The organism is Streptomyces sp. 147326 (assembly GCF_045000215.1).
Lineage (GTDB): Bacteria > Actinomycetota > Actinomycetes > Streptomycetales > Streptomycetaceae > Streptomyces.
Genome location: NZ_CP134201.1, coordinates 6,105,469 through 6,334,725, shown reverse-complemented (window position 1 = coordinate 6,334,725; position 229,257 = coordinate 6,105,469). Strand labels below are relative to the sequence as shown.

The following is a 229,257-nucleotide window of genomic DNA, read 5'->3' as shown; positions in this document are numbered from 1 at the left end:
TGAAGGACTTGCGGATCGGGTCGAGGACGAGGTCGCCCTCGTCGGAGACCCCGCCGCCGACGATGAACGCGGACGGGTCGAACAGCGAGGCCAGGTCGGCGAGGCCCGCACCTGCCCAGCGGGCCAGCTCGCGGAAGGCGTCGATGGCCACCAGGTCGCCCTGCCGGGCGGCCTCGCTGATGTGCTTGCCCTCGATGCCCTCGGGGGTGCCGTCGCCGAGCGCGAGGAGGACCGTGGCGTTCTCGGGGGTGGCGTTGGCGCGCTGCTTCGCGTACCGGACGAGCGCGCGCCCGGAGGCGTACTGCTCCCAGCAGCCCTGGCTGCCGCAGCCGCACAGCAGGCCGTCCGGGACGACCCGGATGTGCCCGAACTCGGCGGCGACGCCGAAGCGTCCGCGGCGCAGCTTGTTGCCGATGATGATGCCGCCGCCCAGGCCGGTGCCGAGCGTGATGCAGATGACGTCCTCGTGGCCCTGGCCGGCGCCGAAGCGGTATTCGCCCCAGGCGGCGCAGTTCGCGTCGTTCTCGACGACGACGGGCAGGCCGATGCGCTGCTCGACCTTGTCCTTGAGCGGCTCGTGGCGCCAGTTGATGTTCGGCGCGAACAGTACGGTCGCGCGCTTGTCGTCCACGTATCCGGCGGCGCCGATGCCGACGGCGTCGATGGTGTGGTTGCTGCTGACCTCGGAGACGGCGGCACAGATGGCCTCCGTCACTCCGTCCGCGGTCGGCGGGGTGGGCACCTTGTACGTCTCAAGGATCGTGCCCTCTTCGTCGACCACGCCGGCCGCGATCTTCGTGCCGCCGATGTCGACGCCGATGGTGAGTCCCATTAGTCCCTCGGTTTCCGGTCAAACCCCGCCACGGCCAACGGTACCCGAGGGCGGCGGGCCCTCAGTCGAGATCGATCCGCTCGGCCGGGCCCGCGTCGGGTCCGTCGTCGCGGGAGTCGCGCTCCCGGCGGGGTGCGGGAGGGGTGTCCTGGGTCCAGCGGCGCTCGTGGCCCTCGACGGCGGAGCGGTAGGCGGCGAGGAGCTCGGAGCCGGCGGCCGCCAGGTGGTCGAAGACCTGGGGGTTGCGCTCGATGACGGGCTTGGCGGCGGTCTTGGCCTGGTCGACGATCTGGCGGACCGCGCCCTGGGCAGCGGCGCCGAGCAGCGGGTTGTTCAGCCCGGAGACCTTGTCGGCGACGGCTTCGAAGAGCTTGAACAGCTCTTCGGCGGCGGTTCCGGTGCCGGCCGAGCCGGCCCGGTCCTGTCCGCGCAGGCGCTCCTTCTCGGCGGCGAGGTCTTCGGCACAGGCCTTGGCCCAGGCGTCGTCGTCGGTGGGGCGGTCGGTGGCCTCGCTCATGGCGGACTCTCCTGCGGCGGCTGCTGGGCGTGCTTACGGGCTACCTTCGACGGTACCCGAACGGGGGTACGCCGTTCACTGCGTGCGCGGCCACAGTCCCGGGTCGGGGGTGAAGCGGATGCGGAGCTCGCCCGCGGCCAGGGCGGCGCCGGAGACGGTGCAGCGGCGCAGCGCCGCGGGCAGCGGAACGATCCTGCGGTACGGGCCCGCCGTGAGCAGCAGCTCGTCGCCGCGGCGTACGAGGTCGAGGTCGCTCTTGTGCGCGCCGGGCAGCGGTACCACCCAGACGAGCACCCCGTCCGCGGCGAGCCGGTCCTCGACGGCCCAGGACCCGCGGGGTGCGGGCGCCGCCGGGAGGAGCGCGTGCGCGGCGGCGAGCCGGTCGAGGTCCTGCGGGCCGCGCGGGTCGCGGCCGAGGTGGGCGAGCGTGACGACGGGCAGGTCCGCGGCCCATTCGGCGGCGTACTTCTCCTGCTGGGCGGCGAGCCCGGCGAGCCAGGGGTCGGCGGAGCCCTGCGGCACCATCCGGTTGGCGACGAGGCCGGAGACGGGCAGCTGCTGGAGGGCGAGCCCGAGCCGTCCGAGCCGCAGCGCGTCGGCGGCGGCCGGTCCCGGTTCGGCGACCAGACGCAGCTCGGTGGTGCCGGCCTCGACTACGGCCTGGACGGCGGCGAGCTCCTCGTCCCAGCGGGCGGCGGCCTCGTAGAGCCACTGCGCGGGCATGGGCACGCCGGCGAGCTGGGCCAGTACGGGCCGCAGGGCGCGGGCGGCCTGCTTCTCGGCGGGGAGCAGGCGGGCGAGGTAGCGGCGCAGCTGGGCGGGCAGGGCCAGGGTGGAGAGGGTCTGGTGGAGCGGGGGCATGTCGACGACGACGAGGTCGGTGCCGGGTGCGGCTGCGGCCCTCCGCAGGGCGCGCAGCAGGGCGAACTGCTCGGCGCCGGGCAGCTCGGTGAGCTCCTCGGCGCCGAGCGGGCGGGCCCCGACCATGGCGAGGAGCGCGGATCCGCGCTCCTGCAGGGCGACGAGCTCCTCGCGGAACTCCTCGCCGGAGTCGACCCGGGCCACCCGCAGTCCCGGTAGGGACTCTTCCCCGGCCAGGGCGGCGAGCGGGTCGCCGACGTCGCCGGACAGCAGCAGCACCCGCCTCCCCTGGCGGGCCGCGGCGAGGGCGGTGGCCGCGGCCACGGTGGTCCGCCCGGCCCCGCCGGGGCCGGTGATCAGCAAGGTGTGCATGTGCGGGTGCCTACAGGTGCCGGTTGCTTACGGGTGCCGGGTGCTACGGGTGCCGGGTGCCTTCGGGTGTTCAGACGGATTCGACGCGCTTCTTCAGGCCCGCCAGCGCACGGTCGATGATGACCTTCTCCGCCTTGCGCTTGATCATGCCGAGCATGGGGATCTTGACGTCCACGGTCAGCTGGTAGGTGACCTCGGTACGCTTGCCGCCGTCCACCGGGGCCAGCCGGTACGAGCCGTCCAGCTGGCGCAGCATCTGGGACTTGTCCAGGGTCCAGCTGACCTCGTCCGTGCCCTTCCAGGTGTAGGCGAGGGTGTGGTCGTCCTTGATCGCGCCGGCGTCGAGCAGCAGGCGGACCTTCTCGGCGCGCCCCGCGGCGTCGGTGGCCAGTACCTCGGCCTCCTTCACCTCGCCGGTCCATTCGGGGTAGCGTGCGAAGTCGGCGATCACGGCCATCACGTCGCTGGGCGCAGCCTCGATCGTGATGCTTGAGCTGGTGTGTTCCGCCATCGCGGTCGCTCCTCCGTGGAGTGTTTCGAGGATGTGTGCGGCCTCCGGCCGCCGCGTGAAGGCTACCGCGCGTGCGGACTCCGCCACTCCAGGGCCTCCCGCGGCACCACGGGGGCCGTCGCGAACCGGCCGCCGGTCACCATTCCAGCACCCACGGCAGGCCGGTCGCCGCGAAGTGGCCGACGTTCACGCACTCCGTGGCCCCGATCCGCATCCGCCGCGCCAGGGGCTGGTGCACGTGCCCGAAGAGCGCGTACCGGGGCCGGGTGCGGCGGATGGCGGCCAGCAGGGCCTCGCTGCCGCGTTCGAACCGGCGCGCGACCGTGTCGTAGCAGAGCTCGGGCACCTCCGGCGGGATGTGCGAGCACAGTACGTCCACCTCGCCGAGCGCCTCCACCTTGGCCGCGTACTCCTCGACGCTCACCTCGTACGGGGTCCGCATCGGCGAGGGCAGTCCGCCGCCGACGAAGCCGAAGACCCGGCCGCCGATCTCCACCCGCTGCCCGTCGAGCACGGTGAGGCCGTCACGGTCGGCGTATTCCGGCCACAGACCCGGGATGTCGACATTGCCGTAGGTGGCGTACGTCGGGTTCGGGAAGGCGGCGAACATCTCGGCGTACTGGCGGCGCACCGCGCCCTCGATCAGCCGCTCCCGGTCCAGCCCGGCCCAGAGCCGCCGCCCGAAGGCGTGGGCCTCCTCGAAGCGGCGGGCGGTGCGCAGCTCGACGATCCGGTCGGCGTTCTCGACGCCGAACAGATCGGGGAAGATCCCGCGCGAGTGGTCGGCGTAGTCGAGGAAGAGGACGAGGTCACCGAGGCAGATCAGGGCGTCGGCCCCTTCTCCGGCACGGCCGAGGGCCTCGGTGTTGCCGTGCACGTCGCTCACGACGTGGACCCGCGTGCGGCCCGGTGCGGTCGTCCGGCCCGATCCGCCCGGTCGGCTCGATCCGCTCGCGCCGCCCTGCCCGCTCCGCATGCTGCCACCCATGCGGACAACCCTAGGGGGGCCCGGCAGTTGCGGGGTAGAGGGGGTGGGAGGGGCGGGCGGACCTGCGGTTACTTCCGAGTCGCAAGAGGGGTCGACTACTGTCGGCACATGAGGGCCAGGCGGTGCAAGTACAGAATGTGACGCACGGAACATCTGGCCGGTTCCCTCTATCGGGAACCCACTACCGGTGGGTAACGTCCGGTCGGTCCACATGGTGGCGATGGCGCCCAGAGGAGCAGCAGTCTTGCGCGAGTTCAGCCTTCCGGCCCTGTACGAGGTCCCGTCGGACGGGAACCTGACGGATCTCATCCGCCGCAACGCCGCTCAGCATCCAGACACCGCCGTCATGAGCCGCAAGGTCGACGGCCGGTGGCAGGACGTGACCGCGACCGAGTTCCTCGCCGAGGTCCGGGCCGCGGCCAAGGGCCTCGTCGCGGCCGGCGTCCGGCCCGGCGACCGGGTCGCCCTCATCTCCCGCACCCGCTACGAGTGGGTGCTGTTCGACTTCGCGATCTGGAGCGCGGGCGGCGTCACCGTCCCCGTGTACGAGACCAGCTCCCCCGAGCAGGTCCAGTGGATCCTCGGCGACTCCGGCGCCGTGGCGGTCATCGTGGAGAGCCCGGCACACAGCGCGTCCGTGGCCTCGCTGCGCGACCGGCTGCCGGAGCTGCGCGAGGTCTGGGAGATCGAGCAGGGCGCGCTGGAGACGCTGAAGGCCGCCGGCGCGGAGATCTCCGACGCCGAGGTCGAGGAGCGCAGCAGCCTCGCCAACGCCGACGACCCGGCCACCATCGTCTACACCTCGGGCACCACCGGCCGCCCCAAGGGCTGCGTGCTGACCCACCGCAACTTCTTCGCCGAGTGCGGCAACGTGGTGGAGCGCCTCAGCCCGCTCTTCCGCACCGGCGAGTGTTCCGTCCTGCTCTTCCTCCCGGCCGCGCACGTCTTCGGGCGCCTGGTGGAGGTGGCCGCCGTACTGGCGCCGATCCGCCTGGGCTGCGTACCGGACATCAAGAACCTGACCGACGAGCTGCAGTCCTTCCGGCCCACGCTGATCCTCGGCGTGCCGCGCGTCTTCGAGAAGGTCTACAACTCGGCGCGCGCCAAGGCCCAGGCCGACGGCAAGGGGAAGATCTTCGACGCCGCCGCCGAGACGGCGATCGCCTACAGCCGGGCGCTCGACGCCCCGGGCGGCCCGTCCTTCGGCCTGAAGCTCAAGCACAAGCTCTTCTCCAAGCTGGTCTACAGCAAGCTGCACACGGTGCTCGGCGGGCGCGGCGAGTACGCGATCTCCGGCGGCGCCCCGCTGGGCGAGCGGCTCGGCCACTTCTTCCGCGGCATCGGCTTCACCGTGCTGGAGGGCTACGGCCTGACGGAGTCCTGCGCGGCCACGGCCTTCAACCCGTGGGACAAGACGAAGATCGGTACGGTCGGCCAGCCGCTGCCGGGCTCCGTGGTGCGCATCGCGGACGACGGCGAGGTGCTGCTGCACGGCGAGCACATCTTCAACGGGTACTGGCAGAACGAGACGGCGACCGCCGAGGCGCTGACCGACGGCTGGTTCCACACCGGCGACGTCGGCACCCTCGACGAGGACGGCTACCTCGCGATCACCGGGCGCAAGAAGGAACTCATCGTCACCGCGGGCGGCAAGAACGTCGCGCCCGCCGTGATCGAGGACCGGATCCGGGCGCACGCGCTGGTCGCGGAGTGCATGGTCGTCGGCGACGCGAGGCCGTTCGTGGCGGCCCTCGTCACCATCGACGAGGAGTTCCTGGGCCGCTGGGCGGCCGAGAACGGCAAGCCGGCCGGGGTGACCGCGGCCGAGCTGCGTGAGGACGCGGACCTGGTCGCCGCCGTCCAGAAGGCCGTGGACGATGGCAACGCGGCGGTGTCCAAGGCGGAATCGGTGCGGAAATTCCGCATTCTGCCCTCCCAGTTCACGGAGGAGTCGGGTCACATCACGCCGTCGCTGAAGCTGAAGCGCAACGTGGTGGCGAAGGACTTCGCGGACGAGATCGAGGCGCTCTACCGGGGCTAGTCCCGGCCGTCGTTACCTGGGGTCCTCGGCGAGAATCCGGGCCATGTTCCGCTCCGCGAGGGCGGTGATGGTCACGAACGGGTTCACGCCGAGCGACCCGGGGATCAGGGAGCCGTCCACGACGTACAGCCCCTGGTAGCCCTTCGCCCGCCCGTACGCGTCGGTGGCGTCGCCGAGTACGCAGCCGCCGAGCGGGTGGTAGGTGAAATTGTCGGCGAAGGCCTTGTTGCCGCCGAAGAGGTCGTACCGGTACATCGTGAAGTTCCGCCAGTTGATGCGGTCGAAGAGGTTCTTCGCGGCGTTGACCGAGGGCGTGTTCTGGTCCCTGCGCCAGTTGAGGCGGGCCGAGTCGGTGGCGGCGTCGTAGGTGAAGTGCCCGCGCTCCGGGTTCTTCGTGATGGCCAGGTACATCGAGATCCAGTGCTCCAGCCCCATGGGGAGCGGGGCGATCTCGGCGAAGACCGGGTTGGCCGCGTTGTCCCAGTCGTCGATGCCCATGGCGGGCATGGTGGCCTGGTTGGCTCCGACCGTGTCCCAGAGGTGGTTGGCGCGGGCGGTCATGACGTTGCCGTTGGGGCCCCAGCCGCGCCCGACCCTGTCGTCGAGCGCGGGCAGCGTCCCGGTCTCGCGGGCACGCAGCAGGATCTCGGTGGTACCGAGACTGCCCGCCCCGAGGAAGAGCTGCCTGCAGCCGAGCTCGCGGACCTGGGTGACCCGCCCGGTCACGTCGCTGGTCCGCACGGTCAGCACGTACCCCCCGGCGGGGTCATGCCGTACGCCGACCACGCGCTGCATGGTCTCGATGGTGACGTTGCCGGTGCCGAGGGCGGCGGCGAGGTAGGTCTTGTCGACGCTCTTCTTCCCGTGGTTGTTGCCGTAGATGACCTCGCCGGCCAGCGCCGACCGGGGGGCGGTGCCGGCCGCCTCGCGCTTCATGTGCTCGAAGTCGTAGACGTTGGGGACGAAGACGGTCTTCAGGCCCGTGTTCTGGGCGTGCTTGCGGGAGATCCGGGCGAAGCGGTACCACTCCGTGGACTCGAACCACGCCGGGTCGATGTCGTTGACGCCGAGCATGGCGCGGGCGCGGGGGTAGTACGTGCCGTACATCTCGTCGGCGTTGACCTGGGGCAGCACCTCGGAGAAGTACGAGCGGCGGGGCGTGGGCGCCATGCCGCCGTTGACCAGCGAGCCTCCGCCGACGCCGCGGCCCACGTACACCGACATGTCGCCGAAGTTCACCCGGTCCAGCACCCCCGGGTACGGGCTGATGTCGCGGTTGACCACGTCGAGCCAGAGGAACTGGGCGAGCGGGGCCTCGGTGCGGGTGCGGAACCACATGGAGCGGTGGTCGGGCGCGGAGGTGGAGGGGAAGACCTTGCCGTCGGGCCCGGCCGTGTCCCAGAGCCGGCCCATTTCGAGGACGACGGTCCGCACGCCCGCCTGCCCGAGCCGCAGGGCGGCGACGGCGGAGCCGTAACCGGAGCCGACGACTATGGCGGGCGCGTACCGGGCCGCGGCCGGCTCGGCGGCGCCGGCGGCGGCGAGGCCGATCCGGGTGAACCCGAGGGCGGAGGCGGTCGAGAGTGCGCCGAGCCCCAGGAGGTGACGGCGCGTCAGATTGAGTGTCATGGCCGCATCATGGGCGGAATCCAGCCGTCCGGCCAGACGCCGTCTTGACAGGCATCTGAGAGACAGTCAGCCATGGCGCTGCTGTGGCCCGTGCGGATCTCCGGCTGCAGCGCCGCTGCTCCTCGAACGCCGGAGGGGCTGGATGTTTCAGCCTCGTCGGCGTTTGAGGCGCGGGGGTCCGGGGGCCGGCCCCCGGCAACGGCGCCGCACACGGCCCGCTACAGGAGCTCGCGCAGGCGGTCCGCCAACAGGTCCCAGCGCCACCTCTCCTCGACCCACGCGCGGCCGGCGGCGCCCATGCGCTCCCGCAGTTCCGGATCCTTCAGCAGGGTGACGATCCGGTCCGCCGCGTCGTCGGGGGCGCCGCCCCGGACGACCCAGCCCGTCTCGCCGTCCAGCACCGCGTCCGGCGCCCCGCCGGAGTCGCCCGCGATCACCGGCAGGCCCGTGGCCGAGGCCTCCAGGTAGACGATGCCGAGCCCCTCCACGTCCAGCCCGCCCCGCCGGGTCCGGCACGGCATCGCGAAGACGTCGCCCGCGCCGTAGTGGGCGGGCAGTTCGGACCACGGGACCGCCCCCGTGAAGACCACCGAGTCCGCGACCCCGGTCGAGGCGGCCAGCGCCCGCAGGTCCGCCTCGTACGGTCCGCCGCCCACGATCAGCAGCACCGCGTCCGGCACCGCCGCCAGGATCCGCGGCATCGCCTCGATCAGCGTGTCCTGCCCCTTGCGGGGAACGAGCCGCGAGACGCAGACGACCACCGGCCGGTCGGTCAGCCCGAGCCGCGCCCGGACCTCCGCGCCGCCCGACTCCGGGTGGAAGGTCTTCTCGTTCACCCCCGGCGGCAGTTGCACCATCCGGGCCGCCGCCCGGTCCGTCACCGCGGAGGCGATCCGCGAGCGCGTGTACTCCCCCAGGTAGGTCAGCGTGTCCGTGCCCTCGCCGATCCGCCGCAGCAGCTGCCGCGCCGCCGGCAGCTGGGCCCAGCCCGCCTCGTGCCCGTGCGTGGTCGCCACGATCCGCCGCGCGCCCGCGCGCCGCAGCGCCGGGCCCATCAGACCGAGCGGGGCCGCCGCCCCGAACCACACGGACTCGCATCCGTGTTCGCGCAGCAGGCCCACCGCCCGCCGCGTCACGCGCGGGGTCGGCAGCAGCATCGTCGTACGGTCGCGGACCACCTGGAACGGCTGCTCCGCGTCGAAGGCCGCGGTGGCCTCGCGGCCCTCCGCGCTGTGCTTCCACGTGGAGGCGTAGACGACGATCCGGTCGGGATCCAGCCTCAGCGCCATGTTGTGCAGGAAGGCCTGGATGCCGCCCGGTCGCGGCGGGAAGTCGTTGGTCACGATCAGCGTCTTGTGCATCGCTGCCAACGTACCGGACGCCCTCAGCGGAACTCCTTCCGCAGGGCCTCCTGCCACTCCTTCGTCAGCCCGGCCGGGTCCGTCCCGAGCGCCTCCCGCAACGCCGTCGGCCACGGCTCGCGCCCCGCCTTCCCGTACAGGTCCACCAGCGCCGCCTCGCCCCACCGGTCCGCGATCAGCCGGCAGGCCAGCCACGCCCCCTCGTACGCCCTGGCCAGCGCCTCCGGGTCGCCGCCGAAGGCGAAGTCCTCCGCCCCCGGCAGCCCGGCCGGCACCTCGCCGCGCCGTACCGCCCGGGCCAGGGCCGGGGCGCCCTGCTCGGGGGTGGTGGAGGTGCCGCGGTACGCCGCCCAGTCCGCGAAGCCCTCGGAGAGCCACGGCGGGGTCGTGGCGGAGGTCGCCGCCCGGGTGGCCACGTGGGTGACCTCGTGGGTCAGGATGACCCGCCGGCCCGCCTCGCCCAGCTCCGCGTACCCCTCCGGGTTGATCACCACCCGGTCCGCGGGGGCCGGTCCGGCGCCCACCCGGCCGGTGGTGACGGCGCCCATGCCCCGGTACTCGTCGGCGGGCCGGGCCAGCAGCTGAGCCATCCGCTCCAGGGATCCGGGGACCAGCACGACCACCCGTCCCGCCCAGAGCCCCGGCCAGGCCGCGCTCGCCGCGGGCACCGCCCGGTCGGCCTCGGCGGCGATCCCGGCCAGCACCTCGGGGGACTGCCCGGCGCCGCCCAGGACCAGGGAGTGCGTGCCGCGGACCACCGACACCCGGCCCTGGTCCCACAGCTGCGGCGGCGCGCCCGGTGCGGGCCGGTCGGCCCGCACCAGCCAGGGCCCGCCGCCCGCGGCGCGTTCGAGCTCCAGCTCGCGCGCCGAGCCGCCCAGGGCCGTGTCGTAGCCGGCCAGCCGGTAGCGCAGCTCGGCCCGTACGAGGGCCCGCGCGCCGTCCCGCCGCACCGAGGCCACCTCGTACGTCCAGCCGTCGAGGGGGATCCCGGAGAGCGCCTCGGGCGGCACCCGCGACCAGTCGGCCACGGCCCGGCGGACGTCGCGCCCGGTGGTGTCGGCGGGCCGCGCCGCACAGCCGGCGAGCAGCACGCACAGCAGGAGCGGCAGTACGCGGACGAGACGGCGACCCGGGAGCATCCGCCGATCGTACGCACGGTCCGGACGAGGGGTCCCGGAGCGGGGGCCGGGGGCGGGGCTCCGCGGGCGGCGGTCAGGGGCGGGTCACCGACGAGACGGGCATCATCCCGACGGGGTCGTAGCGCACCCGGGCCCCCGGGTACGGGGCGTGCACCACCTGGCCGTTGCCGACGTACATGCCGACGTGGCTGGCGTCCGAGCGGTACGTCACCAGGTCGCCCGGGCGGGCCTGCGACAGCGGCACCTGCCGGCCGGCGTGCCGCTGGGCCTGCGAGGTGCGCGGCAGCGAGACCCCCGCCTGCCGGTACGACCAGACCATCAGCCCGGAGCAGTCGAAGCCGGAGGGGCCGGTGGAGCCCCACACGTAGGGGCGGCCGACCGCCGACCGGGCCGCCATCACGGCGGCCGCGGCGCGCCCCGAGGACGGGCCGAAGGAGGGCATCTCGGGCAGTTCGTCGGCGCGGCCGCCTGCGCGCGAGGAGCGTTCGAAGTCGGCACGCTCCTCGGACGGCATGGTGTTGAGCAGCCGCCGGGCGGCGGCGAGCTTCGCGGTGACGGAGCGCTTGTGCCGGGCCACGTCGGAGCGCAGGGCGTCGAGTTCGGCGAGTTTGCGGGAGGCCTCCCGGCGCTCCTGGCCGAGCCGGCGCTGCTCCTCGCGGAGTTCGTCGAGCTGCCGGGCCTGACGGCCGGTCAGCCGGTCGAGGGCGGCGGCCTGCTCCAGGTACGCGTCGGGGTCCTCGGCCAGCATCAGGCCGACGGCGGGGTCGATGCCGCCGCTGCGGTACTGGGCCCCGGCGAAGGTGCCGAGGACGCCCCGCATGGTGTTGATGCGCTCCTGTCCGCGGGCCACCGCTTCCTGGGCCCGGTTGACCTCGGCACGCAGCCGGTCGGCCTTCTCGCCCGCCTCGTTGAAGCGTTCGGTGGCCTGCTCGGCCTCTTCGAAGAGCCGGTCGACCTGGGCGCTGACGCCCGTCCTCGCCGCGCCGCCGGGCTCGTACGGGAGGCCGGGGGCGGCGCTCGCGGGTGCCCCCGCCATGGCGGCCGCGGCCGTGGCCGCGGCTGCGGTGAGGACGGTGACCTTCGTGTTCCGGTCGAGGCTGCCGAGCCCGCTCCGGCGATGGGACGCCACGTGAAACCGCTCCCTTCCGCTGTGTGTGGCCCGGGTCCGCCCCCCGTGGACGGCCTTGTGCCGGGTTCCGCGCTGGCAGACAGTAGTCGGACGCTCACACGCCGACCAACGACCGTCGGAGGGCACACACAGTGACGCCCCGCAGGAGACGCAGGTCACCGGCGGGGCGCGTGGTCAGAAAGGAGCCGCGGAATTCGCCCGGATGGGCGGTGTGCGGCGCGTCAGCCGATGCGGACGCCGAACTGGAACGGCATGTTGTCCATGGACTCGTACTTGATGCCGCTGCGCGGGTTCGAGGCGTGCAGCGTCATGTTGTTGCCGGCGTAGAGGCCGACGTGGTGCAGGTCGTCGTAGAAGAAGACCAGGTCACCGGGCTGGAGCTGGCTGCGGCTGATGCGGGTGCCGTCGTTCACCTGGGTGAAGGTGACGCGGCTGATGTTGACGCCGGCCTGCTTGTACGCCCACTGGGTCAGCCCGGAGCAGTCGTAGACGTTGGGGCCGGTGCCGCCGGACTGATAGGTGAAGCCCAGCTTGGTCTTGGCGGCCTCGAGGGCGGCTCCGGCGCGGCCGGAGGCCTTCACGTTGCCGAGGTCGACGCGCTGGCCGTCGGCGCGGCTGGCCCGCGACTCGTCGTCCTTGAGCGCCGCACGCTCCTGCGCGGTCAGGGAGTTGAGCAGGGCCTGGGCCGCGGCGAGCTTCTCCGTGGAGACCTTCTTCTTCTCGCCGAGCTCCTTGCGGGTGGCGTCGAGGTCGGCGAGCTTGCCGGCGGCCTCCTGGCGCTGCTGCGCGAGGCTGCGCTGCTTGGCCTGGATCTTCTGGACCGCCTCGACCTGCTTGCCGCTCAAGTGCTCGAGGGAGGAGGCCTTGTCGAGGTAGCTGTCGGGGTCCTCGGAGAGGAGGAGGGCGAGGGAGGGGTCGATGCCGCCGTTTCGGTACTGGGCGCTGGCCATCGAACCGAGGGTGCTGCGCAGCTCGTTGAGGTCGCCCTGGCCGCGAGCGACCTGGTCCTGGAGCTGGGCTATCTCCTTCTCCAGCTTCTCCTGGCGCTCCTTGGCCCCGTTGAACTTCTCGGTGGCCTGCTCCGCCTCTTCGTAGAGGGCGTCGACCTGGGTCTTGACCTCGTCCTTGCTCGGCTTCTCCGGAGCGGCGGAGGCGCTCTGGGAGGTGAGGGCCACCACGGCGGCCGCGGTGGCGCCGAGCACGGTCACACGAGTGCGGTTCGGCTGCTTGGGTCGACGGTGGGACGCCACGGAGGCGAGCTCCTTCTTCCTAGAGCCGCCGAAGAACGCAACTCGGCAGCACCTCCGCCGCCACCCCGAATGAGTGATCTACCGCACGAAGGTTTGAACGCACCCTAGTGACCTCGCTGTGATCAGTTCAAATCCCGCCGGGTAAAAACCCGCTCTCCGACCAGGTTCTTTACCTACAGCGCACGCTCTGTGCCGGGCACTTGACGGTACGTTCGCTGTGGCGTCGGTCAATTCCGGCATTCGGGCGGGGAGTTACGAAACGCGCGAAAGCCGCTTCAGGAGCAAAGCGGACGTCACGGGCCGCGCGCCCGCCTTGGCCACCCCGTCGGCGACCTCCCGGTCCGTGGAGACCACGACCACCGGCCGGCCGGGCGGTTCGGCGCGCACCAGCTGACGGATCAGCTCGTCCGCCGTCACCCCCGCCTTGGAGAACAGCACCCGCACCCCGCGCGGCGGGGCGAGCAGCACCGGGGCCGCCAGTTCCGCCCCGTCGAAGACACAGGTCATCTCCGCGCCCGTCTGCGCGGCCAGCATCGACAGCCCGCCCAGCAGCCGCAGCCGCTGCTTCTCCAGCGGCATCGTCGGATAGCCGGTCTTGGTCACGTTGTAGCCGTCGACCACCAGATGGGCCTGGGGCAGCGCCAACAGCTGGTCCAGCAGGGCCGGATCGGTCTCCGACAGGGCGCGCGCCGCGATGTCCTTCGGCGTCATCCGGCCCGGCTCCACCGCGTCCACGGTGTCGGCCGGGCGCGTGTTCACGGGCGGCAGCGCCAGCTCGCGGCGCAGCCCCTGGGCCGCGTCCAGCACGGTGTCCAGCAGCAGCCGCAGCCGCATGTCCTCGATGCTGCGCCCCTCGCGGGTGGCCCGGCGCGAGGTCTCCAGCGCCGCCTCCACCTCCGCGAGGCGGGACTTGAGCCGCCGGCTCTCGCTCTCGGCGGTGGCCACCCGGGTGGCCGCGTCGCCGCGGATCCCGTCGACCTCGGCGGTCAGCTTGCGCAGGGCCGCCTCGCCGCGCTTGACGTCGCTGAGGGCGCTGCGCAGCTTGCGCTGAAGCGATTCCGCTTCTTTGCGGGCCGCGTCCAGCTCCACGCGCACGTGCTCGCCGCCCGTGCGCTGCAGTTCCCGGGCGTGGGCCAGCTCCTCGCGCAGCCGCTCCAGCTCGCGCCGGGTCTCCTCGCCGACCCGCTCGGCGTCGGCGCGCTGCGCCTCCTCGCCCGCGGCGGCCACCAGCTTGACCCAGCCGGCCGGCCGCAGGACGAACGCGGCGGCCGCCACGTCCAGCGGATCCGCGGCGGCGGGCGGCGCGCCCGATTCCAGGGCCGCGGCCAGCTCCGCCTGCGCGTCGCGCAGCTTCTCGGCGACCCGGCTGCGGAACACGGCGTCGGTCTCGACCGCCGTGGCCATGGCGTTGCCCGCGAACTTGGCGCGCCGGGTCGGGGTGAAACGGGCGTACTGGCGCAGCTGCGCCGGCAGGTCCGCGACCGTCAGTGCGCCGAAGGCGTCCGAGACGAGCGCGACGACCCGCCGCCGCACGCCTTCCGGCAGTGGGCGGTCGAGCGCCTCGGCGGCGTCGCCGGCCGCGTCGGCCGGCTCAGCGCCGCTTGCTGGCTCCACAGTCCGTCACCCCTACCGTGATCTACGTGTGGGCACGCCTCCGTCAGGAGTCCGCGCCCGGCCTGTCCACGAGCTCGATCTGGTCCACCGCGTTGCACCAGCGGCAGCGGACCGACTCGATGGTCTCATTGACCACCTCGCGCTCCTCGACCTTGGGCTCCCCGGCGAGGTCCAGGTGGACGTACTCGACGACCTTCGACGAACGGGTGACGTCGAAGCGCGTGAGGTTGCCGCACAGGGTGCAGCGCCACCGGGTGGTGCCGGTCGGCAGGGGAACCGTCATCAGGCCGCTCTCTCCTTCGTAGCTGATTCAATTAAAGCCGTCCGCGCCGCCGTCCGCGCAGCTCTCCGCGTCTGTCGGCGTCCGTCTGCGCCGGTCTTCCCCGGACGGCGGACCGCAGCTCGTAACCCTACGGCCTGCCACCGTCTCAGGTGGGGCCCGTTGCGTCATGCTCTGTCACATGATCGTAAGGTGGCGGGCCGTACGCGAGGCTGCCCGGGGACCGGTGGTCACCCATGCGCTGATCGCGGGCTGCGGTGTGGTGTTCGTACTCGGCCCTGCCTCGGGGCTCAACCCGGGCTACGGGACGGGCGACGAGCTGCTGACCGCCGGAACCGCGTACTTCCGGCGCTGGGGCGTGGTCCCGGACGAGCTCTTCACGGGCACCCCGCGCGCCTGGCTGACCCCGCTGACGGCCCTGTTCGTCCACGGCAGCTGGCTGCACCTGCTCGGGAACATGCTCTTCCTCTACGTCTTCGGGGCGATGGCGGAGGAGCGGATGGGCCGCCCGGCGTTCCTCGTCTTCTACATCTGCACGGGGTACGTGGCGCTGGCGGCGTACGCGGCGGCCAATGCGGGGTCCCCGCAGACCCTGGTGGGGGCGTCCGGAGCGATCTCGGCGGTCCTGGGCGCCTTCCTCTACCTGCTCCCGCGGGCGAGGGTGACGAGCCTGTTCCCCTTCCTGTTCTTCCTGCCGCTGCGGTTCCCGGCGTGGCTCGTGCTGCTGTTCTGGTTCGCCCTCCAATGGGTGGCCGCGCACCGGGCGGAAAGCGGCCCCGGGGTCGCGTACCTGGCCCATCTGGTGGGCTTCTCGGTCGGCTTCCTCTACGCGTGGGCCCGCTATCGGGGTGCGACTAGAGTGAGGCGACCAGCGACGGCCACCGAGGGAGACAGCCAGCCGTGATCACCGCGATCGTGCTCATCAAGACCAGCGTGGACCGCATCCCCGAGATCGCCGAGTCCATCGCCGCGCTGGACAGCGTCAGCGAGGTCTACTCCGTCACGGGGACGTACGACCTGATCGCGCTGGTCCGCGTGGCCCGCCACGAGAACCTGGCCGACATCATCCCCGGCCGCATCAGCAAGATCCCGGGCGTCGAGGCGACGGACACCCACGTGGCCTTCCGCACGTACTCCCAGCACGACCTGGAAGCGGCGTTCGCGATCGGCCTCGACGCGTAGCGCCTCCGGCGAGGTCTGCGGTCAGCCCGGGCTACGCCCCGCCCCGTCGGCCCCGGCTTCGCAGCGCGACTGGGATGGCGCCCTGAAGCAGGACCCGTAGGCCCGGCCGTCCGCGGGGTCCCTCCGGGGCGCCGCCCCACACCACCCAGCCCCGTTGCGCCGACCGCAGGTCAGACGGCCGGGACGCAGCGGCCTTCCTCCGTGCGGTACTGCCACTTGGCTCCGTCCGCGACGAGCTCCTTCACCGCGCGGACGAAGCGCTCCACGTGCTCGTCCGGGGTGCCCGCGCCGAAGCTGACGCGGATCGCGTTCAGCGAGCGCTCCCCCGGGGCCGCCTCAGGGGCACCGCACTCGCCCTGCGCCTGCGGCTCGCTGCCCAGGAGGGTGCGGACCAGCGGGTGGGCGCAGAACAGGCCGTCGCGGACGCCGATCCCGTACTCCGCGGACAGCGCGGCGGCGAAGTGGGAGCTGTTCCAGCCGTCCACCACGAAGGAGATGACGCCGACGCGCGGGGCCTCGTCCCCGAAGAGGGACAGGACGCGGACCGCCGGGACCTCCGCCAGGCCCTCGCGGACCTGCGCGATGAGGTGGCGCTCGCGGGCGACGAGGCTGTCGAAGCCCGCCTCGGTGAGGGCCTTGCAGGCGGAGGCGATGGAGTAGACGCCGATGACGTTCGGGGAGCCGGCCTCGTGGCGGGCGGCCGTGGTGTGCCACTCGACGTCCACGCCGCCGTCCTCGCGCCGGGCCACCTTGCGGGAGGCGCCGCCGCCCGCGAGGTACGGCTCGGCCTGCTGCAGCCAGTCCGCGCGGCCGGCGAGCACGCCCGAGCCGAAGGGCGCGTAGAGCTTGTGTCCGGAGAAGGCGACCCAGTCCACGTCCAGGTCCTGGACCGAGACGGGGTGGTGCGGGGCCAGTTGGGCGGCGTCCAGGACGATCCGCGCGCCGTGGGCGTGCGCGGCGGCGGCGAGCTCCTTCACCGGCCACAGTTCACCGGTGACGTTGGAGGCGCCGGTGACGCAGACCAGGGCCGGACCGTACGGCTCCCGGTCGGCGAGGGCCCGCTCCAGGGTGGCGACGGCCTCGTCCGGGGTGCGCGGGGCGTTGAGGTAGGTGACCCGCGCGTTCGTCCACGGCAGCAGCGAGGCGTGGTGCTCGGTCTCGAAGACGAAGACCTGGCAGTCGGCGGGGAGCACGGCGGCGAGCAGGTTGAGGGAGTCGGTGGTGGACCGGGTGAAGATCACCTGGTCGGCGGGGCGGCAGTCGAGGAACTGGGCGACCGTGACCCGGCTCTGTTCGAAGAGGTCGGTGGAGAGCTGCGAGAGGTACCCGGCGCCGCGGTGCACGCTGCCGTAGTACGGGGCGTAGGCGGCCACGTCGTCCCAGACCCGCTGGAGCGCCGGGGCGCTGGCCGCGTAGTCCAGGGCCGCGTAGGTGACCTCGCCGCCGGTGACCAGCGGAACGGTGACGTCCCGGCCGAGCACCGGCAGCGGCTCGGCACAGGCGGGACTTTCGGCGGTGTCGACGGAGGTGGTGTCGACGAAGGTGGTGTCGACGGAGGTGGGGGCGGCGGCGTTCAGGAATGCGGACATGGCGGTATCTCCCGGCAGGCAGGGCTGAATGGCTTCGTGTGTCCGTACGCGGGTACGGCCGTGCGGCCGTCCGGGGTACGGGAGAGCCCTCGGGCCGGACCTGACGGCCGGCGGGGGTACACGGAAGTGACCCTGATCCGAGGGGTGAAGTGGGGGCGGAGTCGCCCTATCGCATTCGCTTGCTCACGGAAAACGCTCCTCGAGAGACCAGGACCCCTGGTGTCGAGGGATCCGCGCTTGCCGTAGGCCTTGCTGCCTACGACCTGGTCATCACCCGGGGCACCCCGCCACGGAAGGAGGGTTGCCGGACAGCAAGCCGGGGCCTAAACGCTGTCACTCGTGACCTGGTCAGCATCCTGCCACAAGATCCCCCGCGCGCAAGACCCCGGTCCGAATGGCGGACCGGGGCCTTGGCACGAAACGACCGGTGGAGATCCCTCACCGGCGGGAGTCCGTCGGGATCAGGCGTTGCTCGCCGCCACCCAGCGCTCCAGCGAGGCGCGCGCCGCGCCCGAGTCGATGGACTCCGCCGCGCGGACGACACCGGCGGCGAGCTGCTCCTCCAGCGTGGCCGTACCGGGGTCCAGGGCCACCAGGGCCGCCGCCGAGTTCAGCAGCACGGCGTCGCGGACCGGGCCGGTCTCGCCGGCCAGCAGGCGGCGGGCCACGTCCGCGTTGTACGCGGGATCGCCGCCGGCCAGCGCCGACACGTCGACCAGGTCGATGCCGATGTCGCGCGGGTCGAAGACCTGCTCCGCCACCTTGCCGTCCCGGACCCACCACACCCGCGAGGTCGCCGTCGTGGTCAGCTCGTCCAGGCCGTCGTCACCGCGGAAGACCAGCGCGGAGGAGCCCCGTTCGGCGAGCACGCCCGCGATGATCGGAGCCATCCGGGGGTCGGCCACGCCGGTCGCCTGGGCGCGCACCCGGGCCGGGTTGGTCAGCGGGCCCAGCGCGTTGAAGAAGGTGCGGATGCCCAGTTCCCTGCGGGCCGCCGCCACGTGCCGCAGCGCCGGGTGGAACTTCACCGCGAAGCAGAAGGTGATGCCGGCCTCCTGGGCGACCTCCACGACCCGCGTCAGGCTGAGGTTGAGGTTCACCCCGAGCTTCTCCAGGACGTCCGAGGAGCCGCTCGCGGAGGAGGCGGCCCGGTTCCCGTGCTTGACGACCTTGGCGCCGGTTCCGGCCACCACGACCGCCGACATCGTCGAGATGTTCACCGTTTTGGCCCCGTCGCCGCCCGTGCCGACGATGTCCACCGTCCGGCCCGGCACCTCGATCAGGTTGGCGTGCTCGTACATGGCCCGTACGAGGCCGTTGATCTCCGCGACCGTCTCCCCCTTCGCCCGCAGCGCGACGGTGAAGCCGGCGATCTGGGCGTCGGTGGCCTCCCCGCGCATGATCCGGTCCATGGCCCAGGCGGTGTCGTCGGCACGCAGGTCCTGGCCGGTCAGCAGAGCGTCGAGGACGCCCGGCCAGCCACGGGCCGCCACGCTGTCGCCGCCTGCCGGGGTCACAACGTTCATGGTCCGCTCCTGCTGCTCGTCAAGGTTTCCACGTCGGATGGGAAGGAGTTCAGCCTATCCAGCCCGGAAGACGGCAAAGAGCCCCGTCCAGACACTGGACGGGGCTCTCGCCGTGGCGACACCAGGACTGACCTGAATCAGTCCCTCATTCGGTCGTGCAGGGGATCAGTGGTGGCCGTGGCCGGCCTGGATCTCCTTGTACTCCTCCGCCGTGGGCTTCGGAATCTGGTTGTTCTCGCCGTAGAAGCCCTTGCTGAGCTTCGCGCGCAGCTTCTCGGTGGCCTTCACCTTGCGCTCGACACCGTTCTCGTCGACCGTCGGGCCGATCTCGATCGGCTTGTACTGCTCGTGCGCGGTGAGCTTGTGCAGCTGGCCCGCCGGGAGCGGCTCGTGGACCTCGACGAACTCACCGTGCGGCAGACGCTTGATGATGCCGGTCTCGCGACCGTGCAGCACCTTGTCGTGGTCCCGGCGCTGGAGGCCGAGGCAGATCCGCTTGGTGACGATGAAGGCGAGGACCGGGACGGCGAAGAAGCCGATCCGGACGAACCAGGTGATCGAGTTGATCGACAGGTGGAAGTACTGGGCGAACATGTCGTTGCCGCCGCCGATGAGGAGCACGATGTACTCCGCGATCCAGGCGACACCGAAGGCCGTACGGGTCGGGACGTTGCGCGGGCGGTCCAGGATGTGGTGCTCGCGCTTGTCCCCGGTGACCCAGGACTCGATGAACGGCCAGACGGCGATCGCACCCAGCACCAGCGGGAAGAGCAGCAGCGGGATGAACACGCCCAGGACGAGCGTGTGGCCCCACAGGTTGATCTCCCAGCCGGGCATGGCACGGATCAGGCCTTCCGGCATACCCATGTACCAGTCGGGCTGCGCACCGGTGGACACGTGGTCCGGGCGGTACGGGCCGAGCGCCCAGATCGGGTTGATCGTCGCGATGGCCGCGACGGCCGCGATGACACCGAAGACCAGGAAGAAGAAGCCTCCGGCCTTGGCCATGTAGACCGGCAGCAGCGGCATGCCGACGACGTTCTTGTTCGTCTTGCCGGGACCCGCGAACTGGGTGTGCTTGTGGTAGAAGACCAGGATCAGGTGGGCCACGAGCAGGCCCATCATGATGCCGGGCAGCAGCAGGATGTGCACCGAGTAGAACCGCGCGACGAAGTCGCCGCCCGGGAACTCCCCGCCGAACAGGAACATCGACAGGTACGTGCCGACGACCGGGACGGACAGGATGGCGCCCTGCATGAAGCGGACACCGGTACCCGAGAGCAGGTCGTCCGGCAGCGAGTAACCGGTGAAGCCGGTGAACATGCCGAGGACCAGCAGCAGGAAGCCGAAGATCCAGTTGACCTCACGCGGCTTGCGGAACGCGCCGGTGAAGAAGACGCGCATCATGTGCACGACCATGGCCGCGACGAAGATCAGCGCCGCCCAGTGGTGGATCTGACGGATCAGCAGGCCACCGCGGACGTCGAAGCTGATGTCGAGCGTCGAGGCGAAGGCCTCGGACATCATGACGCCCTGCATCGGCACGTACGAGCCGTGGTACACGACCTCGTTCATGCTCGGGTGGAAGAACAGCGTCAGGTACACACCCGTGAGGATGATGATGATGAAGCTGTAGAGGCAGATCTCACCCAGCATGAAGGACCAGTGGTCCGGGAAGATCTTGCGCATGTTGGCCTTGGCCAGGCCGTAGATGCCCAGGCGGCCGTCCGCCCAGTCCGCTACGCGCTCGCCGGCCGGCGCCTTGCGCTCGTTGTTGTCGCTGGTGCTCATCCGCGCTCCCAGAATGCAGGACCGACGGGCTCTTCGAAGTCGCCGAGCGCTTCGAGGAAGCCTTCGTCATTCACGCCGATCCGCAGCTGCGGAAGCGCGTGACCGGCCGGGCCGAAGATGACACGGGCGCCGTCGGAGAGGTCGAAGGTGGACTGGTGGCACGGGCAGAGCACGTGGTGCGTCTGCTGCTCGTACAGGCTGATCGGGCAGCCGACGTGGGTGCAGATCTTGGAGTAGGCCACGATCCCGTCGTGGGACCACTCCAGCTCCTGCTTGTCCTTGATGTCCTCCGGCTGGATACGGACGATCATCAGGGCGGCCTTGGCGATCTGGACCTGGAAGTCGTGCTGCTCCTCCTCCAGGCCTTCCGGCCTGACGAAGGTCAGCGACCCGACGAGCACGTCCTCGGGACGCAGCGGCTCGTTCGTGTTGTCGTTGATGAGCAGCTTGCCCTTGGCCCACACGGTCTTGCGCAGCTTCTGCTCGGGCAGCGGGCCCAGGTCGCGCATGATCATGACGGCGGAGAGCGGCAGCATGGCCAGCGCACCGAGCATCGTGTTGCGGATCAGGGGCCGGCGGCCGATCGCGGACTCGCTCGCGCCGTCGCGGAAGTCCTGCAGGACCTGAGCCTTGACCTCCGGCGGAGCGGCGATCTCGTGGCGCTCGGCGGCGACCTCCACGTCGGACATCAGGGTGCGGGCCCAGTGGACCGCGCCCGCGCCGATGCAGAAGAGGGCCGTGCCCAGCGTCATGCCCAGGGCGAAGTTGAGCGCACTCACCTTCCCGATGGGGAAGATGTAGACGATCTTCCCGACCGGGAAGATCACGTAGGACGCGATGAAGCCGATCGTGGCCAGCATCGACAGCGTGAACAGCATCGCGACGGTGCGCTCGGAGCGCTTCGCCGCCCGCTCGTCGATGTCCTGGATACGCGGCTTGTGGACCGGGAGGCCCGGGTCGGCGAACGGGTCGTCCGCGACCGCTACGGCACCGTGGTGCGCGTCGACCTGCTCGCTCGGCAGGTGCTTCTCTTCGGGAATCTCTTGGCTACTCATGACTTCTTGGCCTTAGCGGTGTGGGCCGCGACCCAGACGGCGACAGCGATCAGCGCACCCAGGGCGAAGATCCAGCCGAACAGACCCTCGGAGACGGGGCCGAGGCCACCGAGCTTCAGGCCGCCAGGGCTGACCGACTTCTCGCCGTTCACGTTCTGGAGGTACGCGATGATGTCCTTCTTCTGCTGCTCCGGCATGGTCTGGTCCGGGAAGGAGGGCATGTTCTGCGGGCCGGTCTGCATGGCCTCGTAGATGTGCTTCGGGTCGACGCCCTCAAGGTTGGGGGCGTACTTGCCGTTCGTCAGCGCGCCGCCCTCGCCGGTGAAGTTGTGGCACTGCGCGCAGTTGTTGCGGAACAGCTCACCACCCCTGGCGACGTCGGCACCTGCCGGGTCGTACTGCTTTGCGGTCGGCGTGATCGGACCGGCGCCGAGGGACGCGATGTACGCCGCCAGCTGGTCGATCTGCGCCTGGTTGTAGACGACGGGCTTCTTCGGCACCTGGGCGCCGGGCTGCTGGGCGGGCATGCGGCCCGTGCTCACCTGGAAGTCGACGGCCGCGGAGCCGACGCCGACCAGGCTCGGGCCGTCAGAGGAACCCTGACCGCCGGTTCCGTGGCAGCTTGCGCAACCCACGGCGTAGAGCTTCTTGCCCTCCTCGATGGCGAGGGACTGGGCGGTTTCATCGGCCTGCGCCTTGCCCGCGGGAGCAAAGGCGGCGTACAGCCCCCCAGTGGCCGCCAGCGCGAGGAGTAGAACGACGACCGCCGCCAGCGGATGGCGTCGTCGTGCGGAGAGCTTTTTCACGGATTACCCCGGTGTCAGGATCTTCTGCGTCGGTGTGTCTGGATGGAGTGCCGGGTCTTGCCCGGTGACGTGTTCGCTACTTGATCAGGTAGATCGTGGCGAAGAGGCCGATCCAGACGACATCGACGAAGTGCCAGTAGTAGGACACGACGATGGCCGACGTGGCCTGTTCGTGGGTGAACCTCTTGGCCGCGTACGTCCGGCCGAGGACCAGCAGGAAGGCGATGAGGCCACCCGTCACGTGCAGACCGTGGAAGCCGGTGGTCAGGTAGAAGACCGAGCCGTACGGACCGGACGAGAGGCTCATGCCCTCGTGCTTGACCAGCTCGGTGTACTCGAACACCTGGCCGCCAATGAAGATCGCACCCATGACGAACGTGATGATGAACCACGTCCGGAGCTTCTTCACGTCACCGCGCTCTGCGGCGAATACGCCGAGCTGGCAGGTGAGCGAGGAAAGCACCAGGATCGTCGTGTTCGTCGCCGAGAAGGGCAGATTCAAGGCCGAAGCCTGCTCTGTCCAGTACTCGGGTCCTGTCACGGATCGCAGGGTGAAGTACATCGCGAAGAGGGCCGCGAAGAACATCAGCTCGGAACTCAACCAGATGATGGTTCCGACGCTGACGAGGTTCGGCCGGTTGACCGTCGGGTGCGCGTGCCCGGTATCTACTGTCGTTGCTGTCGCCACGACCGACATTATGTCGGTCGCTTATCCCGCCCTCACCCCGGGGGGTGCCGTTCGGAGTGTCAGCGGCGTGTGCAAGGCCCGAACGGCCCATCAGATGACCTCGGTGGGATGTCCCGTGCACATGTCCGAACCGATGTTGACAGCGCACCGGGAGGAGTAGCATCCCGCGCAACATCAACGTGATTCACGGGACACGTGGAGGAACGAAATGCGGGCGACTGCGCGGGTTCTGGTCTACAGCGACGACTCGGGCACCCGGGAGCAGGTGCGGCTGGCGGCCGGACGCCGGCCCGCCGCGGACCTGCCGCCGGTGGAGTTCGTGGAGTGCGCGACGCTGCCGGCGGTCCTGACGGAGCTGGACGCGGGCGGCATCGACGCGTGCGTGCTCGACGGCGAGGCGGTTCCGGCCGGGGGCATGGGCGTGTGCCGGCAGATCAAGGACGAGATCTTCCGGTGTCCGCCGGTGCTGCTGCTGATGGGACGCCCCCAGGACGCCTGGCTGGCCACGTGGAGCCGCGCGGACGCCGCCGTGACCCTTCCGGTGGACCCGGTGGAGTTCGCGGACGCCCTGGCGGGCGTTCTGCGCTCCCGGCTCTCCTCCTCGGCCGCCTGACGGAGCGCCTGCGGGCCCACGGGTTCCCGTGGGCCCGCAGCGCGCTTCCCGTCACACAGTGGGCCGGAGGCGGGCCTGGTCCATCGGGTTGCGGCCTTCCTGGGTGCCCTTGAGGAGGGCGCTGCCCTGGCGCCAGTCCTTCCAGTCCATGTTCCAGTCGCCGAACCCGTTGCCGAAGATGTCCATGTCGTCGCCGATGCTGTTGATCACCTGGACGATGTCGCCCTCGGTGATGTTCTCGTAGAACCAGGCGGCGTTGCCCGTGCTCATACCGGTGCAGCCGTGGCTGACGTTCTCGTAGCCCTGGGAGCCGACGGACCACGGCGCGGCGTGGACGTATTCACCACTCCAGGTGACGCGAGTGGCGTAGTAGACGGGCAGGTTGTAGTACTCGCTGCCGCCGATGCCGACGGTGTCGCCGCGCATCTGGACGAAGTACTGCTTGCCGAGGACCACCTTGACCCCGTTGCGGGTGGAGAAACCGGGCTTCCCCGTGGTCACCGGGATGGTGTTGATCACTTCTCCGTTGCGCTTGAACGTCAGGTAGTGCGAGGAGGCGTCGGTGGTGACCTCGACCCGGTCCCCGATCTCCAGCTTCAGCGGCTTGGACGCGACCCCGTGGAGTTCGTCGGTGATCCTGATGCCCTCCAGGTTGCTCCGTACGGAGACGGCGGAGTTGGCGGGCCAGTAGTCCTTCGGGCGGTAGTGCAGGTTCTTGTCGTCCACCCAGTGCCAGGCGCCCTCGACTCCGGGCGGGGCGTCGACGATCAGGCCCCGTTCCACGATCGCGCGGGCGGCCTTGTCCTTGACGGGCTCGCTGAGCTCGGCGGTGAGGGGCTGTCCGACGCCGTACTTGCCCTCCTCCGGGCCGAATTCGACCTTCAGGACCCCTTTCGACGGGGTCGTGTTGAAGGTGAGCGTGCGCTGCCCTGGGGCGCCCCGCTCGTCCTCGGTGCTCACGGTGACCGTGTAGCGGACTCCCGAGGCCATCGGGACCGTGCTGTGCCAGCGGTCTCCCTTGGCGCTCAGCTCGCCCGCCAGGCGGCGGCCGTGGGTGTCCACGGCCAGCACGTCGGTGATCCGGCCGCCACCGGCCTTGGCGGTGATTTCGAGGGGGCGGTCGGGGTCCACGGGGCGGCTGCCGGCGCTCTGGTTGGAGGCGACCTGATCGCCCGCGTCGTACGGGCGGGCGGCCAGCGGGTTCTTGTCGCCGGACCCGCATGCGGTGGCGCCGGCCCCGAGGGACGCGACCAGCAGGGAGCAGCTGAGTACCGTCCAAAGACGCGGTGAGTGCTTCATGGGGCCAACGCTATGAAGATATGACAATTACGGCGCGCGGGGTGACTGCAAACGAGGGGCCCGGACTCCTCCGAAGAGGTGTCCGGGCCCCAAGTGTCCTCGCGCGGCACGTCCGCGCGCAGGTGCTGCCTACTGGTTCGCGTTCTCACCGCGGTAGTACTCGTACACCCAGCCCCACAGGCCGATCAGGATGATCGGGGCCGAGAAGTACATGAGCCACCAGCCGAAGACGACGCCCATGAAGGCGAGCGCGCCACCGATGGCCAGCGAGAGCGGCTGCCAGCTGTGCGGGGAGAAGAACCCCAGCTCGCCGGCCTCGTCGGCGACGTCGGCCTCCAGGTTGTCCTGGGCCATCTCGTCGACGCGCTTGGCCGTGAAGGCCAGGTAGTAGCCGATCATGACGCTCAGGCCGAAGGCCAGGAAGAGCGCGGTGGTACCGACGGGCTCCTTCGACCACACGCCGTACACGACGGCCATGACCAGGATGAAGAAGGAGAGCCAGAGGAACATCTTGCCCTGGATCTTCACTTGCCGGCCTCCTTGTCACCGGTGAGCGCCTGGGTGGCCCCGGCGGTGTGGTCCTCGAGGTGGTCGAGGGCCGCGATCTCCGGGTGGTGCAGGTCGAAGGCCGGGGACTCGGAGCGGATCCGCGGCAGGGTGAGGAAGTTGTGCCGCGGCGGCGGGCAGGAGGTCGCCCACTCGAGCGAACGGCCGTAACCCCACGGGTCGTCGACCTCGACCTTCTTGCCGTACTTGGCCGTCTTCCAGACGTTGTACATGAACGGAAGCATCGACAGGCCGAGCAGGAAGGAGCTGATCGTGGAGATCGTGTTCAGCGTGGTGAAGCCGTCGGCCGCGAGGTAGTCCGCGTAACGGCGCGGCATGCCCTCGGCGCCCAGCCAGTGCTGCACCAGGAACGTGCCGTGGAAGCCGATGAACAGCGTCCAGAAGGTGATCTTGCCGAGGCGCTCGTCCAGCATCTTGCCCGTGAACTTCGGCCACCAGAAGTGGAAGCCGGCGAACATCGCGAAGACCACGGTGCCGAAGACGACGTAGTGGAAGTGCGCGACGACGAAGTACGAGTCGGAGACGTGGAAGTCCATCGGGGGCGAGGCCAGGATGACGCCGGTCAGACCACCGAAGGTGAAGGTGACCAGGAAGCCGATCGTCCAGAGCATCGGGGTTTCGAAGGACAGCGAGCCCTTCCACATGGTGCCGATCCAGTTGAAGAACTTCACACCGGTCGGTACCGCGATCAGGAAGGTCATGAAGGAGAAGAACGGCAGCAGCACACCGCCGGTGACGTACATGTGGTGGGCCCACACGGTCACCGAGAGGCCGGCGATCGCGATCGTCGCGGCGATCAGACCGATGTAACCGAACATCGGCTTGCGCGAGAAGACCGGAATGATCTCGGAAACGATTCCGAAGAACGGCAGCGCGATGATGTACACCTCTGGGTGTCCGAAGAACCAGAAGAGGTGTTGCCACAGCAATGCGCCGCCGTTCGCGGCATCGAACACATGCGCGCCGAACTTGCGGTCGGCCTCCAGCGCGAAGAGCGCGGCGGCCAGCACCGGGAAGGCGAGCAGGACCAGCACACCGGTCAGCAGCACGTTCCAGGTGAAGATCGGCATGCGGAACATCGTCATGCCGGGTGCGCGCATGCAGATGATCGTGGTGATGAAGTTGACCGAACCGAGGATCGTGCCGAAGCCCGAGAAGGCCAGACCCATGATCCACATGTCGGCGCCGATGCCCGGCGAGCGGACCGCGTCCGACAGCGGGGAGTAGGCGAACCAGCCGAAGTCGGCGGCGCCGTTCGGCGTCACGAAGCCGGCCACCGCGATGGTCGAGCCGAAGAGGTACAGCCAGTACGCGAACATGTTCAGCCGCGGGAACGCCACGTCGGGCGCGCCGATCTGCAGCGGCATGATCCAGTTCGCGAAGCCCGCGAAGAGCGGGGTGGCGAACATCAGCAGCATGATCGTGCCATGCATGGTGAACGCCTGGTTGAACTGCTCGTTCGACATGATCTGCGTGCCCGGACGGGCCAGCTCGGCGCGCATGAAGAGCGCCAGCAGGCCGCCGATGATGAAGAACACGAACGACGTCAGCAGGTACATCGTGCCGATGGTCTTGTGGTCGGTGGTGGTGAGCCACTTCACGACCACGTTGCCCGGCTGCTTGCGCCGTACCGGCAGCTCGTTCTCGTACGAGTCAGCTGCGGCGGCACCCTGGGATTCGTTGAGGATGCTCACAGTTTGTTCACTTCCGCATTCCGGGCCGGGTCGGTCTGCTGGATGCCGGCGGGCAGGAAGCCGGTCTGGCCCTTCTCGGCCAGCTCCTTCAGGTACGCCTGGTACTTCTCGGGCGAGACCACCTTGACGTTGAAGAGCATCCGGGAGTGGTCGACGCCGCAGAGCTCGGCGCACTTGCCCATGAAGGTGCCCTCTTGGCTCGGGGTGACCTCGAAGACGTTGGTGTGGCCCGGGATGACGTCCTGCTTGAACAGGAAGGGGACCACCCAGAAGGAGTGGATGACGTCGTTGGACGACAGGATGAAGCGGACCTTCTCACCCTTGGGCAGGACCAGGGTCGGACCCGGGTTGCCCGTCTGGGGGTTCCTGTCGCCCGGGACGCCCTTCTCGTAGACGCCCTCGGCGCCCGCCGGGAAGGCCTTCGTGAAGCGGTCCGGGATCGAGGCGAGCTCCTTGGGAACCTCGCCCGTCTTCGGGGTCGCCGCGTCGCCGTCGACGTTCTCGACGTAGTTGAAGCCCCAGCTCCACTGGAAGCCGATCACGTTGATCGTGTGCGCCGGCTTGGAGAGGGCGAGCAGCTTCGACTCGTCACGCGCGGTGAAGTAGAAGAGCACCGAAACGATGATGAGCGGGACCACGGTGTACAGCGCCTCGATGGGCATGTTGTACCGGGTCTGAGGGGGGACCTCCACCTTCGTCCGGCTGCGCCGGTGGAAGATGACGCTCCAGATGATCAGGCCCCAGACCAGGATGCCCGTGACGAGCGCGGCCGCCCAGGAGCCCTGCCACAGGGAGAGGATGCGCGGCGCCTCCTCGGTGACCGGCGTCGGCATTCCGAGGCGGGGGAAGCTTTTCCAGTTATACGAGCAACCAGTGGCGGTCGCCAGGACCGCGCCCGCAGTCAGCGCCTGCAGCAGCTTCCGCCGCATCGGGCGCCGCGGCGAGCGGTCGGAGCCGTAGGGACTCACGTAGCGCCTTCCCGAGAGTCTCGGCCCGCGCGGCCGGCCGCGGCCGTGTTCGGGTCGGTCGCCGGCCCTGACGCAGGCAGGGGTTTGGATGTTTATGCGGACCAAACCCTACTGGACGCTATTTGGGGTCGCGCGGGGAGGGTGCCCAACGCGCCGCTACAGCCCCCGAAGGGATGGATCCGCCGTCCGGGGGACGGCGCGAACGGCCCTGAATGGCGGACTCCGGAGCACAACTGACGCCCCCTGACCTCGAACGCTCCCGGATCCGCCGCCTTGCCTTACGGTGGCCGGATGCCGTACTTCGACAGCGCGTCCGCCGCTCCCCTGCACCCCGTGGCCCGGCAGGCGTTGCAGGCCTCCCTGGACGAGGGCTGGGCCGATCCGGCCAGGCTGTACCGGGAGGGCAGGCGCGCCCGGCTGTTGCTGGACGCGGCGCGGGAGGCCGCGGCGGAAGCGGTGGGATGCCGCCCCGACGAGCTCGTGTTCACTCCTTCGGGGACGCACGCGGTTCACACGGGGGTGGCGGGGGTCCTCGCGGGGCGCCGGCGCGTAGGAGGCCATCTGACCGTGTCCGCGGTCGAACACAGTTCTGTACTCCACGCGGCGGCGGCGCACGAAGCGCACGGCGGGACGGTGACCGAGGTCCCGGTGGACCGGTCGGGCGCGGTGACCGCGGCCGGGTACGCGGACGCCCTGCTCCCGACGACCGCCCTCGCCTGCCTCCAGTCGGCCAATCACGAGGTGGGCACGGTCCAGCCGGTGGCGGAGGTGGCCGAGGTCTGCGCGGCGGCCGGGGTGCCGCTGCTGGTGGACGCGGCGCAGTCGCTGGGCTGGGGTCCGGTGGAGGGCGCCTGGTCGGTCCTGGCCGCGAGCGCCCACAAGTGGGGCGGCCCGCCCGGGGTCGGCCTGCTGGCGGTCCGCAAGGGGGTCCGCTTCGCCCCCCAACACCCCTCCGACGAGCGGGAGTCGGGACGCTCCCCCGGGTACGCGAACCTCCCCGCGATCGTGGCGGCGGCGGCGTCCCTGCGGGCCGTACGGGCCGAGGCGGAGGCGGAGGCGGCCCGGCTGCGGATCCTGGTGGACCGGATCCGGCGGCGGGTGGTGCGGCTGGTCCCGGACGTGGAAGTGGTCGGCGACCCGGACCGGCGGCTGCCGCACCTGGTCACCTTCTCCTGCCTGTACGTCGACGGGGAGACGCTGCTGCACGAGCTGGACCGAGCGGGCTTCTCCGTCTCCTCGGGCTCCTCGTGCACGAGCTCCACACTGACCCCCAGTCACGTGCTGGGGGCGATGGGCGTGCTGTCGGAGGGGAACGTACGGGTGTCCTTGCCACCGGGGACCACGGCGGAGGAGGTCAACGCGTTCCTGGAGGTGCTGCCGGGTGCGGTGGCGGGCGTACGCGAGCGGCTCGGCGTCTCGCAGCCGCCGGCGGTGCAGCCGGTGGCGGACTTCCTGGAGCTCGACGCGCTCGGCCTGCGGTGCCCGCAGCCGGTGATCGAACTGGCCCGGGCCATCTTCCGGGTTCCGGTGGGCGGCACGGTCACGGTCGTCTCCGACGACGAGGTGGCCCGGCTGGACATCCCGGCGTGGTGCGCGATGCGGGGCCAGGAATACGTGGGCGAAACCCCCCGCGAAACCGGCTCCGCCTACACGGTCCGCCGCCTGCTCTGAACCGGGCTCCGCCCGGTCCTTTCAGCCTCGGCGGCGTTTGAGGCGGCGCCGTATCCGGCAGGACCACCGGCTCCGCCGGCGGGGCTGGATATTGCCGGCGTCAGCCCCCACGTGCGCGCGGCACAAATCCCAGCCCCTCCGGCGCTTGAGGCGCGGGGTTCGGGGCGGAGCCCCGTGCCCGGCGGAGCCGGGCTTCCTGGGGCTCCGCCCCAGACCCCGCGCCTCAAACGCCGGCGAGGCTGAAAGGCGGCGGAGCCCCGGCAGCGGCGGGGCGGGACCCCACCGCTCGGGCACAGCGGCAGCGACTAGGCCAGATGGGCGCGGACTTCGGCGGCGGCCTCTTCGCCGTAGGCCTTCGTGAAGCGCTCCATGAAGTGGGCCCGGGCCAGGGTGTACTCCTGGGTGCCGAGCGTCTCGATGACCAGCGTCGCGAGCATGCAGCCCAGCTGCGCCGCCCGCTCCAGGCCCACACCCCAGGCCAGGCCCGTGAGGAACCCGGCGCGGAACGCGTCGCCGACACCCGTCGGGTCGACCTTCGCGGTCTCCTCCGGGCAGCCGACCACGATCGGGGCCTCGCCGACCCGCTCGATCTTGACGCCGTTGGAGCCCAGCGTGGTGACCCGCGTGCCGACCTTCGCGAGGATCTCCGCGTCGGTCCAGCCCGACTTCGACTCGATGAGGCCCTTCTCGTACTCGTTCGAGAAGAGGAAGGTCGCGCCCTCCATCAGGGTGCGGATGTTGTCGCCGTCCATCCGGGCGATCTGCTGCGAGAAGTCGGCGGCGAAGGGGATCCCCCGCGTCCGGCACTCCTCCGTGTGGCGCAGCATCGCCTCGGGGTCGTCCGCGCCGATCAGGACCAGGTCCAGCCCGCCGACCCGGTCGGCCACGGCCTTCAGCTCGATCAGGCGGGCCTCGCTCATCGCGCCCGTGTAGAAGGAGCCGATCTGGTTGTGGTCGGCGTCCGTGGTGCACACGAAGCGCGCGGTGTGCAGCACCTCGGAGATCCGGACGGACTCGGTGTCGACGCCGTGCCGGTCCAGCCAGGCGCGGTACTCGTCGAAGTCGGAGCCGGCGGCTCCGACCAGGATCGGGCGGCTGCCGAGCTGCCCCATGCCGAAGCAGATGTTCGGGCCGACGCCGCCCCGTCGCACGTCGAGGTTGTCGACGAGGAAGGAGAGGGAGACCGTGTGCAGCTGGTCGGCGACCAGCTGGTCGGCGAAACGGCCGGGGAAGGTCATGAGGTGGTCGGTGGCGATGGAGCCGGTGACTGCAATGCGCACGGCGTGGACGCTCCTGCTGAGGACGGCGAGGGACAGTCAAAACTACCCGGTAAGCGACCCCAGGCCGAACCCCAGAAACTACCCCTTAGTAGCTCTTTCTTCGCGAGAGCCGCGATGCTTACGGTGCCTTCATGACCTATACCGATGGTTACGGCTACGGCGAGTACACCGCGGACAAGCGCGGCACGGAAGCCCTCCGGCCGCCCGGCCTCGCCCGGCTGCTGGGCGACTGCGCCCGGATGGCCCCGCACTGGGCGGTCCCGGCGGACCCCCGGCCGGCCCGCGTGGCGCCCTCGCAGATCCACGGGATCAGCGTCCCGTCGGCCTCGGCGCGGCTGATCGCCTCCACCGCGGCGTACGGGGACCAGTAGGAGGGCGGGGAACCGGTTGCGCCCCTGTTCCGTCACACCCGCATCAGACACGGCGGGACCGGTGAAGGAGCGATGCAGTGACCAGCGAACAACCCGACACATCACGCGGTACACGACGGCGGCCCGCCTGGGCCGTGGGCTCGATCGCGGCCGCGGTGCTGCTCGCGGGCGGCGGCACGGCGTACTGGGCGTCCACCGCCCACGGCGACGGCGGGCCGGGGCACCGTACGGGTGACAGCGCGGCCTCGGCGCCCCGTGACGCGGGAGACCCCCCGGGGCCGGGCATCGCGCCCGGTGAGCCCGATCCCTCCGGCGAGGGGGTGGTCTACCGGGCCGATGTGAAGCTCCCGGAGGGCCCGGCCTCCGCGCCCGCCTTCGCCGCGTCGGGCGAGGTCACCTCGGCGGAGGTGGCCCGGCTCGCCGCGGCCCTCGGCATTCCGGGCGAGCCTCGGCTCTCCGGGGACGTCTGGCTGGCCGGGGAGGCGGCCGACGGCTCCGGTCCCCGGCTCACGGTGAGCCGTACGGCTCCGGGGACCTGGAACTTCGCCCGCTTCCAGGCGCCGACCAACGGCACCGGGGACGACTGCGCGCGCGGCAAGGACACCTGCGGCCCCGCGACCGTCCCGCAGGACGGCGGCGCGGTGCCGGGCGCGGACAAGCCCGCGGCCTCGGCCAAGCCGGTGTCCGAGGAGGCCGCCAAGGCCGCCGCGGCCCCCGTGCTGGCCGCCGCGGGGCTGGACGGGGCGAAGCTCGACGCCAGGCTCGCGCAGGGTTCGGTGCGGGTGGTCAGCGCCGATCCGGTGCTCGGCGGGCTGCCCACGCAGGGCTGGTCCACGAAGGTGAGCGTGGCCGGCGACGGCTCGGTGGTGGGCGGCAGCGGCGAGCTGAAGGCCCCCGTACGGGCGGCCGACCAGCCGGTGGTCGGGGCCGTGGAGGCACTGGCCAAACTGAACGCGAAGTCGGGCGGCCGCGAGGGCACCGGCCCCGACCCCAGCGGCTGCGCCACCGCGGTCCCGCTGTCGCCGGACGCCCCGGTGGCGGCCACCGACACGGTGCCGTGCAATCCCGAGCCGCGGCCCATGAAGCCCCCGCGGACGGAGACGGTCCAGGGCGCGGTGCTCGGGCTGGCCCCGGGCACGGTGAACGGCTCGCGGGGTCTGGTTCCGGCCTGGCTCTTCGAGGTGGCGGGCCGCGGCGGCGCGCCCGCGCACACGGTGTCCCAGCCGGCCGCTGCTGAGAGCGCCCCCGGCCCGAAGGAGGGTCGTACGGTGCCCGGATTCTCGTACGCGGAGGCCGACCGGAAGCTGACCGTGAACTTCTGGGGCAGCGTGTGCAGCACCTACGCCGTGGAGGCGCGGGAGTCGGCCGAATCGGTCCTGGTGAAGATCACGGACACCCCGAACAAGCCGGGCCAGGCCTGCATCATGCTCGCGCAGGAGATGTCCGTGACGGCCACGCTGCAGCAGCCGCTGGGCGACCGGAAGGTGCTCGACGCGACCACGGGCAAGCCGCTCCCCCGGCAGTAGGAGCGGGCGCCCGGCCCCCCGGGCATGCGGCGAGGGCCCGCCTCCGGTCGATGCGACCGGAGGCGGGCCCTCGTCGTGGGACGCGCGGAGCGTCCGGGCTTAGCTGAACGAGTCGCCGCAGGCGCAGGAGCCCGTGGCGTTCGGGTTGTCGATCGTGAAGCCCTGCTTCTCGATGGTGTCGACGAAGTCGATGGACGCGCCGTGGAGGTACGGGGAGCTCATCCGGTCCGTGACGACCTTCACACCGTCGAAGTCCTTCACGACGTCGCCGTCGAGGGAGCGCTCGTCGAAGAAGAGCTGGTAGCGCAGGCCGGAGCAGCCACCGGGCTGGACGGCGACGCGCAGCGCCAGGTCATCGCGGCCTTCCTGCTCCAGCAGGGTCCTGACCTTTTCGGCGGCGGCGTCGGACAGGAGGATGCCGTCGCTCACGGTGGTCTTGTCGTCCTGTACGGACATCTGCATTCACTCCCGAAGTGGGCGGCTCCCCGCCGGAGACGGGGAAACGTCGGACTCTTGCCGTCGGTGGCAACGAGCGGGACCGCGGATTCATTCCGGGGCCCGACGCTTGTTTCAGATATTCCATGCTCGCACACCGCGCGCGGGGCGGGCCCGACGAATCGAGGGCTGATGCGTCACATTGACACTATCGGGCATCGTCAAACTGACGTGAAGCGGTTATGATAGATAACGTCAAGTAGACGAGAAGTCGAAGCGATGATCCAGAAGTCCCTTGTCGCAGAACAGAAAGGGTGCGTGTCGTGACCACCGCCCAGCCGTTGGACGTCCAGCCGACGCCCCTTGCCCTGCTGCTGCTCGGCCGCGAGGCCGACCCCAAGAGCGAGCGCGGGGTGGAGTGCCCGGGCGACCTGCCCTCGCCCTCGGACCCGAACCTCGTGGAGCGTGCCCGCGCGGCCAAGGAGAAGCTCGGGGACAAGGTCTTCATCCTCGGCCACCACTACCAGCGTGACGAGGTCATCGAGTTCGCCGACGTCACCGGCGACTCCTTCAAGCTGGCCAAGGACGCGGCCGCCAAGCCGGAGGCCGAATACATCGTCTTCTGCGGCGTGCACTTCATGGCCGAGTCCGCGGACATCCTGACCTCGGACGACCAGAGGGTGGTCCTGCCGGACCTGGCCGCCGGCTGCTCGATGGCCGACATGGCCACGGCCGAGCAGGTCGCGGAGTGCTGGGACGTGCTGACCGAGGCCGGCATCGCCGGTGCCACGGTTCCCGTCTCGTACATGAACTCCTCCGCCGACATCAAGGCCTTCACCGGCAAGCACGGCGGCACGATCTGTACCTCGTCCAACGCGAAGAAGGCCCTGGAGTGGGCCTTCGAGCAGGGCGAGAAGGTGCTCTTCCTCCCGGACCAGCACCTGGGCCGCAACACCGCAGTCCGCGACATGGGCATGTCCCTGGACGACTGCGTGCTCTACAACCCGCACAAGCCGAACGGCGGCCTGACCGCCGAGCAGCTGCGGAACGCCAAGATGATCCTGTGGCGCGGGCACTGCTCGGTCCACGGCCGGTTCTCGGTGGACTCCGTCAACGACGTCCGCGCCCGCATCCCCGGCGTGAACGTCCTGGTCCACCCCGAGTGCAAGCACGAGGTCGTGGCGGCCGCGGACTACGTCGGCTCGACGGAGTACATCATCAAGGCGCTGGAGGCGGCCCCGGCCGGCTCCAAGTGGGCCATCGGCACCGAGCTGAACCTGGTCCGCCGTCTGGCGAATCGATTCGCCGCGGAGGACAAGGAGGTCGTCTTCCTCGACAAGACGGTCTGCTTCTGCTCGACGATGAACCGCATCGACCTCCCGCACCTGGTGTGGACCCTGGAGTCCCTGGCCGAGGGCACCCTCGTCAACCAGATCCAGGTCGACAAGGAGACGGAGAGCTTCGCGAAGCTCGCGCTGGAGCGGATGCTCGCCCTCCCGTAGCCGTCGCGCCGGAACGCCGAAGGGGCGCCCCCAGGTGGGGGCGCCCCTTCGGCGTTCCGGCCGGGGAGGCGCGGGCCCCGGAGGGCCCGCGCCCGCCGTCAGACCTTCGCGGGCTCGCCGTCCGCCTCGTCCGCGGCTTCCTGCGGAGCCGGGACCACCGTCAGGCGGGCCCGCTTCTTCTCGCGGCGGCGCTCCTTGCGGAGCTCGACCATCGTGTAGAGGGTCGGCACCAGGAGCAGCGTCAGCAGGGTCGAGCTGATCAGGCCGCCGATCACCACGACCGCGAGCGGCTGCGAGATGAAGCCGCCCTCGCCGGTGACGCCCAGCGCCATCGGGAGCAGCGCGAAGATCGTCGCCAGGGCCGTCATCAGGATCGGGCGCAGACGGTGCCGGCCGCCCTCGATGACCGCTTCGACGACGCCCAGGCCCTGGGCGCGGTACTGGTTGACCAGGTCGATCAGGACGATCGCGTTGGTCACCACGATGCCGATGAGCATCAGCATGCCGATCATCGCCGGGACGCCCATCGGGGTGCCGGTAACGAGGAGCAGGCCGAGTGCGCCGGTCGCCGCGAACGGGATGGAGACCAGCAGGATCAGCGGCTGGATCAGCGAGCGGAAGGTCGCGACCAGCAGCATGAACACGATCGCGATGGCCGCGAGCATGGCCAGGGCGAGCGAGCCGAAGGCCTCGTCCTGGTCCTCGGAGACGCCGCCGATGGAGGCGGTGGCACCCTCGGGCAGGTCCAGGGCCTTGAGCTTCGTCTGGAGCTCGGCGCTGACCGCACCCGTGTTGTCGCCCTGCGGCCTCGCGGTCACCGTCGCGGCGCGGGCGCCGTCGATCCGGGTCATCGCGACCGGGCCGGCGACCTCCTTGACCTCGGCGATGTCGCCGAGCTTGACCGGGCCGACCGGGAGCGCCTGCAGTTCGGCCAGGGTGGTGGCCGGCTGCGCGGACTTGATGACGATGTCCCGCTCGGTGTCGTCCAGTACGGCCTTGCCCGCCGGGTTGCCCCGTACGGCCTGCGCGACGATCGCACCGAGGGCGGCCTGGTTCAGGCCCGCCTCCGCGGCCTTGGGGGTGGCGGTCACCGAGATCCGGGGCACGGACTGGGACAGGTCGCTCTGCACGTCGGTGACGTTGTCGAGCTTGGCCACCTCGGCGCGGACCTGCTCGGCGGCCTTGGCGAGGACCTCGCCGTCGCCGGCCTTGACGACCACGCTGAGGTTCTGGCTGCCGAAGGCGTCGCCCGCCGAGATCCGGGTGTCGCCGATGCCGTCGAGCCCGGCCAGCTTGTCCTCGATCTGCTTCTTCACGGCCTCCCCGTCGCCCGCGTCCTTCAGCGAGACCTGGTACGAGGCCTGGTTGGAGCCCGTACCGCCGCCGAAGGCCGCGAGGAAGCCGGAGGAGCCGACGGTGACCTGGTAGCTCTTGACGCCCTCGACCGAGGCCAGCACCTTCTCGATCTTGCGGCTCGCCTCGTCGGAGGCGGCCAGCGAGGTGCCGGGGGCCAGCTCCTGCTTGACCGTCAGGACTTCCTGCTCGCCCTGGTCGAAGAAGTTGGTCTTCAGCATCGGGGTCATCCCGAAGGTGCCGAAGAGGACGACCACGGCGATGGCCACACTGGTCAGGCGGCGCCGGGTGGCGAAGCCGAGGACCCGTACGTAGAACCTCTGGAGGCGGCTGCGCGCCTCCTTCTCCTCGGCCTCGCGCCGGGCCTTCGCCGCGCTTGCGGCGTCTCCGGCCGTGACGCCCTTGGGCGCGCTGAGGAACCAGTACGAGAGCACCGGAACGACCGTCAGCGAGACGAGCAGCGAGGCCAGCAGGGAGGCGGTGACGGTGAGCGAGAAGGAGCCGAAGAGCTCGCCGATCATGCCGCCGACGAGGCCGATCGGCAGGAAGACGGCGACGGTGGTGAGCGTGGAGGAGGTGACCGCGCCGGCGACCTCCTTGACCGCGGTGATGATGGCGGCCTCGCGCTCCTCGCCGTAGCCGAGGTGGCGCTTGATGTTCTCCAGGACCACGATCGAGTCGTCGACGACGCGGCCGATGGCGATCGTGAGGGCGCCCAGGGTCAGCATGTTGAGCGACAGGTCGCGGGTCCACAGCACGATGAGCGCGAGGACCACGGACAGCGGGATGGAGACCGCGGTGACCAGCGTCGAGCGCAGCGAGGCCAGGAACACCAGGATCACGATCACCGCGAAGAGCAGGCCGAGCAGGCCCTCGGTGGTGAGGCTGGAGATGGACTTGGCGACGGCCGGGCCCTGGTCGCTGACGACGGTCAGGTCGGCGCCGGCGCCGAGGGTGGACCGCAGCTCGGGGAGCTTGTCCTTGACGGCGTCGGAGATGGCGACGGCGCTGCCGTCCTTGTCCATGGTGAGGACGAGGGCGAGGCTGGGCTTGCCGTTGGTGCGGGTGATGGAGTCGGCCCTGGCCGCCTCCTGCTTCACGGTGGCGACGTCGCCGAGACGGACGGCCGGCTTGCCGGGTCCGGGGCTCAGGCGCAGGTCCTCCACCTGGGCGAGGGAGGTGTAGCCGGCGCCCACCCGTACGGTGCGGTTCTTGCCCGCCTCGTCGAAGGAGCCGGCGGGTACGGCAGCGCCGCCCGCCTGGAGGCCCTGGGCGAGCGCGGCGCCGTCGAGACCGGCGGCCGCGAGCTTGGCCTCGTCGGGGGTGACGGTGACCTGGAGGTCCTGGACGCCGTCGACGCTGACCTGGCCGACGCCCTCGATGTCCGACAGGACGGGGACGACGGACCGTTCCAGCTGGTCGGCGAGCGCCTGCTGGTCCTTGTCGGAGGTGACGGCGAGGATGACGGTCGGGATGTCGTCGGTGGAACCGGCCACCACCTGCGGGTCCACCTCGGCGGGCAGCCGGACGCGGGCCCGGTTGACGGCCTGCTGGACATCGGCGACGAGCTGCTTGGTGCCGCTGTCGCCGTAGTCGAAGGTGGCCATGATGAGGGCGTTGCCCTCGCTGGCGGTGGAGGTGATGCCGGTGATGCCGTCGACGCCCTTGAGCATGGACTCGATCGGTTCGACGACCTGCTTCTCCACCACGTCGGGCGAGGCGCCCTGGTACGGCGCGAGCACGGACACCATCGGCAGTTCGATGGAGGGCAGCAGCTGCTGCTTGAGCTGCGGGATGGCTATGGCGCCGAAGAGGAGCGCGACGATCGACACGAGGCCGACCAACGCTCTTTGGGCAAGGCTGAAGCGGGACAGCCACGACATGGGTATGAGGTCTCTCTGCAGGAACGAACGCGATGGAACTCCCACCCTGTCCCATGGCGCGGGGGCGTTGCGTCGCTCGCAGGTGCCGTCCTTATGTGCGGCATACCGCGTCTGCAGTACACGGCAGTACTGCGGTGCTACTCCGCGGACTCCGCGCGCGGCCGGACCAGGCCCGATTCGTAGGCAATGACCACCAATTGCGCCCGGTCGCGGGCGCCGAGCTTGGCCATGGCCCGGTTCACGTGGGTCTTGACGGTGAGCGGGCTGACCTCCAGCCGTCCGGCGATCTCGTCGTTGGACAGCCCCGCGGCGACGTGTACGAGGACCTCGCGCTCCCGGACGGTCAGCGCGGCGAGCCGCTGCGCGTGCATCCCGGCCGAGGCTCCGCCGGCGGCCGGGTCGGCGCCGCCGCCCTGTGCGAGGAAGGTGGCGATGAGACCTTTGGTGGCGGCCGGGGAGAGCAGTGCCTCGCCGGCGGCGGCGACGCGGATGGCGTTGAGCAGCTCCTCGGGCTCGGCGCCCTTGCCGAGGAAGCCGGAGGCGCCGGCCCGCAGGGCCGAGACCACGTACTCGTCGACCTCGAAGGTCGTCAGCATCACCACGCGCACGGCGGCGAGTTCCGGGTCGGCGCTGATCATGCGGGTGGCGGCGAGCCCGTCGGTACCGGGCATCCGGATGTCCATGAGCACGACGTCGGCGCGGGTGCGGCGGGCCAGTTCGAAGGCCTGGGCCCCGTCGGAGGCCTCCGCGACGACCTCCATGTCGGGCTCGGAGTCGACGAGCACCTTGAAGGCGCTGCGCAGCAGTGCCTGGTCGTCGGCGAGCAGCACCCTGATGGGCGCGGCGGCGGGCAGGTCCGTCGGCGTGTCGTCCACGGGGTGAGCGTACGCGGGCCCGCCCGGGCCGGCCGCACGGGTCCCGTCGGACCGGACGGCGCTCGGGTGGCTCAGCCGAGGGCGAGGACGATCAGGGCGGTGGTCGCCGCGACCTCGGCGAGGGCGCCGAAGACGTCGCCGGTGACCCCGTCGAAGCGGCGTACGCAGCGGCGGAGCAGCAGCTGCGCGGCGAGCAGGGCCAGCAGGACCGCCGCCGCCTGCCGGCCGGCGGCGGGGAGGCCCAGCGGGAGGGCGGCGGCCGCGGCCGCGGCGACGACGAGCACGGCGATCGCGGCGGCGACGGCGCGCGGGACCGCCCCGGCGACGGCGGCGCCGAGCCCGCCGGGGCGGGCGGCCGGGACGCCTTCGCGGCAGGCGAGGGTCATGGCGAGGCGGGCCGTCACCGCGGCGACCACGGCGGCGAGGGCGCCGCGGATCCAGCTGTCGGCGTACACGTCGGACAGGGCCGCCACCTGCACCAGCATCACGATCACCAGGGTCACGACACCGAAGGGGCCGATGTCGGACTGCTTCATGATGCGCAGGGCCTCGTCGGCCGGTTTGGCGCTGCCCAGGCCGTCCGCCGTGTCGGCGAGCCCGTCCAGGTGCAGCCCCCGGGTCAGCGCGGCCGGTACGGCGACGGTGACGGCCGCCGCGAGCAGCGGGCCCCCGCCGAGCAGCAGCAGGAGCACGCCGGGCACGGCCGCGAGCACGCCCACGACCAGCCCGGCGAGCGGGGCGCAGGCCATCCCGGTGCGGGCGGCGGGGCGGTCCCAGCGGGTGATGCGGGCGGGCAGCACGGTGAGGGTGCCGAACGCGAAGCGGAGGCCGTCGGGGAACGAGGCGCGTTCCGGGGGCGGCGTCAGGGGCGGGCCGTCGAACGAATCTGTCATCGGCGGGAACGCTACCCCTTCGGCGCGAGCGGTAAATTACCCATTACGTGCCAAATAGGGAGTCCGTGGGATGGGTCACTGGTGGTATCGGAACATCGTCGAACCGGGCAAGCTCCCCCTGCTGCTCGCTCTGGTCTCCTTCGTGATGTCGTTCCTGGTCACCCGCGTGATCACCCGGATGATCCGGGCCGGCCGGGGCCCGTTCAAGAACGTCACCCCGGGCGGTCTGCACATCCACCACGTCGTCCCGGGCGTGATCCTCGTGATCATCGGCGGCTTCGGAGCGGTCGGCGCCGGCCGGTACGGCTTCGGCGGGGCGCTCTCGGCCGTGATCTTCGGGCTGGGCGCGGGCCTGGTCCTGGACGAGTTCGCGCTGATCCTGCACCTCGACGACGTCTACTGGAGCGAGCAGGGCCGCAAGAGCGTGGAGATCGTGGTCGTGACGGCGGCGGTCGTGGCCCTCGTCCTGGGCGGGTTCGTGCCCTTCGGGGTGAACGACCTGACCCCCGAGGAGCGCCAGAGCCGCGGACTGGTCGCCATGAACGCGGCCGGCAACTTCTTCCTGGCCCTGATCGCCCTGTGGAAGGGCAAGGCGCGCACCGCGCTCTTCGGCGTGATCGTCCCGTTCGTGGCACTGGTCGGGGCGATCCGGCTGGCCCGGCCCGGGTCCCCGTACGCGAAGAGGTTCTACGCGAACCGCCCGCGCGCCCGCGCCAAGGCGGGGCTGCGCGCCTTCCACCACGACCGGCGGTGGGCGCGGCCGCGCCGCAGGTTCGAGAACTTCATCGGCGGCACCCCCGACCCCGAGCGGACCGCGGTCTCGCTGGAGAAGCCGCCCCCGCCGTGACGCCGACGGGCCCTCCCCGGAAGGGAAGGGCCCGTCGTGCCGTCGGTGTGTCCGTGTGCGGTGCGTCCGGCCCGGATCGGCCCGGACCCAGCCCCGGATCGGCCCGGACTCAGCCGGGGATCAGCCCGTCGTCGCTGAGCATCTCCCGGACCTCGTCGAGGCTCGCGTCGGGGCCGGGCAGGATCAGCTCGGACGGCTCCAGCGCGTCGTCCGGGAGCGGCTCGCCCAGCCGCCGTACCGCTTCGAGCAGGGCGCCCAGCGTGCGCCGGAAGCCCTCCGAGTCCCCGCTCTCCATCTCCGCGAGCAGTTCGTCGTCCAGCTTGTTGAGCTCGGCGAAGTGGCTGTCGGCCAGCTCCACCTGACCTTCCCCCATGATGCGGACAATCATGACGGGCCCCGTCCTACTGCTTGTCGAACCGGTGCTGGGTCTGCGACTGCTGGGTGTTGCCCGGGGCGCCGCCCTCGATGGCCTGCTGCTGCGCGGACGGGCCGCCCGCCAGCTCGGCCTTCATGCGCTGGAGCTCCAGCTCCACGTCCGTACCGCCCGACAGGCGGTCCAGCTCGGCCTGGATGTCGTCCTTGGAGCCCAGCCCGCTCTGGTCGTCGAGCGCGCCGGAGGCCAGCAGCTCGTCGATCGCGCCGGCGCGGGCCTGCAGCTGGGCGGTCTTGTCCTCGGCCCGCTGGATGGCCAGGCCGACGTCGCTCATCTCCTCGGAGATGCCGGAGAAGGACTCCGCGATCCGGGTCTGCGCCTGGGCCGCGGTGTAGGTGGCCTTGATGGTCTCCTTCTTCGTGCGGAAGGCGTCCACCTTGGCCTGGAGCCGCTGGGCGGCGAGGGTCAGCTTCTCCTCCTCGCCCTGCAGGGTCTGGTGCTGCACCTCCAGGTCGCTGACCTGCTGCTGGAGCGAGGCGCGGCGGGACAGGGCCTCGCGGGCCAGGTCCTCGCGGCCGAGGGCGAGGGCCTTGCGGCCCTGGTCCTCCAGCTTGGCGGACTGGCCCTGGAGCTGGTTCAGCTGCAGCTCCAGGCGCTTGCGGGAGGTCGCCACGTCGGCGACTCCGCGGCGCACCTTCTGCAGCAGCTCCAGCTGCTTCTGGTACGAGTAGTCGAGGGTTTCGCGCGGGTCCTCGGCCCGGTCAAGGGCCTTGTTCGCCTTCGCGCGGAAGATCATCCCCATACGCTTCATGACACCGCTCATGGGCTTCGCGCGCCCCCTTCTAGACGGACTGTGCTCCAGGTCACCGACAGAACCCACAGTACGGGCCCTGTCTCCATTACCGCACTGTTCGAGTACGGATGCGCTCCTCCTCCAGGACGACTACACCCGAGCCGTATCAGGCGTAAGGAGTAGGTGATCCCAGGAGAGGCGGACACCGCACACACCGTGCAATGGGAAGACGCCCGCCGTTGCCGGATCGTTCCCCACCGGGGTGGGGCCCGTGCCCGCAACCACGTAGGCTTGGGTTTTGTGTTTGGTAGCCGCTCCTCCAAGGAAGAGAAGGCCGCCGCCACCGACAAGGTGAGCGCCGACCTCTCGCAGCCCCGTGACCCGCAGGCCCCCAAGGGCCGCCCTACGCCGAAGCGTGCTGTGGCCCAGTCGCAGCGCAAGGCCGTGGTGGCCTCGACCGGCAATCGCAAGGAGGACGCCAAGCGAGCCCGTGAGCGCCGCCGCGCTGAGATGGCCAAGCAGCGCGAGGCGCTGGCCAGCGGCGACGAGCGTTATCTGCCCACCCGGGACAAGGGCCCCGTCCGCAGGTACGTCCGCGACTTCGTGGACTCCCGCTTCTCGGTCGCCGAGATGTTCCTGCCCCTGGCCGTGGTCATCCTGGTGCTCAGCATGGTCCGGCAGCCGGCGATCCAGAACGTCGCGCTGCTGCTGTGGCTCGGCGTGATCGCCCTGATCATCCTCGACTCCATCGGCCTGGTGTTCCGCCTGCGCAAGGCACTGAACGAGCGCTTCCCGGACGAGCCGCGCCGCGGCGCGATCGCCTACGGCCTCATGCGCACCCTCCAGATGCGCCGGCTTCGCCTGCCGAAGCCGCAGGTCAAGCGCGGGGAACGGCCCTGAGCGGATTCTCCGAGGGCGCGCGGATCTGGCTCGAGGGCCTCGGCGGACTCCGTAACGCCGTCCGGCAGGAACTGGTGGGCCGGCAGGTCGACGAGCAGATCGCGCACCGCTTCCCGGTCGGGCAGCGGCTGCGCGTCCTCGACGTGGGCATGGGCCAGGGCACCCAGGCGCTGCGGCTGGCCCGGGCCGGGCACAAGGTGACGGGCCTGGAGAAGGACCCCGGCATGCTGGCCGTCGCCCGCGAGGCGCTGGCCGAGGAGCCCGCCGGGATCCGCGACCGCGTGCAGCTCATGGAGGGGGACGGGCGCGAGACCGGCGCCCACTTCCTGCCGGGCAGCTTCGACGTGGTGCTGTGCCACGGGGTGCTGATGTACGTGCCCGAGCCGGACGCCATGCTCGCCGGGCTGGCCCGGATGCTCGCCCCCGGCGGTCTGCTTTCCCTGCTGGTGCGCAACGGCGACGCGCTCGCCATGCGGCCCGGGCTGGACGGCGACTGGAAGGGCGCGCTGGACGCCTTCGACGGCACCGACTACACGAACCGGCTGGGCCTGGACGTGCGCGCCGACCGGCTGGCCGGGCTCACGGCCACGCTGTCCGGGATCGGCGCGCCGCTCGGGGCCTGGTACGGCGTACGCGTCTTCACCGACGGGACCGAGGCGGGCGAGGTCCTGCCGCCCGACGGGGAACTGGAGCGGCTGCTGGCCGCCGAGGACCGCGCGGGGCGGACCGACCCCTACCGCGGTGTGGCCGCGCTGCTGCACCTCTGCGGCGTACGGGGTTGACACCCGCTGCGCGGGGGTCACGGGGGCTCCGCCCCCGCACCCCCGCGCCTCAACCGCCGGCGGGGCCGGATACTTCGGAAGCTACGCTTCCAGGGCCGAGCGCAGGCTCATCGTGTAGAGCTCGGTCCCGCTGTCGTCGGACAGCTTCACCTGCTCGGTGCCGCCTTCCAGCAGGTCCTTCCAGTACTCGCCGATCCAGGACTCCGCGTCCCCCTGCGTGGTGAACTCCTCGGGTACCACCGACGGGCTCGTCTCGCTGCCGTCGGCCGTCTCGAACCGCCACGTCCACGCCATGTCCGCCTCCGTTGCTCGTCCGCTGCTCGCACGCTTCTCGCCTTGAGTCTGCCCGCAGAGTAACCGGGCGCGCAGCAGTCTCGGCGACGCGGGAGGATCATCCTGTGGAACTCACTCTGCTCGGCACCGGAACACCCGAAGGCCTGCCCCGCCCCGGCTGCCCCTGTGCGGCCTGCGCCGTCTCCGTCGGCGGGCACTCCCGCGCCGCGACGGCCGTCCTGGTCGACGGGGCGCTGCTCCTCGATCTGACCCCCGGTGCGGTGCTGGCCGGCGCCCGGGCCGGGCATTCGCTCGCGGGCGTGCGGCAGGTCCTGCTGACTCACCCGCACGACGGACCCGCGGTCGAGCTGCCGCCCGGTCTGCCGGCCGCCGGGCGGGTCCCGGACGGGCGGGAGCTCGCGGTGATCTCAGGACACCGGGTGCGGGCCGTGCCGATGGACGCGCCGGGCACCGGGTACGAGGTGACCGGCCCGGACGGCAGCCGGATGCTGTACCTGCCGCCCGGCGGGGCGCCTGCGGGAACGACCGGAGCGACGGGCCGGCGTCCGTACGACGTCGTGCTCGCCGATGTGCTGGGGCGGCCCGAGACGCTCGCCCGGCTGCGGGCGAGCGGCGACGTCGGCCCCGCCACGGACGTGATCGCCGTCCACCTGGACCACGACGTCGCGCCGGGCCGGGAGCTGGAGCGCCGGTGCGCGTCCGCCGGCGCCCGGGCGGTGCCGGACGGGACCACCGTGACCGTCGGCGACTACCGCGCGGTGCCGGAACCGCCGCGCCGGACCCTGGTGCTGGGCGGGGCCCGCTCGGGCAAGTCCGTCGAGGCGGAGCGCCGGCTGGAGTCCTTCCCCGAGGTGGTCTACGTGGCCACCGGCGGCACCCGGGACGGGGACGCGGAATGGGCGCAGCGGATCGGCCTGCACCGGGAGCGCCGGCCGGGGAGCTGGCGGACGGTGGAGACCTGCGAGCTGGTCCCGCTGCTGGCCGACGCCGGGCCGCCGCTGCTGATCGACTGCCTGGCGCTGTGGCTGACGGACGCGATGGACCGGGCGGGGGCCTGGGACGACGCCGTCTGGGCCAAGGGCGGGCAGCAGCAGCTCGGCGAGCGCACCGACGAGCTGGTGGCGGCGGTGCGCGCGACCCGTCGTCACATGGTGCTGGTCAGCAACGAGGTCGGCTCGGGCGTCGTCCCCGCGACCTCCTCGGGCCGCCGCTTCCGCGACGAGCTGGGCCGGCTGAACGCGAGGGTCGCGGGCGAGTGCGAGCACGTGCTGCTGGTCGTCGCGGGACAGGCGAGCGTGCTCAAGGAACCGCCGGGGTGAACTGACGGCCGGTCCGCTGCCGGGCGCCCCGCCGGTCCTGTCCGGCGTCCGTCCCGGCGCGCTGCGGCGGGGTCGGAAAGGGCCTCCCGGAACCTGAACGCGGGGCCTTCGCCCAAGGCCTGAGGGTACGCCTCACCGGCTGTACTCTCTGGCAGATGAGCACGCTGAATCTCGACGACTTCTCCGATCTGATCGAGCGCCCCGACGGGGGCGTCCGGCGTGATGCCGAAGAACGCCGTGAGCGCCTCGCCGTACCGCCCGGCGCGCTGGGCCGGCTGGACGAGCTCGCCGAGTGGCTCGCCGCCGCGCAGGGGCAGGTGCCGGTCAAGCCGGTCGAGCACCCCCGCGTGGTGCTGTTCGCCGCCGACCACGGGATCGCCGCGGCGGGCGTCTCCGCGCGGGCGGCCGCCACCGGCCACGAGCTGGTGCGGGCCGTGCTGGACGGGACCAGCCCCGTCGCCATCCTGGCCGGCCGGCTCGGCGCCACGATACGGATCGTCGACGCCGGACTGGACTGCGATCCCGGGCTGCTCCCCGCGGACGTGACCGGGCACCGGGTCCGGCGCGGCAGCGGCCGGATCGACGTGGAGGACGCGCTGACGGCCGAGGAGGCCGAGGCTGCGGTGCGGCTCGGGATGCGGATCGCCGACGAGGAGGCCGACTCCGGGACGGACCTGGTCGTCCTCGGGGACCTCAGCGTCGGCGGGACCACCGTCGCCGCGACGCTCGTCGCCGCCCTGTGCGGAACCGATGCCTCGGTGGTCACCGGCCGCGGCGGACTGCCCATCGACGACCTGGCCTGGATGCGCAAGTGCGCGGCGATCCGCGACGCGCTGCGCCGGGCCCGCCCGGTGCTCGGCGACCAGGTCGCGCTGCTGGCCGCGGTCGGCGGCGCGGACGTGGCCGCCATCACCGGTTTCCTGCTCCAGTGCGCGGTGCGCCGTACGCCGGTCATCCTCGACGGCGTCGTCTCGGCCGCCTGCGGACTGGTGGCCCAGCGGGCCGCTTTCCGGGCGCCCGACTGGTGGCTGGCCGGTCAGGCCAGCGGAGAACCGGGCCAGGCGAAGGCACTGGACCGGATGGCACTCAACCCTGTGCTCGACCACGGCGTCACAGTGGGCGAAGGTACCGGGGCATTGCTGGCTCTCCCCCTCGTCCAGGCGGCCGCCGCACTCGCGGCGGAACTTCCTGAGCGGGCGGCGGCGGAGCCGACGGAATGAGCCACCGGGGCCCGCGGTCCTGACCAGGCCGTGGTCCCCGACCGCCCAACCACGGACAGCGGCGCCCCATATGATCGCTTTTTATGGGAGAGGTCCGTTTGACCAGCGCAGAGACCGACCGCACCGCCTCACCGGCGACCGGTCCGTCATCCGGCAGGAAAGAGACCGGCGGCGATCCCGCCGGCAAGGCGGCGGGGGGCGGCCGGGAGGCCGGACGGGAATCGGGCCGGGGGACCCCCCGCTCACGGCGCGGCGCCGCGTTCGCGGTCTGGTACCTGCGCGCCGTCACCTTCGTCAACTTCCTCAGCGCGGTGTGGGTTTCGCTCGGGCAGGACCTTCGGCGCCACAACGTCGAGGACTTCTACACCCCCTACATGCTCACGGCGGGCTTCGCCTCCGGGCTCTTCACGCTGCTGCTCGCCGTCACCCTCGGCCGCCGCAAGCGCGCCTCCTGGATCCTCAACCTCGTCCTCAGCGGCCTCCTGGCGCTGCTGCTCGCCTACGCGCTCTACGCGTACGAGGAGATCCGCGAGCATCCGCAGAACTGGGTCTCCCTGGCCCTGACCGCCGCCTTCGCCGGCGCCCTGCTGCTGGGCCGCCGCGAGTTCTACGCCAAGGGCGACCGCTCCAACCCGGCGCTCGCCACCGCCGTCGCCGCCGTCGGCCTGCTCGTCACCTCGCTCGTCGCGGCCCTGCTCGTCGGCGCCTCGAACACCGCCCCGCACAGCTCCGAGGCCACCTTCCTGGCGCGCTGGAAGTACGGCGTGATGCGGCTGATCACCCTCGCCCCGGACGACCGGGCCTACGAGGCGATCACCACGCCCGGCTGGGTGGACGTCGTCATCAACGTCATGTCGATGCTGCTGCTGCTCGCCGTGCTCTTCGCCGCCTTCCGCTCGCGCCGCGCCGTCGACCCGATCAGCGAGGAGGACGAGGAGCGGCTGCGGGCCCTGCTGGCCCGGCAGGGCGACCGCGACTCGCTCGGCTACTTCGCGCTGCGCCGCGAGAAGTCCGTCATCTGGTCCCCCACCGGCAAGGCCGCCGTCACCTACCGCGTCGTCGGCGGGGTCTCGCTGGCCTCCGGCGACCCGATCGGCGACCCCGAGGCCTGGCCCGGCGCCATCGACCCGTGGCTGGCCGAGGCCCGCGAGCACGGCTGGGTACCGGCCGTGATGGGCGCGAGCGAGGAGGCCGGGCAGATCTACGCCCGGCACGGCCTGGATGCGCTGGAGCTCGGTGACGAGGCGATCGTCGAGACCGCCGAGTTCACCTTGGAGGGCCGCGCCATGCGGACCGTCCGGCAGGCGTTCAACCGCGTCAAGCGGGCCGGGTACACGGTCCGCATCCGCCGCCACGCCGACATCCCGGCCGAGGAGATGGCCGAGCTGGTGCGCCGCGCCGACGACTGGCGCGACGGCGCGACCGAGCGCGGCTTCTCCATGGCGCTGGGCCGGCTGGGTGATCCCGCCGACGGCCAGTGCGTGATGCTGGAGTGCACCGACGGCAACGGCGAACTGCGGGCCGTGCTGTCCTTCGTACCGTGGGGCCCCAAGGGCCTGTCCCTGGACCTGATGCGCCGCGACCGGGACTCCGAGAACGGCCTGATGGAGTTCATGGTCATCGAACTCCTCGAACGCTCCAAGGAGATCGGGGTCACCCAGGTCTCGCTGAACTTCGCGATGTTCCGGTCCGTCTTCGAGCGCGGGTCGCGGCTCGGCGCGGGTCCGGTGCTGCGCATGTGGCGCTCGCTGCTGAGCTTCTTCTCCCGCTGGTGGCAGATCGAGTCCCTCTACCGGGCCAACGCCAAATACCGGCCGATCTGGGAACCGCGGTTCATGCTCTTCGAGAAGAGTTCGGACCTGCTGCGGATCGGTGTCGCGGCCGGGCGGGCCGAAGGCTTCCTGGAGGCCCCCGGCCTTCCGAAGTGGCTGCACCGCAGACACCTGGAGACCCGCCGTTGACAGCGTGGAACGCCTCCCCACTCCGGCGGTTCGCCCGCCGTGAGTGGGGGCCCCTGTTCCGGACCGTCCGGAACGCGCTCGTCCGCGACAAGTGGCGGGCGATCCCCATGACCATCGGCGCGGTCTGTCTGACCTCGGTCTTCCAGATCGTGCAGAACACCTCCTGGGGCTTCCAGCCGGTCCAGAACCTCGGGTCGGTCAAGGCCGTCGACCCGCTCTGGCTGGCCCTGCTGCGGACCCCCCTGTCGCTGTTCGTCCCGGCCCTGGACCTGCCGGTGTGGGGGGCCCTCGCGCAGATCCTGCTCGTCTTCGGGATCTCGGAGATCTGCATCGGCTGGTGGCGCACGCTGCTGATCGGCTACGTCGCCACCCTCGCCGGGACCACGTACGCGCGGATCGGGCTCGCGGCGGGGCACGACCATCCCTTCGGCCTGCCGGTGTCCGACCGGATCGTCAACGACACCGGGCCCTCGGCCGCCGTGGTGGGGCTCGCCATCTACGTCTGCTGGCGCTACCGGGCGTACCTGACCGGCGCCCTGGTGATCCTGGCGATGATCGGCGAGGTGCTCGTCAAGGACAACCTGGCGGGCAAGGAGCACCTGGCGGCGATCGCCGCGGTCATGGCGGTGTGCGTGGTGCGGGCCCAGTGGCACCCGGTGCGCTCGCGCGCCGCCCTCGGGCAGCCACCGCCGCCCTGACCGGGGCGGCGCAGGCCGTACCGTATCGGGGTGACGACAGACCTCGGGCGGTTCGCCCCCACCCGGCAGTGGATGCGGGCCCATCCGCTCGCCACCGACGCCGTGCTGGCGTTCGGGGCGCTCACGGCCATGGTCGTCGGCTCCTTCGCCGATCCGCACGGACCCCACGGGCCCACCTTCGGGACGCGCACCCCCGATCCGTTCTCGCTGCTGCTGATGCTGCTCGGGGCGGCCGCCCTGGTGTTCCGGCGCCGGCAGCCCCGCGCCGTGCTCGCCGTGACCTGCGGGCTCTCGCTGCTGGAGCTGACCACCGGGGAGCCGCGGGCGCCCGTCGCGATGTGCACGGTGATCGCCCTCTACACGGTGGCCGCCCGCACCGACCGGCCCACGACCTGGCGGATCGGGCTGCTGACCATGGCCGGGCTGACGGGCGTGGCGATGCTCGCCGGGCCGCTGCCCTGGTACGCGCAGGAGAACATCGGGATCTTCGCCTGGACGGGCATGGCGGCGGCCGCCGGCGACGCCGTGCGCAGCCGGCGGGCCTTCGTCGACGCCATCCGCGAGCGGGCCGAGCGCGCCGAGCGGACCCGCGACGAGGAGGCCCGGCGGCGGGTCGCCGAGGAGCGGCTGCGGATCGCCCGGGACCTCCACGACGTCGTCGCCCACCACATCGCCCTGGTCAACGTGCAGGCGGGGGTGGCCGCCCACGTCATGGACAAGCGGCCGGACCAGGCCAAGGAGGCGCTGGCCCACGTACGGGACGCCAGCCGGTCGGCGCTCAACGAGCTGCGGGCCACGGTGGGGCTGCTACGGCAGTCCGGTGACCCGGAGGCGCCGACGGAGCCCGCGCCCGGGCTGGGCGTCCTGGAGGAACTGGTGGACACCTTCCGGTACGCCGGGCTGCCGGTGAAGGTGATCGTCCAGCTGGAACCCGGGGCGGGACCGCTGCCGGCGGCGGTGGACCTGGCGGCGTACCGGGTGATCCAGGAGGCGCTGACCAACGTACGCAAGCACGCGGGCCCCGGGGCCAGGGCCGAGGTCAGCGTGGTCCGGGTCGGGCCCTCGGTGGAGGTGACCGTGCTGGACGACGGGGGCGCGGAGCCGTCCGCGTCCGCCGCGGAGCCGGGGGGTGGGCACGGGCTGCTCGGAATGCGGGAACGGGCCGGCGCCCTGGGCGGCTCCTGCTTCGCGGGCCCCCGCTTCGGCGGCGGCTACCGCGTGCACGCCATCCTCCCCGCCTGACCTTCCCCGGGCTCCGCCCGGACCCTTCGGACTCGGCCGGACCTTCCCCGGGCTACGCCCGCACCCCTCCCGCTCGGCGGAAAATCCAGCCTTGGCCGGGCAGATCCAGCCTCGCCGGGGGCTGATTTTGGCCGGGCTAGTGGCAAGTGCGGCGCCAGGCGTCGAGGTCGTAGTGCTTCTGCAAGGAGCTCAGTTTCAGTTCGCGCGAGCGTGCGCAGAAGCGGCTCGTCGGGAGTTCGTACTCCACGTGGAAGACGGCCTTGCCCGCTTCGATGAAGGGGGTCAGCCTCTCGCACTCGCTATATTCCGCGCACTGCTCGTTCACCGCGAAGTCGAACTCGCCGACGAGCTCCGGGATCTGGTCCAGGTCGTTCTTGAGGCCGACCGCCATCCCCCGGTCGTGCGCCAGCTTCGCGATCAGCCGGTTGTAGCGCAGCTGGTCCTCGGCGGTGAGCGGGAAGCCGGACGTGTTGCGGTAGGCGTCCATGTTGTCCGGCTCGACCGCGTCGAAGCCCTTGTCCCGGCACATGTCGAACCGTTTGGCCATCAGCGGTTCCAGCTCGGCCACGCGGCGGATGTCCAGCCAGCGTTCCCCCTCCCAGCCGTTGCCCTTGCCGAGCAGGTCCTTCGGGAACGCCTCCGCGTCGGGGCGGAAGTCCTCCCAGGCGCCGGTGGAGAGGTAGCAGATGGTCTTGCGGCCGGCCTTCTTCAGGGCTGTGACCTGCTCCTTGGTGGTGGTGAACCCGTCGACGTCGTACACGGGCGCCTTCACCGAGGTGTCGAGCTTCCCCGTGAGCTGCCACTGCCAGCCGACGCCCGGCGGGGGCCGCCAGAGCTCCCCGGGCGCCTGGTCGGGCCACAGGTGCGGCTCGTCCTCGCCGCCGTCCGGCGGCTCCGCGGTACAGGCCGCGAGGAGGAGCAACGGCAGGAGCAGCAGGACTCCGAGCCGTTTCATCCCGCCGCCTCCAGGGCGTACGGGAGGGTCCCCCACGGGTGTGCGCCGGTGCCGGGGACCGCGCAGTGCACGCCCGCCCGCCGCTCCTCGGCGAGTTCGGCGGCGGGCGCGCCCGGCGGGACCGCGTACACGAGGTGGCAGAACCGCTGGGCGGGATGGTCCGCGGTCCAGGGCGGTACGGCGGCCGCGTCCCGGTAGGCGTCCCAGGGGCCCTCGAAGGTGACGAGCAGGTCCGCGAGTTCGGCGTAGCCGGGATGCGGGTGGACCCCGTGGTTGAGGACGAGGGTGCGGGCGCCCGCGGCCCGCGCCGCGACCGCGAGCCGCCCGTAGTGCGGGAGGAGTTCCGGGTCGGCGGAGGCCTGGTCGAGGAAGGCCCCGTCGGTGGCGTACCAGTCGCGGTGGCGCAGCAGGTCCTGCACCACCTCGGCGTGCGGGCGCCGCCCGTAGTCGGTGTCGGCGTACCCGAGGACGGGTACCCCGGCCTCGCGCAGCCGCTCGGCGACGAGGGCGAACCGCTCGTCGGGGGCGGCGCCCGGCCCGCTGTCGGGGTTGAGCACCACCGAGTGCAGCCGGCCGGCGGAGTGGATGAGCCGCTCCCAGGCCTCGGGCCGGTCGGCGGGGTGCTCGTAGAGGGGCACCAGCAGCATGGGGTCCTTCTTCTCCTGCGTCTCGTACGTGTCGTACGTCATCGGTGGGCGGTGGCGCGGCCGAGGAGCAGGCAGACCAGCGCGGCCAGGACGGCGGCGGCGGTGCCCGCCACCACCAGCTGGACGGCCCGGGGCTGGCCCAGCCCGGTCAGCAGGGCCAGGCTCTGGGCGACGGCGGCCGAGGCGCAGACCGCGGCGGCGGGCCGGACCGCTCCGAAGGACTGCAGGAGCAGCCCGGTCCACATCACCGCCCCGAGCAGCAGCAGGGTGGCGACCCGGACTCCGGTGAGGCCGGGGGCGCCGGGCCACAGGAGGGTTCCGGTCAGGCCGAGGAGCAGCAGCACCGCCAGGTAGACGGCGAGGCACCGGGCCAGCGTGCCGAGCATCCGCTGGCGGAAGGCGCCGGGCGAGCGGGCTCCCTGGAGCCCGGAGAGGCTGCCGCTGCGGAAGCGGTGGAGCAGCCATTCGGCGGGACCCATGCTGAGGGTGAGGGCCACCGCCGAGGGGGCGGCGACCGCTTCGGCGGGGCCGCCGGCGAGCACCTCCCCGAGGGCGGCGTACAGCACGAGCAGGCCGGTGCCGAGGCCGAAGACCCCGTACGGCACGGAGTCCCCGAGCCGGGGCCCGCGGGCCGCGAGTTCCTCCTCGGCTCCGCGCAGCATCTGCCAGCGCACCGGGCCCTTGCCGGGCCGGCGCACCGCCCAGCCGCGGATCCGGAGCACGGCGGCCCGTATCCCGTCGGCCAGCGGGAGTTCCCGTACGGCCAGGGTGCAGGCGGCCACCAGGGACACCACGAGGAGGGTGACCCGTACCGGCACGGGCAGGTCGACGAAGAGCACGAGCAGCGCCCCGACCGCCATCGGGCCGAGTGCGACGAGCAGCACCCGCTCCCGTCCGAGGACCAGCAGGACGGTGGCGGCCCCGACGTAGAGGGCCTGTCCGGCGGCGAAGGCGTACGAGAACGGCGGCCCGCCGGGCACGGCCAGCGCGGCGGCGGTGCCGAGCAGGGATCCGGCGGGGGCGCCGATGAGCAGGGTGCGCCCGGCGGCGGCCCGGTCGCCGAGGCCGAGCCAGGAGTAGGCCCGGTGGGACAGGGTCTGGTCCCAGACCCAGCCGATGAGCGCCCCGGCGAGCAGGGTGAGCGTCCCGGCGGGCAGGCCGAGCCGGTCCTGCGGGCCTTCGAGGAGGGGCGCGCCGAGGAGGTAGGCGAGGCCGGGCAGGGCGAAGATGACCCCGCGCAGCAGGCAGGCGGTGAGGGAGACCTTCCAGGGGTCGGGGGCGGCGCCCGGGTCCGGGAAGGCGCGGGGGACCCGGACGTAGAGCTCCTCGGCGAGGCTGAAGGAGTCGTGCCGGCCGTAGGCGAGCCGGATGTGTTCGTCCGTCATGCCGTCGGATTCGAGGATGGCGGCGATCTCGTCGGGGTGGACGGCGGCGGAGATGAACACGCCGAGGCGTTCGGCGAGTTCGTCCATCGGGTCGGCGGCCGGGCCGGGGCCGTCGCGGCGCGGGCGCGGGACGGCCGGGAGCGTGTCGGCGCCGGGGCCCGCGCCGGGCGGCTTGAGCCAGAGGGATCCGCTCACCACAGGCTCCCGTCGGCGGCGAGTTCGCGGTACCAGGGGTCGGCGAGCCGCTGGGTCCAGCTGTCGCCGGCGTGGACGGGCAGCACGGGCTGGCCGGCGAGTTCCCGGTAGATGTGCCGGAAGCCGTCCACGGACTGGTGGAGGGTGAACTTCTCCACCACCCGTTTGCGGGCCAGCCGGCCGAGCTCGGCACGGCGTTCGTCGTCGCGGAGCAGGGCGAGGGTGGCGCGGGCCATGGTCTCGGGCTCGCGCGGCGGGACGACCAGGCCGGTGTCGCCGACGGCCTCGCGGACCCCGCCGACATCGGTGGAGACGGTGGTGCGTCCGCAGGACATGGCCTCGATGATGCTGAAGGGGAAGCCCTCGCTGATGCTGGAGAGCATCACGATGTGGCCGGCCGCGTAGGCCTGGGCCACCTGCTCGATGCGGCCCTCGTACGTGATCCCGTCGCTCACCCCGAGTTCGGCGGCGAGCTCCTCCAGCCGGAGCTTGTACGCCTCGCAGCCGGCCGGGACCGGCCCGAAGAGGCGCAGCCGCAGGGCGGGCAGCTCCTCGCGCATGAAGGCGTAGGCCCGGATGAGGGTTTCGAGGTCCTTGATGGGGTCGATGCGGCCGCACCAGCTGAGGGTGGGCACGTCCGGTTCGGGGCCGGCCTCGGGGAAGGCGTGCGGGTCGACGCCGTTGTAGACGGTGCGGATGCGCTCGGTATCGGCGCCTCCGCGCTCCTCCCAGCGGCGGTTGTACTGGTTGCACGGGGTGATCAGGTCGGCCTGCCGGTAGCCCTCGGTGTTGAGCTCGCGGTAGAAGCCGAGCATGAGCGCCTTGACGGGCCAGCGCTGTCCGGCGCTGCGGTAGCCGAGGTAGCGCTCGCGCAGGTAGATGCCGTGCTCGGTGAGCAGGAAGGGGACCCCGTCGATGTGTTTGGCGGCGAGGGCCGGGAGGGTGGCGAGGCCGCTGCTGACGGCGTGGGCCACGCTGTCGGGCGGGATGCGTACGCCGAGCGGGCGCAGCGCGTGTTCCAGCAGGTCGGTGGCGGTGAGCGCGTCGTGGATGGTGGGCTCGGCCGCGGCGGTGGTGAGGCCGGGACGGGTCCATACGGTCATCAGCAGCCGCAGGACCGTTTCTGAGCGCAGGGCCGGGGCCAGTTTTCCGGCCCGGGCGAGGACGGCGAGTTCGCGCAGGGCCGCGGAGAATCCGTGCCGGGCGGAGCCTCCCGCGGGATCGAGCAGGGAGAGCAGGAAGGTCTCGTAGACCTCGGTGAAGCGGCGGTGGGCCTTGCCGCGCAGGGCCGAACGCCGGCCGCGTCCGGGGGGAGGACCCCAGAGCGGGACGGCGGTGTGCCGGTAGACGTTGCGCGGCAGCTCCCAGGTGACCGGCTCGCGTCCGGAGCCGGTCAGGGCTATGACGTTGAAGTCGACCTCCGGCATGCCGCGGACCAGTTGATCGCACCAGGTGCTGACGCCCCCGTGGACGTGCGGGTAGGTGCCTTCGGTGAGCATGGTGACGTGACGCCCATGACTCATACGGTGTGTCCCCCCAGGACGGAAAAGGGGCCGGCGCCCGTGGGTGTGCGGAGCGCCGGCGCTGGGTGTTACTCGTGACGGCTTGCGGGACGGACGGTCAGCTGAGCGGCGTGAGCGTGACGGACGGTCGGCCGGGCAGCGTGAGCGTGACGAACGGTCAGCTGGGCAGCTTGAGCGTGACGGCGTTCTGGAGCAGTTCCGGAGCGGCCCAGGCGGAGCGGCTGCCGGCGTAGGCGGTGCCGAAGTCGGCGGTGCCGAGCAGCATCTGCTTCTTCGTCCCGGTGGGGGCGGTGACCGGGGCGACGACCCCGGACGGCGCCTTGACGGTGACGGTGGTGCCGATGCGGTAGGCGGTGACCTTGCCGTCCGCGAGCGCCTTGTCCCAGGCGGCGCGGCGCTGGAGCTCGACGCCGGTGTCCTTCATGGACTGGTTGACGATCGGCGCGCTGGGCGCGTAGAGGGTGCGGTAGGTGTCGAGGACCTGGTTGAGCACGGGGTAGAGGGTCCGGTCCTCGGCCAGGTTGGCCTGGTGGACGTAGTGCGGGCGGGGGTCGTTGGCCAGTACGTGGCGCAGGGCGGTCCGGGCCTCCTGCGGGACGATGTACTGGAGGTAGCCGGTGTTGACGTCGAGCGCGGCCGGCAGACAGGTGGAGGTCCCCGGGTTGTCCTCGCAGGCGCCGCTGCCGCCGGCGGCGCGGCTGGTGTAGATCCAGTTGTACTCGTCGGCCATCTCGGCGTTGGTGCCCGTGTTGTAGTACACGTTCATCGGGTGCCGGGGGACGGTGAGGGCCGCGCCGACCGCCCGCTGGGCGGGCTCGCGGGAGTTGTCGCTGCCGGCCCACTTGACCCCGGTGTCGGCGAGGGCGCCGGCCAGGTTGGGGTTGTCCACGGGCTGCTGCGGCGCGGTCTTGAGACCGGAGTGCTCGCCGGTGACGAGCTCGGTCCTGTCGGTGGTGATGCCCTTGGAGGCGGCCCAGTTGTTGTTGTCGCGGATCTGGGCGGCGATGTCGGCGCGGCTCATGTACTGGACGGCGCCCTGCGCGTTCTTCGTGCACGTCCAGGGGACGACGGCGGTGTTCTGGACGCAGCCGAGGAACGGGTGGGTGTAGGTGTGGTTCATCCAGCGGTACTTGGCCCGGTCGGCGACGAGCTGGGCGGTCAGGGCGTCGACCCCGCCGTTCTCGGCCTTCCACTCCTCGCCGGCGCCCCCGTTGAAGAGCATGTCGAGCTTGAAGTTCTTGGACGTCTGCCACTGCGCCGCGTACACGGCGTCGGCGGCGCTCATCCGGACGGTGCTCTCCTTGCCCTCCCCGCCCGCGCAGGCGTAGTCGCCCGGCGTGCAGTTGAGCTCCTTGTTCCAGCGGGCGTCGGGGGCGAAGACGTCGTCGACGTGGACCGCGAAGTAGTTGCGGCTCTGGCCGAGGTGGACCCCCTGGGTGAGCCAGTCGACGATGCCGCGGGCCAGCAGCCGGAACTGCTGCTGGTACTGGTTGTAGCCGAAGGTGACGACCAGTTCGTTGCGCCCGTCGTGGCTGTACTGGCCGACGAGCGAGGCCCGCCCGGAGCCAACGGGGGCGTCGAGGTAGCTGGTGTAGCCGGGGCGCGGCTTGCCCATGAACCCGAAGCTCTCGGGGACGAGGGCGGAGTTGTCCTCGAAGGTGACCTGTCCGCCGAGGTAGGCGAAGGGCCCCGCCTTGCCGGCCGGGGTGACCGCGGCCTGGGTGCCGTCGAGCTGGCCGCTGTAGCCGCCGTTGTCGGTGTACTCCAGCCCGACGCCCGGGTGCGACCAGGTGTAGGCGTCGACCTGGCGGATCCCGTACGTCGTCTCGTACGCGGCGAGCGCGGCCATCTCTGCCGAGCCCTCGCCGAAGGGGTTCTCGTTGGGCAGGACGACGCCCTGGTACTTGGCGCGCGGCCGGCCGTCGAGCGTGTCGCTGAGGAACGCCGCGTTGATGACCGGGCGGCTCGCGCTGCCCAGCTCGACGCGGGTGTACGGGACTCCGGTGTCCCGGAGTTCCGCGGTGACCGCCTGGACCGAGCTGCCGCCGTCGTCGACGACGAGCACCTTCAGGTCGATCCGCGGTGCCTCGGCCGCCTGAGCGGTCGCGGCGGGTACTGCCACGGACACCAGGGCTGCGGCGGCCATGACGGCGGCGAGCCTGTTCATCCGGTTCTTGTTGACCATTTCGGCCTTTCCCCCCGCAGGCATCCCTCGACACGGCCCATGGCGGACGGCCGGGCCGGGGAGGCTCTGTGGAAATCATGCAAAGGAACCCCGCGTCCCCTTGCGAGAGTGGACCGAGTCTCTCGGACCTCGTCAGGTCTACGAGGCAAACCTGGAGCAGAGTCCACGGATGGGTGAACCTGGCGGCCCCTTGATCGAACAACTTGCCAAACCTTCGAGTGGCGTGCGGGCGAGCCCGTACGCGTAGGCTCATTTCTGGCGGCCGTCGGGCCCGAATTACGATCGCTACGGATGGCCGTCCACCCACTCGGCCCACACACACAAACGGAAGCGAGACTTCACCACCGTGACTGCTCTGACTCTCAGCACTGCCGGCGCGGCGACGCTCCGCGCCGACGCCCTCGTCGTCGGCGTCGCGAAGGGCCCCAAGGGCCCGATGGTGGCCGCCGGCGCCGAGGCCGTGGACAAGGCGTACGACGGTAAGCTCGCCGGCGTCCTCGAAGCGCTCGGCGCCTCGGGCGCCGAAGGCGAGATCACCAAGCTGCCGGCTCCGGCAGGCCTCAAGGTCCCGGTCGTGCTGGCGGTGGGGCTCGGCTCCGTCCCGGAGAAGGACGAGTCGTTCGACGAGGAGGTGCTTCGCCGCGCCGCCGGCGCCGCCGCCCGCGCGCTGCACGGCAGCAAGAAGGCCGGCTTCGCCCTCCCGCTGGAGGACGCCTCGGCCGTCACCGCCGTCGCCGAGGGCGCGCTGCTGGGCGCGTACGCGTTCACCGCCTACCAGGGCGGCGAGAAGAAGAACGGCAACGGCAAGGACTCCGCTCCGAAGCAGCCGCTCGCCGAGGTGGCCCTGCTGGGCGCCAAGCCCCGCGACAAGGAGCACAAGGCCGCCGCCGAGCGCGCCGCTGTCGTCGCGACCGAGGTCAACGTCGCCCGTGACCTGGTGAACACCCCGCCGAACGACCTGACCCCCGAGGCCTTCGCCGCGGTCGCCTCCGCGGCCGCGAAGGAGAACGGCATCAAGGTCCAGGTGCTGGACGAGAAGGCCCTGGTCAAGGGCGGCTACGGCGGCATCATGGGCGTCGGCAAGGGCTCCGAGAACCTGCCGCGCCTGGTGAAGCTCACCTACACGCACCCGAAGGCGGAGAAGACCCTGGCCTTCGTCGGCAAGGGCATCACCTACGACTCGGGCGGCATCTCCCTGAAGCCGGCCGGCCACAACGAGACGATGAAGTGCGACATGGCCGGCGCCGCCGCCGTCTTCGCCTCCGTCGTCGCGGCCGCGAAGCTGGGCCTGCGGGTCAACGTCACCGGCTGGCTCGCGCTCGCCGAGAACATGCCGTCCGGCTCCGCCACCAAGCCGGGTGACGTCCTGCGCATGTACAGCGGCAAGACCGTCGAGGTCCTCAACACGGACGCCGAGGGCCGTCTGGTCCTCGGCGACGCGCTGACCAAGGCCTCCGAGGACGCCCCGGACGCGATCGTCGACGTCGCCACCCTGACCGGCGCCATGGTGCTCGCCCTCGGCGACCGCACCTTCGGGATCATGGCGAACGACGACGCCTTCCGCACGTCGATCCACGAGATCGCCGAGGAGGTCGGCGAGTCCTCCTGGCCGATGCCGCTCCCCGCGGAGCTGCGCAAGACCATGGACTCCCCCACCGCCGACATCGCGAACATGGGTGTCCGCATGGGCGGCGGCCTGGTGGCCGGCCTCTTCCTGCAGGAGTTCGTCGGCGAGGGCATCACCTGGGCCCACCTCGACATCGCCGGCCCGGCCTTCCACGAGGGCGCGCCGCACGGCTACACCCCCAAGGGCGGCACCGGCTCGGCCGTGCGCACCCTGGTGCGGCTGGCCGAGCGCACCGCCACGGGCGACCTGGGCTGACGGCCCGGATGTGAGACGTGACGCACCCCGGGCGCCGGTCAGGGCCCGGGGTGCGTTCGGCTTATGGCGAAACGCCGGGGAACCGTACGTTTCTACGCATCGGTAACCCTCACCTCCGACAGAAGCTCCGTCCACAGTCCGGGCCCGGCGTCCCGCGTTCCCCCGACAAATGCGAAGATGGGTTCTCGGCAGGACAGGGCCCCCACCACAGGGCCGAAGAAACAAGCGGCCGATTACCAGCCGCCGCCCGGTCACAGAGGACCGGTGCCCGGCGCACATGCATGGAGGACGTGACGTGGCGAACGACGCCAGCACCGTTTTCGACCTAGTGATCCTCGGCGGTGGCAGTGGCGGTTACGCCGCGGCGCTGCGCGCATCCCAGCTGGGTCTGGACGTTGCCCTGATCGAGAAGAACAAGCTCGGTGGCACCTGCCTGCACAACGGCTGCATCCCCACGAAGGCTCTGCTGCACGCGGGCGAGATCGCGGACCAGGCTCGTGAAGCCGCCCAGTTCGGTGTCAAGGCCTCTTTCGAGGGCATCGACATCGCGGGTGTCCAGAAGTACAAGGACGAGGTCATCTCGGGCCTGTACAAGGGCCTGCAGGGCCTGGTCGCCTCCCGCAAGGTGACCTACATCGAGGGAGAGGGCCGCCTCTCCTCCCCGACTTCCGTCGACGTGAACGGCCAGCGCATCCAGGGCCGCCACATCCTGCTGGCGACCGGCTCCGTGCCGAAGTCGCTGCCGGGCCTGAACATCGACGGCAACCGCATCATCTCCTCGGACCACGCGCTGGTCCTGGACCGCGTGCCCGAGTCCGCGATCGTCCTGGGCGGCGGCGTCATCGGCGTCGAGTTCGCCTCGGCGTGGAAGTCCTTCGGCTCGGACGTCACCGTCATCGAGGGCCTCAAGCACCTCGTGCCGGTCGAGGACGAGAACAGCTCCAAGCTGCTGGAGCGCGCCTTCCGCAAGCGCGGCATCAAGTTCAACCTCGGCACCTTCTTCGACAAGGCCGAGTACACGGAGAACGGCGTCCGCGTGACGCTGGCCGACGGCAAGACCTTCGAGGCCGAGGTGCTCCTGGTCGCGGTCGGCCGCGGACCGGTCTCGCAGGGCCTGGGCTACGAGGAGCAGGGCGTCGCGATGGACCGCGGCTACGTCCTGGTCGACGAGTACATGCAGACCAACGTGCCGACCATCTCGGCCGTCGGTGACCTCGTCCCGACCCTCCAGCTCGCGCACGTCGGCTTCGCCGAGGGCATCCTGGTCGCGGAGCGTCTGGCCGGTCTCAAGACCGTCCCGATCGACTACGACGGTGTCCCGCGCGTCACCTACTGCCACCCCGAGGTCGCTTCCGTCGGCATCACCGAGGCCAAGGCCAAGGAGATCTACGGCGCGGACAAGGTCGTGGCCCTGAAGTACAACCTGGCGGGCAACGGCAAGAGCAAGATCCTGAAGACCGCGGGCGAGATCAAGCTCGTCCAGGTCAAGGACGGTGCCGTGGTCGGCGTCCACATGGTCGGTGACCGGATGGGCGAGCAGGTCGGCGAGGCCCAGCTGATCTACAACTGGGAGGCTCTGCCGGCCGAGGTCGCGCAGCTCATCCACGCGCACCCGACCCAGAACGAGGCGCTCGGCGAGGCCCACCTGGCCCTGGCCGGCAAGCCGCTTCACTCCCACGACTAATCGTCACGGGCGCGACGACCACTTCCGCACATTCGTTAGGAGCAACTGAAACCATGTCGGTTTCCGTAACCCTTCCGGCGCTCGGTGAGAGCGTCACCGAGGGCACTGTCACCCGCTGGCTGAAGGCCGAGGGCGAGCGCGTCGAGGCCGACGAGCCGCTGCTCGAGGTGTCGACCGACAAGGTCGACACCGAGATCCCGTCGCCCGTCTCCGGCATCCTGGCCTCCATCAAGGTCGCCGAGGACGAGACCGTCGAGGTCGGCGCCGAGCTGGCCGTCATCGACGACGGCTCCGGCGCCCCGGCCGCGGCTCCGGCCGCCGAGCCCGCCCCCGTCGCCGCTCCGGCCCCCGTCGCCGAGGCCCCCGCGGCCCCGGCTCCGGCCGCCGAGGCGCCCGCTGCCGCCGCGCCCGCCGCGTCCGGCACCGATGTCGTGCTCCCCGCCCTGGGCGAGTCCGTCACCGAGGGCACCGTCACCCGCTGGCTGAAGCAGGTCGGCGAGTCCGTCGAGGCCGACGAGCCGCTGCTCGAGGTCTCCACGGACAAGGTCGACACCGAGATCCCCGCGCCGGTCTCCGGCACGCTGCTGGAGATCCGGATCGGCGAGGACGAGACCGCCGAGGTCGGCGCCGTTCTGGCCGTCATCGGTGCCGCCGGTGCCGCCCCCGCGGCGGCCCCGGCCCCCGCGGCGGCCCCGGCCGCCGCTGCCCCGGCTCCGGCCGTGGCCGCCCCCGCCGCTGCCGCCCCGGTCGCCGCTCCGGCTCCCGTGGCCGCTCCGGCTCCTGTGGCCGCTCCGGCTCCCGTGGCCGCTCCGGCCCCGGCCGCCGCTCCGGCCCCGGCAGCCCCGGTGGCTCCGGCCGCTCCCGCTGTGACTGCCGGGGGCCCTGTCTCCGCCGGTGACGAGGGCGCGTACGTGACCCCGCTGGTGCGCAAGCTCGCCTCGGAGTCCGGCGTCAACCTGTCCACGGTCTCGGGCACCGGTGTCGGGGGCCGCATCCGCAAGCAGGACGTCCTGGCCGCCGCCGAGGCCGCCAAGGCCGCTGCCGCCGCCCCGGCGCCGTCCGCTGCCGCTCCGGCCGCCAAGGCTCCGGCCGCCGCGGTCTCCGAGCTGCGCGGTCAGACGGTCAAGATGACCCGCATGCGCAAGGTCATCGGCGACAACATGATGAAGGCCCTGCACTCGCAGGCTCAGCTCAGCTCCGTGGTCGAGGTGGACATCACCAAGATCATGAAGCTGCGCGAGAAGGCCAAGGGCGCGTTCCTGGCCCGTGAGGGCGTCAAGCTCTCGCCGATGCCGTTCTTCGTCAAGGCCGCTGCCCAGGCGCTGAAGGCCCACGCGGTCGTCAACGCCCGGATCAACGAGGACGAGGGCACCATCACCTACTTCGACTCGGAGAACATCGGCATCGCCGTGGACTCCGAGAAGGGCCTGATGACCCCGGTCATCAAGGGTGCCGGTGACCTCAACCTGGCGGGCATCTCCAAGGCGACCGCCGACCTGGCCGCCAAGGTCCGCGGCAACAAGATCACGCCGGACGAGCTGTCGGGCGCGACCTTCACCATCAGCAACACCGGCTCGCGCGGTGCGCTGTTCGACACGGTCATCGTGCCCCCGAACCAGGTCGCCATCCTGGGCATCGGTGCCACGGTGAAGCGCCCGGTGGTCATCGAGACCGCCGAGGGCACCAACATCGGCATCCGCGACATGACGTACCTGACCCTGTCCTACGACCACCGCCTGGTGGACGGCGCGGACGCGGCCCGGTACCTCTCGGCCGTCAAGGCGATCCTCGAGGCCGGCGAGTTCGAGGTCGAGCTCGGCCTGTAAGGCTCACCGCACAGCAGCAGCTGTCGCACCACGGCGCCCCCGCCCGGAATTTTCCCCGGACGGGGGCGCCGTCGTCTTCCCGCCCCTACCGTGGTTGTTCCGGCAGAGCGGGGTGGGACGCAGGGGGGCGTGAGCATGGACCTGGTCGTGGTGGTGCCCGGCATCATGGGGAGCCGGCTGGCGGATGCGGACGGGAGGCCGGTCTGGGACCTGAAGGGCCGCACGCTGTCGCGGGCCATCAGCACCCTGGGCGGCTCGCTCAAGGCTCTGGCGTTACCCGGCGGCCTCGGCGACGGACATCCCGGCGACGGGATCCGGCCCACCGGTCTCATGCCGGACGTGCACGTCATACCCGGCTTCTGGCATCCCATCGAGGGCTACACCGACCTGATGGCTTGGCTGGCCAGGACCTTCGGGCTCACCCCGGGCGAGACCCTGCTGGACTTCCCGTACGACTGGCGGCTGTCGTGCCGCTACAACGCCGCGCTGCTCAAGCGGCGCGTCGAGGAGGGGCTGGAGCGGCTGCGCGCCGCGTCCCCCGAGCACGCCGACGCCCGCGTGATCCTCCTGTGCCACTCCATGGGCGGTCTGGTCGCCCGGCACTACGTCGAACGCCTCGGCGGGCGTGAGACCACGCGCCGCGTGATCACCCTCGGCACCCCGCACCGCGGTTCCCTGGACGCCCTGACCAACCTGGTCAACGGGCTGCGCAAAGGCTGGGGACCGCTCCGGCTGGACCTGACGGCCCTGGCCCGCAGTCTGCCCTCCCTGCACCAGCTCGCGCCCGACTACGCCTGCGTGCGTACCCCCGGCGGCCTCGTCCACCCGGCCGACCTCCCCGGCCTGCCCGGGCCCGACCCCGAGCTGCTGGCGGACGCCGCCCGCTTCCACGCCGACCTGCGGGCCGCCGCCCCGGCCGAGGGCCTGGTCTGCCTGGCCGGCATCCGCCAGCCGACGGCGGCCGTTGCCGAATTCACCGGCGGTCTGCTGGTGACGGAGGCCGAGAGCGGCGACGGGACCGTGCCGCGGCTGGCCGCCCGGCCAGCGGCCGCCGACCGTACGGGGTACGCCGTGGCGGAGGGCCACACCCCGTGTGAGCAGCACGGCTCGCTGCACAACAACCGCGGCGTACGGGACGCCCTGTACGGCCTGCTGGACCGCGAGCCGCCGTTCCGCAGGGACGGCGAACGAACCGCGCCGGCGCTCGGGGTCACCGCGCTCCCGCTCGCCGAGTGCGGCGAGCCGTACGAGGTGCGCGTCCGGGCCGACGGGCACGAGGACCTGCTGCTGACCGCCGAGCTGCGCCCCGCCGCCGGCGGTCCGTCGCGCTCCCGCTCGCTGGCCAACCTCGGCGGCGGTCACTACCGCACGGTGTTCCCCGCCCCGCCGCCGGGCGCCCACCGGCTGATCGTCCACGCGGTGGGGCACCCGGGGTCCGCCGTGACGGCCCTGACGGTGGTGAGCGAGGGGTGAGCGCCGAGGAGCGCGACGGCGGGGGGACCGTCCTCGGCGTGGTCGTCGAGCGGTACGAGAGTCCGGAGTTCCGGCCTTTGACCGGTGCGACCCGGCAGCTGCGGGACTTGTGCGACCTGCTGGCGGGGTACGGGTTCACCCCCACCGTGGTGACCGATCCCGGCCGGGCGGAGCTCGGCGCCCCCGTGGCGCGCTGGCGGGACGGCTGGGCGGACGGCGGCACGCACGGCCCGGCCGTGGTGGTGTGGTCAGGGCACGGAGAGGTACACGCGGAGGAGCTGCACCTGATCGTCCGCGACACCCGGCGGGCCCACGACGAGGAGGAGACGTACTCGGCACGGCGACTGACCTCCGCCGCACTGGAATGCGGAGCGGACCGGTTGCTGGTGCTGATCGACACCTGCCACGCGGGGGCGGGGGTGCTGGAGTCGCTGCGCAAGGCGTTCCTGGTCCACGCGAAACGGAGTCTGCCGCCGGGCCGGGCGGCCTGGTTCGGGGTGGTGGCGAGCTGCCGCCCGCAGGAGACGGCCGACGGCGCCGGCCTGCTCGTGGACGCGGTGACCCGGGTGCTGCGCGACGGGCCGGACGCGGGCGGGTACCGGCACGAGTGGAGCCGCCGCAACCGGGAGGTCACCGGGGCGGCCGTGCTGGACGCCGTACAGGAGGAGTGGCCGGCGGATGCCGGGCAGCAGCCGCTGGCCGTGACGCTGGGCCGGGACGGGCCCATGTTCCCCAATCCCCGGGTGCTGCCCGCGGCCGAGGCCGAGCTGGTGGAACACCTGGTGCGGGCCGCGCGCGGGGCGGAGCGGGTCGAGGAGGGCTGGTTCTTCACCGGGCGACGGCGGGTGCTCGCCGCGATCGTGGCCTGGCTGGAGGCCGGGGAGCCGGGGCTGTTCCTGGTCACGGGCAGTGCGGGCAGCGGCAAGTCCGCCGTGCTGGGCCGGATCTCGACCCTGTCCTCGGAGCGCTACCGGGCCGATGTCATCGCGCACGGCGCGCTGCGCCGAGGCGATCCCGACCCGGGCGTGCGCAGGGTGGCGGCCTCGGTCCACGTCCGGGGTCTCACGGTGCGCCAGCTCGCGGACTCGCTCGCCGCGCAGCTGCACCTGGATCCCCCGGCGGCGCCGTCCGCGCTGATCGCCGACATCGAGCGGGAGGGACGCCGGCCGGTGCTGGTCGTCGACGGCCTGGACGAGGCCGCGCCGGAGCAGGCGGCGCAGATCGTCGACGAGCTGCTGGCTCCACTGAGCCGGATGGCACTGGTGCTGCTGGGCTCACGGGACCGGCCGTTCCGGCCGGGGGCCGAGCCGGGCGAGTCGCTCGGCCGGGCGGTCACCCGTCTGCTGGACACGCGGGCCACGACCGCCGACCTGGACGAGGAGCCCGGCACCGCCGAGGACATCCGCGAGTACGCCCGGCTGCGGCTGCTGGCGGAGGGCGTGCCCGGGGAGCACGCCGCGGACGCGGCGGACGCCGTGGCGGACCGGGCGGTGGGCGACGCGGGCGGGTTCCTGTTCGCCGGGCTGGCGGTGGGCGCGCTGAGCCGCCGCTTCGCCGCCTCCGGGGCGGACGGCTGGAAGGACGCCCTGCCGGTGTCGATCGCCGCGGGGTTCACGGCTGACCTCGCCGGGGGGCCGGACCCGGCGCGGGCGCGGGACCTGCTGACGGCGCTCGCGTGGAGCGAGGGGAACGGCATCCCGGCCCGGGGGATCTGGGAGGCGGTGGCCTCGGCGCTGAGCCCGTCCGGGACCTCGTACGGCCCGCAGGACGTCGACTGGGTGCTGAACGCCTACGGCCGGTACGTGGTGGAGGACAGCGACGGGACGCAGGCCGTGTACCGGCTGTACCACCGGGAGTTCGCGGCCTGGCTGATGGGGCCGGACGAGGACCCGGACGACACGGCGAAGACCTCCTTGCGGGTGCTGAACACACTGATCGGGCTGCTGCCGGAGGATTCCGGGGCCCCCAATCCGTATCTGCTGGGCTCGATCCCGGCGTCCGCGGTGCTGGCCGGGGAGCAGGGCCCGGTCACCCTGCGGACGCTGGCCGGCAGCCGCGGCGGGGTGTTCCGCCCGCTGCTGGCCTGGACGCTCATGGGCCTGTGGGACGTGCTCCAGCACTTCGGGCAGGAGGCGGACGCGCTGCCGTCCGTCCGGGAGGCCGTGGAGATCCTGCGCGTTCTGGTGCGGGAGGATCCGCAGGCCCACCTCAGCCGGCTGCTGACGGCCCTGAACCACCTGGCGATCTGCCAGGACGCGGCGGACGACGGCCCGGGCGCGGTGGCCTCCACCGCCGAGGCGGTGGCCCTGCACCGGCGGCTGGTCGGCGCCTCGGGCGCGCACCGGGCGGAGCTGGCCATGTCGCTGCACAACCTCTCCCTGTACACCTCGGCGACCGGCGACACCGGGGCGGCGCTGGAGACCGCCGCCGAAGCCGTGCGGATCTATGAGGTACTCGCCGGGGAGACTCCCGAGTCCCACACGGAGCATCTGGCCCGGGCCCTGGTCACCCTGGGTACCCGGCGGGGCCCGACGGACCCCCGGGAAGGGATCCGGACGTGCGCGCGCGCCGTGGAACTGTACGAGGCACTCGCCCGGGACGCCCCCGCCGCGCACCGGGAGAGTCTGGCGGACGCGCTCATCGGCCATTCCCAGCTGCTGGGCGAGGTGCGGGACCTCCAGGGGGCGGTGGCGGAGGGCCGCCGGGCCGTCGATGTGCTGGGGGACTTCACCGGCGGCATCACGGACGCCCATCGGATCCGGCTGGCGAGCGCCCTGGGCAACCTGGGCGTCCAGCAGGCTCACGCGGGGGACGCGAGGGGGGCTCTGGCGTCCTGCACCGCGGCCGTCGGACTGTTGCGCACCAGCGGCGGCGGCCGCCACCCGGCACCCGACCTGCTCATGAGGTCGCTGGCCAACCTGGCCCGGGAGCAGGAGAAGGTCGGCGACGTGGACGGGGCTCTGACCACCATCACGGAGGCCGTGGGGATCTGCCGGGACCTGGCGGATCGCGACCCCCTCGCGCACGGTGAGATGCTCACCCGGCTGTCGGCGAGCCTCGCCGCCCACCTGTGCGCGGCGGGACGGCTCGGGGAGGCGGCGGCCACCTGCGAGGAGGCCGTGCGCGACAGCCGGGAACTCGCGGCGCGCTCCCCGGCCAAGCACCTTCCGGGCCTCACCCTCGCGCTGGGCAACCTCGCGATCATACGGTCGCGACTCGGCGACTCCGCCGGGGCGCTCGCCGCCGGGGCGGAAGCGGTGGCGCTGGCCCGGTCCCTGGCCCGGGACGACCCGGACGCCCATCTCCCGCAGCTCGCCGGGACGGTGATGAACCAGTGCGTGCAGCTGTCCGTCGCCGATCCGGAGGCCGCCCTGGCGGCGGCCAGGGAGGCGCTCGGGGTCTACCGGGTCCTCGTCGGGCGGCATCCCGCCGCCCATACGGAAGGCCTGGCCCGGACCCTGACCAGCCTCGGCACGCTGCTGGGGCAGCGTGGGGAACGCGAGGAGGCGCTCGCGGCCGGCACCGAGGCCGTGGAGTTGCTGCGCCGCCTGGTCCGGGACAATCCGGGCACCCAACGCGCCCTCCTGGCCGAGGCACTGGCCCGGCTGGCCGACCAGGCGGCGGCGGTCGGAGCGACGCGGGTCGCCCTGGACGCCGCCACGGAGGCCGTGGAGCTCAACCGCGCCCTCGCCGCGGACGGGCCGGCCTCGTACCGGGCCGCACTTCCCGCGCGGCTGTGCGCGCTGGGCGCGTTCCGGGCGGCGGCCGGGGACACGGCGGGGGCGCTGGCCGCGGTCCGGGAGGGGGCGGAAGTCGCACTCGCCCCGGCCGTGGAGGATCCGGCATCGCATCTGGGCCAGCTGGCCGAGGCGCTGGGACTCCTCGGCGTGTTCGCGCCCCCGGAGGAGGTGGTCGGCGCCCATCTGCGGGCCGAGGCGGCGCTCACCGGGGTGCCGGGCGCCGCGTGGCTGACCTGCCAGCGCGGGTCGTTCCAGCTCGCGTCGCCCGATGCCGAGCCGGGGGTGCGCACGCTGCTGGCGCTCGCCTCGCCGCGTCATCCGGCCGGCGACCCGGAGAACCGCCCGACGCTGTACGCGCGGCAGCGGCTGCGCGCGTACCGGCCACTCGTCGTCGGGCTTCTGGGAGGTGCGGTCCCGCCGTGGCTGCCGGTGCGGCAGGAGCTGGTCGATCTCGCCGGGGGGTGGGTGGCGAGCGCCGACTGGGCGACGGCCCGCGCCGTGTGGGAGGAGTACGCCGCGCTGCTCTCGACGCCGCACGCCGGGCTCGCCCTGGAGGAACTGGCGCTGGCGGACGGGACGGCGGGGCTGTACCTGGCCGTCGCCCGCGAGGCGGCGCGGTCCGGCGCCGCGGCGGCCTTCGGACCGCACCTGGTCCGCGAGCGGCTGGAGCACTGGATGGCGCTGCCGACGTGGGAGGAGTCCCGCGCGTACCTGACGGCCCACGCGGCGGACCTCGCACGGGCGCGGACGCCCGGCTCCGTCGGCGCCCCGGGTGCGTCGGACTCGGAGCGCGTGCACCAGGCCCTCCTCGTCCTGGCGGCGGACACGGGGATCTCCGCCGCCTACGCCTGTGTCGCGGACCCGGACGCGCTCCGGCAGCGGTGGCGGCGCGAGCTGGCCGTCGCGGAGCCGGACTTCGACGTGCTGGTGGCTCTGTGCGCGCTGGAGGAGTGCGTGCACGGGCAGGGGTTCATGGCCGGTGTCCATCTCAGGACCGCGCACGTGCTGGCGGGGCGGCGGCAAGGCCACATCCCCTCGCCCACGCCCACGCCGGCCGAGCGCGAGGCGGCCGTCGCGGAGCTGGCCGAGCTGATCCCCCTGCGGGCGGGGCACGCGGCCGAACTGGGCGCCCTCATCAGCAGCGCCCTCGGCGGTTTCCTGTAACCAGCCTCACCCGGCGTCCCTGACCGGGAGCGCATCGCCTCGGCCTGCTCCGCCGTATTGTCTACCCATCAGCCCCGGACCACCCGTGCACCCGCACCCAGGAGATGAACCGCCGATGATCACCCCACCCGTCGTGCACTCGCTGCGCGAGCAGATCCGCGAGCACATCGTGGAGGGGATCGTCAGCGGGCGCTGGAAGCCCGGGGAGCGGATCGTCGAGCGTCGGATCGCCGTGGAGCTGGAGGTCAGCCAGACCCCCGTACGGGAGGCCCTGCGCGAGCTGGAGACCCTGCGGCTGATCGAGTCGGCGCCGAACAAGGGCGTGCGCGTACGGAACCTCTCCGCGGCCGACCTGGAGGAGATCTACCCGGTCCGGGCCGGTCTGGAGCAGATCGCGGCCGAGCTGGCGGCGCCGCGGCTGGCGGCCGACTGCTCGGCGCTGGAGCCGCACGTGGCGGCCCTGTGGGAGGCCGACCGCACCGAGGACGGGACCGCGCAGGTGCGGCACACCGTCGGGTTCCACCGGGCGATGGTCCGGGCGGCCGGGAACAGCGTGCTGCTGCACACCTGGGAGAGCCTGGGCATCGAGGTGTTCACGGCCCTGTCCATCCGCTGGCTGGGAACCGTCCAGAAGTCGTACGCCGAGGAGCACGAGGCCCTCGTCGAGGCGTTCCGCAGTCAGGATCCGGACATCGGTCTGCTGGTGAAGCGGCACGTCCTGGGGTGCGCTCCGAGGGCGTGATCCGATAACGGTCCGCCCGTTTCACCCTCATTTGACCGGCACCGCGTGCCTTTCTTACTGGCACGCGGTGCCGACTTTCGTCAGATGGACGTTTCTTTGTCACTTTTATTTGATCGATCATCGATCAGCGATTTACAGTCGTCGCGGACCTCAACCAGGTCCACCGACCCTGTCCTGCCCGTCAGGGATTTTTTCACCACCTCTCCATTACCCGGAAGGCGGCGCACAGCGATGTCCGACCCCGTAGGAAAGCTTCCGAGCGAGCTCGACCAGCTCCCGGACCGCGACACCGAGGAGACCGCCGAGTGGGCGGCCTCCCTCGACGCCGTCGCCAAGGCCGCCGGTACACGCCGGGCCGAATACCTGCTGCGTCGCACCCTCCAGCACGCCGAGGCCGCCGGCCTCGCGCTCCCCAAGCTGCTGGAGACGGACTACGTCAACACCATCCCCACGGCCGCGGAGCCCGAGTTCCCCGGTGACGAGGAGATGGAAGCCAAGATCACCGCGTGGAACCGCTGGAACGCGGCCGCCATGGTGACCCGCGGCTCCAAGTACGGCGTCGGCGGCCACATCGCCACCTTCGCCTCCGCCGCGTGGCTGTACGAGACCGGCTTCCAGCACTTCTTCCGCGGGAAGGAGGCCGACGGATCGGGCGACCAGCTCTACATCCAGGGCCACGCCTCCCCCGGCATCTACGCCCGCGCCTTCCTCGACGGACGCATCTCCGAGCAGCAGCTCGACAACTTCCGCCAGGAGTCCGGCGGCAACGGCCTGCCGTCCTACCCGCACCCGCGGCGCCTGCCGTGGCTGTGGGAGTTCCCCACGGTCTCCATGGGCCTCGGCCCGCTCTCCGCGATCTACCAGGCGCGCTTCAACCGCTACCTGCAGAACCGGAGCATCAAGGACACCGCCAACTCGCACGTCTGGGCCTTCCTGGGCGACGGCGAGATGGACGAGCCCGAGTCGACCGCCGCCCTGGCCCTCGCCTCCCGCGAGCAGCTCGACAACCTGACCTTCGTCATCAACTGCAACCTGCAGCGCCTCGACGGTCCGGTCCGCGCCAACTTCCGCGTGGTCCAGGAGCTGGAGGCACAGTTCCGCGGCGCCGGCTGGAACGTCATCAAGTCGCTGTGGGGCTCCGCCTGGGACGAGCTGTTCCAGCTCGACACCACGGGCGCCCTGGTACGCCGCCTGCGCGAGGTACCGGACGCGCAGTTCCAGACGTACGCGACCCGCGACGTGGCCTACATCCGCCAGCACTTCTTCGGCGCCAACGCCGAGCTCGTGCAGCTGGCGGGCGTGCTCTCCGACGCGAAGATCGCCGAGTGCTTCCACAGCTCCCGCGGCGGCCACGAGCCCCGCAAGGTGTACGCCGCGTACAAGGCCGCCCTGGAGCACAAGGGCGCGCCGACGGTCATCCTCGCGCAGACCGTCAAGGGCTACACGCTGGGTGCCGGGTTCGAGTCGAAGAACGCGAACCACCAGATGAAGAAGCTGACGATCGACGAGTTCAAGGACATGCGTGACCTCCTTGGCCTCCCGATCCCGGACAGCGCCTTCGCCGACGGCCAGGTCCCGTACGGCCACCCCGGTGCGAACAGCCCCGAGGTCCAGTACCTGAACGAGCGCCGCGCGGCGCTCGGCGGCCCGGCCCCGGCCCGCAAGGTCAAGCAGGTCGCCCTGCCGGCTCCGGCCGACCGCTCCTTCGCCCCGCTGCTCAAGGGTTCCGGCAAGCAGGAGATGGCCACCACCATGGCCTTCGTCCGCCTCGTCAAGGACCTGATGCGGGACAAGGAGACCGGTAAGCGCTGGGTGCCGATCGTCCCCGACGAGGCCCGCACCTTCGGTATGGAGTCCCTCTTCCCGTCGGCCGGCATCTACTCGCCGCTGGGCCAGACGTACGAGCCGGTCGACCGCGACCAGCTCATGTACTACAAGGAAGCCAAGGACGGCCAGATCCTCAACGAGGGGATCACCGAGGCCGGCGCCATGGCCGACTTCATCGCCGCCTGCACGTCGTACGCGACGCACGGCGAGCCGATGATCCCGTTCTACATCTTCTACTCGATGTTCGGCTGGCAGCGCACCGCCGACCAGATGTGGCAGCTCGCCGACCAGCTCGGCAAGGGCTTCATCGTCGGCGCCACCGCCGGCCGCACCACCCTGACCGGTGAGGGCCTGCAGCACGCGGACGGCCACTCGCACCTGATCGCGTCCACGAACCCGGCGTCGCTCAACTACGACCCGGCCTTCGCGTACGAGATCGCGGTGATCGTCAAGGACGGTCTGCGCCGGATGTACGGCGAGACCGTCCCAGGTGAGGACTCGAACGTCTTCTACTACCTGACGGTCTACAACGAGCCGAAGGTGCAGCCCGCGATGCCCGAGGGCGTCGAGGAAGGCATCCTCAAGGGCCTGTACCGCTTCAACACGGCGGCGGACCTGGCGGAGGCGGCCCCGGCCGCGGACTCCCCGAAGGTGCAGCTGATGGCCTCCGGTACGGCGATCCACTGGATCCTGGAGGCGCAGCGGCTGCTGGCCGCCGACTGGAACGTGTCGGCCGACGTCTGGTCCGCCACCTCCTGGGGCGAGCTGCGCCGCGACGCGCTGGAGTGCGACGAGGCGCTGCTGCGCGGCGAGGTGCGCACCCCGTACGTCACCCGCGCGCTGGAAGGCGCCCAGGGCCCGGTCCTCGCCGTCTCCGACTGGATGCGTCAGGTCCCGGACCAGATCAGCCAGTGGGTGGAGCAGGACTACACCTCGCTGGGCACGGACGGCTTCGGTCTGTCCGACACGCGTGAGGGCGCCCGCCGCCACTTCGGTGTCGACGCCCAGTCGATCGTGGTGGCCGCGCTGGCCCAGCTCGCCCGCCGCGGCGAGGTGCCGGCGTCCGCCGTCAAGGAGGCCCGGGAGCGCTACGGCCTCTGAGGCTCCGTGACAGCCGAAAGGCCGGTGTCCGACCCCCGCGGGGGTCGGACACCGGCCTTTCGCCGTATGAGCGGTGGCGGCGCGGGGGCGCACCCGTGATGCTGGAGCGGTGATGGACGAGACGGAGTTCTGGGAGATCGTGGACCGTACCCGCGAGGCCGCCGACGGCGACCCCGAGGAACACGCCGAGCTGCTCGTGGAGCGGCTGGCCCAGCTCGACCCGGATTCCGTCCTCGACTTCGCCCGGCACTTCGAGTCGCGCTACAACCGGGCGTACACCTGGGACCTGTGGGGTGCGGCCTGGGTGCTGCTCGACGGGGCGAGCGACGACGCCTTCGACTACTTCCGCTGCTGGCTGATCGGGCAGGGGCGGGAGGTCTTCGAGGGGGGGGTGCACGATCCGGACCATCTGGCTGAGCTCCTGGGCGAGTTCGACGAGGAGATCGACGGGGACGGCGAGGAGCTGGGGTACGCGGCCGACGAGGCGTACGAGCAGCTGACCGGGGCGGTGGCACCCGACCTGGGCATCCCGCTGCAGGCGGCGGAGCCGGAGGGCGCCCCGCTGGACTTCGAGAACGAAGCCGTGCTCGCGGAGCGCTTCCCCCGGCTGTGGGACCGGTTCCGCGCTTGACCCGTCCTGATCAGTAGTGGGTGCCGCCGTCGATGCGGATCTCCGTACCGGTGATGAAGGCTCCGTCCTCGGAGCCCAGCATCGCCACGACGCCGGCCACGGTGTCGGGACCGGCGAAGCCCTGGCCGAGGGCCGGGGCGAGCTTGGCGAACAGGCTCCAGTCGGTGTCCTCGGGCAGGCCCGGGCCGTTGCCCGTGGTCATGCCGGACTCGATGGAGCCGGGTGCGACGGAGACGAAGCGCAGGCCCTGCTTGCTGTACTCGGCGGCCAGCGCGTGGGTCATGGACTGGATGCCGCCCTTGCTGGCCGCGTAGGCGGACATGTAGGGGTGCGCGAAGGACGCCGAGGTGGAGCTGAAGTTCACGACGGCCGGCCGGTCGCCCGCCAGCAGGGCCGGCAGTGACTCGCGGATCATCAGGAAGGTGCCGGTCAGGTTGACCCCGATGACCTGGTTCCAGAGGTCGAGCGTGGTCCGGTGGGTGTGCGCGGAGCGCAGGATGCCCGCGGCGTTGACGAGCACGTCGATCCCGCCGAGGGCGAGCGTCGCGGCGGTCACGCCCTCCTTGACCGCGTTCTCGTCGGATATGTCGAGGACGGCGGTGGTGAGCCGGTCCTGGTGGCCCTCGGCTGCGGCGCGGTCGGCGGTGGCCTTCAGGCCGGCCTCGCTGACGTCCACGGTGTGGACCCGGCCGCCCTCGGCGAGGATGCGGTGGACGGTGGCCCGGCCGATGCCGGAGCCGCCGCCGGTGATGAGGACACGACGTCCTTCGTAACGGTTCATGGCGCGAGCGTACCGAAATAATGGCACGTTTTGCCATGCTGTCAGAGGATGTCATAGCCGGGGTGCGCGGGAGGTACGCTTCACCCCGTGAGATCCCCTCGCCCGTACTCTCCCCAGGCCGGCCCCGGAGCCCAGTCGCTGACCGAGCGCCGCAAGGCGGCCACCCAGCTCGACATCGCTCGCGCGGCCTGCGAACTCTTCGCCGAACACGGCCCCGACGGCACCACCGCCGAGGACATCGCCCACCGCGCCGGGGTGGCACTGCGCACGTTCTACCGCTACTTCCGCAACAAGCAGGAGGCGGCGGCACCGCTGCTCGCGGGCGGCGGTGACGCCTGGCGGGCGCTGCTCGCCGAGGAGGACCCCGGCACGCCCCTCGCCGAGGCGCTGGAACGCGCCGTCACCCGGTCACTGAGCGAAATGCAGGCGGTGGAGGAGGGCCTGGAGGTGACCCGCGGCCTGCTGCGCGCGGCAGCGGGGGACCAGGCCCTGCGGGCCGTCTGGTACCGCGTGAACCAGGACTCCGAGGAGCACCTGGTCCCGGTCATCGCCCGGCTGGCCGGGCCGGACGCCGATCCGCTGGAGGTCCGGCTGCTCGCCGCGGCGGCCACGGACGCGATCCGCGTCGCGCTGGAGCTGTGGTCGACCACCGACGCCCCGGTCTCGGGCCCCGGCTCCCCCGCCGAGCTCGCGGTCCGGTGCCTGCGCGACCTCACCGGCGCGATGCCCCTGCTGCGCTGAACCAGCGCAGCAGGGGCATCGTCCCGGTCCCACGGCCCTCCGTGGTCTGATCGGCCTCAGCGGCCACCACCCCAGCCGCCACCGCCGCCGTCGCCCCCACCGCCGCCGTTGCCGCCGCCACCCCAGTCACCGTTGCCGCCGCCACCGCCGCCGCCCCAGTCACCGTTGCCGCCGCCACCGCCGCCGCCCCAGTCACCGTTGCCGCCGCCGCCACCGCCCCAGTCACCGTTGCCGCCGCCACCGCCGTCGCCACCGCGGCCGTTGCCCCAGTCGCCATTGCCGCCGCGACCGTTGCCCCAGTCGTCCCAGTTGCCGTTGCCGCCGCGACCGGAGTCGTTCCAGTTCGCGTCGTGCCAGTTGTTGCGGCGCCAGTCGGAGTCGTTCCAGTTGCTGTCGCGCCAGTAGCCGCGGTCGCCGCCGACGCCTGCGTTGTCCCAGCACCAGCTGGGCCGGTCACGCCAGTCGCGGTTGCAGCAGTAGTCCCACCGGGCGTCGGAGCGGTGCGAGGGGTACCGGTAGCAGTCGTAGCCGCCGTTCCCGCCGCCCCCACCGGTGACTGCCGAGGCCGAGGCGCTGGCGACGGGCAGCAGACCGATGGCGATTCCTGCGGCTCCGGTCATGGCTGCCGCAACGATCCTACGGCGCATTCTCATGCACCTCCGAACATGTCTCGCTTATTAGGCCTTTAGGTCATTTCCACCCTTACTCCGCCCGGGCGGCCTGTCAAAGCGGAAAGGCCCCCCGCCGCGCTCCGTGGAGCGTGGCGGGGGGCCTCCCATCAGGCATTTCTAGAGGTCGAAGTACAGCTCGAACTCGTGCGGGTGCGGACGCAGTGCGATCGGGGCGATCTCGTGCGTGCGCTTGTAGTCGATCCACGTCTCGATCAGGTCCGGGGTGAAGACACCGCCGGCCAGGAGGTACTCGTGGTCGGCCTCCAGGGCCTTGAGGACGTCCTCGAGGCTGGTCGGGACCTGCGGGACGCTCGCGTGCTCGTCGGGCGAGAGCTCGTAGAGGTCCTTGTCGATCGGCTCCATCGGCTCGATCTTGTTCTTGATGCCGTCGAGGCCCGCGAGGAGCAGCGCCGAGAAGGCGAGGTACGGGTTCGAGGACGGGTCCGGCGCGCGGAACTCGACGCGCTTGGCCTTCGGGTTCGAGCCCGTGATCGGGATGCGCATGGCGGCGGAGCGGTTGCGCTGCGAGTACACCATGTTGACCGGCGCCTCGAAGCCCGGCACCAGGCGGTGGTAGGAGTTCACCGTCGGGTTGGTGAAGGCCAGCAGCGACGGGGCGTGCTTGAGGATGCCGCCGATGTAGTAGCGGGCGGTGTCCGAGAGGCCCGCGTAGCCGGCCTCGTCGTAGAACAGCGGGTCGCCGTTGGCCCACAGCGACTGGTGCACGTGCATGCCCGAGCCGTTGTCACCGAAGATCGGCTTCGGCATGAAGGTCGCGGTCTTGCCGTTGCGCCAGGCGACGTTCTTCACGACGTACTTGAAGAGCATCAGGTCGTCGGCCGCGGCGAGCAGCGTGTTGAACTTGTAGTTGATCTCGGCCTGGCCGCCGGTGCCGACCTCGTGGTGCTGACGCTCGACCTGGAGGCCCTGGGCGTCCAGCTCGAGGGAGATCTCGGCGCGCAGGTCAGCGAAGTGGTCGACCGGGGCTACGGGGAAGTAACCACCCTTGTAGCGGACCTTGTAACCACGGTTGTTCTCCTCGGAGCCCGTGTTCCAGGCGCCGGCCTCGGAGTCGATGTGGTAGAAGCCCTCGTTCGCGGAGGTCGCGAAGCGCACGCTGTCGAACACGTAGAACTCGGCCTCGGGGCCGAAGAACGCGGTGTCGGCGATGCCGGTGGAGGCGAGGTACGCCTCGGCCTTCTTCGCGATGTTGCGCGGGTCGCGGCTGTAGGCCTCACCCGTGATCGGGTCGTGGATGAAGAAGTTGATGTTGAGCGTCTTGTCCTTGCGGAACGGGTCCAGGCGCGCGGTGGTGATGTCGGCGCGCAGCGCCATGTCGGACTCGTGGATCGCCTGGAAGCCGCGGATCGAGGAGCCGTCGAAGGCGAGCTCCTCCGCCGGGTCGAACGCCCGCGCCGGGATGGTGAAGTGCTGCATCACACCAGGCAGGTCGCAGAAGCGGACGTCGACGAACTTGACGTCGTTCTCCTCGATGTACTGCTTCACTTCGTCGGCGTTCTGGAACATCCAACTCCTCCTACTCCCGGCCCCGGGGCAGGGCGGGCTTTATAGCTCGTGGTGCGTCAGTGCGGTGCCGCACGCTGACCCGACCATAAGCACAAGGGATTTCTCAAGCATGACCCATTTGTTTCGCACAAGTTAACCAGGGTCCCGCCGGAGTGCCGTGCGACGCCACCGGTACCGTGGTCGGGTGGACAACAGACAGGCAATCGGATCCTGGCTCTCCGGCCCCCGCGCGGCCGCCGAGGAGATGGGCGTCGACTTCGGCTATCCGGGTCAGCGGCTGGGCCTGCCCCAGCAGGGACCCGGCTCGGTGGCACGTTTCGGGCGCCGGCTCGGGGCCGTCGCGATCGACTGGCTCGGCTGCCAGCTCATCGCGTACGGGCTGATCACGGGCGGCAACCTGGCTGCTGCGGGCAACTGGACCCTCTGGCTCTTCCTGGCCCTGAGCCTCCTGACGATCGGCACCGTGGGCTTCACCCCCGGTAAGCGGATCCTCGGCCTCCGGGTGATTTCGGAGAACGGCGGCCGCCTCGGCATCCTCCGGGTGCTCCTGCGCACACTGCTGCTGGCCCTGGTCATCCCGGCGCTGATCTGGGACCGCGACGGCCGCGGCCTCCACGACCGGCTGGCGCGCGCCGTCCAGGTCCGCATCTAGCGGCAGCGGCCACCACGCACGTGACAAGGGGCGCCCCCCGAGCCGACCGGCTCGGGGGGCGCCCCTTGTCGTATACGAAAATCAGGTGAGCGGGTCAGCGCATCTTTCCGCCGCGCGGCATCTTCATGCCCTTGGGCATGGGGCCCTTCGGCAGCGGCATGTTGCTCATGAGGTCACCCATGGCACGCAGCTTGTCGTTGATCTCGGTGATCTGCGGACCGGCCAGCACGCGCGGCAGCTTGAGCAGGGTGGTGCGCACCTTCTTGAGCGGCACCTCGCCCTCGCCCGTACCCACGATGAAGTCGTGCACCGGCACGTCCGGCATGATTCGGGCCAGCTTCTTCTTCTCGTTCGCGAGCAGCGGCTTCACCCGGTTGGGGTTGCCCTCGGCGATCAGCACGACACCGGCCTTGCCGACGGCCCGGTGGACGATGTCCTGCTGCCGGGTCATCGCGACGGCCGGGGTGGTCGTCCAGCCACGGCCCACGTTGTCCAGTACGGCCGCGGCCGCGCCCGGCTGTCCCTCCATCTGCCCGAAGGCAGCTCGCTCGGCCCGTCGTCCGAAGACGATCGCCATCGCGAGGAACGCCACGAGGAAGCCCAGGATGCCCAGGTAGAGCTCGTGCCCGATCAGGAAGCCGATCGCAAGAAGGACACCGAAGGTGACAATTCCCACGCCCGCGACGATCAGACCGACCTTCGGGTCGGCCTTGCGCGTCATCTTGTACGTGAGGGCGATCTGCTTCAGTCGCCCGGGGTTCGCAGCAGTCTCTGCGTTTGACTTCCTCGCCATACAGCGAAGTTTACGTGGCCTGCGGGGTTCGGGTAGCCGCGGCCTCAAGTACGTGTTCGGTTTCGACCCGGTCCTTGGCCCTGCGGCGGTCTTCGAGCACCGCCGTCCAGGCGTTCCGGCGGGCGCCGCTCATCAGCAGGGACTCGACACCCCGGAAGGCGTCGGAGAGGGACGGGATGGCGATGGCGCGTACGGGCGCGGCCTGCATGATGTCGATCCCCTTCACGGAACTCGCGTCGGCAGTGCTTCTAGCGTGCGTGCGTGATGCGGTGCGTGCGTACTGCGGTGTGTGCGGTGCGTGGACCAAGCGTCACTGATTGGTGTTACCAGCGCATGACCTGTCGGTCAAACGTGATGAAACATTGACGCGGCCCGCCGGGCTCTTCCTGAAAAGAGCCTAGGTGTATTGCCCTGTGAGGTTGGGGACGCGGCTGGCGGGTGGTTTGCCTGCGAGCGCGGTGTGTCCGCGGTGGTGATTGTAGGTGTGTAGCCACTGCGGGAACGCGTCGCGTCGTTCCTGCTCGCACTGGTAGGGACGGGCGTAGGCCCATTCCTCCAGGAGGGTGCGGTTGAGGCGTTCGACCTTGCCGTTGGTCTGGGGCCGGTAGGGCCGGGTTCGCTTGTGGGTGATCCCGGCCGCTGCCAGGGCGTCGCGCCAGGTGTGGGATTTGTAGCAGGCCCCGTTGTCGGTCAGGACCCGTTCCACGGTGATCCCGCACGAGGTGAAGAACGCCTGTGCCCGCTGCCAGAAGGCGGTCGCGGTCTCCTTCTTCTCGTCGGTCAGGATCTCGCTGTAGGCGAGGCGGGAGTGGTCGTCGACGGCGGTGTGGATGTAGCTGTAGCCCAGGCGGGGGCGTTTCTTGCGGCCGGCCTGGCGGCCCAGGGTCTTGTGGCCGCCGCCGTCGGGGATGTTGCCGAGCTTCTTGATGTCCACGTGCACCAGTTCGCCGGGCTTCTCGCGTTCGTAGCGGCGTATGACACGGCCGGTGGCCCGGTCCAGATGGCTCAGGCGGGCCAGCCCGAAGCGGGTCAGGACGCGGTGCACGGTCGAGGGCACCAAATCCAGCAGGTGGGCGATGCGGGCCGGTCCCCAGCGGCGCAGGACACGGACCTTGATGATCCGGCGTTCGGTGCGGTTCGGGATCCGGCGTGGGCTGTGATGCGGGCGCGAGGACCTGTCATGCATGCCGGCCTCGCCGTGATCGCGGTAGCGGTCGGCCCACCGCTGGGCCGTGGTCGGCGAGACCCGGAAACGCTCGGCGGCCCGCCGCAGCGGCCAGCCGTCCACGACCACGCAGTGGGCCAGGCGCAGCCGTCCGGTCTCGGTCAGGGGTGCATTACGGTGGGGCATGAGGGCCTTCTGTCGTTCGGTGGAGATGTCGCAATCCACACCGAACCCGGAAGGCCCTCACCCGTTCAAGACGCCTCAGCCGAGACCTGCATCACCCGTCCACAACCTCCCGGGGCAATACACCTAGGGGCCGCGTCGCTGCGGTGTTACCGACTAGTAAGCTTTTGTGCGCGAGTTCACACGCTCGCGGCGCGCTTCTCGTTCCTGCGGTCGCGCTACGCCTCGCAACCGCTCCGGCCGCGTGCCCGCCCTCGTGCCTCGGGCGGACCCGCAACCTACGCTCCTGCTCGGCTGCGCTTCTCCATCGCCTGGTTGTAGAGACGCCCCGCCCGGTACGACGAGCGGACCAGCGGGCCCGACATCACGCCGGAGAAGCCGATCTCCTCGGCCTCCTTCGCCAGCTCCACGAACTCGGCCGGCTTCACCCAGCGCTCGACGGGGTGGTGCCGCGGCGAGGGCCGCAGGTACTGGGTGATGGTGATGAGCTCGCAGCCGGCCTCGTGCAGGTCCTTCAGGGCCTGCGAGACCTCCTCGCGCTCCTCGCCCATGCCGAGGATCAGGTTCGACTTGGTGACGAGGCCGTACGCGCGGGCCTTGGTGATCACCTCGAGCGAGCGCTCGTAGCGGAAGCCGGGGCGGATCCGCTTGAAGATCCGCGGCACGGTCTCGACGTTGTGCGCGAAGACCTCGGGGCGGGAGGCGAAGACCTCCTCCAGCAGCTCCGGGACCGCGTTGAAGTCGGGGGCCAGCAGCTCGACCTTGGTGTGCCCGCTCTCGCGGCCCGCGGTCTGCTGGTGGATCTGGCGCACGGTCTCCGCGTACAGCCAGGCGCCACCGTCGGCCAGGTCGTCGCGCGCGACGCCGGTGATGGTGGCGTAGTTCAGGTCCATGGTGACCACGGACTCGCCGACACGGCGCGGCTCGTCCCGGTCCAGGGCCTCGGGCTTGCCCGTGTCGATCTGGCAGAAGTCACAGCGCCGGGTGCACTGGTCGCCACCGATGAGGAAGGTGGCCTCGCGGTCCTCCCAGCATTCGTAGATGTTCGGACAGCCGGCTTCCTGGCACACCGTGTGCAGTCCTTCGCCCTTCACCAGGGCCTGCATCTTGGTGTACTCGGGACCCATCTTCGCCCGGGTCTTGATCCACTCGGGCTTGCGCTCGATGGGGGTCTGGGCGTTACGGACCTCCAGGCGCAGCATCTTGCGTCCGTCGGGTGCGACTGCGGACACGACCGGCTCCCTGTGACTTCGGTTGTTCGGGCGCCCACCAGGGTACGCCCGTAATTTCGTACGCTCTTACGTCGGCCAACCTGCGAGGGGCCGGCCGCATTCCCGGGGTGTCAGGCGCCCGCCGCCGGCTCTATTTCGCGGGGCCGCAGCTCCGCGTGCTCCAGTACGTCCTTCAGGTGCCGTTCGACGACGGGCAGCACCTCGGCGATGGTGATCTCGCGGCCCAGCTCGTAGGAGAGCGAGGTCACACCGGCGTCCCGGATGCCGCAGGGCACGATCCGGTCGAACCACGTGTTGTCCGGGTTCACGTTGATCGCGAAGCCGTGCATGGTGACGCCCTTCGCGACCCGGATGCCGATCGCGGCGAGCTTGCGGTCCTCGCGGCGCTGGCCGGCGTTGGACGGCGCGTACTCGGGGCCGTTGAGCCGGGCGTCGAACTCCTCGTCGTGCAGCCGCGGGTCGAGGTCGAGGGAGAGCCCGCCGATCATGGGGCGGTCCTCGACCGGGTCCCCGAGCACCCAGACGCCACTGCGGCCCTCGACCCGGGTGGTCTCCAGGCCGAACTCGGCGGCGGTGCGGATCAGCGCGTCCTCCAGGCGGCGGACGTGCGCGACCACGTCGACCGGGCGGGGCAGCTTCATGATCGGGTAGCCGACCAGCTGGCCCGGGCCGTGCCAGGTGATCTTGCCGCCGCGGTCCACGTCGACGACGGGCGTGCCGTCGAGCGGGCGCTCACTGGGGTCGGTGCGCCGGCCCGCCGTGTAGACCGGCAGGTGCTCCAGCAGCAGGCAGGTGTCCTCGACCTCGTCCGCGAAGCGGGCGGCGTGCACCCTGCGCTGCTCTTCCCAGGCCCGGGTGTACTCGACGGATTCCGGTCCGAAGCCCAGATGGACAAACCCAAGCTCAGCCACCGCAGCGCCTCCTCATTGAACCTGCTGTGTGCACGTACCTCACTGAGCAAGGGTACGGCGACCCGTGCGGGCCCCTTCAGGGCCCCGGGCCGGGCTCCGCGGCGGGCCCCGGGCCGGGCTCCGGGCCGGGCGGCGGCGGGGGCCACGGCAGCTGCTTCGGGCGGCGCCTGCCCTTCGGCGGCCGGTCCGGGTCCTCGTCCGCGCGCGGCAGCCGCCGGTGCCCCTCCGAGTGGTCGTTGACCCAGCCGCACACCCCGCACGCGTACCTGCCGTCGAGCCCCGCGATGTAGGTGCCGCAGCGCCGGCACTCCGCCTCGGTCAGCTCGGGCGGGGGCAGCGGTGCGGTGGATTCGGTTCGCTCCTCGGGGAGGTGCGCCCCGTGGGGCCGAGGGGTCATGGCCCGCAGCCTATGTGGGCGGAGGGGTTCGGTCCGTAAAGAGCCCTCCGCATTCTGCACACGATCGGATGAATGTGGGGCAGAGAGGGCGGCATGAGTGAAGTTCGCCGCTACATTCACGCCGTTCACAGGGCCGGGACTCCGGTCCGTCACGTCAGGAGACCGTGGAGCCGATGACGGAACGACCTGCCCAGCGCGTCCCCAACCGGCAGCTCGCGGCGCTGATCGCGGAGGCCGGGTTCTCCAACGCCGGGCTCGCCCGTCGCGTCGATCAGCTCGGCCTGGAACACGGTCTCGATCTGCGGTACGACAAGACCTCCGTGACCCGATGGCTGCGCGGGCAGCAGCCGCGCGGGACCACCCCCGCGCTGATCGCCGAGGTCTTCACCCGGCGCCTGGGCCGTCGGCTGTCCGCACAGGACCTGGGGCTGGACGCCTGCGCGCCCGTGTACGCGGGGCTGGAGTTCGCGGCCACCCCGGAGGAGGCCGTGGACATCGCGAGCGGGCTGTGGCGCAAGGACTCCGGCTCGCACGCCGAGCTGCGGAAGATCGCCTTCACCCCGGCCGGGCTGGTCGTACCGAGCCGGGACTGGCTGATCGGGCGGGCCGACGAGCGGGTGGGCCGGGGCGCGGACCAGGCGGCGGCCCGCGTCCCGGTGCAGGGCCGGGCCACGGTGCCCCGGCAGCGGCAGATCGACCGGGGGCCCGGGCAGCGGGTGACGGGCGGGGACATCGCCGCGCTGAGATCGGTGAGCGAGCTGTTCCGGACCCTGGACCAGGCCTACGGCGGCGGGCACGCCCGGCAGGCGCTGGTGCGCTACCTGGAGCACGAGGCCGAGCCGATGCTCCGGGGCACCTACGGGGAGAGCACCGGGCGGCGGCTGTTCTCGGCCGCCGCCGATCTGACCCGGCTCGCGGGCTGGACCTCGTACGACATCGCCGCGCACGGGCTCGCCCAGCGGTACTTCGTGCAGGCCCTGCGGCTCGCGCAGGCGGCCGCCGACCGCCCCTACGGCTCGTACGTGCTGGTCACCATGAGCCGGCAGGCGGTCTACCTCGGCCACGGCCGGGAGGCGGTGCAGCTGGCCCGGGTGGCCCAGCAGGGCGTCGGCTCCGGCCCGCCGCCGGTGGTACAGGCGCTGCTGCACTCGGCGGAGGCGCGGGGGCACGCCGTGCTCGGCGAGGTCCGGGCGTCGACGGCCTCACTGGTGCGGGCCGAGCGCGCGCTGGGCGCGGCCCGGCCCGGGGACGACGTACCGCACTGGGCGCGGTTCTACGACGAGGCACAGCTCGCGGACGAGTTCGGGCACTGCCACCGGGACCTGCAGCAGTACCGGGCCTCGGCCCAGCACGCGGAACGGTCCCTGCAGCTGAGGGCGCCGGGGTACGCGCGCTCCCGGCTGTTCTGCCGGGTGGTGCTGGCCACGGCCCGGCTGGGGCTGGGCGAGCTGGACCAGGCGTGCGCGCTGGGCGCGGAGGCGGCGCAGCAGGCGTCGGAGATGCGGTCGGTGCGCGCGGTGGAGTACGTACGGGACTTCGAGCGGCGGCTGGAGCCGTACCGGGACGCGTCGGCCGTGCGCACGTACCGGGACCGGGTGGCGGCGTTGTCGTGACGCTGTGCGGGCCCGGCCCCCCGAGGGGGACCGGGCCCGGGCCGAGTGGTTCTCAGGCCGCCACCGGAAGGGCGGGCTCCGGGGTGGCCGGGAGCGGGATGCCGAAGTCGCGCAGGATGGCGCCGGTGGCCCGGCGGGCCGAGTGCAGGGCGCCCTGGACGGTGTTGGTGTCGCGGTGGTCGCCGCACACGTACAGCCCGGCCAGTACCCGTACCGGGCGTCGCAGGTCGTGGGGCGGGGGCATGGCGGGGACGGCCTCCGGGGTGTGGTGGACGGCCAGCAGCTCCCACTCCCGGGTGGGGGTGTCGTAGAGCCGGGCGAGGCGCGAGGCGACCGTGCGCGCGGGCGGCGGCGGCCCGAGCACGGTCGTGGTGACCAGGCTCCGGCCTGCCGGAGCCCGCGTCGGGTCGACCGTGCTCATCACGGCGGTGTGCGAGACGGGCCAGTCGGGGTCCCCGTCCAGGAGCAGCGAGCCGTCCCGGGGCAGGGGTGTGGCCGTGGCGTGGTGCAGAACGGTGACCTCGTGGAAGGCGGGCACGCGCAGGCCGGGCAGCAGCTCGGCGGCGGCGCGGGCGCCGGTGGCGAGGAGGACGGAGCGGCAGCTGAAGTCGCCGTGCTCCTCGGTGGTGACCAGGTTCGTCGCCACCGACCGGACCCGGACCCCGGTCCGGACGGTTCCGGGCGGCAGGGCGGCGGCGAGCAGGTCGGGCAGGGCCGCCGCGCCCCCCTCGGGCACCGCGAGGCGGCCGCGGGCGAAGGTGCGCAGGGCGAGGTCCGCGACCCGGCTGGAGGTGGTGAGCTCCGGATCGCGGAGCAGGGCGGCGAGCAGGGGCCGGAGCACCCCGTTGAGGGTGCGCGGCGGCAGCCCGCGCGAGCGCAGGGCGGTGTGCGCGGTGCGTTCGGGACGGGCGAGCAGTTTGTCCTCGGGCAGGGCGGCGAGCCGGCCGAGGGCGGCACTGAGCCGGGCCTGGTCGAGGGAGCCGCTGGCCAGGGCCCGGGCCGGGGTGAGCGCCCCGGCCCGCAGCTGTTTGCCGTCGGTGTGGACCAGGACCCCGGGCACGAAGGGGCGCAGGGTCAGGGCCTGCAGGCCGGGGGTGCGTTCGAGCTCCGTGTACGAGGTGTTGAGCAGCTGGCCGATCCGGTCCAGCCGGAACCCGTCGGCCGACTCGGTGGCCATCCGGCCGCCGGGGTCGTCCGCGGCCTCCAGGACGGTGACCGTGACTCCCGCTGCGATCAGGTGCTGCGCGGCCGCGAGTCCTGAGACTCCGGCTCCTACGATGACGACGTCCGCATGGTGCGCGGCATGGTGTGCGCTGCTGAGCACGTGCCCCTCCCCGAGGTCGGCGCGGCTGTGTGGGGATCCTCCTTCCCCCAACCGGCTCCACGGGAACCCGAGTTCGGCCGGGTATTACGGTCAACTCCGGTCGCACGACGGTCGCATCCGGGTCACGAACGGTCGCACGGCGGTCGCACGCGGCGGGGTCCCGGGCCCGTCGTTCAGAGGGCGGCTCGAATGGCCTGCTCGATGCCGGGGTCGCGGAAGACGAAGCCGGACTCCAGCAGCCGGGCGGGGCGGGCCCGCTGACTGCCCAGCACGTCTCCGGAGAGCTCCCCGAGCACGATGCGCAGGGCCGGCGCCGGTACGGGCAGCAGCGCGGGCCGGCGCAGCACCCGGCTCATTGCCGCGGCGACCTGGCGGTTGGTCAGCGGCTCGGGGGCGGTGAGGTTGACGGGGCCTTCGATTCCGGGGGTGTCGATGATGTGGCGCAGGGCCGCGACCTCGTCCCGGAGGGAGATGTACGACCAGTACTGGCGGCCGTTGCCGAGCCGGCCGCCGAGACCGGCACGGAAGAGGGGGAACATCCGGCCCCAGGCCCCGCCCTCGCCGGCGATGACCAGGCCGGTACGGGCGAAGGCGGTCCGGATCCCGGCGTCCCGGGCGGGCGCGGCGGCGGCCTCCCATTCCACGCAGACCGAGGGCAGGAAGCCCTGCCCGGCGGGGGCGTCCTCGTCCACGGCCCGGTCGCCGGTGTCCCCGTAGTAGCCGACGGCGGAACCGCTGACGAGCACGGCGGGCGGCTCGTCGAGCGCGGCCGCGGCGCGGGCGATCGCGGCGGTCCCGAGCACCCGGCTGTCGCGGATCTCCTTCTTGTACGCGGCCGTCCACCGGTGGTCCCCGACCCCGGCCCCGGCCAGGTGCACGACGGCCCCGCAGCCGACCAGGCCCGCGGGGTCGACGTCGCCGCGCGCCGGATCCCACCGCGCCTCGCCCGCGCCCACCGGCTCCCGCCGCACGAACCGCACCACTTCGTGCCCGTCTGCCCGGAGGGACCGCACGAGTGCACTGCCGATGAGCCCGGTCGCGCCGGTGACTGCGATACGCATGCCGCCATTCTCCCTGGCGGCTCGCCGCACCGGCCGTACGCCTCCGGGCGCGGCGCGTGCCCTCCCGCCCGCCGGCGTTTGAGGCGCGGGGTCCGGGGGCGGAGCCCCGGGGCCGGGCGGAGCCCGGCTCAGATCGTGCCGAGCCAGGTGCCCACCGCGTAGGTGACGGCCATCGCCAGCGCGCCCCCGCCCACGTTCCGCAGGACCGCGCGGAGCGGCGGCGCCCCGCCGAGCCGTGCGCTGAGCACCCCGCACAGCGTGAGCGCCGCCAGCACCGCGACCGCCGTCACCGGCACCCGCGCCGACGGCCCCGGCAGGACGATCGCCAGCAGCGGGAGCAGCGCCCCCACCGTGAAGGCGACGAGACTGGCGAAGGCCGCGTGCCACGGGTTGGCCAGCTCGTCGGGGTTGATCCCCAGCTCCACCCGGGCGTGGGCCCGCAGCGCGTCCCGTTCCGTCAGCTGCTCGGCCGCCTCCCGCGCCACCCCCCGGCTCAGCCCCCGCGCGGCGAGCAGGTCGGTGAGTTCGTCGAGCTCCGCCTCCGGCTCCTCGGCCAGCTCCCGCCGTTCCAGGTCCAGCGCGGCCCGTTCCGAGTCCCGCTGCGAGCTGACGGAGACGTACTCCCCCGCCGCCATCGACAACGAGCCCGCCAGCATCCCGGCGACCCCAGCCGCCAGGATCGCGGAGCGGGAGGTGGTGGACCCGGCCACGCCGACGACCAGGCCCGCGGTGGAGATGATCCCGTCGTTGGCGCCGAGGACTCCCGCCCGCAGCCAGTTGAGCCGCGTACTGATCTCCGCGCTCTGCGCGCCGTCGCCCTTCCCGTGTGCCTCGACGTGCGCCGGGGTGGGCGCCTTTCCCGGGCCCTTGCTGTCTGTCACGCCACCACTGTCGTGGCACCGGCCGTACGAAGCCACCCCGGGGGGCCGGTCCGGGGTGCGCGGGTCCGGCCCGGGTACCAGGGTGGAAGGGTGAAACGCGGACGCGAGGAGCCGGGCTGGCTGCGCGGGGAGCCGCCGCCGCGCTGGGCCCGGATCGCGCCCGCGGTGGCCCTGGTGGCGCTTGTGCTCGCGCAGGCGCTCACCCCGGGCGATGTGGAGCTCGGCTACTTCCTGGCGGGCGTGCCCCCGGTGGCCGCCTTCGCGTACGGGGCGGCCGGGACGGCGGTCTTCGCCGCCGTCGTCCTCCTGCTGCTGGGGGTGCACGACCTCGGTGTCGCCCATGCCCGGGGGACGGATCTGGCCACGGTGGCCGTCGTCGGGCTGCTGAGCGTGGTGATCGCCTGGGTCCGGCAGCGCCGGGACGCCCAGCTGGTGAGCGTGCGGACGGTGGCGGAGGCGGCCCAGCTGGCGGTGCTCCCGCCGGTGCCGGAGCGGGTGGGCGCGGTGCGCTGCTCGGGCCTCTACCGGGCGGCCCAGCGCGGCACCCTGGTCGGCGGTGACCTGTACGACGTACGGGCCGGGCCGCACGGCGTACGGGCGCTGGTCGGGGACGTGCAGGGGCACGGCCTGGCGGCGGTGGCCACCGTGGCGGCGCTGCTCGGGGCCTTCCGCGAGGGAGTGATCGACGACCCCGGCCTGGCGGCGGTCGCGGGCCGGCTGGACCGGCGGCTGGTGACGGACGCGAGGGCCGCTTCCGTCGAGCACCCGGAGCTGTTCGCGACGGCGGTGCTGCTGGAGTTCCCGCCCGGGCTGGACCTCGTGAGGATCGTGTCGTGCGGGCATCCGCCCGCCCTGCGGCTGAGCGGGGCGGCGGTGGAGGAACTGGTGGTGGAGCCGGGCCCGCCGCTGGGCCTGGGGCTCGCGGGGCCGGCGCTGCCGACGGTGGCGGAGCTGCCGCTGCGGCCCGGGGACCAGCTGCTGCTGCACACCGACGGCGTGACGGAGGCCCGGGACGCGGCGGGGCACTTCTACCCCCTGGCCGCCCGGGTCCCCGTACTGGCACGGGACCCGGGGGGCCTGGTCCAGGCGGTGTGGCGGGACCTCGCGGCCTTCACGGACGGCGGTCCGCACGACGACGTGGCCCTGCTGCTGCTCTCCCTGGACGGGCCGGGATGACCCGGCGGGCCGCACCGCTCCTCTACGACTCCTTGATGAACGCGCGCACCATCTTGCAGGTGACATTGGACGGCCGGTGGATCCCCGTCCGGACGGCCATCGTCCGGATCTTCCGGTTGGTGGCGCGCCGAGGGTCGTACGTCCCCGAGTCGAGCAGGGATATCGCCAGCCGCATCGCCTTCAGACGGCGGTTGTGGCTCTCGTACCACTCGCGGGGCAGGCCCGCCGGCAGCGGCTTCTTCTTGACGGGCTGGACGGTGGTGGCAGTGGCCATCTACAGCCTCCCAAACGGTAGTTGGCTTCCTGTCGTTCTCCCTCGATTTTACCGGGGACCACTGACAGAAGCCCCTGGCCAGACAGGCCCTGGGTAGGGTTGGCGGCATGGAGATCTGGATCAATCCCGCCTGTTCCAAGTGCCGCAGCGCACTGACCCTGCTGGACGCGGAGGGCGCCGACTACACCGTGCGCCGGTACCTGGAGGACGTGCCCTCCGAGGACGAGATCCGCGAGGTGCTCGGCCGGCTCGGGCTGGAGCCGTGGGACATCACCCGCACTTCGGACCCGCTGGCCAAGGAGACCGGCGTACGGGAGCTGCCGCGCGAGGAGACCGACGCGGCGCGCGGGCAGTGGATCGCCCACCTGGCCGCGCACCCGAAGCTGATCCAGCGCCCCATCATCACCGCCGAGGACGGCACGGCCGTGGTCGCCCGCTCCGAGGAAGCCGTCCGCGAGGCCCTCTCCCGCAAGGCCTAGCTGTATTGCCCTGCGGGGTTGCTCGGCGCGGGCTGCTCGGCGCGGGCCGGGTGCGCCGGGGCCGGGCCGGTCGGCTGCGCCGCTCGTGCGGGGCCGGAGCGGGGCGGTCGGAGGGGCGGGGCCGGGCGCGCGCCGGGGCGTCTCCTCGGACGCCGAACGTGACGGGGCGTCCGAGGGCCGGGGCACCTTGCGTTCGACGCCCTGCGGGGAGCGCCCCGGCACACACCCGACCCCGTCACAACCGGCGGGCGATCTCCCCGGCCGCCGTCAGCGGCAGCGCGTGGTGCGCGACGCCCGGGAGTACGCGGACGCGCGCGCCCGGCAGCGCCTCGCGTGCGGCCCGGGCCGCGCGGCCGGCGTCGTGGCAGCGGGCGCGCTCCGCGAACAGCACGTCTACCCGCATGCCCGTCGGTTCCGCGAGCGCGCCCAGGTCCGGGCGCGGCCCGGTGACCGGGCGTACGGCGGGGAAGCCGGCGGTCTCGTCCTGCAGCCGCAGCCAGGCCGGGTCGAGGGCGGCCCCGCGGGTCTCCCAGCCGAGGAAGGAGCGGATCCGCTCCGGGGTGGGCCGCACCAGTACGGGCAGCGCGCGCAGGACGTACCCGGGGCGGAGCCCGGCGAAGACCTGGGTCGGGTCGAGCAGCACGAGGCGGCCGAGCCGGGCCGCGCGCGCGGCGGCGTAGTGGGCGGCGATCCACGCCCCGTACGAGTGCCCGCCGAGTGCGACCGGCCCGTGCGGGCCGTCCGGGCCGATCCCGTCGAGGACCGCGTCGAGCCAGCCGACCAGGTCCGCGACGGACCGGAGCGCCCGCCCCGGCGCCGGGACGCTGAGCCCGGGGTCGCCCACCAGGTCCACGGCGTGCATCCGGTGCGTGCGGGCGGCCCCGGCGGCGGCGCAGGCGCCCCACACGGTGGAGGTGGACCCGCCGCCGGGCAGCAGCACGAGCGGCGGGGCGCCGGCCGGGCCGCAGCTGTTGACGCGGGTGACCCCGTACGGGGTGGGCAGGTCGACGGTCTCGACGGGCCCGGGCCACCGGCCGAGCACCTCGTCGTAGGCGGCGCGGAAGGAGGAGGTCCGGAACATGACGGGCTCCGATGTCTCGCTGGGCGATAATCTCGCTCAGCGAGAGATCCTAGGCGGAGGCGATGTGGACGACAACCAGGAACCCGGCACCCGGGAACCCGACAACCTGCGGCTGGTGCATCTCCTGCGGGCGGTGACCGTCGAGTTCGGCCTGCGCCAGGCGGAGTTCGCCGCCCGCAACGGCATGCACGCCACCGACGTGCGGGCCCTGATCTGCCTGCTCGACGCGGCCCGCGCGGACGAACCGGCCACGGCCGGCCTGCTCGGCGCCCGGCTCGGTCTCAATTCCGCGGGCACCACCTCCGTGATCGACCGGCTGGAACGGCTCGGCCACGTGGCCCGGTTCCGCGACGAGCGCGACCGGCGGCGGATCCTGCTGCGCGTGGAGCCGGCGGCGATCCGCCTGGGCCGGGAGTTCTTCGGCCCCCTGATCGACGAGGTGCTCCAGGTGCTCGACGACTTCGATCCCGCCGAACGGGACACCGTGCGGCGCTTCCTGACGGCCACCCACGCCGTGTTCGCGGGGGCGGCCGCCACGGCCTTCATCTCGCCCCCACCTCGCACCTCGTAGGGTGGCATCCGTACCAAAAATGGACGAAACACACCAAGGGACCCGTCGTGAACGAGCAGCAGCAGCCCCAGACCAGCCCCGGCGTAGCTCCGGTCGCGCCGCGGCGGCGGGGGGCCGACTGGATGTTCGGCGGGGTGTACGGGACGGTCCTGGCCAGCGGGCTGCTGGCCGCACTGGACCAGAAGGGCGGGGACTTCACCCCGTTCTACGACGCCAGCTGGGTGCTCGTCACGGCGGCCACCGCCGCACTCGCACACGGCTACGCGCACCACATGGCCTCCCACCAGCAGGACTCCGCCTCGCACCGGTGGCGGCTGCTGGTCCTGGCGCTGTGGCACGAGTGGCCGATGATCGCGGCCACCCTCCCCACCGTCCTGCTGCTGGTCGTCTCGGGGATCGTCGACTGGGACTCGTACGGGGTGACCGCCGTCGGCCTCGGCCTGAACACCGCGCTGCTGTTCGCGTGGGGTTCGGTCGTGGCGCTCCGCGTGGGCTACCGGATGACCTCCGCCCTGCTGATCGGCCTGGCCGACGCCACCATCGGCCTGGCCATCATCGTGGCGAACGCGGTCATCAAGTAGCGCGGTCATCAAGTAAGCGGTCATCAAGTGACGCGGCCCTCACCTCACCCGGGGAGCTGCGCCTCCGCCTCCGCGAGGATCTCCGTCAGCCGGGCCCCGAACTCCGCTCCGCGAAGATCCGGCACGCCCGTACGGGCCGCGGTGAGCAGCGCGTCCAGGGCGCGGCCGTAGGCGCCCGGTACGTCGCTCCAGCCGGGCAGCTCGTACACGCCCTCGGTGCCGCGCAGTTCCAGGCCCACACCCGCGGCGGCGCGCGGTGCGCCCAGGCTGAGGACGGCGGTGCTGGCCGCGCCGGAGGCGTGCCGCAGTGCCAGCTGGACCACGTCGGAGGGGCCGCGGGTGGCGCTGACCTCGGTGACGTCGCCGAGGACCGGGACCAGCACGGAGAGGGCGTGCGGGCCTACGTCCCACAGCCCGCCCTTGGCCTTGCGCCAGGGCGAGTCGGCGTAGGCGCTGGGCGTGCCGTCGGGCGGGAAGACGGCACCGAGCCAGTGCGCGGCCGCGGTGAACCAGCCGGAGCGTCCGGCCTGTTCCGCGACCCAGCCGGCGGTGGGCTCGGCGAAGCGCAGGGTCAGGAAGACGACGGAGGCGACCCCGTGGCGGGCGGCCGCGCCGGCGACGGCCCGGGCGTCCTCGACCGTCGTCGCGACGGGCTTGTCGAGCAGCAGGTGGCAGCCGGCGGCGGCCGCGCGCACGGCGAGCGGGGCCTGGACGTCGGGCGGCAGGGCGAAGGCCACGACGTCACACTCGGCGAACAGCTCGTCGGGGTCTTCGTACACCTTCAGGTCGTACGCGCGGGCCAGCTCGGCCGCGGCTTCGGGCCGCCGCCCCCACACTCCGACGAAGTCGGAGCCGGGGTGTGCGGCGAGGGCGGGCGCGTGGGTGCGGTGGGCCCAGGGGCCCGTGCCCAGCAGCCCGACCCGCGGTCGGGGGTCTCCGGTGGGGTTCAAATCAGACGAAATGCTCACGCGTTCAGTCTGCCCCACCCGGACGGGCGCTCCGCCATCAACCCGCTGGCGCCCCGCACAGCCCACCCGACCTGCGGTGTAAACCTCGGTAACACGGGGTTCACACACGGGCAACGGAAGGGAAATCGCGGCCGGGCACGCTGCGGTCATCACCGCAGCGATGAAGCAGCGACCAGCAGCACCCGCAGAGTCTGAGGATGGGGCCCGTGAGCTACAAGGCTGAGTACATCTGGATCGACGGCACCGAGCCGACGGCGAAGCTTCGCTCCAAGACGAAGATCCTGGCGGACGGCGACGCGCTGCCGATCTGGGGCTTCGACGGATCGAGCACCAACCAGGCCGAGGGCCACGCCTCCGACCGCGTGCTCAACCCGGTGTTCTCCTGCCCGGACCCGATCCGCGGCGGGGACAACGTCCTCGTGCTGTGCGAGGTCCTGAACATCGACATGACCCCGCACGAGTCGAACACCCGCGCGCTGCTGCGTCCGGTCGCCGAGAAGTTCGCCGCTCAGGAGCCGATCTTCGGCATCGAGCAGGAGTACACCTTCTTCGACGGCACCCGCCCGCTCGGTTTCCCGGTGAACGGCTTCCCGGCGGCGCAGGGCGGCTACTACTGCGGCGTCGGCTCGGACGAGATCTTCGGCCGCGACATCGTCGAGAAGCACCTGGACCACTGCCTCGCGGCGGGCCTGAGCATCTCCGGCATCAACGCCGAGGTCATGCCCGGCCAGTGGGAGTTCCAGGTCGGCCCCGTCGGCCCGCTGGAGGTCTCCGACCAGCTGTGGATCGCGCGCTGGCTGCTCTACCGCACCGCCGAGGACTTCAACGTCTCCGCGACGCTGAACCCGAAGCCGGTCAAGGGCGACTGGAACGGCGCGGGCGCGCACACCAACTTCTCCACGAAGGCGATGCGCGAGGACTACCGCGCGATCATCTCCGCGTGCGAGGCGCTGGGCGAGGGCAGCAAGCCGCTCGACCACGTGAAGAACTACGGCGCCGGCATCGACGAGCGCCTGACGGGTCTGCACGAGACCGCCCCCTGGAACGAGTTCAGCTACGGCGTCTCGGACCGCGGCGCCTCGGTCCGCATCCCGTGGCAGGTGGAGAAGGACGGCAAGGGCTACATCGAGGACCGCCGCCCGAACGCGAACGTGGACCCGTACGTCGTGACCCGCCTCATCACGGACACCTGCTGCACCGGCCTGGAGAAGGACGACCTGGTCTGACCGACCGGTCACCCCGAGCCCGCCCCCCACGCCCGCCGAGCCCCCACAGGCCCGGCGGGCGTTGTCAGTGCCGCGTGCCACGGTGTGCGCATGATGGCGATCAGGATCGAGACGGAACGCGGCGAGTCCTACGAACGGCCCGCGCTCGGCATGCTGTCCCAACTCGTGGAGCGCATCGGCGCCGACGGCGACCACTTCGTCATCGTCGAGCGGCTCACCGCGGACCCGGACGTCTACATACAGGTGTGGCACGACGAGGGGGACGACTACCAGCTGGAGCACCGGGACGGTTCCGCGGACCGCCACTTCCAGGCGTACCTGCCCGCGGCGGCCGACGTCGTCGAGGTCATGGCCCGCTGGGCCCGTCAGGAGAAGGCCTGGGACCTCGGCCCGGCCTGGCAGCGCCTGGACCTCCCGGAGGAGTAGGGGCAGGCCGGGCTGGTGGGACGGTTCTGCCCACGATGCGATACGGGTGGTCGGGCTGGACTGGCGGAAGCGGCCGGGGGGTTGATGGATTGTCCTGGTTTGGAAGGTGCCTGGGACGGAATATGAGATTCCGATCCATGATATGAGACGCGTCCTGCCCGGGAGGGAGGACATCTGCTTGAATGGGGCCATGGCCAGCCATTCGCACACCTCGTCAGGTCGCAGCGACCTCGAGCCGTTCTGGCCCTCCCGTCAGGATCACGACTACGACCGGGAGTGTTGCCGCGCGAAGAACGCGCCGGCCCTCTAAAGCCTCCGGGATCTCCTTCCGACCTTCCCCCAGGCCTTCGGTCTGCGCGGTGCGACATCGATGACGTACGTACGTCTCCCTGCCGACGACTCCGCGTGAAAGAGCTGACCACTCATGGCGAACACCCGTTCCCTCGCCTCCGCCTCCGCTGCGACCGCCTCCCTGACCTATCCGCCCCATCCGCGCCACCGGCTGCGATCCGTGGACCGGGACGAGGTGGCCCGGGTCGTGGACCTGCTCCCGCCCGGGGCCACCTGGCTGCCCGCGCCCCAGCACACCCTCCCGACGCTCCCGGGGCAGCCGCCGATGGTCGGCTACCTGGTGCTCGTACCGGCCGACCAGCAGCCGCCGATCGGCTTCGCCCCGCACACCGTGGCCGCCCCGCTCGCGCCCGCCCCGGTCCCGGCGGCGACGGCCGTGGCGGGCGACGCCCTGGTCCGCATCGACTCGGCGCAGCGCACCGCCGAGGTCGACGGCCGGGTGCTCGACCTGACGTACCTGGAGTTCGAGCTGCTGGCCCATCTGGTGCAGCACCCGCACCGGGTGCACAGCCGGGACCAGCTGGTCACCACGGTCTGGGGTTACGGCCACATCGGCGACGGCCGGACCGTGGACGTCCACATCGCCCGTCTGCGCCGCAAGCTGGGCGCGTCCCACCGCGGTGCGATCCAGACGGTGCGCCGGGTGGGCTACAAGTACGCGCCCTGATCGGCCCTGCCTTGTCGACCGTACGCATGCGGGCCCGTACTCCCGGGTGGAGTACGGGCCCGCATGGGTCAGAGGTTCAGGCGGCCGCGGCGGCTCAGGCGGCCGAGGCGGCCTTGGCGCGCCGGCCCGCGACGAAGCCCAGCAGGACGTCGACCACGAGGAAGACGACCAGGCTGATCCCGAGCAGCGGGATGAACCAGCCGACCACGGCCGTCACCGCGGCCAGCGGCAGCAGCGTGGTCACCGGCAGCTTCCGCCAGGCGCCGCGCGGCTGCGCACGGCCCACGGACAGCTTGCGGTCCTTCGTCGGCCGGCGCAGCCACCACATGCGGTAGCCCCAGAAGACGAGGAACATCACGGCGACGGCGAGCGCGGCCAGCACGATCTGGTTGGCGAGCCCGAAGGTCTGGCCCATGTGCAGGTCGATGCCGAAGCGGGTCATCTTGGCGAGCAGGGGGTAGTCGGCGAAGCGCAGTTCGTCGATGACCCGGCCGCCCGCGGGGTCGACCGCGACCGCGTCGAAGTGCACCGGCACCTGCTTGTCCTGCTCCTTGATCACGTAGCCCTTGCCCTTGGCGGGCAGGGTCACGCGGATCGCCTCGGTGACTCCGGCGTCCCGGGCGGCGTCCACGGCCCGGTCGAGGCCGACGTCGGCCGTGGGCGCGGGGGCGGGCATCTGCGTGCCCTCGGGCATGGTGTGGCCCGCGTGTTCGTCGGCGCCGGACTCCGCCCCCGGATTCAGCTTGGCGGAGACGGCCGGGGTGGCCCCGCCGAGGCTGTCCTGGAGCACCCCGATGTTCTCGCCGGCGTACTTCGACCAGGTCAGGCCGGTGGCGGAGAGGACGACGAGCCCGGCGACGGCCCACAGGCCGACGGCCCCGTGCCAGGACAGGGTGCGGCGGCGGCCGGTGGCCTTGCGGTCCGGGAGGAGCAGCTCCGACTTCCGCTTGCGGCGGCGGCCGATCCACAGGGCGAGCCCGCCGAGCGCGACCACCCACATCCAGCTCGCGGCGAGTTCGCTGTAGTTCCGGCCGAACTCCCCGAGCTGGAGGCTGGAGTGGAACTCGCTCAGCCAGGCGCGCAGGGGCAGCGCGTCACCGACGGTTTCGATCTGCCCGCGGACCTCGGCCGTATACGGATCGACGAACACGGTGAGGGTCTCGCCCTCCGGGAGCCCCTCGCTCTCCATGATCACCCGGGTGGTGGCCTCGGCGTCGGGGGCCGGCCACACGGACACGACCGAGCCCTCGGGGGCGGCTCCCTTGGCCGCCTCGACCTGGGCGCTGAGCGGCAGGACGCTCTCGCCGACGCGGGCGACGGTCAGCTCGTCGGAGTAGACGATCTTCTCGGCCTGCCAGGAAGCCGCGTAGAGCAGCCCGGTGGCGGAGGCGAGGAAGAGCAGCGGGGCGATGAGCAGGCCCGCGTAGAAGTGCATGCGCAGGAGCAGCGGCCGCAGGGCGGCCCAGCCGCCGCGGCTCTTGGGTATGCCGGATGGGTCGGCGTCCGGGGTCCGGACGTCCTGAACCTCGTCAAGAGACATGGTGGTTCCTCGGTGTCGGCGAAGGCATGGGGACATCGGCCCCAGGTCTCGCCACCCCTCTTTCCGAGGGGGCGCCTGGTCAGGCGCGAGCAGGACGGCCGGGGGCCGTGAAGCGGGGGAACGGGCCGGATCCGGGCGGCCCGCGGCGCACCACGGCATGGGCGTGCACGGCTCCGCGCAGGCGGCGCGGCCGCTCGCAGGGGGCGGGGACGGCGGGCGGGGCCGGTACAGCGGCCACCCGCGCCCGCACCAGGGCGAGTGCGCGGGCGAGCGGCCGGGCCGCGTGCAGTGCGGCGGCGCCCAGGACCCGGGCCAGCCGGAAGACGGCGGCCTCGCCGCGCGCCAGCCAGCCGGCGCAGAGCAGTCCGGCGAGCAGGTGCGCGGCGATCATCCCGACGCCGCCGTCGGCGGCCATCCCGGCCATGCGCGCCATGTCGGCCATCCCGGCGGCATCGGCCATCCCGGCGACGTCGGGGAACCCGGCCGCATCGGCGAACCCGGCGGCATCGGCCATCCCGGCCGCGTCGGGCATCCCCGCCACGTCCGCCGTGCTCGCCGCGTGTGCCACACCAGGGGTGCCGGACGCCATCGCGTCGCCCGCCCCGGACCCGGCTCCGAATTCGGCCATGTGGTGGTGCCCCTCCGCCGCCGCGGGGGCGACGGCGACGTGCCCCGCGGCCCGGCTCCCCGAGAAGACGAGGTGCAGCACCCCCTGGACGGCGAGCACGGCCGCGGTGATCCCCACGGGCCCGCGCCGCCGCCCGGCGGCGAGCCAGGCGAGCCCGCCGGTCACCGCGAAAGCACTCAGAAGGCCTGCCAGGGGAACATCCGCGCCGGACATGTACGAATGCCCCACCGCACCCAAAGCCACGCACATCGCCGCGAATATCGCGGCCCGCGTGGCGCGCAGGGGCGCGGATTTCTCAGACATGGCCGGGACATGTTCGCACGGGGCCCGGTGGTGCCCGCCAGAGGGCGGTATCCGATCATGGCAGCGTGAATCCAATTCCACTGGGAGCGGTGTACGCCGGCGGAGTCCAGCTCGGGGCGTACGCCCTGGAACGGATGGGGGCGGCGGAGCGGGAGCGGCTGCTCCGCACCTGCTCGACGAACGTCGACAACCTCGCCGCCGGGCGCTGGGAGACGCTGCTGAGCAGCGCCGTCGTCGTCGAGGAGCCGATGCCCCTGCCCTACGCCCTGCTGCTCGTCGCGGTCCTCGGGTACGCCGAGTACGCGTACGGCGCCTGGTGGACGGCCGCGGTGTTCCTGTTCGGGCACGCCACGGCGACCCTCCTCGTGTACGGCGTCCTGTGCAGGACGACCGATCCGGGAACCCGGCGCGCCCTGGACGTGGGGACGAGCTACGGCTTCAACGCCGTGCTCGGCGCACTGACCTCGGCCCTGCCGCGCGGGGCGGTCCGCACCGCCGCCCGGGCCGGCCTGCTCGCGCTCGCCGCGGCGCCCGTACTGAAGCGCGGCCGGACCTTCACCGACGCCGGACACCTGGCCGCGCTCGGGATCGGCATCGGGGTCTCGCTGGCCCTCGATTGTCTTTCCGGAACGAAACATCAGAAAATTGCCTGAATCGCCGCATGGCCGTACCGCTGGAGCCGCCCCGATGACCGTCACTCCCTCCACCACCGTCGCCAACCTCCGCGACCTCGGTGGCACCCCGCTCCCCGGCGGCCGCACCGTCCGCCCGGGCCTGGTGCTGCGCTCCGGCCAGCTCGACCGGCTCGACCTCGACGCCGATCCGGCGATGGCCGCGCTGGGCGTGCGGACCGTCATCGACTTCCGCACCGACGCCGAGCGCGCCGACCACCCCGACCGGATACCCGGCGGAGCCCGGCTGCTGATCGGCGACGTCCTCGCGGACAAGCTGAGGGAGGCCGGCAAGAAGCCCGCCGCGGCGCAGCTCAAGGACCTGCTGTCCGACCCGGTGGTGGCCGAGGAGCACCTGGGCGGGGGCAAGGCCCAGGCCCTGTTCGCCGACACCTACCGGTCCTTCGTGCACTCCGTCTCCGCGCAGGCCGCGTACCGGATGCTGCTCACCGAGGCCGCCGACCCCACGGCGGGCCCGCTGCTCTTCCACTGCACGGCCGGCAAGGACCGCACCGGCTGGGGCGCGACGGTCATCCTGGCGCTGCTCGGCGCGGACGACGAGACCCTGATGGCCGAATACCTCTCCGTCAACCCCGCGGTCAAGCAGGCCTTCGCCCCGATGATCGAAGGTTTCACCGCGGCCGGCGGCGACCCGGACATCGCGCTCGCCCTGATCGGCGTGTTCCCCTCCTACCTGGAGGCGGCGCTGGACGAGGTGGAGACGCGCTACGGCTCCATGGAGAAGTACGTCCGCGAGGGACTCGGCGTCCCCGACGAGACCGTCGACGCGCTCCGCGCCCGCCTGGTGGCCTGACCCGGCACCTCGGCACCCCGGCACCTCGGCACCCCGGCACCCCGGCGGCCGGGGGGAGAGACCCTCCGGACGGGTGACCATCCGACGATTCGCTCGTTCTGCTGAACGTGACTGCGCCGGATACCGCCACCCGCCCCCTGCCTCCCGTGCCGCCGGACGTCGAGCAGGCCGAAGCCGCCATCGTCGAGCACTACCCGCGGCTGGTGCGGCTCGCCTATCTGGTGCTGCCGCCCGCCCTCGGCCGCAACCGGCGGGTGCTCACCGCCCACTCGCTGGTCCAGCGGGCGCTGCCGCGCGGGCGGCGGGACCCGGCGGCGGCCGCGGCGGCCGTGCAGGGCGGGGTTCCGGGCCAGCGGGCCGGGGCGGACGACTCCGGTTACGCCTACGTCCGGCTGCGCGTGCTGCGCGCCGCCCTGGAGGCGGGGATTGCGCTGACCTTCCGGGCGCTGCCCCGGCGCGCGCAGCTCCCGCCGCTGCTCCCCCAGGTGTGGGGGCTGCGGCTGTTCCCCCGCTCGGGCGGGGCCGAGGAGCTCGCCCTCGACCAGTGGCTGGCCACCCTCGACGGGCCCGGCCGGGCCGCCTGCGTGCTGCGGGCCCTGGAACGGCTGCCCGAGCCGGAGGTGTTCCGGGTGCTCGACGAGGCCGGGGTGCCGGATCCGGCCGCCGCCGTCGCGGAGTCCGGGGATCCGGCGAACGACGCCCTGTTCGCCTCCCCCGAGTTCGACCCGTGCGTGCTGCAGGCCCGGCCCACCGACCTGCTGCGGCGGCGCCGGCTCGGCCGGGCCGCGCTGGCCGCCGCGGCCGCCCTCGCCGTGTGCGGGGCGCTGCTCGCCCTGCCCGGCGGGGGCTGGGGCTCGGACGGGGCCGCCGCCCCGCTCTACTCCCGCAACGCCGCGGCCGAGCAGGCCCTGGATCCCGGGAAACTGGTCCGGGCCGCGCCCACGCTCTGGCGCACGTCCTCCCGTACGGACTTCTCCACCTGGCCCGCCCGCGGGGACCGCGCCGACGACGCCGCCCTGCTGCGCCGGGCGCTGGCGGTCTGGGCCCGGCCCGGCTCCTCCGTGGTCGTCTCGGCCACCCCGGGATCCCCCGCCGGGCCGCCGATGGGGCCGGCGCAGCTGCTGTTCGCGGGCGCCGTCGACCAGGCCGTCGTGGTCCTGTTCCACGACGGCCTGCGGGTGGTCCGCTACGCCGAACCGCGCTCCGGGACCGCCGGCGCCGCCCTCGACTTCGCCCGGACCGACGGCGCCTCGGCCGACACCGCGACCGCGCTGGTGCTCAGCCGGGTCGACGGCAACGTCCGCTACCTCACCGCGCCCTGGGTCACCGGCGCTTCCCTGCGGGACCTGCTCAAGCCCGGCGGCCCGGCGGCGGTGCTGAAGCCGACTCCGGACGGGGTGACCCCGCCGGTCGCGAGCCCGGCCCCGGCGGGCAGCTGTACGAGCTGGAACGCCCTGTCCCTGACCGGCGACGGCACCACCCGGCTGATCACCGACCTCGGCGAACTGACCCCGGCCCGGCTGACGTCGGGCGCGCCGGGCGCCGAGCGGGACGTGTCGGAGGCCGCGGAACTGGGCGACTGGTCGAAGATCGCCTGCCTGCTGCCCTCGGTCCGCTCGCACGGGGTCCGTACGGTCAACGCCTGGACGTACGCGAAGCAGCCGCTGCCGGAGGGCGACGGCACGGCGACCTGGCTCTGCACGCGGGCCGAGACCTGGCAGGGCGCGGCGGACCGGGTGCAGGCGCAGTTCCTGGCCCCGGGCTCGGCGGTGGCGGCGCAGGCGGCCAAGTCCGAGGGGTCCGCGGCCTGCGGGCCGCGGGAGCCGCGGGTGCTGGCGGGCGTGCTGTGGAAGTCGCGGGCGGGCCAGTGGTACGTCCTGGCGGCGGGCAGTGCGCAGTTCGCCTCGCTGTCGGTGTCGGGCGGCGGGGTGAGCGGGACGGCGAACGGCAACCGGCTGGCGGTCAAGGCTCCGGCCGGTGCGCAGGTGGACCTGTCGGGCAGGCTGACGGACGGGACGAAGGCGGGGACGCTGCGCTAGGCGGGGACGCACCAGGAGGAGGCGACGGGCCGGGCCACAGAGGCGGGTGAAGATTCAACGACCAAGCGCGGTCGAGGAGTTGGCGGGATCCGGACATGACGGCCGTAGCGTGCACATGGCATGATCGGATTCCGGTTACCGATCGGTAATCCCCCACACCCCTCACCCGCCTGAAGGTCAACCACGTGCGCATGCTCGCCCGACGCCTCCTGCTCCCCGGCCTGACCGCCCTCGCGCTCGCCGCCACCGGCTGCTCCTCGACACACCACACCGGCGCCGCCGAACCGGCCGCCCCCGCCCCCCTCACCCCGTCGGCCGACGGCACGTCCCAGCAGCTCGACGTGGCCGCGGCGCCGCAGGGTTCGCCCACACCCGCGGCCGTGTCCCGGGGCGACGGCAAGGGCAAGACCGAGAAGTCCTCGCTGAAGGTCGCCTCCTACGACGGCAAGAGCGGACGGGCCGTCATATCCACGGCCCCCGAGGGGCCCACCCGCGCGCCGTCCCCGGGCAAGTCCCCCGAGGCCGCCAAGCCCGTCGCGGCGGGCGACGTCATCGCCAGCGCCCCGGCACCGGGCGCCCCCAACGGCCTGCTCGCCAAGGTCACCGAGGTGGTCGGCAAGACCGACCGCGGCACCGAGGTGAAGACCGCCGCCACGACGCTGAACTCCGTCCTGGGCGACGACAAGGCCGACGGCAAGGTCCCCGTCGACCCGGCATCGGTCACCGTCGAGCCCCTCATGAAGGGCGTCACCTTCTCCTGGGCCAAGAGCCAGGGCCTGAAGTTCGGCCCCGAGGGTGCGAAGCTGCCGCTCGGGAACCTGCGGCTCGACGTCGACGCCTCCGTCGACACCGCCCCCGACGCTCCCGCCTCGGCCGGCGCCTCGGTGACCGGCTTCGTCCAGCTCGCCCCCCAGGTCGAGTTCTCGTACGACGGCACCCCGGGCGGCGGCGCCGGCCCGCGCGGCGCCTTCCTCGGGATGAGCGGCGACTGGTCCTCGCAGTGGAAGCTCCACGGCCGCGCCGCCGCGAGCACCGGAGCCCCCAAGCGGATCCCCTTCGCCAAGCTGCACAGCTCTCCGGTCATCCAGGTCGGCCCGGTTCCGGTCGTCGTCAACCTCGACCTGACCTGCTACATCCAGGTGGAGGCCGACGGCCGCGTGACCCTCGACGTCCAGCAGGACGTCAAGGGCGACTTCAAGGTCGGCGGCAGCTACGCCTTCGGCAAGGGCTGGACTCCGGTCAGCACGTCGAACGTCCAGAGCACGCCGGTCCAGGCGGCCGTCACCGCCACCGGGCGCGTCAAGGGCGCGCTCGGCGCCGAGGCGTCCCTCGGCCTCTACGGCGCCGTCGGCGTCACCGCAGACTTCGCCCCCTACCTGCGCGGCGAGGCCGACGCCAAGGCGACCGCGTCCAGCGACGGCAAGACCTCGGTCAGCGGCGCCTGGGCGCTGTACGGCGGATTCGACCTGAGCGGCAACCTCCACCTCCAGCTGTCCCTGTTCGGCACGCCCGCCTTCGAGCGCAAGATCCCGCTGGGCGCCCTGAACCGCGAGTGGGCGCTCGCGAGCGGAAACACCGGGCGGTAGGCGGCGCGCCGACTGCGTGCGGCTGGCTGCGGCGGCTGCGTGCGGCCGGCTGCGGCGGCGTGCGGCGGCCCCCTGCGAGAAGTCGGCGCAGGGGGCTTCTCACCCCCTGTACCCATCAGTACATTGACACCATGTCTAATACGCCGCTCGCGCCCGCCCCCGTGGCGTCGGAACACGTGGACCTGAGGCCCCGGAACGTGTCCTTCGGCTGGGAGGACACCCCGCTCCACTGGCTGCCGGGCGAACCCTTCGCCGGGCACATGATCAATGTGCTGCACCTGCTGCTCCCCGCGGGCGAGCGCTGGTTCGTGCACGTCTACAAGCAGGTCCTCCCCCACATCAAGGACGAGCGGCTGCGCGCGGACGTGGTCGGCTTCATCGGCCAGGAGGCCATGCACGCCGCCGCGCACGACGACGTGCTCCCCCACCTGAAGCGGCTCGGGCTGGACCCCACCCCGTACACCGCGCAGGTGGACTGGCTGTTCGAGAAACTGCTCGGCGACCGGACCCTCCCGCCGGGCAGGGCCCGGCACTGGTGGCTGATGGAGCGGGTCGCGATGATCGCGGCGATCGAGCACTACACGGCGTTCCTCGGCGACTGGGTGCTGAACGCCGACGCCCTGGACCGGCGCGGCGCCGACCCGACCATGCTCGACCTGCTGCGCTGGCACGGGGCGGAGGAGGTCGAGCACCGCTCGGTGGCCTTCGACCTCTTCATGCACGTGGACGGCAACTACCGCCGCCGGGCCAGGACCTGGGCCACCGCCTTCACGGCCCTGGTCTTCCTGTGGCAGCGCGGCGTGCGCTTCTTCATGGAGAACGACCCGCAACCGGTCGCCTCCAAGGCCTCCTTCGGACAGTTCTTCCGGGCGGGGCAGCAGGGAGTCCTGCCGTCCACCGGCGCCATGCTGAAGTCCATACCGAAGTACCTCTCCCGCACGTACCACCCCTCCCAGGAGGGCTCGACGGCCCAGGCGGTGGCCTACCTCGCCTCCTCCCCCGGCGCGAACGGCGGTGCGCGGGCATGAGGCGCGCCCTCGCGGTCACGGCGGTGGCCGGTGCGGCCTGGGTGACCAGGCGCGCCCTGAACCGCCGCATCGGCAAGTCCCCGCTCTGGCCCCTGCCCGCCCTGGAGACACCGGTCTCGGGCCACTCCCCGCGCCGTGCGCTGCGCGCACTGATCGTCTCCCGTACGGAGCCGGCCGAGGGCGTGCTGCATCTGGCACTGGAATCCCCGGACCTCCCGGCGTGGACCCCGGGCGCGCACGTGGACGTCACCCTGCCCTCGGGGCTGGTCCGGCAGTACTCCCTGTGCGGCGACCCGGCGGACGGCGGCAGGTACGCGATCGCGATCCGGCTGGTCGAGGACGGCCGCGGCGGCTCCCGCGAGGCGCACGACCAGTTGGTCGAGGGCGCCGAGCTGGAGCTGCGCCCGCCGCGCAACCGCTTCGAGCTGGTCCCGGCGCCCTCGTACCTCTTCGTCGCGGGCGGCATCGGCATCACCCCGATCCTGCCGATGCTCCGGGCCGCCGCGGCGGCGGGCGCCGACTGGACCCTCCTGTACGCGGGCCGCTCCCTCGACTCGATGCCCTTCCTGGACGACCTCGCGACCTACGGCGACCGGGTCACGGTCCATCCCGAAGACGAGGTGGGCCTGCCCGACCTGACCCCACTCGCCGCGGCGCCGCCCGGCACGCTGGTCTACTGCTGCGGGCCGGAACCCCTGATGCTGGCCGTCACGGCGGCGGCCCCGGACCCGGCGGCGGTCCACCTGGAACGCTTCGCGCCGGCGGCGGCGCCCGGCCCGGCGAAGGCCTTCACCGTCGAACTCCACCGCTCGGGAAGGGTCGTCGAGGTCGCGGCGGACGAGACCACCCTGGCCGCGGTGCGCCGGGAGCTGCCCGCCACCCCGTACTCCTGCGAGCAGGGTTTCTGCGGGACCTGCCAACACCGCGTCCTGTCGGGCGCGGTGGACCACCGCGACGAGCTGCTCACGGACCAGGAGCGGGCGGACTCGATGCTGTTGTGCGTCTCGCGCGCGAAGGGGGACCGCCTCGTCCTGGACCTGTGATGCTCCCCAGTAGGGTGTCCGCATGACAACCGGGGTGCGACGCAGGATGGGTGTCGAGGAGCGGCGGCAGCAGCTGATCGGGGTGGCCCTGGAGCTGTTCAGCCACCGGTCGCCCGACGATGTGTCGATCGACGAGATCGCGGCGGCCGCGGGGATATCCCGGCCGCTCGTCTACCACTACTTTCCCGGCAAGCTGAGCCTGTACGAGGCCGCGCTGCGACGGGCGGCCGACGAGCTGGCGCTGCGGTTCGTGGAGCCCCGGGAGGGGCCGCTCGGGGCGCGGCTGCTGCGGGTGATGGGGCGGTTCTTCGCCTTCGTCGACGACCACGGGCCGGGTTTCTCGGCGCTGATGCGGGGCGGTCCGGCGGCCGGCAGCAGCCGGGCCAACGCGATGATCGACGAGGTCCGGCAGGCGGCGTACGAGCAGATCCTCACGCACCTGGGCATCGGCCTGGAGGATCCCCCGGCACGGCTGGAGCTCGTGGTGCGGTCCTGGGTGTCGCTCGCCGAGTCCACGGCTCTGATCTGGCTGGACGGGCGCAGGATTCCGCGGGGCGAACTGGAACTGCAGCTGGTGCACGACTTCGCCGCGCTGGCCGCGGTGAGCGCCGCCTACGACGCGGAGATGGCGGGGATCCTCGTACGGATCCTGGCCGACGAGCCGGCCGACGGACCGTTCGGGGAACTGGTCGGACGCCTCGGGGCGCTCGTTCCGGGCCCTTGATCATCGGCAGTGCCCGATCACCGATAATGCCCGCGTGATCATTGACGACGGGATCTTGTTCCGGCGGGCCGCGGAGAGGGACGCCGGCACGCTGGTGCGGCTGTACGACCAGGCCGCCCGCTGGATGCGGAAGCACGGGATCGACCAGTGGAAGCCCGGTGACAAGGACGCCGCCCACTTCCGCGCGCGCATGAGCGACGGCGAGGTGTGGCTCGGCGGCGACTGCGACGGCCGGGTGGTCGGGGCGTACGAGCTGTGGTGGTCCGACGAGGAGGCCTGGGGCGTCCAGCCTCCGGTGGCCGGGTACGTCCACCGGCTGATGGTGGAACGCGAGGCCGCCCCCGCCGGCGCCGGGCGCCGCCTGCTCGAACATGCCGAGCGGCGGATCGCCAGGACCGGACGGGAGCGGGCACGGCTGGACTGCGTCTCCACCAACCCCCGGCTGCTCGCGTACTACCGGGGTGCGGGCTACCGGGTGGTCGGGGAGCTCCCCAACAAGGAGGGGAAGGACGGCAGGACCTACGGGGTGATCCTGCTGGAGAAGCGGCTGGACGAACTCATCCTCGTGTGAAGACCGAGACGGTGCGGGCCGGTGCGGTGAACTCTCCCGTCCGGGTGTCGTAGGCGGACTGCTTGACCGTGGGGTCCGAGCCGGCGGCCTGGACCGGGTGCAGCCGGTGGGCGGTGCCCGCGAGGGCGGGGACGCGCTGGGGCTGCGCGGTGGGGGTGGCGTTGAAGACCACCACCAGGTCGCCCAGGGTCATGGTGATCACGCCCGGGGTCTCGTCCTTGCCCGAGAGGGGGAAGGCCATCCGCGACTGGACCGCCTCCGCCGTGGTGAGGGCGAACTCCGGCTCGGTGGTGCGGATCTTCAGCAGGTCCCGGTGGGCCGCCGCCGTGGCGGTGATGTCCCCGCAGGTGGGGGCCGCTCCCGTCAGGAGCGGCTTCGCGTAGGGCCACTTCGAGGCGTTGTCGGCGGCCGGGGGCAGGCCCCGGCCGAAGCCGTTGCCGCCGCGGCAGTCCCACTGGATCGCGTTGAACCAGTCGCCGCTGTCGTAGGAGTTGCGGTCCAGGGACTTGGAGCGCAGCAGGTCCGTGCCCGCCTGGGAGAGGGACGGGCCCTGCGAGAGGGTGGCCGTCGCCATGGCCAGGACCTGCATGCGGGCCTTGTCCGCGGTGCTCGTGGCCGGCGGGAGCTTGTAGGTCAGGGCGTCGGCGAGGGTCTCGTTGTCGTGGGCGTCCGCGTAGGCGAGGGCGTCACCGGGGGCGGCCGCGTAGCCCGCCGGGGCCCCGTTGTAGTCCAGCTCGGAGCCCTTGGTGCGGCGGCCGGTGGTGTCGGTGAAGGCGTACGAGGCGAGGTTGCCCGACAGGCCCACCTTGATCAGGTCCTGGGCGTGCAGCAGGCGGGCCTTCTGCTCGGCCGGGGTGCCGTTGGCGGGCGAGGAGTTGGGGCTGGTGAACAGGCCCGAGGCGAAGCCCTGGACGCGCGGGTCCTCGTCGAAGGGGCCGCCGCCGCGGACCGCGTCGCGCGCCCGGTCGGAGAAGGTGGCGATGCCGGTCCCGGCCATGTTCTTCTGCGTGGCCTGCACGAAGCGGGCGTCGTCGGCGATCTCGCCGAAGTTCCAGCCCTCCCCGTAGAGCACGATCTTCTTGCCGTCGACCCCGTCCTTGGCGGGGGTCAGGCCGTCGAGGGCCTTGCGGACGGCCAGGATGTTGGCCTTCGGGTGGTGGCCCATCAGGTCGAAGCGGAAGCCGTCGACCTTGTACTCCTTCGCCCACGTGACGACCGAGTCCACGACGAGCCGGCCCATCATGGCGTTCTCCGGGGCGGTGTTCGCGCAGCAGGTGGAGGTGGCGACGGAGCCGTCGGCCAGCAGCCGCTGGTAGTAGCCGGGGACGATGCGGTCGAGGACGGACTTGTCCGACTGGCCGGCGGCGACGGTGTGGTTGTAGACCACGTCCATCACCGTGCGCAGCCCGGACCCGTTCAGGGACTGGACCATCCTGCGGAACTCGACCGTACGGGCCGTGCCGTTCGGGTCGCTCGCGTAGCTGCCCTCGGGGACGGTGTAGTGCAGCGGGTCGTAGCCCCAGTTGTACGCGTCCTTCGCGGCCGCGGCGGCCACGCAGGCCTGCTGCTCCTGCGAGTCCGGCGCGTACACCGTGAGGTCGCAGGCGGGCTCGGTGCGGTCCGCCGGCTTCTCCGGGATGGTGCCGATGTCGAAGGCCGGGAGGAGGTGGACGTACGAGGTTCCGGCGGAGGCCAGGTCGCGCAGGTGCCGCATGCCCGCCGAGGCGGTGTCGGTGAAGGCCAGGTACTGGCCGGGGTGGGTGCTGGTGCGGTCCGCGACGGAGAAGTCGCGGATGTGGAGCTCCTGGATCTGCGCGGAGGTGAAGGGGACGGGCGCGGGCTTGCGCAGGTCCTTCCAGCCGGGCGGGGCGAGCTTCGGGTCGGCCAGGTCCACGGCCAGGCTGTGGGTGGAGTCCGTGGTGAGGGCGGTGGAGTACGGGTCGGTGACCAGGTTGCGGACGATCTGCCCGGTGGTCGGGGCCCAGACGGTGACGGCGTAGCGGTACGGCTTCCCGGTCCAGGAGCGCTCGCCGCGCACCGACCAGACGCCGGTCGCGTCGTCGCGGCGCATGGCGACCGTACGGCCGTCGAGTTCGAGGGAGACCTGCTGGGCGGTGGGGGCCCAGACGGAGAGGGTGGGGCGGCCGTCCTCGAAGACCGGGCCGAGGGCCGCGGTCGTCGCGTACAGGTCGTCCAGGACGCCGGCGAGCTGGACGCCGGTGGCGGCGAGGACGGCGCCGTTCGCGGCGCGGGCACTGGCGACGAGCTGGCCGCGCAGGGCCTCGCGGACCCGGTCGCGGTCGCGCGGGTCGACGGTGTACGCGCCGTACGCGGCCAGGTGCGGGAACTTCTGCTTCTGGGCGGCGGTCAGCTCGGTCCGGGCCCCCAGGCGCAGCCACCGGGCGGGGCCGGTCAGGGTGCCGTTCTCCGCCTTGACGGCGCCTTCGCGGGAGGCGAGGAGCTGTACGGAGGCGGCGGCCGCGGGGGCGTTCCAGGCGAGGGTGTCACGGTCGATCCAGACCGCCTGGGACTTGGTGAGGTCCAGGGCGGCCGAGGATCCGGCGGGCTGCGGCAGGAGGTACTTCTTCTTTCCGCCCAGCATCCAGACCTCGTGGCCGGTGGCCTTCAGGTCCAGGGACTGGTCGGAGGGGAGGTCCTTCTCGTCGCCCTTGTGGAGGATGTAGCTGAGGCTGGTGGCTCCGGCCGCGAGCGGGACCTCGTAGACCGCGCCGTAGGAGTCGGTACGGGCGGGGAGCAGCGGCTTGGACCAGTCGGTGGGGGTCGCGGCGCCGGTCCAGAGGTGCAGGCCCCAGCCGTCGTAGGCGCCGTCGGGGCGCTGGTAGTGCAGGACGGCCTTGGCCTGGTCCTGCGGCGGGTAGGCCGGGCGGTCGGTGCGGGCGGGCTCCTTGCCCTGCTCCAGCCAGATCTCGCCGGTCTTCGTCACGTCGATGGTGCGGTCGGCGGCGACGTCCTTGTTCCCGTCCTTGTCGATGACGAGGTAGCTGACAGAGGAGGCGCCGGGCTTCAGCCTGACGTACGCGAAGGCGCCGTAGGCGTCGCGGCCGGTGAAGCCGTGGCCCTCCGGCCAGGGAGTGGCCTCGCCGTCGGCGAGGTCGCCCCAGGCGTAGAGCCGCCAGTTGGTGTAGTCGCCGTCGGGGCGGTTGTAGTGGACGACGGCGTAGTCGCGCTGGGTGGCGGTGGGGGTTCCGGCGGGCGGGGTCTGGCCGGCGACGGACCCGGCGAGGGCGCTCGCGGTGCGGCCGGCGGCGTCGACCACGACGGCCTTGTAGCGCAGGGCGGTGCCGGCCGGGGCGGTGACGTGCTGGGTGACCTTGTAGGGGGCGTGGTCGGCGGAACCGAGGACCTCCCACTTGCCGTTGCCGGCCTGCGCGGCGAAGACGACGCGGTTCAGGCCGCCGCCGGTGACGTCGGCGGAGAGCTCGACGGTGCCGGTGGCGCCGGGGGCGGGGGCCTTCAGGGTCAGGGTGGGCTTGACGGTGGGCTTGGCGGCGGGTGCCACGGCCTGGAGGACGAGGGAGCCGAGGGCGGGAACGGGGAGGGTGAGCTTGCCGGCCGCCGAGGCGCGGATCAGTGCGGAGCCGCCGTAGAGGGTGCGGTACTGGGCGCCGGCCGGGGCGTCGATCTCCACGGTGCGTGATTCGGCGCCGTTGTTGGCGGCGACGAGGTACTCGGTGCGGGACTTGCCGTCCGTGCGGGCGAAGGCGTAGGCGGAACCGTCGGAGAAACGTTCGCTCTGGACGCCGTCGCGCAGGGCGGGGTGTGCCTTCGTCAGCTTCGAGAGAGCACTGATCTGCTTGTAGAGCGGGTGTCCCGGATCGTAAGCATCGCTCGCATGCGTGCGCACCGTTCCGAGCTGGTCGTCGTCCAGGTAGTCGGCGACCTGCGAGGCGAAGAGCGGCTGGCGGGCGTCCTTGTCGCCGCCCGCGCCCGTGAAGCCCTGCTCGTCACCGGAGTAGATCACCGGGTTGCCCCGGGAGAGGAACATCAGCTCGTTGGCCAGCCGGTAGCGGTCCAGCAGCTCCTGCTCCCCCGCGCCCGGCCGGTCCTGCTTCAGGAAGGTGCCGAAGCGGCCCATGTCGTGGTTGCCGAGGAAGGTCACCTGCTCGTAGGCGTTGGCCTTGTCGGTGGTGTACCGGTAGTCGTCGCCCAGGACGGAGGCCAGCCGGCCGGCCGGCGCGCCCTGGGAGGCGTACGCGCGGATCGCGTCCTGCAGCGGGAAGTCGAGGGTGGCGTCGAGGCGGCCGCGGGTCACGTACGGGGAGGTGACGGCGGTGTCGGCGGAGTAGACCTCGCCGAACATGAAGAAGTCGTCACGGCCGCGCTTCGCCGCGTACTCGTCGAGGGCGGTCGCCCACTGCGTCCAGAACTCGGTGTTGACGTGCTTGACGGTGTCGATCCGGAAGCCGTCGATGCCGAAGTCCTTGACCCACTTCTCGTAGATCTTCTCCATGCCGTCGACCACCTCGGGACGCTCGGTCCACAGGTCGTCGAGGCCGAAGAAGTCGCCCTGGTCGGAGGACTCGCCGGCGAAGGTGGAGTCGCCCCGGTTGTGGTACATCGCCGGGTCGTTGAGCCAGGCGGGGACCTTGAGGTTCTTCTTCGCGTCCGGCACGAAGGGGGTCCTCGGGAAGGACTCCCCGTCCACCTTCGGGAACTTCCCCTTCCCGTCCGCATAGTCCTTGTCGTCGAAGGGCACGCCGTCCTTCGTCAGGTACGGGAACGCCCCCTTCGACAGGTACGAGTAGGACGCCTCCCGGTAGTCGACGACGTCGGCGGTGTGGTTGGTGATGACGTCGAAGAAGACCTTCATCCCCTTCCCGTGCGCCGTGTCGATCAGCCGCTCCAGGTCGGCGTTGGTGCCGAAGTGCGGGTCGACCTGGGTGAAGTCGGTGATCCAGTAACCGTGGTAACCGGCGGAGACGTCGTCGCCCTTGCCCTGCACCGGCTGGTTCTTGAAGATCGGCGCCATCCAGATGGCGGTGGTGCCGAGCCCCTTGATGTAGTCCAGCCGGTCGGTGAGCCCCTTGAGGTCGCCGCCCTGGTAGAAGCCCTTGTCCGTCGGGTCCAGACCCGTCTGCAGGCGGGAGCCGGTCAGGCCGCCCCGGTCGTTGCGCGGGTCGCCGTTCGCGAACCGGTCCGGGAGCACGAAGTAGAACTGCTCCCGGGTCAGGTCGTGCCGGGCCGGCTCGGCGGCCAGCTTCGCGTCCGAGGGCGGGGCGGGCGGCTTCGCGGCGGCAGCGGCCGCGGCGGGGAGGGCGGGCAGGAGCGTCACGGCCAGGGCGGCGGCGAGCACTCCTGCGGCAGGGCGTATCAAGGCGGGTCTCCTTGTGTACGTGTCGCACGGATGAGGGCCGCCCGGCGGTGGCGGGGAGAGTGGTGCCGGGCGGCCCTGGTCGGTGGAGCGGCGGCTCAGTTGCGCCAGGTGTCGGTCAGCGTGACCTTGCCGCTCGCGGGAACGGTGGCGGTGCGGTTCGCGCCGCTCTCCCAGGTGACGTTGCCGGCGGCGTCCTTGCGGACGTACTTGTACGCGAAGGACGTGCCGGCCGGGAGGGTGACGTCGAGCTTCCAGACCGGGTAGCCGGCCGCGTCGAGCTTCAGGGCGGCGGCGGTGTTCCAGGCGCCGAGCTCGGCCCGGTCACCGGTGACGTAGACGTTCTGGCCCGGGACGGTGGTGGCGTTGACGGCGAAGGAGGCCCCGGCGGGTCCGGCCGGGGTGCCCGCGCAGGTCCGGGCGTTCACGTGCAGGGCGAGGGCGGTACCGGCCCCGAGGGTGGCGGTGAACTGTCCGCCCGCGCCCACGGTGACCGCGCGCCCGCTCTGGACGTCGCAGTAGTCGCCGGCGGGAAGGGAGGTCTGGAAGGTACGGGTGAGGGCCGAGCCCTCGTGGTTGAGGGCGACGTACGCCTTGGAGCCGCGCCCGAAGGCGATCTGGTCGCCGCCGTTGTCCCACCAGTTGGTGACGGACTGGCCGCGGGCCGCGTTGCGGAAGCCGACCATGGAGGAGATCTCCCGCCAGGCGTGCTGGCACTTCCAGCCGTCGGCGTAACAGGCGTTCACCGCGCCGCCGTTCGGCGGGCCGGCGTCCTTGTCGGTCCACTCGTAGCCGGAGTGCACGTCCGGGGAGCCGTAGGGCCAGGCCAGCATGAAGACGCTGGCGAGGGTGTAGGCGGAGCCGTCCTTGTAGCTGAGGGTGTCGCCGACGCGCTCGGTGTCGTGGTTGTCGACGAAGACCCCGGCCTGGCCACTGGGCATGTGCCCCCAGGCCTCGCCGAAGTTCTTCAGGTAGGCGAGGTTCTCGTTCTGGAAGACCCGCTTGAGGTCCCGGGCGTACCGGAACTCCTGCACGTCCCCGCTCCCGAGGTACTCGCTCGGCGAGACAGCCTCGCCGGCCCCGTGGATCGCCTCCTGCTTCCAGTACACGCCGGGGTTCGTCAGCCGGGACTTGATGTTGGCGAGGTCGGCGGCGGGCATGTGCTTGGCGGCGTCGATCCGGAAGCCGTCGACGCCGAGGGAGAGCAGGTCGTTGAGGTACCCGGCGATCCGGCCCCGCACGTGGTCCTCGCCGGTGTCCAGGTCCGCGAGCTGCACGAGCTCGCAGTTCTGGACGTTGGCGCGGTCCTGGTAGTTCGAGATGGTGGCCCGGCAGTCGTCCATGTCGGAACCGGAGTAGACGCCCGGGTAGTTGTACTTCGTGTACGAACTCCCGCCGGTCCCCGTGCCGTCGCCGGCGGCCATGTGGTTGATGACGGAGTCGGCGACGACCTTCACACCGGCGGCGTGGCAGGTGTCGACCATGGCCTTGAAGGCGGTGCGGTCGCCGAGCCGTCCGGCGATCTTGTAGCTGACGGGCTGGTACGAGGTCCACCACTGGGGCCCCTGGATGTGCTCCTGCGGGGGCGAGACCTGCACGTAGCCGTACCCGGCGGGCCCGAGCGCGTTGGTGCAGGCGGCGGCCACGGAGGCGAACTTCCACTCGAAGAGGACGGCGGTGACGTCCTTGTCGCCGGGGGGCGTGGCGGCGGCCTGCGGCCCGAGGGCCGTGAGCGTGGCGGCGGCAAGTGCGGTGGTGGCGAAAAGAGTTGCAGCTCTGACGGCTCTGGCAGGCATGCGGGGGGCCTCCTGGCGGAAGAGGTGGGGATTGGAGCGACCGTAGGGGCCAGGTAGGAGGCCTGCAAGAGTTTGCGCAAGAGATTGCAGAATTGTTTCCGAGGCGTGTCCCGCTGGACAGGGCTCTCCGAACCACACGGGGACGACGGCCTGATGCGTCCGTTCACGATCGTCGGCCCCGACGCCCCCGACGTGGAACCGGGCGGCGACGGCGGACAGGGCGGCGGCCACGGCCCCTGACGGGTTCGATCGCCCGACGGGCTTCCGGCGGGGCGGAACAGGCCCGCACCGCCCCGCCGGAAGGTCTACGGCACCTGGGCCGTGGAGCCCCGTACCACCAGTTCCGGCTGGAAGACGTACTCCGTGCGCTGGACCGGGGTGCCCGAGACCGCCTCCAGGAGGGCGCCCACCGCTGCCGTCGCCATCGCGCGTACGGGCTGGCGGACCGTCGTCAGCGGCGGGTCCGTGAACGCGATCAGCGGGGAGTCGTCGAAGCCGACCACCGACACGTCCTGCGGCACCCGCAGGCCCCGCTCGCGCGCCGCGCGGATGACGCCCAGCGCCATCGGGTCGCTGCCGCACACGATGCCCGTGCAGCCGCGGTCCAGCAGGGCCATGCCCGCCGCGTGGCCGCCCTCCACCGTGAACAGGGTGCGCTGGATCAGGCCTTCCGCCTCCGCGTCCGGCACGGCGGCGAGGAACCCCTGCTCCTTGCGCGCCGACGGCACGTACCGCGTCGGGCCGATCGCCAGACCGATCCTCCGGTGGCCCAGGTCCTCCAGGTGCCGCACGGCCATGTCGGCCGCCGCCCGGTCGTCCGGGGAGACGAAGGGCGCGCTGATCTGCTCGTTGAAGCCGTTGATCAGCACGAAGGGGACCCCGCGCGCGGCGAGCCGCTGGTAGCGGGCCGGGTCCGCGTGGGAGTCCGCGTGCAGGCCCGACAGGAAGACCATCCCCGTGACCCCGCGCTCCTCCAGCTGCTCCACCAGCTCGTCCTCGGTGGCCCCGCCGGGGGTCTGCGTGCACAGCACCGGCGTGTACCCGTGCCCGGCCAGCGCCTGCTCTATGACCTGCGCGAAGGCCGGGAAGATCGGGTTGGTGAGCTCCGGGATCAGCAGCCCGACCAGGCCGTTGCTGCGCCGCTTGAGCCGTACGGGCCGCTCGTAGCCCAGCAGGTCGAGCGCGGCCAGCACCTTGTGCCGGGTGCCGGCCGCGACGCCCGCCTTGCCGTTGAGCACGCGGCTGACGGTCGCCTCGCTGACCTGGGCCTGCGCGGCGATGTCCGTCAGCCGGAGGGGGGAGGTCACCCCGACGTCACCTGCCACCACACCGTGGTGTCGGCCGGCAGCACGCCGTCCTCGACCGCCTCGCCGCTGGACAGCAGGGCCTCGCCGGCGACGGGGAACCGTACCGCCGTGCCGGTGGTGTTGGCGGTGCAGAGGAAGTCCCCGCGGCGGAAGACCAGGACGCCGGCGGGAGCCTCCTGCCAGTCCACCGACTCGCCCGCGCCCAGGTCCGGGCGCTCGCGGCGCAGCCGCAGGGCGGCCCGGTACAGCTCCAGGGTGGAGGACGGGTCGCCGGTCTGCGCCTCCACGCTCAGCTCCGCCCAGGAGTCCGGCTGCGGGAGCCAGCTGCCGCCGGTGCCGAAGCCGTACGGGGCCTGCGTACCCGACCACGGGATGGGGACCCGGCAGCCGTCGCGGAAGCCGTCCTGTCCGGCCGCGCGGAAGAACGACGGGTCCTGGCGGACCTCGTCCGGCAGGTCGGTGACGTCGGGCAGGCCGAGCTCCTCGCCCTGGTAGACGTACGCCGAACCGGGCAGCGCCAGCATGAGCAGGGTCGCCGCGCGGGCCCGCCGCAGACCGAGCTCCCGGTCGCCGGGCTCGCGCAGCTGGGTGCCGAGGCCGGCGGGGTTGGCGAACCGGGTGGCGTGCCGGGTGACGTCGTGGTTGGACAGCACCCAGGTGGTGGGGGCGCCGACGGGGCGCATCGCGGCCAGCGAGCCGTCGATGACCTCGCGGAGCGCCGTCGCCTCCCAGTCGCTGGTCAGGTACTGGAAGTTGAACGCCTGCTGCATCTCGTCGGGGCGGACGTAGCGGGCCGTGCGTTCGACGGTCGGGGTCCATGCCTCGGCGACCAGGACGCGGTCCCCCTCGTACTCGTCGAGGATCCGGCGCCAGGAGCGGTATATCTCGTGGACGCCCTCCTGGTCGAAGAAGGGCATGACGTCGTTGCCGAGCAGCTTGAGCTGGTCCCTGGCGCCGAGGTCGGGCAGGCCGGGCGCCTTGACCAGGCCGTGGGCGACGTCGACGCGGAAGCCGTCGGCGCCGAGGTCGAGCCAGAAGCGCAGGATGGAGCGGAACTCGTCCTGGACGGCCGGGTGCTCCCAGTTGAAGTCGGGCTGCTCGGGTGCGAAGAGGTGCAGGTACCACTCTCCCCCAGCCTCCGGCTGGGAGGTGCCCCCATCGCCTGCCGGCGCCGCGACCCGGGTCCAGGCGGGCCCGCCGAAGATCGACTCCCAGTCGTTGGGCGGCAGTTCGCCGTTCTCACCCTTGCCGGGACGGAAGTGGAAGCGCTCCCGCAGCCGGGACCCGGAACCTTCGCGCAGTGCCTGCTTGAACCATTCGTGCTGGTCGGAGCAGTGGTTCGGCACGAGGTCGACGATGATGCGCAGGCCCAGTGCGTGGGCCTCGCGGATCACGGCGTCGGCGTCGTGCAGGGTGCCGAACATCGGGTCGATGGCCCGGTAGTCGGCGACGTCGTAGCCGGCGTCGGCCTGCGGGGAGGCGTAGAAGGGGCTGAGCCAGACGGCGTCGACTCCCAGCTCCTTGAGGTAGGGCAGGCGGCTGCGGATGCCTTCGAGGTCCCCCATGCCGTCCCCGTTGGAGTCGGCGAAGCTGCGCGGATAGACCTGGTAGATCACCGCGTCTCTCCACCAGCCGGGCAGGGTGCCGGTGGAGGTGGGAAGTGCGTCGGCGAGGTGCTGGGTCATGTCGTCCTTGGAGAGGTCGGGCCGGTGATGCGGGAGCAGGCGGGTGGTCAGCCCTTGGTGGCGCCTGCGGTCATCCCGGCGACGAGGTGGCGCTGGGCGAATACGAAGAAGATCGCCGCGGGGATGGCGATGAGGACCGAGGCGGCGCTCATCGCACCCCAGTTGGAGGTGTACTGGGTGACGAAGGTCTGCAGGCCGCCGGCCAGCGTGAGGTTCTCCTCGCCGACCATGAAGGCGGAGGCGTACGCGACTTCGCCCCAGGCGGTGATGAAGGCGTAGAAGCCGGTGACGGCGAGGCCGGGCTTGGCCAGCGGCAGGATCAGCCGCCAGAAGGTGCCGAAGGGGTTGAGCCCGTCGACCCGGCCGGATTCGTCGATCTCCACCGGGATGGTGTCGAAGAAGCCCTTCATCATCCAGGCGCAGAACGGCACGGCGATGGTGAGGTAGGTGATGATCAGGCCGACCGGCTGGTTGAGCAGGCCGAGGTCGCCCATCAGGTTGTAGAGCGGCACGATGAGGATGGCCATGGGGAACATCTGCGTGATGAGCAGGGTCCACATGAGCGGCTTCATGCCGGGGAACTTGAAGCGGCTGACCGCGTATCCGGTGGTGGCGGCGATGAACACACCGAGGACGGTGGTGACGCCGGCCACCAGGACGGAGTTCCCGAACCAGCTGAGGAAGTGGCTCGACTCCAGCAGGTACGTGTAGTTGCCGAAGGACGGTTCCTTGATGAAATCCGTGGTGACCGCGTGCTCGGCGGGCTTGAGCGAGGTCAGCAGGATCCACAGCACCGGGAACACGGCGATGACGGACGCGCCGAGCAGGGTGAGGTGCAGGCCTGCGGAAGCGAGCGGGGAGCGGCCGCCCCGGGTACGAGCGTTGGTCATGGTCACCACACCTCTCCCTGCTTGCGCAGCGAGCGCCGGTAGACCAGCGCGAAGATCATCAGCAGGGCGAGGATCAGTACGCCCCAGGTCGCGGAGCCGGCGAAGTCGCGCGGGCTCGACACGAACGCCTCGCGGAAGGCCTGGGTCACCAGGATCTCGGTGGAGTCGCCCGGTCCGCCGCGGGTGAGCAGGAAGATCACCGGGAACATGTTGAAGGTCCAGATGGTGGAGAGCAGGATCACCGTCATGCTCACCGCGCGCAGCCCGGGCAGCGTGATGTGCCGGAACCGCTGCCAGGCGCTCGCACCGTCCATCTCGGCGGCCTCGTAGAGCTCACCGGGGATGGACTGCAGTCCGCCGAGCAGGGCGACCATCATGAACGGGACGCCGAGCCAGACGTTGACGGCGACGACCGAGAACTTGGCCCAGGTCGGGTCGTCGAGCCACGGGACCGCGGCGATGCCGCCGCCGTCGAGGAGCTTGTTGAGAATGCCGTTGTCGCGGTTGAACAGGAACCGCCAGGCGAAGACCGAGACGAAGCCGGGGACGGCCCAGGGCAGGATCAGCGCCATCCGGTAGGCGGCGCGGCCCCGGAAGTCCCGGTTGAGCATGTTGGCCAGGACCAGGCCGAGCGTGAAGGTGATCGACACGCACGCGACGGTCCACATCACCGTCCACACCAGCCGCTGCAGGAACACCGGGTCGCTGAGCACGGCCGCGTAGTTGTCGAGTCCGACGAACTCGTACGTGGCCTCGATGTGGCGGGCGCCGATGGTGCGCGAGACGTTGCGCTCGTTGGCGTCGGTCAGCGACAGGTAGATGCCGCGGACCAGCGGCCAGCCGATGATCACGCCGAGGACGAGCACCACCGGGGCGATCATCGTCCAGGCGTACCAGTGGGTGGCGAGGGCGCGCCTCAGCCCACCCTTGGTCCCACCGGGAGCCTTGCTGTCAGTCCTGCGGCTCAGGCCGCGGGCGGCGGCGTCGTTCTCGACGTCGTCGCCCGCGGCCTTCGCCACCGACTGGCTGGTGTGAGCAGCCATGGTTTCGTTACTTCCAGCCCTTGAGGATCTTGCGGAACTCGACGCCGGCCGTCTTGGCCGCGTCCTCCGGGCTCGACGCCCCGGTGATCGCCTTGGTGTATTCGACCTTCAGCGGCTCGAAGAGGGAGCCGTTCTCCGGGATCCAGGCGCGCTCGACGGCCTTGTCCACGGCCGGCTTGAAGAACTGGACCATCTCGCTGCCCTTGACGTCCGGCTGCTCGTAGGCGGCGGTGCGGGTCGGCAGCAGGCTCAGGTCCTTGGCGGACTGCACCTGGACCTCCTGCGAGGTCATGTACTCGACGAAGGCGTGCGCGGCGGCGCGGTTCTTGGAACCGGCGTAGACGCCGAGGTCGTGGCCGCCCTGCGGGGCACCGGCCTTGACGGAGCCGGCCGGGACGGCGGCGACGCCGAGGTTGGCCTTGTCCTTGAACTGGTCACCGGCGTAGGTGTCGGCGACGGCCCACGGACCGTTGATCATCATGGCGGCCTCGCCGGACTTGAAGGCCGTCTGCATGTTGGTGTAGCCGTCCGTGGCGTTGGTGATCGCCGCGCCGGAGGTGACCAGGTCACGAGCGGTCTTGAAGGCCTTGACGCCCGCCGCGTTGTCGACGGTGACCGCCTTGTTCTTCGCGTCGACCAGGTCGCCGCCCTCGCCGTAGATCAGCGGGAGGAACCAGTAGGAGTCGTCGCCGCGCAGGTAGAGGCCGGCCTTGCCGGACTTCGCCTTGATGGCGGCGGCGGTGCTCTTCAGCTCCTCCAGCGTCTTGGGGGGCTGGACGCCGGCGTCGGCGAGCATCTTCTTGTTGTAGAAGAGGCCGAGGGTGTCGATGACCTGCGGCACGGCGTAGGTCTTGCCCTCGTACTTGCCGCTGGCCGCGGCCTGCGGCAGGAACTCGGCGTCGACCTTCTTCGCCGTCTCGGCCGGGACCTCGTCGAGGTAGCCCAGCGAGGCGAAGTCCGCGACCCAGCCGACGTCGGCGCGGATCACGTCAGGCGCGTCGGAGCCGCTGCTGAAGGCGTTCTTGACCTTGTTCTGCGCGTCGCCGTACGGGACGTTGACGTACTTGACGGTCACCTTCGGGTGCTTCGCGGTGAACGCCTCGGCGATCTTCTGGAAGCTGGCCTTCTCGGCGTCGTTCGAGGTGTCCCACCACGTGACCGTGCCGGAAAGCTCGCCGCCGGACTTGACGTCGCCGTCGTCCTTGGTGTCACCGCCGCAAGCCGTCGCCGCGAGCGCCAGGGTCGCGACCAGCGCGGTGGCCGCTATGCCACGCCGCATATGAACTCCTTCGATGATCCCGGCCGCGCCCTCGCGGTCCCGAGTTGCCAGGAACGTAACAAGACTGAAAGAGGACCGAAAGACCTTGCGCAAACTTTCTGCAAGCGGAGGGGATCGTTACATCCGTGTGTCCGTACGGTTGCCTCAGCTTGCTGTTAGTTCGAGTCACCTTCGACTGTCCGGGCCCGCAACCAGGGGGCGTGTACCCGCGTTGACCCCGATATGACCCACGAGTCGACGGCCGTCCAGCTTGCAAGCTCTTCCAGCAACACGACCGCGAGCGGTGGCTGGTGGCGCGATGCAGTCATCTATCAGGTGTACGTGCGCTCCTTCGCCGACAGCGACGGCGACGGCGTCGGCGACCTGCGCGGGGTCCGTTCCCGCCTCCCCCACCTCGCCCGCCTCGGGGTCGACGCCGTGTGGCTCACCCCCTTCTACGTCTCCCCGCAGGCGGACGGCGGCTACGACGTCGCCGACTACCGGGCCGTCGACCCCCTCTTCGGAGACCTCTCCGACGCCGACGAGCTCGTCCGCGCCGCGCACGAGCTGGAGCTGCGGGTCATCGTGGACGTGGTCCCGAACCACACCTCCGCGCAACACCCGTGGTTCCGCGCCGCCCTCGCCGGGGATCCGGCGGCGCGGGCGCGGTACCACTTCCGCCCGGGGCGGGGGGCCGACGGCTCGGAGCCCCCGAACGACTGGGAGTCGATCTTCGGCGGCCCGGCCTGGACGCGGGTCGCGGACGGCGCGTGGTATCTGCACCTCTTCGCCCCCGAGCAGCCGGACCTGGACTGGGACCACCCGGAGGTCGCCGCCGAATTCGCGTCCGTCCTGCGGTTCTGGCTCGACCTCGGCGTCGACGGCTTCCGCGTCGACGTGGCCCACGGCATGGTCAAGGCCCCGGGCCTGCCGGACATCGGCCGCGGCGCGCAGGCCACCCTGATCGGGACCGAACCGCTCCCCTTCTTCGACCAGGACGGGGTCCACGAGATCCACCGCGGGTGGCGCCGGCTCCTGGACTCCTACGAGGGCGACCGCATCGGCGTCGCCGAGGCCTGGGCCCCCACCTCCGAGCGCCTCGCCCTGTACGTCCGCCCCGACGAACTCCACCAGGCCTTCAACTTCCGCTTCCTCAATTGCCCGTGGGACCCCGCCGCGATGCGCACCGTCATCGACGAGTCCCTGGCCGCCACCACCTCGGTCGGCGCCCCGACCACGTGGGTGCTGTCCAACCACGACGTCGTACGCCATGTGACCCGGTACGGGGGCGGAGCCCGCGGCCTGGCCCGGGCCCGGGCCGCCGCCCTCCTGATGCTGGCCCTCCCCGGCTCGGCCTACCTCTACCAGGGCGAGGAGCTCGGCCTCCCGGAGGTCCTGGACCTCCCACCCGAATCCCGCCGCGACCCCGCCTTCCGCCGCGGGCACCGCCGCCAGATTCCGGGGACCGCCCGCGGGTCGGCCCCCGAAGCCCCCGCCGGACCCGCTGGCGGGCCGCAGGCCAGCTCGGGTGCCGGGCCCGAGGCCAGGCGGGGTACCGGGGCGGGTGCCGGGCCGCAGGCCGGCGGGGGGGCCGGGCCGCAGGCCGCCCTGCAGACCGGGCCGGAGGCCCAAACGCAGGCCGGAGCAGGCGACGGGCCGCAGGCCCGTGCGGGCATCGGGTCAGGGGCCAATCCGTCGGCCGGGCCGGAGGCCGACGGGCAGGAGGGGTTGCGCGACGGGTGTCGGGTGCCGATTCCCTGGTGCGGCGCGGAGCCGCCGTACGGCTTCGGGCCGACCGGGAGCTGGCTCCCGCAGCCGGCCGGCTGGGGCGGTCTCACCGTCGCCGCCCAGACCGGCGACCCCCACTCCACCCTGGAGCTCTACCGCGCCGCCCTGGAACTGCGCCGGGCGATGCCCGGCCTCGGCGCCCCGGAGGCGGGCACCGGTCCCGCCGCCGAAGCCCCGTACCGCTCCGGGATGCGCTGGCTGCCCGCGCCCGAGGGGGTGCTCCTCTTCACCCGCCCCGGTTTCGCCTGCACCCTCAACAGCCGCCCCGACCCGGTCGAGCTTCCCGCGCCCGGACGTCCCGTACTTTCCAGCTCCCCCGTGGAGACGGACGGCCGCACCGTCCGCCTTCCGCCGGATTCGTGCACGTGGTGGGCAATTTGAGCCTCCGCCCGGTACAGTCCAATCCCGTGACCGCACGGCTAGCCGACATCGCAGCCCAGGCGGGGGTCAGCGAAGCCACAGTCAGCCGCGTGCTCAACGGCAAGCCCGGTGTGGCCGCCGGCACCCGTGAATCCGTACTGGCCGCGCTCGACGTACTCGGCTACGAACGGCCCGTACGCCTGCGCCAGCGCAGCGCGGGGCTCGTCGGTCTGATAACGCCCGAGCTGGACAACCCCATCTTCCCGGCGCTCGCCCAGGTCATCGGCCAGGCCCTGACCCGCCAGGGGTACACGCCGGTGCTGGCAACGCAGACGCCCGGCGGGTCCACCGAGGACGAGCTGACCGAGATGCTGGTCGACCGCGGGGTCTCCGGGATCATCTTCGTCTCCGGCCTGCACGCCGACACCACGGCCGACATGGGCCGCTACGACCAACTCCGCGGGCAGGGCGTCCCGTACGTCCTCATCAACGGGTTCTCCGACAAGGTGCAGGCCCCCTTCGTCTCCCCCGACGACCGGGCCGCGATGCAGCTCGCCGTCACCCACCTCACCGCGCTCGGCCACACCCGGATCGGCCTCGCGGTCGGCCCGAAGCGCTTCGTGCCCGTCCTCCGCAAGATCGAGGGCTTCCGGCTCGGGATGAAGGAGCGGCTCGGACTGGGCGAGGCCGAGATCGAGGAGCTCATCCAGCACTCCCTCTACTCCCTGGAGGGCGGCCAGGCCGCCGCGGCCGCGCTGATCTCGCGCGGCTGCACGGCGGTGGTGTGCGCGAGCGACATGATGGCGCTCGGCGCGATCCGGGCCGCCCGCCAGCAGGGGCTGCGGGTGCCGCAGGACGTGTCGGTGGTCGGCTTCGACGACTCCCCCCTCATAGCGTTCACGGACCCGCCGCTGACCACCATCCGCCAGCCCGTGCAGGCGATGGGGCAGGCGGCGGTGCGGACCCTGCTGGAGGAGATCGGCGGTACGCCGGCCCCGCACAGCGAGTTCGTGTTCCTGCCGGAACTGGTGGTGCGCGGCTCCACGGCTTCCGGCCCGGGGCAGCGGCGCGCGGCGTCTCGTACCTGAGACGGACCGGCTGCGCCGAAGACCGTCCCGAGGGATGATCGGAGGCGAGAACGCATCTGGCAGACTCTCTCCCCATGGGTGAATCGAGCGTGAAGACACTGGAAACCCGGACGGATGTCTCCTCACCCACTGCGGTCGAGACGGAGACCCGCCCGGGTTCCGACAGTGCCCTCCTCTCCCGGCTGCGCGTCCCGCGCCGGCCTCGGATCTGGTTCGAGGTCCTGCTCATCGCGGTGAGCTACTGGACGTACTCGCTGATCCGGAACGCGGTGCCCGAGCAGAAGACGATCGCCCTGGCGAACGCCGACTGGATCTGGGGGGTGGAGCGGAACCTCGGCATCGCCATCGAGGAGTCGGTCAACCACGCCGTCAACTCCGTGACGTGGCTGATCGTGGGCATGAACTACTACTACGCCACGCTCCACTTCGTCGTGACCATCGGCGTGCTCGTCTGGATCTACCGTTTCCATCCGGGGCGGTACGCCGCCACGCGCCTGGTCCTCTTCGCCACCACCGGCGTCGCCCTGGTCGGCTACTACTTCTATCCGCTCGCGCCGCCCCGGCTGATGAACGGGCAGAACTTCGTCGACACCGTGCTGGTCCACCACACCTGGGGCTCGATGGCCTCCGGGAACCTCAAGCAGATGTCGAACCAGTACGCTGCGATGCCGTCCATGCACATAGGGTGGTCGCTCTGGTGCGGGCTGACGATCTTCGCGGTCGCCTCGGCCCCGTGGGCCCGCATCCTGGGCCTGCTCTACCCGACGGCGACCCTCGTCGTCATCGTGGCCACCGCCAACCACTTCTGGCTCGACGCCGTGGGCGGCATGCTCTGCCTGGCGTTCGGCTACACGGTCTCGCGGTCCTGGTACGGCTCGATGCCGCACCGCCTGCCGCGCCACCCGCAGCCCGCCGGTCCGCACCCGGCGGCGGAACTGCTGAACCGCTTCCGGACCCGCGCCTGAGGACCGGGGCCCGGAAAGCCGGGGTCCCGATAGTCGGGGTCCCATAGCCGGGATCCGGGTCACCAGCCGCGCAGCCCCCGCAGCCGCACCTGCCCGCCGATCGGTACGAGCTCCGCTCCGGTGTCGGCCGCGCCCGGGGCGATCCGCTTCAGGGCCTCGGTGAGGGTGCGCGTGTAGGACGTGTCGATGATGATGCGCGTGGTCTCGTAGGGGTGGCTGAGGCGTTCCTCCGAGGCCAGGATCCGGTGCAGCAAGGGCGCCGCCGCGGCGGCCGGGGCGCCGATCTCCCCGAGGTGTCGTACAGCCTCCTGCGTCGGCAAGGCCTGCAGGCCCGTCCAGTCCGCATCCACCTCCGCCAGCAGGACCGGTACGGCCGGCTCCGGGTCCCCGGTGATCCGCCAGTACGCGCGCGCCGCGGCGACCCGCGTCCACGCGCCGGGCGATTCCATCAAACCGCGCACGGTGTCCGCGTGCGCTGCGGCCAGCGGGCCGAGATCGGCGAGGTAGGGCAGCCCGTGGCTGCCGCTCCCCGATTTCACGGCCGAACCGCACACGTCGAGGGCGAGGGCCGGATCCCCGGTGACCCTCCAGTGCGCCCAGGCGGCCAGCCGCGTGTGGTGACGGCCGGCCCGTGGGGCGCGGCCGGCGACGAAGTCGATCAGCCGGTTCGCCGTCCCGGCCGCGGCGGGCCCGATCCGGCCGAGAACGCGCAGGGCGTCGTGGGCGAGGTCGGTGTCCAGGAACCCGGTCACCTCGGGCACGGCGGGCGCGGCGTCGGGTCCCCAGACCGCGAGCACTTCGAGGGTGGCCTCCGGCCGGTAGCGGCTCTTTTGCAGCACGGCCCGCATCGTGGGGAGAAGCCCGGCCGCGGGCAACGCGGCCAGGATGCGGGCCCACGGGCGCTGGGTGGGAAAACCGCCGTGCTCTCCGAGACCCTGCAGGGCTGGTATCGCCCGCGGGTCGCCCGTTCCTGCGAGGGCGAGCGCGAGCACCTCCACGCCGTGACCGACGGCGGTCCCGTAGACCCCCTGCCGCTGACGCAAGGACGCGGCGATCCGGTCGGCATGCCCGGCGACGGCCCGGCCCGCCTGAACCAACGCGCTGTCGGCGTCGTAGCTCGGCTCCTGGGAACAGACCGCCTCGACGACGGCGTCCCAGCACGCCGGATCCGGCCGCCGGTACCGGTACACGGCCTCGACGGCGGGATCAAGTCCTCTCACGAGGTGACGGCGTGGGCGACGAACCCGGTCCAGGCGGCCGGGGTGACGGCGAGGCGGGCGCACTCGGGCCGCGCGGAGTCCCGGACGAGGACCGTGCCTGTGCCGGGGGTGCGGGCGACCTCGACGCAGTCCGCCCCGTCGGCCGTGCTGTAGCTGCTCTTGGTCCAGGCGACTTCGATGCAATTGGGTCCGTCGGCGGTGCTGTAACTACTCTTGACCCACGCCAGCGCGGAGAGGCCCACGCCCGACGGCTTGATGCTCATGTCTCCCCCAGTAGCTTCTCGATGAACGTCAGCGATGCGCGAGGCGTCAGAGCCTGTGCCCGGATCATGCCATAGCGCATGTCCAGGATCTGGACCTCTTTTGGCTCGGTGATCAAGCGACTGGCCAGCTGAACTTCGTTGTGTCCGACCGTCGCTCCATCCCTGAGGCGCATGACCGTGAACGACGCGCCGAGACCGGAGTGCTCCTCGACCACCATGGGCATCACCTGGATCTCCACGGTGCGCAGGCTGCCTACCTCCAACAGGTGCTCCAGTTGGCGGCGCAACACCATTTTGCCCCCGATGGGCCGTCGGAGGACAGCCTCTTCCTGCACGACGGTCAGCAGCGGGGCCGGATGCTGTCGGAGCAGCTCCTGACGCGCCAGCCTTGCCGCGGCCAGGCGCTCGATCTCGTCCTCCGAGAAGCCGGGGCGCCTCAGCCCGAACAGGGCACGGGCGTACTCCTCCGTCTGGAGCAGACCCGTCACCACGACGTTGTCGTACGACCCGATCTCCACCGCCTCGGATTCCAACTTGGCCAGATCCCGAACCTTCTTCGGATAGCGGGCCCTTTCGATGTCCGCCTTCATCGCGGCGATTTTCCCGCCCGCCCCAAGGACCTCGTCCGCCTTGTCCAGGAACTCCGGCCTCGGAATACGGGCTCCGCGCTCGATCTTGTAGATCAGGTTCGCCCCGTACCCCATCCGCTCGCCGAACTTGGAACGGTCCAGCCCCGCGGCCTCGCGCCACATTTTCAGCTGGCGTCCCACCGTGGCGATAACCGCGCCGGATTCGTCCTCCGGGTCGAGTTCCCAGCTCGACTCGTCGGCGCCGTCCGTGTTCACATCCGCCTCCCCTTGGACCACGAGGACACCACCGGCCCGCCCTGGACAGCCTTCGTACACAGCGCCCTCGACTCTGTTCAGGCTACGCACGGATGGCCACTCTGAGTCACGTGAATCAGGAAATCTCCCTCGTCGCCACGCTCCCTTCCACCCCGCGCGGAGCCCGTGCCGCCCGCGCGCTCACGGTGGCTCAACTCGTGGAACAGAAACTTCCGTTCGAGGATGCGGCGCAGGTCGTCGCCGAGCTCGCCGCGAACGCCGTAACCCACGGGAGGGTGCGCGGGCGGGATTTCCGGCTGGTGTTGCGCCTCGCGCCCGGGTCTACGCTCCGTATCGAAGTGTCCGACACCCGGAGGGAGTTCGGGCCGACCCCGGTCGTCGGGGTGCCGGACGCCGAGGCCGAGTCGGGGCGGGGGCTCACCCTCGTGTCCGCGCTCGCCGCGCGGTGGGGAACGGATCACGGGCCGGTGCCACTGAAGACCGTGTGGGCGGAAATGGATTTGGCGAGTCCGATTTCACCGGATCGAGGTTTCCACGACCCGGTGGATCAATGTCCGGTCCCGCACGACGCCTAAAGAGTAATAACCGGGGGAAAGGACCTCTCCACACCTCCCCCTCCCCTCTCACCCGGTCGAGTGAATCACCCCAACCGGGCTGGCGCATATGACAATTCACCGGGCACTCTGGCTCCCGACAACCCCATAGAACGCATTCGGCCCCCGTCCGGGACGGCAATCCCGACCGAGGGCCTGACCAATCGAAGGACCCTACCCTTCCATGGCTGACCAGCAGCTTAGCGCGCCCGCGCGCGTCCCGTCGGGGATCCGACACATCAACCACGACCACCGCCGCGGCTACGTCAAGATCGGCAACCACCTCGCCCAGCACCGCCGGCTGAGCATGACGGCGATCGGGCTGGCGACGCACATCCAGTCACTCCCGGCCGGCTCCAAGGTGACCATCAAGGCCCTCGCGGAACGCTTCCCGGAGGGCGAGGTCCGCATCGCCGCCGCCCTGCGCGAGCTGGAGCAGTACGGCTACCTGGCCCGATTCCAGGAGCGGCTCCCGACGGGGCGCGTCGTGACCTCCACGGTCTCGTACAACAACCCGCCCGCGAGGGCGGAGGCGGCCCGCGAGCGGCGGGTCCCGCCCACCCGGTCCGCGCCGAAGCCGGCCCCTCAGCCGGACCCGGACCCGGAGGCCGAACCAGACCCGGACCCCGAACCGGAGGCCGAACCGAACCCGGAGGCCGAACCGGCCGCCCCCGAAGTCGAGTTGCAGGCACGGAAGTTGCTGGCCCGGCTGCGGCTGCGCGATCCGCGGCTGGTGCTCTCCGAGCACGACACGGTACGGCTGGCGCCCGCCGCGGCCGTCTGGCTGGAGCGCGGGCTGCCCCCGAGCGCCGTCACGGCGGCAATGACGCGCTCCCTCCCGATGGCGGCGATCCATTCCCCCGCAGCCCTGCTCACTCACCGTCTGCGGGAACTGCTCCCGCCCCGGCTGGCGGACCCGTGGGCGGCGCACCCCGCACCTCCGGACCACACCGTCCATCCCCTCCGTACGTGCGACGGCTGCGAGCGCGCCTTCCGCTCCCCCACCCCCGGCCACTGCCGGAGCTGCGCCCCACCGACGGCCGCGGCGGCGACGCATGCCGCTTAGCTCGTTCTCTATCTTCCGGTCGCTCGTATGACGTTCAACGATCGTCCCGAGATTGCGGAAGGCAGGGACGCGGCGCAGGCTGGAACTGGCGTCGTGCGGAAGCCACGACTGCCTGCGAGTGTCGAGCGTCTGGCCCAAAGCCAGCGGTCCACAAGGCCCGGGGGCGGGGTCGGTCGCCACCAATCCTCGGTTCCATGTGCAAGATCCCCGTCATACCTCGAGGAGTGGGTGAGATGACGGAACCAACCGGTACGGGAAGGTCGGAAGAGGAACTGGTCAAGCAGGTGATGCCCACGATCCTCGAACTGCAGAAGGTTCTCGTCCAAGGTGCGAGGAGGTCCCAGCAGCCCCCGCTTGAAGCTGCCGGGTACGTCAGCATCACCTCCTGCGACCATCACAGCTGTGGCGGTGGCGGCACCATCATGTGACAGCGCCCTCTTGGGGCAGTTCCCCCGAGCCCTGCGGTGAAGCCATCCCCGCGGTCCTCGGGGGACGTCACGTACGCGTGGCTACGCCGCACCGCCTTGCTCCGGCTTGCTCCGCCGGCCGACGAACCCCTCGACGACGAATGCACGAGGCGGTGCCATGCACGACTGGGAATTCGTCAACGCCTATGCGCGGTACCACCCCAGGTGGTTCGAGAGCGCGGACGGATACGCGCCGACTTCGGAACACGTCGAAGCGTTCGAGGCCGTTGCGCCGCCCGACTGGACGCTCCGCCGCACCGGGCTGTGGTACCTGGCGCAATCGCCTCGAGTGTCCGTGCCCGAGCAGGGCTGGAAGATCCACGTGGCGGTACGCTCCCTTGACTCCGTCGCCTGCCTGGAGCGAGCGATCCGCTGTGCAGTGGACGCGTCCGTGTCGTTCAAGTTCCTCCTGGACACGCGGACGGTGGCGGAGGCCAACGGCAAGCTGTGGCCGCGCGGTTCCAGCGGTAAGTTCATGACGTTCTATCCGCCGGACGACCAGGCATTTCTCCGCCTCGGAGCAACGCTGACAAGCGAACTGAGGGGATTCGACGGTCCCTACATCCTCTCCGACCGACGGTGGCCCGATTCGTCCTGCGTCTACTACCGGTACGGCGGCTTCAGTCCGCGGACCCTGCTGCAGCCGGACGGCAGCCGCGAGTACGTCATCGCCGACGCCCGCGGCGAGTACGCGCCCGACGTCCGCGCCCCGTACTGGCACCTGCCCGAATGGCTGACCGACCCGCTCGTCCACGCCCGTCCGCCGCAGGAACAAGCGCCGCCGGCACTCCGTGACGGGCGCTTCCATGTGAGATCGGCGCTCAACTTCTCCAACCGGGGCGGTGTCTACCTGGCCGACGACCAAGCCACCGGCCGTACCGTCGTGCTCAAGGAAGCCCGGCCCCACATAGAAGTGGGACTCCACCGCATCGACGCCGTGGACCTCCTGCAGAAGGAGCATCGCATCCTGCGGGACCTCTCCGACTGCGGGTTCTACGTCCGCCCGATCGAGATGTTCGAAGAGGGCGGACACTCCTTCCTCGTGGAGGAGTACCTGCCCGGGGATCATCTGGGCCGCTACAGCATCAAGATGAACCCGCTCTACCGGGCGCACATCACCGAACCCGCCCTGGACGAGTACTACGCCGACCTCCGCCGCCGCTGGTTGCAGCTGGCCCGGGCGATCAAGGCGGCGCACAGCCGCGGCGTGGTGCTGGGGGACCTCTCCTTCAGCAACGTCATCGTCACGGGGCCGTCCACACTCCGCGTCATCGACCTCGAATGCGCCGTCGAGGAGGGCGTCGATCCGTCCGTCGGTCTCCACACTCCCGGGATGGCGACGCCCGGGTCGGTGCGCTCGGGGATCAGCGACCGCGCCAACGACCTGTACGCGCTGGGGGCTGTGGTCTTCGGGAGCGTCATGCTGGCGAACGGGATGGCCGAGCTGCACCCGCCGTCGCGTCGTCGCTTCCTGGCCGATCTCACGGACGACCTCAGACTGTCCGACCGCTTCGTGGGATTCCTCGACGAACTCATGGACTTGCCCGCTTCCGGGCACGCCCCCGACATCGACGAGGTCATCGCTGCCCTGACCGACGTCCCCATCATCGAACCGGCTCCGGCTCCGGCTCCGCGAGGCAACGGGGCGCCGGGCGGCCCCGCACCCGCCCGTGGACCGCGTCGACAGCCGCGACGCGGCACCTGCGCACTCGTCCGGGAGACCCGGGCCGCCGCCCTGCGCTACCTGGAACGCACGGCCACACCGGAGCGCCGCGACAGACTGTTCCCGGCGGACCCCGCCGTTTTCGAGACCAATCCGCTGTCCGTCGCCTACGGAGCCGCCGGCGTCCTGCACGCCTTCCACCACACCGGGGTCGCGGTTCCGCCCCACCTCGCTGCCTGGATGGCCGACCGGAACGTCACCGACGAGTCGTACCCGCCGGGCCTGTATCTCGGAGAAGCGGGCATCGCCTGGGTCCTTCACGAGATCGGCCGACCGGACGCCGCCGCCGATCTCCTGCGCAGGGCCGGCCGGCACACCCTGCTCGACGCCTCGCCGAACGTGCTCTACGGGGCGGCGGGCTACGGGATCGCCTGCCTCAGGTTCTGGGTCGACGGATACGGGGACGAATTCCTCGACGCCGCCGTCCGGGTCGGGGAGCGACTCGCGGCCACCTGCGTCCGCGGCCCCCTGGGCGCCTACTGGCCGAGCGCGGAGGGCGACGTACCGCTCGGTTACGCCTTCGGCGGGAGCGGAGTCGCGCTGTTCCTGCTCTACCTGTCCCGTGCGGCGCGGGACGAGTACGCCTTCGCGCTCGGACGCTCCGCCCTCGACCACGACCTGGCACATGCGGTCCGACACGGGGCGGAGTTCGAGGGGTTTCCGGCGATGGTTCCCCACGAGGCGGAGGCGGGCAGGATCGTGCCGAGGTGCTACTGGGACTCCGGTTCAGCGGGCGTCCTCACCACACTGATCCGCTACCTCGCCGTCCGGCCCGACGACGGGCTCCGGGAGTGGCTGGGTCCCCTCGTCGGCAACGTCCTCCACAAGTACGCCGTCTTCCCCCAGCTGTTCCACGGTCTGTCGGGCATGGGGAACGCGCTGCTCGACGTGTGGGAGTTCACCGAGGATCCGCAGTACCGCGAAGGCGCCTGGACGGTCGCGGAAGGCGCCCTCCTTTTCCGCATCGACTGCGCGGAGGGAGCGGGCTTCCCCGGAGAGCAGGCCATGCGCGAGAGCGCCGACTTCGCCACCGGAACGGCTGGGGTCGCGCTCTTCCTCGACCGGCTGATCAGGTCGGACACCGGCCCCGCGGGGAACTTCAACTTCGTCGTCGACGAACTGATACCGCGTCCTCAGTGAGGCGGACCGCGCGCTGCCGACGCACCCCTCCCCCACCACCGTCGCCCTCGCGCACCCTGAGCGGGTTTCAGGAGGCTGCGGCGGCCTTCTGGAAGCGGGGGAGAAGAGCTGTAGGAGGGAGCGAAATGTCGCATGCTCGTGTGCAGCAGCTGTCCGATCAGCTGGTCGCCAAGTGGACCTCACCGCAGGGCGTCGAGCTGATGGCCGCGGGGTCCGTCCTGGTCGGCGGCCTCCTCGCGTACGGGCCGCTCAGCCTCCAGGAGGCCGGCGGGCTGCTGGACTGGCCCGCCGACGAGGTCCTGGACCGCTTCCACGCCATGAAGTTCGACCTGGAGACCGACGACCGGGGCCGCGTCATCGGCGCGGGCGTCTCCCTCGACGACCGGCGTCCCCACTCCATGCAGCTCCAGGGGCAGCAGGTCCACGGCTGGTGCGCCATGGACGTGCTGATGTTCCCCGTCGTCCTCGAGGAGCCGGCGAGTACGGTCGCCTCGCGGTGCGCCACCACCGGCGAGCCGATCACGCTCACCGTCACCCCGGACGGGGTACTCGACCTGAGTCCTTCCACCGCGGCGGTCACCCTCGCTCCCGCCACCGGGGCGGATATTCGCGAAGTCTTCTGCGACCGCGTGAACTTCTATGCCACCGCGCATCTCGCCGAGGCGGCCGTGGAACGCGACAGCGATCTGGCAGCCTGCTCCGTCGACGAGGCCTGGTCCCTCGGCAAGCGCCTCGCCGATCTTTTCTGACCGCCGGGCAATTCTTCCGAATGGGGTCGCGGGAATTGGGCACGCTGCCGGTGCGCCCCTTCACCGCACCCCGACGCCGTAATCCGACGCACGGTTGCGTGACATGCGTCACAGTGCGCAGCTCGACGCCGAACACCTTCCCGGGCGTGCCACGTCATCGACATTTCGACATTTGTCCGTTTTGGATTCGACATTCCCCTCTCCGGCGGGAACGGAATCCGTCCTACCGCCCGACTTGTCGTCGACTTCCCTGGTCACGGGCATTCCTGAAGACACATCACATGGTTGTGCAAGTGACCTGATCGTGACCATGCACGATCATCGGCCCGTTTCAAGCCGGGTGTCGAATGCCCCGGGTGTACGCGAAGCGGAAACTTGCCAGGTCATTGGCGGTCTTCTAAGAATGTCGCTATTCCGGCGTCCCGCAGTTCCGGCGCCGGGAGCTTCGCGATCACCGAATGAGGTCACGCATGCAGAAGCATCGGAAGAATAAGCCGTACCGGAAAATAGTCATCGGCGTCGGCGCCCTGGCAATCGTGGGTGTTCCCACGGCCGCCATGGCCTGCTTCGACACGGACGACAGCGGCCGGACCCGTGCCGCGAGCCACCAGGGCCAGCGCCCGTGGCACTACGCGCCCTCGGCCACGCCGAGCACCCTGGCCCCCGTGGACGTCCCGACGGCACCGAGCAGCCCCCCGGCCGCCGAGCCGAGCAGCCCCGAGGCGGCGCCCGCGCAGCCGGTCGTACAGACCTCCCCGCCCGCGCAGCCGAAGCCGGCGAAGCCGCCGGTCGCCACCAAGAAGCCGCAGGCGCCCGAGCCCCCGAAGACCTCGGCCCCGTCGGCGCCGCCGGCCTCCGGCTCCGTCGCCCAGGTCCTCGCCCTCGTGAACCAGGAGCGCGCCGCCGCCGGATGCTCGGCCGTCGCCCTCAACGCGAAGCTCACGAAGGCCGCGCAGGACCACAGTGCGGACATGGCCTCCCACAGCAACATGTCCCACACCGGCTCCGACGGCTCCGACCCGGGCGCGCGCATCACCCGCGCCGGGTACACGTGGAGCACGTACGGCGAGAACGTCGCCTACGGCTACAGCACGCCCGAGAAGGTCATGGAGGGCTGGATGAACAGCCCCGGCCACCGGGAGAACATCCTGAACTGCTCCTTCAAGGAGATCGGTATCGGCCTGGCGCAGCCCGGCAACTACTGGACCCAGGACTTCGGCACGGCGCGCTGACCCCGCGCCTGCCCGGTGGTGCGGCCGGCACACCCTGCCGGCCGCACCACCGGACGCCGTGGCGGGCGCGCGGGCCGGTCACAGCCTGAACAGCACTCCGCGCCAGGTCCAGCCCGCCCTGAGGACCGTGTTCTGCAGGGGGTTCTTGATCAGCCCCGTGTCGAAGCGGAACGTCTCCACCTTGCGGCGGCGGCCGTCAGCGCCCCGCTGGAACTCCCACTGCTTGTAGACCGCCTTCCCCGGACCCCGGCCGTACTGCTCGCCGGAGCGCTCCAGCGAGGGCTCCCACCGCTCTTCGAGTACGCGCACCTCGTGCTGCGCGGGGACCAGTCGCATGCTGGTCTTGAGGGTCAGGCGCATCTCGCTGACGCGGCACTCCACCACCAGGTCGGCACGTTCTCGCGGGGTGCCCTCACGGACGGCGAACAGCCCGTCCGGGCCACCCAGCGCGAGCAGCGCCTCCCGGAGCTCCTCGGCGGCCCCCGGCGTGACACTACGGGCCGGGTGCCTGGTGCCGGTGTATTTGTCCCAGAGACGACCCACCGTCAGCTCTCCGCCCCATCGTCCGGGCGCACCGAGCGCACGAAGTCCTGGAAGTCTTCCAGGACTTCGTCGTGCTGGGCCGCGGTGGCGGTCAGGGCCAGGCGGATCATCGCCCGCTTGTGCGGGTCCCCGGTGTCCACGAGGGACAGGTACACCTGGGACTGGACGAGCTCGTGGCGGGCGCCGTCGGCCACGGCCGAGAAGCTCAGCCGCTGGGTCAGGGCGGGCGCGTCCTCGGAACCGACCTCGCGGCGGTGGACCACCTCCACCGACTCGGCGAACTCACGCAGGTGCTCCACCGACGCATCGGCGATCTCGGCCAGGGTCACCCCGTCCTTCGGGAACCCGCCGTCGATGGTGATGTTGGCGGTGAACCCGGCGTCCGGCTGCGGATGCACCGCGGCGAAGGCCACTCCCGGGTCGAACCCCTCCGGACGGGCCGGGAGCCAGCCCTCGGGCAGCCGGAACTCGATCGGCACCGGCAGTGTCGTGGGCATCCGGGGCCCTCCTTCCATGGAAACGGACATCAGTCGAGCAACCAGTCCTTGAAGTCGCCTGCGGCGTCGCCGACCGCGTGCGCCGTATCGCCCACCGCGTCGGCCACGTCACCGGCGGTCTTGGCCACCTTCTCCGGATCAACGGTGATCTCCAGGCCTATGGAGCCGCCGAGGATGGGCGAGGCGCCAAACTTGCCGCCCAGCTTCCATACACCGGTCGCCTCGTCCTTCTTGTAGCCCCAATAGCCCTCAGCACCGGGACCCGCCCAGCCTTCGGCCGTCAGGCCGACGCCGATGCCACCGGACTCCACACCTCCGTTGACGCTGCCCTTCGCCCCGGCGAACGCCTTCCCGCCGATCGTCACTTCTTCCTTGGTGGCCTTGAGGCTGCCCGCGAGTTCGCCGCCGGCGAATCCCTCGGCCCGCCCGTAGACGCTCTGGTACTCGCCTCCGGCCCGGCCCTCGGCCAGGGCCCGGATCCCGGCGGACCCCTCGGCCTTGGCGACGAAACCCTTGTCGCTGAAGCCGAAGTTCGCGGTGCCCCGGGCTCCGCCGTAGATGTCGGCGATCCCGGAAAGCTGCATCGCCCCGAGGTTCCCCTCCCCCTTCGCGGTGGCGTGGAAGAGGTCGGCGTAGGCCTTGATCGAGGCCTCCTTGCCGTACTGGCCCGGGCCGGTGGTGCTCACGCCGACGTCCCAGGTGTCGGGCTTCGTCCTGATCTTGACCTCGTCGAGCTTTTTGGCCTTCGCCAGGTCGCCCTCGGCGTAGTTGTTGAAGCCGGTGAGGGTCTCGTCGGCGCCGTTGCCCTGACCCAGGGCATCCCTGTTGCTGTCGTTCACGGCCGCCACGAGGGCGTCCTTGACGTGCTGGTCGGCGTCGGAGGCGGCCTTGACCCGGTCGTCGATGTGCTTCTGCCACTTGCCGACCGCGGTGCGGATGGCCTCCTGGCCGTCGGGGTCGTGGTGGTAGGCGCTGCGCTCGGAGGGCGTCAGCTTGGAGTAGTCGAAGGCGACGCGCCCCTGCTCCGAGACGGTCATGCCGGCGGCGATCGCGTCGTCGCGGGCGCTCTCCAGCTTCTTCTTGAGGTCGACGAGCTGTTCGTGGGCGCCCCGTAACAGGCTCGCCACCGCCTTGGCCTGGTTCTGCGCGGCGGAGTACTCGTAGCGGGTCGCCGTGAACTTCGTCCGCGCCGCTGCGGCGCTGACGCCGACCCAGTTGTCCCCCATGGTGATCTTCTGGACGGTGTCCCCGTAGCGGGTCTCGACCTTCTTCAGCTCGCCCGCCATCGAGTCCCACTTGGCGGCGGCCGTCGTCAACAGGCCCAGGTCCGTGGTCATGACTTCGTAATAGGTCAGCACCGCAGCCCCCTACATTCCGTGCAGTTGCGACTGCGACGCGAACTGGCTGCCCAGGCCGATGTCGTTGCGGGTGATGTAGCCCGAGGCGCCGCGCAGCTCTGCCTTCTCCCCGGCGAGGCGGCCCATCAGGGTCTTCACCTGCTGGTCCCACGTGTCCGCCACCTTCTTCAGGCCGGCGGCCGTCTCCCAGCCCTCGAAGCCCTTCTGGGCCTTGCCGGTGGCGTCGTCCGCGTGCTCCGCGGCCGTCTTGGTGGCGTGCTCCAGCTCGTTCTCGATCGTGTCCGCCGCCGCCCTCTTCTCCGCGGGCGTCGAGGCGAAGTCCTTGGAGCCGCCCGGAGTGAACAGCCCCGACGACGGCGGGGTGACGCCCGGAGCGTAGGGGACCACCGACGGCGGGGTGACGCCCGGAGCGTACGGGCCGGGCGACGGCGCGGTGACCCCCGGAGCGTACGGACCCACCGGCGGCCCGCTGTTCAACCGCATGTCCACCTGGCCGAGATCATCTGACATGGTCACGCCTCCCCGTAGTTGAGGGTGATCATATGCAAATCGCGAAGGCGCGACCAGAGTTGGCCTGTTGGACGGCCCGGCTCCCGGCACCGGTCGGCATCCGACCGTGCGCCCGGGAGCGGCTACCCGCCGTAGAACAGCTCGTCGACCACCGCCCGGGCACGGCGGGTGATGCGCCGGTAGTCGTCCAGCATCTCCCCCACCGTGCCCTCGGCGTATCCGAGGTAGCGGCCGACCGCCGCGAGTTCGCGGGCCTCCGACGGGAAGGTGTCCCCGGCCCGGCCGCGGACCAGCATCACGGCGTTGCGGACCCGGGTCGCCAGGACCCAGGCCTCGTCCAGGATCTGCGCCTCGTCGGTCGGGATCAGTCCCGCCGCGTGGGCGGCGGCGAGCGCCTCGCGGGTACGGGTGGTCCGCAGGCCCGGTTCGGCCCAGGCGTGCTGCATCTGGATCAGCTGCACGGTCCACTCGACGTCGCTGAGGCCGCCGCGGCCGAGCTTGGTGTGCAGGGTCGGGTCGGCGCCGCGCGGCAGCCGCTCCGACTCCATACGGGCCTTGAGCCGGCGGATCTCGCGTACGGCGTCCTCGCCGAGGCCTTCCATCGGGTAGCGCAGCGGGTCGATGAGCTCGATGAAGCGGCCGCCGAGGTCGGCGTCGCCCGCGACGGGTTCGGCGCGCAGCAGGGCCTGGCTCTCCCAGGTGAGGGACCAGCGCCGGTAGTACGCGGCGTAGGAGGAGAGCGTGCGCACCAGCGGGCCGGAGCGTCCTTCGGGGCGCAGGTCGGCGTCGATGAGCAGCGGCGGGTCGGCGGTGGGCAGCTGGAGCAGCCTGCGCATCTCGGCGATGACCGTCTGGGCGGCCTTGGCGGCCTCCTGTTCGTCGACGCCCTCGCGGGGTTCGTGGACGAAGAGGACGTCGGCGTCGGAGCCGTAGCCGAGCTCGTGCCCGCCGAAGCGGCCGACGCCGATCACGGCGAAGCGGGTGGGCAGCGTGTCGCCGTAGTGGCTCTGGACGGCGGCGCGCAGGGCTCCGGCGACGGTGGCGGCGGTGAGGTCGGAGAGGGCGCCGCCGACCCGGTCGACGAGGGCGCCGTGGTCCTCCTCGGCCGGATTGTCCTCCGTGCCGTACGAGCCGATGATGTCGGCAGCGGTCGTACGGAAGAGCTCGCGGCGGCGCACACCGCGGGCGGCGGCGACGCCGGCCTCGGCGGTTTCGGCGCGGCCGACGGCGGCCATGACCTCCTGTTCGAGGGCCTCGTGGGTACGGGGCTGCAGGCCTTCGGGGTCGCCCAGCAGGGCCACCGCCTCGGGGGCGCGCATCAGCAGGTCGGGAGCCAGGCGGCCGGCGGACAGGACGCGGGCGAGGTTTTCGGCGGCGGCGCCCTCGTCGCGGAGCAGCCGCAGGTACCAGGGGGTCTTGCCGAGGGCGTCGGAGACCTTGCGGAAGCCCAGCAGGCCGGCGTCCGGATCGGCGGAGTCGGCGAACCAGCCGAGCAGCACCGGCAGGAGGGTGCGCTGGATGGCGGCCTTGCGGGTGACGCCGGAGGCGAGCGCTTCGAGGTGGCGCAGGGCGGCGGCCGGGTCGGCGTACCCGAGGGCTTCGAGGCGCTGGCCCGCGGCGCGCGGGGAGAGCCGGGTCTCGCCGGGGGTGAGCTGGGCGACGGCGTCGAGCAGCGGCCGGTAGAAGAGCTTCTCGTGCAGGCGGCGGACGACGGAGGCGTGCCGGCGCCAGGCCTTGTTGAGTTCGGCGACGGGCTCGGTGCGCAGGCCCATGGACCGGCCCAGGCGCCGCAGGTCGTTCTCGTCCTCGGGGACGAGGTGGGTGCGGCGCAGCCGGTAGAGCTGGATGCGGTGCTCCATGGCGCGCAGGAAGCGGTAGGCGTCGTGCAGCTGGGCGGCGTCGGCGCGGCCGACGTAGCCGCCGGCGGCCAGGGCGTGGAGGGCGTCGAGGGTGGTGCCGGAGTGCAGGGTGGCGTCGCTGCGGCCGTGCACGAGCTGGAGCAGCTGGACGGCGAACTCGACGTCGCGCAGGCCGCCGGGGCCGAGTTTGAGCTCGCGGTCGACCTGGGCGGCGGGGATGTTGTCGACGACGCGGCGGCGCATCTTCTGGACGTCGGGCACGAAGTTCTCGCGCTCGGCGGCCTGCCAGACCAGGGGCGTTATGGCGTCGATGTACTGCCCGCCGAGGTCGGGGTCGCCGGCCACGGCGCGGGCCTTGAGGAGGGCCTGGAACTCCCAGGTCTTGGCCCAGCGCTGGTAGTAGGCGATGTGGGAGGCGAGGGTGCGGACGAGGGGTCCGTTGCGGCCCTCGGGGCGGAGGTTGGCGTCGACGGGCCAGATGGTGCCCTCGACGGTGGTCTCGGAGCAGATCCGCATGAGGTGGGAGGCGAGGCGGGTGGCTGCCTGGATGCCCTTGCCCTCGTCCGTGCCGTTGACCGCCTCCCCGACGAAGATCACGTCGACGTCGGAGACGTAGTTGAGCTCGTTGCCGCCGCACTTGCCCATCGCGATGACGGCGAGGCGGCACTGCGCCGCGTCCTCGGGGGCGGCGGCGGAGGCGATGCGCAGGGCCGCGCGGAGGGTGGCGGTGGCGAGGTCGGCGAGCTCCGCGGCGGTCTCGGCGACGTCGATGGTGCCGCAGACGTCGCGGGCGGCGATGGAGAGCAGGCAGCGGCGGTAGGCGACGCGCAGGGCGACGGGATCGTGCGCGTCCGCGAGCCCGCGCTCGAACTCGGGGAGTCCGGGGTGCAGGTCGGCGGCCTCGTAGGTGACGAGGGTCAGCCAGTCGCGGGGATGGCGGGCGAGGTGGTCGCCGAGGGCCTCGGAGGCGCCGAGCACGCCGAGGAGGCGGTCGCGCAGCGGTTTGGCGCTGACGAGGGTGTCGAGGAGGCCGGGCAGCTCGCCGGACGGCTGCGCCTCGGCGAGGCGGACGAGCCCGAGGAGGGCGAGGTCGGGGTCGGCGGTCGCCCCGAGGGCGTCGAGCAGCACCGGATCGGCGCGTACGGCCGCCAGCGCTTCGGCGTCGAGCAGCCGGGCTGCGGCGGAGGGGTCGGTGAAACCGCTGCGGAGCAGCCGGATGAAGGTGCTGCTCCTGCGTCCCGGGACTGTCATCCCGCCGCCTCCTGCGGTTGTTGCTGCCACTGCCCTGGCGTGCCTGTGGTGAGCGTAGCCGGAGCAGGCGTTCGACTCACCGGCAGTACCATGACGGGGATTATCGGATTATCCGAATATTTGGTGCGTGATGGGGCCCGCTCCCCGCCGACCGGCCACGAGGAGCCCCATGTCCGACGGACACCCCCGCCCCGGCTGGAACGGCCGGCCGGAGGCCCGGCCGTCGCCCGGAGGGTCCGAGGACCAGACCTACCAGACCTACCAGGCCGATCCCCTCCAGCCCCACCCGACCCACCACTCTCACCAACACCAACACCCCTACGCGTTGCACCAGCCCGAGCCGGGCCACGCACCGCACGAGACCGAGCGCGCCTACGCGCACGACGAGGCCGGCCACGCCTACGCACCTCAGCAGCCCCAACAGTCCTACCCGTACCAGGGGGTGGGGCCGAGCCAACACGCGTACGTGCCCCACCAGGCGGGATCCGGCCAGGCCGAGCCGCACCACGGGGCGGGGCCGACCCAGCAGGCCTACCTGCACCACGGGGCGGGGCCGACCCAGCAGGCCGGGCAGGCCCACTGGCCCCACGAGGCCGATCAGGCCCCCTGGCCCCACGAGGCCGGGCAGGCCTACCCGCCGCACGGGGCCGGGGCCCACGCGTACCCGCCTCAGGGGGCCCCGCAGGCCCACCTGCCCCACCAGGCGGGCGGACCCGAGGCGTACGGGCCTCAGCAGGCCGGCGCGAACCAGGCCTACCGGCCCCGGCAGACCCAACAGGGCCCGCAGGCCCACCCGTACGAGGGGGCGGGGCCGGCCCGGCACCACCACTTGCCCCAACAGGCCCAGCAGGCCCACCCGTACCACCAGGCCGACCCGACCCAGCACGCCTACCGGGCCGAGCAGACCTACCCTCCGCACGGAGCCGACGCTCACGCGTACCCGCCACATGAGGCCGAGGCCCACGCGTACCCGCCGCACGGAGCCCAGCAGACCCACCACTCCCACCCGTACCCCGAGGGCGAGCAGGCCCAACGCCCGTACGCGCCCCACCAGGCCGGGGCCCACGGGCCCCAGCAGACCCACGCGGCCCACCCGACCCACCTGCACCACGAGGCGGAGCCGACCCCGCACGCCTACCCCTCTCCCCGGGCCGAACAGGCCCCGGCGCACCGGCAACAGCGGGTCCCGCAGGGAACCCCGCCCCGCCAGGCCCGCCGGCCCGATGCGGCCCAGGAGGCTCCGGCGGCCCAGGAGGCTCCGGCGGCTCCGGAGGGCGAGGTTCTGGAGGCCGAGGGTCCGGCCGGCGGGCGGAAGGCCGCGCGGCTGGCCCGTGAGGCCGAAGGTACCGGTGGCGGCGGCCGGCGCGGCCGCGCGAAGGCCCCCGCCGCGCCGAAGACCACACGCGGCCGCCGCCGCACCGATGGCAAGGACGGCTCCGGCGACGGGGAAGGGGACGGCGACGGGGAAGGGAAAGGGCCCGGTCCCGGTCCCGAGGCGGCGGGCGGCCGCGGAGCGCGGCCGAACCCCCGCCACCGCCGGGCCCGCCTCGTCAAGGCCGTCGCGTTCCTCGCCGCCACCGCCGCCTGCAGCATGCTCGTGCTCCGCGGCAACGAGGCCCTCGACGGCCTCGCCTCCCCCACCGACCCCGACAGCGCGGCCTCCGCCCCCGCGGCCGTCGCCGACGCGCCGGACCCCGGCCGGGTGCTCCAGATCATCGCGCACCCCGACGACGATCTGTACTTCATGAATCCGGACCTCCGTTACTCCATATCCGCCGGTCACCCCGTGACCTCGGTCTACCTCACCTCCGGCGAGGCGGACGGCATCAACGCGGGCGCCGCCAAGGAGGCCACCACCGCCCCCAACAAGGCCGCCTACGCCGAGGCCCGCCAGAACGGCATCCGCGCCGCCTACGCCAAGATGGCCACCGGCGACCGCAGCAGCGCCTGGAAGCGCAGCGTCGTCCCGACGAAGGGCGGCGGCCACGCCGAGGTCGACGTCCTCGTCGCCAAGCCCGAGGTCAACCTGGTCTGGCTGCAGCTGCGCGAGGCCGGCAACGTCTTCGCCGACGTCCCGGAGAGCCTGCACGGCCTGTGGGACGGCAAGGTCGCCCGGCTGGACTCGATGCTCGCCTCCGGTTCTCCGGTCAAGCAGAGGTTCTCGTACTCGAAGGACCAGGTCGTCCAGACCCTCGTCGGCGTGCTGGAGCAGTACAAGCCGACCACCGTCCGCTCCCAGGACCCGACCCCCGGCCGGTTCCCGGACACCAAGCGGTACACCGACCACCAGGACCACTTCTACGGCGCCCGCTTCGTGCAACTGGCCACCGCCGCCTACGCGAAGGACGTCAAGGACCGCCCGCACTTCGCGGTGCAGAACTACCTCGGCTACTTCAACGGCTCCCTCCCCAGCGCGCTGGACCCGGACGAGGCCAAGGAGAAGCTGGACATCCTCGACACCTACGCCTGGCTCGACCGGCAGAACCACTGCGGCAGCGACGCGGGCTGCGGCGACCTGAAGGTCGCCGACCATCCGGCCGGCAACCGGTGGTCGGACTCCATCAACTACGCCCGCGGCAACAGCACCACCTGGCTGGCCTCCGACAAGGAGCACGGGCTGTGGGCCTTCAAGGTGCTCGACGGCCAGGTCGCCGTCTGGCACCGGCCCGGTCTGGTCGGCCGCTGGAAGGGGCCGGACCTGCTGCCCGGCACCGGCATGGACCCGGGCGTCAGCACCGTCACCCTCAAGGACGGCCGGATAGCGGTCTTCGGCACCCGCACCTCCTTCGGCGCGAAGCCCACCGACTACAAGCGTGAGGTCGTCCACAGCGTCCAGAAGGGGGCGGGGGCCGAGGAGTTCGGGGAGTGGCAGTCGCTCGGCACCCCCGAGACCGCGGACGAGAACTGGACCTCCGACATCAGCTCCCCGGCCGTCTCGGTCGACGGCACCGGGCAGCCGGCGGCGTACGTCCGCGACGGTTCGTACACCCTGCGCGGCCGGGTGCAGCAGGCGGACGGCAGCTGGGGGCCCTGGGAGAAGTACGGCGGCGCCGATCTGCACGGCACCCCGGCCACGGCGACCGACGGCGCCGGGCGGCGCATGGTGTTCTCCGCCACCTCCAAGACGGTGGTGGGCTGGGTGCAGCCGAAGCCGGGAGCCCCGCTGGGCCCGGTCACGCCGACGGGGCTGCCGGACACCACGCTCCCGCTGACCGCGGAGGGGCGCGAGGGCGGGGTGCGGCTGTGGTTCCGCAAGCCCGGGTCGGGCAACGTCCGTACGGCCCTGATGACGGGCGACGGCGGGCTGAAACTGAACAACTTGACCGACCTCGGCGGGCTCCAGGGCTTCGGCTCGGTGACGGCGAGCGGTCACGTGCTGGCGGGCCGTTCGGCGGGCGGGCAGCTGGGCGCGGAGGTCGGCCCGGGCCGGCCGTGGGAGCGGTCCCCGCTGATGTTCGTCGGCGCGCCCTCCTCCGTGATGACCGGGAAGAGCATGGTCAGCCTGGCGGTGGTGGGGCTCGACGCGCGGCTGTACGTGACCTCCTCGGCCGACGCGCCGGACGCGTACCTGGCGCCGTGGCAGCCGGTGGGGCCGCGCAGCACCACCCCGTAAGGGCTCCGTAGAAGGGCTCTGCGGAAAGGGGCCAGAGGCGGACGAAGCGCCTCCACATGTGGGTCGCATACCGGGATCAAGACCCCACAAGACACCGTCACATCCAGTCGCTTTCGGAAAGTGGCAGTCATCGGCCGGATCGGTGAACCAAGTTCCCCGATTTGGCCTCTCTCTGACTGCTCAAGCGGTTTCTCCGCCCGGACCGACCCAAGGCGTGACCGATGCCCGTGACCCGTCGCCGCTTCGCGGCCCTGCTCACCGTGCTGACAGCCGGCGCCACCGGCGTGCTCTCCGTGGCCACCGGCCAGCAGACCTCGGCCGAGGCCACCCAGGAGAAGCGCCCGACCGCCGTCCTGCCCGCGAGCGTCACCGCCGGGTCGGTCGTCCAGGTCGTCGCGCACCCCGACGACGACCTCTTCTTCATGAACCCGGACCTCAGCCGTTCCCTGCTGGCCGGCACCCAGGTCACCACCGCGTACCTCACCTCCGGCGAGTCCGACGGGCGCAACGAGGCCGGCGGCGGCGCGGCCAAGGACCCCGAACAGCCCGCCGACCGCACCCACTACGCGGAGGCCCGGCAGAACGGCATCCGCTCCGCGTACGCGCAGATGGCCACCGGCGACCGCACCAGCGCGTGGAGGCGCACGGTCATACCCACCGAGGGTGGCGGCCGGGCCGAGCTCGACGTCCTCATAGCTAAGCCGCAGGTCAACCTGGTGTGGCTGATGCTGCGCGAGGCCCGCAGCACCGGCGGGGACAACCCCGAGAGCCTGCGCGGCCTGTGGGACGGCCGGATAACCGCGCTGGAGGCCCAGCTGACCTCCGGCACCCCGGTCAAGCAGCCGTTCTCGTACACGAAGGACCAGCTCGTCCGGTCGATAGCCGGAGTCCTGGACCGGTACCGGCCGACGACGATACGGATGCAGGACCCGACGCCGAACCGGTACGGGGACAACGGCCGGTACACCGACCACCAGGACCACATGTACGGGGCGCGCTTCGTGCAGGCCGCCACCGCCGCCTACGCCGCCCAGGTCCAGCGCCGCCCCCGCTTCTCGGTGCAGAGCTACCTCGGCTACCACAACAGCACCCTCCCCCACTCGCTGGACCCGCAGACGGCCGAGACGAAGACCGGCTACCTGCGGACCTACGCCTGGCAGGACCACCAGGACCACTGCGGCAGCCCCTCGGGGTGCGGCGACCGCAAGGTCGCGGGCAACCCGACCGGGCGCAACTGGGCCCAGTCGCTGCGCTACACCCGCGCCGACAGCACCTCCTGGCTGACGCAGGGAACGCCCGGCCGCCTCTGGGCGTTCGCCGCGCTCGACGGCCAGATGGCGTACTGGACACGGGGGCCCGGCGGCGACTGGGCGGGCCCCGTCCTCCTCCCGGGCACGGGCATCGACCCGGGCGCGGCCACCGCCCGCCTCCCCGACGGGCGCATCGCCGTCCTCGCCACCCGCACGGCCTTCGGCTCCGTGCCCACCGACTACCGGCGCGACGTCGCGTACGCCGTCCAGTCCGCGCCCGACGGCCCGTTCGGGCCGTGGCAGTCGCTCGGCACCCCCGAACGGTCCGACCAGGAGGGCACCTCGGCGATCAGCGCCCCGGCGGCCGCCGTGGACGCGCAGGGCCTCCTCACCGTCTACGTTCGCGACTCCCGCCGCACCCTGCGCGCCACGGCCCAACTGCCGGACGGCGGCTTCTCCCCCTGGCAGCGCCTGGGCGGCGAGGACCTGCAGGGCGACCCGGTGACGGCGGTCGACACCGCCGGCCGGCGCCACGTGTACGCCACCACCACCAAGTCGGTCCTGGCCTGGACCCAGCCCGCCCCGGGCTCCGCACTGGACGGACCCTCGCCGACGGGCCTGCCCGCCACGACGGTCCCCCTCTCCGCCTCCCCGGACGGCGCGGGCGTCCGCCTGTACTTCCGCCGCCCGGACTCCGGCGTCGTACGCACCGCCCTGGTCACGGCGGGCCCCACGGCCAGGCCCCAGGTCTCCAGCGTCGCCGAGGCGGGCGGCCGGGCCGGCTACGGCGCGGTCGGCGCCGCGGGCCGCCTCGTCGCGGGCCGCGGCGAGAACGGCACCATCAGCACCACGGGCCTCGGCGGCCCCCCGGCCTGGGTGGAATCCCGCATGCTCTTCGCAGGCGCGCCCTCGGCCGTCCTCGAACCCACCGGCACCACGACAACAGCCGTCCTGGGCCTGGACGCCGAACTCCACACCACGACGACCCCCCACACCCCCGCCACCCCGACCTGGCACCGCGCGGTCCACTGACGCCCGTACGACACCGAAGGGCCGAGGCCGGTGACCGCCGGACATGCCCTGGGGCCGATACGGGCACATCCGTTGGAGGATGATCCTCATGGCGAACAGCGCCACCACCGAACCCGTCCACCGCACCGTCGAGGGCCCCGCGGGCCGGATCCATCTCGTCGAGCAGGGCACCGGCCCCCTGGTGCTGCTGCTGCACGGCTTTCCGGAGTCCTGGTACTCCTGGCGCCACCAGCTCCCGGTACTCGCCGCGGCCGGATACCGGGCCGTCGCGATCGACGTGCGCGGCTACGGCCGTTCCTCCAAGCCCGCTGACGTGTCCGGCTACCGGATCGGTGACCTCGTCGCCGACAACGTCGCCGTGGTCGAGGCACTCGGCGAGGAGCAGGCCGTGATCGTGGGCCATGACTGGGGCTCGGTCATCGCCGCGAACTCCGCGGTCATCGCCCCGGACACCTTCCGCGCCGTCGCCCTGATGTCCGTCCCCTACGCGCCGGCGGGCGAACGGAAGCCGAGTGAGATCTTCGCTCACATGGCGCCCCCGGAGCACGAGTTCTACGTGACCTACTTCCAGGAGCCCGGCCGCGCCGAGGCGGAGATCGAACCCGACGTACGGGGCTGGCTGCGCGGCTTCTACGCCTCCATGTCCCCTGACACCATGGCCGGCCCGGCCGAGCCCCCGGTGGTGCTGGTCCCCGCCGGCCACCAGATGCGCGAGCGCTTCCCCAAGGCACAGCCCGCATGGCTGTCCGACGCCGATCTCGACGTGTACGCGGGCGAGTTCGAGCGCACCGGCCTGGTCGGCGCGCTGAACCGCTACCGCAACTTCGACCAGGACTGGGAGGACCTCCAGCCGTACGCGGGGGCCCCGATCACCCAGCCGTCGCTGTTCATCGGCGGCGCCCTGGACGGCTCCGTCATCATGCAGGGCGAGGTCATCAAGGCCTTCGGGCACACCATGCCGAACATCCACGCCACCCACATCCTGGACGGCGCCGGTCACTGGCTCCAGCAGGAACGCCCCGAGGAGGTCGGCCGGCTGCTGACCGAATGGCTCGCGGCCGTGGACGGCTGAGTCCCGCCCCACCCCACCCGACGGCCCCGGACGTCACCACCGCCCGGGGCCGGCCGGGTCGGCCTCACGTACGGGCACCTGCCGGATCGGCCACTGCTCCGTCCGCCCGGGACATCGCGCCCGAGCCGGGCCCGAATCCCCTGACGATCAGCCACCCGGCCAGCCCCAGCTCCCAGGCGAACACCGGGAGCGCGGCGACCGCCCCCGCCGCGGAGAGCTGCGTGTAGGCCCCGAACATCACGGCGACGGCCGAGGCGCAGATCAGCGGCCCGCCGACCAGCCCGAGCACGGCGATGAAGCGTGGCACGAGCCGTGCGCGGTACGCCAGGTACGCAAGCAGGACGGTGTTCAGGCCGAGGGCGATGTTGGGCCCGAGCAGGAACGTCCAGTCGTGCACGGCCACCAGCGCGATGTCGGCGCCGGCCGCCGCCCCCGCGTCCCGCCGCAGGGTGAGGAGCGCCAGGACGGCGACGGACCCGAGGGCGATGACGGCCGCCTCCAGCAGCCGCCCGAAGGCGTACCCGAGTGCGAGCCCCTCGCCGTGGCGCCGCAGGACGGGGAACAGTGCCGCCCCGGTACCGGCGACCGCCACCACCAGCACCACCTCGCAGAGCACCCCGAGCAGCGCCTGCGTGTCGGCGCCCTGCGCGAGCCGGCCGTCCGCCGCGCCCAGCAGGGGGCGGTACAGAACCGCCCCGGCTATCGCGGCGGCCTCGGTCAGCAGGAACAGCGACCCGGCGGCCACCGCGGTTCTCCGGTCCGGACTCATCTTCTCGTACCCCTCGCTCGATGCTGGTGTACGCCGTACACCTGGCACTGACCATAGGTGTACGACGTACACTCGTCAAGGAGAGGGTGCTGTCGAGGAGGGAAGGGGCCGAACCGGAATGACCCGGCAGGAAGCCACGCACGCGCAACGGATCCCCCTGAACAGGGACCGTGTCCTGCGCGCCGCCGTCGCGCTCGCCGACGCCACCGGCATCGACGCGCTCAGCATGCGCAGGCTCGCGCAGGAGCTGGACGTCGTACCGATGGCCCTCTACAAACACGTGGCCAACAAGGAGGAGCTGCTCGACGGCATGGCCGACGCGGTCGTCGGCGAGATCGACCCGCCGGCCGCCGGCCCCGACTGGCAGCGCGTGGTGCGCGGGCGGATCCTCTCGGCCCGGCGGGTCCTGCTGCGCCACCCCTGGGCGGCCCGGGTCATCGAGTCGCGGACCGGCCCCACCCCGGCCGTGCTGGCGTACCTGGACTCGATGGCCGGGAGCTTCCGGGACGGCGGCCTCTCCGCCGATCTCACGCACCACGTCATGCACGCGATGGGCAGCCGCCTGCTCGGCTTCAGCCGGGAACTGTTCGACACCTCGGGCCCCTCCGGCCCGCCCGACCCGGGGCTGGCGGCGCGCTACCCGCACATCGCGGAACTGGCCGCGACGGCCGCACACGACGGGGGCTCCACGGTCGGCGGCGGCTGCGACGACCAGTTCGAGTTCGAATTCGCCCTGGACCTCCTCCTGGACGGCTTCGAAAGCCTCCGCCGCCAGGGCTGGACGTCCGCGCGGAAGGCGTAGAGGGTGCGGGGGCGGGGTGCTCCCGGTCCGGGTCCCGGTCCCGGGAGCACCCCGTCGGGATCAGGTCACGGGCAGCCGGGGCCCGTTCCGGGGTTGGCGCAGACGTCGGTGCCGGGGCCGCCGTCGTTGCTGTTCGTGCCCGGGCCGCCGTCGAGGTTGTCGTTGCCGACGTCGCCGAAGAGGGAGTCGTCGCCGGGGCCGCCGGTCAGGGTGTCGTTGCCCGGGGAGCCGCGGAGGGTGTCGCCGCCCGTGCCGCCCGCGACGCGGTCGTTGCCGGGCCCGCCGGTGACCGAGTCCGCCCCGGGGCCACCGCATACGAGGTCGTCGCCCGGGCCGCTGTTGATGGTGTCGTTGCCGCCGTGGGCGAGGATGACATCGCGTGCGGGCGTGCCGTTGATCTGGTCGTCGCCGGGGGTGCCGGTGATGGTGGGCTGTTCGCCGAAGCAGGTGACCGCGTCGACGGTGGTGGTCTCCGTCGCGATGTCGTTGGCCGGGGCCGGGTCGGAGACCGCGCCGGCCACGCCCGCCGTGTCGACGGCGATGTCCTCGGTCGTGGCCGTCGCCGTGATGGTTCGCGCGGCGCTCGCTCCGGGGGCGAGGGTGCCGATGCCACAGGTGACGACGTCCGGGGTGGTGCCGGCCGCGGTGCACCCGGGGGACGCCGAGACGAACTGCAGTCCGGCCGGGAGGTTGTCCTGGAGGACGACCCCCTCGGCCGTCTGCGGGCCGTTGTTCGTCGCGGTGAGCGTGTACGTCACGTTCTGACCCTCCACGACGGGATCGGAGCCCGTGTCGGACTTCGCGACGGCCAAGTCGGCATCGGTCAGGTGGAGGTGCCCGATGAAGCTGGAGGTCTCGGCGAACCAGATGTCGTCGTCCGGGCCCCTGGTGATGCCCCAGGGGCCGCGCTCCGAGGAGGGCAGGGGGAACATGGCGATGACGCCGGACGTGCTGATCCGCCCGATCTGCCCGCTGTTGCGTTCGGTGAACCACAGGCTGTCGTCCGGTCCGGCGACGATGTCCTGGGGCTGGGGCGCGAGGCCGTTCGACGGTACGCCGTACTGGGTGATCACGCCGGACGGGGTGATCCGGCCGATCCGGTTGCCGCCGAACACGGTGAACCACAGGTTCCCGTCAGGGCCGGTGGTGATGTCGGTCGGGCCGCCGCCGCCGGGCACCGGGAACTCGGTGACGACGCCGGACGGGGTCATGCGGCCGATGAGGTCGGCGCCGATTTCGGTGAACCACAGGTTCCCGTCAGGGCCGGTGGTGATGTAGGACGGCTGGCCGGAGCCGGCGGGCAGGGGGTACTCGGTGAGGGCGCCGGCAGTGGTGATGCGGGCGATCCGGCTGCCGTTCTGCTCGGTGAACCACATGGCCCCGTCCGGGCCGGCGGTGATGCCGGTGGGCTCGACGAACTGGTCGGGGAGGGGGTACTCGGTGACCGTGCCGTTCGTGTCGATCTTCCCGACCCGCGAGTCGAAGTGCTGCATGGTGAACCAGACGTTCCCGTCCGGGCCGGTGGTGATGTCGTGCGGGGTGCTGAACTCGCCGGGCAGGGGGTACTCGGCGATGAGGGTGCCCGTCGGGCTCATCCGGCCGATCTTGTTGCCGACCGCCTCGGTGAACCACAGGTTGCCGTCCGGGCCGGTGGTGATGCCCACCGGGGTGCTGGGGGTGGGTACCGGGTATTCGTCGATCCCGACGGCGGCCCGGGCCTGCGGGACCCCGGCGACCAGGGGCAGGACGGCGGCCATCAGGATGCCGGTGAGCAGCGTCGCCAGACCGCGCCGACGGCGGGGTTTCGGCCGCTGGGGCGTCACTGGCTCTGGCGCATTGCGGGTTGTGGGAGGCATCGGCGAGCACCTTTCGGTCGCGTGGCAACGCGCCCGTCGTACCAAGGCCCGATCGTTTCTTCGGATGCGGCGGCACCCGCGGCGCGCGGGACCTTCACCCGATCGGAGCCATGCCGGGCGGCAGCGACGGCGGCGCCGCCCTGGCCTGAGCGGCCATCCGCATCCGCCCCGGCTTCCGCACCCCGCCGGAAAGACGCGTGTCGGTCCAGCGCGGCACCCGATCCCCTGAACCGGCTGCCGGCCGCGGGCCGGTGAAACGGCTCCGGGCCGGCGGTCGGTGACCGTCGGCCCGGAGGGTGGAGCGCCCGTAGGGGCTTTGAGCTGGGGTTACAGCACCGGGAGGTTCTTGCGGAGTTCGAAGGCGGTGACCTCGCTGCGGTACTCCTCCCACTCCTGGCTTCTTGTTGCGGAGGAAGTCATGTCTGCCGCAGCCACCAGGCGGACCCTCTAAGGGCCCTATCCCAACCAGCATCTGAGCGGCCATCATTGGTCATCTCCAGTGACCACCGGCCACCCTCAGACGGCCCAGAGACGGCCCAGGAAGGCGCTTCGCCACGACACCGTAGCCAGCTCTGCAGCCTGAGTCAGGTCACTCGCCGCCTTCCTCGCCAGAAGAGTCGGGAGACCGGACCCCGTAAAGCTCTTGCAGGAAATCACCATTGGAAGCTGGATATATTCCATTCTCCGCAAGGAGATTCCAGAGAGGCTCCACAGTCAAAGCCGCACCATATCCCAGCTCAGGGGCAACGTGATTCGTTAGCAGCGATGACGTAACCACGCCCAATAGGCAGCCGTCCTCCGTGAGGACCGGGCCACCACTGAAGCCACCGCGCGCCATCGGGGAGATGACGAATAGAGGGTGCTTCGATCCCACGTATGGATCAATGATGGTGATGACCTCACCTCGAACTGCGACAAGCTCTGGACGTGGCGACGTCGGGATCGGCGGATACCCCAACGCAACAACTCTCATCATCACGAGACCGCCGTCGATCCAGTCGTCAAGATGTCCACCGATCTCGATGTGGTCGATCTTCCTGACCTTGCCATTGCCCCAAAAGCTGACATTCTCCATGTAGTACTCAAGGGAAAAATCGGTCTTCAGTAGTGCGAGATCAACGGTTGGATCACCTGGATAGATGACCTCAACAGAATCAATGGAAAGTTTCGCACCGCCGTACGGAATTAGGTTCTGGAGCTGACGATTTTCCACCACATGCCGGGCAGTTACTAGGTAACCGTCACCAATATGAAAGGCCGTCCCAATACCGGGCTCTCCGTCATCTCCGGATGTTTCTACGCACACGAGGCAGGGCGAGTGAAGTTGATAGAAACTCAACTCCGGGGCTGGCGTGGAATCAAGCGACTCTGCCACGCAGGGCCTCCTTCCATGACCGCGATTCCTAGACCGCGTTGAAGTTGCCGGAAGACGATCTTAGGGCAGTAGTAGATCACGCAACCGTCCTGCACGATGGGTGAAGAACAGGCGTCCGATTCACATACTGACATCGGGCACCAGCAGCTCTCATGGCAGGGCCATGAATGCCCAGGGAACTGCCCAGACGCACCGCCGGCTGCCCACGTGAGCGATCACGTTCAAGCGAACGCATCGCCTTCACGGTCAGGCCAAGCGAGCGTGATCCCCGCGCGTCGGCGCAGGGCGACCCACCGCGACTCCGACGGCTCGCGCTCTACCCATAGGACAGCGCGCACTGAGTCCGCCCTGCCCTTGAGCCTGTCGTGGTAGTCGAGCAGTTGCCCGGTGCCCGTGCGCAGCTAACGCGTCTCGGCCAGTGATTCGCCCCCTGCCAGCGAGTCCGCCGCCGAGGGCCCCGTTACATGACGAACTCGTCACCGAGGGCACCTCCTTGAGGCGCCGCCCGACGCTCCAGGACTTAGGTCGCGCCCATCCTTCCGGTACCTGTCGAGCTCGAACGTCTACTGGTTGCAAGCCAGAAGCCGTGTCGTCATAGCCACCCCTGCCGGTCGAGGAGATCAGCTTCACGAGGCTACGGCAGCGGCACGACAGGCCACCAACGAACTGGCTGGGGCCGATGCAACCTGCGCCAGCTACGCAGCTCCTTAGTCTAGGCGGGGGTAAGAAGCCACTCAGGAACGGCGGTTCCAACGGCCGCTCGACGATGTTCCGCGCGCACCCTTGCGGCGTCCGGCCTAAGCTTGGATCGGCGGTTGCACGAAGTGGCTGAAGTCGTATCCCCGCATCGTCCAGCCGCATCTCGTGAGGCCGGAGCACGATCCCAGCCGGCGTTACCCCCGGCCGCCCTCTGCGAGGCGGACGGCAAGGTGTTGTCGATCCGAGAGATCGGTCGCTGCTGTGGGCCGCCATCCTGCGGCAGGTTCGATATCCCCACCAAGGACTTCATGCGAGGTCGAAAATGACTAAGCGCAGGCCTTCGCGGCAGGAGCTGAACCGACGAAAGCGTCGGCGTGATTTCGTGGGGCGTCAGGTCGAACTCGGCAAGTTCCGGGAGGTATTTACTCGGAATCCAGAAGACGAGGCATGGCCATTCTTGTTTCACGTCCACGGTATCGCAGGAGTGGGTAAGACGTCCCTGGTCAGGTACTGGGAGAGTCTCGCTATCGAGAACCGGGCGATGACCGCGTACGTGGACGACGACGTAAATAGTGCTCTCGAGGCAATGGAAGCGATCAGCCTGCAATTCGGACGGCACGGGCAGCCGCTGACGGCATTTGACAGACTGGCAGCCAAGTACAGGGAGCAGTACCACAAGGCGGGATTCGCTGCCGCTGGACCCGTCTCTGTTGATACGGAAGAGAATTCCTCTGCTTCGACATTGGCTACGGTTGGTACTCATGTCGCGTTGGCGGGCGCAGCCATGCTTCCGGTTCCGGGAGTGGGTGTGGTAACGGGCGCAATTGATCCAAAACAGGCTGCCAAGGAACTGGAGGGCTTGTGGAAGAGGCTCAGCGAACGACTGCGAAGCCATGAGGACGTAAAGCTGGTGATGCAGCCTTTGCAGGCCCTCACGCCCGTATTTCTTGAAGAGCTGGCGAAGGTGGCGTGGGATCATTCACGGGTGGTGATCTTCTTCGACACCTACGAGCGGACCGCTTCCGTACTGGATCGCTGGCTATCGGAAATGCTGATGGGCGAAGACTATGGCGAGCTGGCAGCCAACATAGTGGTAGTGCTATGCGGGCAAGGACGCTTGGACGCCCGATATTGGGGCGATTTCCTGAAGTTTATGGTCGACGTGCCACTGGGAGAGTTCACCGAACACGAGGCTCGTTTGCTGCTCGCCGACAAGGGCATAGCCGATGACCACGTGGTGGAGATGATGTTGCGCCTGTCCGGGCGACTTCCGGTGTTGGTGGACACTCTCGCCGAGACTCGCCAGAGCGATTTCACGGATATCGGCGACCCCTCGGAGACGGCGGTGGAACGGTTCCTGAAATGGGAGACCGACTCGAATCGCCGTGCCGCGGCACTGGCATGCGCCCTGCCGCTGCAATTGGACGAGGACGTATACCGCGCGATCGTGCCTGAAGAGTCGTCCAACGAGTATGCATGGCTACGGCACCTGCCGTTCGTCAACGAGCAAGCGGGGCGCTGCCGCTATCACGACGTTGTGCGAGCGCCCATGCTACGGCTCCAGCGGACGAAGTCCCCGTCCCAGTGGCGTACCCAACAGACCGCCCTTGCCGATGCCTTCCGGCAGTGGCGTCGAGCCCTGGAGGAACCCCTTGCCCGCGAGGAGCGCTGGGCAGATGTGACGTGGCGCGAGCATCTGCTCAGCGAGACCTATCACCGGCTGTGCGCGGACCCTCGTCTGGCGTGGCCCGAGGCTCTCGCAGAGACGGTCCCAGCCTGCAACCAGGGCGTCGCGGTCTTGCGCCGCTGGGCTCAGATGCTGGTCCACGCCGGAGAAGACACTGACACCTCCAAGCTCACAGACTGGGGTCAGCGACTGGAAAAGGCCGCGGAAGAGAGCACCTGCCGCGCCGTGGACCTGCTCCTCGGAACTGATGAGCTCGGCCCCGCAGATCGAGCTCTTGCCTACACCATCCGTGCCCGCGAGCATCTCGAGGCGAGCCGCGCCGAAGCCGCCATCCATGACTACGGGGCGGCGCTGGCACTGAACCCGGAACTGGTCCTTGCCTACTCGGGTCGCGGCGTCGGCCTTCGAGCGACGGGTCGCTACGAGGAGGCGGTGGAGGACTTCACCCGGGCCCTCGCACTCGACCCCGATCAAGTGTGGCTCCTCGGCATCCGCGGCGAGACCTGCCAGGACATGGGTCGCTACGAGGAGGCGGTGGGCGACTTCACCAGGGCCATCGCCCTCGACCCCCATCAAGTGTGGCTCTGGGCCGTCCGTGGCGTGAGCTACCAGGCCATGGAGCGCTACGAGGACGCCGTAGCCGACTACAGCCGGGCCATCGAACTCGACCCCAACAGATGCTGGTCCCGCTATGTCCGTGGCGTCATCTACAAGGTCATGGGCCGCTACGAGGAGGCGCTGGAAGACTACTCCCGGGCCGTCGAACTCGACGGCGACCACGCATCAATCGTGCTCGGCCGTGGCGAGACCTACCAGGCCATGGAGCGCCACGAGGAGGCGGTGGCCGACTTCACCCGGGCCGTCGCACTCGACCCCGACCAACCCCGGGCCCTGGCCGTCCGTGGCGACGCCTACCGGTCGATGGAGCGCCACGAGGAGGCGGTGGCCGACTACAGCCGGGCCCTGGAACTCGACCCCGACCAAGCCCTGGCCCTGGCTGGCCGTGGCGTGAGCTACCAGGCCATGGAGCGCTACGAGGACGCCGTAGCCGACTACAGCCGGGCCATCGAACTCGACCCCAACGGGTGCTGGTTCCGCTATGTCCGTGGCGCCATCTACAAGGTCATGGGCCGCCACGAGGAGGCGCTGGAAGACTACTCCCGGGCCGTCGAACTCGACGGCGACCACGCATCAATCGTGCTCGGCCGTGGCGAGACCTACCAGGCCATGGAGCGCCACGAGGAGGCGGTGGCCGACTTCACCCAGGCTCTCGCACTCGACCCCGACCAACCCCGGGCCCTGGCCGTCCGTGGCGACGCCTACCGGTCGATGGAGCGCCACGAGGAGGCGGTGGCCGACTACAGCCGGGCCCTGGAACTCGACCCCGACCAAGCCCTGGCCCTGGCTGGCCGTGGCGTGAGCTACCAGGCCATGGAGCGCTACGAGGACGCCGTAGCCGACTACAGCCGGGCCATCGAACTCGACCCCAACGGGTGCTGGTTCCGCTATGTCCGTGGCGCCATCTACAAGGTCATGGGCCGCCACGAGGAGGCGCTGGAAGACTACTCCCGGGCCGTCGAACTCGACGGCGACCACGCATCGATCGTGCTCGGCCGTGGCGAGACCTGCCAGGCCATGGAGCGCCACGAGGAGGCGGTGGCCGACTTCACCCGGGCCGTCGCACTCGACCCCGACCAACCCCGGGCCCTGGCCGTCCGTGGCGTGAGCTACCAGGCCATGGAGCGCTACGAGGACGCCGTAGCCGACTACAGCCGGGCCATCGAACTCAACCCCGACCAACCCCGGGTTCTGGCCGCCCGTGGCGACGCCTACCGGTCGATGGAGCGCCACGAGGAGGCGGTGGCCGACTACAGCCGGGCCCTGGAACTCGACCCCAACCAACACCTGGCCGGCCGCGGCGTGAGCTACCAGGCCATGAAGCGCCACGAGGAGGCGGTGGCCGACTACAGCCGGGCCTTGGAGCTCGACCCCGATCAACTCCTGGTCCGAACCTTCCGTGGCGTGAGCTACCTGGCCATGGAGCGCCACGAGGAGGCGGTGGCCGACTTCACCCAGGCTCTCGCACTCGACCCCGACCAATCCCTGGTCCGAACCTTCCGTGGCGTGAGCTACCTGGCCATGGAGCGCCACGAGGAGGCGGTGGCCGACTTCACCCAGGCTCTCGCACTCGACCCCGACCAATCCCTGGCCCTCACCTACCGTGGCGCCAGCTACCAGATCACCGGTCGCTATGAGAAGGCGGTGGCCGACTTCACCAGGGCCGTCGAAATCGACTCTGCTCAATCCCTGGCCCTGGCCGGCCGCGGCGACACTCACCGATTGACGGGTCGCTACGAGGAGGCGGTGGCCGACTACACCCAGTCCGTCGAACTCGACCCAGACAGCGCCTATGCATTCGCCGGCCGTGCCGGGACTCACCGGATTCTCGGCCGCTACGCCGATGCGCAACAGGACTTGGACGCTGCTGCCTCAGCCGCATCGAGCCACCCGCGCTCCGCCCTGGAAGCCGCACTGCTGTCCAGCGCAGCCGAGGGCCCGGTTCGAGCCAGGCCCCGATGGGAAGCGCTTGATGACATCTCCGACTCCTTCGGCAAGCACTTCACACCATCAGACTGTGCCGTATTGCGGCTGGTGATCTGCTGCGCCTTGGAAGACTGGAGTGGGGCGGACGCTGCCTTGCCGAAGGTTCTCGCCAATCCCTTGAGGGGGGTCATGGACGAGGCGGTGGAACACCTCACGGAGCTCTCACGAGCACCGGGATCGGATGCTCCTCGACTCGGCTGCTACCGCGAGCGGCTCGCCCAAGCCTAAGCCCAACCTGAGTGAGTCCGGCCGGGGGAAGGCCACAGGGCAGTAGACCGGAGGCGCACGTTCGAGTGCTCGTGGAAATCTAGTTTCTGCAACGGCGCACGTCAGGCGTGGGGGGCGCCAGTCAGGCGCCCCCTGGCCGCGCGTACGTGTAGCCGGGCAGCAGTTGAGGCCCCTAGACTTTCAGTCATCGATCCTTCGAACAGTGATCTTTGAGTAGAAGGAGACCGGGATGATCGATGACACTCAAATGCGCTTGTTGGCGCTCTGTGCCCTGCGCATCGAAGCGAAGAGCGTGGACTGGTCGCTGCTCGCGCGTTGCGCCCTGAATGGGAAGCTAGACAGCCTGTGTGAAGGATTCATTCCGGAAGACTCAGCCGCCGCACGCAAGGCGCTCCCTCTCCTGCGGCAGGCCCTGGCTGAGAGCCCACTCTCGCAGCACTTCGGCCGTGTCGAGGAAGAGTTGGAGCTGGCCGCTACGGTGGGGGCTGGCCTAGTCACCGTGCTTGACGCCGACTACCCCGAGAACCTGCGAAACGTGGCCGACCTGCCACCATTTCTATTCTATCGCGGAGCATTGGACCACGAGGCCGATGCTCGCTCAGTTGCCGTTGTGGGAACGCGACAGGTTTCGGATATCGGGCTTTCCCGCGCCAAACGTGCATCTCGGGAGCTGGGCGAAGCGGGATATTGCATCACTTCGGGTCTTGCCCGCGGGGTAGACACGGCCGCCCATCAGACGGCACTGCACTTCGGTCGCCGAACCATCGCAGTAATCGGTACAGGGATTACTCGATGCTATCCGAAGGAGAACCACGACCTCGCGGAGGAGATCGCTGAGCGCGGCGTAATCCTTTCGCAGTTCTGGCCGTCTCGCTCGCCGGGGCGCGACACGTTCCCGCGCAGGAATCACGTCACCTCCGCAGCCAGTCTGGGAACTCTCGTCATTGAGGCGTCGGGAACCTCGGGCGCGAAGATGCAGGCACGCGTGGCAGCTGAACAAGGGAGGCACGTCCTACTTCTTCGCTCGCTCGTCGACAACCAGCCATGGGCGCGCAAGATGGTGGACGCAGGCAAGGCGACAGCCGTGGGAGCCATCGAACAAATGCTCGAAGTTCTGGCCACCCCCGTCCGCTCGTACGAAGCACCACCGCAGCTACAGCTCTTGTTTGACGCTGGGTGATTGCGCGAGATCGGAACGTAGGATTAGCTTTCCCTGGGGTTCAGTCGTGAGCAGGGGGGCTGGAGTTGTCCTATCGTGTCTTCGCGCGTCCCAACCATCAGGGTTGGATGACGAGCCACTGGGTGAGGTGGTTGCGTGAACAAGGGGTGGCCCCTCCGGTCCTGCCGGATGACGCCAATGCAACATGCCTTACTTGCCGCACACCAACCCGCGTGGGCAGTCTCGGGACGCCTTACGAGCGGTGCTTCGACTGCGCAAACACCATTTCTCGACATCTAGACGGATTCGTTCCGATCTGCTACTCCCTCCACAGCGGCTTCGAGGGAGTCTTGTGGCGCGCGAAGAATGACGCATCTGCGGGCTGGTTGCGTATGCCTTTGGGTGCACTACTTTGGTCATTCCTGAAGAGCCATGAGCGCTGCATAGAGACAGCGTATGGGGGGCCGTTTGATCTGAGGATCGCCATGCCCTCCCACTCGTCTACGCGTGGCGGAGTGAGTCACCTTGACAGGGTCGTCAATTGCGTCAGAAACTTCTCGCAATCTTGGGATAGCTCGGCACTCGTCAAAAATGACGCATCGAAAGCTGATACGCGGCGAGGGAGGGCCGTCGAAAATCTCTTTTCGGCGAGCTCGATAGTGGCGAGAAAACGGGTACTTGTTCTCGATGACACGTTTACCACCGGTGGCACCTTGGCAAGCGCCGCACGAGCTCTCAAGGATGGCGGCGCCCGAACGGTCGTGGGAATTTCCTTTGGTCGACAGCTATCCGCGGAGTGGAGCGATTCCAGGGACTTGGTTTCCACACTGCCGCAAAGGGTGCTTGATCTAGATAGCTGCGTGGTTCACGGAATCCACTCCCAAGATCCGTTTTCAGAGCTATTTGGGCGCCGGCGATGACAGGGGGCCGACGTACAGCCGCTGAGCCGAGGCGCATTTCCTGGAATCCGTCCTAAAGTGCGACGCTCAGCCCGGTCAGCCCGGACAGCTCCCTTCCCGGCTGTCCGGGCTGTTTTCGCTGGTCACAGGCTTAACCGGGCTTGTGGGACTGCTGGCCACTCCTCCCTCCAGGACGCGCATGCGAAGCTGGAGGCGACCCGGTTGAAGGAGGAGTGCGTGCCGAGCCCCAGCCCGCGTGGGACGTATCAGGTGATCTCTCAGGTGCTGCGCGAGCGGATCGCCGCTGGTGACTACGCCGACGGCTTGCCGTCGGAGGCGGAGATCGGCCGGGAGTTCGGCGTGGCGCGCACGACTGTGCGGCGGGCGCTGCGGGCCCTTGAAGACGCAGGGGACGTCAAGTCCGTGGCTGGTGTCGGGCGGGCGGTGGCCGGGGGCGCCGAGTCTCCGCCGTACGAGCGGATCATGAATGACCTGCTGGGGCAGATTCAGAGCGGGGAGCTCCCCGCCGGCGTCCGGCTGCCGAGCGAGGCAGTGCTCGCCGAGACGTACGCGGTTGCCCGTGGGACCGTGCGCCGTGCGGTGCGTGAACTGGAAACCTCCGGGCACGTCGAGGCTCGGCACGGCGTGGGGCGGTTCGTTCGCCCCTCCTCCTGACACCCGAAGCTCGAACTCCTGGTTCTGACTCTCTCGGAGGCGCTGGACATGCAGTTGGCCAATTGGGCCCACGATCTCGCCGAGTCTCTGCTCGCCAAGGACCTGCCCCGGCGGTGGGCTCACTCCCGGCGGGTCTACGAACAGGCCCTGACTCTGGCGCCGGCGCTCGGCGCCGACGCCGAGCTGTTGGCGGCCGCCGCCATCGCCCACGACGTCGGCTATGCCGAGCAGGCGGTGGATACCGGTCAGCACATGATTGATGGCGCCCGGTATCTGCGGGACGTGGTGGGGGCAGACCCGCGGTTGTGCAGCATCGTCGCCTTCCACACGTCCTCGCCGTGGGAAGCCTCCGAGCTCGGCTTGGCCAATGCGCTCGCCGAGTTCGGGCCGGCAGAGCCCGAGCTGGTCGACGCCATCACCTACTGCGACCTGACCAGCAGTCCAATCGGAGATCTGGTCGACCCGGCCCGACGGCTCGCTGAGGTGCTGGAGCGGTACGGGCCGGACCACGTCGTATTCCGGGCCGTGTCCGCGGCGCGACCGGAACTGCTGAAGCGGGTGGACCGGGTCCGGGAGCGGCAGACCGAGGCATTGGCGGGTCGGCTCAGCTGATCACCGGAATCGGCACATCTCGGAAGCCTTCATCCAGACGCCGGCGCGTGGTTGGAGAGATGACCAGGTCATTCAACTCCGACTGAGGCACCCACCGCACGGCGAACGACTCCGAGCTGACCTTGATCTCGCCACCGACGGGCCGGGCGCGGAAGCAGAGGGAGAACTCCTGCCGGACCTCGCCATCAGCGAAGGCAATGACGTGGCCGGGGTCCGTGAAGATGCCCACCAGGCCAACCACTTCAACGTGGATGCCGGTCTCTTCGAGGACCTCACGCACGACCGTGCCCGCGATGTTTTCCCCGACTTCCTGAACGCCGCCAGGCATGCCCCAGCGGCCGTTGTCGGAGCGTCGTTCGAGGAGAACTTCGCCGGTGTCGTTCACGACGAATGCCGTTACCGCGGGCACGATGCTGTTGGCCTTGGGTGCGTCCGGGTCGTCGAAGTAGTCGGTGCGGCGGCTCATGAGGACCTTTCGATGGGAACGGCTTCGTCCCAGACCTTCTCGAAGCTTTGCTGGTACGTCGAGGCCAGCTCGGCGCCCGCGACACGACGAAGGTGCAGGACCGGGGTCAAGGGTGCGCTCACGCCGTAAACCTGGGTGTTCACCAGCCATTCGTCGTCCGAGCGGTACAGGGAGTTGTGCAGCGTGGACCGGTGCATGCGGAACTCAATTCCTGCTACCCCGTACAGCGGGCGGTATAGCTTCATCACCTCCCGCACCTTGTAGGCCACCCCCTCGCCGATCTCTTCTTCCTGTCCCCGCCGCTGGACCTCCGGGCTGTCCGGATCCCCCAGGAGGATGCGAGCCCGTACCCCGGCCGCCGCCTTCTGACGAAGCAGTTGCGACCAGCGTGGGTTCTCGGCCAGGAACACGCCTGCGTGGACCAAAACCCCGATCTCCCGCTCGGCCCGGCCGAAGAGTTGGAGCCAGAGCTCGGGCGGGACGTAGGAGCGGTGTGGGTACACCTTGAGGACTTCGGCGTCGGCGGCGTCTTGGCGCTGCCCCTCTGGCAGACCGTTCGGCCAGAGGTAGGTCTCGTCCTTGCGCAGGTAAGCGGCTATCGCGAGGCGATGACGGCGGTACGGTGCCCGCCCTTGGGTGATCCACCGTTCCACAGTCTTCGGATCCACGCCGACGTGCTCGGCCATGACTTCGATCGTGACGCCGTGCGTGAGCATTGCCGACCGTAACCGCTCGTTCGCCATCCCAGCTCCCAGGGACGTCCAGGGACGTACTCGACTCCCCGAACGCTATCGAGGACGTCCCAAGTCGTCCAGGGACGTGGTGACTTCGTCCCGGGGGTCTGGGCCACTCTGATGTCACGCCCCAGGAGGGCCCGAAAGCAGCGAAGGACTTGACAGCCGCAATCGAGCGCTCCATCGTGAGATACACGTTCAAGCATGTATCTCATATTGCTAGGGACGGCTACGGCCGCCCTGACCTGGACGGACGTGTGCCCTGAGGGCCTGAGAGGGCTCTAAGGAAGCGCCGGTTCTTTGACAACTGAATGGGGATCACGCCGCCTCTCCTCGGCCAAGTAGGCGGCCACGCGGGTCTTCCGCGTGAGGTACAGCGCAACCCCAACCCTTCCGCGGTCACGCCGGCCGCGTCGGTTGCCTCCCCCGCCCGTCTCGTACGGGCGGGGTGCGGGGAGCTGGAGCTCCATCAGAACGTTTCTCTGCCCGGCGGTGGGACTCCCCACCAAGGTCGCCCGCCGCCGTGGCTCTCCCTGACCCTCCGATTCAGGAGTGCATTCATGCGTACGTACATCGGCGGCCACGAGGCCGTCAGTGCCAACGACTTCGTGGAACTGGCCCTGGGAACCCCGGTTGAGCTGTGGCTCGGGGTGGAGGGCGAGACCGAGGAGGAGCGCGCGGCCCGGCTGGCCGCGGCGCGCGACATCCTCGCCGAGAACCCCAACCTGCCGGATGACGTCAGCCGGGTCGCCGCCGAGGTGATCGAGGCCTACGCGCCGGAGCTGTTCAACGTCATCCCGGTCGGGCCGCGCCGCCCGGCCGCCCGCCGCCGCGCCACCGCCTTCAAGGGGGCCGCGTGACTGTCGAACCGTACGAGACCGTGGGCCTCGGACGCCCGTCCGTGCCGCCGCTCACCCGCCCGGAGATGGGTCTCGCCGGGGTCGGCGCCCTCGCGGCCGCCGGGGTCGGGGCGCTCGGCTTGATCTCCTCGTTCGACGCGGTCTCGGCCGCCGCCGGCCGCTGGGGATTCGGTGAACCGTGGATGCTGCCGGTCGGCATCGACACGGCGATCCCGGTGTTCACAGTGGCCAACCTGCTGCTGATCAGGATGGACATGGCACTGGTGTGGGTGCGGTTCGTTCCCTGGGTGCTCACCCTGATCACGTGCGGACTGAACATCGCCGCCGGGCACGGGCTGTGGGCCAAGGTCGCGCACGGCACAATGCCGCTGCTGTGGGTGGTTTTCTCCGAGATCGGCGCCCACATCTACGCCGTTCGCATCGGGGCCGCCACCGGCCGCCGGATGGACAAGATCCGCGCCTCACGGTGGCTGCTCGCCTTCCCCTCGACGTTCTCGCTCTGGCGGCGGATGACGCTCTGGGAGATCACCTCATACGCCGACGCGCTGGAGCGGGAGAAGGAGCGCCAGCTCGCCCGTGCCGACCTGCGCGAGGAGTACGGGTGGCGGTGGCGGTCGAAGACCCCACGCCGCGAACGGGTCCTCCTGCGGCTCGGCGAACTCGCACCCGAGGGCGCCGAGGAGCCGCCCGAGCCGAAGCTTGAACAGGAGGAACCGCCCAGGGAACTGAAGGCGCCGCGGAAGCGGCCCGCCCGCTCCAAGGCCAAGAAGGCTCCGCGGACCGCCGAGGAGCTCCTCGCCGAGGCCCGCGAGGCCACGGTGGCGTGGCCCGACAGTGCCGTCAACGCCGAGGCCATCCGCACGCACCTGCACTGCTCGGCCGCCAGCTCCCGCACCCTGAGGGACCAGCTCCTCGCCGACCGGGCCCACGCCCGGCCCCTCAACCCGATCGAAGCCGACACCGACGAGTCTGCGGCCGAGGCCCGCGAGGAGGTCGCAGCATGAACACCCTGACCACCACTCTCGCCGCGGCCTTACCCCTCGCAGCCGGCTGGTCCACCCACGTGCTGTGGCTCCGACGCCGCCTGCACACCGCCCGCCGCGACCCGCTCACCGGCCTGCACACCCGCGACGGCTTCACCCACCGCGCCGCCGATCTGCTGCGCAAGGAGCGCGCGGTCGTCCTCCTCGCCGACGTGGACGACTTCAAGCAAATCAACGACCGGTACGGCCACGCCGCCGGTGACGCGCTGCTGAAGGCTTCCGCGGACCGCCTCGCCCACTACGTCGGCACCAGCGGTGCCGCCGGCCGCCTCGGGGGAGATGAGTTCGCCGCCGTCATCCTCGACCCTCACGGCACGGCCGAGGACCTCTTTGCCGCACTCCACGCCGTGCTCGCCCGGCCCGCGGATGCTGCCCACCCGGAGCTCCGAACGACGGTCTCGCTCGGCTGGGTGCGGGCCGCAGACTTCCCCGGCGAGGACCTCTCTCAGCTGCTCGGCCGCGCGGACGAAGCCATGTACGCGGCCAAGCAGGCCCGCGCCGGTGTCAAGCGGGCAGGCCTGGGACGGCTGTTCGCCACGATGGCGGGGCGCCGCGCCGGCCGTCGCGGCGCCCGTACCGACACGACGGCGACGGGCGCGGCGGCCTGATGGCCGCCGTCACGCTCACCCAGTGCTTCGACCCGACCGGCGCGACGTACGGGATACCGACATACCCCTGGCGCTACGCCCCCAAAGGCCTGGTCACCCGCCGCCAACTCCGCGCCGAGGGCCCCCGCCCCGGAGGCCAGCCCATCGCCGCACAGCTGCTGCGCCCCCGCTACCGGCGCGAGCCGCTGGTTGCCTACCTCTACCGGATCGACCGGGCCCAGCCCGTGCGGGCGATGACCTCCCGCAAATGGGGCGCACTCGCCCTCGCGATGCTCGCCCGCCGCACCTGCCCGAACTGCCGCACCGACGCCGGGTACGTCATCCCGTCCTCGCTCGGCGTGTGCGTGTCCTGCGCCTACCCCGACGACCGCACGCCGACTGATCCCCGACCCCGAGAAGCCTGACCTCGCGGGCCCGGCCGCCTACCTCTCACAGCGCCGGCCGGGCCCGCCTTTCCCTTCACGCTGGAAGGAACCATCAGTGAAGCACCCCGACGACGAGAACGAACTCTTCTCCCGACTCGAAGCCGACATGGCCGCCGATCTCGGCGCCGACGTCGTCGACCTCGGCAAGGCACGCTCCGCCCGCGCCGAGTCGCCCGACTCCATCACCGGCACCGCCCCCGACTCGGTGGCCGACGCCGACCACGACGGGTCGGACGACCCGTCGGCCCGCCGGTTGGTCGACGGGCCGGACGTCCCCGGCCCCGGATACCTCGGCCGACTGGCCGGGGCGAAGCGGCGGGCGATCGTCCCGGCCTGGCTGCAGTCGACCACGGAACTGAAGACCGCGGCCCGCTGGGTCACCGGGCACTACGCGCACCTCGCCGGGTACCACGCCCTCCGCTCCCCGGTCTACGCCGGGCGCCTCGCGCTCCAAGCCCCGCGCGGCGCCGCCAGGTTTGTGGGCGGGAGCCTGCGGTGGGTGGCCGACCGCGAGGGTGAACCGGTCCGACTGGCCGCCGTCCGGCGCGAGGACGTCGGCGAGTACCTGAAGCTGTCCCGCCAGCGCGACGGCCGCGTCCGCCTCCGTACCCTGGTCGCCGCGCTCGCCACCGTGGTCGGCCTCGGCGCTGCGCTTGCGCTGTACGTCCTGGCGCCCGGCTGGCTCCAGGCGATCTCCCTCGGCACGGTGCTCCTCGCGCTCGGCGCGGCCGGCGGCCACGCGGACGCCCCGGTCGTCCACCGCGCGGTAGAGGTCACCAAGGCGCCCAAGCTCACCTCGGACATCGTCCTGCGAGCCCTCGGCGCCCTGGGTATCGCTCCCATCTCCCAGGCTCAGGCGAAGGGCAGGGACGGTTTCACCTTCACCGCGCCCATCACCCGCGACGGCCCCGGGTGGCGTGCCGAGGGCGACCTCCCGTACGGGGTGACCGTGACGGACGTGATCGAGCGCCGCGACAAGCTCGCTTCCGGCCTGCGCCGGCCGCTCGGGTGCGTGTGGCCCGAGGCCGTACCCGACGAACACACCGGCCACATGGTCCTTTGGGTGGGAGACCAGGACATGACCAAGGCGACCAAGCCAAAGTGGCCGCTGCTGGTCAGCGGCGTGGTGGACCTGTTCCAGCCCGTCGCCTACGGCACCGACCAGCGCGGACGCTGGGTCCACGTCACCCTCATGTACATCGCCGGGGTGATCGGCGCGATCCCGCGCATGGGCAAGACCTTCCTGCTCCGCCTGCTCCTGCTGATCGCCGCGCTGGACCCGCGGGCGGAACTGCACACGTACGACATGAAGGGCACCGGCGACCTCGACCCAGTCGGCAACGCCGTATCCCACCGACATGCCGCAGGCGACGACGACGAGTCCATCTCCTACACGCTCGCCGACTTCCGCGAACTGCGGGAAGAACTGCGGCGCAGGGTGAAGGTGATCCGCTCCCTGCCGCGGGACATCTGCCCGGAGAACAAGGTCACCAGCCTCCTCGCGGACAAGCAGTCCCTCGGCCTGCACCCCATCGTGATCGGGGTGGACGAATGCCAGGTCCTTTTCGAGCACCCCGAGCACGGCAAGGAATTCGAGGAAATCGCCACCGACCTGGTCAAGCGCGGCCCGGCCACCGGCATCGTGCTGCTCCTGGCCACCCAGCGCCCGGACGCCAAGTCCCTGCCCACCGGGATCTCCGCAAACGCCTCGGCACGCTGGTGCCTGAAGGTCATGGGCCAGACCGAGAACGACATGGTCCTCGGCACCTCCTCGTACAAGCGCGGAGTCCGCGCGACGATGTTCGCCTGGGGCGACAAGGGCATCCACTACTTCATGGGTGAAGGGGCCGACGCCCGGATCGTCGCCTCCACCTACGTCGACGCCCCCGGCGCCGAGACCATCGCCGGCCGGGCCCGCCAGGTCCGGAAGGACGCCGGGCGCCTGACCGGTCACGCCCTCGGCGAGAGCCCGGAGCAGGTCACCGGACCCTCCTACGACCTCCTCGCCGACGTCCTCGCCGTGGTCCCGGCGGCCGAGGAACGCGTGTGGAACGAGCGGATCGCCGCCCGCCTCGCCGAACTGCGGCCCGAGATCTACGGCGGCTGGAAGGGCGAGAACGTCACCAGCGCCCTCAAGCCCCACAACATCAGGACCCGCGACGTCGCCGGCATCAGCGACAACGGTAACCGCACCACCCGCCGTGGCATCCTCCGCGCCGACGTCGCCAAGACGATTGCGGAGCGTAGCGAAAAGCCCGGCGCCGCATAGCTCCGAATGGGTGCTACCGGTAGCACGCACACCCGCTACCGGTAGCACCCCCGCTAGCACCCCACACCGCATTTGATCAGGGAGCTAGTGCATAGCAACCCACCTGCGGAAACCCTGAAACCAGCCTGGGAGGGCCCTTCATGACCCCTGCCCTGTTCGCTATCACATGCCTGCTCACCATCACGTTCGGTTACAGCGGCTTGTGCGCGGCCTCGCCGTTCGGGACCTGCCGCACGTGTCGCGGCTTCGGCTTCGCACTCACCACCGACCGCAAGGGCCGCCTCAAGCGCGGTAAGCACTGCCGCCGCTGCGACGGCCACGGCAAGCGCATCCGGCTCGGCCGCTGGCTGTACAACCGCGCCGCCCGCACCTACCGCGCCGGCACCCGCTGATCCGTCCCGCCAACGAGACCGGAGCTGTCCCGATGACCTTCACCATCTCCGCCGTGCTCCTCTTCGGCGCCGCGTCCTTCTTCGCGCTCAAGACCAAGGCCGCGGGCGCCGGAGCCGCCATCGTCCTGTTCCTCTTCGGCTTCTTCGCCGCCGGCACCGGCGCGTACGAGCCCATCGCCAACGTCGTGAAGTCCACCGCCCAGGCACTCACCGACCTCGCCGACTAGGAGCCAGCCGTGACCGACCAGAAGCCCACACACGTCCACAACCCGATCCCGCTCACCCAGCCCACCGCGCCGGTCGTCCCCTTCCAGCCGCCGTCCCTGCCCGACGTCCAAACCGTGCAGCTCCCCGACGGCCGCCTCATCACCGGCTACGCCCTCACCCCCGTCAAGGAGCCCGAGCCGCACCGGCCGCGCCCGGCCATCAGCCCGCTCGCGGTGAACATTGCACTCGGCGGGATCGGCTTCGCCACCGCATGCGGCGGCCTGATGCTCCTGACCACCTTCATCGCCGCCGTTGCCGCGCTCATCCAGCAGCTCGTCATCCTCTCCGCGGTCGTCTCCGGCGGCTTCATCGCCATCCAGGTTCTCGGCACCCACCACGGCCGCGACCGCGGAACGGTCGTCAACATCCGACGGGCCGTTTTCAAGCGCAACAACTTCCACTGCTGAGGAGCAGACGTGTTCGAGATCCGCGTCATCTGCACCCCGACCGAAGCCAACGGCATCGCCAAGGCACTGTCCGCAACCTTCAAGACCGGGCCGGTACGTCAGCACCCCACCCGGGAGGGCGACCGCGTCCGCCTCTACCTCACCGCCGAGGAACAGCCCAGCCGCTGGCCGGCGCCCGAGGTCGCCTACGCCACCGCGCCGAGCATCATCAGCGAGATCGGATGGACCGCCAGCGGAGTCCGGGACTGCCTGCACGGCATCCAGGTCCGAGAGTTCTGGCTCCGCAAGGCCGCACTCCTGGACCGGATCGCCCTCACGGACAACGACCCTCAGAGCGACGCCGCCACGCTCGCCGTCGAAGCGGCCCGGCGCCTGATGGCCATCGACGACCCCGCCGGCCTCGGCCCCAGCGGCTACGCCGACGGCCCATACACCCCGGACCACCCGGACAGCATCCGCGAGCCCCGCAACTACGCCCGCCAGGAATACGCCTGCTGGATCCGACACCAGTAACTCCGCCCGCGGCGGCGGGACTCCCCACCAAGGTCGCCCGCCGCCGCGGTTCTCCCTCCCCGTCCGAAGACAGACAGGAGACACCAAGCATGACCCACCTCAAGCCCGTTGCACACCGGGCCAAGGAGCTCCCCTTACGTCTCAACCTGGACGGCCGCCCCACGGCGCCCCGGCACCTGCCCACAGCTCTCTCGCTCGCCGAACGGGGCCTGCCCGTGATGCCGCTGCGGGAGGACAAGGGCCCCATGGGCAACTGCCGCGCCTGCCAGAAGAACATCTGCGGGGGCCGACCGAACATGAAGACCCCCGGCCCGTGCGCGTGTGCGGCGCCCTGCCACGCCTGGGCCGCCGCCACCACCGACCCGCACATCCTTACCTCTGCCGCCTGGGCCGCGGCCTGGCGGCAGGCCGCGGCCGTCGCCTACCACCCCGGTGGCGCCGAGGTCACCGTGGTTGACCTCGACAACGCCGACGCGATCGCCTGGGCCCGGCAGCGCCTGCCCGCCACGCGGACCGTGGCCAGCACCCGCGGGGAGCACTGGATCTACCGAGGTTCCATGACCTCCCGCAACGGCGTCCGGCCTGGCGTGGACATCAAGTCGGTCATGTCCTACGCCCGGTGGCTCGGCCCCGGCACCGGCACCATGGCGCTGCTGCCCGATGCCGTGCGCGCGCTCGCTGCGAAGGAGCCCACAGCGGCCCGACCTGTATCGGGCGCCACCGCCGTCTCGGCGCCGGCCGGGGGTGGGCAGTGCCCCCACCGCTCGCCCGCCTACCTGGAACGCGGCATCGCCATGGCGGAGCAGCGGATCGAGGAGGCCTCGGACTGCATTCACAGGACCGTGTTTCGGATGTTCCTCGCCGTGCTGTCCGCGCACGGCCGGTGCGGCTGCCTCACCGACGGCCACATCGGCCGCCTGTTCGCCGCCGCGCAGGAGAAAGGCGAGTCGCTGCGGCACTGCGAGGACGCCTGGACCAACGCCCGCACCACGCTCGGGATGTGACCGTGACCGACGAGGACAAGACCCCGGCACGCCAGATCATCACGGACTACGCGCAGGCGCACTTCCGGTACTTCCGAACCACCGAAGGCACCGTCTACGCACAGAAGAACGGGCACCCCGTCGCCCGGCCGATCCGCTCGCAGGGCACGACCGGTAGCCACCGTCAGGAACTGATGGTCGGCCTCTACAACGACGGCAAAGGCTCCTTCAACGGCTCCGCCCTCAAGGAGGCCCTGGACTTAATCGAAGCACTCGCACTCAGCCAGGACGTACAAGCCACCCACATCCGCGTGGCCCCCGGATTCGACGGAGCGACCTGGCTCGACCTCGGCCGCGACGACGGCCAGTCCGTACGCATCCACCTCACCGGCTGGGACATCCTCACCCCCGACCCCCGAGAAGTGTGCTGGCGGCGCACCCAGCTCACCGGCGAACTCCCCCTCCCCGAAAAGGACACCGACGGCAAAGGCATCGACGCCCTGCTGAGGCTGTGCAACTTCGCCAACGCCGAAAGCGAATGCCTCGCCGTGGCGTGGCTGATCGGCTGCCTGGAACCGTCCGTACCCGTCCCCGCACCGTTCCTCACCGGCCCCCAGGGCGCCGGCAAGTCCACCGGCGGCCGGATGCTCGTCCGGATCATCGAAGGCATGACCGGCGACCTGCGCCGTGCCCCGAAGGACGAAGAGAACCTGATCACGGCCGTCGCAGCAGGCTGGGTCACCGCGCTCGACAACCTCTCTCACCTGCCCCCGGACCTCTCCGACCTGATGTGCTGCATCGTCACCGGCGCCGAGAGCATCAAACGAGCCCTGTTCACCGACGGCGACGTCGTCCGCTCCCGCTACCGCCGCCCCCTCCTCCTCACCGGCATCGACGTCGGCGTCATCCGCCCCGACCTCGCCGAACGCCTCCTGCCTCTCCGTCTGGAGCGGCCCCGCGTACGGCGCACGGAGGCGGAGTTGTGGGCGGAGTACGCGCAGGTGCTGCCGGTCATCCTCGGCTCGCTGCTGGACCTCGCTGTCAAGGTGCGGGCGACCGAGGCCGAGATTCCCACTGACCTGCGGATGGCGGATTTCGCCCACCTCTGCGCCCAGCTCGACACCGCCACCGGCCTCTGCGCACTGGGCGCCTACCGGGCCAGCCTCGACGACCTCAACGATGACGTCATCGAAGGCGACCTCCTCGCACAGACCGTCCTCAAGCACGCCGCCGGCCTCGACCCGGGCGAGGAGGTGCGGATGACCTCGACCGAGTGGCTGCACGCCCTCACACAGCTCTACACCGGCGACGACTTCCGCACCCTGCCCAAAGGGTGGCCCACCACCGGCAAGGTCCTGTCCGACCGCCTCAAGCGGCTCCAGCCCACCCTCTCCGCACGCGGCGTCCTCGTCGACTGGGGCCGCACCAGTACCGCCCGCTACATCGAGATGACCCGACCGGCCACCCCACCGCCCAGCCAGCAGCAAGCGGCGTTCTGACCGCCGCCGCGACCGTCGGCGTTCAAGCAAGAAGAGCACCCGCCACCCGGGGGTGCGTGCTCCTCTTGCTGTTCCGGCGGCTTGCCGCCGCTGCAAGGGACGTGCCGCGCAGCGGCTCCCTCTTCACGCTCGAAGATGCACCGCACCACTACAGACACCACCCCTCTCTTTTTCCTAAGAGAAGAGACGCTGCGTCACCCACGTCACAACCAGGGTCCAAACGGCTTGTGACCTGCGGCTACACCGGTGACGCAGACAGCCAACGGCTGCGTCATCACGCGTCACCCGCGTCACCGGCCCGCGTCACCCCGGTGACGATGACGCAGGCCGGTGACACACAGACCAGCTGCCACGTCATCGAAAACCGCAGGTCAGAACGACTGATGACCCAGACGACGCGATGACGCAGGAATCCGGACCTCGGACACACACCCGCCGGAGGAGCAATGCCCGCCGAGACTGCCCCCCGCGCCATCCCGCGCGGCGGACTCCCCGACCGTTACCTCAACCCCGAAGACGTTGCCGAGATCCTCGACGTCCCGGTGGAGACCCTCTACCAGTGGCGCAAGAAGCGGACCGGCCCGCCCGGATTCCGCGTCGGCAAGCACACCCGCTACGACCCTGTCGATCTCTACGACTGGATCGCCGAGCAGAAGCGCAAGGACATCAGCCAAGCCGCCTAACCCACCACACCACCGCCGAGGGCGGGCCCACCCGGGCCCGCCCTCGGCGCTTGCCCAGAAAGGCCCATACGTGGCAGGCCACATCCAAGACCGGTGGTTCAAGACCGAGCAGGGACCCGACGGCAAGCCCCGTCGGATCAAGACCGACCGCTACGGAAGCGGCATGCGCTACCGCGCCCGGTTCATCGGACCGGACGGCACGGAGAAGTCGAAGAGCTTTCCCGACAGGCAGAAGCGGCTCGCCGAGAAGTGGCTGGCCCACATCGAGGCGGATATGTCCCGGGGGCAGTACATCGATCCCGCCGCCGGCCGGATCACGTTTCGGGAGTACGGAGAGAAGTGGCTCGCGTCGCTGACGACAGATATGACGACGCGATCGTCTGTCGAGGTGCAGATCCGCAAGCACGCGTTCCCGTACCTCGGCACGCGGCCCCTCGACTCCTTCCGGCCGGAGCACATCCGTGACTGGCTGAGCGAGCTGGAGCAGGTCCTGCCGGTCTCCTCGTACCGGCGCGTCATCTTCGCGAGCGTGTCTGCCGTCCTCGCCGCCGCGGTAGACGATGAGTTGCTGGCGAAGAACCCGTGTAAGGCCCGTACGGTCAGGGCGCCCGCTCCGGTGGCTCCGAGGGTCAGGCCCTGGACGCCCGAGCGGCTCTTCGCCGTCCGGGCGGCGCTGCCGAAGCGGTACCGGGCGATGGCGGATGCCGGCGGGGGGCTGGGACTCCGACAGGGGGAGATCTTCGGCCTGTCGGACGACCCCGAGGACTTCCGCGGTGAATGGCTCCGGGTGGCCAATCAAGTGAAGGTGGCGAACGGGCACCTCGTCTTCGGTCCGCCCAAGCGGGAAAAGGAACGGGATGTGCCGCTCCCCCGCCGCATCGCGCAGGTACTGCGAGAGCACCGCGAGGAGTTCCCACCGGTGGACGTGACGCTCCCCTGGCTGAAGCCGGACGGGCCGCTCGTCACCAAGCGGCTGCTGTTCTCCCTCCCGGGCGGAGGCGCGGTGCGGCGCACCGACTTCAACACCCGCGTGTGGAAGTTCGCCCTCGTACAGGCCGGCGTCATCCCGGAGCCGCGGCCGGGCGAGCGCCACCAGGCCGCGCGCGAGCACGGGATGCACGCGCTGCGGCACTTCTACGCGTCCGTCCTACTGGACTCGGGGGAGAACATCAAGGCCTTGAGCACGTACCTCGGGCACGGCGACCCCGGCTTCACGCTCCGGGTCTACACGCACCTGATGCCTAGCAGCCACGAGCGCACGCTGCGGGCCGTGGACGAGATCTACAGGGCCGCCGGTCCGGCGGCTGACGGCCCACAGACGGCCCAGGAGGGGTGAAACGGGTCCGGGCCGGCGGCTGAGTGCCGCCGGCCCGGGGTGCCGTGTGACTGAGGTACCGCCGTTGACCTGCGGTTACAGGACCGGGAGGTTCTTGCGGAGTTCGAAGGCGGTGACCTCGGAGCGGTACTCCTCCCACTCCTGCTTCTTGTTGCGGAGGAAGAAGTCGAAGACGTGTTCGCCGAGGGTTTCGGCGACCAGTTCGCTGCGTTCCATCAGGGAGATGGCCTCGCCGAGGTTCTGCGGGAGGGGTTCGATGCCCATGGCGCGGCGTTCGGCGTCGGAGAGGGCCCAGACGTCGTCGTCGGCGCCCGCCGGGAGTTCGTAGCCCTCCTCGATGCCCTTGAGGCCGGCCGCGAGGAGGACGGCGTAGGTGAGGTACGGGTTGGCGCCGGAGTCGATCGAGCGGACCTCGACGCGGGAGGAGCCCGTCTTGCCCGGCTTGTACATCGGGACGCGGATCAGGGCGGAGCGGTTGTTGTGGCCCCAGCAGATGTACGAGGGGGCCTCGCCGCCCGCGCCGGCACTGCGCGAGGAGCCGCCCCAGATGCGCTTGTAGGAGTTGACCCACTGGTTGGTGACCGCGGCGGTCTCGGCGGCGTGCTTGAGCAGGCCCGCGATGAAGGAGCGGCCGACCTTCGAGAGCTGGTACTCGGCGCCCGACTCGTAGAAGGCGTTGCGGTCGCCCTCGAAGAGGGAGAGGTGGGTGTGCATGCCCGAGCCCGGGTACTCCGAGAAGGGCTTCGGCATGAAGGTGGCCTGGACGCCCTGTTCGAGGGCGACCTGCTTCATGACCAGGCGGAAGGTCATGATGTTGTCGGCCGTGGAGAGGGCGTCGGCGTAGCGCAGGTCGATCTCCTGCTGGCCGGGGGCGCCCTCGTGGTGGCTGAACTCGACCGAGATGCCCATCGATTCGAGCATGGTGATCGCCTGGCGGCGGAAGTCCATCCCCACGTTCTGCGGGGTGTGGTCGAAGTAGCCGGAGTTGTCGGCCGGGACCGGGCGGGTGCCGTCCAGCGGCTTGTCCTTCAGCAGGAAGAACTCGATCTCCGGGTGGGTGTAGAAGGTGAAGCCCAGGTCGGAGGTCTTGGCCAGGATGCGCTTGAGGACGTAGCGCGGGTCCGCGAAGGACGGGGAGCCGTCCGGCATGAGGATGTCGCAGAACATCCGGGCGGTCCCGGGGGCCTCGGCGCGCCACGGCAGTATCTGGAACGTGCTCGGGTCCGGCTTGGCGATCATGTCGGACTCGTAGACCCGTGCGAAGCCCTCGATCGCGGAGCCGTCGAAGCCGATCCCCTCGTCGAAGGCCTGCTCCAGCTCCGCGGGCGCGACCGCGACGGACTTGAGGAAGCCCAGTACGTCGGTGAACCACAGGCGCACGAAGCGGATGTCGCGCTCCTCAAGCGTCCGGAGGACGAATTCCTGCTGCTTGTCCATGCCTTCATCCTCGCAGTTCAGACGGCCTGTGCACCACCGCCTCGTGGGTCGGGGCACAGTCGGGCCGGCCCAGTATCGCCAGTGGTGGTTTCCGCCACATTACGCACCCGGGAAAGCTCGCGGCACCCCCGCACTGACCTCGGAGCGGTCATGAGCATTACCATCTGCGCCCATGGGGGGCCTGCAGTGCGTGCGGCCGGGGCGTCGGGGACGTCCCGGGCTTCGGCGCGCCCTCCTCCTGGCGGTCTTCGGCGCGCTGGTCGGGGTGCTGACCGGCGCGCTGTTCCTGTGTGCGTCCCGCTCGGGCGAGTCCCGCATGTCGCACGGAAGCGCCCAGGCGGGCGCGGCGCGGGCCGAGCCGGGGGCGCACGGCACGACGCACGCCGTCTGCGTGTCCCCGTACGACCTGCCCGGCTGCTCGTCCCTCGCGCACGTGACCCCGGGCGTCCTGCCCGTACCGCCGCCCGCCGTGACCGTGCCGGGCGGCGGGCCGCCGCCCGCCGCCGAGACCTCCGGGGCGGGCCGGATCCGGCCGCCCGAGCCGCTCGCGCGCGCCCCCGACCTGCATGCCCTCCAGGTGCTGCGGACCTGACCGGTCCGGTTTTGCGTTCCACCCACCCCCCTCAGCAGAAGGAACCAGGGCACATGGCCAGCAAGTCCGGCAGGACCCCCCAGAACACCGACCCGCACTCCCGCCAGGCGCGCATAGCCGAGATGCGCCGCGCCGAAAAGACCCGGGAGCGGCGCAACAAGGCCATCGCGATCACGATCTCGACGGTCATCGTCGCCGGTCTGGTCGGATTCGGCGCCTGGGTGCTGATCGACCAGAAGCAGACCGAGCAGCGCAAGAAGGAGGCCGCGGAGCAGATCCGCAAGGAGGCCGAGGAGGTCCGCAAGAAGCCCGTCGAGGGCGAGCAGCTCTGGGACGCGAAGACGCTGGGCCGCAACCACGTCGAGACCCCGGTGAAGTACGAGATGAATCCCCCGGTCGGCGGTGACCACCACCCCCGCTGGATGAACTGCAACGGCGACGTCTACAAGAACCCGCTGCCCGAGGTGAACGCCGTGCACTCGCTGGAGCACGGGGCCGTCTGGGTCACGTACAACGAGAAGGCCGCCAAGGCCGACGTGGACAAGCTCGCCGCGACCGTCGGCAAGACCCCGTACACGCTGATGAGCCCGGTCAAGGAGCAGACCGGCGCGATCATGCTCAGCGCGTGGGGCAAGCAGCTGACCGTGGAGACGGCGGACGACCCGCGGGTGAAGCAGTTCTTCACCAAGTACGTGCAGGGCGAGCAGACCCCCGAACCGGGCGCGGCCTGCACGAGCGGGCTGGCCGCCAAGTGACCGGCCGCACCCCCCGTACGTACTGGGTCGCGGGCACGGCCGTCCTGCTGGCACTGCTGTTCGCGGCGGCGGCCACGGTCGCCGCCGCGAACGGCGATCCCGGTGCGGCGCGCCCCCTGCCCGCCACCCCGGGGCTCCACTCCCCGGACGCCGGCTTCGCCCGGGACATGGCGGTGCATCACCAGCAGGCGGTGGAGATGTCCTTCATCGTGCGGGACCGCACCGGGGACGAGGCGGTACGCACCCTCGCCTTCGACATCGCCAACACCCAGGCCAACCAGCGGGGCATGCTGCTCGGCTGGCTGGACCTGTGGGGGCTGCCGAAGGTGGTGGCCGACGAGCCCCCGATGTCGTGGATGGGGACTTCCGCAGGCCACGGGGACCATGCGGGCCACGGCGCCGCCAAGCCCGGTGCGCTGATGCCCGGCATGGCCACCAAGGAAGAGCTGGAGCAGCTGGGAGCCGCCTCCGGGCGGGACGCCGAGGTGCTCTTCCTCCAGCTGATGACCGACCACCACAGGGGCGGCGTCGCGATGGCCGAGGGCTGTGCGCAGCAGTGCGCGACCCCGGTCGAGCGGGCGCTGGCCCAGGGCATGGTCGACGCGCAGCGCTCGGAGCTCACCCTGATGGCGGACATGCTGGGGAAGCGCGGGGCTGCGCCGCGCGGGTGACGGGACACGCGCCGCGCGGGTGACGGACACGCGCCGCGCGGGTGACGGACACGCACCGCGCGGGTGACGGACACGCACCGCGCGGGTGACGGGGCACGCCCGTACCGTGGTGGGAGGGCGCCCTCTCACCCGTACGGGCGTGTGCTCCCGCGCGTGGAGTCGCACGAAGAGCCCTGGGCGGGGGACGCCGAGGCGGGCGCAGCCGCGCCCCGCCGCTCGTACGGCGCTCAGGAGGTTGATGCGATGACCACCGCCGGAGAGATCATGCACAAGGGGGCCCAGTGGATCCCCGCCACCGAGACCCTGGACCGGGCCGCCCAGCTGATGAGCGAGCTCAACGTGGGCGCACTGCCCATCAGCGACTCCGAGGAACGGCTCTGCGGGATCCTGACCGACCGCGACATCGTGATCGGCTGCGTGGCCAAGGGCCACGACCCGTCGAAGACCACGGCCGGTGACATGGCCCGGGGCACGCCGCGCTGGATCGACGCGGGCGCGGACGTCTCCGAGGTGCTGGAGGAGATGCAGAGCCACCAGATCCGCCGGCTGCCGGTGATCAGGAACAAGAAGCTGGTCGGCATGATCAGCGAGGCCGACCTGGCCAAGCACCTCTCCGACGAGCAGATCGCGGGCTGGGCCGAGAAGGTCTACGCGAGGAGCTGACCGCCGGCGTCGCGGACCGCCCGGGCCACCTGGTCCGGGCGGTCGAGCATGACCAGGTGCCCGGCCGGCTCGGCGACCTCGAAGCGGGCGCCCAGCACGTCGGCGAGGTCTGCCTGGCGGGCCAGCCAGCGCAGGGCGCGGCGCCCGGCCGAGCCGTCGTGGCCGGCGAGGACGGTGGCGGGGGCGGCCAGCGGGTGCGTCCCGCGCAGGGCGAGCAGCTCGGCGGCCATGTCCGGGTAGCGGGAGTTCTCCAGCAGGGCGCCGCGCCAGACGCGTCCGGTGCGGTAGCAGCGGCGTACGAGGTCCCGTGCGGCCGGGTCGGGGCCGCCGGTGCGGGAGGCCCGTACGGTGGCGCGCCGGGCCAGTGGCCCCAGCGCGGCCGGCAGCCCGGCGGCGGTCACCGCCCGGCCGAGCGCACGGGCGGCGCCGGTGCGCAGCGCGGCGGCCAGCACCGTACGGGGGTGCTCCTCGACGCTGCCGTCGAGGAGGACCAGGGCGGCGGTGCGCTGCGGGTACAGGCGGGCGAAGGCCTCGGCGTGGAACGCGGCGATCGAGTGCCCGACGACGGTGACCGGGCCGGTGAACCCCAGCGCGTCCAGCAGGCCGGCGATCCGGTGGGCCTCCCCGGCGGTGGTCGGCGGCTCGGCGGCCGGGCCGCTGAGGCCGTGGCCGGGCCGGTCGAAGCGGACGACGGTGCGGCCCGAGGCGGCGAGCGGTTCGGCGACCGGGTCCCAGTCGAACCAGGCCATGGCGAGCCCGGCGCTGAGCACGCACACGGGACCCCGGCCCTCGACGACGACATGCAGCGGCACCCCGTCCACGCGGACGAAGCGACCGGTTCCGCGCGCGTACGGAGCCGCGTACGGGTTCCCGTACGGATCCACGCGCGGCGTCACGTACGGCCTTCCTTGTGGACCGAGTAGGCGAGCAGGCCGAGCCAGAGCGCCACGAGCAGCACCTGGAGCCGCTGCCCGGCGCCGAGGGCCCAGGTCCCGCGCCCCGCGGTGAACATCGCGATGGCGGTGAGCGTCCACGCGGTGGCGAGCAGTTCGAGGGCGACGAGCGCGGGGCCGTAGCGGGCCAGCGGGGCGAACCAGCCGTAGCGGCGGGCGGCGACGGTCAGGGCCAGCAGGCCGACGAGGGCACCGGTCATGGCGAGGCTGCTGCTGACGGCATGGGCCCGATGGGTGGCGGGGACCAGGCCGGCGGTCTCCAGGGCGGCGCATTCGGGGTCCACGGTGGGCGTACAGCTCAGCGGCAGCCAGGCGTCGGCGGCGGTGGCCGCGCCGAAGAGGGTGACCCCGGCCCAGCCGACGACCGCCCAGGGGCGGCGCGACTCGGCGTACTTCAGCAGCCGGGACAGGGCCAGCAGTCCGCCCGCGAAGGCGAGCAGCCCGGCGGTGAAGTCGGTGGCCCGGAAGAGGCCGCCGAGCGGCTGGTCCTGGGCGGCGAGCTCGCTGACGTACGTCTCGATGGGGTTGAGGCCCGTGGAGAGGACGACTTCCAGTACCCACGCGGTGTAGGCGGCGCCGGCGAGACCGATCAGGACGGCGACCGGCCAGGCGGTCTGCGGAGAGAGTCCATGTGGGGACATAGTGCGACTAATCCTAAGCAGACCCGGGGGTCGGTCCTATGATCGGATACCCACCCCGGGTAGGGTTCCAGCCATGACGCGCAGTGCCGAGCGAGCCGCCCCGGGGTCCCGGTTGCTGCTGCTCGCCGCGCTGCTGCTGGGCATCGTCACCATGCACACCCTGGGTCATCCGTCCGCCTCCCACGCCATGGAGGACGTGTCCGCGGCCCACTCCGTTGCCTCGGCCGGGTCGCCCGGTCCCGCGGCGGACGGTGGCGCGCACCACACCCCGGCGCACGAACCGGCACCGGAACCAGCCCCGGCACCGGCCCCGGCCCCGGCCCCGGCACCGGCCCTGGAAATGGGCCTGGAAATGGGCCTGGAACCGGCGCAGGCCGCCGGGATCCAGGGGCCCGGCACCGGCATGGACCCCATGTCCGTCTGCTCCGCCGTGCTCGCGGGGCTCGTCCTCCTGTACCTCGGCGCCGGACCGGCCGGCTCCCGCGACACCGCGCCGCTCGGGGGCGCGGCCCGCATACCGGGCCGGTCCGGTGGCCCGGATCCGCCCTCGCCCCGCGAGCTCCTGACCCGGCTGGCGGTCCTGCGGGTATAGGCCCGGCCCCGGCCGTCGCCTCCGCATGCCCGTACGCCCGTACACGTCCGCGCGTCCGAACGTCTGTGCGCCCGCATGCCCTCGTGCCCGTACGCAGGGGGACCCGCACGCCCGCGGTGCCCCGCTCCCCGTACGCCGGCATGCCCTACGCCCGCGAGGCGGCGCCGAACCGCGCCCATGAATCCGTAACACCAGACCCACGAGGTGCTCCCATGCGCTCTCTTCCCACCCGTCGCGCCGTCCTCGGCGCATCCGCGGCCTTCGCCGGCTCCGGACTGCTCGCCGCCTGCTCCGGCTCCTCCGGTTCCTCCGGCACGGACCACGGCTCCATGAACCACGGCGGCTCGGCCGCCGGCGGCCCCGAGGGGTACGTGGACCCGGCCGGGCCCGAGGTCCGCGCCGCCGAGGCTGCCCGCAAGGCCACCGGCCCGCTCACCGAGGTCAAGGTCACCGCCACGGCCACCCCGCTCGACCTCGGCGCCGGGCGGACCGTCCGCTCCTGGGCGTACGGGGACAAGCTGCCGGGCCAGGAGGTCCGGGCCACCGCGGGCGGCACCCTCTCCCTCACCCTGGCCAACAACCTCCCCGAGGCCACCTCCCTGCACTGGCACGGGCTCGCGCTGCGCAACGACATGGACGGGGTCCCCGGCCTGACCCAGCGGGACATCGCCCCGGGCGGATCCTTCACGTACAAGTTCACCGTCGCGCAGCCGGGGACGTACTGGTTCCACCCGCACACCGGGGTCCAGCAGGACCGCGGCCTCTACGCCCCGCTGATCATCGAGGACCCGAAGGAGCCGCTCTCCTACGACAAGGAGTGGGTGGTGGTCCTGGACGACTGGATCGACGGAGTGGACGGCGCCACCCCGGAAGCCGTCCTCGCCGAGCTCCGCAGGGGCGTGAGCGACGACGGGAACGGCAACGGGGGCGGCAACGGGGGCGGAGCCGGCGGGGGGCATGCCGGGCACGGCGCCCCGCCCGCCCCGGGTGCGAGCCGCCCCGGCGGCCGCTCCCACGTCCTCATGGGCGCCGACAGCGACGTCCTCGGCAAGGACGCGGGCGACGTCGCCTACCCCTACTACCTGATCAACGGCCGGGTGGCGGAGGACCCGTCGGTCTTCACCGCCCGCCCCGGGGACCGGATCCGGCTGCGCATCATCAACGCCGGCGGGGACACCGCCTTCCGGATCGCCCTCGGCGGCCACGAGCTGACGGTCACCCACACCGACGGCTACCCGGTGGAGCACCTGAAGACGGGCTCACTGCTCCTGGGCATGGGCGAGCGGTACGACGTCCTGGTCACCGCCCAGGACGGGGTGTTCCCGCTGACCGCGCTGGCCGAGGGCAAGGGACGGTCGGCGCTGGCGGTGCTGCGCACCGGGTCGGGTACGGCGCCCACGGCCGCGACCCGGCCGGCCGAACTGGACGCGCGGCCGCCGGCGGCGGACGCGTTCAAGGCCGCCGGTGCGGCCGTACTGGCCTCGCGCGAGCCGGACCGTACGGTGCAGATCCGCCTGACCGGCTCCATGACCCGGTACAACTGGGCCTTCGACGGCAAGCCGTACACACCGGACCAGCGGCACCCGGTGAAGGCGGGCGAGCGGGTCCGGCTGGAGTTCCGCAACGCGACGCGGATGTGGCACCCGCTGCACCTGCACGGCCACACCTTCGCGCTGGGCGGAGAGGCCGGTGGGGTCCGCAAGGACACCGCGATCGTCCTGCCGGGCGGGAGGCTGACGGCCGACTTCGACGCGGACAACCCCGGGCTGTGGATGGTCCATTGCCACAACGTCTACCACTCGGAATCCGGGATGATGACGGTACTGGGCTACCAGCTGTAGGCGGCGGCCGTACGGTCCCGGGCCGGATCCTTCGGGGCCGGCCCGGGACCCGGTCCGGGACGCGGGCGGGAACTCGGGTGGGTGCGGGCCGCGGGCATGGCACCCTTGCGGTGATCACAGCAGCTGCGACAAAGGACGCCACCGCCGGTATGAGCACCCCGCCGAACCCGCCCAGCACCCCCGCCGAACCCCCGACGGAGCCGGCGGACACCCCGATGCCCGAGACGGCCTCCATACCGGCGCCCGCGCAGCCGCTGTCGCTCGACAAGACCCCGGCCACGGCGGCCACCGAGGCTCCCGCGACCCCGCCCGCACCCGAGGCGTCGGCCGCCGCGGAGTACCCGGCCCCCGCCGGGGCGCCGGCAGCTCCTGCTGCTGCTCCCGCGGCGTCCGAAGCGCCCGCGGCGTCCGAAGCGCCCGGCGCCGCAGCCCCCGAGGCCCCGGCCGCCCCCGGCCCGTCGCAGTTCGCCCCGCCCGCGCCGTCGCCGTTCGCCAGCCCCGCCCCCGGCTCCACGTCGCCGTTCGCCAGCCCCGCCCCCGGCTCCACGTCGCCGTTCGGCACGCCCGCCCCGGGCGCCCCGGGCGCCCCGGGCGCGCCGGGCGCGCCGGGCGCGCCGGGCGCGCCGGGCGCGCCGGGCGCGCCGACCGTACCCGGCGCCCCGACCGCCCCCGGCATGCCCGGCGCCCCCGCCTGGGGCCAGCCCGGCTTCGGCGCGAGCCCGTACGGCGGTTACCCACAGCCGAAGCCGGCCACCAACGGCCTGGCCGTCGCCGCCGTGATCGTCGCCAGCTTCGGCGTCATGACCGCCGTCGTGCCCCTCTTGTTCTGGGCCGGGGCCCTGATGGCCGTCGTCGCCACGGGCCTCGGCATCGGCGCCGTCGTCCGCGCCAACAACGGCGCCCCGAACAAGACGATGGCCATCGTCGGCACGGTCCTCGGCGTGCTCGGCCTCGCCGCCTCGGTCGGCGGCTTCTTCATCACGACCACCTTCCTCGAGAACACCTCCGGTCGCGGTCGCCACGAGCGGGGCATCGACATCGACGAGGAGGACATGGACCTGGAGGGCCTCTACCCCAGCGGTGAGCCCTGGCCGTCCCCGTCCCGGACGCCCTCGCAGGTCCCGGGCCTGACCAGCGCGCTGCCGTTCGGCGAGACCTTCACCTACCCGAACGGCGTCAAGGTGAGCCTGTCGGCTCCGACGAAGTACCAGCCGAAGGGCATCATCGCCCGCGAGCAGGTGAAGAACGCGATCCAGCTGACGGTCACCATCACCAACGGTTCGTCCTCGCCGCACGAGGTCATCTACGCCATGCCCAACGTCCGCGACGAGCAGGGCATGACGGCCGAGATGGTCTTCGACAGCGGCGGCTCCGGCGGCAGCGTCCCGAAGATGATCAAGGGGTCCATCCTGCCGGGCGAGTCCGCCAGCGGGATCGTGGCCTTCGAGGTCCCCGAGGGCACCAGGAGCATCACCGCGGACATCTCCGCGGGAACCCTGCTCGACGACGTGAAGTACGCCGGCCCGATCGGCTGACGAAGCAGTTCCCGCAAGGGAAAACAGGCGGGGTCCAGGACATCGCGTCAGAAAGACGATTAGACTGGGCCCCGTGCCTCAACTACGCCTCGCTCTGAATCAGATCGACTCGCACGTCGGCAACATCGCCGCCAACGCCGACTCGGTCGTGCACTGGACCCGGCACTCCGCCGAGCAGGGCGCCCACCTGGTGGCGTTCCCGGAGATGATGCTGACCGGGTACCCCGTCGAGGACCTCGCCCTGCGCGGCTCCTTCGTCGAGGCCTCCCGCGCCGCGCTGCGCGGGCTCGCGGAGCGGCTGGCGGCCGAGGGCCTCGGCGAACTGCCGGTCGTCGTCGGCTACCTCGACCGCACCGAGAAGGCCGTCCCCCGGCTCGGCAAGCCGGCCGGCTCCCCCGAGAACGCGGCGGCCGTGCTGCACCGCGGGCAGGTCGTCCTGCGCTTCGCCAAGCACCACCTGCCCAACTACGGGGTGTTCGACGAGTTCCGGTACTTCGTGCCGGGCGACACCCAGCCCGTGATCCGGGTGCGCGGCGTCGACGTGGCCCTGGCCATCTGCGAGGACCTCTGGCAGGAGGGCGGCCGGGTCCCGGCCACCCGCTCCGCCGGGGCCGGACTGCTGATCTCCGTCAACGCGTCACCGTACGAGCGCAACAAGGACGACCTGCGCCTCGAACTGGTCCAGAAGCGGGCCCAGGAGGCCGGCTGCACCCTCGCCTACCTGGCGATGATCGGCGGCCAGGACGAGCTGGTCTTCGACGGCGACTCGATCGTCGTCGACGCCGACGGCGAGGTCATCGCCCGCGCCCCGCAGTTCTCCGAGGGCTGCGTGCTTGTCGACCTCGACCTGCCCGCCGTGCGCGCCGACGCGCCCGAGGGCGTGGTGGACGACGGACTGCGCATCGACCGCGTGATCCTGTCCGAGGAGCCGGTGGAGCCGTACGAGGCCGTGGTCACCGGCGGTTACGCCGACCGCCTCGACGACGACGAGGAGATCTACGACGCGCTGGTCGTGGGCCTGCGCGCGTACGTGAAGAAGAACGGGTTCCGCTCCGTCCTGATCGGGCTCTCCGGCGGCATCGACTCCGCCCTCGTCGCCGCCATCGCCTGCGACGCGATCGGCGCGCAGAACGTGTACGGCGTCTCGATGCCCTCGAAGTACTCCTCGGACCATTCCAAGGGGGACGCGGCCGACCTGGCCGAGCGGACCGGCCTGAACTTCCGGACCGTGCCGATCGAGCCGATGTTCGACGCGTACATGGGCTCGCTGGGCCTCACCGGCCTGGCCGAGGAGAACCTGCAGTCCCGGCTGCGCGGCACCATGCTGATGGCGGTCTCCAACCAGGAGGGCCACATCGTGCTGGCCCCGGGCAACAAGTCGGAGCTGGCCGTCGGCTACTCCACGCTCTACGGGGACTCGGTGGGCGCGTACGGCCCGATCAAGGACGTCTACAAGACGGACGTCTTCCGGCTGGCGCTGTACCGCAACCGGGCCGCCGCCGAACGCGGCGAGACCCCGCCGATCCCGGAGAACTCCATCGGGAAGCCCCCCAGCGCCGAACTGCGCCCCGGCCAGGTGGACACCGACTCGCTGCCGGACTACTCGGTGCTCGACGCGATCCTGGCCCTGTACGTGGACCGTGACCAGGGCATGGAGGCGATCGTGGAGGCCGGCTTCGACCGTGAGCTGGTCGCCCGGACCCTGCGGATGGTGGACACGGCGGAGTACAAGCGCCGCCAGTACCCGCCGGGCACGAAGATCTCCGCGAAGGGCTTCGGCAAGGACCGCCGGCTGCCGATCACGAACGGCTGGCGCGAGCAGGCGTAGCCACCGCACGCGGCTGCCGGGCACGGAGGCCGTGCCCGGCGGGCGCGTGCGTCAGGGCTTGACCGTGACCCGGGCGGCGACCGGAAGGTGGTCGCTGCCCGTGCGCGGCAGGGTCCACGAGGCCTCCGGCCGGATCCCGCGGACCATGATCTGGTCGATCCGGGCCATCGGGAACTGCGCCGGCCAGCTGAAGCCGAAGCCGTCGCCCGCCGCCCCCTGGGTGGAGCGCATCTGCGAGGTCACCTCGGACAGGGCGCGGTCGTTCATGGTGCCGTTGAGGTCGCCGAGCAGGATGACCTTCTTCAGCGGTTCGGCGGCGAGCGCGGCGCCCAGCGCGTCGGCGCTGTCGTCGCGCTGGTTCGCGGTGAAGCCGGCGTTCAGCTTGACCCGGACCGAGGGGAGGTGCGCGACGAAGGCCGCGACCTTGCCGTGCGGGGTGTCGACGGTGGCGCGCATGGCCCGGGTCCAGCCCATCCTGATGTCGACGGGCGCGCTCGCGCTCAGCGGGTACTTGCTCCAGACGCCGACCGTGCCCTCGACCGAGTGGTACTTGTACGTGCCCGCCAGGGCCTTCTCGTAGACGGGGACGGCGTCCCCCTTGAGCTCGGTGAGGGCCAGGATGTCGGCCCCGGACCGGGCGACCGATTCGGCGGTGCCGCGCGGGTGGGGGTTGTCGGCGTCGACGTTGTGGGTGGCGACCACGAGGTTGCCGCCGGAGCCGGACTTGTCGGTGACCAGGCCGCCGAAGAGGTTCACCCAGACCGCGCCGGTCAGCACGAGCGCGATCAGCGCGGTCGCGGACTTGCGGAGGACGGCGCCGGCCAGCAGGAGCGGGACGGCCAGGCCCAGCCAGGGCAGGAAGGTCTCGGTGAGGCTGCCGAGGTTGCCCACGTCGTTGGGCAGCTCCGCGTGGAAGATCATCACCAGCGAGATCAGCAGGGCGATCGCGGCGAGCACCCATCCCCGCCGCCAGATCCCGGGGTCCTTGCGCAGTTCGGCCAGCCGGCGCCGGAAGCGGGATCCGGAGGGCTCGGGCTCCGAGCCGCCGTTCCCCGATTCCGTCATGTACGCCTGTGCCATGCCACTGCCCTCACTGCCGTGCTCGCGCTCCGTCCCCGCCCCTTGACCCTAGGCGATGCACGAAGCCTTCCGTATCGTCCGTCACGACCGTCCGTCGCGGTCGTACGTCCGGGAGGACGAACGGCCGTGCGCACGGGGTTCCGGTTGTCACGAAACGCGCACATTGGATCCTCCGGGCCGGGTGTGGGCCCCACCACTTCCGCCTGCGGCCCCGCGGATGCCACCATGGTGGGTGAGTCCGGGGACGCCGTGAGGGCGCCTCGAGATGACACAAGGAGCAGTTGCAATGACGCATGCCGTTTCGCCTGCCCGCGAACCCGCAGCAGCAGCTTTGTCGGGCCCCCCCACCCTGTACGGAGGCACGGGCACCCGGCGCATCACCGTCCGCGACCTGACCCTCGCCAAGGAACGCGGCGAGAAGTGGCCCATGCTCACCGCCTACGACGCGATGACCGCGTCCGTCTTCGACGAGTCCGGCATCCCGGTCATCCTCGTCGGCGACTCCATGGGCAATTGCCACCTCGGCTACGACTCCACCGTCCCGGTGACGATGGACCAGATGACCATGCTCTCCGCGGCCGTCGTACGCGGCACGAGCCGCGCCCTGGTCATCGGCGACATGCCGTTCGGCTCGTACCAGGAAGGCGCCGTGCAGGCGCTGCGCAGTGCCACCCGTCTCGTGAAGGAGGCCGGGGTCGGAGCGGTGAAGCTGGAGGGCGGCGAGCGCTCGCTGCACCAGACCGAGCTGATCGTGCAGTCCGGCATCCCCGTCATGTCCCACCTGGGCCTGACCCCGCAGTCCGTCAACGCCATGGGCTACCGGGTGCAGGGCCGCGGCGACGAGGCCGCGCACCAGCTGCTGCGCGACGCGAAGGCGGCGCAGGACGCGGGCGCCTTCGCGGTGGTGCTGGAGCTCGTCCCGGCCGAGCTGGCCGCCGAGGTCACCCGGTCCCTGCACATCCCGACCGTCGGCATCGGCGCCGGCTCGGAGTGCGACGCGCAGGTGCTGGTGTGGACCGACATGATGGGCCTCACCGGCGGGAAGCTGCCGCGGTTCGTGAAGCAGTACGCGAACCTGCGGGCGACCATGGGCGACGCGGCGAAGGCCTTCGCCGAGGACGTGGTCGGCGGAACGTTCCCGCAGGCGGAGCACGCCTTCCACTGACGGTGTGCGCGGCCGCTCCGGCGGCCCGCCGACCGCTGACCGCTGACCTCTGACCTCCGACCGACAGCCCGCCGACCGCGCGTCGGCGGGCTGTCGTATGCCTGTCGTACGTTTGTCGGTCGGCTGTCGGTGCTTTGTCAGTGGCGGCTGCTCCCATGGGGACATGACGCGAAACGACAAGAAGCCCAACGCCGTGGAGGTACGGGGGCTGGTCAAGCACTACGGCGAGACCAAGGCGCTCGACGGCGTGGACCTGGACGTCCGCGAGGGCACGGTCCTCGGAGTCCTCGGCCCCAACGGCGCCGGCAAGACCACCCTCGTGCGATGCCTCTCCACCCTGATCACCCCGGACGCCGGCACGGCCGTCGTCGCCGGGTACGACGTGGTCCGCCAGCCGCGGCAGCTGCGCCGCACCATCGGCCTCACCGGCCAGTACGCCTCGGTCGACGAGAAGCTCTCCGGCTGGGAGAACCTCTACATGATCGGGCGGCTGCTCGACCTCTCCCGCAAGGACGCCCGCCGCCGCGCGGACGAGATGCTCGAGCGGTTCTCCCTGACCGAGGCGGCCAAGAAGGCCGTCATGAACTACTCCGGCGGCATGCGCCGCCGGCTCGACCTCGCCGCGTCCCTGATCGGCAACCCGGCCGTGCTCTACCTGGACGAACCGACCACCGGTCTCGACCCCCGCACCCGCAACGAGGTGTGGGACGAGGTCCAGCGGCTGGTCGCCGAGGGCGCCACCGTGCTGCTCACCACCCAGTACATGGAGGAGGCCGAGCAGCTCGCCAGCGAGCTGACGGTCATCGACCGCGGCAAGGTCATCGCCAACGGCAAGGTCGACGAGCTGAAGGCGCGCGTCGGCGGCCGCACCCTGAAGATCCGCCCCGTGGCCTCCGCCGACCTGCCGGGCATGGCCCGCGCGCTGGCCGAGGCAGGGCTGGACGGCGTGGCCGGCACCCAGGCCGTGCCGGACGAGGGTGTGCTGCTGGTCCCGATCCTGAGCGACGAGCAGCTGACCGCCGTCGTCGGCCTGCTGGCCGCCCGCGGGTACGCCATCGCCGACCTCGGCACCTACCTGCCCAGCCTCGACGAGGTGTTCCTGGCCATCACCGGCCAGAAGCCCACCGTCGTCGAGGACTCCGTCCCCACCGAGAAGACCGAGGAGGTCGCGGCATGAGCACCGTAACCACGACGAAGCCCGCGCCGACCGCGCCCGGTCCGGCCTTGGTGGACGGCCCGTCCGGCGAGGGCCGGATCGGCCTGCGGGCCAACCTGCGGCACATCGGCGCCCTGGTGCGCCGCAACGCCCTGCAGATCAAGCAGGACCCCGAGTCGATGTTCGACGTCCTGTTCATGCCGATCATCTTCACGCTGCTGTTCGTGTTCGTCTTCGGCGGTGCCGTCTCCGGCAAGGGCAACCAGGGCGAGTACGTCAGTTACCTGGTTCCGGGCCTGATGGCGATGATGGGCATGAACATCGCCATGGCGGTGGGCACCGGGGTCAACGACGACTTCAAGAAGGGCGTGATGGACCGCTTCCGGTCCATGCCGATCGCCCGGTCGTCCGTGCTCCTCGCCAAGATCGTCGTCGAGATCGGCCGGATGCTGATCGCCATCTCGATCCTGCTCTGCGTGGGCTTCATCCTCGGCCTGTCGATCAACGGCTCGGTCCTGGACCTGTTCGCCGCCATCGGTCTGTCGGTGGTCTTCGGCGCCTCGCTGATGTGGATCTTCATCCTGCTGGGTCTGACCATGAAGACCGCACAGGCCGTCCAGGGCATGGCGATGATGGTCCTGATGCCGCTGCAGTTCGGCAGCTCGATCTTCGCGATGCCGGTCACCATGCCCGGCTGGCTGCAGACCTTCACGGACTACAACCCGCTGTCCAACCTGGCGGACGCCGCCCGTGCCCTGATCAACGGCACTCCGGTCGGCGACTCGGTGTGGATGACGCTGGTCTGGTCGCTCGTCATCACGGCGATCACCATGCCGCTCGCGGTCCGCAAGTTCCGCCAGAAGACCTGACCCGCGGACCGGTCCACTCCGGATCGCGTCCCGGACGGACACCGGCCGGGGGCCGGGTCAGATGAGGGCGGTGGCCTCCTCCATGGTGAGGCCGCCGCCTTCGGCGTACGCCTTCTCGTAGGCCGCGTCGCCGAGCGCCGCCCGCGCCAGCTCCTCGACGAGGGCGCCGTCCTCGCGTTCCGTGGTGATCGGGAAGTGCCCGGGCGGCAGGTGGGTCCGGTAGGCGCCGAACAGCCGGACGGCGTCGTACTCGCGCCGCGGGCCGCCGAGCGAGACGAGGGAGACGGCCCCGGTCAGCAGGTACACGGCGGGCAGCTGCGGGGCGACCATCATCACGAGCGGGTCCCGGACCCTGTTCGTGGCCTCGCGGATCCGCACCAGCGCCACCTCGTACGCGCCGTCCTGGTTGTCCAGCCAGGCCATCGTGGCGAGGAGGAACACGTCGAAGACGGCGTACGCACCGAGCGCGAAGTCCTCGCGCAGCGCCTCCAGCTGGGCGCGGGCCTCGGCGATCCGGCCGGTGCGGCCGAGGAGGCCCGCGAGGAACATCCGGGCGGCGGGCATGGCCTCGTTGCCGTACCCCTGCCACCGCGCCGTGATCTCGGTGAGGATCGCCTCGGCCTCCTCGGCCTCGCCGTTCTCGACCAGCGTCCCGGCCATCCGTACGCGCAACACCGTCACCTGGGCGTTGGCGCCCAGGCGTTCGGCGTGCTCGATCGCGGCCCGGAAGTCCTCGGCGGCCAGCGCGTACATGCCGCGCTTCTCCCGGGACTCGGCGCGCGCGGACAGCGCCTCGGCGCAGCCCCAGTCGTCGCCGAGCTCGCGGAAGAGGGCCAGGCTCTCCTCGGCGTCGCGCGAGGCGTCGCCCGCCCAGTCCGCCCGGTTTGCGAGGATGTTGGCCCGGAGCTGCAGGGCGGAGGCGAGCTCCCAGCGGTAGCCGAAGGCACGGGCGGTCTCGACGGTCTCGTCCACGACGCGCTGCAGCAGCCGGGGGTCTCCCGCGATCATGACGGCGTAGATCCAGAGGGAGGAAGGGGTCCGGCAGGTCTGCGGCAGCCCGGGCCGGTAGGCGGCGAGGACGCCGTCGATCTGGGCACGGACCTCGGGGGTGTCCCAGGTGGCGCTGTTCTGGTCGCGGGCGGCCAGCCGGATCAGCTGGATGCCGCGCCAGGCCTCGGTGAGCAGTTCGCCGGTGTACGGCGGGGGCGTGTCGACGATCCGCTCGTGGACGGGCTCGGCGGGGACGGAGGGCGCCGCGAAGGGGTTGGGACCGAGCGCGGCGGCCGCCTCGGACCAGTGCCGGGACTCGGTGGCCAGGTCGTGCATGTGCCAGTACCAGCCCAGGGAGTGGACGAGGCACAGCACTTCGCCGGCGTCGCGGGCGGCGACCGCGCGGCGCAGGGCGGTACGGATGTTCTCGTACTCGGTGACGAGCCGCTCGGTGGCGGCCCGCTGGCCGTGCCCGCGGAGCAGGGGCTCGGTGGTGCGGGCCAGTTCGCGGTAGTGGACGAGGTGGCGGCGCTCGGTGTGCTCGCGGTCGCCCTCGGCGGGGGCGAGGCGCTCGGTGGCGTACTCGGCGACGGTCTCCAGGAGGCGGTAGCGCATGCCGGAGCCGTCGGGGCCGGGGGCGGCGACGACGAGGGATTTGTCGACGAGGGAGCCGAGGACGTCGGCGGTGTCGTAGGACGGGTCGGCGCAGACGGCCTCGGCGGCGGCGAGGTCACAGCCGCCGGCGAAGACGGACAGACGGCGCAGGACGGTGCGTTCGGGCTCGTCCAGAAGGTCCCACGACCAGTCGACGACGGCCCGCAGGGTCTGCTGCCGGGGCAGGACCGTACGCGCACCGCTGGTCAGCAGCCGGAAACGGTCGTCGAGCCGGTCGGCGATCTGGCGCGGGGTGAGCAGCCGCAGGCGGGCGGCGGCCAGCTCGATGGCGAGCGGCAGACCGTCCAGACGCCGGCAGATCTCGGCCGCCGCGGCCGGATCGTCGTCCACCGTGAAGTCGGGGCGGGCTGCCGCCCCACGATCACCGAGCAACCGCAGCGCCACGGGATCCGGCAGCGGCTCCACCGGGCGCAGCGACTCCCCCGGCACGCCCAGGGGCTCACGGCTGGTGGCCAGGATCTGCACGCCCGGGCAGCGCGCCAGGAGCTCCTCCGCCAGCTCGGCGGCCGCACCGATCACGTGCTCGCAGTTGTCGAGCAGCAGCAGGAGCCGCTGCCGTGCGCAGTGCTCGGCGAGCCGGTCCAGAGGGGCGTCGCCGGTCCGGTCGGTCAGGGCCCGCAGTTCCTCGGCGGCGGCGCCGCGCAGCTTGGTCTCCCGGGCCCCGAGCGCGGCGAGCGCGGCCTCGGCGACGTCCTCCGGGTCGTCCACGGGGGCCAGCTCGACGAACCACACCCCGTCGGGCCATCCGCCGCGCGCGTCGTGCGCCTCGGCGGCCTCCTGCGAGAGCCGCGTCTTGCCGGCCCCGCCGGGCCCGAGGAGCGTGACGAGCCGCGCCCGCGCGAGATCGTCCCCGATGACGCGGATGTCGTCCTCGCGGCCGACGAAGGTGGTGAGCCGAGCCCGCAGATTCCCCTTGCCCCGACCGCCCTGCCGGGCCGCCTCGGGCGCCGACGACGGACGCGGGCCCGGCCCGGACCCGGTGTGACCCGCGGCGTAGGGAGTGGCGCCCCGGCCCGGCTGTGCCGGATGCCCGCCCGGGGCGGGGCCGGGGGCGCCCGGCTGCCATGCGTCGCGGGGTGCGGCGCCGGGCGGGGTGGCAGGTGCCGCGGCCCCGTCGGACGGTGCGGGTCCGGGCGGTGTCCCGGCGGCGGAGCCGTGCTCGGGCCGGGCCGGGTGCGCGGCGGCGCCGGTGTCGGCGGGGTAGGGGGTGGGCTCGGGACGAGGGGGCGTCGAGGGGGTGAGGAGTTCGGCGTGCAGCGTGCGCAGGGCGGGGCCCGGATCCGTGCCGAGCCGGGCCGCCAGGTCCCGGCGTACGGCGTCGTACGCGGCCAGCGCCTCCGCCGGGCGGCCCGCGTCGCGCAGCGCCCGGATGCGCAGGGTCTGCAGCGGCTCGTCCAGCGGCTGTCGCGCGCACAGCGCGGTCAGCTCCGGCAGGGATTGCTCCGCCCCGCCCAGGGCCAGGGCCGCCGCGAGCCGGCCCCGGCGCGCGTCCATCCGTACGGCCTCCCAGCGCGCGGACTCCGCGCCCGGGTCCGGCAGGTCGGCGAGGGCCGGTCCGCGCCACAGGGCGAGGGCCTCCTCGTACCGGGCGGCGGCCTCGGCCGGGTCCCGCGTCTCGGCCGCGGACCGGGCGAGGCGCTCGAAGCGGTACAGGTCGACGTCCTCGCGTTCGGCGGCGAGCTGGTAGCCGCCCTCCGCGGAGCGCACGGCCGCGTGCCCGAGGGCCCGCCGCAGCCGGGCGACCAGCGCCTGCAGGGCGGCCACCGCGTCGGCCGGCGGGTCGCCGTCCCACACCTCGGCGACCAGCAGCGCGGCCGGCACCACCCGCCCCGGCCGCAGCGCGAGCGCGGTCAGGAGCGCCCGCAGGCGCGCTCCGCCGACGGCGACGGGGGTCCCGTCGTCGTGGATGGCCTGGGCGGTGCCGAGAATCGCGTAACGCACCGGCCCATTGTCCCCGGACCCCGCCCCGGCCCCGAACCGTTTTCCCTCCGGCGGCCGGGATAGGTTTCCCGGCATGGGTCATCAGGGCAGCCGCGGCGAGCGGCGGATCAGTTCGGTATTCCTCGGCATCTTCGCCGTCATGGCCGTCACCGGCTGGGCCGTGTGGACGGGGTACTCGACGAGCACCGGGCTCGCCGTGTTCCTCTTCGTGACGTCGGCCTGGGTCGTCTCCCTCTGCCTGCACGAGTACGCGCACGCCCGCACGGCCCTGCACAGCGGCGACCTCTCGGTGGGCGCCAAGGGTTATCTGACGCTGAATCCGCTGAAATATTCGCACGCACTGCTCAGCATCGTGCTGCCGGTGGTCTTCGTGATCCTGGGCGGGCTGGGCCTGCCCGGCGGCGCCGTCTACATCGAGCGCGGCCGGATCCAGGGGCGCTGGAAGCACAGCCTCATCTCGGCGGCGGGCCCGCTGACCAACGTGGCGTTCGCCGTCGTCTGCACGGCGCCGTTCTGGCTGGACGCCCTCGACGGGGTGCCGATGCCCTTCCGGTACGCGCTCGCCTTCCTGGCCCTGCTCCAGGTCTCGGCGGCGATCCTGAACTTCCTGCCGGTACCGGGCCTCGACGGCTACGGGGTCATCGAACCCTGGCTGTCGCACCGGGTGCGCCGCGAGGTGGAGCCGCTGGCGCCGTTCGGCCTGATCGCCGTCTTCGCACTGCTGTGGATCCCGGAGGTCAACGTCTTCTTCTTCGGCGTGGTGCGCGACCTGCTGTCCGCACTGGGTGTGTCGGACCTGGAGACGGACTGCGGCCACGCCCTCTACCGCTTCTGGCAGGACGCCGGCAGCGTCTGCGAGTCCCCCTGACGCGGCCGCCGGGGCCCTGCGCGAACACGCCTACGAGGTCCGCGCGGCCTTCTCGGCCTTCGCCTTGCGCAGGTAGTACCAGGCCAGGTTGGACGTGAGGCCCGCGAGCAGCACCCAGACGATCCCGAGGAAGCTGCCCTCCACGAAGGCGACGACGGCCGCGGCCACCGCAAGAACGCAGACGACAACGGCGAAGACGGCAAGGCGGGGCATGGGAAGAGCTCCTCGGGAACACTGAACGGGGTCGAGCCCCTCCAGTGTCCCCCATGCCCCGCAGTGCTGCCGTAAGGGCGGCGCCGAACCGCGGTCGTCCCATTTCCCCCTTTGCCTGATCTCCTGCGCCGCTCAGCGTTACGGTTCGCCGGTGACGCGCCGTATCGGGGGCGCGACAGAGCGAACATCCCGGCCCCGCTCGCCCGCGACGGACGGCGCCGGCGAGTGGGGGGAAGACATGCAGGAGATCCCAAAGGGCGCGAACGTCAGCCTGACCGCCCTCAGCGAGGACGCCGGTTCGGTCGTCGTGAGTCTGGGCTGGACCAGCAGCTCCGGAGCCGGCGACGCCGACGTCTCCGTACTGCTCCTGGACGAGAACGGCAAGGTCCGCGGCGAGAACGACTTCTACTTCTACAACAACCCCGCGGCCGCCGACGGAAGCGTGCAGCTCCTCGGAAAGACGCCCACCGGCAGCGGGGACGAAGACCGCATCAGCGTGGACCTGACCGCCGTTCCGGAGGACGTCACGCGGATCGTGGTGGCGGCCAGTCAGTACGGTGGCGCCCGCTTCGGAGACCTCGACGACCTGCGGATGACGGTCGCGGACCGGGCCGGGGAACCGCTCGTCGGATTCTCGATCGAGGGCGCGAGCGTGGAGACGGCCTTCATCTTCGGTGAGCTCTACCGTCGGGGCGAGGAGTGGAAGTTCCGGGCCGTGGGGCAGGGGTACGAGACGGGCCTCGCCGGGCTGGCCACCGACTTCGGCATCGCCGTGACCGAGGACGCCGACGAACCGCCGGCGTCCGAGGAGGCAGGTGAGCCCGGCAATCCCGGAACGGCGGAAGCGCCCGCGCCCGGCGCACCGGTCCAGCCCGCCGCACCGGCCGATCGCACTGCACCCGGCCCCGCCGCCGCACCCGCCGCGGAGCCGGAACCCGCCGCCTCCACCGTTCCGGCCCAGACGCGCGGTCGCAGTCCGCGCACGACGAGGAAGAAGGTCACCCTGCCCAAGGTGGCCAAGAAGTCCCTCGCCGAGAACGACTCCTGGCCGACCGCGCGACTGTTCCCGGTCCCCTCCCTCAAGAGCGACAAGGAGCGCGAAGTACGAGCGACCTCGGTCCTCCTGTCCGTCATGGCCCAGGTCCCCGAACTGGGGCGCCGCCTCACCGCCGCGTTCGGCGCCCCGGCCGGCCGCATGCAGACCTTCACCGAGGTGTCCCTCCCTCACGGCGACTCCCCGAAGCGCCCCGACGGTGTGATCCGGGTGGAACGTGCGGGCAGGCTGTGGACGGCGCTCGTGGAGACGAAGACGAACGGCAACCCGCTCAAGGCCGAGCAGGTCCAGCAGTACATGGACATCGCCGCGCGCCGCGGGTACGAGGCGGTGATCACGCTGTCCAACGACGTGGCCCTCGAAGGGGCGGCCGTGGTCGACGTCAAGATCGACGGGCGGCGCAAGCACAAGGTCAGCCTGTGGCACCTGTCGTGGGCCGAGGTGGCGCACCAGGCCCAGATGCTGATCCGCCACGAGGGCGTCGGCAACGCCGCCCACGCGTGGCTCCTCCAAGAGCTCCTGGAGTACCTGCAGCACGAGAACTCGGGGTGCCACGGGTTCCAGAACATGGGACCGGCCTGGGTGCCGGTGCGCAACGGCATCGAGGACGAGACCATCGACCCCTCCGACGCCCGCGCCGTCGACGTCGTGGAGAGCTGGGAGCGGCTCATCCGGCAGGTCTGTCTGCGGCTCGGTGGGGAACTCGGGCAGAAGGCGCTGCCGGTGCAGCGCGCCCGGCGCGGCAGCGATCCGCGGGCCCGGCGGGTCACGGCGGCCGGGACGCTGTGCACGGACGGCCGGCTCTCCGCGGAACTGCGTGTCGACGGGACCAGCTCCGTCATCGCGGTCATCGCCGATCTGCGGACGGGGAAGGTCCGCACGTCCGTCGACATCCCGGCTCCGGAGGCGGCATATCCGCTGGCCGCGGTGAAGCGGCTGATGCGTCTGCTCTCCGACGCGCCGGCGGATCTGCACGTCCAGAGCCTCGTCGAGGGTGAGACGGGGCCGCGCGGCACCCTGGAGCGCCTGCGCCCCGAACCGGGCGATCTGCTGCCCAGGGACGGGGCCCCGCTCAGCGGGTTCCGGCTGTCGTTGATCAAGGGGATGGGCAACAGCCGGGGCAACACCGAGTCCGGCTTCATCCGCAGCGTGGACGATGCCGTCGAGCGCTTCTACCACGGGGTGGTGGCCCAGCTCGGCGCCGTCGAAGCGCGCCCCGGCCGACGGGGCTGAGCAGGGGGCATGCCCGGCGGCCCGGCCCGACTGGGACCGCTCCGCCGTGCATGCCCCGGCAACGGGCGTCCGTGCCCGTGGAATTCGGGCTCAGACGTCCGTGATGCGCAGGCCCGCGTGGGCCTTGTAGCGGCGGTTGGTGGAGATGAGGTTGGCGACCAGGGATTCGACCTGGTGGGCGTTGCGCAGGCGGCCCGCGAAGACGCCGCGCATGCCGGGGATGCGGGCGGCGAGGGCCTGGACGACGTCCGTGTCGGCGCGGGATTCGCCGAGGACCATCACGTCGGTGTCGATCTCGTCGATCGACTCGTCCTGCAGCAGGACCGCCGAGAGGTGGTGGAAGGCGGCCGTGACGCGGGAGTCGGGGAGCAGGGCGGCGGCCTGCTGGGCGGCGCTGCCCTCTTCGACCTGGAGCGCGTAAGCGCCCTGCTTGTCGAAGCCCAGCGGGTTGACGCAGTCCACGACGAGCTTGCCCGCGAGGTCCTCGCGCAGGGCTTCGAGGGTCTTGGCGTGGCCCTCCCACGGCACCGCGATGATCACGATGTCGCTGCGTCGCGCGCACTCGGCGTTGTCCGCGCCCTCCACCCCGAGGCCGAGGTCTTCGGCGGCGGTCCGGGCGCGGTCGGCGGCACGGGAGCCGATGATCACCTTCTGGCCGGCCCTGGCGAGCCGGTAGGCGAGGCCGCGGCCCTGGTCGCCGGTGCCGCCGAGGACGCCGACGACGAGGCCGGACACGTCCGGCAGCTCCCACGGGTCCTTGACCGGCGGCTTCTGCGTGCTGTCTGAGGAAGTCATGGGGGCGAGGGTACTGCCGGGTAGGCCACAGTCGAAGGGAAGGGAACGCTCCCGTACTGCTCCCCCGTGTCCCTTCCATGCGGCAGGATGCCCGGCATGGATGCCGTGAGGGTCGCGCTGCTGCGCGAGGTGCTCGCCGGTACGCAGTGGCCGGGCGCCGCCCGCCGCTTCGCCGGTTCGCTGCGCCGGTCCGTCGTACCGTCCGGCGGGAAGCTGCTGCTGGTGGGGACGGAGGGCTACGAGCCCTGGCATCTGGCGGCGCACCTGGTGGACGAGGCCGCCTGGTCGGGTCTGCCGGAGCTGGCGCCCACGCTCGTACGCCACCGGGTGCGGCCCGGGGAGCCGCCGCACCTGTCGGTGGGGCTGGGCAGGCTGGCGGCGGCGCGGCGCGGGCACACGCTGCTGGTGGTGGCGCCCGGGGAGCCGGGGGAGGGACTGCTGCAGCGCGTTCACGAAGCCCGGCGCGCGGGGGCGACCGTACTGTCCCTGGACGGCGGGGATCCGGATCTGGGAACGCTCGCGCACGAGGTGCTGTCGGTGCCGGAGGCCGGCGCCGAACTGGACCTGGACACGGTGCAGCACCTGGTCAGTGCGGCGGCCGGGGAGAACAGCCTGCCGGCGCAGCGCGGGCCGCGCCGCTTCCGGGACCGGCTGGCGCGGCTGGCCGACCAGTTGACCGCGCCGCCGCCCAGCCGCTGGTAGCCGGGACCGCGGGCGTCGCCCGGCCGGCCGGTGGCCCGGCCCGTCAGGAGGGTGTGCCCTCTTCTTCCTCGCGGGTCTTGTCGTTCCACTTGGGGTCGTTCTGCCATTCGAGGTTGCGTTCCTGCGCCGTCTCCATGGCGTGGCTCGCCGCCTCGGGCGTCTCGTACGGGCCGAAACGGTCCTTCGCCGGGCACTCGGGGCCCTCTTCGACCTTGTTGTGGACGAGGCAGTAGTACCACTCGCCCGCTTTGCCCACCTGGCGCTTCTTGAACAGGGCCATCGTTGTCAGGCTCCTCTCGTTACCGCTCTCTGCCGCCATGCTGCCCCATCCCCGCTGGATACACTCGCTTGCATGTCTGGCCAGTCGCTGCTCGTACCAGGCGAGCTTTCTCCCGTCCGTTCCGTTCCCGGAAACATCCGCCGGCCCGAGTACGTGGGCAAGCCCGCGCCCACTCCGTACACCGGACCGGAGGTGCAGACGGCCGAGACCATCGAGGCCATGCGCATCGCCGGCCGGATCGCCGCCCAGGCGATGGAAGAGGCCGCCAAGCTGATCGCGCCGGGGGTGACCACCGACGAGCTCGACCGGGTCGCCCACGCGTACATGTGCGACCACGGCGCCTACCCCTCGACCCTCGGCTACCGCGGTTTCCCGAAGTCGCTGTGCTCCTCCGTGAACGAGGTCATCTGTCACGGCATCCCGGACTCCACCGTCCTGCGCGACGGCGACATCGTGAACCTCGACGTGACCGCGTACATCGGCGGGGTGCACGGGGACAACAACGCCACCTACCTGTGCGGAGAGGTGGACGAGGAGTCGAAGCTGCTGGTCGAGCGCACCCGTGAGGCGCTGAACCGCGCCATCAAGGCCGTCAAGCCGGGCCGCCAGATCAACATCATCGGCCGGGTCATCGAGTCGTACGCCAAGCGCTTCGGCTACGGCGTGGTCCGGGACTTCACCGGCCACGGCATCAACTCCTCCTTCCACTCCGGCCTGATCATTCCGCACTACGACAGCCCGCACGCCACGACCGTCATCGAGCCCGGCATGACCTTCACCATCGAGCCGATGCTGACCCTGGGCACCCACGAGTACGACATGTGGGCGGACGGCTGGACGGTCGTCACGAAGGACCGCAAGCGCACCGCGCAGTTCGAGCACACGCTGGTGGTGACGGACTCGGGGGCGGAGATCCTGACCCTGCCGTAGCCGGATCCCGGCGGATCCCAGCCGGATCCCAACCGGATCCCCGGGGGCGATTTTTTACCGACAAGACGTCGGGAACACATTGACTTAGGCAAGCCTAAGTAGGAGTATCAGGCGTGGCGGCACTGCCGCCACGCCTGTTTCCTCTTCCTGGAGGTCCGCCTTGGACGCTTTCTCTACGGTCATCCGCGTCGCGTCGCACGAGCAGCACACCGAGGCCGAGACGTCGACCTTCATGAGCGACCTGCTCGGCGGACGGCTCGGGGTGGACGCGTACACGCGCTACACCGAACAGCTGTGGTTCGTGTACCGGGCCTTGGAGGATGCGGCCGAGTCCCTCACGAACGACCCGGTGGCCGGCCCGTTCATCCAGCCCGAGCTGATGCGCGTCGCCGAGATCGAACGCGACCTCGCCCACCTGCTGGGCCCGGACTGGCAGCAGAACGTGGTGGCGCTGCCCGCGACGCAGGCCTACGCCGCCCGCGTGGCCGAGTGCGCGGCCGAGTGGCCGGGCGGGTACGTCGCCCACCACTACACCCGCTACCTGGGCGACCTCTCCGGCGGCCAGATCATCCGCGACAAGGCCGAGCGCACCTGGGGCTTCGAGCGCAAGGGCGACGGCGTCCGGTTCTACGTCTTCGCGGACATCTCCAACCCGGCGGCCTTCAAGCGGACCTACCGCGAGCTGCTGGACGCGATCGCCGCGGACGACCTGGAGAAGCAGCGCATCATCGACGAGTGCAAGCGCGCCTTCGACTTCAACGGCGCGGTCTTCCGCGAGCTGGGCGAGGAGTTCCGCCTCAGCGCGTAGCCCCTGCGGGGCGCTCGACCGGTCACGCGGAAGGGCCGGCCCGGTGCACTGCGCACCGGGTCGGCCCTTCCGGCGTCCGCCGCGGCACCCCCGCGGATCGGCGGAGCCGGCGCAGGACCGCGGCTCGTCCGCCGGCGCCCAGCGGTGGATCCGGTCGGATGAGTCGACGATCAGCCGCGGGGGGCGGCCGGCGTCACCGTGCGGGCGAAGCGGACGCGGCCGCCGATCTCGACGCTGCCGTCGGGGCCGGGGGCGGTGAGGATCTGGGAGCCGGCGCCCTGGGTGATGTTCAGGGCGCGGTTGAGCTGGGCCGTCAGCAGGATCGCCGCCGAGCCGGTGGCCTCGTCCTCGGCGATGATCCCGTCGGGGCGGCGCGGGAAGCCGCGGGCCCGCACGCGGCCCGCGGTCTCGTCCTCCCAGGCCCAGGCGTAGAGCCAGCCCTCGCCGGGCGGCGGGGCCGGAAGCGCCTCGACCTCGGCCACGGATCCGTACTGTTCGGTGCGCTTGCCCTCGACCCACTCGGGGCGGGCCGTGATCCAGGTGAACTCCCCGTCGTCCCGGGCCCATACGGATCCGGCGGGCGGCTGGAGCTCCTCGATGTCCAGCAACCACGCGACCCCGACCAGCGGATGTCCGGCGAAGGACATCCGCGTGCCGGGGGTGCGGATGTCGACGACCCCGCGCTCGGGGTCGTCGACGAACACCGTCTCGCTGTAGCCGAGTTCGGCGGCCAGCGCCTGCCGGGACGCGTCGTCGGGGCAGGTCCGGCCGTCGCGTACGACACCGAGCAGGTTGCCGTACCGGCCGTCACCCGCGCAGAAGACCTTCAGCACGTCGAGATCGTTCACGCGGGAATTCAAGCACGGCTCAGACCTGGCTCGTGCGCCGCCTGCGCGCGAGGAACATCGCGCCCGCGCCGGCCGCGATCACCGCGCCGGAGGTGGCGAGCAGGGCCGTGGCCGGGATCTCGGCGCCGGTGTCGGCGAGGTTGCCGCCTACGGAGCCGCCGGCCGCGCCGGCGCCCGTACCGCCGGCGGTGCCGGAGCCGCCCGTGCCGCCGGTGGTGCCGCCCGTGGTCGTCGGCAGGGTGGCGTCCTTGTCCACGGCCACGGAGAAGGTGAGCGGGTCGATCGCGTCGCCCGCCTTGTACATGGAGCCGGTGGTGTCGTTGGCGAAGGCGGCCGCGCCCTCGGCGGTGAAGGCGGCCGGGACGGCGTTCAGGGCGAGCACGCCGTTCTTGGTCTTGTAGTCGGTCTTCGACAGGTCGAGCGTGGCGAAGGGGACGGCCGTCTTGCTGCCGGAGGCGTTCTTGACGTCCAGGTACAGGGTGCCGGTCTTGCCGGTGGCGTCGACGCGGGGGTTGGCGAAGGTCATGTCGATGCCGTGGGCCGCGTACTGGAAGCGGAGGTTGCCCTCGAAGGAGGCGTTCAGCTTCTGCTTCTTGACGTCCAGCTCGCCCTTGCCGAAGGCGAAGTCGTAGAGGTCGCCGTTCTTGGCGGCCCCGCCGGCCGGGGTGATCGAGCCCGCGCCCAGCACGTACTTACGGAAGGACTCCTTCACGCCCCACGTCAGCTTGCCGCTGAGGATCTTCTGGACGCCGTCGGCCGGAGCGGTGGGCTGCGGGGCGGTGGGCGTGGGCTTCGTGGGGGTGGGCTTCGGCTGGGTGGGCTCGGGGTCCGGGGCGGGCTGCTTGAAGTCCAGCTTCGCGGTGAGCGGGTCGCCCGCCTTGTCCTCGTAGCCCGGCGAACCGAGCGCGTCGGCCGCCTCCTTGGTGAGCGTGGTCGCCAGGTTGGTCATCGCCTGGCCGGCGAAGGCCACCTTGGCCAGCGGCACGTCCTGGGTCGTCGTACCGGCCTTGGTGACGTCCGCGGTGAGCTTCTTGGTGCCGGTGTCGATGCGGAAGTCCGAGAGCTTCACCTCGAAGCCGTGGCCGGCCGGCGGGGCGGGCGAGGAGAAGGTGACGCTGCCCTTGAAGGCCGCCTTCACCACGTGGCCGCCGGCCGGGTCGTACTGCCCGGTCGGCTCGACGAGGCGCAGCGTGCCGTCCTCGTTCTGCCTGGCGCCGTCCGCCACGGTGATGGTGCCCTTGGCCATGCCGGTCACGTAGGCGCGGTAGCTCGCGAGCACGCCCCAGTCGAGGGAGCCGCCGATGATCTCCATCGGTGCCGTCGGGGGGCCGCCCGCGGCGGTGGCGGGCAGGGCGAAGGCGGTGGAGCCGAGCGCGGCGGCGGTGAGGACGGCGGCCGCGAGGGAGATCGGGCGGCGGATGGACGACATGGCTGGGACTCCTGGGGACAAGAAAGGGGAAGGGGGAGGGGAGCGGAGGGGAGGGGGAGGGGGAGGGGGAACTACTCGGCAGCGGACGTACGCCGTTTGCGGACCACCAGGAAGGCGGCGCCGCCGGCCAGGACCAGTACGGCCACGGCCAGGGCGATGAACAGCCCGGTGCCGGAGGACTGCTCGGCCTTCGCGGCGGGAGCGGGCTCGGCGGCCGGCGACGCGGGCGCGGGCGCGGCCGTGGAGCCCAGGTCGGGCAGCGCCGGCAGCTTCGCGGTGGCGTCGAGGGCGACGGCGAGCGAGACGGGATCCATCTCCGTGCCCGCCTTGTACATGGAGTTGAAGGCCTGCGATCCGCCCTCGGTGAGGACGGCCGGCGCTTCGGCCAGGGTGGCCAGCCCGCCCTCGGTCTTCAGTCCCTTGGCGTCGAACTCCACCAGCGGGACGGCGTTCTTCGTCCCGCCGCCGGTGGTCACGTCCGCGGACAGGACGCCCTTGCCGTTCTCCACCTTGACGCTCACCTTGCCGAGCTTGAGGTCCAGATGGGCGCCGGTGAACCGGACGGTGCCGGCGAAGGCCGCGTCAAGAGTGCCTTTCCCGCCGTCGTACGCGCCCTTGCCCTGCGGGAAGCGGAACAGCGCGCCGCCGTCCTGGGCACCCTCGGCGAGGGTCCACTTGCCCTGGCCGACCGAGCCGGTGACGTACTCGCGGAAGGTGCGGCGCACCCCCCAGTCGACGGCGGCGTCGGCGAAGGCCCCCTGCGCCTGCGGGGCCTCCGTCGTGGCGCCCGGCTGCGGGGTCGCCGACGGCGAGGGCTCCGCGGCCGGGGCGGACTTCACGTCGGCGGAGAGCGAGAGGGGGTCGAGCTGCGTGCCGGCCGCGTAGTAGCCGGCGAAGGCCTGGGCGCCCTGCGCGGTGAGGGTGGCCGGGATGTTCGTGAGGGTCAGCGGGCTGGCGCCGCCCTTCATGTTGATGCCGCCGAGGCCGAGCGTGGCGAAGGGCACCTGGGACTGGTTGCTGACCGCGCCGGTGTCCTTGGCCTTGCTGGAGACGTCCACGTACAGGGTGCCGCTGCCCCCGCCGATCTTGACGGTGGGACGGCTGACGGTCATGTCCAACTCGTGGACCCCGTCGGGCTTCTGGTGTCCCTGGAAGGTCACCCCGCCCGAGTAGGAGGCTTCGAAGGTGCCGGAGCCCGAGTCGTAGGAGCCGGCCGCCGAGTGGAAACGGAACAGGCTGCCGCCGACCGTGGCGGCCCCGCTCTTCAGCTTGAAACCGCCTTTTGCGACCGGGCCGGTGACATAACTCTGGAAAGACGATTTGATACCCCAGTCGAGCCGACCCCCCTGCACGGTGCCCGCGTGGGCGGCGGTTGCCGGGAGCAGCGCCCCCAACAGGGTCGCCAACAGCGTGACGGCGAACGCGCGGACGGGTCTAGCGGACATGAACGTCCCCTCCTGGGTCTGGCTAAGCAAGGTTAGGCTAACCTAAGCTACTCTCGACCGGGTTCGTAACCCCTCGGTCCCCAGAACCTCAGTCGGACGATCAGGACGGTGCCTTCGTGCCTACGCCCGCCGCGTCACCCCGCATTCCCCGTCTCGCAGTCGCCGTGGCAGCACTGGCACTCGCGCTGACGGGCTGCGGAGGTACGGCCACCAACCCGGGCTCATCCGCCCCCGGCGCAGCCGCCGTCCCGGACCGGGTGGAACCACTCGCTCCGGCGCCGCAGCCCGCACTGCCGGTGACGGTGCCCTCGGCCGACGGCGCCCAGGTCACCATCACGTCCGCGGACCGCGTCGTCCCGCTGACCGGCAGCCTCAACGAGATCGTCCACACGCTCGGCCTCGGCAAGCAGGTCGTCGCCCGGGACATCACCGCCACTTTCGAACAGGCCGCCGACCTGCCGGTGGTGACACGTGGCCACGACGTCTCCGCCGAGAGCGTCCTGTCCCTGCGCCCGACCCTCGTCATGGCGGAGACGACCAGCGGCCCCGCGGAAGCGATCCAGCAGATCCGTGCCGCAGGCATCCCCGTCCTCGTCGTCGCCCCGGCCAAGTCCCTGGACGACGTACCGAAGCGCATCGACACGGTCGCCGCCGCCCTGGGGGTCAAGGACGCGGGCACCCAGCTGAACCAGCGCACCGCCGACCGGATCACGGCAGCCCGCAAGGACATCCCGGCCGCTTCCGGAAAGAAGCCGCGGGTGGCCTTCCTCTACCTCCGCGGCACCGCCTCCGTCTACCTCCTGGGCGGCTCGGACTCCGGCGCCGCCTCCCTGCTGGAAGCGGCCGGCGCGGTCGACACCGGCAAGGAGTCCGGCCTCGGCAAGGACTTCACCCCGATCACCAGCGAGGCCCTCGCGGCCGCCGCCCCCGACGCCATCCTGGTCATGTCCAAGGGCCTCGAATCGGTCGGCGGCATCGACGGCCTGGTGAAGATCCCGGGCGTCGCCCAGACCCCGGCCGGCATGGACCGCCGGGTGGTCACGGTCGACGACGGCGTCCTCCTCAACTACGGCCCCCGCACCGACCAGGTGCTGTCCTCCCTGGTCACCCAGCTCTACGGCAAGGCCGCCTGAAGTGCCCCTCCACGACCCCCCGCAGGGCACCAGTGGCCTCGCCGGCCAGAATCCGGCAGCCACAGAGGCGGCAACGCCCGACACCGCCCCGCGCACCGCGGACTCCGCCGGGGACGGGTGTGTGCCGGGGCGCTCCCCGCAGGGCGCCGAACGCCATGTGCCCCGGCCCTCGGACGCCCCGTCACGTTCGGCGTCCGAGGAGACGCCCCGGCGCGCGCCCGGCCCCACCCCTCCGACCGCCCCGCTCCGGCCCCGCACGAGCGGCGCAGCCGACCGGCCCGGCTCCGGCGGAACCCCCGGCGCGGCCGCCCGAGGCCCGGCCCTGCCGGAACCGCCCGGCCCCGCCAGAGCCGCCCCCGCCAAGCGGCGCAGCCGACGGGCCCTGGTCCTGACCGCGGCCCTGGTAGCGACCCTGCTCCTCCTCGCCCTCGTCTCCGCCGGCACCGGCGCCTACCGCATCCCCACCCACGACGTGCTCGCCTCCGTCCAGCACCGCATCGGCCTCGGCGGCACCCCCCTCGACCGCGTCGGCGAGAGCGTGCTGTGGAACGTGCGCCTCCCCCGCGTCGTCCTCGCCCTGCTCGTCGGCGCCAGCCTCGGCTGCGCCGGCGCGCTCATGCAGGGCGTCTTCGGCAACCCCCTCGCCGAGCCCGGCGTCATCGGCATCTCGGCCGGCGCCGCCGTCGGCGCGGTCGCCGCCATCAGCCTCGGCCTCAGCTTCCTCGGCAACTGGACGATCACCGTCTGCGCGTTCGTCGCGGGCCTGATCACCGTCAGCTCCGTCTACCTCCTCTCCCGCAACGGCGGGAAGACCGAGGTCGTCACGCTCATCCTCACCGGCATCGCCATGAACGCCTTCGCCGGCGCCCTCATCGGTCTGTTCGTCTTCTTCGCGGACAGCGGCCAGGTCAACCAGATCACCTTCTGGCAGCTCGGCTCCCTCGCCCAGGCCACCTGGCCCAAGGTGCTCGCCGTCCTGCCCTGCGCCCTCGCCGGCCTGCTGATCGCCCCCTTCTACGCCCGCCGCCTCGACCTGCTCTCCCTCGGCGAACGCCCGGCCCGCCACCTGGGCATCGACGTCGAGCGGCTGCGCCTCTCCCTCATCCTGGTCGTCGCCCTGCTGACCGCCGCCGCCGTGGCCGTCGCCGGGGTCATCACCTTCATCGGCCTGCTCGTCCCGCACCTGCTGCGCATGGCCAACGGCCCCGGCCACCGCTTCCTCGTCCCCGGCAGCGCGCTCGCCGGAGCCGTGGTCCTCGTCGCGGGCGACCTGGCCGCCCGCACCCTCGCCCAGCCCGCCGAGCTGCCGCTCGGTGTGCTGACCGCCCTGATCGGCAGTCCGTTCTTCTTCTGGCTGCTGCGCCGCACCCGCCGCAAGCAAGGAGGCTGGGCGTGACCAGCAGGCTGATCGGGCTGATCGCCCGGAACAAGCGCACCTTCCCACCCCGCCCCGCCCCCGGCACGCCCCTCGCCGAGGTCGTGGACCTGCACGTCCGCCTCGGCGGGCGCGAGGTCCTCTCGGGCATCGACCTGACCGCCCGGTCCGGCGAGGTACTGGCGCTGGTCGGCCCCAACGGCGCCGGCAAGTCCACCCTGCTGGCCGCACTCGCCGCCGACCTTCCCGCCGCTTCCGGCGAGGTCCGGATCGACGGCCGCCCGGTGGGCGACTGGGGCGCGCCGGATCTGGCGCTGCGCCGCTCCGTACTCCCCCAGTCGGCCGCGCTGTCCTTCCCTTTTCCGGTGGAGGACGTCGTACGGATGGGCCGCGCCCCCTGGGCGGGCACTCCCCTCGCCGAGGCCGACGAGGAGGCGGTGGCCACCGCGATGGCCGCCACCGAGGTGACGGAGTTCGCCGCCCGCCCCTTCTCCGCCCTCTCCGGCGGCGAGCGGGCCCGGGTCGCACTGGCCCGCGTACTGGCCCAGCGGGCCCCGCTGCTGCTGCTCGACGAGCCCACCGCCGCGCTCGACCTGCGCCACCAGGAACTCGTGCTGCGCATCTGCCGGGAGCGGGCCGCGGCCGGGGACGCGGTGGTCGTCGTCCTGCACGACCTGGGCCTGGCCGCCGCCTACGCGGACCGGGCCGCCGTCCTGCACGACGGCCGGATCGCGGCGGCCGGCCCGCCGGCGGAGGTGTTCGAGGACGCCTTGCTCAGCCGGGTCTACCGGCAGCCGGTGGAGGTGCTCCCGCACCCGCGCACCGGGGCCCCGCTGGTGGTCCCCGTCCGCGCGGCGGAGCCTTCCGCGATACGGAACGAACAGCCGGTCTGAGCCCGGCTTGACCCCGGCTTGACCCGGCCATGGGGCGGCCGTGGAGGGCCCGTGACAGACCCGTGTCCGGCCGCCGTACGTCACGAGGAGGTGAGAGCTGTATCACTGCACGTCTGGGTATGGCTCAGGTAAGCCTCGGTTAAGTTAGGTCCGCCTCACCGGCCTCTCCCCCTTGGGACGGCCACTCGTCCGACGCCCAGGAGCCCGCCATGCGCCCCGCCCGTCTCACCGTCATCGCCGCCGCCTCCGTCGCGGCCGCCCTGACCGCCGTCACCGGCTGCTCCCAGAAGAGCGACGCCGGCGGGGACGACGTGATCAAGGTCGCGGCCTCCGACAGCGCCTGCGACGTGTCGAAGACGGAGTTCCCGTCGGGCAAGGTGCAGATCGACGTCGAGAACAAGGGCTCGAAGGTCACCGAGGTCTACGTCCTCTTCCCGGACGCCCGCATCGTGACCGAGCGCGAGAACATCGGCCCCGGCACCAAGGCCTCCATCACCGCCGAGATCAAGGCGGGCGACTACGAGATCGTCTGCAAGCCCGGCATGAAGGGCGACGGCATCGCCAAGAAGGTCAAGGCCACCGGCAAGGGCGCCGCCGAGGAGAAGCGCAGCCCCGAGGCGGACACCGCGGTGGCCGCCTACCGCGCCTACGTGGTCGCGCAGGCCGACGAGACCCTCCCCAAGGCCCAGGCCTTCGCCGACGCGGTCAAGGCCGGCGACATCGAGGGTGCCAAGAAGCTGTACGCCGCCTCCCGCATCGGCTGGGAGCGCACCGAGCCGGTCGCCGAGTCCTTCGGCGACATCGACCCCAAGGTCGACGTCCGCGAGGACGGCCTGGAGGCCGGCCAGGACCCGGCGAAGGACTGGACCGGCTGGCACCGTCTGGAGAAGGCCCTGTGGGCCGACAACAAGATCGGCGACGACGAGAAGAAGCTCGCCGACACCCTGATGGCGGACCTGACGGACTGGCAGAAGAAGGTCGGCACGGCGGAGATCACCACCAGCTCGATGGCCAACGGCGCCAAGGAGCTCCTCGACGAGGTCGCCACCGGCAAGGTCACGGGCGAGGAGGAGCGCTACTCCCGCACCGACCTGGTCGACTTCAAGGCCAACATCGAGGGCGCGGAGAAGGCGTACGAGCTGCTGAAGCCGATCGCCACCAAGAACGACCCGGAGCTCGCCAAGCAGCTGGACACCCAGTTCGCGGCGATGACGGTGCTGCTGGACAAGTACCGCACGGACAAGGCGTCCTACGAGTTCACCTCGTACGACAAGCTCGGCGATGCGGAGAAGAAGGAGCTCTCGGACGCGGTCAGCGCCCTCGGTGAGCCGCTCTCCAAGCTCGCCGCCGCGGTCACGAAGTAACGGCAGAGAACGAAGCAGGCGGGAGAGCAGCATGACCGAGTCGCAGTCGCAGCCGGCGGCGCACGAGCCGGAGCACCCCCGGCAGGAGGGCGGCGGGCCCGCCGGCCCGCCGGCCGCGACCGCACCCTCGCGGCGTGCCGTCCTGGGCTGGGGCGGGGCCGGGCTCGCGCTCGGCGCCGCCACGGCCGGCGGCGCGGCGGCGGCCTTCGGCGGCGGGTCGGACATGGTCTCGGCCGCCGCGGCCGGGGGCGCCGTGCCCTTCCACGGCGAGCACCAGGCCGGCATCGCGAGCGCCGTGCAGGACCGCCTCCACTTCGCGGCCTTCGACGTGAAGACGAAGAGCCGCGAGGAGCTGATCCAGCTCCTCAAGGAGTGGACCGAGGCGGCCCGCCGCATGACGGCCGGCCGGCCGGTCGGCGAGGGCGGCTTCGGCGGCCTCCCTGAGGCCCCGCCGGACGACACGGGCGAGGCGCTGGGCCTGAAGGCCTCCCGCCTCACCCTGACCGTCGGCTTCGGTCCGGGCCTGTTCGCCAAGGACCGGTTCGGCCTGGAGGGCAAGCGCCCCGAGGCGCTGATCGACCTGGAGCTGTTCCCCGGCGACAACCTGGACCCGGCCCGCTCCGGCGGCGACCTGTGCGTCCAGGCCTGCGCCGACGACCCGCAGGTCGCCGTGCACGCCATCCGCCAGCTCGCCCGCATCGGCTTCGGCAAGACGGCGGTGCGCTGGTCCCAGCTGGGCTTCGGCAAGACCTCGTCGACCACGCCCGAAGAGCAGACCCCGCGCAACATGATGGGCTTCAAGGACGGCACCCGGAACATCTCGGGCACCGACGAGGCGGCCCTGGAGAAGCACGTGTGGGTCGGCGCGGGCGACGGCAGCGACTGGATGACCGGCGGCTCCTACCTGGTGGCCCGGCGGATCCGGATGAACATCGAGATCTGGGACCGCACCCCCCTGGGCGAGCAGGAGGACATCTTCGGCCGCGACAAGGGCGAGGGTGCCCCCGTCGGCAAGTCCAAGGAGCGCGACGAACCGTTCCTGAAGGCCATGAAGCCGGAGGCGCATGTCCGTCTGGCGCACCCGGACACCAACGACGGTGCGACGATCCTGCGCCGCGGCTACTCCTTCACCGACGGCACGGACGGTCTCGGCCGCCTCGACGCGGGCCTGTTCTTCCTCGCCTACCAGCGCGACGTCCGCAAGGGTTTCGTCCCGATCCAGCGCAGCCTGGCGAAGGCCGACGTCCTCAACGAGTACATCCAGCACGTGGGTTCGGCGATATTCGCCGTCCCGCCGGGCGTTCGCGACAAGGACGACTGGTGGGGCCGGACGCTGTTCGCGTAGTCCCCGTCGTAGAGCCTGGAGAGGAACCACCGCCGTGTTCGGCAATTATCTGATCGGCCTGCGCGAGGGGCTGGAGGCCAGCCTGGTCGTCTGCATCCTCGTCGCGTACCTGGTGAAGACGGAACGCCGGGACGCCCTGCGTCCCGTGTGGATCGGCATCGGGATCGCCTGCGCGCTCTCGCTCGTCTTCGGCGCGATGCTCGAATTCGGCAGCCAGGAGCTGACCTTCGAGGCGCAGGAGCTCCTCGGCGGCAGCCTCTCCATCGTCTCGGTGGGCCTGGTGACGTGGATGGTCTTCTGGATGAAGCGCACCGCGCGGCATCTGAAGGCCGAGCTGCAGGGCAAGCTCGACACGGCCCTCGCCATGGGCACCGGCGCGCTGGTCGCCACCGCCTTCCTGGCCGTCGGCCGCGAGGGCCTGGAGACCGCGCTGTTCGTGTGGACGTCGGTACGGGCCAGCGGCGAGGGCTCCTCGGCCCCGCTGATCGGCGTACTGCTGGGCATCGCCACGGCGATCGTGCTGGGCTGGCTCTTCTACCGGGGCGCCCTGAAGATCAATCTGGCGAAGTTCTTCAAGTGGACCGGCGCCATGCTGGTGGTCGTGGCCGCGGGCGTGCTCGCGTACGGGGTCCACGACCTGCAGGAGGCCCGCTTCCTGGGCGGCCTGGGCGACAAGGCCTTCGACGTCTCCGAGACGGTCCCGCCGGACAGCTGGTACGGGACGCTGCTCAAGGGCGTCTTCAACTTCCAGCCGGACCCCACCGTCCTGCAGCTCACGGTGTGGACGCTGTACCTGGTCCCCGTGCTGGTGCTCTTCCTCGTCGACCGCAGCCGCCCGGCGAGCCCGAAGAAGCAGCCGGCGGACGCCGCACCCGCGAGCTGACCGCTCACCACAGCCTGTCGGTGTGTCCGGGGTGGAGCGGTACGCGGACTCCGGTGAAGGCCGCGCGGTCCCGGCCCGGGTCGTCCGTGAAGAAGGCCGCCAGCACCACCTTGTCGAAGCCGGGGGCGTCGGTGGCGAGCGGCTCCGGATCCCCGGGGGCGTCGCCCAGCAGCACCGTGCCGGGCAGCTGCGCGAAGCCGGCCGCCTCGTAGAACGGCGCCAGCGGGCGGTCGCAGCTGAACAGCGCGAGGTCCACGGCCCGGTCCGCCGCGAGCTCGGCGCGGGCCGCCGCCACCAGACGGGCCCCGTGTCCCCGGCCGCGCAGCGCGGGCCGGGTCACGACCGCGCTCAGGCCGGCCGCCCGGTAGGTCCGCCCCGCGAGCCGGACCTCCTTGAACAGCAGCGCCAGCGAGGCGGCCACGGTGCCGTCGGGGGCCAGCAGGAGCAGGGCGCGCGGAGCCAGGGCCGGATCGTGCCCCGACCCGGCCCCCGGCCAGACCGCGTCCTCCAGCTCCGCGACCTCCCGCGCCAGCCCTGCGGGCAGCTCCGCCTCGGCGCATACAACCACCCTCATGGACGAGCCTCCTTGCTCGACCGCAGCACCGCCGCCTGGGGCTGAGCCCCAGCAAGCCGACCCGCACGGGCCCGGGTGGGGGTCACGGGATGCGGACGCCCTCGCCGCCGACCCTGACCCGGGGGTCACCCGTGCGCAGTTCGACCGTGAGCACCCCCGGTCGGCCCATGTCCTCGCCCTGGTGGAGGGTGAGCACGGCGTCCGCCGGGACCAGCCCGAGCTCCCGGGCGTACGCGCCGAACGCAGCCGCGGCGGCCCCCGTGGCCGGGTCCTCGACGACGCCGCCGACCGGGAAGGGGTCCCGTACGTGGAACTCCGCGGGGCCCGCCCGGTGCACCAGCTGGACCGTGGTGAGGTCCAGGCGCCGCATCAGGGCCTCCAGCCGGGCGAAGTCGTAGGCGAGGTCCGCGAGCCGGGCCCGGGTGGCGGCGCCGAGCACGAGGTGGCGGGCTCCGGCGTAGGCGATCCGGGGCGGGAACACCGGGTCCAGGTCCCCCACCGGCCAGTCCAGCGCGGCCAGCGCCTCGGCGAGGTCGGCCGCGCCGATCTCCTCGACGTGCGGCTCGACGCTGGTCAGCGTGGCCCGCAGCCGCCCGCCCTCCCCGGCGGTGACGGACACCGGCACGGCGCCCGCCCGCGTCGCGAGGAGCAGCTCCCCCGGCCCGATCCGCTCCGCCAGTGCCACGGCCGTGGCCACGGTGGCGTGCCCGCAGAAGGGGACCTCCGCCTTCGGGCTGAAGTAGCGCACGGTGAAGGACCGGCCCGCCGGGCCGCCGAGTCCCTCGGGCGGGGCGGTCAGGAAGGCCGTCTCGCTGTACCCCAGCCGGGCGGCGATCGCGAGCATCGCGCCGTCGTCCAGCCCGGCCGCGTCGAGCACGACCCCGGCGGGGTTGCCGCCGTCGGGGTCGTGGGAGAAGGCGGTGTAGCGCAGTACCTCGGTGTCGGTCATGCAGCCATGATCGTCCGGAGTGCCGTGCGGGGTCCAGGCCTTTCGTGCCGGACGGGATGGACACCCCACGGCGGGGTACGAGCGGGGCGACCTGCACGCACCGCGAGAACGGGGACGACGATGACCGAGCACCCTGACGAGGCCGCCGTGGAGGCCGCGCACGAGCCGCACGACCCGGCTCGGGGAGAGCGCGCCGCCGTCGACCGGGTCCGGGCCGAGGCCGTCGGCATGGGGCACCACCAGGCGGAGGCCGCACTGGAGGCGGCGTCCGCGGAGGGCGCCGACCCGGCCGTCGTCGCCGAGTGGGAGCGCATCGAGGAGCACCTGGCCGCGCACCGGGGCCCGTACGCCCCGGACGCCGACCCGTTCCTCCAGGGCCTGCTCGCGGCTCGTACCCGGCACGGGACCGACTAGGTCCTGCCCGCCCGGAGCCGGGACGGGGCCCAGGGCCCGCCCTACCCCCGCCCGATGTACGGCATCGACGTCGCCATCACCGTCGCGAACTGCACGTTGGCCTCCAGCGGGAGCTCCGCCATGTGCAGGACCGTGCGGGCCACGTCCGCGGCGTCCATCACCGGTTCGACGGCGAGCTGTCCGTTGGCCTGCAGGATGCCGGTCTGCATCCGCTCGGTCATCTCGGTCGCCGCGTTGCCGATGTCGATCTGGCCGCAGGCGATCCGGTGCGGACGCCCGTCCAGCGACAGGGACTTCGTCAGGCCCGTCATCGCGTGCTTGGTGGCCGTGTAGGCGATGGAGTTCGGGCGCGGCACGTGTGCCGAGATGGAGCCGTTGTTGATGATGCGGCCGCCCTGCGGGTCCTGCTGCTTCATCTGCCGGAAGGCGGCCTGTGCGCACAGGAAGGCGCCGGTCAGGTTGACGTCCACGACGGAGCGCCAGGCCTCGTAGGTGATGTCCTCCAGCGGAACCCCGCCGGGCCCGAAGGTGCCCGCGTTGTTGAAGAGCAGGTCGAGGCGCCCGTACCGGGCTCGCACTGACTCGAACAGCGCAGTCACGTCGTCCGGGTGGCTCACGTCCGCCCGGACGACGTGCACGTCGGCGTCGGCGCCGGCCGCTGCGGCGGTCTCCTGCAGCGGCTCGGTCCGGCGGCCCGCGACGGCCACGGACCAGCCCGCCGCGGCCAGGGTCAGCGCCACGGAGCGGCCGATTCCGGAGCCGGCGCCCGTCACCAGGGCGATCTTCTTCGTACTTTCGTCCATGGGGCCGCAGGTTACGTCACACGGCGGCCCGGTCCCCGGACGTTCCGATTGCTGAGAGCATGGGTCGGTCAGGGGTGCGTAAAGCAGATGAGAAGACTGGAGTTCCGCATGTCGGAGAGAGGCCCCGCGACGGCCGCCTCGCACGACTCGTCGCCCGAATCGCCCTCCGCCCCCGCCACGACGAAGCCCCTGACGGCAGCGCGCCGCACGGGCCTGCTCGTCACCTTCATACTCGGCGGGCTCACCGCCCTCCCCCCGCTGTCCATGGACATGTACCTGCCGGCCCTGCCGCAGGTCACCGATGCCCTGAACAGCCCCGCCGCGACCATCCAGCTCACCCTCACGGCCTGCCTCGCCGGCATGGCCCTGGGCCAGCTCGTCATCGGCCCGATGAGCGACAAGTGGGGCCGCCGCCGCCCCCTGCTCGCCGGCATGGTCGTCTACGTCCTGGCCACCGCGATCTGCGCCCTCGCGCCGACCGCCGAGCTGCTGATCTCCTTCCGGCTGCTCCAGGGCCTGGCCGGCGCGGCCGCGATCGTCATCGCACGGGCCGTCGTACGCGACCTGTACGACGGCGACGAGATGGCCCGCTTCTTCTCCACCCTGATGCTCATATCCGGGGCCGCCCCGATCATCGCCCCGCTCATCGGCGGCCAGGTGCTGCGCTTCGCCGACTGGCGCGGGGTCTTCGTCGTCCTCACCGGCGTCGGCACGGTGCTCACCGTGATGGTCTGGCGCAGCCTCGGCGAGACCCTGCCGCCCGAGCGGCGGCACACCGGCGGCGTCGGCTCCGCCCTGCGGACCATGCGCGGACTGCTCGGCGACCGCGTCTTCACCGGCTACACCCTGACCGGCGGCTTCTCCTTCGCCGCCCTCTTCTCGTACATCTCCGCCTCCCCGTTCGTGGTGCAGGAGATCTACGGGGCTTCGCCCCAGGCCTTCGCCCTGCTCTTCGGCCTCAACTCCGTCGGCCTGATCCTCGTCGGCCAGATCAACGGCAAGCTGCTGGTCGGCCGGGTCAGCCTGGACAAGGTCCTGGCCGTCGGACTCGGGACCGTCATGGCCGCCACGGTGGCCCTGCTGCTGATGTCGACGGGCGTGTTCGGGGAGGTCGGGCTGACCCCGATCGCCGCCGCGCTGTTCGTCCTGATGTCGGCGATGGGCGTGGTCCTGCCGAACACCAACGCCCAGGCCCTGATGCGCACCCCGCACGCGGCCGGATCGGCGTCCGCGCTGCTCGGCACCTCCTCCTTCCTGATCGGCGCGATCGCCTCGCCGCTGGTGGGAATCGCGGGTGAGGACACGGCCGTCCCGATGGCCCTGGTGCAACTGGTGTGCGCCGTCCTGGCCCTGACCGCCTTCCTGGGCCTCTGCCGCCCGTGGCAATCCAGCCCCGCCGCCGACTCCAGCCTCGCCGACGCTTGAGGCGCGGGGGTCCGGGGGCGGAGGCGTCACGGTCGCGACATAGACTTCGCAGGTGAACGCCTCCGCCCCCACCACCGCCGAGACCCTCCGCAGCACGCTCGGCGGGCTGCTCGACGGGCTCCCGCCGAAGCAGGCCGCGGCCGCCGTCGAGCGGCTCATCGCCAGCTACCGGGGGCAGACCCCGACCGACGCGCCCGTACTGCGCGACCGCTCCGACGTGGCGGCGTACGCGGCGTACCGGATGCCGGCCACCTTCGAGGCCGTACGGGCCGCCCTGGACGGGCTGGCCGAGGCGGCGCCGGGCTGGGCGCCGGGCTCGCACGTGGACGTGGGCGGCGGCACGGGCGCCGCGACCTGGGCGGTGGACGCCACCTGGGACGGCCCGCGGGAGACCACGGTGCTGGACTGGGCGGAGCCGGCGCTGAAGCTCGGCCAGGAGCTGGCGCGGGCCTCCGCCTCGCCGGTGCTCCGCGCGGCGCACTGGCGGCGGGCCGTCATCGGCTCCGGGCTGTCCCTGCCCGACGCCGACCTGGTGACGGTCTCGTACGTGCTGGGCGAGCTGACCCCGCAGGCCCGTACGGCGGTCGTCGCCGAGGCGGCGCGGGCCGGGCAGGCGGTGGTGCTGATCGAGCCGGGCACGCCGGAGGGCTACCTGCGCATCCGCGAGGCCCGCGACCAGCTGATCGCCGCCGGGCTGCGGGTCGCCGCCCCGTGCCCGCACGACGGGACCTGTCCGATCGAGATCGGCCAGGACTGGTGCCACTTCTCGGCCCGGGTCAGCCGGTCCTCCCTGCACCGGAAGGTCAAGGGCGGCTCGCTCCCGTACGAGGACGAGAAGTTCAGCTACGTCGCCGCGACCCGCTTCGCGGTGGAGCCGACCGCCTTCCGGATCACGCGCAGGCCGCAGATCCGGAAGGGGCTCGTCCTGCTGGAACTGTGCGGCCCCGAAGGCGAGGGCCTGACCCGGGTCAACGTGACCAGACGCCACGGCGACCTCTACAAGGCGGCGCGGGACGCCGACTGGGGCCAGGCCTGGCCGCCGCCCTCCGAGGAGGACTAGGGCCGCAGCTCCTGCGTGCAGCACTTCACGCTGCCGCCGCCCTTGAGCAGTTCGCCCAGGTCCATCGGGACCGGTTCGAACCCCCGGTCCCGCAGCGGCGCCAGCAGTCCGGTGGCCGCCTGCGGGAGCAGGACGTGCAGGCCGTCGGAGACCGCGTTCAGGCCGAGGGCGGCCGCGTCCCGGCCGTCCGCGATCAGGGCGTCCGGGAAGAGGCGCCTGAGCACGCCCCGGCTGCCGGGCGAGAAGGCGTCCGGGTAGTACATGACCTCGTCGCCGTCGAGCACGCTGAGCGCCGTGTCCAGGTGGTAGTAGCGCGGGTCCACCAGGTCGAGGCCGATGACGGGGCGGCCGAAGAACTCCTGGGCCTCGTCGTGCGAGAGGGGGCTGGAGCGGAAGCCCCGGCCGGCCAGGATGTAGCTGGCCGTGACCGCGAAGTCGCCCTCGCCCTCGTTGACGTGGGACGGCTCGTGGACGTCCTGGTAGCCGTGGCTGCGGAACCAGTCGAGGTGGATCTCGGCCTCGGCGGCCCGTTCCGGGTAGGCGAACCGGGCACCGAGCACCCGGCCGTCGACGACCAGGGCCCCGTTGGCCGCGAAGACCATGTCGGGCAGGCCGGGCTCGGGGACGAGGGTCTCGACGGTGTGGCCGAGGGCGCGGTAGCGGTCCCTCAGGTCTTCCCACTGGGCGTGTGCGAGGGGCAGGTCCACCGGTTTCGTGGGATCCATCCACGGGTTGATGGAGTACGTGACCTTGAAGTGTGCGGGTGGGCACATCAGGTAGCGCCGGGGTGTGGCGTCTCTGCGCAAAGAAGGCTCCTCACGACTTTCACGACTCGGGACGAGTACGGAAGAGAATCGTCTCTCCTCCCGCTGGACGACACAGTGAACTGACCGGGTGGTTTACGCAACCATAGGAAGACGAGACGTCTCGCTTTGATAGCTTCGGGCCATGACCAAGACCCCTGACGCCACCCGCCGCAGCGACCGCTCCCGGCGCGCCATCCTCGACGCCGCGCTCACCCTCGTCGGGGAGGTCGGCTACAACAAGCTGACCATCGAGGCCATCGCAGCCCGCGCGGGCGTCGGCAAGCAGACCATCTACCGCTGGTGGCCGTCGAAGGCCGCCGTCCTCCTCGACGCCTCGCTGGCCCTCGCCGGCGACGCGGAGACCGAGGGCGGGTGGACCGGCTTCCCCGACACCGGGGACCTCGCGGCCGACCTGAAGTCCGTACTGCGCGCCACGGTGGACGAGTTCAACGACGAGAAGTACGAGGCCCCCGCGCGCGCCCTGACGGCGGCCGGAGCCACCGACCCCGAACTCGGCGCCCGCTTCACCGAGCAGCTGCTCGAGCCGCAGCTCGCCCTGTACGAAGCCCGGTTGAAGACGGCCCGGGAGGCCGGCCAGCTCGCGCCGGACACCGATCTGCGGCTGACGGTGGAGATGCTGCTCGGGCCGCTGACGTACCGCTGGCTCATGCGCACCGCGCCCCTGACGCACGCTTACACCGACGCGCTGGTGGACCGGGTGCTGGGCGGGGTGGCCAACGTCACCGCCCGCTAGCCGGCCGGTGACCGGCAGCCACCCGAGAGCATTTGCCCTGATCGTGGGGGTATGTGGGGGTTGCCGGTCACCCCTCCCCGGCCCCCGCTCGTCAAGAGCGGTCACCCGGGGCGCAGGATGGTGGGACGATGTGAAGGTCCGCCGGGGATACGGTGAGGTGAGGGGATAGATGGGGTCTGAGTCCGGCCGCGTCAAACGCGGCGAGCAGAGCAGGATTTCCCAGTGGCTGCGCCGGCGGCAGAAACCCACCGCCGAGGACCCCGCACGAGAGCGTGAGGCGCTGCTCCTGGCCGTCGCCGCCGCCGGTCTGCCGCTCGCCCCCGCCGCCCATCCCGCCGGTTACCGATGTTCGTGCGACCGGATCGGCTGTCCGACGCCCGCACGGCACCCCATCTCCTTCGCCTGGCAGACCCAGTCGACCACCGACCGCGCCCAGGTCGAACGCTGGGCGCGCAACCAGCCCCAGGCCAACTTCATCACCGCGACCGGCATGGTCCACGACGTGCTCGACGTCCCGCTGGAAGCCGGCGCCGCCGCGCTGGCCCGCCTGCTGGAGGCCGGCATCGAGGTCGGCCCCGTCGCCGAGTCCGGCGGCACCGGCGAGCAGGCCCGGATGCTCTTCTTCACCGCCACCCGCGGCACCCCCGAGGACGAGGACGAGTGGTGGCCGTGCGAACTGGACTGCCACCCCGAGACGATGGACGAACACCCCGGCCTGCGCTGGCACTGCCGCGGCAGCTACGTCCTGGTCCCGCCGGCGGCCCTCCCCGGTGACCTGGCGGTGACCTGGCTGCGCGGCATGGAGCACCCCCTGCCGGACCCGCTCACGCTCCTCGAAACCCTGACGGACGCCTGCGCCACCTACGCGGGTACCGCCGATCGCCTCCCGGCCACGGTCGCCTGGCCCCTGGGCCACTAGGCCCGGCCTCGGGGCTCCGCCCCAGACCCACCAGACCCCGCCGGGCTCCGCCCGGACCCGCGCCTCAAACGCCGGCGGGGCTGAAACACCCAGCCCCGTCGGCGGCGCGTCAGTGGTGGATCTGCGTGACGACCACGTCGAGGGACCAGGCCTTGCCCGGCTTCGCGGGGGACTCGGCCTCCACCACGTAGCCCAGGTCCCGCAGGGCCGTCACCAGCTCCGTCGGCGCCGCGGGGGCGGGACCCGCGAGCAGGAGGTCACGCACCAGGCGACCCTTCGTCGCCTTGTTGAAGTGGCTCACCACCGACCGCTTCTCCACGCCGTCCACCATCTGCGAGTGCAGCACCCGCACGGTCGCCGTCCGCCCCGCCACCTCCCCCTTGGGCTTCCACGCGGCCGTGTACGCCGAGGACCGCAGGTCCAGGACCAGCCCCTCCCCCGCCGCCTCGGGCATGACGGAAGCCATCGGCTCCCGCCAGTACGCGCCGAGCGCGCCCAGCCCCGGCAGCTTCACGCCCATCGAGCATCGGTACGAGGGGATCCGGTCGGTGATCCGCACCGCACCCCACAGCCCCGAGAAGACGAGCAGCGCGTCCTCCGCGCGCTTGCGTGCCGCCGCGGGCAGGTCGGCCAGACCCAGCGCGTCGTACAGCACGCCCGTGTAGATCTCCCCCGCCGGGCGGGCCACCGCGGACCGCAGCTCCACGTTCTTCGCGACCTCTCCCCGCAGGCCCTCGCTCAGCCCCAGCACCTCGCGCGCCTTCGGCTCGTCCGCCGCGCACAGCTCGACCAGTTCCTCCAGCACCGCCGCACGGGCCGGGGCCAGACCGGGCAGCGACAGCGACTCCGGCTTCAGCGGTGCGCCGGAGCCGCCGGCGGCCTTTCCTTCGGACGGCGGCAGCAGCACGAGCACGGTGGTTCTCCTTCAATACGACACGGCGCAGGGGATGCGGCCCCCCGGCCAGGGTAGACGTCTCGCCGTGCCGTCCGGGCCGCCCGACCATAGGCTCAATCCATGCCACGCCGTCAGATGCACATGACCGGCGCAGACGGGGCTGCTCTGCGGGCCGCGCTGCGTGAACTGCGGACGGAGCTGGGAGTGCCCTCGGAGTTCCCGGCGGCGGTCCTCGCCGAGGCCGAGCACGCGGCCGCGCACCCCCGCCTCCCGGACCTGGACAGCACCGACATCCCCCTCTTCACCATCGACCCGCCGTCCTCCGTCGACCTCGACCAGGCCATGCACCTGGCGAAGCGCTCCTCCGGCGGCTACCGCGTCCACTACGCCATCGCCGACGTCGCCGCCTTCGTCACCCCCGGCGGCCCGCTCGACGCGGAGGCCCACCGCCGCGTCACCACCCTCTACTTCCCCGACGGGAGGGTCCCGCTGCACCCGGCCGTGTTTTCGGAGGACGCCGCCAGCCTGCTGCCCGACCGGACCCGCCCCGCGCTGCTGTGGCGCTTCGACCTGGACTCCGACGGTCGTGTGGAGACCGTCGACGTCCGGCGCGCCCTCGTCCGCAGCCGGGCCAAGCTCGACTACGACCGCGTCCAGAAGGCCATCGACACCGGCGCGGCGGAGGAGCCCCTCGCCCTCCTGGCGGACATCGGCCGGCTCCGCGAGGCCCTGGAGCAGGAGCGCGGCGGCATCTCGCTCAACGTGCCCGAGCAGGAGGTCGTCGAGCACGACGGCACGTACTCCCTGGCCTACCGCGCCCCGCTCCCCGCGGACGGCTGGAACGCGCAGATCTCCCTGATGACCGGCATGGCCGCGGCCGAACTGATGCTGGCCACCGGCACGGGCATCCTGCGGACCCTGCCCAACGCCCCCGACGGCGCGGTCGGCAAGCTCCGGCGGGCGGCGAAGGCCCTGCGGATCGACTGGCCGCACCACGTCCCGTACGCCGAACTCGTCCGCTCCCTCGACCCGCACCGCCCCGCCCACGCGGCCTTCCTCCAGGAGTGCACGGCCCTGCTGCGCGGCGCGGGCTACACCGTCTTCACCGGCGGCGACCGCCCCGACCCGGCGATCCACGCCGCGGTGGCGGTCCCGTACACCCACTGCACCGCGCCGCTGCGCCGCCTCGTGGACCGGTACACCGGCGAGCTGTGCGTGGCGGCGGTGGCCGGGGCCGAACCCCCGCCGTGGGCTGTGGCGGCCCTGGACACGCTCCCCCGGGAGATGGCGGAGGGCACCCGGCTGGCGAACACGGTCGAGCGGGAGTCCGTGGACCTCGTCGAGGCGGCCGTGCTCAAGGACCGCGTCGGCGAGACCTTCGAGGCCACGGTCATCGACGTCGACGACCGGGAGCCGCTGGTCGGCACCGTCCACCTGGAGGACCCGGCGGTCGTCGGACGCGTGAAGTCCACCACGCGGCCGCTCCCGCTGGGCGACCGCATCCGGGTCCGGCTGGCTGAGGCCGACCCCGGCTCGGCGAAGATCCTCTTCGCCCCGGCCTGACCGCTCCTACGCGGGCTGGCGCAGGGCGGCGACCAGTGCGCGCGGATCGTCGGCGTGGAAGCGGACGGTCCGCGCCTCGGCCGTGGCGCCGAGCGGGCGGGTGAAGGGGAGGGGCCGGTTCAGCTCCAGGGTCACCGTGGTCTGGCTGCCGACGATCAGATCGAGCACCCCGTCCTCGGACAGCGTGACCAGCCGGCCCTCGGGGTAACGGCGCTCCACCCGTACCGAGGCCACCGCGTCCGGCGGTACGGCGAGGTCGAAGAGGGCGCCGTAGCGGATCAGCAGGGACCCGTCCGGGCGGACCACGTGCGGCCGGGTGACGCAGGCGGCGTGCAGGGCGAGCACGATCAGGATCCCGTACACGTCGAGCACGAGCACCACCCGGTGGACCGCCGGCCAGGGAATGAGGAGGGCCAGGGCCACCGTCTCGACCACCGACACGAAGAGCATCCCGTACATCATGGCCGTCTGCGGTCCGGTGTACGCGGCGGCGAGATCACCGGGGCGCACCCCGTGCCGCCTGCGCACGATCCACCTCCCGAGGGCGGCGAGGGCGTGCAGCTCGTGCCGCAGCAGCCGCCGGACCTGGACCGGGACCACGGCGCGCACGGCCTCCCGGCCGGCCTCCCCGCGGCCGGCGCCGCGGGCACGTGCGGCGGAGTACAGCCCGCGCAGCACCCAGACCTCCAGCAGGACCACCCCGAGGACGAGGACCTCGGTGGCGGCCAGCGCCCACCCCGGCGGCCGGACCCCGGCCACCAGGCACACCACGAGCCCCAGCTCCGCCGGGACGACGGCGGTCACGCCGACCCGCGCCGCACGTATCACCCTCATCCCCTCCCCCTCTCCATGAACGCCTCCATGACCAGGCGTACGACCTCGGCCTGCGCGGGCGCGTACTCGGCGAGCAGCGCCTCCTTGAACCCGGGCACGACCACCCCGTCGGAGGGGATCGTGGCGAACACCTCGTCCGGGACGGCCGCCACGAGCTCCGCCGCCAGGGGCAGGATCCGCGGATCGTCCACGTCCGCGTCGGCGAGCGCGTCCAGCCGCTCGTACAGCACGAGCACCGCGGGATCGGCGGCCAGCGGGCCGAGCGCGTCGTAGAGCTCCCGGCCGCCCGTGCCCGACGCGTCGATCAGCGTCAGGTGCTCGCGGTCCATCGCGGCGGACGGCGAGGCCGTCGGCGGCGCCTTCGCCAGCAGTTCGGCGAGCGCGGGCGAGAGGGGCTCGCCCTCCCCCGGCCCGGCGGCGAGCAGCACCGCGAGCCGCCGGCGGCGCTCCACGATCTCGGCCTCCTGCCGGGCCAGGTCGGCGTCGAGCTCTCCGAGTACGTCGGCCAGTTCGCGCCCGGCGTCGTCCGCGAGGACGTCGCGCACCTCGTCGAGGCTGAGCCCGAGCTCGGTGAGGCGGCGTACGCGGGCGAGCAGGACCGCGTCGCGGACGCTGTAGGCCCGGTATCCGTTGGGGCGCCGCTCCGGCTCCGGGAGCAGCCCGACATGGTGGTAGTGCCGGATCGCCCGGGTGGTGACCCCGACGACCGCGGCGATCTCTCCGATCCGCATGAGCCCAGTAGAAACCCTGCCGTTGCGTCAAGGTCAAGCGCTGACACGTTGCAGGTAGCATGTCCACCACGGCAGACGAGTCGGCCGGGCGGCCGCGTCGGGATCCTCGGATCCCGCCGAGGAACGTCCGGGCTCCACAGGGCAGGGTGGTGGGTAACGCCCACCCGGGGTGACCCGCGGGACAGTGCCACAGAAAACAGACCGCCGGGGACTTCGGTCCTCGGTAAGGGTGAAACGGTGGTGTAAGAGACCACCAGCGCCTGAGGTGACTCAGGCGGCTAGGTAAACCCCACCCGGAGCAAGGTCAAGAGGATCCGTCCCCGGACGGGTCTGCGCGAACGATCGAGGGCTGCCCGCCCGAGTTCGCGGGTAGACCGCACGAGGCCGGTGGCAACACCGGTCCTAGATGGATGGCCGTCTCCCCGGCGACCGCGAGGTCACCGGGCGACAGAACCCGGCGTACAGGCCGGCTCGTCTGCCACTTCCGCCCCGAACCACTTTCACCGGTCCGGGGCGGTCCTGTTTCACTGCTCTGGCTGCGCCGCGCGTGCGGAGGCGGGCCGGATCCCCGCCGGAGCCGGTCGGCAGGCGCGGGCGGTTCCGGCAGGGCCGAGCCTCGTACGGACGGTTCCGCAGGGGCCGGGTGTGTGCCGGGGCGCTCCCCGCAGGGCGCCGAACGCAATCCCCTCGGCCCTCCGACCCCCCGCCACGTTCGGCGCCCGAGGAGACGCCCCGGCGCGCGCCCGGCCCCACCCGAACCGGCGAAGCCCGCCGCCCGGCCGGCAAGGCCGGTAGCACCCGACCCGCGAAGCCCGCCACCCCGACCCCGTGGCCGCCGCAGCCCGGCCGGCGAGGCCTACCGCAGGTGCGCGGTGTCGTTCAGGAGGCGGACCGAGGCGTTGCCGTCCGCGTAGTAGGCGACGGCCGAGAGGGAGGCCGCCGAGAGTTCCATGCGGAACAGCGCTTCGGGCGGGGCGCCCAGGGCGAGCCGGACCAGGATCTTGACCGGGGTCACGTGGGTGACCAGCAGGACCGTCCGGCCCGCGTGCGCGGCCAGCAGCCGGTCGCGGGTGGCCGAGATCCGGCGGGTGGCGGCGGTGAAGCTCTCGCCGCCGCCGGTGGGGGCCGCCCTCGGGGAGTCCAGCCAGGCCTGCAGATCGTCCGGGAAACGCTCCTGCACCTCGGCGAAGGTCAGGCCCTCCCAGGCGCCGAAGTCCACCTCGCGCAGCCCCTCCTCGACCGTGACCGTGAGGCCGAGGCGGTCGGCGACCGTCCGGGCCGTCTCGCGGCAGCGGCGCAGCGGGGAGCTGATGACCGTCTGGACGGTGCCGCGGGCGGCCAGTGCCTCGGCCACGGCGGTGGCCTGGCGGCGGCCGGCCGGGGACAGTTCGGGGTCGCTGCCCCCGCTGCCGGAGAAGCGCTTCTGCGGGGTGAGGGCGGTCTCGCCGTGCCGCAGCAGGACGAAGGTCGCAGGGGCCCCCATGTCGGGGCCCCAGCCCTGGCCTCCGGTGGGCGTGGCGGCCGTGGCGTTCCCGGCGCCGTGGGCAGGGGCGCGGGCCGGACCCGCGTCGGCCGCGGGGGCCCGGCCGGGCGCGAGCGCCACGGCTTCCCCGAACAGGGCGTCGGCGCCGCCCGCTCCGGCGCCGCCCGCGCGCGGGTCCGCGGCCTCGGCCGCACCGGCCCCGGCACTCGCGCCGGAGGCGGCTGCCAGGGCCGCGCGGACCGCCGCCGCTCCCTTGGCCGCATCCCCCGGAGGGCCCGACGGGGCCGCCAGGGTCCGGGCCGCCGAGGCGTCGAGGGCGGCCGTGGAGTCGGACGGCTCCCACTGCTTGCCGCGCTTGCCCGCGTCCATCGCCTCGTTGGCGAGCCGGTCCGCGTGCTTGTTCTTCTCGCGCGGGATCCACTCGTACGTGACCTGCGCGCGGGGCAGGATCTTCGCCGCCTCCGCCGCCAGGGGCTTCATGTCCGGGTGCTTGATCTTCCAGCGGCCCGACATCTGCTCGACGACGAGCTTGGAGTCCATCCGGACCAGGACCTGCGCGTCCGACGCGAGCTCGCGGGCGGCCTTGAGCCCGGCGATCAGGCCCTTGTACTCCGCCACGTTGTTCGTCGCGACGCCGATGTACTCCGCGCGCTCGGCCAGCGTCTCGCCCGTCGCCGGGTCGAGGACGACCGCGCCGTAGCCGGCGGGCCCCGGGTTGCCCCGGGACCCGCCGTCCGCCTCCACGACGAACCCGGCGAGCCTCTGCATCAGATGCCCGAGTCCGCCGTACGGACCAGGATGCGGCCGCAGTTCTCGTGACGTACGACCTGGTCGCGGGCGGCGGCCTTGATCTCGTTCACCTCGGCCATGTCCAGCTCGAGCCGGCAGCCCTCGCAGCGGCGCTGGTAGAGACGCGCGGCGCCGACCCCGCCCTGCTTGACGCGGATCTTCTCGTACAGGGCCATCAGGTCGGCCGGCATGGACGTGACGATGACCTCGCGGTCCTTGGTCACCTTCGCGGCCTCGGCGTCGATCTCGGTGGTGGCCGCGTCCCGGCGCGCGGTGGCGTCCGCCACCTTGGCCTCCAGGGCGGAGACGCGCTCGGTGAGCCCGGTGACGCGCTCCTGCGCGGCCTCCAGGCGCTCCATGACCTCCAGGACCACGTCCTCCAGGTCGCCCTGGCGCTTGGCGAGGGACACGACCTCGCTCTGCAGGTTCGCCAGGTCCCGGGCCGAGATGCCCACGCCGGAGTCCAGCCGCTGCTGGTCGCGGACCGCGCGCTGGCGCACCTGGTCGACGTCCTGCTCGGCCTTGGTCTGCTCGCGCGCGGTGTCGCTGGCCTGGGTCTGGGCGGCGACGAGCAGGTCGCGCTGCTGCGTCAGGTCCTTGGTGAGCGAGTCGAGCTCGGCGTGCTCGGGCAGCGACTTGCGCTTGTGGGCGAGCTGAGACAGCCGGACGTCCAGCGCCTGGACGTCGAGAAGTCGGATCTGGTCGGCGGGCTCGGCGTTCAGTTGGGGGCTCCAGGGATAGAAGGGTGTGTGACGGACGGCTCGTGCGCCGTCCAGGGGTCGGTGACCGTGCGCGAGACATGGGTGCGCAGACCCCAGCCCTTGCGCTCGGAGATCGCGTCGAGCTGCGCGGCGGCCTGCTCGCACCAGGGCCACTCCGTGGCCCAGTGGGCGGCGTCGACGAGGGCGAGCGGGCTCTGCTCGCGGGCCTCGGACACCGGGTGGTGGCGCAGGTCGGCGGTCAGGAAGGCGTCCACGCCCGCGGCCCTGACCTGCTCGAAGAGGCTGTCGCCGGAGCCTCCGCTGACGGCGACGGTACGGATGAGGGCGTCCGGGTCGCCCGCGAAGCGGATGCCCTGCGCGGTCTGCGGCAGCCAGGCGGCGGCGCGGGCCGCGAACTCGCGCAGGGTCTCGGGGTGGTCCAGTTCGCAGATCCGGCCGAGGCCGCGGCGGCCCTCGGGGTCGGTCGGGTCGGGCACCAGCGGGCCGGTGATCCGCAGGTCGAGGGCGCCGGCGAGGGCGTCGGAGACCCCGGGGTCGGCGGTGTCGGCGTTGGTGTGGGCGACGTGCAGCGCGATGTCGTTCTTGATCAGCGTGTGCACGACGCGGCCCTTGAAGGTGCCGGCCTCGACGGTGGTGGTGCCCCGCAGATAGAGGGGATGGTGGGTGACGATCAGGTCGGCGCCCAGCTTCACCGCCTCGTCGGCGATCTCCTGGACGGGGTCCACGGCGAACAGGACCCGGCCGACCTCGGCTTCGGGGTCGCCACAGACGGTTCCGACGGCATCCCACTGCTCGGCCCGCGAGGGGGGCCAGAGAGCGTCCAGCGCTGCGATGACTTCAGAGAGACGGGGCACGGGCCAAGGCTACCGTCCCCGTCCACACGACCCGCCCGGACTACGTGACCAGGAAGCCGCGCAGGTCGTCGAGGGCCTTGTCGGCGGCGGCCTCGTCCATGCGCTCCGGGCCGACTTCGACGGCGAGGTCCTCTGCCTGCTGGTTCTGCGGGCGCGGCAGGCCGGTGCCCTTGAGGATGGTGCCGATGAAGGAGGCCCCGGCGTACAGGCGGGTCTTACTCCTTGCCGCCCTGCGCGACGACCTTCCCAGAACTCCTGGGGCGGGGGCGAGGGCAAACCGAGGATCCGGTTAGGCATACCTCACTTCGCCCCACCCTAAACGCCCCGATATCGCACAGCACAATCGCCTCGTCCACCACAAACGAATCGCTGCCCGGACACCCGTTTGTGTGAAGCCGGGTTGGGGGTGTTGTTCGGCAGGAACCCCGAAAACTAGCTTCACCGCGGAGGTGACGCACGGGTACCGGGATCCCCCGCCGACGGATGGAGCCGATCTGCTGCTCCGCTCGTGGGCCGCCGGTACCAGCATCAGCCGACAGCACACATGTCGAGGTGAAGGAAGTTGGCTACGTTCCACGTAGGCGAGAAGACCCACCAGCCCGTGCTTCCGCAGCGGGCTGCTCTGGAATCCGAGTCAGCAGACACCCCCCGGATCGGGGACGAAACGGGACTCGGACGCCGCTCTGCGGCAACCGGCGTGGAACATGTGCGACTCGCCCACCGCGGCAGCCGGCTACGGGACGCGCTCACCCGGCGTGCCGCTTACCGCCGCGGCCGGCGTGCCCGCAACCTGGGCGATCGCGAGCCCCGCTTCTCCCATCGAACCCGAGGTGAGGACCGGCTCGCCCCCTCGCTGCGTCACCGCGTGGACACCACCACGTCGTGGACCACACGGCTCGCCCGCTGGGCACCCGGCACCACCGGGGTCCCCCTCGACATCGACCACGTCCACCCCCGCTCGCGGCGGGGGCAGCGGCCGCATCTCCAACCTGTGCACCGCCTGCGTCCCCTGCAACGAGAGCAAGTCCACCCAGCCTGTCGAAGACTTCCTCCGGTGCCACACCCTCGACGCCTTGTGCGTCGGCGGACTCCTGGCCATCGACCGCACCCCGGCGCGCGTCCTCGTGGTCACCGCGACAGGACGCGGCCCGTACAGCCGGCGGGCCGACGGCTACGCCTACGCCCACCGACCCGAAGGGCCCACGCCCTCTGCATGACGGGCACCCCCGTCGAAGAGATCTCCGCGCTCTCCACGAAGGACATGAAGAATGACTGCCTGTGCTGTGGCTGTTGCGGCGTTCACCATCGCCGCGGACGGGTCGTACGCCGCCCGGCTCGCCGGGGAGGGGGAGGCGCGCTTCGTGGAGCGCTGGACCCTGGCCGGGCCCGAGCCGTACGCGGTTCCGCTGCCGCTCGCGCAGCCCGAGGAGGCCGACAGCGAGGTGCTGCCGCTGGCCGACGGGCGGGTGCTGATCCACCGGCGGGTCGCGGAGCGGCACGCCTTCGCGCTGCTGTATCCGACGGGCGCGGCGGCCGGGCCGCGCACCGGGGAGCTGCAGCTGGGCGCGGTGAACGCGGAGGAGGGCGTACGGGTGTCCCTGCTCCCGCCGTCCCCGGACGGATCCTGCGCCTTCGCGCTGGCCGCGGCGGACGGGGTGACCACGGTCTGGCAGGTGGCCGGGTGCTCCTTCGGGCCGCAGCCGGTCGCCCGGATCCCGGGGCGGTGTTCCGGCGGCGTGTGGCTGGACCGGGCGGGCCGGCTGCTGGCCCTGGACCGGGAGCTGGAGGGCACGACCAAGGCCGTCGCCGTGGACCTGGGGCGCGGCGAGGTGTCCCCGCTGCTGCAGATCGCCGAGGACAGTGACGACCGGCTGCTGCTGGCGGACCCGGACAGCGGGCTGCTGCTGATCCGCTCCGACGCCCCGGGCGAACCGCGCCTGGGCTGGGGGGTGCTGGGCAGTTCCCGCCCGGTCCGTTTCCCGGAGTGCCTGCGGCTCGGGGACGCGCTCCCCTTCGCCGCGCAGCCCGGGCAGGCGCTGATGCCGGAGACCTGCGGGGTGGCGCTGCGGCTGCCCGAGGGTGACATCGGCCTGTGGCGCCCGGCTGACCGGCACGTGTTCCGGCTGCCCGCCCCCGCCGGCTGGCTCGGCGGTACGGGCCTGTGGAGCCCGCAGGGCTGTCTGCACCTCCCGTACGCGACCCCGGAAGTGCCCTGCGGGATCGTCGGTCTGACCCTGCCGGTCTCCCCTCCCCCACCGGTCCGCCTGGACCCGCCGCCGGCTCCGCCCCGCCCGGTCCCCCTCCAGCAGGCTCCGCTGTCGGGGCGGTAGGGCGGGCCGGCGCGGCGGCGGCCCGCGGCGTTCCCGTCAGGCGTGCTTGAGACCCAGGACCTCCGTCGCGGCGAAGGTCTCGTTCGCCGGGCGGGAGTCGTAGTGCGGGGTCAGGACCTCGTCGAGCTCCTCGTAGGAGAAGGCCTCCTTGCCCGTGTCGAACTTGGCGGCCACCTTCGGGCGTTCCATGACGACGACGATGCCTCCGTGTACGACGAACAGCTGGCCGTTGGCCTTGGCCGAGGCGGGTGAGGCCAGGTAGCCGACGAGCGGGGAGACGTGCTCGGGGGCCAGGGCGTCCAGCTTGCCGTCCTCCGGGATCTCGAAGCCGGCGAAGACGTCCTCGGTCATCCGGGTGCGGGCGCGCGGGCAGATGGCGTTGGCCGTCACCCCGTACTTGGCGAGGGCCAGGGCGGTCGAGGTGGTCAGGCCCACGATGCCGCCCTTGGCCGCCGCGTAGTTCGGCTGGCCGGCCGAGCCGCCGAGGAAGGCCTCGGAGGAGGTGTTGACGATCCGGCCGTAGACCGGGCCGCCCGCCGCCTTCGACCGCTCGCGCCAGTGCACGGAGGCGAAGTGGGTGGTGTTGAAGTGCCCCTTGAGATGGACCCGGATCACCGAGTCCCACTCCTCCTCCGACATCGAGAAGACCATCCGGTCGCGCAGGATGCCCGCGTTGTTGACCAGGATGTCGAGCTTCCCGAAGCTGCTCACGGCCAGCTCGACCAGCTCGCGCGCCTGCTCGAAGTCGGCCACGTCGCCCAGGTGCGCCACCGCCCGGCCGCCCGCGGCGCGGATCTCCGCGGCGACCTCCTCCGCCGGGGCGGCCGAGGCCTCCCCCGAGCCGTCGCGGCCGGGCTGGCCGAAGTCGTTGACGACCACGCTCGCGCCGAGCCGTGCGAGCTCGATCGCCTCGGCCCGGCCGAGCCCGCGGCCCGCGCCCGTGACGATGGCGGAGAGTCCCTCAAGTGGCAGTGACATCCGTACGCTTCCCCTCGGAATCGGCAGAACGGGTGGTCAGAGTTCGATGCAGGTGCGCAGGGCGACGCCCGTGCGCATCTGGTCGAGGGCCTCGTTGATCTCGGCGAGGCTGACCCGGTGGGTGATCAGGTTCTCCAGGTCGATGCGGCCGGCCCGCCACAGCGCGATGGTGCGCTCGTAGGAGCGGAGCACGTCGCCGCCGCCGTACATCGACGGAAGGATCTTCTTCTCGTCGAAGAACAGCGAGAACATGTTGATCTGGAAGTTGTCGTCGAGGGCGCCCGCGCCGACGATGACGACGGAGCCGCCGCGCCGCGTCATCTCGTACGCCTTCTGCGCGGTCGCGGACTTGCCGACGACCTCGAAGACGTAGTCGAAGCCCTCGCCGGCCGTGATCCGGTTCTTGGCGTCGGCGAACTCCTCGGGGGAGACCGCCTCGGTGGCGCCGAACCGCAGCGCCGCCTCCCGCCGCGACGCGACCGGGTCCACGGCGACGATCTGCGCGGCGCCCTGGACCTTGGCGCCCTGGATGACGGATATGCCGACGCCTCCGCAGCCGATGACGGCGACCGAGGAGCCGGCCACCACCTCGGCGGTGTTGATGGCCGCGCCGAGCCCGGTGGTGACGCCGCAGCCGATCAGCGCCGCGATGTCGAAGGGCAGGTCGTCGGGGATCGGGACGGCGCAGGCGGCCGGTACGACCATCTCCTCGGAGAAGGTGCCGGTGCCGGCGAAGCCGAAGATGTCGCTGGCCGCCCGCTTGAAGTTGGGGGTGGCGACGTTCCCGAAGGCCTCCAGGCACAGGTGCCCCTGGCCGCGCTTGCAGGCGGGACAGTGCCCGCACGGCGGCAGCCAGCAGACGAGGACCCGGTCGCCGATCTTGTGGCTGGTGACCCCGTCGCCGACGTCCGTGATCACGCCGGAGCCCTCGTGGCCGGGGATGAAGGGGGCGGGCTGGGGCAGTACGCCGCTCATCGCGGAGAGGTCGGAGTGGCACAGGCCGGTGGCCTTGATGCGGATCCTGACCTTGCCGGGGCCGAAGCCCACGGCTTCCATGTCGTCGACGACTTCGAGCTTGTCCTGGCCGATCTCGCTCTGCAGTGCTGCGCGCACGGTGCGGCTCCTTGGGTGGGTGCGGTGCGGTGCGGTGCTACGAGTGTTCGACGACGGTGTCGGCGAGGACCGGCGCGTCGTCCCGTTCGACGGCGGTCACCGACACCAGGACGCGGCCGGGCTCCTGCCACATCCGGATGCGGAGCGTCTCGCCCGGGAAGACGATCCCGGCGAAGCGCGTGCGGTAGGCGCGGACCCGGGAGACGTCCCCGCCGAGGGCCGTGTCGACGACGGCCTTGAGGGTCATCCCGTACGAGCACAGGCCGTGCAGGATGGGCTTGTCGAAGCCGGCCAGCTTGGCGAACTCGGGGTCGGCGTGCAGCGGGTTCCAGTCGCCGGAGAGGCGGTAGAGCAGGGCCTGCTCGTCGCGGATGCGGCGCTCCTCGGTGCGGTCGGGGGCGCGCTCGGGGAGTTCCTCCTTGACGGAGGGGCCGCGCTCGCCGCCGAAGCCGCCCTCTCCCCGTACGAAGAT

At 71.9% G+C, this 229,257-nt stretch carries 199 protein-coding genes, 1 other RNA gene, 4 pseudogenes and 1 riboswitch (2 of these 205 cut by a window edge); of the genes and pseudogenes, 106 read left to right on the top strand and 98 right to left on the bottom strand.

Annotated elements, in window-relative coordinates; translation table 11 throughout:
- The 5 genes from RIU97_RS29010 to RIU97_RS28990 form a co-directional block, all read right to left on the bottom strand.
- A protein-coding gene (locus RIU97_RS29010; protein ID WP_404960521.1) for an ROK family glucokinase crosses the window boundary here: on the bottom strand, nt 1-832 show its 5' portion. The gene continues 110 nt to the left of window position 1, outside the view; the window shows 832 of its 942 coding nt (coding positions 1-832); its start codon is at nt 830-832; its stop codon lies beyond the left edge, outside the window.
- A 61-nt stretch (nt 833-893) separates the two neighbouring features.
- Nucleotides 894-1,349 (bottom strand): DUF5304 domain-containing protein, encoded by a 456-nt coding sequence (locus tag RIU97_RS29005; RefSeq protein ID WP_404960520.1) that lies wholly within the window; start codon nt 1,347-1,349, stop codon nt 894-896.
- 75 nt (nt 1,350-1,424) lie between these two features.
- Nucleotides 1,425-2,582: an ArsA family ATPase gene (locus RIU97_RS29000; protein ID WP_404960519.1), complete on the bottom strand. Its 1,158-nt coding sequence runs from the start codon at nt 2,580-2,582 to the stop codon at nt 1,425-1,427.
- Between the two features lie 70 nt (nt 2,583-2,652).
- Nucleotides 2,653-3,093, bottom strand: a complete 441-nt coding sequence (locus RIU97_RS28995; protein WP_404960518.1) for an SRPBCC family protein — start codon at nt 3,091-3,093, stop codon at nt 2,653-2,655.
- Nucleotides 3,094-3,229: 136 nt separating this feature from the next.
- A complete protein-coding gene (locus RIU97_RS28990) occupies nt 3,230-4,069 on the bottom strand; it encodes a metallophosphoesterase (RefSeq protein WP_404962976.1) in 840 nt (279 codons plus the stop codon).
- Between the two features lie 256 nt (nt 4,070-4,325).
- On the opposite strand from RIU97_RS28990, the gene RIU97_RS28985 reads away from it, so the two are divergent.
- Nucleotides 4,326-6,122: an AMP-dependent synthetase/ligase gene (locus RIU97_RS28985; protein ID WP_404960517.1), complete on the top strand. Its 1,797-nt coding sequence runs from the start codon at nt 4,326-4,328 to the stop codon at nt 6,120-6,122.
- Nucleotides 6,123-6,134: 12 nt separating this feature from the next.
- On the opposite strand, the gene RIU97_RS28980 is transcribed toward RIU97_RS28985, so the two are convergent.
- The 7 genes from RIU97_RS28980 to RIU97_RS28950 all read right to left on the bottom strand — a co-directional run bounded on the left by RIU97_RS28980 (nt 6,135) and on the right by RIU97_RS28950 (nt 14,530).
- Entirely contained in the window at nt 6,135-7,751 is a 1,617-nt protein-coding gene (locus RIU97_RS28980; protein WP_404960516.1) for a GMC oxidoreductase, read from the bottom strand.
- Nucleotides 7,752-7,969: 218 nt separating this feature from the next.
- Nucleotides 7,970-9,112, bottom strand: a complete 1,143-nt coding sequence (locus RIU97_RS28975; protein WP_404960515.1) for a glycosyltransferase family 4 protein — start codon at nt 9,110-9,112, stop codon at nt 7,970-7,972.
- A gap of 23 nt (nt 9,113-9,135) precedes the next feature.
- Nucleotides 9,136-10,254, bottom strand: coding sequence for a hypothetical protein (locus RIU97_RS28970; protein ID WP_404960514.1), 1,119 nt, complete (start codon nt 10,252-10,254; stop codon nt 9,136-9,138).
- A 73-nt stretch (nt 10,255-10,327) separates the two neighbouring features.
- Nucleotides 10,328-11,383, bottom strand: a complete 1,056-nt coding sequence (locus RIU97_RS28965) for an NlpC/P60 family protein (protein ID WP_404960513.1) — start codon at nt 11,381-11,383, stop codon at nt 10,328-10,330.
- A 221-nt stretch (nt 11,384-11,604) separates the two neighbouring features.
- Nucleotides 11,605-12,633: an NlpC/P60 family protein gene (locus tag RIU97_RS28960; RefSeq protein WP_404960512.1), complete on the bottom strand. Its 1,029-nt coding sequence runs from the start codon at nt 12,631-12,633 to the stop codon at nt 11,605-11,607.
- A gap of 252 nt (nt 12,634-12,885) precedes the next feature.
- A complete protein-coding gene (locus RIU97_RS28955) occupies nt 12,886-14,247 on the bottom strand; it encodes an NYN domain-containing protein (protein ID WP_404960511.1) in 1,362 nt (453 codons plus the stop codon).
- A gap of 43 nt (nt 14,248-14,290) precedes the next feature.
- On the bottom strand, nt 14,291-14,530 hold the full coding sequence (locus RIU97_RS28950; RefSeq protein ID WP_361758314.1) for a hypothetical protein: 240 nt from the start codon (nt 14,528-14,530) through the stop codon (nt 14,291-14,293).
- A 178-nt stretch (nt 14,531-14,708) separates the two neighbouring features.
- Between RIU97_RS28950 and RIU97_RS28945 the strand changes: the two genes are divergently transcribed.
- Both RIU97_RS28945 and RIU97_RS28940 read left to right on the top strand, forming a co-directional pair.
- The gene (locus RIU97_RS28945; RefSeq protein WP_404960510.1) at nt 14,709-15,431 is read left to right on the top strand and encodes a rhomboid family intramembrane serine protease; all 723 of its coding nucleotides are present in this window, start codon (nt 14,709-14,711) and stop codon (nt 15,429-15,431) included.
- Nucleotides 15,428-15,709 carry an Lrp/AsnC family transcriptional regulator gene (locus RIU97_RS28940; RefSeq protein ID WP_008738815.1) on the top strand — a complete coding sequence of 94 codons (282 nt, stop codon included), beginning with the start codon at nt 15,428-15,430 and terminating at the stop codon, nt 15,707-15,709. Before RIU97_RS28945 ends, RIU97_RS28940 begins: the two co-directional genes overlap by 4 nt.
- Before the next feature lie 170 nt (nt 15,710-15,879).
- Here RIU97_RS28940 and RIU97_RS28935 read toward each other — a convergent pair whose 3' ends face one another.
- The 6 genes from RIU97_RS28935 to RIU97_RS28910 form a co-directional block, all read right to left on the bottom strand.
- A complete protein-coding gene (locus RIU97_RS28935) occupies nt 15,880-17,298 on the bottom strand; it encodes an aminotransferase class V-fold PLP-dependent enzyme (RefSeq protein WP_404960509.1) in 1,419 nt (472 codons plus the stop codon).
- Between the two features lie 228 nt (nt 17,299-17,526).
- A riboswitch (SAM riboswitch) is annotated at nt 17,527-17,643 on the bottom strand.
- Between the two features lie 116 nt (nt 17,644-17,759).
- Complete coding sequence (gene trpD / locus RIU97_RS28930) at nt 17,760-18,824, bottom strand: anthranilate phosphoribosyltransferase (protein WP_404960508.1); 1,065 nt, start codon at nt 18,822-18,824, stop codon at nt 17,760-17,762.
- 165 nt (nt 18,825-18,989) lie between these two features.
- On the bottom strand, nt 18,990-20,615 hold the full coding sequence (locus tag RIU97_RS28925; protein WP_404960507.1) for a cytochrome bc complex cytochrome b subunit: 1,626 nt from the start codon (nt 20,613-20,615) through the stop codon (nt 18,990-18,992).
- Nucleotides 20,612-21,670: a Rieske 2Fe-2S domain-containing protein gene (locus tag RIU97_RS28920; RefSeq protein WP_404960506.1), complete on the bottom strand. Its 1,059-nt coding sequence runs from the start codon at nt 21,668-21,670 to the stop codon at nt 20,612-20,614. Before RIU97_RS28920 ends, RIU97_RS28925 begins: the two co-directional genes overlap by 4 nt.
- On the bottom strand, nt 21,667-22,476 hold the full coding sequence (locus tag RIU97_RS28915) for a c-type cytochrome (protein WP_404960505.1): 810 nt from the start codon (nt 22,474-22,476) through the stop codon (nt 21,667-21,669). The genes RIU97_RS28920 and RIU97_RS28915 overlap by 4 nt, the downstream gene beginning before the upstream one ends.
- Before the next feature lie 76 nt (nt 22,477-22,552).
- Nucleotides 22,553-23,173 (bottom strand): heme-copper oxidase subunit III, encoded by a 621-nt coding sequence (locus RIU97_RS28910; RefSeq protein WP_030036314.1) that lies wholly within the window; start codon nt 23,171-23,173, stop codon nt 22,553-22,555.
- A 199-nt stretch (nt 23,174-23,372) separates the two neighbouring features.
- Here RIU97_RS28910 and RIU97_RS28905 point away from each other — a divergent pair, with 199 nt between their 5' ends.
- Nucleotides 23,373-23,777, top strand: a complete 405-nt coding sequence (locus tag RIU97_RS28905; protein WP_404960504.1) for a hypothetical protein — start codon at nt 23,373-23,375, stop codon at nt 23,775-23,777.
- 51 nt (nt 23,778-23,828) lie between these two features.
- Here the strand turns inward: RIU97_RS28905 and RIU97_RS28900 are convergent, their stop codons facing one another.
- The 4 genes from RIU97_RS28900 to coxB form a co-directional block, all read right to left on the bottom strand.
- Nucleotides 23,829-25,076, bottom strand: coding sequence for an Ig-like domain-containing protein (locus RIU97_RS28900; protein ID WP_404960503.1), 1,248 nt, complete (start codon nt 25,074-25,076; stop codon nt 23,829-23,831).
- A 129-nt stretch (nt 25,077-25,205) separates the two neighbouring features.
- On the bottom strand, nt 25,206-25,604 hold the full coding sequence (locus RIU97_RS28895; RefSeq protein ID WP_319721035.1) for a cytochrome c oxidase subunit 4: 399 nt from the start codon (nt 25,602-25,604) through the stop codon (nt 25,206-25,208).
- Nucleotides 25,601-27,337: a cytochrome c oxidase subunit I gene (gene ctaD, locus RIU97_RS28890; RefSeq protein ID WP_404960502.1), complete on the bottom strand. Its 1,737-nt coding sequence runs from the start codon at nt 27,335-27,337 to the stop codon at nt 25,601-25,603. Before ctaD ends, RIU97_RS28895 begins: the two co-directional genes overlap by 4 nt.
- Nucleotides 27,334-28,305 (bottom strand): cytochrome c oxidase subunit II, encoded by a 972-nt coding sequence (gene coxB, locus RIU97_RS28885; protein ID WP_404960501.1) that lies wholly within the window; start codon nt 28,303-28,305, stop codon nt 27,334-27,336. The genes ctaD and coxB overlap by 4 nt, the downstream gene beginning before the upstream one ends.
- A gap of 291 nt (nt 28,306-28,596) precedes the next feature.
- On the opposite strand from coxB, the gene RIU97_RS28880 reads away from it, so the two are divergent.
- Nucleotides 28,597-29,976, top strand: a complete 1,380-nt coding sequence (locus RIU97_RS28880; RefSeq protein ID WP_404960500.1) for a cysteine desulfurase/sulfurtransferase TusA family protein — start codon at nt 28,597-28,599, stop codon at nt 29,974-29,976.
- Between the two features lie 305 nt (nt 29,977-30,281).
- Here the strand turns inward: RIU97_RS28880 and RIU97_RS28875 are convergent, their stop codons facing one another.
- Entirely contained in the window at nt 30,282-31,256 is a 975-nt protein-coding gene (locus RIU97_RS28875; protein ID WP_404960499.1) for a carbohydrate kinase family protein, read from the bottom strand.
- A 131-nt stretch (nt 31,257-31,387) separates the two neighbouring features.
- Here RIU97_RS28875 and RIU97_RS28870 point away from each other — a divergent pair, with 131 nt between their 5' ends.
- Together RIU97_RS28870 and RIU97_RS28865 are read left to right on the top strand one after the other, a co-directional pair.
- Complete coding sequence (locus RIU97_RS28870; RefSeq protein WP_404960498.1) at nt 31,388-31,627, top strand: hypothetical protein; 240 nt, start codon at nt 31,388-31,390, stop codon at nt 31,625-31,627.
- Nucleotides 31,628-31,704: 77 nt separating this feature from the next.
- A complete protein-coding gene (locus RIU97_RS28865) occupies nt 31,705-33,153 on the top strand; it encodes a hypothetical protein (protein ID WP_404960497.1) in 1,449 nt (482 codons plus the stop codon).
- A gap of 99 nt (nt 33,154-33,252) precedes the next feature.
- On the opposite strand, the gene erpA is transcribed toward RIU97_RS28865, so the two are convergent.
- The gene (gene erpA / locus RIU97_RS28860; protein WP_030010511.1) at nt 33,253-33,609 is read right to left on the bottom strand and encodes an iron-sulfur cluster insertion protein ErpA; all 357 of its coding nucleotides are present in this window, start codon (nt 33,607-33,609) and stop codon (nt 33,253-33,255) included.
- Nucleotides 33,610-33,902: 293 nt separating this feature from the next.
- Here erpA and nadA point away from each other — a divergent pair, with 293 nt between their 5' ends.
- Nucleotides 33,903-35,090: a quinolinate synthase NadA gene (nadA, locus tag RIU97_RS28855; protein WP_404960496.1), complete on the top strand. Its 1,188-nt coding sequence runs from the start codon at nt 33,903-33,905 to the stop codon at nt 35,088-35,090.
- Between the two features lie 98 nt (nt 35,091-35,188).
- Here nadA and RIU97_RS28850 read toward each other — a convergent pair whose 3' ends face one another.
- From RIU97_RS28850 to cobS, 3 genes are all read right to left on the bottom strand, one after another.
- Nucleotides 35,189-38,326 (bottom strand): efflux RND transporter permease subunit, encoded by a 3,138-nt coding sequence (locus RIU97_RS28850; protein ID WP_404960495.1) that lies wholly within the window; start codon nt 38,324-38,326, stop codon nt 35,189-35,191.
- Between the two features lie 137 nt (nt 38,327-38,463).
- Nucleotides 38,464-39,201 carry a response regulator gene (locus tag RIU97_RS28845; protein ID WP_404960494.1) on the bottom strand — a complete coding sequence of 246 codons (738 nt, stop codon included), beginning with the start codon at nt 39,199-39,201 and terminating at the stop codon, nt 38,464-38,466.
- A 71-nt stretch (nt 39,202-39,272) separates the two neighbouring features.
- On the bottom strand, nt 39,273-40,094 hold the full coding sequence (cobS, locus tag RIU97_RS28840) for an adenosylcobinamide-GDP ribazoletransferase (RefSeq protein ID WP_404960493.1): 822 nt from the start codon (nt 40,092-40,094) through the stop codon (nt 39,273-39,275).
- 70 nt (nt 40,095-40,164) lie between these two features.
- Between cobS and RIU97_RS28835 the strand changes: the two genes are divergently transcribed.
- Nucleotides 40,165-40,941, top strand: a complete 777-nt coding sequence (locus tag RIU97_RS28835; protein ID WP_404960492.1) for a hypothetical protein — start codon at nt 40,165-40,167, stop codon at nt 40,939-40,941.
- A gap of 109 nt (nt 40,942-41,050) precedes the next feature.
- Here RIU97_RS28835 and RIU97_RS28830 read toward each other — a convergent pair whose 3' ends face one another.
- Nucleotides 41,051-41,329, bottom strand: coding sequence for a hypothetical protein (locus RIU97_RS28830; RefSeq protein WP_327413574.1), 279 nt, complete (start codon nt 41,327-41,329; stop codon nt 41,051-41,053).
- Between the two features lie 13 nt (nt 41,330-41,342).
- Nucleotides 41,343-42,137: a PspA/IM30 family protein gene (locus RIU97_RS28825; protein ID WP_404960491.1), complete on the bottom strand. Its 795-nt coding sequence runs from the start codon at nt 42,135-42,137 to the stop codon at nt 41,343-41,345.
- Nucleotides 42,138-42,407: 270 nt separating this feature from the next.
- Here RIU97_RS28825 and RIU97_RS28820 point away from each other — a divergent pair, with 270 nt between their 5' ends.
- Complete coding sequence (locus tag RIU97_RS28820; RefSeq protein WP_404960490.1) at nt 42,408-43,007, top strand: DUF3043 domain-containing protein; 600 nt, start codon at nt 42,408-42,410, stop codon at nt 43,005-43,007.
- A gap of 74 nt (nt 43,008-43,081) precedes the next feature.
- On the top strand, nt 43,082-43,789 hold the full coding sequence (locus RIU97_RS28815; RefSeq protein WP_404960489.1) for a class I SAM-dependent methyltransferase: 708 nt from the start codon (nt 43,082-43,084) through the stop codon (nt 43,787-43,789).
- An 81-nt stretch (nt 43,790-43,870) separates the two neighbouring features.
- Here the strand turns inward: RIU97_RS28815 and RIU97_RS28810 are convergent, their stop codons facing one another.
- Complete coding sequence (locus RIU97_RS28810; RefSeq protein ID WP_404960488.1) at nt 43,871-44,083, bottom strand: hypothetical protein; 213 nt, start codon at nt 44,081-44,083, stop codon at nt 43,871-43,873.
- A gap of 104 nt (nt 44,084-44,187) precedes the next feature.
- On the opposite strand from RIU97_RS28810, the gene RIU97_RS28805 reads away from it, so the two are divergent.
- The 5 genes from RIU97_RS28805 to RIU97_RS28785 all read left to right on the top strand — a co-directional run bounded on the left by RIU97_RS28805 (nt 44,188) and on the right by RIU97_RS28785 (nt 50,523).
- A complete protein-coding gene (locus RIU97_RS28805) occupies nt 44,188-45,402 on the top strand; it encodes a bifunctional adenosylcobinamide kinase/adenosylcobinamide-phosphate guanylyltransferase (RefSeq protein ID WP_404960487.1) in 1,215 nt (404 codons plus the stop codon).
- 155 nt (nt 45,403-45,557) lie between these two features.
- On the top strand, nt 45,558-46,622 hold the full coding sequence (gene cobT, locus RIU97_RS28800; protein ID WP_404960486.1) for a nicotinate-nucleotide--dimethylbenzimidazole phosphoribosyltransferase: 1,065 nt from the start codon (nt 45,558-45,560) through the stop codon (nt 46,620-46,622).
- An 83-nt stretch (nt 46,623-46,705) separates the two neighbouring features.
- On the top strand, nt 46,706-48,583 hold the full coding sequence (locus RIU97_RS28795) for a phosphatidylglycerol lysyltransferase domain-containing protein (protein ID WP_404960485.1): 1,878 nt from the start codon (nt 46,706-46,708) through the stop codon (nt 48,581-48,583).
- Complete coding sequence (locus RIU97_RS28790; RefSeq protein WP_404960484.1) at nt 48,580-49,281, top strand: hypothetical protein; 702 nt, start codon at nt 48,580-48,582, stop codon at nt 49,279-49,281. The genes RIU97_RS28795 and RIU97_RS28790 overlap by 4 nt, the downstream gene beginning before the upstream one ends.
- 72 nt (nt 49,282-49,353) lie before the next feature.
- Nucleotides 49,354-50,523 (top strand): sensor histidine kinase, encoded by a 1,170-nt coding sequence (locus tag RIU97_RS28785; protein WP_404962975.1) that lies wholly within the window; start codon nt 49,354-49,356, stop codon nt 50,521-50,523.
- Between the two features lie 136 nt (nt 50,524-50,659).
- Here the strand turns inward: RIU97_RS28785 and RIU97_RS28780 are convergent, their stop codons facing one another.
- From RIU97_RS28780 to RIU97_RS28760, 5 genes are all read right to left on the bottom strand, one after another.
- Nucleotides 50,660-51,478 carry an endo alpha-1,4 polygalactosaminidase gene (locus RIU97_RS28780; RefSeq protein ID WP_404960483.1) on the bottom strand — a complete coding sequence of 273 codons (819 nt, stop codon included), beginning with the start codon at nt 51,476-51,478 and terminating at the stop codon, nt 50,660-50,662.
- Nucleotides 51,475-52,167 carry a spherulation-specific family 4 protein gene (locus tag RIU97_RS28775; protein ID WP_404960482.1) on the bottom strand — a complete coding sequence of 231 codons (693 nt, stop codon included), beginning with the start codon at nt 52,165-52,167 and terminating at the stop codon, nt 51,475-51,477. The genes RIU97_RS28780 and RIU97_RS28775 overlap by 4 nt, the downstream gene beginning before the upstream one ends.
- The gene (locus RIU97_RS28770; RefSeq protein WP_404960481.1) at nt 52,164-53,705 is read right to left on the bottom strand and encodes a hypothetical protein; all 1,542 of its coding nucleotides are present in this window, start codon (nt 53,703-53,705) and stop codon (nt 52,164-52,166) included. Before RIU97_RS28770 ends, RIU97_RS28775 begins: the two co-directional genes overlap by 4 nt.
- Nucleotides 53,702-55,228, bottom strand: coding sequence for a GT4 family glycosyltransferase PelF (gene pelF, locus RIU97_RS28765; RefSeq protein ID WP_404960480.1), 1,527 nt, complete (start codon nt 55,226-55,228; stop codon nt 53,702-53,704). The genes RIU97_RS28770 and pelF overlap by 4 nt, the downstream gene beginning before the upstream one ends.
- Nucleotides 55,229-55,385: 157 nt before the next feature.
- Nucleotides 55,386-57,413 (bottom strand): hypothetical protein, encoded by a 2,028-nt coding sequence (locus tag RIU97_RS28760; protein ID WP_404960479.1) that lies wholly within the window; start codon nt 57,411-57,413, stop codon nt 55,386-55,388.
- 346 nt (nt 57,414-57,759) lie between these two features.
- Between RIU97_RS28760 and RIU97_RS28755 the strand changes: the two genes are divergently transcribed.
- The 8 genes from RIU97_RS28755 (at nt 57,760) to RIU97_RS28720 (ending at nt 73,483) form a co-directional block, all read left to right on the top strand.
- Nucleotides 57,760-59,295, top strand: a complete 1,536-nt coding sequence (locus RIU97_RS28755) for a leucyl aminopeptidase (protein ID WP_404960478.1) — start codon at nt 57,760-57,762, stop codon at nt 59,293-59,295.
- Between the two features lie 295 nt (nt 59,296-59,590).
- Complete coding sequence (lpdA, locus tag RIU97_RS28750; protein ID WP_404960477.1) at nt 59,591-60,979, top strand: dihydrolipoyl dehydrogenase; 1,389 nt, start codon at nt 59,591-59,593, stop codon at nt 60,977-60,979.
- 53 nt (nt 60,980-61,032) lie between these two features.
- Entirely contained in the window at nt 61,033-62,805 is a 1,773-nt protein-coding gene (gene sucB / locus RIU97_RS28745) for a 2-oxoglutarate dehydrogenase, E2 component, dihydrolipoamide succinyltransferase (protein WP_404960476.1), read from the top strand.
- Between the two features lie 135 nt (nt 62,806-62,940).
- Nucleotides 62,941-64,278, top strand: a complete 1,338-nt coding sequence (locus tag RIU97_RS28740; protein WP_404962974.1) for an esterase/lipase family protein — start codon at nt 62,941-62,943, stop codon at nt 64,276-64,278.
- Complete coding sequence (locus tag RIU97_RS28735) at nt 64,275-69,182, top strand: AAA family ATPase (protein ID WP_404960475.1); 4,908 nt, start codon at nt 64,275-64,277, stop codon at nt 69,180-69,182. Before RIU97_RS28740 ends, RIU97_RS28735 begins: the two co-directional genes overlap by 4 nt.
- Before the next feature lie 118 nt (nt 69,183-69,300).
- Nucleotides 69,301-69,924, top strand: coding sequence for a GntR family transcriptional regulator (locus RIU97_RS28730; protein WP_404962973.1), 624 nt, complete (start codon nt 69,301-69,303; stop codon nt 69,922-69,924).
- Between the two features lie 231 nt (nt 69,925-70,155).
- Nucleotides 70,156-72,852, top strand: a complete 2,697-nt coding sequence (aceE, locus tag RIU97_RS28725; protein ID WP_404960474.1) for a pyruvate dehydrogenase (acetyl-transferring), homodimeric type — start codon at nt 70,156-70,158, stop codon at nt 72,850-72,852.
- 112 nt (nt 72,853-72,964) lie between these two features.
- On the top strand, nt 72,965-73,483 hold the full coding sequence (locus tag RIU97_RS28720) for a DUF4240 domain-containing protein (RefSeq protein ID WP_327413589.1): 519 nt from the start codon (nt 72,965-72,967) through the stop codon (nt 73,481-73,483).
- Nucleotides 73,484-73,493: 10 nt separating this feature from the next.
- Here the strand turns inward: RIU97_RS28720 and RIU97_RS28715 are convergent, their stop codons facing one another.
- Nucleotides 73,494-74,264 (bottom strand): SDR family NAD(P)-dependent oxidoreductase, encoded by a 771-nt coding sequence (locus RIU97_RS28715; protein ID WP_404960473.1) that lies wholly within the window; start codon nt 74,262-74,264, stop codon nt 73,494-73,496.
- A gap of 87 nt (nt 74,265-74,351) precedes the next feature.
- On the opposite strand from RIU97_RS28715, the gene RIU97_RS28710 reads away from it, so the two are divergent.
- The gene (locus tag RIU97_RS28710; protein WP_404960472.1) at nt 74,352-75,005 is read left to right on the top strand and encodes a TetR/AcrR family transcriptional regulator; all 654 of its coding nucleotides are present in this window, start codon (nt 74,352-74,354) and stop codon (nt 75,003-75,005) included.
- A 56-nt stretch (nt 75,006-75,061) separates the two neighbouring features.
- Here the strand turns inward: RIU97_RS28710 and RIU97_RS28705 are convergent, their stop codons facing one another.
- Nucleotides 75,062-75,625, bottom strand: a complete 564-nt coding sequence (locus RIU97_RS28705) for a hypothetical protein (RefSeq protein ID WP_404960471.1) — start codon at nt 75,623-75,625, stop codon at nt 75,062-75,064.
- Between the two features lie 168 nt (nt 75,626-75,793).
- A complete protein-coding gene (glnA, locus tag RIU97_RS28700; protein WP_030707538.1) occupies nt 75,794-77,203 on the bottom strand; it encodes a type I glutamate--ammonia ligase in 1,410 nt (469 codons plus the stop codon).
- Nucleotides 77,204-77,387: 184 nt separating this feature from the next.
- Between glnA and RIU97_RS28695 the strand changes: the two genes are divergently transcribed.
- The gene (locus tag RIU97_RS28695; protein ID WP_404960470.1) at nt 77,388-77,855 is read left to right on the top strand and encodes an RDD family protein; all 468 of its coding nucleotides are present in this window, start codon (nt 77,388-77,390) and stop codon (nt 77,853-77,855) included.
- 94 nt (nt 77,856-77,949) lie between these two features.
- On the opposite strand, the gene RIU97_RS28690 is transcribed toward RIU97_RS28695, so the two are convergent.
- The 6 genes from RIU97_RS28690 to RIU97_RS28665 all read right to left on the bottom strand — a co-directional run bounded on the left by RIU97_RS28690 (nt 77,950) and on the right by RIU97_RS28665 (nt 82,536).
- A complete protein-coding gene (locus tag RIU97_RS28690; protein ID WP_404960469.1) occupies nt 77,950-78,648 on the bottom strand; it encodes a DUF4191 domain-containing protein in 699 nt (232 codons plus the stop codon).
- A gap of 10 nt (nt 78,649-78,658) precedes the next feature.
- A complete protein-coding gene (locus RIU97_RS28685; protein WP_383572333.1) occupies nt 78,659-78,856 on the bottom strand; it encodes a hypothetical protein in 198 nt (65 codons plus the stop codon).
- A gap of 189 nt (nt 78,857-79,045) precedes the next feature.
- Nucleotides 79,046-79,999, bottom strand: a complete 954-nt coding sequence (locus RIU97_RS28680) for an IS481 family transposase (RefSeq protein ID WP_404960062.1) — start codon at nt 79,997-79,999, stop codon at nt 79,046-79,048.
- Between the two features lie 275 nt (nt 80,000-80,274).
- Nucleotides 80,275-81,228, bottom strand: a complete 954-nt coding sequence (gene lipA / locus RIU97_RS28675; RefSeq protein ID WP_404960468.1) for a lipoyl synthase — start codon at nt 81,226-81,228, stop codon at nt 80,275-80,277.
- A gap of 110 nt (nt 81,229-81,338) precedes the next feature.
- The gene (gene lipB / locus RIU97_RS28670) at nt 81,339-82,139 is read right to left on the bottom strand and encodes a lipoyl(octanoyl) transferase LipB (RefSeq protein WP_404960467.1); all 801 of its coding nucleotides are present in this window, start codon (nt 82,137-82,139) and stop codon (nt 81,339-81,341) included.
- Between the two features lie 76 nt (nt 82,140-82,215).
- Complete coding sequence (locus tag RIU97_RS28665; protein ID WP_404960466.1) at nt 82,216-82,536, bottom strand: hypothetical protein; 321 nt, start codon at nt 82,534-82,536, stop codon at nt 82,216-82,218.
- A 173-nt stretch (nt 82,537-82,709) separates the two neighbouring features.
- On the opposite strand from RIU97_RS28665, the gene RIU97_RS28660 reads away from it, so the two are divergent.
- Nucleotides 82,710-84,149 (top strand): regulator, encoded by a 1,440-nt coding sequence (locus RIU97_RS28660; RefSeq protein WP_404960465.1) that lies wholly within the window; start codon nt 82,710-82,712, stop codon nt 84,147-84,149.
- Nucleotides 84,150-84,201: 52 nt separating this feature from the next.
- On the opposite strand, the gene RIU97_RS28655 is transcribed toward RIU97_RS28660, so the two are convergent.
- The 3 genes from RIU97_RS28655 to RIU97_RS28645 form a co-directional block, all read right to left on the bottom strand.
- Nucleotides 84,202-85,473 (bottom strand): NAD(P)/FAD-dependent oxidoreductase, encoded by a 1,272-nt coding sequence (locus RIU97_RS28655; protein ID WP_404960464.1) that lies wholly within the window; start codon nt 85,471-85,473, stop codon nt 84,202-84,204.
- A 173-nt stretch (nt 85,474-85,646) separates the two neighbouring features.
- The gene (locus tag RIU97_RS28650; RefSeq protein ID WP_404960463.1) at nt 85,647-86,534 is read right to left on the bottom strand and encodes a TIGR01777 family oxidoreductase; all 888 of its coding nucleotides are present in this window, start codon (nt 86,532-86,534) and stop codon (nt 85,647-85,649) included.
- A gap of 128 nt (nt 86,535-86,662) precedes the next feature.
- Nucleotides 86,663-87,415 (bottom strand): VIT family protein, encoded by a 753-nt coding sequence (locus RIU97_RS28645; protein WP_404960462.1) that lies wholly within the window; start codon nt 87,413-87,415, stop codon nt 86,663-86,665.
- Nucleotides 87,416-87,505: 90 nt separating this feature from the next.
- Here RIU97_RS28645 and RIU97_RS28640 point away from each other — a divergent pair, with 90 nt between their 5' ends.
- On the top strand, nt 87,506-88,591 hold the full coding sequence (locus RIU97_RS28640) for a PP2C family protein-serine/threonine phosphatase (protein ID WP_404960461.1): 1,086 nt from the start codon (nt 87,506-87,508) through the stop codon (nt 88,589-88,591).
- A gap of 22 nt (nt 88,592-88,613) precedes the next feature.
- Here RIU97_RS28640 and RIU97_RS28635 read toward each other — a convergent pair whose 3' ends face one another.
- Nucleotides 88,614-88,865, bottom strand: a complete 252-nt coding sequence (locus tag RIU97_RS28635) for a hypothetical protein (protein WP_030707561.1) — start codon at nt 88,863-88,865, stop codon at nt 88,614-88,616.
- Nucleotides 88,866-88,972: 107 nt separating this feature from the next.
- On the opposite strand from RIU97_RS28635, the gene RIU97_RS28630 reads away from it, so the two are divergent.
- Complete coding sequence (locus RIU97_RS28630) at nt 88,973-89,344, top strand: ArsC/Spx/MgsR family protein (RefSeq protein ID WP_404960460.1); 372 nt, start codon at nt 88,973-88,975, stop codon at nt 89,342-89,344.
- Nucleotides 89,345-89,579: 235 nt separating this feature from the next.
- On the opposite strand, the gene RIU97_RS28625 is transcribed toward RIU97_RS28630, so the two are convergent.
- Nucleotides 89,580-90,425: an alpha/beta fold hydrolase gene (locus tag RIU97_RS28625; protein WP_404960459.1), complete on the bottom strand. Its 846-nt coding sequence runs from the start codon at nt 90,423-90,425 to the stop codon at nt 89,580-89,582.
- Between the two features lie 64 nt (nt 90,426-90,489).
- Here RIU97_RS28625 and RIU97_RS28620 point away from each other — a divergent pair, with 64 nt between their 5' ends.
- The gene (locus RIU97_RS28620; RefSeq protein WP_404960458.1) at nt 90,490-90,996 is read left to right on the top strand and encodes a MarR family winged helix-turn-helix transcriptional regulator; all 507 of its coding nucleotides are present in this window, start codon (nt 90,490-90,492) and stop codon (nt 90,994-90,996) included.
- Nucleotides 90,997-91,043: 47 nt separating this feature from the next.
- Nucleotides 91,044-91,577 (top strand): hypothetical protein, encoded by a 534-nt coding sequence (locus tag RIU97_RS28615; RefSeq protein WP_404960457.1) that lies wholly within the window; start codon nt 91,044-91,046, stop codon nt 91,575-91,577.
- Between the two features lie 44 nt (nt 91,578-91,621).
- On the opposite strand, the gene RIU97_RS28610 is transcribed toward RIU97_RS28615, so the two are convergent.
- Nucleotides 91,622-92,539, bottom strand: coding sequence for a Gfo/Idh/MocA family protein (locus tag RIU97_RS28610; protein ID WP_404962972.1), 918 nt, complete (start codon nt 92,537-92,539; stop codon nt 91,622-91,624).
- A 212-nt stretch (nt 92,540-92,751) separates the two neighbouring features.
- Between RIU97_RS28610 and glnII the strand changes: the two genes are divergently transcribed.
- The 3 genes from glnII to RIU97_RS28595 all read left to right on the top strand — a co-directional run bounded on the left by glnII (nt 92,752) and on the right by RIU97_RS28595 (nt 95,215).
- Nucleotides 92,752-93,771: a glutamine synthetase gene (gene glnII / locus RIU97_RS28605; RefSeq protein ID WP_404960456.1), complete on the top strand. Its 1,020-nt coding sequence runs from the start codon at nt 92,752-92,754 to the stop codon at nt 93,769-93,771.
- Between the two features lie 90 nt (nt 93,772-93,861).
- On the top strand, nt 93,862-94,197 hold the full coding sequence (locus tag RIU97_RS28600) for a hypothetical protein (protein WP_404960455.1): 336 nt from the start codon (nt 93,862-93,864) through the stop codon (nt 94,195-94,197).
- A 424-nt stretch (nt 94,198-94,621) separates the two neighbouring features.
- A complete protein-coding gene (locus RIU97_RS28595) occupies nt 94,622-95,215 on the top strand; it encodes a winged helix-turn-helix domain-containing protein (protein ID WP_404960454.1) in 594 nt (197 codons plus the stop codon).
- A gap of 94 nt (nt 95,216-95,309) precedes the next feature.
- Here the strand turns inward: RIU97_RS28595 and RIU97_RS28590 are convergent, their stop codons facing one another.
- Together RIU97_RS28590 and RIU97_RS28585 are read right to left on the bottom strand one after the other, a co-directional pair.
- Nucleotides 95,310-96,755, bottom strand: coding sequence for a PepSY-associated TM helix domain-containing protein (locus tag RIU97_RS28590; RefSeq protein WP_404960453.1), 1,446 nt, complete (start codon nt 96,753-96,755; stop codon nt 95,310-95,312).
- Between the two features lie 79 nt (nt 96,756-96,834).
- Nucleotides 96,835-97,686 carry a hypothetical protein gene (locus RIU97_RS28585; protein WP_404960452.1) on the bottom strand — a complete coding sequence of 284 codons (852 nt, stop codon included), beginning with the start codon at nt 97,684-97,686 and terminating at the stop codon, nt 96,835-96,837.
- A 65-nt stretch (nt 97,687-97,751) separates the two neighbouring features.
- Here RIU97_RS28585 and RIU97_RS28580 point away from each other — a divergent pair, with 65 nt between their 5' ends.
- The 8 genes from RIU97_RS28580 to RIU97_RS28545 all read left to right on the top strand — a co-directional run bounded on the left by RIU97_RS28580 (nt 97,752) and on the right by RIU97_RS28545 (nt 106,162).
- Nucleotides 97,752-98,339 (top strand): rhomboid-like protein, encoded by a 588-nt coding sequence (locus RIU97_RS28580; RefSeq protein WP_404960451.1) that lies wholly within the window; start codon nt 97,752-97,754, stop codon nt 98,337-98,339.
- Between the two features lie 34 nt (nt 98,340-98,373).
- Nucleotides 98,374-99,171, top strand: coding sequence for a tyrosine-protein phosphatase (locus RIU97_RS28575; protein ID WP_404960450.1), 798 nt, complete (start codon nt 98,374-98,376; stop codon nt 99,169-99,171).
- 107 nt (nt 99,172-99,278) lie between these two features.
- The gene (locus RIU97_RS28570) at nt 99,279-101,210 is read left to right on the top strand and encodes a hypothetical protein (RefSeq protein WP_404960449.1); all 1,932 of its coding nucleotides are present in this window, start codon (nt 99,279-99,281) and stop codon (nt 101,208-101,210) included.
- A gap of 185 nt (nt 101,211-101,395) precedes the next feature.
- Entirely contained in the window at nt 101,396-102,796 is a 1,401-nt protein-coding gene (locus RIU97_RS28565; protein WP_404960448.1) for a hypothetical protein, read from the top strand.
- Between the two features lie 131 nt (nt 102,797-102,927).
- A complete protein-coding gene (locus tag RIU97_RS28560) occupies nt 102,928-103,824 on the top strand; it encodes a metal-dependent hydrolase (protein WP_404960447.1) in 897 nt (298 codons plus the stop codon).
- Nucleotides 103,821-104,867, top strand: a complete 1,047-nt coding sequence (locus tag RIU97_RS28555; protein ID WP_404960446.1) for a PDR/VanB family oxidoreductase — start codon at nt 103,821-103,823, stop codon at nt 104,865-104,867. Before RIU97_RS28560 ends, RIU97_RS28555 begins: the two co-directional genes overlap by 4 nt.
- Before the next feature lie 22 nt (nt 104,868-104,889).
- Entirely contained in the window at nt 104,890-105,591 is a 702-nt protein-coding gene (locus RIU97_RS28550) for a TetR/AcrR family transcriptional regulator (RefSeq protein ID WP_404960445.1), read from the top strand.
- A gap of 34 nt (nt 105,592-105,625) precedes the next feature.
- On the top strand, nt 105,626-106,162 hold the full coding sequence (locus tag RIU97_RS28545; RefSeq protein WP_404960444.1) for a GNAT family N-acetyltransferase: 537 nt from the start codon (nt 105,626-105,628) through the stop codon (nt 106,160-106,162).
- On the opposite strand, the gene pulA is transcribed toward RIU97_RS28545, so the two are convergent.
- Nucleotides 106,149-111,497, bottom strand: coding sequence for a pullulanase-type alpha-1,6-glucosidase (gene pulA, locus RIU97_RS28540; RefSeq protein ID WP_404960443.1), 5,349 nt, complete (start codon nt 111,495-111,497; stop codon nt 106,149-106,151). The genes RIU97_RS28545 and pulA overlap by 14 nt on opposite strands.
- 95 nt (nt 111,498-111,592) lie before the next feature.
- Complete coding sequence (locus RIU97_RS28535; RefSeq protein ID WP_404960442.1) at nt 111,593-113,290, bottom strand: carbohydrate-binding module family 20 domain-containing protein; 1,698 nt, start codon at nt 113,288-113,290, stop codon at nt 111,593-111,595.
- Nucleotides 113,291-113,395: 105 nt separating this feature from the next.
- Here RIU97_RS28535 and RIU97_RS28530 point away from each other — a divergent pair, with 105 nt between their 5' ends.
- Entirely contained in the window at nt 113,396-113,530 is a 135-nt protein-coding gene (locus tag RIU97_RS28530) for a hypothetical protein (protein ID WP_404960441.1), read from the top strand.
- 65 nt (nt 113,531-113,595) lie between these two features.
- On the opposite strand, the gene RIU97_RS28525 is transcribed toward RIU97_RS28530, so the two are convergent.
- Genes RIU97_RS28525 through RIU97_RS28505 form a run of 5 tightly spaced genes read right to left on the bottom strand, consistent with a single transcriptional unit; the run spans nt 113,596 to nt 119,494 of the window.
- Nucleotides 113,596-114,597 carry a LacI family DNA-binding transcriptional regulator gene (locus RIU97_RS28525; protein ID WP_404960440.1) on the bottom strand — a complete coding sequence of 334 codons (1,002 nt, stop codon included), beginning with the start codon at nt 114,595-114,597 and terminating at the stop codon, nt 113,596-113,598.
- Nucleotides 114,594-116,282, bottom strand: coding sequence for a glycoside hydrolase family 13 protein (locus RIU97_RS28520; RefSeq protein WP_404960439.1), 1,689 nt, complete (start codon nt 116,280-116,282; stop codon nt 114,594-114,596). Before RIU97_RS28520 ends, RIU97_RS28525 begins: the two co-directional genes overlap by 4 nt.
- 47 nt (nt 116,283-116,329) lie before the next feature.
- On the bottom strand, nt 116,330-117,172 hold the full coding sequence (locus RIU97_RS28515) for a sugar ABC transporter permease (RefSeq protein WP_404960438.1): 843 nt from the start codon (nt 117,170-117,172) through the stop codon (nt 116,330-116,332).
- Between the two features lie 2 nt (nt 117,173-117,174).
- Nucleotides 117,175-118,215, bottom strand: coding sequence for a carbohydrate ABC transporter permease (locus RIU97_RS28510; protein ID WP_404960437.1), 1,041 nt, complete (start codon nt 118,213-118,215; stop codon nt 117,175-117,177).
- Between the two features lie 7 nt (nt 118,216-118,222).
- Nucleotides 118,223-119,494 carry an extracellular solute-binding protein gene (locus tag RIU97_RS28505; protein ID WP_404960436.1) on the bottom strand — a complete coding sequence of 424 codons (1,272 nt, stop codon included), beginning with the start codon at nt 119,492-119,494 and terminating at the stop codon, nt 118,223-118,225.
- A gap of 222 nt (nt 119,495-119,716) precedes the next feature.
- On the opposite strand from RIU97_RS28505, the gene RIU97_RS28500 reads away from it, so the two are divergent.
- The 3 genes from RIU97_RS28500 to RIU97_RS28490 all read left to right on the top strand — a co-directional run bounded on the left by RIU97_RS28500 (nt 119,717) and on the right by RIU97_RS28490 (nt 123,674).
- Nucleotides 119,717-121,642: an alpha-amylase family glycosyl hydrolase gene (locus RIU97_RS28500; protein WP_404960435.1), complete on the top strand. Its 1,926-nt coding sequence runs from the start codon at nt 119,717-119,719 to the stop codon at nt 121,640-121,642.
- Between the two features lie 26 nt (nt 121,643-121,668).
- Entirely contained in the window at nt 121,669-122,709 is a 1,041-nt protein-coding gene (locus RIU97_RS28495; RefSeq protein ID WP_327413628.1) for a LacI family DNA-binding transcriptional regulator, read from the top strand.
- Between the two features lie 74 nt (nt 122,710-122,783).
- The gene (locus RIU97_RS28490) at nt 122,784-123,674 is read left to right on the top strand and encodes a phosphatase PAP2 family protein (RefSeq protein ID WP_404960434.1); all 891 of its coding nucleotides are present in this window, start codon (nt 122,784-122,786) and stop codon (nt 123,672-123,674) included.
- Between the two features lie 59 nt (nt 123,675-123,733).
- On the opposite strand, the gene RIU97_RS28485 is transcribed toward RIU97_RS28490, so the two are convergent.
- From RIU97_RS28485 to RIU97_RS28475, 3 genes are read right to left on the bottom strand one after another with little or no spacing between them, the layout of a single operon-like run.
- A complete protein-coding gene (locus RIU97_RS28485; RefSeq protein ID WP_404960433.1) occupies nt 123,734-124,894 on the bottom strand; it encodes a hypothetical protein in 1,161 nt (386 codons plus the stop codon).
- Nucleotides 124,891-125,157: a DUF397 domain-containing protein gene (locus tag RIU97_RS28480; RefSeq protein ID WP_404960432.1), complete on the bottom strand. Its 267-nt coding sequence runs from the start codon at nt 125,155-125,157 to the stop codon at nt 124,891-124,893. The genes RIU97_RS28485 and RIU97_RS28480 overlap by 4 nt, the downstream gene beginning before the upstream one ends.
- On the bottom strand, nt 125,154-126,002 hold the full coding sequence (locus RIU97_RS28475; RefSeq protein ID WP_404960431.1) for a helix-turn-helix domain-containing protein: 849 nt from the start codon (nt 126,000-126,002) through the stop codon (nt 125,154-125,156). The genes RIU97_RS28480 and RIU97_RS28475 overlap by 4 nt, the downstream gene beginning before the upstream one ends.
- A 110-nt stretch (nt 126,003-126,112) precedes the next feature.
- On the opposite strand from RIU97_RS28475, the gene RIU97_RS28470 reads away from it, so the two are divergent.
- The 6 genes from RIU97_RS28470 (at nt 126,113) to RIU97_RS28445 (ending at nt 132,972) form a co-directional block, all read left to right on the top strand.
- Nucleotides 126,113-126,577 carry an ATP-binding protein gene (locus tag RIU97_RS28470; protein ID WP_404960430.1) on the top strand — a complete coding sequence of 155 codons (465 nt, stop codon included), beginning with the start codon at nt 126,113-126,115 and terminating at the stop codon, nt 126,575-126,577.
- A gap of 202 nt (nt 126,578-126,779) precedes the next feature.
- Nucleotides 126,780-127,661, top strand: a complete 882-nt coding sequence (locus RIU97_RS28465; protein WP_404960429.1) for a helix-turn-helix domain-containing protein — start codon at nt 126,780-126,782, stop codon at nt 127,659-127,661.
- Nucleotides 127,662-127,894: 233 nt separating this feature from the next.
- The gene (locus tag RIU97_RS28460; RefSeq protein ID WP_404960428.1) at nt 127,895-128,089 is read left to right on the top strand and encodes a hypothetical protein; all 195 of its coding nucleotides are present in this window, start codon (nt 127,895-127,897) and stop codon (nt 128,087-128,089) included.
- A gap of 157 nt (nt 128,090-128,246) precedes the next feature.
- Nucleotides 128,247-130,991: a class III lanthionine synthetase LanKC gene (gene lanKC, locus RIU97_RS28455; RefSeq protein WP_404960427.1), complete on the top strand. Its 2,745-nt coding sequence runs from the start codon at nt 128,247-128,249 to the stop codon at nt 130,989-130,991.
- 125 nt (nt 130,992-131,116) lie between these two features.
- Nucleotides 131,117-131,740, top strand: a complete 624-nt coding sequence (merB, locus tag RIU97_RS28450) for an organomercurial lyase (protein WP_404960426.1) — start codon at nt 131,117-131,119, stop codon at nt 131,738-131,740.
- 470 nt (nt 131,741-132,210) lie between these two features.
- Complete coding sequence (locus tag RIU97_RS28445) at nt 132,211-132,972, top strand: CAP domain-containing protein (RefSeq protein ID WP_404960425.1); 762 nt, start codon at nt 132,211-132,213, stop codon at nt 132,970-132,972.
- Between the two features lie 78 nt (nt 132,973-133,050).
- Here the strand turns inward: RIU97_RS28445 and RIU97_RS28440 are convergent, their stop codons facing one another.
- From RIU97_RS28440 to RIU97_RS28420, 5 genes are all read right to left on the bottom strand, one after another.
- On the bottom strand, nt 133,051-133,515 hold the full coding sequence (locus tag RIU97_RS28440) for a hypothetical protein (RefSeq protein WP_404960424.1): 465 nt from the start codon (nt 133,513-133,515) through the stop codon (nt 133,051-133,053).
- 2 nt (nt 133,516-133,517) lie between these two features.
- Nucleotides 133,518-134,012 carry a hypothetical protein gene (locus RIU97_RS28435; protein WP_404960423.1) on the bottom strand — a complete coding sequence of 165 codons (495 nt, stop codon included), beginning with the start codon at nt 134,010-134,012 and terminating at the stop codon, nt 133,518-133,520.
- A 29-nt stretch (nt 134,013-134,041) separates the two neighbouring features.
- Nucleotides 134,042-135,349, bottom strand: a complete 1,308-nt coding sequence (locus RIU97_RS28430; RefSeq protein ID WP_404960422.1) for a hypothetical protein — start codon at nt 135,347-135,349, stop codon at nt 134,042-134,044.
- 30 nt (nt 135,350-135,379) lie between these two features.
- Nucleotides 135,380-135,880: a hypothetical protein gene (locus RIU97_RS28425; protein WP_404960421.1), complete on the bottom strand. Its 501-nt coding sequence runs from the start codon at nt 135,878-135,880 to the stop codon at nt 135,380-135,382.
- Between the two features lie 122 nt (nt 135,881-136,002).
- Nucleotides 136,003-138,990: a bifunctional [glutamine synthetase] adenylyltransferase/[glutamine synthetase]-adenylyl-L-tyrosine phosphorylase gene (locus RIU97_RS28420; RefSeq protein WP_404960420.1), complete on the bottom strand. Its 2,988-nt coding sequence runs from the start codon at nt 138,988-138,990 to the stop codon at nt 136,003-136,005.
- Nucleotides 138,991-139,159: 169 nt separating this feature from the next.
- Between RIU97_RS28420 and RIU97_RS28415 the strand changes: the two genes are divergently transcribed.
- The 3 genes from RIU97_RS28415 (at nt 139,160) to RIU97_RS28405 (ending at nt 145,957) form a co-directional block, all read left to right on the top strand.
- Entirely contained in the window at nt 139,160-142,603 is a 3,444-nt protein-coding gene (locus RIU97_RS28415) for a PIG-L family deacetylase (RefSeq protein ID WP_404960419.1), read from the top strand.
- Nucleotides 142,604-142,824: 221 nt separating this feature from the next.
- Entirely contained in the window at nt 142,825-144,885 is a 2,061-nt protein-coding gene (locus tag RIU97_RS28410) for a PIG-L family deacetylase (protein WP_404960418.1), read from the top strand.
- Between the two features lie 88 nt (nt 144,886-144,973).
- Nucleotides 144,974-145,957, top strand: coding sequence for an alpha/beta fold hydrolase (locus RIU97_RS28405; protein WP_404960417.1), 984 nt, complete (start codon nt 144,974-144,976; stop codon nt 145,955-145,957).
- Between the two features lie 64 nt (nt 145,958-146,021).
- Here the strand turns inward: RIU97_RS28405 and RIU97_RS28400 are convergent, their stop codons facing one another.
- Nucleotides 146,022-146,726 carry a DUF4386 domain-containing protein gene (locus RIU97_RS28400; RefSeq protein ID WP_404960416.1) on the bottom strand — a complete coding sequence of 235 codons (705 nt, stop codon included), beginning with the start codon at nt 146,724-146,726 and terminating at the stop codon, nt 146,022-146,024.
- 118 nt (nt 146,727-146,844) lie between these two features.
- Here RIU97_RS28400 and RIU97_RS28395 point away from each other — a divergent pair, with 118 nt between their 5' ends.
- Nucleotides 146,845-147,528, top strand: a complete 684-nt coding sequence (locus RIU97_RS28395) for a TetR/AcrR family transcriptional regulator C-terminal domain-containing protein (protein WP_404960415.1) — start codon at nt 146,845-146,847, stop codon at nt 147,526-147,528.
- A 65-nt stretch (nt 147,529-147,593) separates the two neighbouring features.
- Here the strand turns inward: RIU97_RS28395 and RIU97_RS28390 are convergent, their stop codons facing one another.
- From RIU97_RS28390 to RIU97_RS28380, 3 genes and pseudogenes are all read right to left on the bottom strand, one after another.
- The gene (locus RIU97_RS28390; protein WP_404960414.1) at nt 147,594-149,384 is read right to left on the bottom strand and encodes a hypothetical protein; all 1,791 of its coding nucleotides are present in this window, start codon (nt 149,382-149,384) and stop codon (nt 147,594-147,596) included.
- A 327-nt stretch (nt 149,385-149,711) separates the two neighbouring features.
- A pseudogene (locus RIU97_RS28385) lies at nt 149,712-149,799 on the bottom strand (glutamine synthetase); the annotation flags it as partial.
- A 174-nt stretch (nt 149,800-149,973) separates the two neighbouring features.
- Nucleotides 149,974-150,759, bottom strand: coding sequence for a serine protease (locus tag RIU97_RS28380; RefSeq protein WP_404960413.1), 786 nt, complete (start codon nt 150,757-150,759; stop codon nt 149,974-149,976).
- 1,240 nt (nt 150,760-151,999) lie between these two features.
- On the opposite strand from RIU97_RS28380, the gene RIU97_RS28375 reads away from it, so the two are divergent.
- The 5 genes from RIU97_RS28375 to RIU97_RS28355 all read left to right on the top strand — a co-directional run bounded on the left by RIU97_RS28375 (nt 152,000) and on the right by RIU97_RS28355 (nt 159,322).
- On the top strand, nt 152,000-155,977 hold the full coding sequence (locus RIU97_RS28375; protein WP_404960412.1) for a tetratricopeptide repeat protein: 3,978 nt from the start codon (nt 152,000-152,002) through the stop codon (nt 155,975-155,977).
- 229 nt (nt 155,978-156,206) lie between these two features.
- A complete protein-coding gene (locus tag RIU97_RS28370; RefSeq protein ID WP_404960411.1) occupies nt 156,207-157,157 on the top strand; it encodes a DNA-processing protein DprA in 951 nt (316 codons plus the stop codon).
- A gap of 107 nt (nt 157,158-157,264) precedes the next feature.
- The gene (locus RIU97_RS28365; protein WP_404960410.1) at nt 157,265-158,056 is read left to right on the top strand and encodes a ComF family protein; all 792 of its coding nucleotides are present in this window, start codon (nt 157,265-157,267) and stop codon (nt 158,054-158,056) included.
- Between the two features lie 216 nt (nt 158,057-158,272).
- On the top strand, nt 158,273-158,710 hold the full coding sequence (locus RIU97_RS28360; protein WP_404960409.1) for a GntR family transcriptional regulator: 438 nt from the start codon (nt 158,273-158,275) through the stop codon (nt 158,708-158,710).
- A 48-nt stretch (nt 158,711-158,758) separates the two neighbouring features.
- Entirely contained in the window at nt 158,759-159,322 is a 564-nt protein-coding gene (locus tag RIU97_RS28355) for an HD domain-containing protein (protein WP_404960408.1), read from the top strand.
- Here RIU97_RS28355 and RIU97_RS28350 read toward each other — a convergent pair.
- Together RIU97_RS28350 and RIU97_RS28345 are read right to left on the bottom strand one after the other, a co-directional pair.
- On the bottom strand, nt 159,315-159,788 hold the full coding sequence (locus RIU97_RS28350) for an NUDIX domain-containing protein (RefSeq protein WP_404960407.1): 474 nt from the start codon (nt 159,786-159,788) through the stop codon (nt 159,315-159,317). The genes RIU97_RS28355 and RIU97_RS28350 overlap by 8 nt on opposite strands.
- Entirely contained in the window at nt 159,785-160,531 is a 747-nt protein-coding gene (locus RIU97_RS28345; protein WP_404960406.1) for an XRE family transcriptional regulator, read from the bottom strand. Before RIU97_RS28345 ends, RIU97_RS28350 begins: the two co-directional genes overlap by 4 nt.
- Nucleotides 160,532-161,082: 551 nt before the next feature.
- On the opposite strand from RIU97_RS28345, the gene RIU97_RS28340 reads away from it, so the two are divergent.
- The 13 genes from RIU97_RS28340 to RIU97_RS28280 all read left to right on the top strand — a co-directional run bounded on the left by RIU97_RS28340 (nt 161,083) and on the right by RIU97_RS28280 (nt 171,807).
- Nucleotides 161,083-161,382, top strand: coding sequence for a hypothetical protein (locus tag RIU97_RS28340; protein ID WP_387124827.1), 300 nt, complete (start codon nt 161,083-161,085; stop codon nt 161,380-161,382).
- A gap of 65 nt (nt 161,383-161,447) precedes the next feature.
- The gene (locus RIU97_RS28335) at nt 161,448-162,386 is read left to right on the top strand and encodes a DUF2637 domain-containing protein (protein ID WP_404962971.1); all 939 of its coding nucleotides are present in this window, start codon (nt 161,448-161,450) and stop codon (nt 162,384-162,386) included.
- Nucleotides 162,383-163,033 (top strand): GGDEF domain-containing protein, encoded by a 651-nt coding sequence (locus tag RIU97_RS28330; protein ID WP_404960405.1) that lies wholly within the window; start codon nt 162,383-162,385, stop codon nt 163,031-163,033. Before RIU97_RS28335 ends, RIU97_RS28330 begins: the two co-directional genes overlap by 4 nt.
- Nucleotides 163,033-163,437, top strand: a complete 405-nt coding sequence (locus RIU97_RS28325; RefSeq protein ID WP_404960404.1) for an RRQRL motif-containing zinc-binding protein — start codon at nt 163,033-163,035, stop codon at nt 163,435-163,437. The genes RIU97_RS28330 and RIU97_RS28325 overlap by 1 nt, the downstream gene beginning before the upstream one ends.
- Before the next feature lie 76 nt (nt 163,438-163,513).
- Nucleotides 163,514-165,727 carry a cell division protein FtsK gene (locus RIU97_RS28320; RefSeq protein ID WP_404960403.1) on the top strand — a complete coding sequence of 738 codons (2,214 nt, stop codon included), beginning with the start codon at nt 163,514-163,516 and terminating at the stop codon, nt 165,725-165,727.
- Nucleotides 165,728-165,867: 140 nt separating this feature from the next.
- A complete protein-coding gene (locus tag RIU97_RS28315; protein ID WP_404960402.1) occupies nt 165,868-166,119 on the top strand; it encodes a hypothetical protein in 252 nt (83 codons plus the stop codon).
- A gap of 32 nt (nt 166,120-166,151) precedes the next feature.
- A complete protein-coding gene (locus RIU97_RS28310) occupies nt 166,152-166,346 on the top strand; it encodes a hypothetical protein (protein WP_266838727.1) in 195 nt (64 codons plus the stop codon).
- 9 nt (nt 166,347-166,355) lie between these two features.
- Nucleotides 166,356-166,793, top strand: coding sequence for a hypothetical protein (locus RIU97_RS28305; protein WP_404960401.1), 438 nt, complete (start codon nt 166,356-166,358; stop codon nt 166,791-166,793).
- A 9-nt stretch (nt 166,794-166,802) separates the two neighbouring features.
- The gene (locus RIU97_RS28300; RefSeq protein WP_404960400.1) at nt 166,803-167,306 is read left to right on the top strand and encodes a hypothetical protein; all 504 of its coding nucleotides are present in this window, start codon (nt 166,803-166,805) and stop codon (nt 167,304-167,306) included.
- A 218-nt stretch (nt 167,307-167,524) separates the two neighbouring features.
- Nucleotides 167,525-168,310, top strand: a complete 786-nt coding sequence (locus RIU97_RS28295) for a bifunctional DNA primase/polymerase (RefSeq protein WP_404962970.1) — start codon at nt 167,525-167,527, stop codon at nt 168,308-168,310.
- Nucleotides 168,311-168,312: 2 nt separating this feature from the next.
- Nucleotides 168,313-169,788 (top strand): ATP-binding protein, encoded by a 1,476-nt coding sequence (locus RIU97_RS28290; protein ID WP_404962969.1) that lies wholly within the window; start codon nt 168,313-168,315, stop codon nt 169,786-169,788.
- Between the two features lie 446 nt (nt 169,789-170,234).
- Nucleotides 170,235-170,471 (top strand): helix-turn-helix domain-containing protein, encoded by a 237-nt coding sequence (locus tag RIU97_RS28285; RefSeq protein WP_404960399.1) that lies wholly within the window; start codon nt 170,235-170,237, stop codon nt 170,469-170,471.
- A gap of 70 nt (nt 170,472-170,541) precedes the next feature.
- Entirely contained in the window at nt 170,542-171,807 is a 1,266-nt protein-coding gene (locus RIU97_RS28280; RefSeq protein WP_404960398.1) for a tyrosine-type recombinase/integrase, read from the top strand.
- 75 nt (nt 171,808-171,882) lie between these two features.
- Here the strand turns inward: RIU97_RS28280 and RIU97_RS28275 are convergent, their stop codons facing one another.
- The gene (locus RIU97_RS28275; protein WP_030717411.1) at nt 171,883-173,244 is read right to left on the bottom strand and encodes a glutamine synthetase family protein; all 1,362 of its coding nucleotides are present in this window, start codon (nt 173,242-173,244) and stop codon (nt 171,883-171,885) included.
- 172 nt (nt 173,245-173,416) lie between these two features.
- Between RIU97_RS28275 and RIU97_RS28270 the strand changes: the two genes are divergently transcribed.
- From RIU97_RS28270 to RIU97_RS28255, 4 genes are all read left to right on the top strand, one after another.
- On the top strand, nt 173,417-173,836 hold the full coding sequence (locus tag RIU97_RS28270; protein ID WP_404960397.1) for a hypothetical protein: 420 nt from the start codon (nt 173,417-173,419) through the stop codon (nt 173,834-173,836).
- 53 nt (nt 173,837-173,889) lie between these two features.
- On the top strand, nt 173,890-174,591 hold the full coding sequence (locus RIU97_RS28265) for a DUF3105 domain-containing protein (protein ID WP_404960396.1): 702 nt from the start codon (nt 173,890-173,892) through the stop codon (nt 174,589-174,591).
- A complete protein-coding gene (locus RIU97_RS28260; protein WP_404960395.1) occupies nt 174,588-175,262 on the top strand; it encodes a DUF305 domain-containing protein in 675 nt (224 codons plus the stop codon). Before RIU97_RS28265 ends, RIU97_RS28260 begins: the two co-directional genes overlap by 4 nt.
- A gap of 243 nt (nt 175,263-175,505) precedes the next feature.
- Complete coding sequence (locus tag RIU97_RS28255; RefSeq protein WP_404962968.1) at nt 175,506-175,925, top strand: CBS domain-containing protein; 420 nt, start codon at nt 175,506-175,508, stop codon at nt 175,923-175,925.
- Here the strand turns inward: RIU97_RS28255 and RIU97_RS28250 are convergent.
- Together RIU97_RS28250 and RIU97_RS28245 are read right to left on the bottom strand one after the other, a co-directional pair.
- Complete coding sequence (locus RIU97_RS28250) at nt 175,910-176,746, bottom strand: alpha/beta fold hydrolase (RefSeq protein WP_404962967.1); 837 nt, start codon at nt 176,744-176,746, stop codon at nt 175,910-175,912. The two genes, RIU97_RS28255 and RIU97_RS28250, sit on opposite strands and share 16 nt — an antisense overlap.
- 71 nt (nt 176,747-176,817) lie before the next feature.
- The gene (locus RIU97_RS28245; protein WP_404960394.1) at nt 176,818-177,519 is read right to left on the bottom strand and encodes a DUF998 domain-containing protein; all 702 of its coding nucleotides are present in this window, start codon (nt 177,517-177,519) and stop codon (nt 176,818-176,820) included.
- Nucleotides 177,520-177,592: 73 nt separating this feature from the next.
- Between RIU97_RS28245 and RIU97_RS28240 the strand changes: the two genes are divergently transcribed.
- From RIU97_RS28240 to RIU97_RS28225, 4 genes are all read left to right on the top strand, one after another.
- Nucleotides 177,593-178,111 carry a hypothetical protein gene (locus tag RIU97_RS28240; protein ID WP_404960393.1) on the top strand — a complete coding sequence of 173 codons (519 nt, stop codon included), beginning with the start codon at nt 177,593-177,595 and terminating at the stop codon, nt 178,109-178,111.
- Nucleotides 178,112-178,323: 212 nt separating this feature from the next.
- Nucleotides 178,324-179,952 (top strand): multicopper oxidase family protein, encoded by a 1,629-nt coding sequence (locus RIU97_RS28235; protein ID WP_404960392.1) that lies wholly within the window; start codon nt 178,324-178,326, stop codon nt 179,950-179,952.
- Between the two features lie 149 nt (nt 179,953-180,101).
- Entirely contained in the window at nt 180,102-181,487 is a 1,386-nt protein-coding gene (locus tag RIU97_RS28230) for a DUF4190 domain-containing protein (protein ID WP_404960391.1), read from the top strand.
- Between the two features lie 73 nt (nt 181,488-181,560).
- A complete protein-coding gene (locus tag RIU97_RS28225; RefSeq protein WP_404960390.1) occupies nt 181,561-183,315 on the top strand; it encodes an NAD+ synthase in 1,755 nt (584 codons plus the stop codon).
- Between the two features lie 51 nt (nt 183,316-183,366).
- Here RIU97_RS28225 and RIU97_RS28220 read toward each other — a convergent pair whose 3' ends face one another.
- Complete coding sequence (locus RIU97_RS28220; RefSeq protein ID WP_404960389.1) at nt 183,367-184,395, bottom strand: endonuclease/exonuclease/phosphatase family protein; 1,029 nt, start codon at nt 184,393-184,395, stop codon at nt 183,367-183,369.
- 286 nt (nt 184,396-184,681) lie between these two features.
- On the opposite strand from RIU97_RS28220, the gene panB reads away from it, so the two are divergent.
- From panB to RIU97_RS28205, 3 genes are all read left to right on the top strand, one after another.
- Complete coding sequence (gene panB, locus RIU97_RS28215; RefSeq protein ID WP_404960388.1) at nt 184,682-185,560, top strand: 3-methyl-2-oxobutanoate hydroxymethyltransferase; 879 nt, start codon at nt 184,682-184,684, stop codon at nt 185,558-185,560.
- A 163-nt stretch (nt 185,561-185,723) separates the two neighbouring features.
- Nucleotides 185,724-186,737, top strand: a complete 1,014-nt coding sequence (locus tag RIU97_RS28210; protein WP_404960387.1) for an ATP-binding cassette domain-containing protein — start codon at nt 185,724-185,726, stop codon at nt 186,735-186,737.
- The gene (locus RIU97_RS28205; RefSeq protein ID WP_404960386.1) at nt 186,734-187,585 is read left to right on the top strand and encodes an ABC transporter permease; all 852 of its coding nucleotides are present in this window, start codon (nt 186,734-186,736) and stop codon (nt 187,583-187,585) included. Before RIU97_RS28210 ends, RIU97_RS28205 begins: the two co-directional genes overlap by 4 nt.
- A 57-nt stretch (nt 187,586-187,642) precedes the next feature.
- Here RIU97_RS28205 and RIU97_RS28200 read toward each other — a convergent pair whose 3' ends face one another.
- Nucleotides 187,643-191,191 carry an AfsR/SARP family transcriptional regulator gene (locus RIU97_RS28200; protein ID WP_404960385.1) on the bottom strand — a complete coding sequence of 1,183 codons (3,549 nt, stop codon included), beginning with the start codon at nt 191,189-191,191 and terminating at the stop codon, nt 187,643-187,645.
- Between the two features lie 73 nt (nt 191,192-191,264).
- Here RIU97_RS28200 and RIU97_RS28195 point away from each other — a divergent pair, with 73 nt between their 5' ends.
- Nucleotides 191,265-192,059, top strand: coding sequence for a site-2 protease family protein (locus tag RIU97_RS28195; protein WP_404960384.1), 795 nt, complete (start codon nt 191,265-191,267; stop codon nt 192,057-192,059).
- 30 nt (nt 192,060-192,089) lie between these two features.
- Here the strand turns inward: RIU97_RS28195 and RIU97_RS28190 are convergent, their stop codons facing one another.
- Nucleotides 192,090-192,272 (bottom strand): hypothetical protein, encoded by a 183-nt coding sequence (locus RIU97_RS28190; RefSeq protein ID WP_030723453.1) that lies wholly within the window; start codon nt 192,270-192,272, stop codon nt 192,090-192,092.
- 238 nt (nt 192,273-192,510) lie between these two features.
- Between RIU97_RS28190 and RIU97_RS28185 the strand changes: the two genes are divergently transcribed.
- The gene (locus RIU97_RS28185) at nt 192,511-194,559 is read left to right on the top strand and encodes a TerD family protein (RefSeq protein ID WP_404960383.1); all 2,049 of its coding nucleotides are present in this window, start codon (nt 192,511-192,513) and stop codon (nt 194,557-194,559) included.
- Nucleotides 194,560-194,649: 90 nt separating this feature from the next.
- On the opposite strand, the gene npdG is transcribed toward RIU97_RS28185, so the two are convergent.
- Nucleotides 194,650-195,354, bottom strand: coding sequence for an NADPH-dependent F420 reductase (gene npdG, locus RIU97_RS28180; RefSeq protein WP_404960382.1), 705 nt, complete (start codon nt 195,352-195,354; stop codon nt 194,650-194,652).
- Between the two features lie 96 nt (nt 195,355-195,450).
- Between npdG and RIU97_RS28175 the strand changes: the two genes are divergently transcribed.
- Nucleotides 195,451-196,056: a hypothetical protein gene (locus RIU97_RS28175; protein WP_404960381.1), complete on the top strand. Its 606-nt coding sequence runs from the start codon at nt 195,451-195,453 to the stop codon at nt 196,054-196,056.
- A 43-nt stretch (nt 196,057-196,099) separates the two neighbouring features.
- Here RIU97_RS28175 and RIU97_RS28170 read toward each other — a convergent pair whose 3' ends face one another.
- Nucleotides 196,100-196,336, bottom strand: coding sequence for a hypothetical protein (locus tag RIU97_RS28170; RefSeq protein WP_319732288.1), 237 nt, complete (start codon nt 196,334-196,336; stop codon nt 196,100-196,102).
- Between the two features lie 72 nt (nt 196,337-196,408).
- Between RIU97_RS28170 and map the strand changes: the two genes are divergently transcribed.
- Together map and RIU97_RS28160 are read left to right on the top strand one after the other, a co-directional pair.
- Nucleotides 196,409-197,266 (top strand): type I methionyl aminopeptidase, encoded by an 858-nt coding sequence (map, locus tag RIU97_RS28165; RefSeq protein ID WP_327413667.1) that lies wholly within the window; start codon nt 196,409-196,411, stop codon nt 197,264-197,266.
- Nucleotides 197,267-197,426: 160 nt separating this feature from the next.
- Entirely contained in the window at nt 197,427-198,074 is a 648-nt protein-coding gene (locus RIU97_RS28160) for a heme oxygenase (biliverdin-producing) (protein WP_404960380.1), read from the top strand.
- 170 nt (nt 198,075-198,244) lie between these two features.
- Here the strand turns inward: RIU97_RS28160 and RIU97_RS28155 are convergent, their stop codons facing one another.
- From RIU97_RS28155 to RIU97_RS28145, 3 genes are all read right to left on the bottom strand, one after another.
- Nucleotides 198,245-198,922, bottom strand: a complete 678-nt coding sequence (locus RIU97_RS28155) for a PhzF family phenazine biosynthesis protein (RefSeq protein WP_404960379.1) — start codon at nt 198,920-198,922, stop codon at nt 198,245-198,247.
- A 19-nt stretch (nt 198,923-198,941) separates the two neighbouring features.
- The gene (locus tag RIU97_RS28150) at nt 198,942-200,351 is read right to left on the bottom strand and encodes an HtaA domain-containing protein (protein ID WP_404960378.1); all 1,410 of its coding nucleotides are present in this window, start codon (nt 200,349-200,351) and stop codon (nt 198,942-198,944) included.
- A 71-nt stretch (nt 200,352-200,422) separates the two neighbouring features.
- Nucleotides 200,423-201,796 (bottom strand): HtaA domain-containing protein, encoded by a 1,374-nt coding sequence (locus RIU97_RS28145; RefSeq protein WP_404960377.1) that lies wholly within the window; start codon nt 201,794-201,796, stop codon nt 200,423-200,425.
- Nucleotides 201,797-201,912: 116 nt separating this feature from the next.
- Between RIU97_RS28145 and RIU97_RS28140 the strand changes: the two genes are divergently transcribed.
- From RIU97_RS28140 to efeU, 6 genes are all read left to right on the top strand, one after another.
- Nucleotides 201,913-202,929, top strand: coding sequence for a hemin ABC transporter substrate-binding protein (locus RIU97_RS28140; RefSeq protein WP_404960376.1), 1,017 nt, complete (start codon nt 201,913-201,915; stop codon nt 202,927-202,929).
- Nucleotides 202,930-203,251: 322 nt separating this feature from the next.
- The gene (locus tag RIU97_RS28135; protein ID WP_404962966.1) at nt 203,252-204,325 is read left to right on the top strand and encodes a FecCD family ABC transporter permease; all 1,074 of its coding nucleotides are present in this window, start codon (nt 203,252-203,254) and stop codon (nt 204,323-204,325) included.
- A gap of 8 nt (nt 204,326-204,333) precedes the next feature.
- Nucleotides 204,334-205,197 carry a heme ABC transporter ATP-binding protein gene (locus tag RIU97_RS28130; RefSeq protein ID WP_404962965.1) on the top strand — a complete coding sequence of 288 codons (864 nt, stop codon included), beginning with the start codon at nt 204,334-204,336 and terminating at the stop codon, nt 205,195-205,197.
- A 209-nt stretch (nt 205,198-205,406) separates the two neighbouring features.
- The gene (gene efeO, locus RIU97_RS28125) at nt 205,407-206,561 is read left to right on the top strand and encodes an iron uptake system protein EfeO (protein ID WP_404960375.1); all 1,155 of its coding nucleotides are present in this window, start codon (nt 205,407-205,409) and stop codon (nt 206,559-206,561) included.
- A 31-nt stretch (nt 206,562-206,592) separates the two neighbouring features.
- Nucleotides 206,593-207,906 carry an iron uptake transporter deferrochelatase/peroxidase subunit gene (gene efeB / locus RIU97_RS28120; protein WP_404960374.1) on the top strand — a complete coding sequence of 438 codons (1,314 nt, stop codon included), beginning with the start codon at nt 206,593-206,595 and terminating at the stop codon, nt 207,904-207,906.
- A 34-nt stretch (nt 207,907-207,940) separates the two neighbouring features.
- Complete coding sequence (efeU, locus tag RIU97_RS28115; protein ID WP_404960373.1) at nt 207,941-208,789, top strand: iron uptake transporter permease EfeU; 849 nt, start codon at nt 207,941-207,943, stop codon at nt 208,787-208,789.
- A 4-nt stretch (nt 208,790-208,793) separates the two neighbouring features.
- On the opposite strand, the gene RIU97_RS28110 is transcribed toward efeU, so the two are convergent.
- On the bottom strand, nt 208,794-209,363 hold the full coding sequence (locus RIU97_RS28110) for a GNAT family N-acetyltransferase (protein ID WP_404960372.1): 570 nt from the start codon (nt 209,361-209,363) through the stop codon (nt 208,794-208,796).
- A gap of 82 nt (nt 209,364-209,445) precedes the next feature.
- Entirely contained in the window at nt 209,446-210,312 is an 867-nt protein-coding gene (locus RIU97_RS28105) for a PhzF family phenazine biosynthesis protein (RefSeq protein WP_404960371.1), read from the bottom strand.
- 120 nt (nt 210,313-210,432) lie between these two features.
- Here RIU97_RS28105 and RIU97_RS28100 point away from each other — a divergent pair, with 120 nt between their 5' ends.
- A complete protein-coding gene (locus RIU97_RS28100) occupies nt 210,433-210,726 on the top strand; it encodes a hypothetical protein (protein ID WP_404960370.1) in 294 nt (97 codons plus the stop codon).
- Nucleotides 210,727-210,767: 41 nt separating this feature from the next.
- Here RIU97_RS28100 and RIU97_RS28095 read toward each other — a convergent pair whose 3' ends face one another.
- Complete coding sequence (locus RIU97_RS28095) at nt 210,768-211,529, bottom strand: SDR family oxidoreductase (protein WP_404960369.1); 762 nt, start codon at nt 211,527-211,529, stop codon at nt 210,768-210,770.
- 108 nt (nt 211,530-211,637) lie between these two features.
- Here RIU97_RS28095 and RIU97_RS28090 point away from each other — a divergent pair, with 108 nt between their 5' ends.
- Together RIU97_RS28090 and RIU97_RS28085 are read left to right on the top strand one after the other, a co-directional pair.
- Nucleotides 211,638-212,954 carry a Bcr/CflA family multidrug efflux MFS transporter gene (locus tag RIU97_RS28090; RefSeq protein WP_404960368.1) on the top strand — a complete coding sequence of 439 codons (1,317 nt, stop codon included), beginning with the start codon at nt 211,638-211,640 and terminating at the stop codon, nt 212,952-212,954.
- A gap of 52 nt (nt 212,955-213,006) precedes the next feature.
- Nucleotides 213,007-214,014 carry a small ribosomal subunit Rsm22 family protein gene (locus RIU97_RS28085; RefSeq protein ID WP_404960367.1) on the top strand — a complete coding sequence of 336 codons (1,008 nt, stop codon included), beginning with the start codon at nt 213,007-213,009 and terminating at the stop codon, nt 214,012-214,014.
- On the opposite strand, the pseudogene ddaH reads toward RIU97_RS28085, so the two are convergent.
- Nucleotides 214,011-214,865 (bottom strand): annotated as a pseudogene (ddaH, locus tag RIU97_RS28080) (dimethylargininase); the annotation flags it as partial. The gene RIU97_RS28085 and the pseudogene ddaH sit on opposite strands and share 4 nt — an antisense overlap.
- Nucleotides 214,866-214,962: 97 nt before the next feature.
- Here ddaH and RIU97_RS28075 point away from each other — a divergent pair.
- The gene (locus RIU97_RS28075; protein ID WP_327413684.1) at nt 214,963-215,574 is read left to right on the top strand and encodes a TetR/AcrR family transcriptional regulator; all 612 of its coding nucleotides are present in this window, start codon (nt 214,963-214,965) and stop codon (nt 215,572-215,574) included.
- Between the two features lie 169 nt (nt 215,575-215,743).
- Nucleotides 215,744-216,493 carry a bifunctional DNA primase/polymerase gene (locus RIU97_RS28070; protein ID WP_404960366.1) on the top strand — a complete coding sequence of 250 codons (750 nt, stop codon included), beginning with the start codon at nt 215,744-215,746 and terminating at the stop codon, nt 216,491-216,493.
- A 109-nt stretch (nt 216,494-216,602) separates the two neighbouring features.
- On the opposite strand, the gene yaaA is transcribed toward RIU97_RS28070, so the two are convergent.
- Nucleotides 216,603-217,406: a peroxide stress protein YaaA gene (yaaA, locus tag RIU97_RS28065; RefSeq protein WP_404960365.1), complete on the bottom strand. Its 804-nt coding sequence runs from the start codon at nt 217,404-217,406 to the stop codon at nt 216,603-216,605.
- A gap of 102 nt (nt 217,407-217,508) precedes the next feature.
- Here yaaA and RIU97_RS28060 point away from each other — a divergent pair, with 102 nt between their 5' ends.
- Nucleotides 217,509-218,951, top strand: a complete 1,443-nt coding sequence (locus RIU97_RS28060) for an RNB domain-containing ribonuclease (protein ID WP_404960364.1) — start codon at nt 217,509-217,511, stop codon at nt 218,949-218,951.
- Nucleotides 218,952-218,957: 6 nt separating this feature from the next.
- Here RIU97_RS28060 and RIU97_RS28055 read toward each other — a convergent pair whose 3' ends face one another.
- Entirely contained in the window at nt 218,958-219,785 is an 828-nt protein-coding gene (locus tag RIU97_RS28055) for a hypothetical protein (protein ID WP_404960363.1), read from the bottom strand.
- Nucleotides 219,782-220,516, bottom strand: a complete 735-nt coding sequence (locus RIU97_RS28050) for a MerR family transcriptional regulator (RefSeq protein ID WP_404960362.1) — start codon at nt 220,514-220,516, stop codon at nt 219,782-219,784. Before RIU97_RS28050 ends, RIU97_RS28055 begins: the two co-directional genes overlap by 4 nt.
- A 76-nt stretch (nt 220,517-220,592) precedes the next feature.
- On the opposite strand from RIU97_RS28050, the gene rnpB reads away from it, so the two are divergent.
- Nucleotides 220,593-220,994: RNase P RNA component class A (gene rnpB, locus RIU97_RS28045), an RNA gene on the top strand.
- Nucleotides 220,995-221,372: 378 nt separating this feature from the next.
- Here rnpB and RIU97_RS28040 read toward each other — a convergent pair.
- From RIU97_RS28040 to RIU97_RS28025, 4 genes and pseudogenes are all read right to left on the bottom strand, one after another.
- Entirely contained in the window at nt 221,373-222,767 is a 1,395-nt protein-coding gene (locus RIU97_RS28040) for a bifunctional RNase H/acid phosphatase (protein ID WP_404960361.1), read from the bottom strand.
- The gene (locus RIU97_RS28035; RefSeq protein ID WP_404962964.1) at nt 222,767-223,510 is read right to left on the bottom strand and encodes a zinc ribbon domain-containing protein; all 744 of its coding nucleotides are present in this window, start codon (nt 223,508-223,510) and stop codon (nt 222,767-222,769) included. Before RIU97_RS28035 ends, RIU97_RS28040 begins: the two co-directional genes overlap by 1 nt.
- On the bottom strand, nt 223,507-224,364 hold the full coding sequence (locus tag RIU97_RS28030) for a Nif3-like dinuclear metal center hexameric protein (protein ID WP_404960360.1): 858 nt from the start codon (nt 224,362-224,364) through the stop codon (nt 223,507-223,509). Before RIU97_RS28030 ends, RIU97_RS28035 begins: the two co-directional genes overlap by 4 nt.
- 79 nt (nt 224,365-224,443) lie before the next feature.
- Nucleotides 224,444-224,581, bottom strand: a pseudogene (locus tag RIU97_RS28025) (iron-siderophore ABC transporter substrate-binding protein); the annotation flags it as partial.
- A 384-nt stretch (nt 224,582-224,965) separates the two neighbouring features.
- On the opposite strand from RIU97_RS28025, the pseudogene RIU97_RS28020 reads away from it, so the two are divergent.
- The 3 genes and pseudogenes from RIU97_RS28020 to RIU97_RS28010 all read left to right on the top strand — a co-directional run.
- Nucleotides 224,966-225,265 (top strand): annotated as a pseudogene (locus RIU97_RS28020) (RRXRR domain-containing protein); the annotation flags it as partial.
- 172 nt (nt 225,266-225,437) lie between these two features.
- Nucleotides 225,438-225,581, top strand: a complete 144-nt coding sequence (locus RIU97_RS28015) for a hypothetical protein (RefSeq protein ID WP_404960359.1) — start codon at nt 225,438-225,440, stop codon at nt 225,579-225,581.
- Nucleotides 225,582-225,632: 51 nt separating this feature from the next.
- Nucleotides 225,633-226,694, top strand: coding sequence for a hypothetical protein (locus RIU97_RS28010; protein ID WP_404960358.1), 1,062 nt, complete (start codon nt 225,633-225,635; stop codon nt 226,692-226,694).
- Between the two features lie 36 nt (nt 226,695-226,730).
- Here the strand turns inward: RIU97_RS28010 and RIU97_RS28005 are convergent, their stop codons facing one another.
- The 3 genes in view from RIU97_RS28005 to RIU97_RS27995 are tightly spaced (at most 37 nt apart) and all read right to left on the bottom strand, a layout consistent with a single transcriptional unit that may run on beyond the window.
- The gene (locus tag RIU97_RS28005) at nt 226,731-227,672 is read right to left on the bottom strand and encodes a 3-oxoacyl-ACP reductase (RefSeq protein WP_404960357.1); all 942 of its coding nucleotides are present in this window, start codon (nt 227,670-227,672) and stop codon (nt 226,731-226,733) included.
- Nucleotides 227,673-227,708: 36 nt separating this feature from the next.
- Nucleotides 227,709-228,785, bottom strand: a complete 1,077-nt coding sequence (locus tag RIU97_RS28000) for a Zn-dependent alcohol dehydrogenase (RefSeq protein ID WP_404960356.1) — start codon at nt 228,783-228,785, stop codon at nt 227,709-227,711.
- A gap of 37 nt (nt 228,786-228,822) precedes the next feature.
- Nucleotides 228,823-229,257, bottom strand: partial view of a MaoC/PaaZ C-terminal domain-containing protein gene (locus RIU97_RS27995; protein ID WP_404960355.1) — the 3' portion only. Its footprint extends 420 nt past the window's final position; only the last 435 of its 855 coding nucleotides appear in the window; the start codon falls outside the window, past its right edge; the stop codon is at nt 228,823-228,825.

Bases quoted from the DNA above. Each gene is read 5' to 3' on its own strand.
- RIU97_RS28415 (WP_404960419.1), top strand. From the start codon at position 139,160: ATGTCCGACGGACACCCCCGCCCCGGCTGGAACGGCCGGCCGGAGGCC.
- RIU97_RS28420 (WP_404960420.1), bottom strand. From the start codon at position 138,990: ATGACAGTCCCGGGACGCAGGAGCAGCACCTTCATCCGGCTGCTCCGC.
- RIU97_RS28830 (WP_327413574.1), bottom strand. From the start codon at position 41,329: ATGATTGTCCGCATCATGGGGGAAGGTCAGGTGGAGCTGGCCGACAGC.
- efeB (WP_404960374.1), top strand. From the start codon at position 206,593: ATGACCGAGTCGCAGTCGCAGCCGGCGGCGCACGAGCCGGAGCACCCC.
- efeO (WP_404960375.1), top strand. From the start codon at position 205,407: ATGCGCCCCGCCCGTCTCACCGTCATCGCCGCCGCCTCCGTCGCGGCC.
- sucB (WP_404960476.1), top strand. From the start codon at position 61,033: ATGTCGGTTTCCGTAACCCTTCCGGCGCTCGGTGAGAGCGTCACCGAG.
- RIU97_RS28775 (WP_404960482.1), bottom strand. From the start codon at position 52,167: ATGACGTACGACACGTACGAGACGCAGGAGAAGAAGGACCCCATGCTG.
- RIU97_RS28715 (WP_404960473.1), bottom strand. From the start codon at position 74,264: ATGAACCGTTACGAAGGACGTCGTGTCCTCATCACCGGCGGCGGCTCC.
- RIU97_RS28235 (WP_404960392.1), top strand. From the start codon at position 178,324: ATGCGCTCTCTTCCCACCCGTCGCGCCGTCCTCGGCGCATCCGCGGCC.
- trpD (WP_404960508.1), bottom strand. From the start codon at position 18,824: ATGAACGTTGTGACCCCGGCAGGCGGCGACAGCGTGGCGGCCCGTGGC.
- RIU97_RS28970 (WP_404960514.1), bottom strand. From the start codon at position 10,254: ATGCTCCCGGGTCGCCGTCTCGTCCGCGTACTGCCGCTCCTGCTGTGC.
- RIU97_RS28230 (WP_404960391.1), top strand. From the start codon at position 180,102: ATGAGCACCCCGCCGAACCCGCCCAGCACCCCCGCCGAACCCCCGACG.
- RIU97_RS28170 (WP_319732288.1), bottom strand. From the start codon at position 196,336: ATGGCCCTGTTCAAGAAGCGCCAGGTGGGCAAAGCGGGCGAGTGGTAC.
- RIU97_RS28595 (WP_404960454.1), top strand. From the start codon at position 94,622: ATGGCGAACACCCGTTCCCTCGCCTCCGCCTCCGCTGCGACCGCCTCC.
- RIU97_RS28110 (WP_404960372.1), bottom strand. From the start codon at position 209,363: ATGAGGGTGGTTGTATGCGCCGAGGCGGAGCTGCCCGCAGGGCTGGCG.
- RIU97_RS28330 (WP_404960405.1), top strand. From the start codon at position 162,383: ATGAACACCCTGACCACCACTCTCGCCGCGGCCTTACCCCTCGCAGCC.
- RIU97_RS28435 (WP_404960423.1), bottom strand. From the start codon at position 134,012: ATGCCCACGACACTGCCGGTGCCGATCGAGTTCCGGCTGCCCGAGGGC.
- pelF (WP_404960480.1), bottom strand. From the start codon at position 55,228: ATGAGTCATGGGCGTCACGTCACCATGCTCACCGAAGGCACCTACCCG.
- RIU97_RS28190 (WP_030723453.1), bottom strand. From the start codon at position 192,272: ATGCCCCGCCTTGCCGTCTTCGCCGTTGTCGTCTGCGTTCTTGCGGTG.
- RIU97_RS28850 (WP_404960495.1), bottom strand. From the start codon at position 38,326: ATGTCGTGGCTGTCCCGCTTCAGCCTTGCCCAAAGAGCGTTGGTCGGC.
- RIU97_RS28480 (WP_404960432.1), bottom strand. From the start codon at position 125,157: ATGAGCATCAAGCCGTCGGGCGTGGGCCTCTCCGCGCTGGCGTGGGTC.
- RIU97_RS28510 (WP_404960437.1), bottom strand. From the start codon at position 118,215: ATGGCTGCTCACACCAGCCAGTCGGTGGCGAAGGCCGCGGGCGACGAC.
- RIU97_RS28635 (WP_030707561.1), bottom strand. From the start codon at position 88,865: ATGGCCACTGCCACCACCGTCCAGCCCGTCAAGAAGAAGCCGCTGCCG.
- RIU97_RS28350 (WP_404960407.1), bottom strand. From the start codon at position 159,788: ATGAGCCGCCGCACCGACTACTTCGACGACCCGGACGCACCCAAGGCC.
- RIU97_RS28315 (WP_404960402.1), top strand. From the start codon at position 165,868: ATGACCCCTGCCCTGTTCGCTATCACATGCCTGCTCACCATCACGTTC.
- RIU97_RS28400 (WP_404960416.1), bottom strand. From the start codon at position 146,726: ATGAGTCCGGACCGGAGAACCGCGGTGGCCGCCGGGTCGCTGTTCCTG.
- RIU97_RS28740 (WP_404962974.1), top strand. From the start codon at position 62,941: ATGGACCTGGTCGTGGTGGTGCCCGGCATCATGGGGAGCCGGCTGGCG.
- RIU97_RS28990 (WP_404962976.1), bottom strand. From the start codon at position 4,069: ATGCGGAGCGGGCAGGGCGGCGCGAGCGGATCGAGCCGACCGGGCGGA.
- RIU97_RS28810 (WP_404960488.1), bottom strand. From the start codon at position 44,083: ATGGCGTGGACGTGGCGGTTCGAGACGGCCGACGGCAGCGAGACGAGC.
- RIU97_RS28390 (WP_404960414.1), bottom strand. From the start codon at position 149,384: ATGCCTCCCACAACCCGCAATGCGCCAGAGCCAGTGACGCCCCAGCGG.
- panB (WP_404960388.1), top strand. From the start codon at position 184,682: ATGACGCATGCCGTTTCGCCTGCCCGCGAACCCGCAGCAGCAGCTTTG.
- RIU97_RS28685 (WP_383572333.1), bottom strand. From the start codon at position 78,856: ATGCAGGCCGCGCCCGTACGCGCCATCGCCATCCCGTCCCTCTCCGAC.
- RIU97_RS28720 (WP_327413589.1), top strand. From the start codon at position 72,965: ATGGACGAGACGGAGTTCTGGGAGATCGTGGACCGTACCCGCGAGGCC.
- RIU97_RS28585 (WP_404960452.1), bottom strand. From the start codon at position 97,686: ATGTCTGAGAAATCCGCGCCCCTGCGCGCCACGCGGGCCGCGATATTC.
- RIU97_RS28465 (WP_404960429.1), top strand. From the start codon at position 126,780: ATGGCTGACCAGCAGCTTAGCGCGCCCGCGCGCGTCCCGTCGGGGATC.
- RIU97_RS28095 (WP_404960369.1), bottom strand. From the start codon at position 211,529: ATGGACGAAAGTACGAAGAAGATCGCCCTGGTGACGGGCGCCGGCTCC.
- RIU97_RS28270 (WP_404960397.1), top strand. From the start codon at position 173,417: ATGGGGGGCCTGCAGTGCGTGCGGCCGGGGCGTCGGGGACGTCCCGGG.
- RIU97_RS28945 (WP_404960510.1), top strand. From the start codon at position 14,709: ATGATCGTAAGGTGGCGGGCCGTACGCGAGGCTGCCCGGGGACCGGTG.
- RIU97_RS28240 (WP_404960393.1), top strand. From the start codon at position 177,593: ATGACGCGCAGTGCCGAGCGAGCCGCCCCGGGGTCCCGGTTGCTGCTG.
- RIU97_RS28295 (WP_404962970.1), top strand. From the start codon at position 167,525: ATGCCGCTGCGGGAGGACAAGGGCCCCATGGGCAACTGCCGCGCCTGC.
- RIU97_RS28220 (WP_404960389.1), bottom strand. From the start codon at position 184,395: ATGGCACAGGCGTACATGACGGAATCGGGGAACGGCGGCTCGGAGCCC.
- RIU97_RS28705 (WP_404960471.1), bottom strand. From the start codon at position 75,625: ATGACCGGAGCCGCAGGAATCGCCATCGGTCTGCTGCCCGTCGCCAGC.
- RIU97_RS28980 (WP_404960516.1), bottom strand. From the start codon at position 7,751: ATGACACTCAATCTGACGCGCCGTCACCTCCTGGGGCTCGGCGCACTC.
- npdG (WP_404960382.1), bottom strand. From the start codon at position 195,354: ATGACTTCCTCAGACAGCACGCAGAAGCCGCCGGTCAAGGACCCGTGG.
- RIU97_RS28795 (WP_404960485.1), top strand. From the start codon at position 46,706: ATGGGAGAGGTCCGTTTGACCAGCGCAGAGACCGACCGCACCGCCTCA.
- RIU97_RS28430 (WP_404960422.1), bottom strand. From the start codon at position 135,349: ATGACCACGGACCTGGGCCTGTTGACGACGGCCGCCGCCAAGTGGGAC.
- RIU97_RS28625 (WP_404960459.1), bottom strand. From the start codon at position 90,425: ATGTTCCGGACCTCCTCCTTCCGCGCCGCCTACGACGAGGTGCTCGGC.
- RIU97_RS28395 (WP_404960415.1), top strand. From the start codon at position 146,845: ATGACCCGGCAGGAAGCCACGCACGCGCAACGGATCCCCCTGAACAGG.
- RIU97_RS28010 (WP_404960358.1), top strand. From the start codon at position 225,633: ATGACTGCCTGTGCTGTGGCTGTTGCGGCGTTCACCATCGCCGCGGAC.
- RIU97_RS28665 (WP_404960466.1), bottom strand. From the start codon at position 82,536: ATGACCCCTCGGCCCCACGGGGCGCACCTCCCCGAGGAGCGAACCGAA.
- RIU97_RS28785 (WP_404962975.1), top strand. From the start codon at position 49,354: ATGCGGGCCCATCCGCTCGCCACCGACGCCGTGCTGGCGTTCGGGGCG.
- RIU97_RS28780 (WP_404960483.1), bottom strand. From the start codon at position 51,478: ATGAAACGGCTCGGAGTCCTGCTGCTCCTGCCGTTGCTCCTCCTCGCG.
- RIU97_RS28870 (WP_404960498.1), top strand. From the start codon at position 31,388: ATGACCTATACCGATGGTTACGGCTACGGCGAGTACACCGCGGACAAG.
- RIU97_RS28070 (WP_404960366.1), top strand. From the start codon at position 215,744: ATGGGGTCTGAGTCCGGCCGCGTCAAACGCGGCGAGCAGAGCAGGATT.
- RIU97_RS28090 (WP_404960368.1), top strand. From the start codon at position 211,638: ATGTCGGAGAGAGGCCCCGCGACGGCCGCCTCGCACGACTCGTCGCCC.
- RIU97_RS28425 (WP_404960421.1), bottom strand. From the start codon at position 135,880: ATGTCAGATGATCTCGGCCAGGTGGACATGCGGTTGAACAGCGGGCCG.
- RIU97_RS28370 (WP_404960411.1), top strand. From the start codon at position 156,207: ATGATCGATGACACTCAAATGCGCTTGTTGGCGCTCTGTGCCCTGCGC.
- merB (WP_404960426.1), top strand. From the start codon at position 131,117: ATGTCGCATGCTCGTGTGCAGCAGCTGTCCGATCAGCTGGTCGCCAAG.
- RIU97_RS28185 (WP_404960383.1), top strand. From the start codon at position 192,511: ATGCAGGAGATCCCAAAGGGCGCGAACGTCAGCCTGACCGCCCTCAGC.
- RIU97_RS29000 (WP_404960519.1), bottom strand. From the start codon at position 2,582: ATGCACACCTTGCTGATCACCGGCCCCGGCGGGGCCGGGCGGACCACC.
- RIU97_RS28490 (WP_404960434.1), top strand. From the start codon at position 122,784: ATGGGTGAATCGAGCGTGAAGACACTGGAAACCCGGACGGATGTCTCC.
- RIU97_RS28445 (WP_404960425.1), top strand. From the start codon at position 132,211: ATGCAGAAGCATCGGAAGAATAAGCCGTACCGGAAAATAGTCATCGGC.
- RIU97_RS28355 (WP_404960408.1), top strand. From the start codon at position 158,759: ATGCAGTTGGCCAATTGGGCCCACGATCTCGCCGAGTCTCTGCTCGCC.
- RIU97_RS28835 (WP_404960492.1), top strand. From the start codon at position 40,165: ATGGGTCACTGGTGGTATCGGAACATCGTCGAACCGGGCAAGCTCCCC.
- RIU97_RS28690 (WP_404960469.1), bottom strand. From the start codon at position 78,648: ATGGCGAGGAAGTCAAACGCAGAGACTGCTGCGAACCCCGGGCGACTG.
- RIU97_RS28405 (WP_404960417.1), top strand. From the start codon at position 144,974: ATGGCGAACAGCGCCACCACCGAACCCGTCCACCGCACCGTCGAGGGC.
- RIU97_RS28100 (WP_404960370.1), top strand. From the start codon at position 210,433: ATGACCGAGCACCCTGACGAGGCCGCCGTGGAGGCCGCGCACGAGCCG.
- RIU97_RS28910 (WP_030036314.1), bottom strand. From the start codon at position 23,173: ATGTCGGTCGTGGCGACAGCAACGACAGTAGATACCGGGCACGCGCAC.
- RIU97_RS28560 (WP_404960447.1), top strand. From the start codon at position 102,928: ATGTCTAATACGCCGCTCGCGCCCGCCCCCGTGGCGTCGGAACACGTG.
- RIU97_RS28680 (WP_404960062.1), bottom strand. From the start codon at position 79,999: ATGCCCCACCGTAATGCACCCCTGACCGAGACCGGACGGCTGCGCCTG.
- RIU97_RS28975 (WP_404960515.1), bottom strand. From the start codon at position 9,112: ATGCACAAGACGCTGATCGTGACCAACGACTTCCCGCCGCGACCGGGC.
- RIU97_RS28325 (WP_404960404.1), top strand. From the start codon at position 163,033: ATGGCCGCCGTCACGCTCACCCAGTGCTTCGACCCGACCGGCGCGACG.
- RIU97_RS28535 (WP_404960442.1), bottom strand. From the start codon at position 113,290: ATGCCTGCCAGAGCCGTCAGAGCTGCAACTCTTTTCGCCACCACCGCA.
- cobS (WP_404960493.1), bottom strand. From the start codon at position 40,094: ATGACAGATTCGTTCGACGGCCCGCCCCTGACGCCGCCCCCGGAACGC.
- RIU97_RS28055 (WP_404960363.1), bottom strand. From the start codon at position 219,785: ATGAGGGTGATACGTGCGGCGCGGGTCGGCGTGACCGCCGTCGTCCCG.
- RIU97_RS28760 (WP_404960479.1), bottom strand. From the start codon at position 57,413: ATGGTCAACAAGAACCGGATGAACAGGCTCGCCGCCGTCATGGCCGCC.
- RIU97_RS28630 (WP_404960460.1), top strand. From the start codon at position 88,973: ATGGAGATCTGGATCAATCCCGCCTGTTCCAAGTGCCGCAGCGCACTG.
- RIU97_RS28925 (WP_404960507.1), bottom strand. From the start codon at position 20,615: ATGAGCACCAGCGACAACAACGAGCGCAAGGCGCCGGCCGGCGAGCGC.
- RIU97_RS28880 (WP_404960500.1), top strand. From the start codon at position 28,597: ATGCCGTACTTCGACAGCGCGTCCGCCGCTCCCCTGCACCCCGTGGCC.
- glnA (WP_030707538.1), bottom strand. From the start codon at position 77,203: ATGTTCCAGAACGCCGACGAAGTGAAGCAGTACATCGAGGAGAACGAC.
- RIU97_RS28825 (WP_404960491.1), bottom strand. From the start codon at position 42,137: ATGAGCGGTGTCATGAAGCGTATGGGGATGATCTTCCGCGCGAAGGCG.
- RIU97_RS28210 (WP_404960387.1), top strand. From the start codon at position 185,724: ATGACGCGAAACGACAAGAAGCCCAACGCCGTGGAGGTACGGGGGCTG.
- RIU97_RS28950 (WP_361758314.1), bottom strand. From the start codon at position 14,530: ATGACGGTTCCCCTGCCGACCGGCACCACCCGGTGGCGCTGCACCCTG.
- RIU97_RS28175 (WP_404960381.1), top strand. From the start codon at position 195,451: ATGGATGCCGTGAGGGTCGCGCTGCTGCGCGAGGTGCTCGCCGGTACG.
- RIU97_RS28075 (WP_327413684.1), top strand. From the start codon at position 214,963: ATGACCAAGACCCCTGACGCCACCCGCCGCAGCGACCGCTCCCGGCGC.
- RIU97_RS28335 (WP_404962971.1), top strand. From the start codon at position 161,448: ATGGGTCTCGCCGGGGTCGGCGCCCTCGCGGCCGCCGGGGTCGGGGCG.
- cobT (WP_404960486.1), top strand. From the start codon at position 45,558: ATGAGCACGCTGAATCTCGACGACTTCTCCGATCTGATCGAGCGCCCC.
- RIU97_RS28590 (WP_404960453.1), bottom strand. From the start codon at position 96,755: ATGTCTCTTGACGAGGTTCAGGACGTCCGGACCCCGGACGCCGACCCA.
- RIU97_RS28285 (WP_404960399.1), top strand. From the start codon at position 170,235: ATGCCCGCCGAGACTGCCCCCCGCGCCATCCCGCGCGGCGGACTCCCC.
- RIU97_RS28410 (WP_404960418.1), top strand. From the start codon at position 142,825: ATGCCCGTGACCCGTCGCCGCTTCGCGGCCCTGCTCACCGTGCTGACA.
- lanKC (WP_404960427.1), top strand. From the start codon at position 128,247: ATGCACGACTGGGAATTCGTCAACGCCTATGCGCGGTACCACCCCAGG.
- RIU97_RS28520 (WP_404960439.1), bottom strand. From the start codon at position 116,282: ATGACCCAGCACCTCGCCGACGCACTTCCCACCTCCACCGGCACCCTG.
- RIU97_RS29005 (WP_404960520.1), bottom strand. From the start codon at position 1,349: ATGAGCGAGGCCACCGACCGCCCCACCGACGACGACGCCTGGGCCAAG.
- RIU97_RS28935 (WP_404960509.1), bottom strand. From the start codon at position 17,298: ATGTCCGCATTCCTGAACGCCGCCGCCCCCACCTCCGTCGACACCACC.
- RIU97_RS28995 (WP_404960518.1), bottom strand. From the start codon at position 3,093: ATGGCGGAACACACCAGCTCAAGCATCACGATCGAGGCTGCGCCCAGC.
- RIU97_RS28255 (WP_404962968.1), top strand. From the start codon at position 175,506: ATGACCACCGCCGGAGAGATCATGCACAAGGGGGCCCAGTGGATCCCC.
- RIU97_RS28105 (WP_404960371.1), bottom strand. From the start codon at position 210,312: ATGACCGACACCGAGGTACTGCGCTACACCGCCTTCTCCCACGACCCC.
- RIU97_RS28345 (WP_404960406.1), bottom strand. From the start codon at position 160,531: ATGGCGAACGAGCGGTTACGGTCGGCAATGCTCACGCACGGCGTCACG.
- RIU97_RS28550 (WP_404960445.1), top strand. From the start codon at position 104,890: ATGACAACCGGGGTGCGACGCAGGATGGGTGTCGAGGAGCGGCGGCAG.
- RIU97_RS28575 (WP_404960450.1), top strand. From the start codon at position 98,374: ATGACCGTCACTCCCTCCACCACCGTCGCCAACCTCCGCGACCTCGGT.
- erpA (WP_030010511.1), bottom strand. From the start codon at position 33,609: ATGTCCGTACAGGACGACAAGACCACCGTGAGCGACGGCATCCTCCTG.
- RIU97_RS28050 (WP_404960362.1), bottom strand. From the start codon at position 220,516: ATGCGGATCGGAGAGATCGCCGCGGTCGTCGGGGTCACCACCCGGGCG.
- RIU97_RS28005 (WP_404960357.1), bottom strand. From the start codon at position 227,672: ATGTCACTGCCACTTGAGGGACTCTCCGCCATCGTCACGGGCGCGGGC.
- RIU97_RS28145 (WP_404960377.1), bottom strand. From the start codon at position 201,796: ATGTCCGCTAGACCCGTCCGCGCGTTCGCCGTCACGCTGTTGGCGACC.
- RIU97_RS28555 (WP_404960446.1), top strand. From the start codon at position 103,821: ATGAGGCGCGCCCTCGCGGTCACGGCGGTGGCCGGTGCGGCCTGGGTG.
- RIU97_RS28460 (WP_404960428.1), top strand. From the start codon at position 127,895: ATGACGGAACCAACCGGTACGGGAAGGTCGGAAGAGGAACTGGTCAAG.
- RIU97_RS28500 (WP_404960435.1), top strand. From the start codon at position 119,717: ATGACCCACGAGTCGACGGCCGTCCAGCTTGCAAGCTCTTCCAGCAAC.
- RIU97_RS28195 (WP_404960384.1), top strand. From the start codon at position 191,265: ATGGGTCATCAGGGCAGCCGCGGCGAGCGGCGGATCAGTTCGGTATTC.
- RIU97_RS28905 (WP_404960504.1), top strand. From the start codon at position 23,373: ATGCGGGCGACTGCGCGGGTTCTGGTCTACAGCGACGACTCGGGCACC.
- RIU97_RS28900 (WP_404960503.1), bottom strand. From the start codon at position 25,076: ATGAAGCACTCACCGCGTCTTTGGACGGTACTCAGCTGCTCCCTGCTG.
- RIU97_RS28205 (WP_404960386.1), top strand. From the start codon at position 186,734: ATGAGCACCGTAACCACGACGAAGCCCGCGCCGACCGCGCCCGGTCCG.
- RIU97_RS28920 (WP_404960506.1), bottom strand. From the start codon at position 21,670: ATGAGTAGCCAAGAGATTCCCGAAGAGAAGCACCTGCCGAGCGAGCAG.
- RIU97_RS28060 (WP_404960364.1), top strand. From the start codon at position 217,509: ATGCCACGCCGTCAGATGCACATGACCGGCGCAGACGGGGCTGCTCTG.
- RIU97_RS28340 (WP_387124827.1), top strand. From the start codon at position 161,083: ATGCGTACGTACATCGGCGGCCACGAGGCCGTCAGTGCCAACGACTTC.
- RIU97_RS28505 (WP_404960436.1), bottom strand. From the start codon at position 119,494: ATGCGGCGTGGCATAGCGGCCACCGCGCTGGTCGCGACCCTGGCGCTC.
- RIU97_RS28150 (WP_404960378.1), bottom strand. From the start codon at position 200,351: ATGTCGTCCATCCGCCGCCCGATCTCCCTCGCGGCCGCCGTCCTCACC.
- RIU97_RS28265 (WP_404960396.1), top strand. From the start codon at position 173,890: ATGGCCAGCAAGTCCGGCAGGACCCCCCAGAACACCGACCCGCACTCC.
- RIU97_RS28515 (WP_404960438.1), bottom strand. From the start codon at position 117,172: ATGACCAACGCTCGTACCCGGGGCGGCCGCTCCCCGCTCGCTTCCGCA.
- RIU97_RS28245 (WP_404960394.1), bottom strand. From the start codon at position 177,519: ATGTCCCCACATGGACTCTCTCCGCAGACCGCCTGGCCGGTCGCCGTC.
- RIU97_RS28365 (WP_404960410.1), top strand. From the start codon at position 157,265: ATGACGAGCCACTGGGTGAGGTGGTTGCGTGAACAAGGGGTGGCCCCT.
- RIU97_RS28275 (WP_030717411.1), bottom strand. From the start codon at position 173,244: ATGGACAAGCAGCAGGAATTCGTCCTCCGGACGCTTGAGGAGCGCGAC.
- RIU97_RS28600 (WP_404960455.1), top strand. From the start codon at position 93,862: ATGATGGCGATCAGGATCGAGACGGAACGCGGCGAGTCCTACGAACGG.
- RIU97_RS28660 (WP_404960465.1), top strand. From the start codon at position 82,710: ATGACGGAACGACCTGCCCAGCGCGTCCCCAACCGGCAGCTCGCGGCG.
- RIU97_RS28650 (WP_404960463.1), bottom strand. From the start codon at position 86,534: ATGCGTATCGCAGTCACCGGCGCGACCGGGCTCATCGGCAGTGCACTC.
- RIU97_RS28375 (WP_404960412.1), top strand. From the start codon at position 152,000: ATGACCGCGTACGTGGACGACGACGTAAATAGTGCTCTCGAGGCAATG.
- RIU97_RS28040 (WP_404960361.1), bottom strand. From the start codon at position 222,767: ATGCAGAGGCTCGCCGGGTTCGTCGTGGAGGCGGACGGCGGGTCCCGG.
- map (WP_327413667.1), top strand. From the start codon at position 196,409: ATGTCTGGCCAGTCGCTGCTCGTACCAGGCGAGCTTTCTCCCGTCCGT.
- RIU97_RS28310 (WP_266838727.1), top strand. From the start codon at position 166,152: ATGACCTTCACCATCTCCGCCGTGCTCCTCTTCGGCGCCGCGTCCTTC.
- aceE (WP_404960474.1), top strand. From the start codon at position 70,156: ATGTCCGACCCCGTAGGAAAGCTTCCGAGCGAGCTCGACCAGCTCCCG.